167 protein-coding genes and 3 tRNA genes (1 of these 170 running past the window's edge) are annotated in these 191,135 nt (G+C 61.4%); 89 read left to right on the top strand and 81 right to left on the bottom strand.

The window, feature by feature from the left end:
- The first annotated feature begins 309 nt into the window (after nt 1–309).
- Genes coxB through M3B90_RS01415 form a run of 3 tightly spaced genes read left to right on the top strand, consistent with a single transcriptional unit; the run spans nt 310 to nt 3,346 of the window.
- Nucleotides 310–1,218: a cytochrome c oxidase subunit II gene (gene coxB / locus M3B90_RS01425; RefSeq protein WP_259888280.1), complete on the top strand. Its 909-nt coding sequence runs from the start codon at nt 310–312 to the stop codon at nt 1,216–1,218.
- Nucleotides 1,215–2,927 (top strand): cytochrome c oxidase subunit I, encoded by a 1,713-nt coding sequence (gene ctaD / locus M3B90_RS01420; protein WP_259888266.1) that lies wholly within the window; start codon nt 1,215–1,217, stop codon nt 2,925–2,927. Before coxB ends, ctaD begins: the two co-directional genes overlap by 4 nt.
- A 2-nt stretch (nt 2,928–2,929) precedes the next feature.
- A complete protein-coding gene (locus M3B90_RS01415) occupies nt 2,930–3,346 on the top strand; it encodes a cytochrome c oxidase subunit 4 (protein WP_259888265.1) in 417 nt (138 codons plus the stop codon).
- A 595-nt stretch (nt 3,347–3,941) separates the two neighbouring features.
- Here M3B90_RS01415 and M3B90_RS01410 read toward each other — a convergent pair.
- The 6 genes from M3B90_RS01410 to M3B90_RS01385 form a co-directional block, all read right to left on the bottom strand.
- The gene (locus M3B90_RS01410) at nt 3,942–5,075 is read right to left on the bottom strand and encodes an MFS transporter (protein WP_259888279.1); all 1,134 of its coding nucleotides are present in this window, start codon (nt 5,073–5,075) and stop codon (nt 3,942–3,944) included.
- Nucleotides 5,075–5,401, bottom strand: a complete 327-nt coding sequence (locus tag M3B90_RS01405) for a helix-turn-helix transcriptional regulator (RefSeq protein ID WP_259888264.1) — start codon at nt 5,399–5,401, stop codon at nt 5,075–5,077. Before M3B90_RS01405 ends, M3B90_RS01410 begins: the two co-directional genes overlap by 1 nt.
- A 718-nt stretch (nt 5,402–6,119) precedes the next feature.
- Complete coding sequence (locus M3B90_RS01400; RefSeq protein WP_259888263.1) at nt 6,120–7,751, bottom strand: cytochrome bc complex cytochrome b subunit; 1,632 nt, start codon at nt 7,749–7,751, stop codon at nt 6,120–6,122.
- A 6-nt stretch (nt 7,752–7,757) separates the two neighbouring features.
- Nucleotides 7,758–8,834, bottom strand: a complete 1,077-nt coding sequence (locus tag M3B90_RS01395; protein ID WP_259888278.1) for a Rieske 2Fe-2S domain-containing protein — start codon at nt 8,832–8,834, stop codon at nt 7,758–7,760.
- A 5-nt stretch (nt 8,835–8,839) separates the two neighbouring features.
- Nucleotides 8,840–9,640 carry a c-type cytochrome gene (locus tag M3B90_RS01390; protein WP_259888262.1) on the bottom strand — a complete coding sequence of 267 codons (801 nt, stop codon included), beginning with the start codon at nt 9,638–9,640 and terminating at the stop codon, nt 8,840–8,842.
- 50 nt (nt 9,641–9,690) lie between these two features.
- Nucleotides 9,691–10,377 carry a heme-copper oxidase subunit III gene (locus tag M3B90_RS01385; RefSeq protein ID WP_259888261.1) on the bottom strand — a complete coding sequence of 229 codons (687 nt, stop codon included), beginning with the start codon at nt 10,375–10,377 and terminating at the stop codon, nt 9,691–9,693.
- Between the two features lie 228 nt (nt 10,378–10,605).
- Here M3B90_RS01385 and trpD point away from each other — a divergent pair, with 228 nt between their 5' ends.
- A complete protein-coding gene (gene trpD / locus M3B90_RS01380) occupies nt 10,606–11,676 on the top strand; it encodes an anthranilate phosphoribosyltransferase (RefSeq protein WP_259888260.1) in 1,071 nt (356 codons plus the stop codon).
- Here trpD and M3B90_RS01375 read toward each other — a convergent pair.
- Together M3B90_RS01375 and M3B90_RS01370 are read right to left on the bottom strand one after the other, a co-directional pair.
- Nucleotides 11,654–13,360, bottom strand: a complete 1,707-nt coding sequence (locus M3B90_RS01375) for a DEDD exonuclease domain-containing protein (protein WP_259888277.1) — start codon at nt 13,358–13,360, stop codon at nt 11,654–11,656. The genes trpD and M3B90_RS01375 overlap by 23 nt on opposite strands.
- Before the next feature lie 12 nt (nt 13,361–13,372).
- Nucleotides 13,373–15,175 (bottom strand): long-chain fatty acid--CoA ligase, encoded by a 1,803-nt coding sequence (locus M3B90_RS01370; RefSeq protein ID WP_259888259.1) that lies wholly within the window; start codon nt 15,173–15,175, stop codon nt 13,373–13,375.
- 133 nt (nt 15,176–15,308) lie between these two features.
- On the opposite strand from M3B90_RS01370, the gene M3B90_RS01365 reads away from it, so the two are divergent.
- On the top strand, nt 15,309–16,049 hold the full coding sequence (locus M3B90_RS01365; RefSeq protein ID WP_259888258.1) for a 1-acyl-sn-glycerol-3-phosphate acyltransferase: 741 nt from the start codon (nt 15,309–15,311) through the stop codon (nt 16,047–16,049).
- 60 nt (nt 16,050–16,109) lie between these two features.
- Nucleotides 16,110–17,510: a class II 3-deoxy-7-phosphoheptulonate synthase gene (locus M3B90_RS01360; protein WP_259888257.1), complete on the top strand. Its 1,401-nt coding sequence runs from the start codon at nt 16,110–16,112 to the stop codon at nt 17,508–17,510.
- 6 nt (nt 17,511–17,516) lie between these two features.
- Here M3B90_RS01360 and pknB read toward each other — a convergent pair whose 3' ends face one another.
- Nucleotides 17,517–19,628 carry a Stk1 family PASTA domain-containing Ser/Thr kinase gene (gene pknB, locus M3B90_RS01355; protein ID WP_259888256.1) on the bottom strand — a complete coding sequence of 704 codons (2,112 nt, stop codon included), beginning with the start codon at nt 19,626–19,628 and terminating at the stop codon, nt 17,517–17,519.
- Nucleotides 19,629–19,692: 64 nt separating this feature from the next.
- Between pknB and M3B90_RS01350 the strand changes: the two genes are divergently transcribed.
- On the top strand, nt 19,693–20,067 hold the full coding sequence (locus tag M3B90_RS01350; RefSeq protein ID WP_259888255.1) for an Rv2175c family DNA-binding protein: 375 nt from the start codon (nt 19,693–19,695) through the stop codon (nt 20,065–20,067).
- Here M3B90_RS01350 and M3B90_RS01345 read toward each other — a convergent pair.
- Nucleotides 20,064–21,146, bottom strand: a complete 1,083-nt coding sequence (locus M3B90_RS01345) for a polyprenyl synthetase family protein (protein WP_259888254.1) — start codon at nt 21,144–21,146, stop codon at nt 20,064–20,066. The genes M3B90_RS01350 and M3B90_RS01345 overlap by 4 nt on opposite strands.
- Nucleotides 21,147–21,309: 163 nt before the next feature.
- Between M3B90_RS01345 and M3B90_RS01340 the strand changes: the two genes are divergently transcribed.
- The 3 genes from M3B90_RS01340 to M3B90_RS01330 all read left to right on the top strand — a co-directional run bounded on the left by M3B90_RS01340 (nt 21,310) and on the right by M3B90_RS01330 (nt 24,770).
- Nucleotides 21,310–22,542 (top strand): hypothetical protein, encoded by a 1,233-nt coding sequence (locus tag M3B90_RS01340; RefSeq protein ID WP_259888253.1) that lies wholly within the window; start codon nt 21,310–21,312, stop codon nt 22,540–22,542.
- A gap of 72 nt (nt 22,543–22,614) precedes the next feature.
- Complete coding sequence (locus tag M3B90_RS01335; RefSeq protein WP_259888252.1) at nt 22,615–23,106, top strand: universal stress protein; 492 nt, start codon at nt 22,615–22,617, stop codon at nt 23,104–23,106.
- A gap of 128 nt (nt 23,107–23,234) precedes the next feature.
- The gene (locus M3B90_RS01330; RefSeq protein ID WP_259888251.1) at nt 23,235–24,770 is read left to right on the top strand and encodes an RNA polymerase sigma factor; all 1,536 of its coding nucleotides are present in this window, start codon (nt 23,235–23,237) and stop codon (nt 24,768–24,770) included.
- 148 nt (nt 24,771–24,918) lie between these two features.
- Here the strand turns inward: M3B90_RS01330 and M3B90_RS01325 are convergent, their stop codons facing one another.
- Nucleotides 24,919–25,122, bottom strand: a complete 204-nt coding sequence (locus M3B90_RS01325; protein WP_259888250.1) for a hypothetical protein — start codon at nt 25,120–25,122, stop codon at nt 24,919–24,921.
- Between the two features lie 151 nt (nt 25,123–25,273).
- Here M3B90_RS01325 and M3B90_RS01320 point away from each other — a divergent pair, with 151 nt between their 5' ends.
- Complete coding sequence (locus tag M3B90_RS01320) at nt 25,274–27,391, top strand: type IIA DNA topoisomerase subunit B (RefSeq protein WP_259888249.1); 2,118 nt, start codon at nt 25,274–25,276, stop codon at nt 27,389–27,391.
- 32 nt (nt 27,392–27,423) lie between these two features.
- Here M3B90_RS01320 and M3B90_RS01315 read toward each other — a convergent pair whose 3' ends face one another.
- Together M3B90_RS01315 and M3B90_RS01310 are read right to left on the bottom strand one after the other, a co-directional pair.
- Nucleotides 27,424–28,296: a D-hexose-6-phosphate mutarotase gene (locus M3B90_RS01315; RefSeq protein WP_259888248.1), complete on the bottom strand. Its 873-nt coding sequence runs from the start codon at nt 28,294–28,296 to the stop codon at nt 27,424–27,426.
- Nucleotides 28,293–30,755 (bottom strand): DNA topoisomerase (ATP-hydrolyzing) subunit A, encoded by a 2,463-nt coding sequence (locus M3B90_RS01310; protein WP_259888247.1) that lies wholly within the window; start codon nt 30,753–30,755, stop codon nt 28,293–28,295. The genes M3B90_RS01315 and M3B90_RS01310 overlap by 4 nt, the downstream gene beginning before the upstream one ends.
- 62 nt (nt 30,756–30,817) lie before the next feature.
- Between M3B90_RS01310 and M3B90_RS01305 the strand changes: the two genes are divergently transcribed.
- From M3B90_RS01305 to M3B90_RS01295, 3 genes are read left to right on the top strand one after another with little or no spacing between them, the layout of a single operon-like run.
- Nucleotides 30,818–33,265, top strand: coding sequence for a GNAT family N-acetyltransferase (locus M3B90_RS01305; RefSeq protein WP_259888246.1), 2,448 nt, complete (start codon nt 30,818–30,820; stop codon nt 33,263–33,265).
- Complete coding sequence (locus M3B90_RS01300; RefSeq protein ID WP_259888245.1) at nt 33,262–33,819, top strand: DUF5998 family protein; 558 nt, start codon at nt 33,262–33,264, stop codon at nt 33,817–33,819. The genes M3B90_RS01305 and M3B90_RS01300 overlap by 4 nt, the downstream gene beginning before the upstream one ends.
- The gene (locus M3B90_RS01295; protein WP_259888244.1) at nt 33,816–34,910 is read left to right on the top strand and encodes an alkaline phosphatase family protein; all 1,095 of its coding nucleotides are present in this window, start codon (nt 33,816–33,818) and stop codon (nt 34,908–34,910) included. Before M3B90_RS01300 ends, M3B90_RS01295 begins: the two co-directional genes overlap by 4 nt.
- Before the next feature lie 20 nt (nt 34,911–34,930).
- On the opposite strand, the gene sepH is transcribed toward M3B90_RS01295, so the two are convergent.
- Nucleotides 34,931–36,214 carry a septation protein SepH gene (sepH, locus tag M3B90_RS01290; protein ID WP_259888243.1) on the bottom strand — a complete coding sequence of 428 codons (1,284 nt, stop codon included), beginning with the start codon at nt 36,212–36,214 and terminating at the stop codon, nt 34,931–34,933.
- A 256-nt stretch (nt 36,215–36,470) separates the two neighbouring features.
- Between sepH and M3B90_RS01285 the strand changes: the two genes are divergently transcribed.
- A complete protein-coding gene (locus tag M3B90_RS01285) occupies nt 36,471–36,773 on the top strand; it encodes a DUF4193 domain-containing protein (protein ID WP_259888242.1) in 303 nt (100 codons plus the stop codon).
- 11 nt (nt 36,774–36,784) lie between these two features.
- On the opposite strand, the gene M3B90_RS01280 is transcribed toward M3B90_RS01285, so the two are convergent.
- Nucleotides 36,785–37,273 (bottom strand): DUF3093 domain-containing protein, encoded by a 489-nt coding sequence (locus tag M3B90_RS01280; RefSeq protein WP_259888241.1) that lies wholly within the window; start codon nt 37,271–37,273, stop codon nt 36,785–36,787.
- A 111-nt stretch (nt 37,274–37,384) separates the two neighbouring features.
- On the opposite strand from M3B90_RS01280, the gene dut reads away from it, so the two are divergent.
- Genes dut through M3B90_RS01260 form a run of 4 tightly spaced genes read left to right on the top strand, consistent with a single transcriptional unit; the run spans nt 37,385 to nt 39,662 of the window.
- Nucleotides 37,385–37,900 (top strand): dUTP diphosphatase, encoded by a 516-nt coding sequence (gene dut / locus M3B90_RS01275; RefSeq protein WP_259888240.1) that lies wholly within the window; start codon nt 37,385–37,387, stop codon nt 37,898–37,900.
- A gap of 2 nt (nt 37,901–37,902) precedes the next feature.
- Nucleotides 37,903–38,586, top strand: a complete 684-nt coding sequence (locus tag M3B90_RS01270; RefSeq protein WP_259888239.1) for a DUF3710 domain-containing protein — start codon at nt 37,903–37,905, stop codon at nt 38,584–38,586.
- Nucleotides 38,587–38,589: 3 nt separating this feature from the next.
- The gene (locus tag M3B90_RS01265; protein ID WP_259888238.1) at nt 38,590–38,952 is read left to right on the top strand and encodes an OB-fold nucleic acid binding domain-containing protein; all 363 of its coding nucleotides are present in this window, start codon (nt 38,590–38,592) and stop codon (nt 38,950–38,952) included.
- Nucleotides 38,952–39,662 carry a DUF3159 domain-containing protein gene (locus tag M3B90_RS01260; protein WP_259888237.1) on the top strand — a complete coding sequence of 237 codons (711 nt, stop codon included), beginning with the start codon at nt 38,952–38,954 and terminating at the stop codon, nt 39,660–39,662. Before M3B90_RS01265 ends, M3B90_RS01260 begins: the two co-directional genes overlap by 1 nt.
- 19 nt (nt 39,663–39,681) lie before the next feature.
- Here the strand turns inward: M3B90_RS01260 and M3B90_RS01255 are convergent, their stop codons facing one another.
- Both M3B90_RS01255 and M3B90_RS01250 read right to left on the bottom strand, forming a co-directional pair.
- Nucleotides 39,682–40,392, bottom strand: coding sequence for a TrkA family potassium uptake protein (locus M3B90_RS01255; RefSeq protein WP_259888236.1), 711 nt, complete (start codon nt 40,390–40,392; stop codon nt 39,682–39,684).
- Nucleotides 40,389–41,057, bottom strand: a complete 669-nt coding sequence (locus M3B90_RS01250; RefSeq protein WP_259888235.1) for a TrkA family potassium uptake protein — start codon at nt 41,055–41,057, stop codon at nt 40,389–40,391. The genes M3B90_RS01255 and M3B90_RS01250 overlap by 4 nt, the downstream gene beginning before the upstream one ends.
- 149 nt (nt 41,058–41,206) lie before the next feature.
- On the opposite strand from M3B90_RS01250, the gene M3B90_RS01245 reads away from it, so the two are divergent.
- Genes M3B90_RS01245 through acnA form a run of 3 tightly spaced genes read left to right on the top strand, consistent with a single transcriptional unit; the run spans nt 41,207 to nt 47,239 of the window.
- Nucleotides 41,207–43,216: an APC family permease gene (locus tag M3B90_RS01245; protein WP_259888234.1), complete on the top strand. Its 2,010-nt coding sequence runs from the start codon at nt 41,207–41,209 to the stop codon at nt 43,214–43,216.
- The gene (locus M3B90_RS01240) at nt 43,213–44,538 is read left to right on the top strand and encodes a class I SAM-dependent RNA methyltransferase (protein ID WP_259888233.1); all 1,326 of its coding nucleotides are present in this window, start codon (nt 43,213–43,215) and stop codon (nt 44,536–44,538) included. The genes M3B90_RS01245 and M3B90_RS01240 overlap by 4 nt, the downstream gene beginning before the upstream one ends.
- Nucleotides 44,539–44,578: 40 nt before the next feature.
- The gene (acnA, locus tag M3B90_RS01235) at nt 44,579–47,239 is read left to right on the top strand and encodes an aconitate hydratase AcnA (RefSeq protein ID WP_259888232.1); all 2,661 of its coding nucleotides are present in this window, start codon (nt 44,579–44,581) and stop codon (nt 47,237–47,239) included.
- 452 nt (nt 47,240–47,691) lie between these two features.
- Here acnA and M3B90_RS01230 read toward each other — a convergent pair whose 3' ends face one another.
- The 5 genes from M3B90_RS01230 to M3B90_RS01210 all read right to left on the bottom strand — a co-directional run bounded on the left by M3B90_RS01230 (nt 47,692) and on the right by M3B90_RS01210 (nt 53,754).
- Nucleotides 47,692–49,941 carry a CAP domain-containing protein gene (locus M3B90_RS01230; protein WP_259888231.1) on the bottom strand — a complete coding sequence of 750 codons (2,250 nt, stop codon included), beginning with the start codon at nt 49,939–49,941 and terminating at the stop codon, nt 47,692–47,694.
- Between the two features lie 337 nt (nt 49,942–50,278).
- Nucleotides 50,279–51,067: a type I methionyl aminopeptidase gene (map, locus tag M3B90_RS01225; protein WP_259888230.1), complete on the bottom strand. Its 789-nt coding sequence runs from the start codon at nt 51,065–51,067 to the stop codon at nt 50,279–50,281.
- Nucleotides 51,064–52,026, bottom strand: a complete 963-nt coding sequence (locus M3B90_RS01220; RefSeq protein ID WP_259888229.1) for a heme A synthase — start codon at nt 52,024–52,026, stop codon at nt 51,064–51,066. Before M3B90_RS01220 ends, map begins: the two co-directional genes overlap by 4 nt.
- 37 nt (nt 52,027–52,063) lie before the next feature.
- Nucleotides 52,064–52,858: an ABC transporter permease gene (locus M3B90_RS01215; protein ID WP_259888228.1), complete on the bottom strand. Its 795-nt coding sequence runs from the start codon at nt 52,856–52,858 to the stop codon at nt 52,064–52,066.
- Nucleotides 52,855–53,754: an ABC transporter ATP-binding protein gene (locus M3B90_RS01210; protein WP_259888227.1), complete on the bottom strand. Its 900-nt coding sequence runs from the start codon at nt 53,752–53,754 to the stop codon at nt 52,855–52,857. The genes M3B90_RS01215 and M3B90_RS01210 overlap by 4 nt, the downstream gene beginning before the upstream one ends.
- Nucleotides 53,755–53,941: 187 nt before the next feature.
- On the opposite strand from M3B90_RS01210, the gene M3B90_RS01205 reads away from it, so the two are divergent.
- The 6 genes from M3B90_RS01205 to M3B90_RS01180 are packed head-to-tail and all read left to right on the top strand — an operon-like array spanning nt 53,942 to nt 58,831.
- Entirely contained in the window at nt 53,942–54,748 is an 807-nt protein-coding gene (locus M3B90_RS01205; RefSeq protein ID WP_259888226.1) for a metalloregulator ArsR/SmtB family transcription factor, read from the top strand.
- Nucleotides 54,745–56,172, top strand: a complete 1,428-nt coding sequence (sufB, locus tag M3B90_RS01200) for a Fe-S cluster assembly protein SufB (RefSeq protein WP_259888225.1) — start codon at nt 54,745–54,747, stop codon at nt 56,170–56,172. Before M3B90_RS01205 ends, sufB begins: the two co-directional genes overlap by 4 nt.
- Nucleotides 56,172–57,365 carry a Fe-S cluster assembly protein SufD gene (gene sufD / locus M3B90_RS01195; protein ID WP_259888224.1) on the top strand — a complete coding sequence of 398 codons (1,194 nt, stop codon included), beginning with the start codon at nt 56,172–56,174 and terminating at the stop codon, nt 57,363–57,365. Before sufB ends, sufD begins: the two co-directional genes overlap by 1 nt.
- The gene (locus tag M3B90_RS01190) at nt 57,366–57,701 is read left to right on the top strand and encodes a non-heme iron oxygenase ferredoxin subunit (protein WP_259888223.1); all 336 of its coding nucleotides are present in this window, start codon (nt 57,366–57,368) and stop codon (nt 57,699–57,701) included.
- Between the two features lie 15 nt (nt 57,702–57,716).
- Nucleotides 57,717–58,469, top strand: coding sequence for a Fe-S cluster assembly ATPase SufC (sufC, locus tag M3B90_RS01185; RefSeq protein ID WP_259888222.1), 753 nt, complete (start codon nt 57,717–57,719; stop codon nt 58,467–58,469).
- Between the two features lie 41 nt (nt 58,470–58,510).
- Complete coding sequence (locus tag M3B90_RS01180) at nt 58,511–58,831, top strand: metal-sulfur cluster assembly factor (RefSeq protein WP_259888221.1); 321 nt, start codon at nt 58,511–58,513, stop codon at nt 58,829–58,831.
- Nucleotides 58,832–58,921: 90 nt separating this feature from the next.
- Here M3B90_RS01180 and M3B90_RS01175 read toward each other — a convergent pair whose 3' ends face one another.
- Complete coding sequence (locus M3B90_RS01175; RefSeq protein WP_259888220.1) at nt 58,922–60,199, bottom strand: dicarboxylate/amino acid:cation symporter; 1,278 nt, start codon at nt 60,197–60,199, stop codon at nt 58,922–58,924.
- A gap of 106 nt (nt 60,200–60,305) precedes the next feature.
- The gene (gene ald / locus M3B90_RS01170) at nt 60,306–61,418 is read right to left on the bottom strand and encodes an alanine dehydrogenase (RefSeq protein WP_259888219.1); all 1,113 of its coding nucleotides are present in this window, start codon (nt 61,416–61,418) and stop codon (nt 60,306–60,308) included.
- A gap of 243 nt (nt 61,419–61,661) precedes the next feature.
- On the opposite strand from ald, the gene M3B90_RS01165 reads away from it, so the two are divergent.
- The 17 genes from M3B90_RS01165 to pyk all read left to right on the top strand — a co-directional run bounded on the left by M3B90_RS01165 (nt 61,662) and on the right by pyk (nt 77,327).
- Entirely contained in the window at nt 61,662–63,266 is a 1,605-nt protein-coding gene (locus tag M3B90_RS01165; protein ID WP_259888218.1) for an ABC-F family ATP-binding cassette domain-containing protein, read from the top strand.
- Nucleotides 63,267–63,386: 120 nt separating this feature from the next.
- Nucleotides 63,387–63,944, top strand: a complete 558-nt coding sequence (efp, locus tag M3B90_RS01160) for an elongation factor P (protein ID WP_259888217.1) — start codon at nt 63,387–63,389, stop codon at nt 63,942–63,944.
- Nucleotides 63,945–64,059: 115 nt separating this feature from the next.
- Nucleotides 64,060–64,449 carry a transcription antitermination factor NusB gene (gene nusB / locus M3B90_RS01155; RefSeq protein ID WP_259888216.1) on the top strand — a complete coding sequence of 130 codons (390 nt, stop codon included), beginning with the start codon at nt 64,060–64,062 and terminating at the stop codon, nt 64,447–64,449.
- A gap of 14 nt (nt 64,450–64,463) precedes the next feature.
- Complete coding sequence (gene pyrR, locus M3B90_RS01150) at nt 64,464–65,033, top strand: bifunctional pyr operon transcriptional regulator/uracil phosphoribosyltransferase PyrR (RefSeq protein ID WP_259888215.1); 570 nt, start codon at nt 64,464–64,466, stop codon at nt 65,031–65,033.
- A gap of 253 nt (nt 65,034–65,286) precedes the next feature.
- Nucleotides 65,287–65,613, top strand: coding sequence for an integration host factor, actinobacterial type (gene mihF, locus M3B90_RS01145; protein ID WP_259888214.1), 327 nt, complete (start codon nt 65,287–65,289; stop codon nt 65,611–65,613).
- Nucleotides 65,613–66,197 carry a guanylate kinase gene (gene gmk / locus M3B90_RS01140; RefSeq protein ID WP_259888213.1) on the top strand — a complete coding sequence of 195 codons (585 nt, stop codon included), beginning with the start codon at nt 65,613–65,615 and terminating at the stop codon, nt 66,195–66,197. Before mihF ends, gmk begins: the two co-directional genes overlap by 1 nt.
- Before the next feature lie 114 nt (nt 66,198–66,311).
- Entirely contained in the window at nt 66,312–66,653 is a 342-nt protein-coding gene (gene rpoZ, locus M3B90_RS01135; protein ID WP_259888212.1) for a DNA-directed RNA polymerase subunit omega, read from the top strand.
- A gap of 15 nt (nt 66,654–66,668) precedes the next feature.
- Nucleotides 66,669–67,931 carry a bifunctional phosphopantothenoylcysteine decarboxylase/phosphopantothenate--cysteine ligase CoaBC gene (gene coaBC, locus M3B90_RS01130; RefSeq protein ID WP_259888211.1) on the top strand — a complete coding sequence of 421 codons (1,263 nt, stop codon included), beginning with the start codon at nt 66,669–66,671 and terminating at the stop codon, nt 67,929–67,931.
- Between the two features lie 60 nt (nt 67,932–67,991).
- Entirely contained in the window at nt 67,992–69,197 is a 1,206-nt protein-coding gene (gene metK, locus M3B90_RS01125; protein WP_259888210.1) for a methionine adenosyltransferase, read from the top strand.
- 48 nt (nt 69,198–69,245) lie between these two features.
- Nucleotides 69,246–70,814, top strand: a complete 1,569-nt coding sequence (locus M3B90_RS01120; protein ID WP_259888209.1) for an anthranilate synthase component I — start codon at nt 69,246–69,248, stop codon at nt 70,812–70,814.
- Nucleotides 70,811–71,434, top strand: a complete 624-nt coding sequence (locus M3B90_RS01115) for a Trp biosynthesis-associated membrane protein (RefSeq protein ID WP_259888208.1) — start codon at nt 70,811–70,813, stop codon at nt 71,432–71,434. Before M3B90_RS01120 ends, M3B90_RS01115 begins: the two co-directional genes overlap by 4 nt.
- A 103-nt stretch (nt 71,435–71,537) precedes the next feature.
- On the top strand, nt 71,538–71,765 hold the full coding sequence (locus M3B90_RS01110) for an HGxxPAAW family protein (RefSeq protein ID WP_259888207.1): 228 nt from the start codon (nt 71,538–71,540) through the stop codon (nt 71,763–71,765).
- 92 nt (nt 71,766–71,857) lie between these two features.
- Complete coding sequence (gene trpC, locus M3B90_RS01105; RefSeq protein ID WP_259888206.1) at nt 71,858–72,661, top strand: indole-3-glycerol phosphate synthase TrpC; 804 nt, start codon at nt 71,858–71,860, stop codon at nt 72,659–72,661.
- Nucleotides 72,662–72,691: 30 nt separating this feature from the next.
- Nucleotides 72,692–73,963, top strand: a complete 1,272-nt coding sequence (gene trpB / locus M3B90_RS01100) for a tryptophan synthase subunit beta (protein WP_259888205.1) — start codon at nt 72,692–72,694, stop codon at nt 73,961–73,963.
- 1 nt (nt 73,964) lies between these two features.
- Nucleotides 73,965–74,771, top strand: a complete 807-nt coding sequence (gene trpA, locus M3B90_RS01095; RefSeq protein ID WP_259888204.1) for a tryptophan synthase subunit alpha — start codon at nt 73,965–73,967, stop codon at nt 74,769–74,771.
- Entirely contained in the window at nt 74,768–75,706 is a 939-nt protein-coding gene (gene lgt / locus M3B90_RS01090) for a prolipoprotein diacylglyceryl transferase (protein WP_259888203.1), read from the top strand. Before trpA ends, lgt begins: the two co-directional genes overlap by 4 nt.
- A gap of 142 nt (nt 75,707–75,848) precedes the next feature.
- Entirely contained in the window at nt 75,849–77,327 is a 1,479-nt protein-coding gene (gene pyk, locus M3B90_RS01085) for a pyruvate kinase (RefSeq protein WP_259888202.1), read from the top strand.
- Nucleotides 77,328–77,386: 59 nt separating this feature from the next.
- Here pyk and M3B90_RS01080 read toward each other — a convergent pair.
- A tRNA-Leu gene (locus M3B90_RS01080) sits at nt 77,387–77,468 on the bottom strand.
- 206 nt (nt 77,469–77,674) lie between these two features.
- On the opposite strand from M3B90_RS01080, the gene M3B90_RS01075 reads away from it, so the two are divergent.
- Nucleotides 77,675–78,313, top strand: coding sequence for an ANTAR domain-containing response regulator (locus M3B90_RS01075; RefSeq protein ID WP_259888201.1), 639 nt, complete (start codon nt 77,675–77,677; stop codon nt 78,311–78,313).
- On the opposite strand, the gene M3B90_RS01070 is transcribed toward M3B90_RS01075, so the two are convergent.
- Nucleotides 78,310–78,774, bottom strand: coding sequence for a PaaI family thioesterase (locus M3B90_RS01070; RefSeq protein WP_259888200.1), 465 nt, complete (start codon nt 78,772–78,774; stop codon nt 78,310–78,312). The two genes, M3B90_RS01075 and M3B90_RS01070, sit on opposite strands and share 4 nt — an antisense overlap.
- Nucleotides 78,775–78,799: 25 nt before the next feature.
- Here M3B90_RS01070 and polA point away from each other — a divergent pair, with 25 nt between their 5' ends.
- The 5 genes from polA (at nt 78,800) to aroB (ending at nt 86,996) form a co-directional block, all read left to right on the top strand.
- The gene (polA, locus tag M3B90_RS01065; RefSeq protein ID WP_259888199.1) at nt 78,800–81,484 is read left to right on the top strand and encodes a DNA polymerase I; all 2,685 of its coding nucleotides are present in this window, start codon (nt 78,800–78,802) and stop codon (nt 81,482–81,484) included.
- Between the two features lie 995 nt (nt 81,485–82,479).
- Entirely contained in the window at nt 82,480–83,943 is a 1,464-nt protein-coding gene (gene rpsA / locus M3B90_RS01060; RefSeq protein WP_259888198.1) for a 30S ribosomal protein S1, read from the top strand.
- A 128-nt stretch (nt 83,944–84,071) separates the two neighbouring features.
- Nucleotides 84,072–85,304, top strand: a complete 1,233-nt coding sequence (gene aroC / locus M3B90_RS01055; protein ID WP_259888197.1) for a chorismate synthase — start codon at nt 84,072–84,074, stop codon at nt 85,302–85,304.
- Nucleotides 85,304–85,870, top strand: a complete 567-nt coding sequence (locus M3B90_RS01050; protein ID WP_259888196.1) for a shikimate kinase — start codon at nt 85,304–85,306, stop codon at nt 85,868–85,870. The genes aroC and M3B90_RS01050 overlap by 1 nt, the downstream gene beginning before the upstream one ends.
- Before the next feature lie 28 nt (nt 85,871–85,898).
- Nucleotides 85,899–86,996, top strand: a complete 1,098-nt coding sequence (gene aroB, locus M3B90_RS01045; RefSeq protein WP_259888195.1) for a 3-dehydroquinate synthase — start codon at nt 85,899–85,901, stop codon at nt 86,994–86,996.
- Between the two features lie 33 nt (nt 86,997–87,029).
- Here aroB and M3B90_RS01040 read toward each other — a convergent pair whose 3' ends face one another.
- Entirely contained in the window at nt 87,030–87,836 is an 807-nt protein-coding gene (locus M3B90_RS01040; RefSeq protein WP_259888194.1) for a trimeric intracellular cation channel family protein, read from the bottom strand.
- A gap of 78 nt (nt 87,837–87,914) precedes the next feature.
- Here M3B90_RS01040 and coaE point away from each other — a divergent pair, with 78 nt between their 5' ends.
- From coaE to M3B90_RS01025, 3 genes are all read left to right on the top strand, one after another.
- Nucleotides 87,915–88,589: a dephospho-CoA kinase gene (gene coaE, locus M3B90_RS01035; RefSeq protein WP_259888193.1), complete on the top strand. Its 675-nt coding sequence runs from the start codon at nt 87,915–87,917 to the stop codon at nt 88,587–88,589.
- Nucleotides 88,590–88,612: 23 nt separating this feature from the next.
- Nucleotides 88,613–90,712, top strand: a complete 2,100-nt coding sequence (uvrB, locus tag M3B90_RS01030; protein ID WP_259888192.1) for an excinuclease ABC subunit UvrB — start codon at nt 88,613–88,615, stop codon at nt 90,710–90,712.
- 95 nt (nt 90,713–90,807) lie between these two features.
- A complete protein-coding gene (locus M3B90_RS01025) occupies nt 90,808–91,281 on the top strand; it encodes a YbhB/YbcL family Raf kinase inhibitor-like protein (RefSeq protein WP_259888191.1) in 474 nt (157 codons plus the stop codon).
- A gap of 9 nt (nt 91,282–91,290) precedes the next feature.
- On the opposite strand, the gene M3B90_RS01020 is transcribed toward M3B90_RS01025, so the two are convergent.
- Nucleotides 91,291–91,983 (bottom strand): MBL fold metallo-hydrolase, encoded by a 693-nt coding sequence (locus tag M3B90_RS01020; protein ID WP_259888190.1) that lies wholly within the window; start codon nt 91,981–91,983, stop codon nt 91,291–91,293.
- Nucleotides 91,984–92,033: 50 nt separating this feature from the next.
- Between M3B90_RS01020 and uvrA the strand changes: the two genes are divergently transcribed.
- The 9 genes from uvrA (at nt 92,034) to secG (ending at nt 103,357) form a co-directional block, all read left to right on the top strand.
- On the top strand, nt 92,034–94,868 hold the full coding sequence (gene uvrA / locus M3B90_RS01015) for an excinuclease ABC subunit UvrA (RefSeq protein ID WP_259888189.1): 2,835 nt from the start codon (nt 92,034–92,036) through the stop codon (nt 94,866–94,868).
- Nucleotides 94,868–96,784 (top strand): excinuclease ABC subunit UvrC, encoded by a 1,917-nt coding sequence (gene uvrC / locus M3B90_RS01010; protein ID WP_259888188.1) that lies wholly within the window; start codon nt 94,868–94,870, stop codon nt 96,782–96,784. The genes uvrA and uvrC overlap by 1 nt, the downstream gene beginning before the upstream one ends.
- 13 nt (nt 96,785–96,797) lie before the next feature.
- Nucleotides 96,798–97,700, top strand: coding sequence for an RNase adapter RapZ (rapZ, locus tag M3B90_RS01005; protein ID WP_259888276.1), 903 nt, complete (start codon nt 96,798–96,800; stop codon nt 97,698–97,700).
- Nucleotides 97,701–97,741: 41 nt separating this feature from the next.
- A complete protein-coding gene (gene yvcK, locus M3B90_RS01000; RefSeq protein ID WP_259888275.1) occupies nt 97,742–98,722 on the top strand; it encodes a uridine diphosphate-N-acetylglucosamine-binding protein YvcK in 981 nt (326 codons plus the stop codon).
- Between the two features lies 1 nt (nt 98,723).
- Nucleotides 98,724–99,707 carry a DNA-binding protein WhiA gene (gene whiA / locus M3B90_RS00995; RefSeq protein WP_259888187.1) on the top strand — a complete coding sequence of 328 codons (984 nt, stop codon included), beginning with the start codon at nt 98,724–98,726 and terminating at the stop codon, nt 99,705–99,707.
- A gap of 164 nt (nt 99,708–99,871) precedes the next feature.
- On the top strand, nt 99,872–100,876 hold the full coding sequence (gene gap, locus M3B90_RS00990; RefSeq protein ID WP_259888186.1) for a type I glyceraldehyde-3-phosphate dehydrogenase: 1,005 nt from the start codon (nt 99,872–99,874) through the stop codon (nt 100,874–100,876).
- 147 nt (nt 100,877–101,023) lie between these two features.
- A complete protein-coding gene (locus tag M3B90_RS00985; protein ID WP_259888185.1) occupies nt 101,024–102,220 on the top strand; it encodes a phosphoglycerate kinase in 1,197 nt (398 codons plus the stop codon).
- Entirely contained in the window at nt 102,220–103,002 is a 783-nt protein-coding gene (tpiA, locus tag M3B90_RS00980) for a triose-phosphate isomerase (RefSeq protein ID WP_259888184.1), read from the top strand. Before M3B90_RS00985 ends, tpiA begins: the two co-directional genes overlap by 1 nt.
- 112 nt (nt 103,003–103,114) lie before the next feature.
- On the top strand, nt 103,115–103,357 hold the full coding sequence (gene secG, locus M3B90_RS00975) for a preprotein translocase subunit SecG (protein WP_259888183.1): 243 nt from the start codon (nt 103,115–103,117) through the stop codon (nt 103,355–103,357).
- Between the two features lie 225 nt (nt 103,358–103,582).
- Here secG and aroD read toward each other — a convergent pair whose 3' ends face one another.
- The 5 genes from aroD to tkt form a co-directional block, all read right to left on the bottom strand.
- Nucleotides 103,583–104,359, bottom strand: a complete 777-nt coding sequence (gene aroD, locus M3B90_RS00970) for a type I 3-dehydroquinate dehydratase (protein WP_259888182.1) — start codon at nt 104,357–104,359, stop codon at nt 103,583–103,585.
- Between the two features lie 48 nt (nt 104,360–104,407).
- Complete coding sequence (gene pgl, locus M3B90_RS00965) at nt 104,408–106,114, bottom strand: 6-phosphogluconolactonase (RefSeq protein WP_259888181.1); 1,707 nt, start codon at nt 106,112–106,114, stop codon at nt 104,408–104,410.
- A complete protein-coding gene (gene zwf, locus M3B90_RS00960; RefSeq protein ID WP_259888180.1) occupies nt 106,111–107,649 on the bottom strand; it encodes a glucose-6-phosphate dehydrogenase in 1,539 nt (512 codons plus the stop codon). The genes pgl and zwf overlap by 4 nt, the downstream gene beginning before the upstream one ends.
- Before the next feature lie 93 nt (nt 107,650–107,742).
- Nucleotides 107,743–108,846: a transaldolase gene (gene tal / locus M3B90_RS00955; RefSeq protein WP_259888179.1), complete on the bottom strand. Its 1,104-nt coding sequence runs from the start codon at nt 108,844–108,846 to the stop codon at nt 107,743–107,745.
- Between the two features lie 51 nt (nt 108,847–108,897).
- Nucleotides 108,898–110,997, bottom strand: a complete 2,100-nt coding sequence (gene tkt, locus M3B90_RS00950) for a transketolase (RefSeq protein WP_259888178.1) — start codon at nt 110,995–110,997, stop codon at nt 108,898–108,900.
- 342 nt (nt 110,998–111,339) lie between these two features.
- Between tkt and M3B90_RS00945 the strand changes: the two genes are divergently transcribed.
- The 7 genes from M3B90_RS00945 to M3B90_RS00915 all read left to right on the top strand — a co-directional run bounded on the left by M3B90_RS00945 (nt 111,340) and on the right by M3B90_RS00915 (nt 118,985).
- Nucleotides 111,340–112,299 carry a heme o synthase gene (locus tag M3B90_RS00945; protein WP_396122426.1) on the top strand — a complete coding sequence of 320 codons (960 nt, stop codon included), beginning with the start codon at nt 111,340–111,342 and terminating at the stop codon, nt 112,297–112,299.
- Between the two features lie 9 nt (nt 112,300–112,308).
- Nucleotides 112,309–113,256 (top strand): site-specific tyrosine recombinase XerD, encoded by a 948-nt coding sequence (xerD, locus tag M3B90_RS00940; RefSeq protein WP_259888177.1) that lies wholly within the window; start codon nt 112,309–112,311, stop codon nt 113,254–113,256.
- A 114-nt stretch (nt 113,257–113,370) separates the two neighbouring features.
- A complete protein-coding gene (locus M3B90_RS00935; protein ID WP_259888176.1) occupies nt 113,371–114,240 on the top strand; it encodes a ParA family protein in 870 nt (289 codons plus the stop codon).
- The gene (locus M3B90_RS00930) at nt 114,237–115,115 is read left to right on the top strand and encodes a pseudouridine synthase (RefSeq protein WP_259888175.1); all 879 of its coding nucleotides are present in this window, start codon (nt 114,237–114,239) and stop codon (nt 115,113–115,115) included. The genes M3B90_RS00935 and M3B90_RS00930 overlap by 4 nt, the downstream gene beginning before the upstream one ends.
- Complete coding sequence (locus tag M3B90_RS00925) at nt 115,112–116,245, top strand: prephenate dehydrogenase (protein ID WP_259888174.1); 1,134 nt, start codon at nt 115,112–115,114, stop codon at nt 116,243–116,245. The genes M3B90_RS00930 and M3B90_RS00925 overlap by 4 nt, the downstream gene beginning before the upstream one ends.
- A 71-nt stretch (nt 116,246–116,316) precedes the next feature.
- Entirely contained in the window at nt 116,317–118,488 is a 2,172-nt protein-coding gene (gene der, locus M3B90_RS00920; protein ID WP_259888173.1) for a bifunctional cytidylate kinase/GTPase Der, read from the top strand.
- A gap of 11 nt (nt 118,489–118,499) precedes the next feature.
- On the top strand, nt 118,500–118,985 hold the full coding sequence (locus M3B90_RS00915; RefSeq protein ID WP_259888172.1) for an NUDIX domain-containing protein: 486 nt from the start codon (nt 118,500–118,502) through the stop codon (nt 118,983–118,985).
- A 9-nt stretch (nt 118,986–118,994) separates the two neighbouring features.
- On the opposite strand, the gene M3B90_RS00910 is transcribed toward M3B90_RS00915, so the two are convergent.
- Together M3B90_RS00910 and M3B90_RS00905 are read right to left on the bottom strand one after the other, a co-directional pair.
- Nucleotides 118,995–121,385 carry a hypothetical protein gene (locus M3B90_RS00910; protein WP_259888171.1) on the bottom strand — a complete coding sequence of 797 codons (2,391 nt, stop codon included), beginning with the start codon at nt 121,383–121,385 and terminating at the stop codon, nt 118,995–118,997.
- A gap of 113 nt (nt 121,386–121,498) precedes the next feature.
- Nucleotides 121,499–121,572: transfer RNA gene (locus tag M3B90_RS00905), tRNA-Pro, on the bottom strand.
- Nucleotides 121,573–121,794: 222 nt separating this feature from the next.
- Between M3B90_RS00905 and M3B90_RS00900 the strand changes: the two genes are divergently transcribed.
- Entirely contained in the window at nt 121,795–122,226 is a 432-nt protein-coding gene (locus M3B90_RS00900; protein ID WP_259888170.1) for an FHA domain-containing protein, read from the top strand.
- A gap of 124 nt (nt 122,227–122,350) precedes the next feature.
- Nucleotides 122,351–122,932, top strand: coding sequence for a MerR family transcriptional regulator (locus M3B90_RS00895; RefSeq protein WP_259888169.1), 582 nt, complete (start codon nt 122,351–122,353; stop codon nt 122,930–122,932).
- Nucleotides 122,933–123,053: 121 nt separating this feature from the next.
- Here M3B90_RS00895 and M3B90_RS00890 read toward each other — a convergent pair whose 3' ends face one another.
- Nucleotides 123,054–123,863 (bottom strand): ParA family protein, encoded by an 810-nt coding sequence (locus tag M3B90_RS00890; RefSeq protein ID WP_259888168.1) that lies wholly within the window; start codon nt 123,861–123,863, stop codon nt 123,054–123,056.
- 4 nt (nt 123,864–123,867) lie between these two features.
- Nucleotides 123,868–124,824, bottom strand: a complete 957-nt coding sequence (locus M3B90_RS00885) for a PAC2 family protein (RefSeq protein WP_259888167.1) — start codon at nt 124,822–124,824, stop codon at nt 123,868–123,870.
- An 84-nt stretch (nt 124,825–124,908) separates the two neighbouring features.
- On the opposite strand from M3B90_RS00885, the gene M3B90_RS00880 reads away from it, so the two are divergent.
- A complete protein-coding gene (locus M3B90_RS00880) occupies nt 124,909–125,790 on the top strand; it encodes a rhodanese-related sulfurtransferase (protein ID WP_259888166.1) in 882 nt (293 codons plus the stop codon).
- A gap of 240 nt (nt 125,791–126,030) precedes the next feature.
- On the opposite strand, the gene M3B90_RS00875 is transcribed toward M3B90_RS00880, so the two are convergent.
- Nucleotides 126,031–126,762, bottom strand: coding sequence for a queuosine precursor transporter (locus M3B90_RS00875; RefSeq protein WP_259888165.1), 732 nt, complete (start codon nt 126,760–126,762; stop codon nt 126,031–126,033).
- A 32-nt stretch (nt 126,763–126,794) separates the two neighbouring features.
- Nucleotides 126,795–127,460 carry a TetR/AcrR family transcriptional regulator gene (locus tag M3B90_RS00870; protein WP_259888164.1) on the bottom strand — a complete coding sequence of 222 codons (666 nt, stop codon included), beginning with the start codon at nt 127,458–127,460 and terminating at the stop codon, nt 126,795–126,797.
- Between the two features lie 100 nt (nt 127,461–127,560).
- Here M3B90_RS00870 and M3B90_RS00865 point away from each other — a divergent pair, with 100 nt between their 5' ends.
- Together M3B90_RS00865 and M3B90_RS00860 are read left to right on the top strand one after the other, a co-directional pair.
- A complete protein-coding gene (locus M3B90_RS00865) occupies nt 127,561–130,311 on the top strand; it encodes an MMPL family transporter (RefSeq protein ID WP_259888163.1) in 2,751 nt (916 codons plus the stop codon).
- Entirely contained in the window at nt 130,308–132,899 is a 2,592-nt protein-coding gene (locus M3B90_RS00860) for a YhgE/Pip domain-containing protein (RefSeq protein WP_259888162.1), read from the top strand. The genes M3B90_RS00865 and M3B90_RS00860 overlap by 4 nt, the downstream gene beginning before the upstream one ends.
- Here the strand turns inward: M3B90_RS00860 and M3B90_RS00855 are convergent.
- The 5 genes from M3B90_RS00855 to M3B90_RS00835 form a co-directional block, all read right to left on the bottom strand.
- A complete protein-coding gene (locus tag M3B90_RS00855; protein ID WP_259888161.1) occupies nt 132,896–136,435 on the bottom strand; it encodes an error-prone DNA polymerase in 3,540 nt (1,179 codons plus the stop codon). The genes M3B90_RS00860 and M3B90_RS00855 overlap by 4 nt on opposite strands.
- 41 nt (nt 136,436–136,476) lie before the next feature.
- Entirely contained in the window at nt 136,477–138,285 is a 1,809-nt protein-coding gene (locus tag M3B90_RS00850) for a DNA polymerase Y family protein (protein WP_259888160.1), read from the bottom strand.
- Nucleotides 138,282–139,061: a hypothetical protein gene (locus M3B90_RS00845; RefSeq protein WP_259888159.1), complete on the bottom strand. Its 780-nt coding sequence runs from the start codon at nt 139,059–139,061 to the stop codon at nt 138,282–138,284. Before M3B90_RS00845 ends, M3B90_RS00850 begins: the two co-directional genes overlap by 4 nt.
- Nucleotides 139,062–139,215: 154 nt before the next feature.
- On the bottom strand, nt 139,216–140,037 hold the full coding sequence (locus M3B90_RS00840; RefSeq protein ID WP_259888158.1) for an RNA methyltransferase: 822 nt from the start codon (nt 140,035–140,037) through the stop codon (nt 139,216–139,218).
- A complete protein-coding gene (locus M3B90_RS00835; protein WP_259888157.1) occupies nt 140,034–140,828 on the bottom strand; it encodes an ABC transporter ATP-binding protein in 795 nt (264 codons plus the stop codon). The genes M3B90_RS00840 and M3B90_RS00835 overlap by 4 nt, the downstream gene beginning before the upstream one ends.
- Before the next feature lie 87 nt (nt 140,829–140,915).
- Here M3B90_RS00835 and M3B90_RS00830 point away from each other — a divergent pair, with 87 nt between their 5' ends.
- Complete coding sequence (locus M3B90_RS00830; protein ID WP_259888156.1) at nt 140,916–142,427, top strand: RNB domain-containing ribonuclease; 1,512 nt, start codon at nt 140,916–140,918, stop codon at nt 142,425–142,427.
- On the top strand, nt 142,424–143,212 hold the full coding sequence (locus tag M3B90_RS00825) for a hypothetical protein (RefSeq protein WP_259888155.1): 789 nt from the start codon (nt 142,424–142,426) through the stop codon (nt 143,210–143,212). Before M3B90_RS00830 ends, M3B90_RS00825 begins: the two co-directional genes overlap by 4 nt.
- Here the strand turns inward: M3B90_RS00825 and glgA are convergent.
- On the bottom strand, nt 143,182–144,375 hold the full coding sequence (glgA, locus tag M3B90_RS00820; protein WP_259888154.1) for a glycogen synthase: 1,194 nt from the start codon (nt 144,373–144,375) through the stop codon (nt 143,182–143,184). The genes M3B90_RS00825 and glgA overlap by 31 nt on opposite strands.
- Before the next feature lie 211 nt (nt 144,376–144,586).
- Between glgA and glgC the strand changes: the two genes are divergently transcribed.
- Nucleotides 144,587–145,837 (top strand): glucose-1-phosphate adenylyltransferase, encoded by a 1,251-nt coding sequence (gene glgC, locus M3B90_RS00815; RefSeq protein WP_259888153.1) that lies wholly within the window; start codon nt 144,587–144,589, stop codon nt 145,835–145,837.
- A 61-nt stretch (nt 145,838–145,898) separates the two neighbouring features.
- Here glgC and M3B90_RS00810 read toward each other — a convergent pair whose 3' ends face one another.
- Nucleotides 145,899–146,387: a histidine phosphatase family protein gene (locus M3B90_RS00810; RefSeq protein ID WP_259888151.1), complete on the bottom strand. Its 489-nt coding sequence runs from the start codon at nt 146,385–146,387 to the stop codon at nt 145,899–145,901.
- Between the two features lie 103 nt (nt 146,388–146,490).
- The gene (fabG, locus tag M3B90_RS00805) at nt 146,491–147,201 is read right to left on the bottom strand and encodes a 3-oxoacyl-ACP reductase FabG (RefSeq protein WP_259888150.1); all 711 of its coding nucleotides are present in this window, start codon (nt 147,199–147,201) and stop codon (nt 146,491–146,493) included.
- A 130-nt stretch (nt 147,202–147,331) separates the two neighbouring features.
- On the opposite strand from fabG, the gene M3B90_RS00800 reads away from it, so the two are divergent.
- From M3B90_RS00800 to M3B90_RS00780, 5 genes are all read left to right on the top strand, one after another.
- Complete coding sequence (locus M3B90_RS00800) at nt 147,332–147,853, top strand: hypothetical protein (protein WP_259888149.1); 522 nt, start codon at nt 147,332–147,334, stop codon at nt 147,851–147,853.
- Nucleotides 147,843–148,241, top strand: a complete 399-nt coding sequence (locus M3B90_RS00795; RefSeq protein WP_259888148.1) for a DUF3099 domain-containing protein — start codon at nt 147,843–147,845, stop codon at nt 148,239–148,241. The genes M3B90_RS00800 and M3B90_RS00795 overlap by 11 nt, the downstream gene beginning before the upstream one ends.
- Entirely contained in the window at nt 148,238–149,170 is a 933-nt protein-coding gene (locus M3B90_RS00790; protein WP_259888147.1) for an SURF1 family protein, read from the top strand. The genes M3B90_RS00795 and M3B90_RS00790 overlap by 4 nt, the downstream gene beginning before the upstream one ends.
- Nucleotides 149,167–150,003: a glycerophosphodiester phosphodiesterase family protein gene (locus M3B90_RS00785; RefSeq protein ID WP_259888146.1), complete on the top strand. Its 837-nt coding sequence runs from the start codon at nt 149,167–149,169 to the stop codon at nt 150,001–150,003. The genes M3B90_RS00790 and M3B90_RS00785 overlap by 4 nt, the downstream gene beginning before the upstream one ends.
- 62 nt (nt 150,004–150,065) lie before the next feature.
- Entirely contained in the window at nt 150,066–150,419 is a 354-nt protein-coding gene (locus tag M3B90_RS00780; RefSeq protein ID WP_016664563.1) for an RNA polymerase-binding protein RbpA, read from the top strand.
- A 39-nt stretch (nt 150,420–150,458) separates the two neighbouring features.
- Here M3B90_RS00780 and M3B90_RS00775 read toward each other — a convergent pair whose 3' ends face one another.
- The 8 genes from M3B90_RS00775 to M3B90_RS00740 form a co-directional block, all read right to left on the bottom strand.
- Complete coding sequence (locus M3B90_RS00775) at nt 150,459–151,073, bottom strand: FxsA family protein (RefSeq protein ID WP_259888145.1); 615 nt, start codon at nt 151,071–151,073, stop codon at nt 150,459–150,461.
- Nucleotides 151,070–151,816 carry a polyprenol monophosphomannose synthase gene (locus M3B90_RS00770; protein ID WP_259888144.1) on the bottom strand — a complete coding sequence of 249 codons (747 nt, stop codon included), beginning with the start codon at nt 151,814–151,816 and terminating at the stop codon, nt 151,070–151,072. Before M3B90_RS00770 ends, M3B90_RS00775 begins: the two co-directional genes overlap by 4 nt.
- The gene (lnt, locus tag M3B90_RS00765; RefSeq protein WP_259888143.1) at nt 151,813–153,423 is read right to left on the bottom strand and encodes an apolipoprotein N-acyltransferase; all 1,611 of its coding nucleotides are present in this window, start codon (nt 153,421–153,423) and stop codon (nt 151,813–151,815) included. The genes M3B90_RS00770 and lnt overlap by 4 nt, the downstream gene beginning before the upstream one ends.
- A gap of 140 nt (nt 153,424–153,563) precedes the next feature.
- On the bottom strand, nt 153,564–156,398 hold the full coding sequence (locus tag M3B90_RS00760) for an RNA helicase (RefSeq protein ID WP_259888142.1): 2,835 nt from the start codon (nt 156,396–156,398) through the stop codon (nt 153,564–153,566).
- Complete coding sequence (locus M3B90_RS00755) at nt 156,395–157,330, bottom strand: diacylglycerol kinase family protein (protein ID WP_259888141.1); 936 nt, start codon at nt 157,328–157,330, stop codon at nt 156,395–156,397. The genes M3B90_RS00760 and M3B90_RS00755 overlap by 4 nt, the downstream gene beginning before the upstream one ends.
- Nucleotides 157,327–158,214: a twin-arginine translocase subunit TatC gene (gene tatC / locus M3B90_RS00750; RefSeq protein ID WP_259888140.1), complete on the bottom strand. Its 888-nt coding sequence runs from the start codon at nt 158,212–158,214 to the stop codon at nt 157,327–157,329. Before tatC ends, M3B90_RS00755 begins: the two co-directional genes overlap by 4 nt.
- 72 nt (nt 158,215–158,286) lie before the next feature.
- Nucleotides 158,287–158,685 (bottom strand): Sec-independent protein translocase subunit TatA, encoded by a 399-nt coding sequence (gene tatA / locus M3B90_RS00745; RefSeq protein WP_259888139.1) that lies wholly within the window; start codon nt 158,683–158,685, stop codon nt 158,287–158,289.
- A 109-nt stretch (nt 158,686–158,794) separates the two neighbouring features.
- Nucleotides 158,795–160,753, bottom strand: a complete 1,959-nt coding sequence (locus M3B90_RS00740) for a WYL domain-containing protein (protein WP_259888138.1) — start codon at nt 160,751–160,753, stop codon at nt 158,795–158,797.
- 38 nt (nt 160,754–160,791) lie between these two features.
- Here M3B90_RS00740 and M3B90_RS00735 point away from each other — a divergent pair, with 38 nt between their 5' ends.
- Complete coding sequence (locus M3B90_RS00735; protein ID WP_259888137.1) at nt 160,792–161,898, top strand: DUF3866 family protein; 1,107 nt, start codon at nt 160,792–160,794, stop codon at nt 161,896–161,898.
- Here the strand turns inward: M3B90_RS00735 and M3B90_RS00730 are convergent.
- Genes M3B90_RS00730 through M3B90_RS00660 form a run of 15 tightly spaced genes read right to left on the bottom strand, consistent with a single transcriptional unit; the run spans nt 161,888 to nt 177,487 of the window.
- Entirely contained in the window at nt 161,888–162,337 is a 450-nt protein-coding gene (locus M3B90_RS00730; protein WP_259888136.1) for a PH domain-containing protein, read from the bottom strand. The two genes, M3B90_RS00735 and M3B90_RS00730, sit on opposite strands and share 11 nt — an antisense overlap.
- 5 nt (nt 162,338–162,342) lie before the next feature.
- Nucleotides 162,343–163,002 carry a ribulose-phosphate 3-epimerase gene (gene rpe, locus M3B90_RS00725; RefSeq protein ID WP_259888135.1) on the bottom strand — a complete coding sequence of 220 codons (660 nt, stop codon included), beginning with the start codon at nt 163,000–163,002 and terminating at the stop codon, nt 162,343–162,345.
- 29 nt (nt 163,003–163,031) lie between these two features.
- Nucleotides 163,032–164,594 carry an RsmB/NOP family class I SAM-dependent RNA methyltransferase gene (locus M3B90_RS00720; RefSeq protein WP_259888134.1) on the bottom strand — a complete coding sequence of 521 codons (1,563 nt, stop codon included), beginning with the start codon at nt 164,592–164,594 and terminating at the stop codon, nt 163,032–163,034.
- The gene (gene fmt / locus M3B90_RS00715; RefSeq protein WP_259888133.1) at nt 164,591–165,538 is read right to left on the bottom strand and encodes a methionyl-tRNA formyltransferase; all 948 of its coding nucleotides are present in this window, start codon (nt 165,536–165,538) and stop codon (nt 164,591–164,593) included. Before fmt ends, M3B90_RS00720 begins: the two co-directional genes overlap by 4 nt.
- Nucleotides 165,539–165,563: 25 nt before the next feature.
- Nucleotides 165,564–167,678, bottom strand: coding sequence for a primosomal protein N' (locus tag M3B90_RS00710; RefSeq protein ID WP_259888132.1), 2,115 nt, complete (start codon nt 167,676–167,678; stop codon nt 165,564–165,566).
- Nucleotides 167,648–168,022: an FKBP-type peptidyl-prolyl cis-trans isomerase gene (locus M3B90_RS00705; RefSeq protein ID WP_259888131.1), complete on the bottom strand. Its 375-nt coding sequence runs from the start codon at nt 168,020–168,022 to the stop codon at nt 167,648–167,650. Before M3B90_RS00705 ends, M3B90_RS00710 begins: the two co-directional genes overlap by 31 nt.
- Before the next feature lie 25 nt (nt 168,023–168,047).
- The gene (locus M3B90_RS00700) at nt 168,048–169,034 is read right to left on the bottom strand and encodes an FKBP-type peptidyl-prolyl cis-trans isomerase (protein ID WP_259888130.1); all 987 of its coding nucleotides are present in this window, start codon (nt 169,032–169,034) and stop codon (nt 168,048–168,050) included.
- The gene (pafA, locus tag M3B90_RS00695; RefSeq protein ID WP_259888129.1) at nt 169,031–170,419 is read right to left on the bottom strand and encodes a Pup--protein ligase; all 1,389 of its coding nucleotides are present in this window, start codon (nt 170,417–170,419) and stop codon (nt 169,031–169,033) included. The genes M3B90_RS00700 and pafA overlap by 4 nt, the downstream gene beginning before the upstream one ends.
- On the bottom strand, nt 170,416–171,099 hold the full coding sequence (gene prcA / locus M3B90_RS00690) for a proteasome subunit alpha (RefSeq protein ID WP_259888128.1): 684 nt from the start codon (nt 171,097–171,099) through the stop codon (nt 170,416–170,418). The genes pafA and prcA overlap by 4 nt, the downstream gene beginning before the upstream one ends.
- On the bottom strand, nt 171,096–171,854 hold the full coding sequence (prcB, locus tag M3B90_RS00685; protein WP_259888127.1) for a proteasome subunit beta: 759 nt from the start codon (nt 171,852–171,854) through the stop codon (nt 171,096–171,098). Before prcB ends, prcA begins: the two co-directional genes overlap by 4 nt.
- Nucleotides 171,851–172,039 (bottom strand): ubiquitin-like protein Pup, encoded by a 189-nt coding sequence (locus tag M3B90_RS00680; protein ID WP_259888126.1) that lies wholly within the window; start codon nt 172,037–172,039, stop codon nt 171,851–171,853. Before M3B90_RS00680 ends, prcB begins: the two co-directional genes overlap by 4 nt.
- Before the next feature lie 60 nt (nt 172,040–172,099).
- On the bottom strand, nt 172,100–173,740 hold the full coding sequence (gene dop / locus M3B90_RS00675; RefSeq protein WP_259888125.1) for a depupylase/deamidase Dop: 1,641 nt from the start codon (nt 173,738–173,740) through the stop codon (nt 172,100–172,102).
- Nucleotides 173,741–173,775: 35 nt separating this feature from the next.
- A complete protein-coding gene (gene arc / locus M3B90_RS00670) occupies nt 173,776–175,332 on the bottom strand; it encodes a proteasome ATPase (protein WP_259888124.1) in 1,557 nt (518 codons plus the stop codon).
- Nucleotides 175,329–176,366 carry a tRNA (adenine-N1)-methyltransferase gene (locus M3B90_RS00665; protein ID WP_259888123.1) on the bottom strand — a complete coding sequence of 346 codons (1,038 nt, stop codon included), beginning with the start codon at nt 176,364–176,366 and terminating at the stop codon, nt 175,329–175,331. Before M3B90_RS00665 ends, arc begins: the two co-directional genes overlap by 4 nt.
- 29 nt (nt 176,367–176,395) lie before the next feature.
- On the bottom strand, nt 176,396–177,487 hold the full coding sequence (locus tag M3B90_RS00660; protein ID WP_259888122.1) for a site-2 protease family protein: 1,092 nt from the start codon (nt 177,485–177,487) through the stop codon (nt 176,396–176,398).
- Nucleotides 177,488–177,576: 89 nt separating this feature from the next.
- Between M3B90_RS00660 and M3B90_RS00655 the strand changes: the two genes are divergently transcribed.
- Nucleotides 177,577–178,419 carry a PAC2 family protein gene (locus tag M3B90_RS00655; protein WP_259888273.1) on the top strand — a complete coding sequence of 281 codons (843 nt, stop codon included), beginning with the start codon at nt 177,577–177,579 and terminating at the stop codon, nt 178,417–178,419.
- Between the two features lie 35 nt (nt 178,420–178,454).
- On the opposite strand, the gene M3B90_RS00650 is transcribed toward M3B90_RS00655, so the two are convergent.
- Both M3B90_RS00650 and M3B90_RS00645 read right to left on the bottom strand, forming a co-directional pair.
- Nucleotides 178,455–179,327: an undecaprenyl-diphosphate phosphatase gene (locus M3B90_RS00650; protein ID WP_259888121.1), complete on the bottom strand. Its 873-nt coding sequence runs from the start codon at nt 179,325–179,327 to the stop codon at nt 178,455–178,457.
- Nucleotides 179,328–179,474: 147 nt separating this feature from the next.
- Complete coding sequence (locus tag M3B90_RS00645) at nt 179,475–179,774, bottom strand: DNA primase (RefSeq protein ID WP_259888120.1); 300 nt, start codon at nt 179,772–179,774, stop codon at nt 179,475–179,477.
- A 112-nt stretch (nt 179,775–179,886) separates the two neighbouring features.
- Between M3B90_RS00645 and M3B90_RS00640 the strand changes: the two genes are divergently transcribed.
- Nucleotides 179,887–180,174: a DUF5703 family protein gene (locus M3B90_RS00640; RefSeq protein ID WP_259888119.1), complete on the top strand. Its 288-nt coding sequence runs from the start codon at nt 179,887–179,889 to the stop codon at nt 180,172–180,174.
- Nucleotides 180,175–180,236: 62 nt separating this feature from the next.
- Nucleotides 180,237–180,740 carry a prepilin peptidase gene (locus M3B90_RS00635; RefSeq protein WP_259888118.1) on the top strand — a complete coding sequence of 168 codons (504 nt, stop codon included), beginning with the start codon at nt 180,237–180,239 and terminating at the stop codon, nt 180,738–180,740.
- Nucleotides 180,741–181,175: 435 nt separating this feature from the next.
- On the opposite strand, the gene M3B90_RS00630 is transcribed toward M3B90_RS00635, so the two are convergent.
- A tRNA-Leu gene (locus M3B90_RS00630) sits at nt 181,176–181,261 on the bottom strand.
- A gap of 153 nt (nt 181,262–181,414) precedes the next feature.
- On the opposite strand from M3B90_RS00630, the gene M3B90_RS00625 reads away from it, so the two are divergent.
- Nucleotides 181,415–181,879, top strand: coding sequence for a tRNA (cytidine(34)-2'-O)-methyltransferase (locus M3B90_RS00625; RefSeq protein WP_259888117.1), 465 nt, complete (start codon nt 181,415–181,417; stop codon nt 181,877–181,879).
- Here the strand turns inward: M3B90_RS00625 and M3B90_RS00620 are convergent.
- The 8 genes from M3B90_RS00620 to M3B90_RS00585 form a co-directional block, all read right to left on the bottom strand.
- A complete protein-coding gene (locus M3B90_RS00620) occupies nt 181,876–182,766 on the bottom strand; it encodes a shikimate dehydrogenase (protein ID WP_259888116.1) in 891 nt (296 codons plus the stop codon). The two genes, M3B90_RS00625 and M3B90_RS00620, sit on opposite strands and share 4 nt — an antisense overlap.
- A complete protein-coding gene (mltG, locus tag M3B90_RS00615; protein WP_259888115.1) occupies nt 182,748–183,896 on the bottom strand; it encodes an endolytic transglycosylase MltG in 1,149 nt (382 codons plus the stop codon). The genes M3B90_RS00620 and mltG overlap by 19 nt, the downstream gene beginning before the upstream one ends.
- Before the next feature lie 9 nt (nt 183,897–183,905).
- Nucleotides 183,906–184,388 (bottom strand): Holliday junction resolvase RuvX, encoded by a 483-nt coding sequence (ruvX, locus tag M3B90_RS00610; RefSeq protein ID WP_259888114.1) that lies wholly within the window; start codon nt 184,386–184,388, stop codon nt 183,906–183,908.
- Nucleotides 184,385–187,066 (bottom strand): alanine--tRNA ligase, encoded by a 2,682-nt coding sequence (gene alaS / locus M3B90_RS00605; protein ID WP_259888113.1) that lies wholly within the window; start codon nt 187,064–187,066, stop codon nt 184,385–184,387. The genes ruvX and alaS overlap by 4 nt, the downstream gene beginning before the upstream one ends.
- 138 nt (nt 187,067–187,204) lie before the next feature.
- A complete protein-coding gene (gene rpsD / locus M3B90_RS00600) occupies nt 187,205–187,828 on the bottom strand; it encodes a 30S ribosomal protein S4 (RefSeq protein ID WP_259888112.1) in 624 nt (207 codons plus the stop codon).
- 141 nt (nt 187,829–187,969) lie between these two features.
- On the bottom strand, nt 187,970–189,358 hold the full coding sequence (locus M3B90_RS00595) for a replication-associated recombination protein A (protein ID WP_259888111.1): 1,389 nt from the start codon (nt 189,356–189,358) through the stop codon (nt 187,970–187,972).
- A gap of 4 nt (nt 189,359–189,362) precedes the next feature.
- Entirely contained in the window at nt 189,363–189,806 is a 444-nt protein-coding gene (locus M3B90_RS00590; RefSeq protein WP_259888110.1) for a hypothetical protein, read from the bottom strand.
- On the bottom strand, nt 189,803–190,150 hold the full coding sequence (locus tag M3B90_RS00585; protein ID WP_259888109.1) for a hypothetical protein: 348 nt from the start codon (nt 190,148–190,150) through the stop codon (nt 189,803–189,805). Before M3B90_RS00585 ends, M3B90_RS00590 begins: the two co-directional genes overlap by 4 nt.
- A 47-nt stretch (nt 190,151–190,197) precedes the next feature.
- Between M3B90_RS00585 and M3B90_RS00580 the strand changes: the two genes are divergently transcribed.
- Nucleotides 190,198–191,135: the 5' portion of a leucyl aminopeptidase gene (locus tag M3B90_RS00580; RefSeq protein WP_259888108.1), read on the top strand. 532 nt of this gene lie beyond the right edge of the window; the window shows 938 of its 1,470 coding nt (coding positions 1–938); it begins with the start codon at nt 190,198–190,200; its stop codon lies off the right edge, out of view.

The following is a 191,135-nucleotide window of genomic DNA, read 5'->3' as shown; positions in this document are numbered from 1 at the left end:
GTCACCGGCTCCCGAGCCAACACCCACTCATGCGTGAGGCGAGCAACCGTCGGACCTTACCGCCTACACAACTACCCGATAAACCGCCCCGACCGGCTTAAACGTGACTGAGTGAACCCAACCGAATCCGAGAAAAGAGGCTGGGAGGGCAACTTTTCGCGGCGAGTCGCGTATGATGACTAAGGACTCTTGTCCCGATCCAGGCGCGGGCTTCGTGCCAGCCCGGATGAAAGAGCCCGAGACAACCGCACAATCGAGCGCGAATCTCCCCGCCGCCGATTCGCCACGCGATACATGGAAGGTCAGCCTGTGATCCCCCAAACCCCGGAACGCAGTCGCCGGATACCGAAGGCCATTGCCGCTTTCGCCCTCACGGCGCTTGCTCTCGTGGGCTGCACGGAAGAGCAGCAGCGAGGATTCCTCCCCGGTGATGCCACTCACCAGATCACGAATCACACCGACCGCATCATCACGATGTGGAGCGGTTCGTGGATCACTCTCCTCGCCGTCGGTCTCCTCGTGTGGGGCCTTGTTTTCTGGTGCGCGATCGCCTACCGCCGCAAGAAGAGCGACAAGGGCTTCCCGATTCAGCTGCGTTATCACGTGCCTATCGAGCTGACCTTCACGCTCATCCCGGTCATCATGATCATGACCCTCTTCTACTTCACGCAGCGTGACATTTCTGAGATCGAACGTCTCGATCCGAACCCTGACGTCACGGTTAATGTTGTTGCAAAGCAGTGGAGCTGGGACTTCAACTACGTCGATGCAGACGTCCACGAAGATCCTGGTGTCCAGTCGTTCCGTACCGGTGAAGAGGGCGCTGCCAAGGACCTTCCCACCCTCTACCTTCCCGTCGGCGAGACCGTTGAGTTCCAGCTCGATTCCCGCGACGTCATCCACTCGTTCTGGGTTGTGGACTTCCTCTACAAAAAGGACATGATCCCTGGCCACACCACCGCTTTCCAGGTCACTCCGCAGATCGAAGGTACCTATGCGGGCAAGTGCGCCGAACTCTGCGGCGAGTACCACTCCGACATGCTCTTCAACGTCAAGGTCGTCTCGAAAGAAGAGTTCGACAAGCACATGGAGGAGCTGCGGGCGAAGGGCAACGAGGGTCAACTCTCGAACGACCTTAACCGTCTCCAAAAGTCCTGGAACATGAAGGACGATTCCGACCGCCGCATCGAAAACCGTCGTGAGGATGCCAAAAAGTGAGTACTACAACCGCAGATACCACGCGCCGCTTCGCCCCGGCTCAGCCTGAGACAAAGAAGGGCAATCAGTTCTTCAAGCTCCTCACCACGACCGATCACAAGACGATCGGCATTATGTACATGGCAACCGCCTTTTTCTTCTTCTGCTTCGGCGGTGTCCTTGCGCTCTTGATCCGCGCTGAGCTGTGGGAGCCCGGTCTCCAGGTCGTTGTTTCGAAGGGCCAGTACAACCAGCTCTTTACAATGCACGGCACGATCATGCTGCTCATGTTTGGTACACCGCTCTTCGCGGGGTTCGCGAACTACCTGCTGCCGCTCCAGATTGGTGCTGTCGACATGGCGTTCCCACGCCTCAACATGTTCTCGTATTGGTTGACCGGCTTCGGAGCTCTCATCGCCTGCGCAGGCTTCCTCACCCCGCAGGGTGCAGCCTCGTTCGGCTGGTTCGCCTACGCGCCTCTCTCCGATACCACCTTTACGCCGGGCCTCGGCGGTGACTTGTGGGCCTTCGGTCTGTGCATGCAGGGCTTCGGCACCATCCTCGGCGCCGTCAACTTCATTACGACCATCATCACGATGCGCATGCCCGGCATGACCATGTTCCGCATGCCGATCTTCACGTGGAACGTCCTCATCACGTCGATCCTCATTCTCATGGTCTTCCCGCCCCTCGCCGCCGCGCTTTTCGCACTTGGCGCAGACCGCGTACTCGACGCGAACATCTTCGATCCTGCGAACGGCGGCCCGATCCTCTGGCAACACCTCTTCTGGTTCTTCGGCCACCCCGAGGTGTATGTGCTCGCACTGCCGTTCTTCGGCATCGCTTCCGAGATCATCCCCGTCTTCAGCCGCAAGCCGATCTTCGGCTACAAGACCCTGGTTTACGCGACCATCTCTATTGCCGCTCTTTCCGTGACCGTCTGGGCCCACCACATGTTCACAACCGGCGCCGTGATGCTCGACTTCTTCGCGTTCATGACGATGATGATCGCCGTGCCCACGGGCGTGAAGTTCTTCAACTGGGTTGGCACCATGTGGCGTGGATCCATCACATTCGAATCGCCGATGCTCTTCACGCTTGGCTTCATGACCACCTTCCTTTTCGGTGGCCTCACCGGCGTGATCCTCTCGACCCCGGTACTCGACTTCCACCTGAGCGACACCTACTTCGTCGTCGCCCACTTCCACTACGTCATCTTCGGCACGGTTGCCTTCGAAATGTTCGCGGGCTTCTACTACTGGTGGCCCAAGATGTTCGGCTACAAGCTGCGTGAAGACCTCGCGAAGGTCCACTTCTGGCTCCTTCTCGTTGGCTTCCACATGACGTTCCTCATCCAGCACTTCATGGGCGTCGAAGGTGCTCCCCGCCGATACATGAACTACCTTTCCGAGGACGGCTTCCAGTGGATGAACCAGTTCTCTACGGTCGGCGCGTTTATCCTCGGTGCCTCGACCCTCCCGTTCCTCCTCAACGTGGTGCTTACCCATATGAAGGGCGAGAAGGTCACCGTCAACGACCCGTGGGGCTACGGCGCTTCCCTCGAGTGGGCGACCTCATGCCCGCCGCCGCGCCACAACTTCGTTGAATTGCCGCGTATCCGCTCGGAGCGCCCGGCCTTCGACCAGAAGTTCCCCGAAGTTGCCGCGGTCGACCAGGTTCATGTCAACCGCGACGAAGCAGCACTCGCTAGCGCCCACGGAGGTAAGTAAGAATGCGCGCCAACGTCATCATCTTCGCCCTCATCGGTTGCTTCGTGACCGTCGTCGGCGTCGTCTACACCCTCCTCACCCTGAACGTTGATCCCGGCGGGATCGAATGGGTCGGCGTTCCCGCACTCTTCGCCCTCGCAGCGATGTGCTGGATGATCGCGATCTACGTTTGGATGAGTGAACGCCGCTACGGTGGCGGCGCACAGGACGATGAAGATGCCGAAGTCCACGAAGAGGCCGGCCACAAGGGCGTTTTCGCACCCTATAGCTGGGCGCCGCTCGTGTGCGCGGTGGGAGCATCGCTTGCTTTCGGTGGCTTTCCCATCGCCTACTGGATCACCGCCCTCGGCATCGTCGTTGGCATGATCGGCGTCGTCATGTGGGTGATGGCCTACTCAGTGGGGCACAACAGCCACTGAGGAAGCAATAAGTAGTCGCCCTATGAACAGGGCGTCAATTCCAACTTCATAACGGATGCTCGGCGGGCTCGTATGAGACTGCCGAGCACTTTCTTTCTCTGTAACTCATGCAAGCATCGAGATTCACTGGCGGGGCTCTAGCCCTGCCGCCGAGCGGACCTCCGCAGAAGCGTGTATTTTCCGTTAGCTGCGGTGTTGACATCACGCTCCTTGTGCGCGTGTTCTACGCTTCTATCTCCGCGCCGAAGTCGCGCAATCAACGTTAGCGCTAGGTGTGTTTGGTCCTCGATCGAAGCTTTCACACATGAAACGGCGAGCGCTCAACCCGTCGATCGCCTGAATCAATACGGCAGGGACGGAGATAGTGGTGGGGATGTTTTCGCCATCGAGGACTCATAAGTTTGTGGATTTCTGGTGGGATGCGAGCTGTGGTCTCGCCAGGGTTGATCGCTGCAGGAGCAGCCGCCCTTTCGCTATCGATAAGGATCCCCGGCGCCTAGCGGCAGCATGGTTGATATGCCAGCCCTTGATGGACCAATAAACTTGTCGCACCGAAAGTCCTTGGTATGGCCTGAACTCGCGTTGGAACGTTCATTCACGCGTTGGAATTCATCTGCTGACGAATGATCTGGCAGAGCAGTGCGAGCGCTGCCACAGCTGCGGCGGAACCGCATAGCACGGCTGGGGTTACGTGCGCAGCTACCAACAGCGAGCCGATCGTGGCACCTAGGGCCGAACCGAGGTAGTTCGCCGAAGCGTTCGCGGCTACAGCCGTCGCGCCATCAGTTGGATTCGCCTGCAGTAGCGTTTTCTGCTGGGGTGCGAGAGACGCCCAACCGCATAGCCCCCAGGTAAAAAGACTCGCCACGACGATTCCTGGAACCTGGTCTTGCGTCATCCCAATCAGGGCGAAGGTGAGGCCGGCGAGAATGAAAGCGCTGAGGCGAAGGGGGTCGCATCTGTCCACGAGACGCCCGATTCCAAACGCTCCGACTGCTCCGCCGATGCCCCAGACCCAAATCCCCATGCTTTGATGCGACGCTAGGCTCCCGGCGGACAACACGACGGTCAGGTAGGTGTAGAGGCCTAAAGACGCGACCCCGGTCAGCAGCGTGACGGTGACAGTGAGGAGATTCTTCGGTCGCGTGATTGACCGCAGCCGTTCAACGGGGCCAGAAGCTGGAATCGCGGGGAGTTCCCCGCCATGCAGCGCAACCCCTGCCAGCGCGGCACCACCGATGCCAACGATCAGCAGGATCGCGGCGCGCCACCCCCATTGCTGCGCCAAGGCAAGGCCGACGGGTACTCCAAATACGGTGCCGACCGCTAAGCCAGCTAAGACCAATGCCAACGCACGTCCACGATAGTCGTGGGCCACGAGCTCGGCTGCTACCGCCGACGATAGCGGCGAGTACACGCCGGCAGCTGCGCCAGCGGCCACACGAGAGCCCAAGAAGACCCCCGCTGTCGGTGACAGCGCTGTGATCAAATTTGCCACCGCAAATACCAACAGGGCGGCGACCAAACTTCGCCGTGGTCGCTGTCCAGCCAGCCCGGCCAGGAGCGGGCCCGAGATTGCGTAGGAACCCGTAAATGCGGCAACTCCCAGCCCAACCGTGGCTTCACGAGTGCCTAATGAGGGCGCAATAGCAGGCAGGAGACCCGCGATGACATAGGCGTCCAGGCCGAGAGCGACGCTGCCTAAGACAAACGGCCAGAGTTGACGCATCATGCTCGCACGGCCTCAGCTTCAGCATTGGCGATCACTGCAGCAAGCAGGCCTGGGAAAAGTCGATCCAGATCTTCTCGTCTCAATCGGATAAGGCAGGCGCGACCCTCGCCCCGGGTCCACGTCGCGCCGGCCTCTCGCAACATGCGCGTGTGGTAGGTCAGCGTCGACCGAGGTAGATCGTCCGCCAGCTCAAGGCTGTCGTGTTCGTGTCCGTCCGCCAGGCGTCGGATCATCTCCAGTCGCGTTGGGTCGCTCAACGCAGCAAGCACGCTCGCCAAAGTGATTTCGTCGCAATGTGGATGGTGGTATTCGCGCGGCGTCATCGATTCTCCCTAGATCGTGCAGTAATTCCTGCACAAAGATCGTACAGGAATCACTGCACGATTGTGAAGGCTGTTTGTGTCTCAAGAGTCGCGGCGAGGGTGCCTCGCTAGACATTGCGGCAGCATCCAGACGCTTCGTGATGGACAGCATCGCGGTATACGCGCTTGCCGGGAGCTTTCGACCTTCGATGGCGAATTTTCGAACATTTGATACGGCGGATCTGAACAGACTATTGAGTCAGGCCCATGTGGGGAATCGTAGAGAGTACAGGGTAAGGCTCGAGAAGCTGCCTGCTGGTGCTGTAGGGAGAGGGGTCATCCACTCTGGTTTTCAATCAAGACCGAGCTTGTTCGACGTGGTGCAACCGATCCTGTGGTGCTCGTTATTTGTGTTGCCGACCTACTTGCCAAGAGGCAAGCGCGCGTGAATTGCCAAGCAGCCGTCGGAACGCCATTTCAACCCTGGCGGGATTACGTACGTTGAGCTACCTCAATCCGGTCCGGGAAGGAGGGGGAAAGGGGCGGAGAAAGGGGGAGGGGGGAAGGGGAGAGGGGGGAAGAGAAGGGGAGGGAAGGAAGGGGACGGAGGGAAGAAGGAGAGGTGGGCAAACGAAGCCAGTGGCACAGAAGTGGGGGCCTGCCTCGAGCCGAAACTCAGTGGCAAACCCCCACAACCTCTATGCAATTCGGAGTGGTCACATCGGTGTGGCCGTGCAGATCAGCTACCCACGAGAGCCTTAATCTTGTGCTCCTCGTGTCCCGAGTGCTCAAGTGCCGCGCGAAGCTCCGCCGGCGTTGCAGGCTCGACGCGATCCTTGAAGAAGAAGCTCGACGCCTTCGCACGCAGCGACGAAACACCCTCGCCCTTCTGAAGCGGGCGATGGTTGTCATAGCTGACGAGAACCCAACGGTCGTATTCGCTGAGCGGCTCGTGGATCTCGAGCGTCTCGCCGTTCTCCATGCGCACAACCTTGCCGGTCTCAACGCCGTGGAGGGCGAGCTGCTTCTTGTGCTTCTGAATCGAGAGGCAAAGTCGCTTCGTCACGATGAACGAGATGATCGGGATCACGAAGATGCCAATGCGGAAGAACCACGTGAGGTTATTGAGCGACATGTGGAACGCAACGGCCATGAGGTCGTTCGCGCCGGCAAGAATTGACACGAGGTAGGCGGCAATCCACGCGACACCAAAGCCCGTGCGCACGGGGGTGTTGTACGGGAGATCAAGTACGTGGTGCTCGCGATCATCGCCCGTGACCCACTGCTCGATGAAGGGGTAGAGGGCGAGGCTTCCGAACATTATGCCCGGGAAGACCATGCCGGGAATGATGATGTTGAGCGAGATTGGGTAGCCGAAAATCGTGGGCTCCCAACCTGGCATGAGGCGTAGCGAGCCCTCGAGGAACAGCATGTACCAGTCAGGCTGCGAACCGGCCGACACGGGGGAGGGGTCGTAAGGGCCGTAGTTCCACACGGGGTTCATGGCAACCGTGGCACCGACAAGGGTGAGCACGCCAAACACGATGAAGAAGAAGCCGCCAGCCTTAGCCGTGTACACGGGGAACAGCGGGTAACCCACAACATTGCGGTCGGTGCGGCCGGGGCCAGGGTACTGCGTGTGCTTGTGCATCACGAGGAAGAACATGTGCAGGGCGATGAGCGCGAGAATCGCTCCCGGGATGATGAGAATGTGCACCGTGAAGAGGCGCGGGATGATGTCGTGACCCGGGAATTCGCCACCAAACATGAGCATCGATCCATAGGTACCGAGGATCGGGATGGCCTTCATAACGCCATCGGCGATGCGCAGACCGTTGCCCGAAAGCACGTCGTCGGGGAGCGAATAGCCAGAGAAGCCCGCGAGCATCGCGAGAACCATGAGGCCGAAGCCAATGAGCCAGTTGAGCTCGCGCGGCTTGCGGAAGGCGCCCGTGAAGAACACGCGGAACATGTGCACGAAGATCGCGACCATGAACGTGAGCGCTGCCCAGTGGTGGATCTGGCGGAACAAAAGCCCGCCCCACACATCAAAGGAGAGATGCAGGGTCGAGTTAAACGCCGCCGACATATGGGCGCCCTGGAGCGCCGTGTACGAACCGTCGTAGATGACTTCGTTCATGGAGGGAACGAAGAACATCGTGAGGAAGATGCCCGAGATGATGAGCACGACGAAGCTGTAGAGCGCGACCTCACCGAACATGAACGACCAGTGATCGGGGAAGATCTTGCGCGCGAAACCCTTGACAATGCTCGCACCGCTCGTGCGTTCGTCGAGCCAGCTCGCGCCGACCGAGCCGAGCTTGAAGGCCTTCGAGTCGCGGTCGAGGCCGGTGGTCTGGGTGTCACTCATGAGGAATTACTTCTCCTTGTGAATGTCCCAGAAGCTGGGACCGATGGGCTCGGGGAAATCGCCGGTCGCAACGAGATAACCCTCGTCGTCAACCTCGATGGGCAGCTGCGGGAGCGGGCGGTGCGCCGGCCCAAACACGACCTTAGCGCCGTCGGTGACGTCGAACGTCGACTGATGGCACGGGCAGAGCATGTGGTGGGTCTGCTGCTCGTAGAGTGCGACGGGGCAACCGACGTGCGTGCAGATCTTCGAGAACGCGAGGATCCCTTCGTGCCCCGCCTCGAGCGAGGATTCGCTCTTGCCATCAGCGGGATCGATACGCACGAGAACGGCGGCGGCCTTTGCTCGTTCTTCGATCCAGTCCGGGGTTTCTTCCGTGAGGCCCTCGGGCATCACGTGGAAGATCGAGCCAACCGTGACGTCGGAGGCCTTGATTGGGGTCTGGTCGTGGTCGCGAGCGATGCGCACGCGCTTGCTGTTCTCGGTTGCGCGGCCCCAATAGGTGTGATGGAGCTTGTTGCCGGGAAGGGGGCCGAGAGTCGAGATCGGGAAGAGAACCGCGATGGGGAGCGCTGCCAGTGCACCCACGAGCGAGGCGACGACGAGCGGGCGGCGCGCAATCCCGGATTCGTTGATGCCATCGACAAGAATGTTCGAGGCAGCTTCGCGGGTTTCCTCGTCGCCGCGTTGCGCGTGGCGCTCCTCGGTCACCTCGTGATCGGGCATGAGGGTCTTGGCCCAGTGGATAGCGCCCGCGCCGATGAAGAACACGCCAACAGCAAGGCCAACGCCCATCGTGAGCGTGGACCAGTGCACGGCCGAGAGAGTGCCTTCTTCCGCGAGGAGGTTCGTACCCGTTGGACTAAACAGGAAGTACGAGGCAATGAAGAATGCTGTGCCGAGGATCGAGAGGAGGAAGAGCAGCGAGACAATGCGCTCGGCGCGCCTTTCAGCCTTCGGGTCCAGATCCGCTTGGCGATACTCGTGCGGTGGGATGCCGGGATTACGGAAACCGCCCTCTTCGGGACGCGCAACGGTGCTTACGCCCTTGCGCGGCGAGGTGCCGTCGATGTTATGCGTCAGTTCGTTCACTTTGCCTTTGCTCCCAACCAGATTGCGCAGCCGAGCAGAATCGCGAGAATCGCAGTCCACGCGAAGAGGCCCTCGGTGACCGGGCCGAGTGCGCCGAGCGAATAGCCGCCGGGCGAGCCGTTTTCTTCGAGCTGGTTGAGGTAAGCGATGACATCGCGTTTGTCGTCGGGGCTCAGGTTGTTGTCGTTGAACACCGGCATGTTTTGGGGGCCGGTTTCCATGGCTTCATAGATGTGCTTGTCTTCGACACCGCGCAGCGTGGGAGCCCACTTGCCCTCGGTGAGGGCGCCGCCGGCAGCGGAGGCGCTGTGGCACATGGCGCAGTTGATGCGGAAAATTTCGCCGCCTTTGGTGACGTCGGCGCCTTCGGTGCTGAGCTGCTCTTCACTCGGGACGGAAGGTCCGGGGCCGAGTGAAGCGACGTAGGCGGAAAGCTGCGAGATCTGCTCGTCTGTGAACTGCACGGGCTTGCGCTGTGCCTGGGGGCCGGATTCCTGCATGGGCATACGACCCGTACCCACCTGGAAATCAACGGCTGCGGCGCCGACGCCGATGAGCGACGAGCCGACGGTATTGCCGTCGTCATCCTTGCGGCCTTCGCCGTTCACTCCGTGGCACGTCGCGCAGTTCGAGACGAAGAGCTTTTTGCCCTCGGCGATGTCGGATGCGGAGAAGGCCTCAGCCGACGCATCCTTGGGGGAGAGGACGGCAAACAAACCGCCCGTGGCGATCAACGCCATCAAGATGATGGCAAGGAGCGCCATCGGGTGATGGCGGTGTGTGGCCAAAGCCTTCACTGTGAGGACCTCGTTTCGGTAAAGGGTGCGAATCCGAGCTATAGAAACTTTCAGAAGAAGACCCAATTGCCTTCGACGGTGTGCAGGATGAGCGGGTCGAGTAGGTAGACGACGAAGAAGAGCGCTACCCAAATGACATCAACGAAGTGCCAGTAGTACGACACGCAGATCGCACTGACTTCTTCATGGTGCGTGAAGTTTTTTGCGGAGTACGCGCGCGCAAGAACAAAGAGGAATGCGATGAGCCCGCCAAGAACGTGGAGGCCGTGGAAGCCCGTGGCGAGGTAGAAGATCGAGCCGTGAGGTGTGCTCGAGATCGTGAGCCCCTTGTGCACGAGCTCGGCATACTCGAAAACCTGGCCCGAGACGAAGATCGCGCCGAGAACGAATGTCAGGGTGTACCACTCGATGAGGCCCCAACCGGCAATGTTGAAGATCGAGCCGGTGCGGCGCTTGCGGCGTTTCTCCGCTGCGAAGACCCCCATCTGGCACGTGATCGAGCTCGTGACCAGGATGATCGTGTTGGTGATCGCGAAGTTGAGCGTGAAGTTTTTCTGGCCCTCGTAGAACACTTCGGGGACGACGCCGTACAGCGTGAAGTACATGGCAAAGAGGGCACCGAAGAACATGATCTCGCTCGCGAGCCACACGATTGTGCCGACCTGGGTCGTGTTCGGCCTGCTCACGGGGGAGGTGCGAGGGGCGGAGGAAAGAGGCGCTGTTGTCACGGTTCTCATTCGTCGTTGGTCGGGAAGCGAGGCCATGCACGGCACATGGTCTCGGCCGCGAGGACTGAGGCCCGGGCGGCCCTGCGGGGACAAAAGTCCGCACGCAGGTTTTTTCAGCATACCCGCTGGGGGCGAGTTTGTTGAATCGAACGGGGCTTTTGTCCCGGTTTTTTGCGTGATCTAAGCCCCGTTCCGCAAGGTGAGCATGCCCCACGTCACGAGTGGCGACGGCCTAGCATGGGCGTCATGACGGATCAAGAAATCTATACCTGGCCGGCACTCACCACCGCCCTCATGCAGGGCCGGGATCTGACGAGCGACGAGGCGTGGTGGGCTATGGGACAGGTGATGCGCGGGGAAGTTGATCCGATCCCACTAGCGGGCTTTCTCGTGGCGCTTCAAGCAAAGGGCGCTGTCGTGCACGAGGTTAACGCTCTTGCGTCCTCGATGCTCGAGCATTCGACGGCCATCACGGCACCGGAAGGCGCCGTAGATATCGTTGGGACCGGCGGAGACGGCGCCCACACGGTCAACGTTTCGACCATGGCTTCTCTCGTCATTCGCGGCGCAGGTGTTCCCGTCGCGAAGCACGGCAACCGCGCCGTAAGTTCGAAGTCGGGTTCCGCCGATGTCCTCGAAGCACTGGGGGTGCGACTCGACCTTCCCGTTCAAAGTGTGCAGCGGGTGCTCGACGAGGCAGGCATTTCCTTTTGCTTTGCGCAAGTGTTTCATCCCTCGATGAAGCATGCGGCAGCCGCGCGCGGCGCCCTCAAGATCCCCACCGCCTTCAACGTTCTTGGCCCCATCACCAACCCCGCTGGTGTGTGCGCACACTCCGTGGGCGTTGCTTTTGAGGAAATGGCCCCTGTGATCGCGGGCGTCTTTGCTGATCGTGGCGCTTCGGCGATTGTCGTGCGCGGCCGCGACGGACTCGATGAGCTGAGCATCGCCGCAGAGTCCGACGTCTGGGAGGTGCGAAACGGGAGTGTCACCACGCATGTCATTGCCCCCGAAGACTTCGGCCTCGCTCGGGCGAGCATCGATGCGCTTCGCGGAGGCGATCCTGCCTACAACGCGCAGGTTGCGCGAGATCTTCTCGCAGGCAGAAAAGGTCCGGTGCGCGACGCGGTTGTGCTCAATGCCGCTTCGGGCATTGTCGCTGCTGAGGCGCTCGAAGCAGGGTCCGACGCTTGCGCAGCCTTCACCGATCGCATGCGCACTGCGGTGAAGCGCGCGGAAGAATCGCTCGATACCGGTGCCGCACAGGCTGCGCTCGACCGCTGGGTCAGGGTGTCGCAGAGCGTGTGAACGTGCGCTGAAATTCCTCGAGAGTGAAACGCGCGGTTGCGGGCATCGACCACTCGCCCTCGATATGGACGATTCTGATCCCCGGCTCAGCGAGCCATTCGAGGAGAAGTTCCGCCTCTTGGTGATAGCCGAAGCATAGAGGTGCGTGCAGCTCGGCCTCCGCTTCGCTTTCACGCTCAAGCTGCGCGACCGCGGCAAGCGGATCCGTCCACGCGGGCATTGCGCGAGCAGCGCCAAGGCGCCCGTGTCGCACGGCGAGTACCTCCCACTGCCACGGTGAATGTGCCGCACCACCGGGGCACGCGACTTTGCGCGCGGCCACGAGGAAGGGAACCTCGGCGATTGAGCGGAGTCGGGCGGCGCGCCTTGCCGCATTCGCGAAAAGCTCCACCCGGGTGCGGAGCGCTTCCGCGTTCTCGTAAAGTCCGCGGTCCACAAGCCCGCGCATCTTCTTCGCCGCATACTCGAAAACATCACTCGGATCCTCTGTGAGGGCGTGGTGCATGCGCGCGTGGAAGCCTGGGTGTTCGTCAAAGAGTTCCGACGGTGCCTCGGCATCCGTCGGGCCGTCACTGCCGATTTGGCTTCCCGCCATACCGGTATTTTTCCCGCCTCCGACCGCTGAAGCGAGCGCCGCGTATACGAGCGAGCGGATGGGCTCGACATCGTGGCGCGAGCGGAGCGGGCCGATGTAGGCATGAACTTCGGTTTCCTCTTGGACTTTGCGGGCGAGACGTAGCCCGTCGTGGCTTACGCGCAGCCAGTTGCCGAGTGAAGGGCGAATTCCCTGGCGGTTCGCGATGGGACGCGTGCTCGCGATCGCTCGCAGTTCCCGGATCGCGGCTTCGGATTCGCTTGAGCATTGCACGACGTCGATACGTTCGGTCACGGGAATGATGTCGAGAACGGCGCGTCGTGTCTCTTGCGGTGAAAAGTATGTGCGTACGCGCGAGCGGAGGTTGCCCGACTTTCCGATATACAGCACGGAGCCATGCGCATCAATGAACGAGTAGACGCCTGGACCTACGGGAATGTTGGCGGCGAGGTGCCGTTTGCGGATTTGTGCGGGTTTCGCTTTCTTACCGCTCGAGGTCAGATCGGAAAGATGACTCGCTCCGCCCTCGGAGAGGCGCGCGATGATCTCATGAAGCACGTCGACAGTTGCTCGCGCATCTGAAAGCGCTCGGTGGTTGGGGACCGTCGTCGCGCCCACGGCGCCCGCGAGGGTCGAGAGTTTGTGGTTCCTCACCTCGTCGCGACCAAAAACCCTCCGAGCGAGCGCGAGCGTGTCGACGACCTCAAACGGGGGCCACCGATAGTCGAGCCGGAGCGCCGCGGCCTTGAGGAAGCCGATGTCGAAGCGGGCGTTGTGGGCGACGAGAACGGAAGTGCGTGCGAACTCGAGAAATGCGGGGATGACGGCTTCTACTGAAGGAGCATCGTGCACCATGTGATCGGAAATGCCCGTGAGCGCGGCGATGTAGGCAGGGATTGGGCGCTCGGGGTTGACGAAAGTTTGAAATTCCTCGACGACCTCGCCGCCAACGACGCGCACAGCGCCGATCTCCGTGATGGCGTCAATCTCGGCATTCGTGCCGGTTGTTTCGAGATCGACGACAACAAACTCGACGTCGATGAGTTCCGGGCCGAGATCGTCAAACGTTCGCTGCGCAGATTGAGCGATCGCGCTCCCGCCTTACTTCTTCTTTGTGTAAATCCGGTCGATGACGTCGGAGAAGTCCTTGACGACGGCGGCGCGCTTGAGCTTAAACGAAGGCGTAAGGTAGCCGTTCTCCTCGGTAAAGTCCGCATCGATGATCTCGAACTTGCGGATCGATTCGGCGCGGGAGACCGAGGTGTTGGCTTCATCAACCACCCTCTGGACTTCGGCGATGACGTCCTCGTTCGAGATCGCCTCGGCCATGGGGATCGAACCTTGTCCCTTGTTCTTGAGCCAGCTCGGGAGCATCTCGCGATCGAGCGTGACAATCGCAGAGACGAACGGCTTTTGGTCGCCAAGCACAATGCACTGGCTGACAATCGGGCTCTGCCGTACGACGTCCTCGAGCTGCGCGGGGGAGACGTTCTTGCCGCCCGCTGTCACGATGATCTCTTTCGAGCGGCCCGTGATCGTGATGTAGCCATCCTCGTCGATCATGGCGGTGTCTCCAGTGTTGAACCAGCCGTCCTGAAGTGCCTGGGCTGTCGCTTCAGGGTTGTTCCAGTACCCCTTGAACACCATGACGCCTTTGACGAGCAGCTCGCCCTTGTCGTTGAGCTTCACCTTGGAACCCGGGAACGCCGGGCCAACGGTGCCAACCTTGACGTTCCAGGGATTATTAACGCCCACCGGCGCGGTTGTTTCCGTGAGGCCGTAGCCCTCGAGAATGGTCACGCCGATGCCGCGGAAGAAATGGGGGAGGCGATCGCCGAGCGGCGCACCGCCCGAGATGGCATACGTGAGCTTCCCGCCCATAAGGTCACGAAGCTTGGAGTACACGAGCTTGTCAAAAAGCTTGTGTTGCGCTTTCACGTGAAGAGGGATCTTGCCGGAGTCGAGACCCTTGGAGTACTGAATCGCGACCTCGACAGCGCGGTGGAAAACCTTCCCCTTGCCGTCGCCAACAGCCTTCTGCTCGGCGCCGTTGTACACCTTCTCGAACACGCGCGGCACGGCGAGGAGAACGGTGGGCTTGAACGAGGCGAGGTCGTCGAGAAGGTGCTTCGCGTCGGGCGAGAACCCGGTTGTGCACGCCGTCACGATGGAAATGAAGGTGAGATCGCGAGCGAACACGTGCGCGAGGGGCAGGAACATGAGCATGCGCGAACCCGGTGGCATCACCGCGTCGCCAAGGAGCCCAGTCGCGTTGAGCGACTGGTCCATAAAGTTCGCGTGCGTGAGTTCCACGCCCTTGGGGCGACCAGTCGTGCCGGAGGTATAGACGATCGTCGCAGTGTCAGTCTTGCGGCGGCTTCTGCGTGCCTTCTCGATGGCCTCTTCATCGATTTCGGTCTCGTCAACGGAGAGCTCGTCGACGATGCCATCGTCGATGACCCAGACCTGTTCGAGGTTCGGGAGTGAAGGACGTACCTCGTCGACGTCTTGTGCGTGCCCGGCGTTTTCACAAAAGATCATGCGGGCGCCCGAGTCCGAAGCGATCCATTCGATCTGTCCTGGGGAGGAGGTTTCGTAGATCGGAACACTGATGGCGCCCGTGAACCACAGTGCCCAGTCGATGAGCGTCCACTCGAAGCGGGTGCGCGACATGATCGCCACGCGATCTCCTGGCTGTACGCCTTGGTTGATAAGGCCCTGCGCGAGGCGCTTTACGAGAGTGATGAACTCGGGAGCGTACATGGGTGACCACGTGCCGGGTGTGAGTTGGCGCTCCCAAAGTGGAATGTCCGCATGTTTGGTGCGACGCAGAAGGAGGAAGTCGGTGATGTTCTCTTCGGGCTTCGACTCTGCGATCTGAGGCGTTTCGAACTCGCGTGACACGGGGGAATGCTCCTTGACTTCTGGGCGGGGCTGAAATCGAGTGTACGCGCCTTTGGCGAAAAGGATCGTCCAGGTGGCCGTATGTGGCGCGTTCCTTCGCTCACGACAATGGCCTGCCTATAGGGTTGAGCCCGTGCATCTCTACTCCGTCTTGCAGCCCGTCGTGAAACTCCTCATCACGCTCATCTGGCGCCCCACGGTCTCGGGCCTCCAACATGTCCCCTCCTCGGGCCGCATGATCATGGCGTGTAATCACGTGTCCGCGTTCGAAACATATTTCGTGCCGTGCATGATCCCGCGCGAGATTCACTGGCTCGGCAAGGATGCACTGTTCAAAGGCAAGGGAGCTTTCGGGAAATGCTTCGCGTGGCTCATGCGCTCGGTCAATGTGATCCCCGTAGATCGTTCGGGCGACGGCGGTGCGACTGCCGCGCTGAGCGCAGGGATTGCCGTGCTCGAGGGCGAACACGCCCTTGGAGTATTTCCTGAGGGGACGAGAAGCCCTGACGGCCACATGTACCGTGGCAAAACGGGAGCGGTGCGCCTCGCACTCGCGACCGGAGCCCCCATCCTCCCCGTTGCAACGCTCGGTGCGTTTGAAGCGCAGCGCTCAAGGAAAGCCATCGTCCCAAAGCTCGGTGCGAAGCTGCACACGCAGATCGGCCCGACAATCGACATGGGCGCCGAGCTCGCAAAACTCAGGGGTGCAGATGGGAGCGATCATTCCGCTTCACGCGTTGAACTTCAAACTCTCACGCGAATTCTCATGGATGCGATCCGCGAGATGTCCGGCCAGAACTATGTCGACGAGTACGCATTTGAGGTTAAAAAGAGGCTCAAAGGTGCGCGTGGAGAGGCAAAGAATCGCGCCTAAAACGGCGCAGCGACTCGGACCGCACATGCCCCGAGCGCGAGTTTCGCCTACTATGACCGGGTGAGTTACCAGAACCGAAACGTTGCTGCGAGCTTTCACCCGTTCGAGCTCTCCGAATCATCTGCCCATCTTGAAGCGCTTTCGTCGTGGCGAGAGTATCCACGCGTCCAGCAGCCCACCTGGCCGATTGAGAGTGAGCGCGCCCGCGTGTTTGATGAGCTGCGCGCCGCACCGCCCCTCGTGTTCGCGGGCGAGGTTGACCTTCTACGCACCCATCTCGCCAAGGCTGCGCGTGGTGAGGCATTTTTGCTCCAAGGCGGCGACTGTGCTGAGACTTTCGCTGATTCGACCGCTGATCGCATCAAAAACAAGGTCCAGACGATCCTCCAGATGGCGGCGATTCTCACCTATGGAGCCTCGCTTCCGACCATCAAGATGGGGCGGATGGCAGGCCAGTTCGCCAAGCCTCGCTCGAGCGACACCGAGACGATCGACGGCGTGAGCTTGCCGAGCTACCGCGGCGATGCGATCAACGGCTACGAGTTCACACCCGAATCCCGCACTCCGGATCCCGCGCGCCTGTGGAAGATGTACACGACCGCTTCGCAGACCCTGAATCTCTTGCGGGCCTTCACGGGCGGCGGTTTTGCGGATCTCCGGCAGGTTCAGGCATGGAATAAGGGGTTCGTGGAATCCGACGCCTACTCGAAGTACGTGCGAGTAGCAGATGACATCGAGCGCGCCGTGCGTTTTATGGAAGCGATCGGCGTGGATTTCGACCCTATTCGCATGGTTGAGTTTTACTCCTCCCACGAGGCTCTCCTCCTCGACTACGAAGAGGCGCTCGCGCGCGTCGACTCGCGTACGGGCGAGATTTACGGTTGTTCGGGCCATTTTCTCTGGATTGGTGAGCGCACGCGCCAGCTAGATGGCGCACACGTGCACTTCATGTCGCAACTGCGCAACCCGATCGGTGTGAAACTTGGCCCGAACGCGAGCGTCGACGACATGCTCCGCCTCGCTGAGGTTCTCGATCCGGAGCGGGAGCCCGGTCGCCTCACTTTCGTGAGCCGTATGGGCGCCGCGAATGTGCGCGAGAAACTCCCCGCACTCTTGAAGTCTGCGAAGAACGAGGGGATCGAGGCCGTGTGGGTAACCGACCCGATGCATGGCAACACGATCACGAGTTCGAATGGGTACAAGACCCGCCGTTTCGACGACATTATGGACGAAGTGCGCGGCTTCTTCGAAGCGCATTGGGAGGTCGGAACCGTTCCCGCGGGCCTTCATATGGAGCTCACGGGCGATGACGTGACCGAGGTTCTCGGCGGCTCCGGAGAGCTCGACGAGGAAGGTCTGCAGCATCGATACGAGACCCTCGTTGATCCTCGCCTCAACCACTCGCAGTCGCTCGAACTCGCGTTCCTCGTTGCCGATATGCTCGGCAACCGCCCGAGCTGACCGGTTCTAATAGACCGTGATCGTGACGCTCGAGCCGCGCGGCACCTTTGTTCCGCCCGGCTGCGACTGCTGCGAAACGAGATCGAAAACGGGAGTTCCGCGCTCGTAGACGACTTCAACCTTGAGCCCGGCGCTCTCGAGCGCCGAGCGGGCGTCGGCCTCGCTCTTGCGGAAAACATCGGGAACGTCGACAAGGTCGGGGCCGAGGGAAATCGAGAGCCTGACTTCGCTTCCCGGGAGCGCGGAGGTTGCCCCGGCCGGGTCTTGCGAAATGACCTGGCCCGCCGGCACATTCGAGTTGTATCGCTCATTGACCTTAGCCGCAAGTCCCGCGCTTTCAATCGCCTTGATGGCGGCTTTGCGTTCACTACCCGCGACACTCGGCACTTCGACCGGCTTCGGGCCATCGCTCACGTTGAGGGTCACTCTCGCGCCTCGGGGTAGTGACGTGTCCGCTGGATCCTGGCTGATGACGGAATCTTTCGGGACATCAGAGGAGTAATCGCGGGTTTCGGTGACCTCAAACCCGGCCGACTCCAAGGCTGAGGTAGCGTCGGAAACCGCCTGCCCCTTGACCTGCGGGACGTCGAAGAGTTCCTGCCCGAGTGAGAGCGTGAGGCGAACCTGTGCGCCTTTTCGAACCTCGGCACCAGTCGCGGGGTCGGAGGAGATCACGCGCCCTGCTGGGACGTCTTCGCTGTAGGCCTGCGCGGTCGTAACTGTGAGGTTTTCAGTTTTGAGCGCGGCCTCGGCATCGCTCAGCGTGGCTCCCGCGACAAGCGGGACGGTACGTACGCCGCCAGGGCCGTCGGTTTCATACCACCGGAAAGCGCCGAATATAAGAGAGGCAAGGAGAGCAAGAACGCTCAAAATTGCGACGATGCGAAGGGCTGGTGAAGGGCGCGAGTCACGTGTGTGGGTGCCGCGCGAGCGGCGAGGCCCAGCGAGGGAGACCTCGCGAATGCTTTCATCTGGGTCGGGGGAGTCCGACGCTTGCTCACCTGGATCAAACCTTTTGCGCCTCGATGCGGCTGTGCCACTCGAAGTGGTGTTTCCGGTGGTGTCGGACGACTCGTCTACCCAAAACAGCGCTTCTGGCTCCGCAGCGTTGTGCGCATCGTTCGCGGGGGATGCCGGAGAAGCCGGAGAGGAGGGGGAAGCGGCGCGCGTGGCGCCGCGGGGAAACTGGCGCGTGAGCCGCGGAACGTCCGCAGTCTCCTCATTCGCGGGAAGGGAGGACGCGGGGTGAGCGCGATACGCGAGTTCGGTGGCGCTTAACGTTTCGAGAGCATCGTCGAGGGCGAGCAAGACCTCATGGGCGCGTGTAGGCCGTGAAGCGGGGAGGCGAGAAGCTGCCCACGTGATGATGGAATCGACCGAGGTGGGGATTCCAGGTGCGAACTGGGAGGGCGCGGAAATGTCTTCGTGTGCGTGCTGGTAGGCGATGTGCACCGCGGAGTCGCCCTGGAACGGCGTTCGCCCCACGAGCATTTCGAACATCATGATGCCCCACGAGTACAGGTCGCTGCGTGCGTCGCTCACTCCCCGCGTGACGACTTCGGGGCTGACATAGGCGACCGTACCAAGCATGGTGCCGGTTGCAGATGTTGTTGCGGATCCGACTGCGCGTGCGAGACCGAAGTCGGCGACAAGAATGTCACGTTCGGCGTTCACGAGGACGTTCTCGGGCTTGATGTCGCGGTGGATGATGCCGGAGCGGTGCGCGGCATCGAGCGCGGCAAGCACATCGCGACCCACGCGAAGCGCGCGTTTGAGCGTGAGGGTCCTATCGCGGCGCAATTCATCGCGCAGAGTCTCACCCTCGACGAGCTGCATCGCGAGATACACGCGGCCGCGATCCTCTCCCTGGTCATACACACTCACGACGTGTGGATGAGTGAGGCGTGCAGCGCTACGGGCCTCCCGCGAGAAACGCGAGATAAATTCGGGATTGTCCGCAAGATGCGGATGCATGACTTTGAGCGCGACGGGGCGATGCAGGCGCTCGTCGAAGCCCCGATACACCGTGGCCATGCCGCCACGCGCGATCAAATGCTCGATGCGGTAGCGATCGCTAAGTACGAGGCCGATGTCTGGGGAAGAAGACTCGGTACTCACGCCGCAAGTGTATGCGGGAAGGTGTCATACGCACGTGTACGACACCCTGCAATATGCTAAAGGAGTGAATATCTCAGCAGACGACATCGCTCGGCTCGACTCCCTCGTGGGTGATTGGCTCCCTCTTCCTGACGTTGCGGAGATCCTCGACATTTCAGTAACGAAGGTCCAGCGACTCATTGAGGATTACCACCTTGTCGAAATGCGCCGCGGCAACCCCAAGGTCCGCTCAGTTCCCGCCGAGTTTCTCCTAGACGACGCGGTGGTCCTGCTTTTGCGGGGCACGATCATGGTGCTTCACGATCAGCACTTTTCCGATGCCGAGATCCTCGAGTGGCTGTTCACCTCTGACGACTCTCTGCCCGGTCGCCCGATCGATCATTTGCGTCGAGGTCAGCGCGGCGAGGTGCGTAGGCGCGCGCAGTCGCTCGGGTTTTAGCGTCCAGTCCGTGCGAGCATTCGCACGAGCGCATCAAGGTTCGCGCAAGCCGTGCTCGAGGAGAGTGGGGAAAGTTTTTGAGAGAGGGCCCCGCGCGCATCGTCCTCGCGTGAGCGAATGAGCGCTTCGACTTTCGCACGCGCGCCAGTGGCTTCCATGATCTCGCGGACGCGAGCAACATTCTCGGCGGTGGCGTGAGGGTTTCCGACGGTGGCTTCAAGGACGGTGCGCTCAGCTTCGCTTGCACGTTCTTCGGCGAGAGCGAGGAGCATCGTGCGTTTGCCTTCGAGAATGTCAGAAGTGGTGGACTTTCCAAGCACAGTTTCGTTGCCGAAAACGCCGTCGAGGTCGTCGCGAAGCTGAAACGCCTCTCCCGCAGGCAGTGCGAAGGCGCCGAGTGCATCAAGAAGTTCCGCGGAGGCACCGCAGTGGGTCGCGCCGAGCAAGAGAGGCCTGTGGACCGTGTAGGAGACGGTCTTCCATCGGGTCACGAGGCGTGCGGAGTCCGCTGGTGATGCCGTTGAGGAAATGGCATCTGCTTGGCTCAGGATGTCGAGGTACTGCCCCGCCATGACTTCGGTGCACAGAGCGTGAAAGTGCGCGCGGTCGTCTGCTCCCAAAAAGGCACTGGAGGCGAGTTCATGGGCGAGAGCGAGAGTGAGGTCACCGAGGATCACGGCGTTCGCGACGCCGAAGTCCTCGGCACTGCCCATGAGGCTTCGCGCTTCGTGGTCGCGCTCGGCGGCGATATGGATCGCGGGGCGCCCCCTTCGCGTTGGTGAGTGGTCGAGAACATCGTCGTGAATGAGCGCAGCCGCTTGGACGAGTTCGACCGCAGCGCCGAGCTGGGCGATATCGTGCGCTGTGGTTGTGTCGAGTTCGCCAGCTGTGGCAAGTGCCCCGGCGTGCACGAACATGGGGCGCAGGCATTTACCGCCTTCGAGGAAATCTTTGAGGATCGAGGCAAGAGACTCGGCTTCCGGGGCAATGGTGGCGAGCCGTTCGCGTTCGTAATCGAGGAAGCTTATGAGGATCGCGCTCACGCCCTCACGGATGTTGTCAAAAGGGGGGTAATGCACGTGGTCTCTCCTCTGCACGGGGCGATGATGTCTCACCGTTTTGCTGTGGCTTTCCATCGTGCCACAGCGAGACACGTAGCGACTCGTGCCCCACAGCGGAGATCTGTTCACCGTTCCGAGTGAGTTTCCCGCACGAATGAAAATTGACCGTCAATGTGGAGGCATGAAACACAATTCACAGAACTGCAAACCAGAGCCCGCAGACCTTGCTCCTACTGTCAATCTTCTCGATGCGCGTGATGTTTATGCGGCGGTCGTCATGCACTTCGATCACCTCGACGTCAGTTCGTCCTTCATTGTTTTCGGCTGTGGGGCAAGTCCTCACGGCACGCCCGGCGTGATGCTGAGCCGCATGCGCATGGACGAATGCACGGAGCCTCGCGTGCTCGCTCACGAAGTCGCGAGGATCGCGAGTAATCTCCAAGAGCTTGGGGCCACGCACCTCGCGCTGCTCGCGATAGGCAATCCACAACCCGGGGTATGCCCTGACTGTTCGGGAGAGCGGGCCGAGTGTTTCGATCCTGATCGCCGCGATGTGGCCGTGATCGACGATCTCGTTCACCTGTGTGATCTCGCTTCCGAGGCGTGCCTCGCCCAAGGCGTCGTCATCCCGTGCGCGTTACACGCATACGTGGGGGCTTGGGCTTTTTCCTCCACGGCTGACTCTGACTATTGGCGTGTCTCCCACCTTGGTGTTCTCGAAGAGAGCGCTTTTGCCGCAAGCGCTGTCGCAAGCGGCATCCCTTTTTGTCCAAAAGTGGAAGGGGCTGCGGTGAAGGACTCACTGCTTACCGCCGCTCGAACTCTTTGTGATGACGATGATGTTTTCCACGCAATCGCGTGTCCCGAAACGGTGAGCCGCGCGGCGCTCATGGAACTCACCGCGCAGCATGAGGGTAGTGATCGAAGCTCATGTTCGACAGGGGAAAATGAGATTGACCGATGTCGCGAAGCCTTGCTTTCACTCGCTTCCCTCGCCGCGATTGGCCCGGGTCGTGATCACATCATCGCGAGCGTTATTGGCCTCGAAGAAGCGGAGCCGCTCAGCCCTTCCGTGGCTATCGAGTGCGTATTTGAGGACGCGGATTTCCTACCGGGCAGTCACCTCATGCCTGGCGGTGAGGGAGATCGCGCGATTGCAGTCCTTGCCGGGGTGTGGCGGCACGCGAACGCGTGGGAGTGCTCCACGCGCTACCGCGCAGCTTTCGCGAACCTCGGGGCGATTGCCGCGTTTCTTCTGTGGTTTAGCGGGCGCATGGGTGAGGCCCACCGATTGGCGAGCGACATTATTGCTGTCGAGGACTCCTGCGAGATGGCCGAACTCGTCGTGGGCCTTGGTGAAGGCGGGCTAAGCCCGCTCTGGCTCGAGAAGGCATACGCCCCTGTGTACTCGTGAGGCGGCCGGCGCAAAGGAGAATGGGCGTGTGCACGTGACGCGACTTGCGCAAAGTGACTAGACTTGAGGCGCATGCTCGTTGAGCGCTGCACGCGCCCTGGCGCGCTGCACGCGCTGCCCGCCGCCGAAAGGAACGCCATGGTCGTCGTTGCCGCCTACGCCCCGAGCTCTCAGGGAGATGCCGCGCTCAAGGCCGCAATCCGCGATGTCGCCATGACGGATCGCGACCTTCTCGTCGCCTCCTTCCCCTATACCGACCCGCTCGACGGAAGCCGCTCCGCCGATGCCGAGGAGGTCAATGAGGCGATCAATCGGATATCTTCCGACATGAGCCACGACGAACGCGCTTACCTCGAGACCCTCGAAGTCCGGGTGCGGGAAGCTGGCGCTGAAAGCTTAAGAGACATTGGTGATTTTCTTCTGCGAGTCGCGCACGAGGAGAAGGCAAGTCTCATTGTGATTGGTCTTCGCCACAGCGCGCCCGTAGGAAGGCTCATGCTTGGTCAGACCGTGAAGCGACTTCTCCTCGAGTCACCCTGCCCTGTGCTCGTGACAAAAGACTAGCCCTGCTTGGAATAGATAGGCCGCGGGGGTCGTTATAATTGTACGGTCCGTGCGCGATTCGCCCGCCTTTCACACGGCGCGAGAGCTGAGCCCGCACACCATCCTCGGATCCCGACTGAAGGAAGCCTGTGTCGACGAGCACGTCTAAGAAAGAAGAAGTCACCGAAAACCTGGAGGCGCTCACCAAGGCGCTCGACGGGGCGACTTCGGTGAGTTACGAGACCCTCAAGGCCACCGCCAAAGATCTTGGCATTTCCCCATACAAAGTAGCGTCGCTTTCCAAGAAGCTCGAAGAGTCGGGGGTCGAGGTTCTCGATCGCCCGAACGGCTCGCGGAAGAAAAAAGCGACTGCGAAGAAGGCCGCAGTCGGCTCCGAGAAGTCAGAAGAGGCGCGTAAAACCACCAACACCAGCCCCCCAAAGAACGCCAAGGGCACCTCCGCGAAAAAGAGTGGGGCGAAGGAAGGCGGCTCGAGCAAGCCAGAGACCGATGCTTCCGGCGAAACCGAAGACTCCTCGAACGAGTCCCAGAGCGCTGAAGCTGCGGAATCGAAGGCCTCGCGAAAGAAGGCTGCAAAGCGGAGCTCGGCAAAGAAAGCAGGCAAGCGCGGCACCAAGAAGGAAGATTCCGCGGCAGAAAACTCACACGAGGCTGGGGACGAGGACACCTCCGATGACGATGATCCAAGTAAGGGCTTTGCGATCACGAACGACGAGGACGACGCACCCGCCCAGCAGGTTGTCACCGCGGGTGCGACAGCTGACCCCGTCAAGGATTACCTCAAGCAGATCGGCAAAGTCGCGCTCTTGAATGCAGTTCAAGAAGTTGAGCTTGCCGAGAGAATTGAGGCTGGCCTCTACGCCGAACACAAGCTCAAGCAGGATCCTTCGCTCAAGAAGGGAATTGAGGGTCGAGACCTCGAGCTCATTGTTGCCGACGGCCGGGCCGCGAAGGATCACTTGCTCGAAGCGAACCTCCGCCTCGTCGTTTCGCTCGCCAAGCGCTATACCGGCCGTGGCATGCTCTTCCTCGACCTCATCCAGGAGGGTAACCTCGGTCTCATCCGCGCCGTGGAAAAATTTGACTACGCGAAGGGCTACAAGTTTTCAACCTACGCGACGTGGTGGATCCGCCAGGCCATTACGCGAGCGATGGCTGATCAGGCTCGCACGATCCGCATCCCGGTGCACATGGTTGAGGTTATCAATAAGCTCGCGCGCGTGCAGCGCCAGATGCTCCAGGATCTCGGTCGCGAGCCGCTTCCCGAAGAGCTCGCGAAGGAACTCGACATGACCCCTGAAAAGGTCGTCGAAGTGCAGAAGTACGGACGCGAGCCCATCTCGCTTCACACCCCGCTTGGTGAGGACGGCGACAGCGAATTCGGTGACCTCATCGAGGACTCCGAAGCAGTCGTGCCCGCGGATGCCGTGAGCTTCACGCTTTTGCAGGAGCAGCTTCACTCCGTTCTCGACACGCTCAGTGAGCGAGAATCTGGTGTCGTTGCGATGCGCTTTGGTCTCGAGGATGGCCAGCCGAAAACGCTTGACGAAATCGGCAAGGTCTACGGCGTGACTCGCGAACGTATCCGCCAGATTGAGTCGAAGACCATGAGCAAGCTGCGCCACCCTTCGCGGTCCCAGGTACTTCGCGACTACCTCGACTAAGAGGTCGTCGTGTGAAAGCTGCCCGCGTTCATGCACATGAATGCGGGCAGCTCACGTGTGAAGAACGCAAAAGTGGCCGCGTCCCTCTGGGGGCGCGGCCACTCAGTCACGATTGGGGCCGTCGGCTTTTTCCGCGGCCAATTCGCGATTACTGCTCAGCGGTGAGGCGCTCAGTCTCGTCGACCACGCGGGTCGCGATCCCCTCGAGAGCCTTAGCATTGGCTCGTGCGTGGTGGGCGCAGAAGAGGAGCTCGCCGCCCACTTCAAGTTCGAACTTCACGTAGGCTTGCGCGCCGCACCGATCACAGCGATCGTGCGCGGTCAAAGTGCGTTCTTCAAGCATCGTTTCCATGCGCTCCATTGTGGCCCTTACGCGCGCGCGATGCGAGCGGCGCCCGCCCCGGTTCGCTCGCAGCGCAATCAGCTGTGGCACGGCTAACTCGGGGGAACCGTCGGAATCTCAAATCCAAGGAAAGAGCCCCATCCGCGCCTAAGATCAGGGCGTGGCACAAAAGACAAACTCCCGAACAGCAGCCTACGACGCAGCGAACCTCCAGGTTCTCGAAGGTCTCGAGGCCGTGCGCAAACGCCCGGGAATGTACATTGGCTCAACCGACTCGCGCGGCCTTATGCACTGCCTGTGGGAGATTCTCGATAATGCTGTCGATGAGGCTCTCGGCGGCTTCGGCGATGAGATCACGATCATCCTCCACTCCGACGGGTCGATTGAAGTACGTGACAAGGCGCGTGGCGTGCCAATCGACAAGGAGCCGCGCACCGGTCTGACGGGCGTCGAGGTCGTCTACACGAAGCTCCACGCTGGAGGTAAGTTCGGCGGCGGCTCCTACTCCAACTCTGGCGGCCTTCACGGCGTTGGTGCTTCCGTCGTCAACGCGCTGAGCTCCCGCATGGATGTCGAGGTTGATCGCGGCGGAAAAACGTATGCGATGAGCTTTCAGCGCGGTATCGCCGGCACGTTCGACGATGCTGGTGAACCGAGCCCTGAAGCGCCTTTTACCCAGTTCAAAGGGGCCGGCGTTCTCCAAGAGATCGGCAAGGTCAAGCGAGGCGTCACGGGCACGCGAGTGCGCTACTGGGTTGATCCGCAGATTTTCATCAAGGGAGCCCACGTCGTCCTTGACGAGATTCAGCGCCGGGCGCGCCAAACCGCTTTTCTCGTTCCCGGTCTCAAAATCGTTCTTCTCGATCAACGCGAAGAAAGAACACCCGAGCAAAGCGAACGTACGGTCTTCCACTACGAGGGTGGCATCTCCGAGTTCGTCGAATACCTCGCAAAGGATCAGAAGATCACCGACGTGATCCGTCTGAGCGGCTCGGGCGAATACACCGAAACGGTGCCCGTCCTCGACAAGAGCGGGCGTATGGTCTCGAAGGATGTTGAGCGCACGTGCGAGGTCGATATTGCACTGCGCTGGGGTGCGGATTACGAGACCACCGTTCGCAGTTTCGTCAACATCGTCTCTACCCCCAAGGGAGGAACCCACGTCACGGGCTTCGAGCAAGCCCTTGCAAAAGTCATTCGCAAGGCTGTCGATGCGCAGTCACGCCGCGTGAAATTCAACTCGAAGAAGGAAAAGATCGAGAAGGACGACACGCTCGCGGGGCTCACCGCGGTCGTGACCGTGCGCATCGACGAGCCGCAGTTCGAGGGACAAACGAAAGAAGTGCTCGGCACTCCCGCCGCCCGCCAGATCGTCGCAAAGGTCGTCGAGCGCGAGCTCGGTGCCTTCCTTGGCTCGACCAAGAAGGGTGAAAAGGAGCAGGCTGCTCTTGTTGTCGACAAAGTCGTCAGCGAGATGCGTGCGCGCGTCGCCGCCCGCATGCACAAGGAAGTTTCGCGCAGGAAGAACGCGCTCGAATCCTCGACGATGCCCACGAAACTCGCTGATTGTCGCCACACCGGGATCGATCGCTCCGAGCTTTTCATCGTCGAGGGCGACTCTGCGCTCGGCACGGCGAAGAGCGCGCGTGACTCGGAGTTCCAGGCACTCCTGCCGATTCGCGGCAAGATTCTCAACGTGCAAAAAGCCTCGATCACGGACATGCTCAAGAACGCCGAATGCGCGAATATCATCCAGGTGATAGGCGCTGGCTCGGGCCGCACGTTCGATATCGAGCAGGCTCGCTACGGCAAGATCGTTATGATGACCGACGCCGATGTTGACGGCGCTCACATTCGCACGCTGCTCCTCACACTCTTCCACCGCTATATGCGGCCACTCATTGAAGAAGGGCGTATCTACGCGGCCGTGCCGCCGCTTCACCGCGTGGAGATCATCCACGGTGGCTCCAAGAAGAACGAATACGTGTACACCTATTCGGAGAAGGAGCTTCACCAGCTACTCAAGAAGCTCGAGCGCTCGAAGAAGCGCTATAAAGAGCCGATCCAGCGCTACAAGGGTCTCGGTGAGATGGACGCCGATCAGCTCGCGGATACCACCATGGACCCCTCGCAGCGTTTGCTTCGCCGGGTGACGATTCAGGATGCCGAGTCGGCAGATCGGGTCTTTGAGTTGCTTATGGGCTCCGAGGTTGCACCGCGTAAGCAGTTCATCGTCGAGGGGGCTGAGGAACTCGACGTTGACCGGATTGACGCGTAGAGGAGCCTGCGCCCGGAATTGATCCGCGCGCGTCAGCCGTGCCGAAGGGCGTAGCGCGCCGTTAGGGTGTGCTCTTCACCGGGATTGAGTGTCACCGCGCCCCCTTCGCTCACCGCCGTCTCGACGCACACGAAGCGCATCCACTCGCTAATGGGAATGTCCGAAGTCGCGGCAACTCCCTCCTTCCACGGAGTCCACACGACCGTGCGGCTCGCCCCACTCTGCTCGATGACGATGCGGCGCTTGGCGCCGGGATCAGCAAGGACGAGTGGTGGGGCCGCTTCGAATACGAGGTCGGTGGGGGCGGTGAAGGTTTGGGTTGTGGTTCCGACACCTGCCGCGCGCCCTCTTGCCGCATCCGTGAACGGGACGCCTGCGAGACCCTCGAGGTGCGCCTCGCGCACGTCGTCCACGAGGAAATACGTATGGAAAGCCACCTCGAGTTCGAAGGGGTTCTTGCCTGCGGAGACGGTGAGACTCAGTTCGAGGCTTGTGCCCGCTCTCACGTGGAGGCTGGCCGCGCCGACCTCGAACCCGGGGTGGTTGCTGCGCTCCGCGAGGGTGAATGACGCGTCAACGACGCCGCTCAGATCCACATGGACGCTCGCGAGGTCCCACTTTGCGCGCCGGAACCAACCGTGCTGCGGTTCCTCGTTGCCCGAGATACCACGGCCGAACCACGGGCCGATAATCGGCACGCCGCCGCGGATATGGGAGCCGGGAGTAAAAGTCGCGAGCGGGGAAAGCCACATCGACTCGCTGTGCCCCTCGGGAATCCAGCTCGTGACGTGCGCGCCCGAGAGTGAGACTTCAAGTGTGCACGCGGGGGTGTGAGCGCGCAGCACGCGTGCACCTTCCCGCTCGTACAGGGCGAGTCCATCGGGAAGCTGCATGCCCGGTGTCATGAGAGAGAACCAACCGCGGCTATCGGAAGCGTGAGGGGGGATCCGGACCCGTCGCGCCGCGCAATGGGGGAGGGGAGGTCGATCGGCGCTCCGGCATCCGAACACGCGAGCGCGGGCGAATTAACGATCCACGCCGAGAGGAGAATATCTTCACCGCGCAAGAACCGGTGGCATCGAACGCCGCCCGTCGCTCGCCCCTTCGCGGGATATTCCGAGGCAGCAGAAACTTTGAGCGAGCCCGACTGTACGCCGTCGAGGGCGCTAGACGAGCCTGCGACAGTGACGACCTCGCCGGACTTTGTGACATCGAAAGCGCCAAAGCCAATGACAGTATCGCCCACGCCGAGTTTGATGCCCGCGACGCCCGAGCCTCCGCGGCCCTGCGCCCGCACCCCTGAGGCGGGGAAGTGCAAGAGATGAGCGGCGGAGGTGATGAACGCGAGATCCATATCGGAGTCGTCGTCCATGTCGACGGCGCCGACAACGCGGTCGTCGCCCTTGAGGGTGATGATGTCAAAGCCGTCGGACTTCGGGAAGTCCCTGTTGACACGCTTGACAACACCGTGCGCGGTGCCGAGCGCGATGCCGCCCTTGTCGGCTTCACCCTCGGGTATCTCGAGCCGCACGAGCCCCACGACCTTTTCGCCCTTCTCGAGCGCGAGGAGGTCGGCGAGGCGGGTACCGCCCGCGATCGAGGACGAGCCCGCCGAGGGGGCGAGTGCGGGAAGATCAACGACGTCGACGTGCAGGAGGCGACCGAGGTCGGTGACGGCGCCAATCAGTGAGCGCGTCGTCGTCCTCACGCGCGCAAGGATGACGTCGTGCTGAGAGCGCGAGTGCCCTTCGGCACTCACAGCTGAGTGGCGCGGAACTCGGGCGACGAGTCCTGTTCCGGAGAGGAGTACATCGCACGGGGAATCCTCGATCTCGAGGCTCGCGGGGGAGGCCTTGGCCTTCGCAGCATCGGCCTCGAGAAGGATCGTGCGCCGCGCAGTACCGTGCTCCTCGGCAACGGCCTGCAATTCCGTGCTCACGACGCGGTGGAGCGCAGCCTCGTCGGAAAGGATCTCGAGGAGCTCGGCAATCTCGCGCTCAAGTTCATCGCGCTCCGCCTCGAGTTCGAGGCGTGAGAACTTCGTGAGGCGGCGAAGGCGCAGCTCGAGGATGTATTCGGCTTGGGCGCTTGAGAGATCGAAGACTGCCATGAGACGCTCGCGGGCGCTTTCGACCGTGTCAGAGGACCGGATGATCTGGATGACCTCGTCAATGTCGACGATTGCGATGATGAGGCCTTCGACGAGGTGGAGTCGATCACGGCGTTTGCCGAGGCGAAACTCGGTGCGGCGCCGCACGACGTCGATTCGGTGATCAAGGAACACCCGCAAAAGCGGCTTGAGGCCGAGCGTGCGGGGCTGCCCGTTGACGAGGGCGACGTTGTTAATGCCGAAGGAATCCTCCATGGGCGTGTGCTTGTACAGCTGCTCAAGCACAGCCTCGGGATTGAAGCCGCTCTTGAGTGTGAGGACGAGCCGCATTCCCTTTTTGCGGTCGGAAAGGTCTTGGTAGTCGCTTATACCCTGGACTTTCTTGGCTTGAACGGCGTCGCGGAGCTTTTCGGCGATCTTTTCTGGCCCAACTTGGTAGGGGAGCTCGGTCACGACGATCGCCTTCTTGCGGCTCGTGACATTTTCGACCTTCGTGGTTGCGCGGATTTTGAAGGTTCCGCGCCCGGTCTCATAGGCGTCGCGGATGCCATCAAGCCCCACGATGCGCCCGCCGCTCGGAAGGTCGGGGCCCGGAACGTAACGCATGAGGTCCGCGAGGCTCGCATCGGGATGCTCGAGAAGATGGCGCGCCGCAGCGATGACCTCAACGAGATTGTGGGGAGCCATGTTGGTGGCCATGCCCACGGCGATGCCCGAGGCCCCGTTCACGAGGAGGTTCGGGTACTGGGCGGGGAGCACCTCGGGCTGGAGGAGCTGATTGTCGTAGTTCGGGACCATGTCCACGACGTTCTCGTCAAGGGACGTGGTCATGAGAAGAGCAGCCTTCGCCATCCGTGCCTCGGTGTAGCGCGCAGCGGCGGGACCGTTATCGAGCGAACCAAAGTTGCCGTGACCGTCCACGAGCGGGAGGCGCATATTGAAGTCTTGTGCGAGGCGCACGAGGGCGTCGTAGATTGCGGAGTCGCCGTGCGGGTGGAGCTTGCCCATGACGTCGCCGACGACGCGCTGGCTCTTCACGTGCCCCTTGTCGGGACGCAGGCCCATGTTGTCCATCGTGTAGAGGATTCTGCGCTGGACTGGTTTGAGCCCGTCGCGTGCATCTGGAAGGGCGCGCGAGTAGATCACCGAATACGCGTACTCGAGGAAGGACGTCTCCATCTCGCTCGTGACGTCGATGTCGACGATGTTTTCCTTGATTGGCTCCGGGGCGGGCGTGGGTGTACGTGAGGCCATGCGCACTATTGTGCCAGCGTCAATCCCACATACGGTGGAGGTGGCGAACGTAGAATCGTCACATGGCTCGAGGAAAGCGAAACGCGAAAGGGCGCGTACACGAAGGTGCACACCCCAGAGGGTGGGCTTCGTATGAATGCGTCGCAAACGGCATGGGTATCCTTGTGCGGCCACTCGCAGCATCGGATTCTCGGGCGCTTGAAGCGTTTTACGGTGGGCTTTCTCAGAGCACGCGTTATCAGCGCTTCTTCACTTCGAAAAGCAGCCTTTCGCGCGAAGAACTGAAGCGGCTTTCGCGAGTCGATGCACGCGACCGCATCGCCCTTGCCGCATTCAGAGGCGGGGCGATTGTCGGTGTCTCACGAATGACCCGCACCGCGCCGAACGTCGCCGACCTCGCATGCGTCGTGGCTGATCACCTTCACGGGCAGGGAATCGGTTCCGTTCTCATTGAACGCCTCACCGCGATCGCCCGTTCAGTTGGCATAGAAACATTCACGGCGGACGTTCTCGCGGAAAACAAGGCGATGTTCCGAGTGCTCGAGCGTGCGGGCTTTGAACTCAAGCGGGGGGAAGCGGAGGAGGGCACCGTGTCCCTCTCCTGGAGCACAGATCCGACGCCTTCCACCGTCGCGGCGCACCACGAGCGCGTGCGCCGAGCCGAGGCAGCATCCATGTCGTTGTTGTTCGACGCCGAATCAATCATGGTTGTTGGTGCAAGCCGTCACCGGGATCAGGTTGGAGCGCAGATCGTTCGCGGGCTCATTGCGAGCGGCTTCGGCGGCGCGATTTTCCCCGTAAACCCCGAGGCCTATGAGATCAACGGGCTCAAGAGTTTCGGAAGCATCGCGGATGTCCCGGGCCCAGTGGATCTCGCGGTCCTCGCGCTCCGCCCCGACCGCTGTATTTCGGCGCTCGAGCCTCTCGCGGAGCGCGGCGTGAAAGCAGCGGTGGTTGTCAGCGGGGGCTTTGCCGATGCTGGTGAGGAAGGCCTTGCGGCGCAAGACGCGCTTGTGTCCACGGCACGTGAACACGGCATTCGTATCCTCGGCCCCTCCTCGCTGGGCTTCTTCCGCACGGGGGAGAATCCCCTCAACGTTTCACTCTCCCCACGCACGTCAGAGCGGGGATCGATCGCGATGGCAGGTCAGTCAACAGCGCTGAGCGCGATGATCCTCGCTGGAGCCGACTCGCGCGGGCTACGCGTGAAGGAATTCCTTTCCGCGGGCAATCGCGCAGATCTCTCCCTCACGAGCGCGCTCGAGCGCTGGCACGATGATGAGGACATCGAATTCGTGGCGCTCTCACTCGAATCCCTAGGTGACCCGGCCAGCCTCGCTTCCCACATCGAGGCTCTCTCTGCGCGAGTTCCCGTGCTCATCGTTCGCCCGCCTAACGAGCCGGAGCGCGGGCCCGCTGACCCCGCGCGAGACGCCTCGTCGCTTCCCGATCGCGCGATCGATCAGATATTGGATCGCGCGGGTGCGCTTCGCACCGAGAGCGTTGACCACTTGCTTGACACGCTCGCCGTCCTGTCCCGCGAGGGCCGCGCTCACGGGACTCGCGTGGGGCTCCTCTCGAATTCGAGCGCACTCGGTGCGACCTTGCGGGCTGCCGCACACGAAGCAGGGCTTGACGTACGCAGTGAAAACTTCCGCGTGCCGATCGTCGGTGATGATCGATTCGTGTCGCGCGCCTTCACCGCGATGGCAGCTCCGGGCGGCGTGGACTGCGTGATCGCGGCGATACTTGACACGCAACGCGTCGATCTCGTGCACCTCGCTCAGTCCCTCGCGACCCTTGCATCGGGTTCGGCAGTGCAGGTACTCATGGTGGTCGTAAGCGATGAACCCCGGGTGCGTGTGCTCCGCTCTGCCCTCCGCGAAGATCCGAGTCTTCCTCCGGTCTTTGCGACCGCCTCGCGTGCGAGCGAGGCTCTCGCGACGTCGTTGCGCGCCGCGTACTCGCGCGGGAAGAAGCCCCGTCGCGTACGGGTCGCCCGTGCCCTTACCGACACACAGCTCGAAGGCGCACGCGCGGCTCTGAGCGCAACCCCCGTGGAGACACCCCTCCTGAGCGCGCTTGGATTCTCCCTCAACGACGCTCGCCGCACTCACAAAAACGAATGCGAACTTCGTCTCTGCTTCGAACGTGATGGTGCCTTCGGCCCGGTGCTCACTCTCGCCCTCGCCGGTATCGCCTATGAGGTTTTCGCCGACGCCTCTTACGCTCGTCTTCCACTCCAACAGGGAACAGTCGAGGCCATGCTAGAGGAGCTTGCGGCGCTGCCGGTACTCGACACCCACGCACCCCGCGGCTCTGAGGGCAGAGCCAGCCTCATCGAGACGATCGAGACGCTCTCGGAAGCGTTCCTTCAGATCGGTTGCCTTTCTTCCTTGACCCTTGACCCCGTGGGGGTGCATGCCAAGGGTCTCGAGATCGGCGGGTGTGCGGCAGAGGTTGGATCACCCGAGGACCCATCGCTTGGGCTCACTACACTGGAACCATGAGTCTTCCACCGACACTTCTCTCGGAGCTCGAGCTCGCCGGGTATTTTCCCGATACTGCACGCGCAGCTCTCGAGCGTGCCGTGCGCGAAAGCCGGATCCGCAGCTACCTCGTGCGTCCCGAAACTACTTTTGACGGCCCGGAGGTGCGCCGTCACCTCACAATCCTTGCCCTCACGACTGAGCATCTGCTCATCGTCCACCTGGACGATGAAAGTGCGGATGCGCTCAATCCCACCCAAGTGATCGTCTCAACGGAGCGCGTCAAGCTCTCGCGGGTAGGGAATCTTGCACTTTCGCAGGCTTACGACACCGACGGTACCGCTATCGCGCCGCGGGAAGCCGAAGTGACGCTTGGGCTCAGCTGGGGTGCGAATCGCAGGCTCGACATTCAACCCGCGTGGTGCGAAGATCCTCAATGCAGCGCCGACCACGGATATACGGGTGACAGCCGCGAGGCTGATCTTGTGCTGCGTGTGAGTGCACTCGCCGACGGTGAACAGGCTATCGCCGACGCGCTCGCCTTTTTTGATTCCCTCTACGACGCAACGCAGTGACCGAGCCGGTTGATTGGCGCGAGGGAGAACCGAGCCTCGTGCGGCGATGGCGCGAAGCCCTCGAAGGTGAGGGCGCGCGCGACCTCCTGATTCTCGTGGATGGCCTTGGATTTGACGAGCTCGAGCGCTACCGATCCCACGCGCGGTTCTTCCGCTCTCACATGAATCACCTCGACCGTGAAACGACCCTCGCTCCCGCGACGACGACGAGCGTGCTCGCCTCGCTTTTTACTGGCGTCGCGCCTCTTACGCACGGAATCCTCGGTTACGAAGGCCTCACGGCACGCGGTGAGCGGGTGAACAACCTCCAAGGTGAAAAAGGCCTCGACCCACGCTCGTGGATACGCGCCGGTGGCTACACGGAACTTCACGAGCGGCGCGTGGCACACGTGGGCCCGGCACGCTACCGCACGAGCTTTCTTACGGGGATGTTGCAACCCGCGAATCGATGGGAATTCTTCGGGTATTCCTCGCCGGGCAGAAGGTCCGACGCGGTGCGCAAGGCACTCGACCACGTCGGCCAAGGCGGGGCTTGCTACCTTCACGTTCCCGATATCGACAAGGCTGGCCACCGCCATGGCCCGGGCTCAACGGCGTGGCTTGACGCTCTCGAGAATACCGACAGGTTTCTCGGCGCGCTCATGCACTCAATCCCTCGGGATACGCGGGTGAGCATTACGGCCGATCACGGGATGGTCGAAGCGGATCTGAACCAGATCGCAGACCTTGCCCATGCTCCAGGTGTGCTCTCGCGATGCAGCGCAGTCGCAGGTGAGGGGCGGGCCCTTATGGTGCGCTTTGAGGAGGCTGACGGTTGCCCGCCGCTCGAAGAACTGCGTTCATGGGTGGGGGAGCGAGGGGACGTCCTTGACCGCGAACGCATGCTTTCGAGTGGGCTTTTCGGTGATCCGGGTACAGCAGACCGGAGAGTTCTTGCCGAGCGTCTCGGTGACGCGTTCATTTTCGCCAACGGGCGTCATCAATTCACCCACACGGGTTTTATACGTGCAACGGCGCTTGAGCAAAGAGGGGTCCACGGATCTCTGAGCTCGGCCGAGATTGCTGTGCCGTTTCTCCAGTTCGCGGTGTAGCGGCGGGGCGAGTGCCTTCGTTAATCTTTGTGGCCGAAGACGATGTCGTCCCACGAAGGGATCGACGCGCGCTGGCGCTTGGGCTTCTTCGTGGGCTTTTTCGGCTCGTCGTCAAAGCCGGGAAGCGGAGTGAGTTTCTCGTCGTCCACGTCGTTGTTGGACGTGGTGCTGTCAGCCTCGTTGGAGGGGGATGCGTCTTCTGCGGTGTCGTCCGCGGGTGCTTCCTTCTCGCTTGAGATGTTTTCATGCGCGTTGTCCTCAGAGGCTGCAGGGTCGTGCGCGGGGTCGGGTGCCTCGGCCAGGTCTTCCGGCCCTTCGATGTAGGAGACTTCTTCGGTATCGTGCGAATCGGCACTGTCCTCACGGTCGTCGTGATGGCGAGCGTTGAGAGGAACGATCCTCACGGGAGCGGGACGCTCCTCGGCCTCTGAATCGTGTGCGGAATCAATGGTGTGTTCGCCACTGCTCTCAAACGCGGGTTCCGGCTCGTAATCTTCAAGGCTCTGCCATGGGGAGGAATACGTGGTGTCGTCTCTATCCGTGGACGATCGCCCCTGTGATGAATCGGAAACGGGTCCGGGTGCCGGTGTTCCGCGTCGCGCATTGAGCAGGTCGAGTTCACGCTCCGAAATGGGGGCGCCTACGCTCGGAGACTCGTTCGAGGAGCTCGCCTCTCCTTCCTCGATGTTGAAGACGTGTGCCCGCTGTGTCTTGAAGCGTGTTCGAGTGGAGGAATCCTCGCGTGTGGCTTCAGAATCCGAGAGCCATCGCGCTTCGTTGTCGTCGGCTGTCACGACGCGATCCGGAAGGTCAGCCTGCCAGGTTGCGACTCGAGAGCGCCCGCCAGCGACGAACGTGAGCTGGAGAGTCCACGTGCCATCGCTACGACGCCACGCATCCCATTCGAGGTCTTCTTCCACGCCGCGAGCGCGAAGGCGGGGTTCGACGATGTCGATGAGCTTTTCGGTTCCACCTTTGGACGTGCGAAATTCCTGCGCGCGACGCGCGGTATGATCACGCTCGGCACGTACCGGTCCTTCGTACCGCCGCACGTGCTCGACTTCCATGCCCGCGAGTTCAGCGATCGACTCTACCGTGGAACCGCCTCTCAACATGGCCTGGATATCCTTCGGCCGGAGTGCCGACGGCTGAGATTGCTGGATGAGACCGACGGAGGACGCGTCGCGGCGCACCGCCGCGCGTAGAGCCTCATCAATGCGCACCGTGTATCGCTCGCCCTCAGAGTCAAGCAAGATGAGGTGATCGGAGTTTTCGTGCAACCCGCCGAGTGTGAGCTCGCGCATTAACGGCCTTCTTTCTCTATCGAGGTCTCGCGTGGTGCCAATACTAAAACGCGAGGCTCGAAAAACACTGCTGACACGGCGGGTGAAGGGGCCACGAGCTCGTCGCGAGTGGTGAAGCAAGCGCGCGGAGTCGAACTCTGGTATTTTCTTCGCACAGCTTGAAAAGTCCAAGGCAAACTGCGAGAATTCCCGCCGTTGCTGAACTCCGCTTCGGGCGCCTGGCCCCCAGCGCCCCAGATCCCCGTGAAAGAGAACCATGGCTACCGACTACGACGCCCCATTCAAGAAGGACGAAGACTCGAGCGAAGACTCGATTGAGGAGCTCAAGGGGCGCCGGAACGACAACGCGTCACCTTCCGTTGATGAAGATGAGGCTGAAGCCGCGGAAGGCTTCGAACTTCCCGGCGCCGATCTCTCCAATGAAGAGCTTTCAGTTACCGTCTTGCCTCGTCAGGTTGACGAATTTACGTGCGGCTCGTGCTTCCTCGTGAAGCATCGCAGTCAAATCGACCATGTCGAAGGCAAGCTTATTATCTGTAAGGAGTGCTCAGGCGACTAAAGGTGCAGCACCTATCGGGTGCGCGAGGACTCACCCTCGCGCACCCCTTCTTTTTGCGCTGCCTTCAAAGCAAGAGCGAAGTCCTCCGGGTTTCTGAGCGAGAGGACGAGAGCGGGCGTAGGATCCTTGGGGTCGACGACCGGGACTTCGACGCCCGTTGAAATCCACCCGCGGACGAGGCGGAAGTCGAGTGGGCGAATCTCAGGACCGAGAATCGTGGTGAAATCGTCCTTCGACAGGATTCGCGGTTCCCCGAGCACGTCGATCTCGATCCGCGCTGGTCCTGCCACGACGACGTCTTCGCGTACTTCCACGACAGGCGACGCGGCGAAGAGGATAGCTGGGAAGAGTACCCCGAGCGCGACCGCGGTGACCACGCTGGCGATTTCGCTCAAAGGCATCAGGATCGCACCAAGCAGCACCCCGAAGATGACCGCGATAAGCGTGACAAAGGGACCCGGATGCAAGCGCTCGTGAAAGAGGGGAATCATAGCCGTCATGGTCTCACACAGTACGATGCCCCGGCGCCTCCCGCGCAAGATCCCCCACATCCAACACCCCATGCATGGCAGTAACCGCACGCAGCCCCCGTGCGGCGATAGGCTGGACGCATGAGTGATAACGTCGCTGCACATGATTCGGCTTCAGGCCCAAAGCACCTCGCCGAACTTCAAACTATGTGCGATGCTCCTGAGCTCGCGCTCACGCGCGCCCATGCCGACGACGCAGGCCTTGATCTTGCAAGTGCTATTGACTACGAGCTCGCCCCCGGCGAGCGCGCCCTCATCCCCACGGGTGTAAGGATCGCGCTTCCGCCAGCAACCGTCGGATTCGTGTGTCCTCGCTCCGGACTTGCCGCCAAACATGGCATCACGATCGTGAATGGACCTGGAGTCGTTGACGAGGGGTACCGCGGCGAACTCAAGGTCGCGCTCCTCAATACCGATAGAATCGAGACTCTGCGTATAGCCCGTGGCGACCGCATCGCCCAGATGGTGATCGTGCCGATTGTGCGCCCCACGATCGTTGAGGTGCAATCTCTCGATCCCGCTGAGCGAGGTGAAGCCGGTTTCGGCTCTAGCGGCGGTTTTTCATCTCCTTCCAACGGCCAGGAAAACGAGGCATAGCTATGGGACTTTTTGGACGCTCAAGGAACAAAGCCGCGACGATTGGAAGCGATGCACCGCAGGAGCCCACCTCGCTCGAGCAGGAAGAGCTTGTGGGACCCTACGACGTCAAAGACGCACCCGATACGGAACGCGTTGACTTTGGTTCGATTCAGATCCCCGCGCGCGAAGGTTTGAGCATTGCCGTCGAGGTCGAGAAGCGCTCGAGAGCTGCCACAGGCCTTACCCTTACGTACGGTGAATCACAGATACAGGTCAACGCCTTTGCGGCGCCGAAGAGCGAAGGACTATGGGAGGAAATCCGCAAGTCACTTCGCGAATCGATCGCGTCCCAAGGTGGCACGACCGAAACCCGTGAAGGCGTGTTCGGCACCGAGCTTTACGCGCGTATCCCGATCGCGGTCAAGGGTTCGAACAAGCGCGCGCATAGGCCTATGCGGTTTGTGGGAATTGACGGGCCTCGCTGGTTCCTTCGCGCAGTCATTTCCGGCGCCGCACTGCAGACCGGCGCGGTGCGTGAAGAAGTGGAAGAGGTCATCCGCTCTATCGTTGTCGTGCGTGGCTCGATGGCAAAGGCCCCACGCGAAGTCCTCGAGCTGAAGGTTCCCGGTGAAGACAGCGTGACGTCGCTCCCGGACGACGATGATCCGCTCGGCCAGGGCCCCACAATTGCCGAAGTGAGGTAGGTCTTGAGTGTCCTCTCGAAAGCGAGGGAGTTTTTCACGACCTTCTCATCCACCGATGCTGATGACGAGAGTGGCGTGCGAAATCTCGATGAGATCGGGTCCATCACCTCTCGCCGCCGCGCCCATTGCCTCGGCACGGTGAGCTCGATCGTTGTGCAGCCGGCAGGCAATGACCCAAAGCTCGACGTTGATCTCCATGACGGTACGGGCAGGCTCGCTCTCGTGTGGCTCGGGAGGCAGTCAGTTGCGGGCATCGAGCCAGGCGCGCGCCTTGAAGTCGAAGGCTTCGTGGGCCTGCTTGGTCGAAAGCGGATCATGTACAACCCGCGATATGCGATCCACGGTGCGAAGGATGAGGACCAGTGATGTCACCCTCCTCTGCTCCGGAACCTCCCGCGACTGGCCTCAAGGCAAGTTTCACCTCCGGCGATTACAGCGCCATGCAAGCGATCGGCGGCGTGCGCGGAATCATTGAATCGGTTCTCCCCACGCTTTTGTTCGTCATCCTCTTTCTCCTCACGCGAAATGTCGTGATCGCGAGCGTCGCTTCGCTCGGGATCGTCGCGCTCACGCTCTTGTGGCGTATCGCAACAAAGAGCAATATCACTCCCGCTATTAGTGGCGCGATCGGCACTGCCCTGGGCGCCCTTATCGCGATCAAGAGCGGGAACGGTAGCGGTTTCTACGTCCCCGGTCTCATCACAAACGCCGTCTATGCCGTGGTTCTGCTTTTATCCGTACTCGTGAAGCGCCCCGCAGTGGGATACGTGGCCGCGGTCGTCGATCCGCGTGCCGCTAGTTGGCGTGAGTCGCGAAAGGGCATGCGTACATACACGAATGCCACGCTTTGGTACGCCGGCCTGTTCGTGGTGAAAGTGGCCGTGCAAGCACCTCTGTACTTTGCTGGGGCCACCGACGCCCTCGGTGTGGCCAAGCTTCTCATGGGGATCCCGGCTTTCGTGCTCGTCACGTACGTGGTGTTCCTTCAACACCGCGCGTTTGCGCGGGGGAGGGTATCCGACGCTTCCCGCGCCGGCGAGGCAGCCCTGTCTCTCGATGAGAGTAAGCGGCCGTAGAACCGGGCGACCTTTTCCTTTAGTCCTCGTCCTCGCCCGTGTCACGCACGACCGGAAGCGCCGCGGTGGTCTCCTCGAGGCCGCGAGGCACGACTGTCCGTTGAAGCGCCGTCAAGCAAGAGCGGTGTGCGAGGAAAAGAAGTTCATCGCGTGCCTCCAGCGCCTCGGCCTCTGCAGGCGGACGCGGATGTCCCTCGCGCACGACACCGACGAGAGTTGCGCTTCGTGGCCATGCCACGTCACCGATGCTTTTCCCCACGATCGGAGATGTTTCGGGAACCGTAATTTCGACCATGTTCGTTTCGGACTTGGCGAAGGAGAACATCGTGACGACAGTGCCTACGCTTACGGCCTCCTCGACAAGAGAAGTCATGATGCGCGGAGTCGATACCGCAACGTCGACTCCCCAGGCATCGTCGAACATCCATTCATTTCGGGGGTGATTCACACGTCCCACCGTGCGTGGAACTCCGAACTCCGTCTTTGCGAGGAGAGACACGACGAGATTGGCCTTGTCATCTCCAGTGGCCGCCACGACCACATCGGCTTCGGAGAGCCGGGCTTGCTCGAGCACGTCGAGTTCGGCGGCGTCGCCCTGCACCCATGTGACGCCGTCGAGACCCGGGTGTGCCTCTTCTCGGTCGATGAGGGTCACTGTACGCCCCTTATCGAGGAGCTCACGCGCGATGCTTCGCCCAACGCTGCCTGCGCCAACGATGACGATTTTCATTCGGCTTTCTCCTCTAGCTGGTGGGTAAGCAGCGCGGATACTTCGGCCTCACGGTCCGCTTCGAGCGCGAGGTGAACGATGTCCTCTTCCTGAATACGGTAGTCGCGGGTGGGCAGTGACCCCTCGCCGTAGCGAGTCACAAACGCGACGCGCGAAGCAGTGCGCTCTTCGAGATCCGCGAGGGTTGTGCCGACCCAACTCGAGTGGAAGTCACACGCAAGCAGCGAGACGTTTCCGGAAATATCTTGGAACTCGCGTGCGGACTGCCCGGGAATCAGACGCGTGAGCATCTGGTTAGTCGTCCACCGCGCCGTTGGCACCGTTGCAATGCCGAGCCGCTCGTACACCTCGGCACGCTTGGGGTCATAGATTCGCGCCACGACGTTGCGGATGCCGTAAAGCTGCCGGGCGGCTCGCGCGGCGATGATGTTCGAGTTATCACCGCCTGCGACGGCAGCAAATGCGACCGCCTCTTCGCATCGCGCGCGCTCAAGTGAACGGCGGTCGAAGCCGATCCCATGGACCGTAAGCCCCTCGAAATCGTTAGGAAGTATGCGGAACGCCTTCTCATCGCGGTCGATAATCGCCACCGAATGGCCATTTGCTTGGAGCTTCGTGGCGAGCATTGCGCCTACGCGGCCGCAGCCCATAATGACGATATGCATTGCTGATCCTCGCCCTGATGACAATGTTGTGTTGGGTGCCGGGCCGGGCCCGGAAGATGAATCCAGCCTAGCGTGCGATGCGTGCTCCCAGGTACACGGGTAAGACGCAAGATTGTGCGTCTCGCTTGGACCCGGAGTAGATTAATGACGTGCCTGGCCCCCTCGCTTCCGTCAAACGCATCGTGATTGGGCGCCCTTTTAGCTCCGATCGCCTTGCGCGCCAGCGTCTCCCCAAGCGCTTCGCGATCCCTTCGTTCGCAGCCGATACGGTTAGCGCCCTTGCGTATGCGCCGGACGAAATTATCCTCACCCTTGGACTTTCCGGGGCCGGACTCGCGACCTTAAGCCCGTGGGTGGGGCTCTCCATCGTCGCGGTCATGGCGATTGTCGTGGGTGCGCATCTTAATGTCATCCAAGAGTACCCCGGGGGTGGAAGCGACTTTGTCGTTGCACGCAAGAACCTCGGCGCTCATGCTGGGCGGCTTGCTGGAGCTGCGCTTGTGGCCGACTATGTGCTTACGGTGGCAGTTGCGACCTCGCAAGCGGGTGCGTACCTCGGTGGTGCAATTCCGGGGCTCGCCCCGTTTCAAACTGGCATCGCGATCGCGATTATTGCGCTTCTTACCCTCGTGAACCTCAGGGGTGCACGAGAGCTGGCACGGCTCGTGAGCCTGCCCGTATACGCCTTCACTGCGCTTATCGCACTGACGCTCGTGTGCGGCGCCACTGAGGCTTTGCACGGAACCCTGGGATTGTCACCGAATGCGGGGAGCAACCCTGGCCCAGGGGAGGGTGCGCCTGCCTCGCTCACACTTGTTGGGGGTTCGCTTGTCATGGCGAGAGCATTTTCAAGCGGTCTCCCGGTTGTTTCGGGCGTGAAGGCCATCACGAATACCGTTCCCGTTTTTCAACCTCCAAAAGCCCGCAATGCATGCATCACTCTCCTTGTTTCAGGAACGATGACCGCGGCGTTATTCATCGGCGTCATGTTTCTCGCGAGCGCTACGGGGGTCAGCATTTCGCCTCGCGAGGCTGGAGGAGCGCGGGTGAGTGAAGCTACCCCGGTTCTCGGGCAAATTTCCGAGGCGATTTTCGGGCGAGGATCCTTTATGTCCATCGCCATGCTTGCCATGGCAACTCTCGTGCTGTGCATCGCTGCAAACACGGCATTCACTGGACTACCGGTGCTGACCGCGGCGCTCGCGCGCAGCGGGTACGTGCCGCGTGTATTTGCCTCCAGAGGCGACAGGCTCGTGTATTCCAATGGGATCTTGCTGCTGGCCGTACTTGCCGTCATCGTTGTACTTGCTACGGGCGCCAACATTTCACTGCTGATCCACATGTACGTTGTCGGAGTCTTTACGACATTCGCGATCGGCCAGATCGGGATGTTCCGCCACTACTCGAAGAAACACCGCGTAGCTGCGCGGCTCAAGGAGCGCCAGTATTTTGCCCGCAAGCGTGCCGTGAGCATCGTTGCCGCCGCGTGCCTCACCGCGATTCTCGTGACGGTCGCGACCGCAAACTTCCTCCTGGGAGCGTGGGTGACGCTCACCGCTGTTGCACTCATGTGGGGAGCGATGACGATCGTCAGCCGCTACTACGCGCGAATCTTTTCGCGACTCGCCCTTGACCCCGACGAGGATCTTGGCCGTTGGCCGATCGCGGCACCTTCGCCGCTCGATGGCAAAGATCCCATGCGCGGCATCGTCCTGGTGACTCAGCTCAACCGCCCAGCGATCCGTGCAATTAAGAAAGCTATGGCATCGCCGCATCTTGGTCTCCAGGCCGTTGCCGTCAAAACCAACGATTCCGCAATCGACATGCTCAGCTCGGAATGGTTGCGGCGGAAAATCCCCATCCCTTTGCGAGTGCTCAACTCGCCATATCGGGATTTCCTCGCACCGCTCGATGATTACGTGCGATCTTTTACACGCACCTACCCTCGAGATGCCGTGGTTGTCTACATTCCGGAATTTGTCGTGGGACACTGGTGGGAGTCGATCATGCACAATCACGTGCTGAGGCGTGTCACCGCGCGGCTTTCACGATATGAGCGCGTCACGATATGCCCCGTCCCCTGGGATCTTGATAATCCTGAGCACGATGCGTCGATCGCGCCCGCCCCGAGTCCTGTCGTCAAGGAGACCACCCCATGACCCGTCCTGCATCCGAGCGTCCCGAAGAAGTCAAGGAGCTCGCAGGGGAGGGGCGGCTCATCACCGTCACGGTTGATAAGCCCGCCCATGGTGGAACCTTCGTTGCCAGGCACGACGGGCGTGTCGTATTTGTGAGAGGGGCATGCCCGGGCGAAACCGTCGTTGCTGAACTTCTTCCCGACTCGAGCACCAATGCGCGTTTTTGGCGCGCCGAAACCATCGAAGTGATCGAGGCCGGGCCAGATCGTGTACCGAGCGCGTGGCCCGAATCCGGGTATGAAGGTATTGGCGGAGCCGACTACGCGCATATCCGTATCGAAGCGCAGCGTCGCATCAAGACTGAAGTGCTCCAGGAACTCATGACGCGTGCGCGGATCGCGACATACCCGATTGAGGACATCCAGATTGAACCTGCTCGCGATGACCACACGGGTCTCGGCTGGCGCTCGCGTGTCCGTTTTTCCGTTGATCACGGCAAAGTCGGGATGCGGGGCTGGCGTTCCCACGAGATCCACGCTGTCGGTTCGAATCCTCTTGCCCACCCCTCGATTCAAAGCCTCGGCATAGGCGTGTGGACGGCGCCGAACGGTGTCGTTGCTGTTGATGTGGCTGCGCCGAGCGGAAGCGCCCCGGTGATGATCGTGCGCGCGGAGAAGGAACTGAGTCTCGAGGATCTCAACCTTCCAGCGGGCAGCGAGAAGGCGAGCGTTGTGCTCACCACGCGTTCGAGCACGACTATTCTGCGCGGTGACGACACGGTGCGCGAGATTGTCGGAGATGACGTCTACACCCTCTATGCGGGCGGATTCTGGCAAGTGCACATCGATGCGCCGCGCCTCCTTACGGCCGCCGTCGGAGATGCCTTGGAGGCGCACGAAGGCGAGCGAGTATGGGACCTTTACGGCGGTGCGGGTCTTTTCTCCGTGCCCGCCGCGCGCGCCGTGGGAACGCAAGGAGAGCTCGTCAGCGTCGAAGGAGCCGAGCGGGCGAGTGCGGATGCTGCCGCCAACCTTGCGGCGTACCCCCAGGCTGAAGCAGTCGCAGCAGACGTCCGCGACTTCCTTGCCGAGGCCTCCGAGGGGCCTGACCGCGTCATCATGGACCCACCCCGAGCCGGTGTCGGGGAAAAAGCCATGGCGCGCCTCACTGAGCTTACGCGCAAACGTATGGTCTACGTTTCGTGTGAGCCCTCCACCCTCGCGCGCGATTTGCGCATCGCTGAGCAAGAAGGCTGGGCGATCTCCGATTTCCAGGTTTTCGACCTTTACCCCCACACCCATCACATGGAATGCGTCGTGAAGCTCGAGAGAGCCGCGCGATAATTTTTGACAACGATCAACCGCACTTGCGATTGGAGCCACGATGAGCACGGTGAATTCTTTCGGCGCGAAGACCTCCTTGAGCGTCAACTCGCGTGAATACGAGATCTACGCACTTGACGCTGTTGAGGGGTACCGTCGGCTTCCCTACAGCCTCAAGGTTCTGCTCGAAAACCTTTTGCGTACGGAGGATGGCGAGAACATCACCGCCGCCCACGTTCAGGCTCTTGCGAACTGGGATCCGAAGGCCGAACCGAGCGAAGAAATTCAGTTCACGCCCGCGCGCGTGATCATGCAGGACTTCACGGGTGTGCCCTGCATCGTGGACCTTGCGACGATGCGCGAGGCGATGAGTGAGCTCGGCGGCGACCCCTCGAAGATTAACCCGCTTGCACCTGCGGAAATGGTGATCGACCACTCCGTTATGATTGACGTCGCTGGTCGAGTTGATGCGCTCCAGCTCAACATGGACCTCGAGTTCGAACGTAATCGAGAGAGGTATCAATTCCTCCGTTGGGGCCAGGGCGCCTTCGATGACTTCAAGGTCGTTCCGCCGGGCACGGGCATCGTGCACCAGGTCAACATCGAATACCTCGCCCGCACTGTCATGACTCGTGAGGTCGATGGTGTTTTGCGCGCCTACCCCGACTCGTGCGTCGGAACCGATTCGCACACGACGATGGTGAATGGCCTTGGCGTACTGGGCTGGGGAGTAGGCGGCATTGAAGCCGAAGCGGCGATGCTCGGCCAGCCCGTCTCGATGCTCATCCCGCGAGTTGTTGGCTTCAAGCTCACTGGCGAAATCCCTCCCGCGGCAACCGCGACCGATGTCGTTCTCACGATCACTGAGATGCTCCGAGAGCACGGTGTGGTCGGCAAGTTCGTCGAGTTCTATGGGGAGGGCGTCGCTCAGGTTCCGCTCGCGAACCGTGCCACTATCGGCAATATGAGCCCCGAGTTCGGCTCGACGGCCGCGATCTTCCCTATCGACGATGTCACTCTCGACTACCTTCGCCTCACAGGCCGAGACGAAGAGCACGTCGCTCTCGTTGAGGCATACGCGAAGCGCCAGGGGCTCTGGCATGACCCGAAGCGAGAAGCAGAGTATTCCGAATATCTCGAGCTCGATCTGGCAACCGTCGTCCCCTCGATCGCTGGACCGAAGCGCCCCCAGGACCGCATTGTGCTCACCGAAGCCAAGGAAAGTTTCGCTAAAGCCCTGCCCACCTACGCTCAAACCACTTCGAACCCGACCCCCGTCAAGGGTAGGGACTACGAAATTGACCACGGCATCGTCTCGATCGCCTCGATCACGTCGTGTACGAACACCTCGAACCCCTCGGTCATGATGGCCGCGGGCTTGCTCGCGAAGAATGCGGCCGAGCGCGGTCTCGTCGCGAAGCCCTGGGTCAAGACCTCGATGGCCCCCGGCTCGAAGGTCGTGACCGACTACTACGAGAAGGCTGGCCTCTGGCCATTCCTCGAGAAACTTGGTTTCCACCTCGTTGGCTACGGCTGCACGACCTGTATCGGGAACTCCGGCCCGCTTGCGCCTGAGATTTCCGAAGCCATTGCCGAGGGTGACCTCGCGGTCACTGCCGTTCTCTCGGGCAACCGCAACTTCGAGGGGCGTATCAACCCTGACGTCAAGATGAACTACTTGGCATCCCCGCCGCTTGTCATCGCCTACGCGCTTGCGGGAACGATGAATTTCGACTTTGACGCCGACCCGCTCGGGCAAGATGCCGAGGGCAACGACGTGTTCCTCCGCGACATTTGGCCGAACCCCGCGGAGGTCGAGCGCACCATCGCTGAGAACATTACGCAGGAGATGTTCGAGACTGACTACGCCGATGTATTCGCGGGCGATGAACGCTGGCGCAGGCTTGAGACTCCCTCCGGTGACACCTTCGCCTGGAGCAAAGAGTCGACCTACGTACGAAAGCCCCCGTATTTCGAGGGGATGGGCATGGAACTTCCCGAGATTTCCGATATTGAAGGCGCACGTGTACTCGTCAAGGTCGGCGATTCGACTACGACGGACCACATCTCGCCTGCGGGGGCGATCAAGGCCGATACCCCGGCCGGGCGGTACCTTCGCGAGAACGGTGTGGACCGCAAGGACTTCAACTCTTACGGCTCACGTCGCGGCAACCACGAAGTCATGATCCGTGGCACCTTTGCCAATATCCGCCTGAAAAACCTTCTCCTCGACGGCGTCGAGGGCGGCTATACAAAGAACTTCCTGACCGGCGAGCAAACGTTCATTTACGACGCCGCCCAGGATTACGCCGCCGCGGGTGTGCCGCTCGTCGTTCTTGCTGGCAAGGAGTACGGCACCGGTTCCTCGCGCGACTGGGCTGCGAAGGGCACTAAGCTCCTGGGCGTCCAGGCCGTCATCGCTGAAAGCTACGAGCGTATCCACCGGTCGAACCTCATTGGCATGGGGGTGCTTCCGCTCCAGTTCCCAGCGGGGGAGAACGCGGAAAGTCTCGGGCTTACCGGCGAAGAGACCTTCTCGATTGCGGGCGTGAGTGCACTCAATGATGGCGTGACGCCGAAGACGGTTGCGGTGCGCGCTAAGCGGGAAGGTACGGAGCCTGTCGAATTCGACGCGATCGTTCGCATCGACACTCCGGGCGAAGCAAACTACTTCCGTTCGGGCGGCATTCTTCAGTACGTTCTGCGCTCCCTCGCCCGGTAGAGGAGACCCACTCCGATCCACAGCCCGCGTGACAGTCGTTTCGCGGGCTGTGGCGTTTGAGGGAACGAAAAGGTGATCAGAAAACACGATCCATGTGGTTTTTGACCGTGATTAGGAAACGCCGGTTGGTGGCCGTTGGGAGATGTGTGCGGGGAGGTCCGACGACTGCCGCGCAACAAAATGCGGGTTGGTAGAGCAGTGATGTTCGCGCCGGCGAAGACGGAGGGGCCTAGCCTGGTAGCCCTATTTTTGGGTCGTGCTTGTCTTTACTCCCCAGCCAGTCGAAACCGAGTGCGCCCCGTATGCCACGAGCGCGAGCAGAAAAGATTCCGTGCGTTTCGCTACGTCAATCCGGGGGAGGGGGCGGGAAATAGAGAGGCTGCCTCGAAATGAGACAGCCTCTCTTTACCGTTCTGGGATCGGTCGTGAGATCATTCCGCCGGGATCTCGTGCTAGGAGGTGAAGTCCTTCTTGGTAGGCTTGTCGGCCTCAACCGCGGCCTCTGCCTTCGCTGCTTTATCGGCCTTGGCCTGAGCGTCCTTGAGGTCGTTCTCGGCCTTCAACGCGGTCTGGTTGTCAGCGCCGGCTTTCGACTCTGCTTCACCCACAACCTCGATCTGCCTATCGACCTTGGCCTGCTGCGCGGCGTGCTCCTTTTCGAGCTCAGGTGCGGCAGCTTCGGCCTCGGCGAGGTCAGCCTGAGCCTTGGAGGAGGCATCCTCGCTCTCGGTCTTCCGAATGTCTGCGTCGCCCTTAGCCTTCTTGGCGTCTTCGAGTTCCTGATTGCTCTGGTCGGCTTCGGCCTGTGCCGCGTCGACATTGGCCTGCGCTTCGCTGATGTCAGAATCGAGGTCCTTCAGCTGGTCAACCAACGGCTCATCCTCAAGAGCGGAAATGCGCTCGTCTACACCGTGGCGCACGCCCTTCGTGTAGTCGAGGCCGTCCTTGCCGCCTTCCCACTTGTCGTACTCGGTGGTGTTGCGATCGTCAACCGCGTGCGCGAGCTTCGTGCCGCCAGTGACCGCGATTGCACCCTCGGGTACGTACTCGCCGTCTAGACTATCGGGCATGCCCTTCGACTTCGGGACGACGGTGGTGGAGTTAGCCTCGTGGACATCGTCCTTGATGAAGAACATGTTCGTGCCATAGACCTGGCCGTCGTCACCCTTCGCAAGGCCCATACCAGCATGCGAGAAGGTCTCGTCAAGCATCTTCTTGTTGTGGTCATCCGACTTCTGCCACTGCTCGAACAGGGCATCGGCGCACTCGCCGACGGTCCCCATCTCCATGCTGCAGGTCACGGCGGCGATGTTCTCGCTGCTGTAGCCTTCTTCGTCCCTATTCGAGTGCGTGAAGTCCTTGCTCGTGGCCATGGTCGTCGACCAGCCTGCGGCCTTGTCGTTGAACACCGGCGCGTACACGAGTTCGTTCAGGCCGTTCTTCACGCGGTAGTCGTTCACGCGCTCCGCGAGGGCGTCGGAAAGGGCACGAAGCTGGTCTTCCGAATCCAGCTGTGCGAACTCGAGGTCGCTACGGGTCGCAATGTTCTCACGCTTATCGGAAAGCACTTCAAGCTGCTTGGTGGCCTGCTCGAGCTTACGATCGGCATCCTGCTTCTTCTTCTCGGCGTCGGTGACCTTCTTCTCAGCGGTCTCAACGTCGGAGGCGGCTTTCTCCGCTTCGACCTTCAGCTTCGCCGCGAGGTCGCGCTTCTGGGCGAGATCGCCAGTACCGGGCATGCCTGCCACGAGTTCGTCGAGCTTCGCCTTTTCTTCTTCGTACTTGCGCTGCGAAGCATCTGCCTTGTCACGTGCCGCCTCGACAGTGCGGCGCGCATCATCGAGGGCTCGGTTCGAACGCTCGGCCTCGCGGCGAGCGTTATCTCTGTCGCGCTTCCAGCTTGCGAGTGCGGAGTTGTAGCCCTTTTCATCAAAGGCTGCAATCGTGACGGTGCCGGAGTTGTGCGAGTTGCCGGGCTGTCCCGGTTTCGGGCTATCGGGCTTCGGAGCGGGGTTGCCCGAGTTGCCCGGCTTTGTGCCCCGCTTTGTGCCGGGTTCACCGGTCGTGGGCTTTCCAGCGTTGCCGCCGGACTTGCCGGGAGCGGGCTTCGGCTGTGCAGGCTTCGGTTCAGCCGGCTTCGGCTCTGCGTGATGTGGTTCGGCTGCCTGCGCGAGCGTATTGCCCGGGAATGGAGCCGGACCATTCGCAGGATCCTGTGCAGGCCGGATCGGTGCGTCGGACTCCCCGCGGGCTAGCGCGGTATCGGGCGTGATTTCGAACGTGGACTTCGACTTGCTGGAGTTGCGTCCTTGGGAATCGGCAGGGGCCCGCCCCGCGGTGAACTCCGATTCCGAATCCGTTTGGTTGCCACTGGGGCTGTTCTGATCAAGGTCGGTGCGAGGGCTCGAGTTCTGGCTCTGAACCCGTTTGTTCTGTCGCGCCCACCGCTGAGCGAGCGACTCGTTCGAGTGATCCTCTTCCTGCATTCCGGGGGCGGCCGCAGGGTTCGAACCCGAATCCGTGCCCCCGTGATCTTCCGAAGAGCTCGATGCGCTTGAGGAGGAGTCTGCTGAGGCCGACATGTTCGAAGACGGCGACGACGCGGCGTCATTGGATGCGCTGCCACCGGAGCACGAAGCGAGGAGTGAGAGGGAGAGTCCGAGGCCGAGGATCGGACCAAGCTTCTTACGGGGGAGGGGCATGGAGAATCTCTTTTCTGTACTCGTGAGTCTCGCCTGCGGCCTCGTCGTCTTTCGTCGAGGAGAGACATGAGGCAGGGGGCAGCGCGCTTACACCAGTTTCTAGCTAAACCGAAACGAATGATACCCACTGGCGATGTTTCGCGCGAGAGTAGGGGGCGACGAGGGCGTTACGAAAACGTGACATTGTCATGAACTTTTGCCCAGTAGAGATTAAAAAAGGGTCACACCTGGAGGTTCGAAGTTCGAGCGAGTGTGGCCTCCGTCGGAAATGGTCAACCTACGTGGCCAAGGAGCTCCACGAGGTCAGGCACTCAAACCCCCACAACCTCTATGGAATTCAGGAGAATTCAGCTGTTCGGGCCGTGACGATAATGGGGTCGTCCTTGGTGACGATGAGAGTGTGCTCGGCGTGAGCGCCCGTAGAACCGTCGCCGGATTCGACAGTCCACCCATCGCGTTCGGTAATACGCATGACATCAGTCGTAGGCGTGAGGAACGGCTCGACCGTGAGCGTCATCCCCTCGCGCAACCCTTGGCCAGAGCTGGGCGGGCCGTAGTTCGGAACGAATGGGGCCTCGTGCATAGTGCGCCCCACGCCGTGGCCACCAAATTGGTGGTTGATCGTGTAGCCGAGCGCAGCAGCGCGGGTCTCAACCGCGTGGCCAATATCGCCCACTGTATTACCTGCACGGGCCGCACCGATTCCTGCCCACATCACGCTTTCGGTATCGCGAATGAGCTTCACGTAATCCTCTCGCTGTTCCCCTACGACAATCGAGAGTGATGAATCGGCAACCCATCCTTCGAGTTCGACCGCGAAATCCATCGAGAGCAGATCCCCGTTTTCAAGAGCGCGGTCGTAGGGACGGCCGTGAAGCACCGCCTCATTCACGCTCAAGCAGATCACTTTTCCGAACGGCGATCCACCGAAACTTGGGTGGTAGTCGATATAGCACGACGTAGCGCCGGCCTCGCGGATCATGCGGTGGACTTCAGCGTCGATGTCGAGGAGGTTATCGCCCACGCTCACGGTGCGCTCGAGCGACGACAGAACTCCGGCGACAAACTCCCCCGCGGGGCGGATTTCCTCGGGACTTGGGTATCTCTTCGTGCGGAACAGGCTCACTGCTGCGCTTCCTTCGAGTGATCCTCGGGCGCCGTTCCCTCGCCGAGCGGGTGCCATGTAAACAAGCTCGCGCCAAGCCAAGCGATGCATGCCGAGAGGAGAGCCGCGCCGAGCATGTGTAAGCCCACGAGCACCTCGGGCAGCCCCGTGAAGTACTGGATGTAGCCGATCGCGCCCTGCAGGATCGTCACGACCGTGAGAGCGAGGAGGGGTTTCTTCGCACGGGAGTGTGCCTTCGTGATGAGGAGGACGATCACAACACCGAGAAGCAAGCCGCAAAACAGCCACACGAAGTCGGCGTGAAGCCACGCGATCTGCGCGGGGTTGAAGGGGAAGCGCTGTGGTGTGTTGGCATCGCCGGAATGGGGACCCGAGCCGGTTGTGAAGGTTCCGAGAAGCAGAACAGCGAACCCGACGGCGGCAAGCGGCCAGTACACGAACTGGGCACCTCGATTGACAGCGAGCCTCATGGCGTCATTGCCTTCGTAGAGCCGGTACACGAGAACAGTAGACGATGCCACGAGAATCGGCGAGACGATAAAGTGCACCGACACGAAGAGCGGGTGCAAGTGGAGGTAGACGACCACCATTCCCCACACCGCTTGAAAAATTGTGAGGATGAGGGGGACCCAAGCGAGGCGCATGAATCCCTTTCCCTTTCCTCTCAAGTGCCTGTATGTGGCTACGAGCACGAGAATCGCGAAGATCAAGAGGACGAGCGTGAGAGCTCGGTTACCGAACTCGATGAAGGGGCGAAGTCCCGACTCCGGGTGATACCGAGGAGTGAATTCGCCAGGCTCGCAGTGCGGCCACGAGGAGCAGCCAAGTCCCGACTTCGTAAGGCGCACGATGCCGCCCGTCACGATGATCCCGATTTGGCACGCGAGGTTGACCCAGAAGATTGCGAGGATTCGCCTTTGGCGAGACGGGGAAAGAGCGGAGAGCGGGAGTCCAGTCATGGGCACATTTTAGGGATGGCTCTGCGGAACAAGGATTTCAGGCGCTCGTCCATCGGAAGAATCTCACCGTGAGGGCACCGAAGAGGACAGCCCATAGTGCAAGAAGTACGAGCGTCCAGGCGTGGGGAGTGTTCCCGGAAAGCGCGGCAGAGAGTGCATGGGCCGCAGCCGCCGACGGCAGCAGAGCCACGACCGAAGACAGAGGTGCGGGAAAGCTCTCTGCCGGGATTGCGACCCCACCAATAGCGACGAAAAGAATGAAGAAGATATTCGAGAGCGCAAGCACGGCTTCGGTCCGGAGCGTTCCCGCGATCAAGAGACCAAGCGCCCCAAAGGCACCCGTCGCAAGGATCCACGTGGGTATGGACCACAGGATTTCTCCCACTTCGGGCCGCCATCCGAGGGCGACGGACACAGCGCCGAGAACGAGAATCTGGAGAACATGCACGAGTAGGAGCGCACCGAGCTTACCGAGCATGTACCCGCCACGGCCCAAGGGCGTGGTCGCGATCCAGCGAAGCACCCCATTTCGGCGATCAAAGCCTGTGGAGATTGCTTGCGAGGTGAGTGATGTGGCGATGATCGCCGTGACGGCCGTGGCGGCAACCGCATCTGACATCGAGGGGGAGTGGCCGCCGAAGAGTGCCGGGGAGACGGGAATGAACCGGAGGGCAAGAAGCACCAACATGGGCAGCATGAGCGCGACCATAAGCTGCTCCCCGTTGGTCAAAAGTGCGCGTGTCTCAAGCTTTGCGTGCGCACGAATACGCTTGTGAGCGCTTGCTGCTCGAGCGCCCCCACCTCGAGTCGCGTGTGAATCCTGAGCACTCACGTTCTCTCCTTCCTCGATGTTGCCGAGAGGGAAACGAGGATGTCCTCAAGCGAGGCAGGCCCGGAATTAATCGTGAGCTCGACACCGTGCGCATCTGCAGCATCCTGAACGGCGCGCTCGAATGACGCGAGTTCCTCTTGCGTTGATGCCGTTGCCGAAAGCTCGAGGGTAAGCGGAGAGTGTTCGCCGAGAGCACGTTCGACCTCGGCGAGGGTGCCGTCGGCCCTCACGACCCCATCGGCGATCACGATAATGCGATCCGCGAGTGAGGCGATGTCGTCAAGCGCGTGAGACGTGAGGATCACGGCGGCGCCCCGTTCTGCTTCCGCGCGGATGAGTTCTCGCGTGCGGCGTTTAACTGCGGCATCCATGCCGGCCGTGGGCTCGTCGAGGAAAAGGACATCCGGCACGCCAAGGAGCGAAAGCGCGAGACTTAGACGTTGGCGCTGCCCTCCGGATAGACGGCGAACGAGAGTTGACTCGAAAGCGTCGATGCCTAACTCGGTCGCGAGCGCGTGCCAATCTCGCGGGTTCGCGTAGAGAGAGGAGGCATAGGTGAGCAGCTGCTTCGGGGTGGCTCCAGATGTAAGACCCCCGTCCTGGAGCATAACTCCGATCCGCGCGCGGGTCTCGGCGTCGTGGGTGTGGGGGTCGCTTCCGAGGAGTCGGACTTCGCCACCGTCGACGCTGAGCAGGCCCGTCGCGCACGCGATTGTAGTGGATTTTCCCGCGCCGTTAGGGCCGAGAAGTGCGGTGATCTCGCCGAAATTCGCCGTAAGGCTTACGCACTCGCATGCCGTCACGGCCCCGAAGCGCTTCATGAGATTCGCAATTTCGAGGGCCGACGGTTGCGTAGCCTTCGGTGAAGGATTCGTCGTGGAGGTGTTCTCGCCCATGACTCTTCATCGTAGTGCTCCGGGAATGCTCGGGCAGGCAGGCGGGCAGTCCGACGGTCGCCTTGCCTTCAGCGTGTGGTGTGACTTACGCCGCGCCCCGGCGGGACTTAGGTAACCCTCCCTATCTTTTCGAAACTCACGGTTTGTAGAATCGCATCGTCCATCGTTTCGGCGAAAGGAGGATGCGGTGAATTCTCGCACTGATGCGCATGCATCAGATTCAACGCGCGAACGCCTCATCGAGGCCATCAGTATCGATGGCCCCATTGCCGCAGGGGACCTTGCCGAACGTTTTCACCTCACGGGCGCGGCCATCCGTCGGCACCTTTCGCAATTGCATGCCGAAGGAATCATTGAGGAAAAGGAAAGCCCCAACCGGCCGCGTGGCCGAGGGCGTCCCCGCAAGGAGTTCGTGCTAGCGGCCAAGTCTCCCGAAGATGATGTCAACTCGCGCGAATGCGAAAGTCTTGCGCTCCTCGCGATGAAGGAGCTTGAGCGCGCGGGTGGGCACGAAGCTCTCGTGGCGCTTGCGAAGGCTCGTACTTCAGAATGGGAGGCCGAGTTTGAAAGACGCTACGCACGCGAGAGTGCTCAGGGGAAAGTCGCTCCCGCAACGCGAGTGCGTCTCGTGATCGACCTTCTCAAAGAACTCGGCTACGCCGCATCGCTTCGACCCGTGACGGTCACGGTCGGTCCTGTTGGACGCGAAAGTGCGGCGACTCGAACACTGACGACCGTGCAGATGTGCCAAGGGCGCTGCCCTGTCCAAGACATAGCTGCTCAGCACCCGGAGCTGTGCGAAGTAGAGACGGCAGCTCTGTCTCGGATGCTCGGCGTCCCCGTCCAGCGCCTCGCCACGAGAGCGGCAGGCGCGCACGTGTGTACCACTCATTTGACCCCCGCCATGAGCGCGGCGATTGCCGAGTCCATGGCGGAAGGGGAACTTGCCTCGGATGTCACAACAGATTTGCTCACAGAAGGAAGGAAGCCATGACGACTGCACCAGAGCAGCTCAGTCAGGACGAGATCATCGCGTCGATAGGCAGCTATGAATACGGCTGGCACGACACGGACACGGCCGGCGCCACCGCTCAGCGAGGGCTGAGCGAGGACGTCGTACGTAATATCTCGCGCTTGAAGAACGAGCCCGAATGGATGCTTAAGCGCCGACTACGCGCGCTCTCGCTTTTCGAGAAGAAGCCGCTTCCCACGTGGGGCCCAGATTTGAGCGGCATCGACTTCGACAACATTAAGTATTTCGTGCGTTCGACCGAGGGTCAGGCCAAGAGCTGGGAAGATCTTCCCGAGGACATCAAGGCGACCTACGACCGCCTCGGTATCCCCGAAGCGGAGAAGGAGCGCCTCGTCGCAGGGGTTGCTGCCCAGTACGAGTCGGAAGTGGTCTACCACCAGATCCGCGAAGATCTCGAAAAGCAAGGCGTCATCTTCGTGGATACCGACACGGGTCTTCGCGACTACCCGGAGATCTTCGAGGAATACTTTGGCACGGTCATTCCCGCGGGCGACAACAAGTTCGCAGCACTCAATACCGCAGTGTGGTCGGGTGGCTCGTTTGTGTACGTCCCGAAGGGTGTCCACGTGGAGATTCCGCTTCAGGCCTACTTCCGTATCAACACGGAAAACATGGGGCAGTTTGAACGCACGCTCATCATCGCCGACGAAGGCTCGTACGTACACTACGTCGAGGGCTGCACGGCGCCGATCTACAAGTCGGATTCTCTGCACTCGGCCGTCGTCGAAATCGTCGTGAAGAAGGACGCCCGCGTGCGGTACACGACCATCCAGAACTGGTCGAACAACGTGTACAACCTCGTCACGAAGCGCACGACCGTCGAAGAAGGCGGCACGATGGAATGGGTCGATGGCAACATCGGCTCAAAGGTCACCATGAAGTACCCCGCTGTGTGGCTTCAGGGCGAGCACGCGCGCGGTGAGACCCTTTCGATCGCGTTCGCGGGTGAAGGCCAGCACCAGGACACGGGTTCGAAGATGGTGCACATGGCACCGCACACCTCGAGCTCGATCGTGTCGAAATCCGTCTCGCGCGGCGGTGGCCGCTCGTCGTACCGCGGTCTCGTTCAAGTCAACGACGGCGCGCACCACGCGGCTTCCAACGTGCTTTGCGATGCCCTTCTTGTCGATCAAATTTCTCGTACCGACACGTATCCGTATGTCGACGTTCGCGTCGACGATGTGCAGATGGGCCACGAGGCCACCGTGTCGAAGGTGAGCGAGGAGCAGCTGTTTTACCTCATGAGCCGCGGTCTCGAGGAGACCGAAGCTATGGCTATGATCGTGCGCGGCTTCATCGAGCCGATCGCGCGAGAGCTCCCCATGGAGTATGCGCTCGAGCTCAACCGCCTCATTGAACTGCAGATGGAAGGAGCCGTGGGTTAATGACCACGACGGATCATTCGAAGGCACAGCTCGAGCAGGAAGGCGTCACCCTTCCCGGGGAGCGAAGCGGTCTCCTCTCCCGCGCGACCCGCCATGCCGCTTTCGGCATCGAGAACCACGAGATTCCCACCGGTCGCGAGGAAGAGTGGCGCTTCGCGAGCCTCCGTCAGCTCGCCCCGCTTTTCGAAGCTCGTGACACCCACGTCGAAGAAAACGTCGTGAGCTACGAGGTCGAGTCCCCGGAGGGCATCGTCGTCGACTCGCTTGGTGAGAAAGAAGCTCCGCGCCACAAGGCGATCCTTCCCGAGGACCGCATTGCTGCAGCCGCCGCAGAGCTCACCGCAAACGCGCTCTATCTCAAGGCTTCGGCAAACGCGGAAGTCAGCGAGCCTGCGCGAGTTGAGGTCGCGGGACACGATGCATCGGTTGCAAGTCACGGTGAGATCGTGCTGCACACCGAAGCAAACGCGCGTGCAACGTATGTTCTCAACCACACGGGTTCAGCGCTCTACGCGCAAAACGTCGAGATGGTGCTCGATGAGGGCTCCGAGATGACCGTGATCGCGATCCAGGACTGGGCCGACGACGCCGTGCACGTCTCCACTCACGTCGCGAAGATTGGCAAGGACGCGCGCCTCAAGCACATCGTGGTCACGCTCGGCGGGAAGGCCGTGCGCGTCAACTCGACCGCAACTTTCGCGGGACCTGGCGGTGGGGTCGAGCAAGACGGCCTGTACTTCTCCGATGAAGGCCAACACCTCGAACACCGCCTGTTCGTGGATCACGCCGCGCCGAAGTGCACCTCCAACGTGCTGTACAAGGGCGCCCTCCAGGGGCGCGGTGCACGCAGCGTATGGGTGGGCGATGTACTCATCCGTAAGGAAGCAGAGGGCACCGAGACGTACGAGATGAACCGCAACCTCGTGCTCACCGAGGGTGCTCGCGCCGATTCTGTGCCGAATCTCGAGATTGAAACCGGCGAGATCGAAGGTGCGGGCCACGCCGCGGCGACGGGTCGTTTCGACGACGAGCAGCTGTTTTACCTCATGGCACGCGGCATCTCCGAAATCGAGGCGCGCCGCCTTGTCGTGCGCGGCTTCTTCCAGGAGCTCATCCAGAGAATCGATGTTCCGGAGGTGCGTGAATACCTCACGGAGCAGATCGAAGTTGAGCTGCAGCGGAGCATGAACTAAATGTCCACGGTACACGCGGTCGCATACCTCGATGACCTCGAGCCCGGAACGGTCATGGGCATCGAGGTCGAGGGGGTAGAGATCGCCCTCGCGCGCGACACGGATGGAACCGTGCATGCGCTCGGCGACCTTTGCACCCACCGCAGTGTCAATCTCTCCGATGGCGACGTCGAGGACGGCGCCCTGGAGTGTTGGAAGCACGGCAGCCAGTTCGACCTTCGCACTGGCGTGCCGCGGCAGCTTCCCGCGCATGTCGCAACCCCCGTCTATCCCGTCACTATTGACCAGGCGAGCGGCGCGATTAGCGTCTCGCTCGACCCCATCGAACTTTCCTGAACCGAAAGGAACACCATGTCCGTTCTTGAAATCAAGGACCTCCACGCAACCGTGGAAACCCCCGAAGGCACCAAGGAGATTCTCAAGGGTGTGAACCTCACGCTCCGTTCTGGTGAGACCCATGCGATCATGGGCCCGAATGGCTCCGGCAAATCTACCCTTGCGTACTCGCTCGCGGGCCACCCGAAGTACGAGATCACTTCGGGCGAGGTTCTTCTCGATGGAGAAGATGTCCTCGAGATGAGCGTCGACGAGCGCGCAAAGGCAGGTCTCTTCCTCGCTATGCAGTACCCGGTCGAGGTGCCAGGCGTGACAGTTTCGAACTTCCTGCGCACGGCGAAGACCGCCGTTGACGGCGAAGCTCCGAAGCTTCGCGAATGGGTCAAGGACGTGAACTCCGCAATGGAAAAGCTCCGCATGGACCCGCAGTTCGCTCAGCGCAACGTTAACGAGGGCTTTTCTGGTGGCGAAAAGAAGCGCCATGAAATCCTCCAGATGGAGCTTCTCCGCCCGAAGATCGCGATCCTTGACGAGACCGACTCGGGCCTCGACGTCGATGCGCTCCGCGTTGTGTCGGAGGGCGTGAACCACGTCAAGGATGAGACCGGTCTCGGCGTCATGCTTATTACGCACTACACGCGCATCCTCAAGTACATCAAGCCCGACTTCGTTCACGTGTTTGTGAACGGGCGCGTCGCAGAGCAGGGCGGCCCCGAGCTCGCCGAGCGCCTTGAAGCTGAGGGCTACGACCGCTTTCTTTCCGCCTGAGCTCCGCGCGGCCGTCACTACCCGAAAGGACGAGCAACACCATGTCCGAATCGAAAGACGTCACCGCTGAGGACGTCACCGAGGCGCTCAAGGACGTCATTGATCCCGAGCTCGGGATCAACGTCGTCGACCTTGGGCTCGTGTACGGCGTGACCGTCGAGAATGGCAACGCCGTGGTCGACATGACCCTCACGAGCGCCGCTTGTCCGCTGCAGGACGTGCTCGAGGATCAAACGTTCGCCGCGCTCGATCCCATCACGGAAACGCACCGCATCAACTGGGTGTGGATGCCGCCGTGGGGCATGGAGCGCATTACTGAGGATGGCAAGGATCAGCTGCGCGCCATCGGCTTCAATATCTAGGGATACGGCTCCAGCGCTGAAACCCTAAAAGGGTGGCCAGTTCATGAGGGAACTGGCCACCCTTGTGCGTTAATCACACGTGGGAAAACCCTACACAGCGGGGCTTTCTGCCCGTGGAGCTGCGGCGAGCGCTTCGTCTTCTGCGCGTTCGCGGTCACCTTTATCCATCCAGTCTTTACCGTCGATCATGCGTGCGACGAGCATCGAGGAGGAGTTGTCGCCAACGGCATTGATCGTCGTTGCCGGTGCATCGATGATCGTGCCGATGATGGATATGACGGGCAGAGCCGTGGTGGGAAATCCGTACATCGTGATGATCATGAGCTCGCCCACGAATCCACCCGACGGAATTCCGCTCATGACCATGCCACTGAGCAGCGCAATGCCGACGGCGATGAGGATGTTCTCCACGGTGAAGAGGTTCCGTTCGAAGAGGGTGAAAAGGAACGAAATCTTGAGGATGGCCGAAAGAACCGAGCCTTCCATGTGGATCGTGGCGCCGATGGGAATGATCGTCTCGCGAATGTCGCGGGGGACACCCGAACGCTGCGCGGCCTTGAGGTTCGAGGGCAGGCATGCCACGGATGAGCCAGTGCCGAGGGCGATTGCAGTGGGTTCGAGGATATTGCTCCAAAAACGCTTGATTCCCTTCCTCCCGCCGGCGATGTAGGCGTACAGCGTGAAGGCCACGCAGAAGTACACGACCGTGACGGGGAAGTAAATCACGAATGCTCGCACGTAGCCGCCCACGAGCTGCGGGCCGAGCTCGCCGATAAGGGCGGCAAAGTAGGCGCCGAGGCCAATTGGCGCGTAGTACATCACGAGCGAAACGAGCTTCAAGAATACGGCGCTTGCGGATTTGAGGAACTCGCGAAAAGCATCGCCGGCTTTGCCGATGCCGCTCGTTGCGAAGCCCACGAGAACCGCGAAGATGATGAGCGCGAGCATGTTCGAGGGGGAGAGGAGCTCACCGAACTCTGTGACCGTGAGGGTTTGCACGATCTGATCGCCGATGGACTCGGGCTTGTCGACTGCACCCGGGTCCGTGAGCGTGATGTTGAGTGGCTCGCTAGAACGGAACAACCACAAAACGGTGAGCATGATGACCGCGGCAACGATACCCGTGGAGATAAATACGAGCATCATCGACCCCATAATCTTCCCGAGGCGCTTCGCGGAGTTCATCGCGGCAACTGACGAGGCAATCGAGAAGAATACGAGGGGCACCACGAGCGTGAACACCAGGTTCACGAACACCTCGCCGAAGGGCTTCACGACTGCGGCATCGGGGCCGAACACGAGCCCGGCAATCGCGCCGAGGACCACGCACGTGAGAATGATGAGTGGGAATCGATAGTTTCTCAGCATGCGTGCATTATCCCAACTTTGGTCTGCTCCAAGCGGGATTGAGGAGCGAATAGAGCTGGGATGTCCCGCACAGCGCCCAGCCTCGCCCCGTGGCGTGAGAGCGTCCCTAGCCCAACAAGGCGCTCGCGTCGCTGCTCTCGAGTCCGTGGGCCTCGGCGACTTCCGCGTGCAAAAGTTCCCCGCGATAGGTCGAAAAACCGGAGAGGAGACCCGGGTGCTTCGCGATGCCGTCGATACCGCCGTTGGCGAGAGTTCGCACGTACGGAAGGCTCGCGCCGGCAAGAGCAACACTCGCGGTGCGGGCAACGGCGCCCGGCATGTTCGCGACGCAATATACGGTGGCATTGCCTACGCGGAAGGTCGGCTCGTCGTGGGTCGTGGGGTGAGAAACCTCGGTGCACCCACCCTGGTCGATCGCCACGTCAATGACGATTGAACCTGGGCGCATCGCTTCAATCGTCTCGCGCTTAATGAGCTTCGGCGCCGCCCGACCGGGAAGAAGCACTGAGCCAACGACCACATCGGCTTCGCGAGCGAGAGTATCGATCGCCTGGGCATTGGAGAACCCGGTCGAGATTCGAGTGCCGTGGGTGCGATCAAGGTCGGCAAGGCGCGCGGAATTGATATCCAGGACCGTCACGCTTGCACCCATGCCGGCGGCAACGATCGCTGCTTGCTCGCCAACGACTCCTCCTCCGACGACCAGGACTTTCGCACGGGCCGTTCCGGGGGCTCCGCCCATGAGAACCCCTGTCCCACCAAACGGCGACATCAGCTGGTGGGCAGCGACTTGGGCAGCAAGCCGCCCCGCAATAATGCTCATGGGGGCGAGGAGGGGAAGGGAGCCGTCGGATCCTCTCACCATTTCATAGGCGAGCGCCGGAGTCTTCGCACCGAGAAGTGCATCCGTGAGTGGGCGTGAGGCCGCGAGGTGCAGGTAGGTGAACAGGAGCTGGTCCTCACGCAGGTAGCCGTATTCGCTTTCAAGTGGTTCTTTCACTTTGAGGAGCAATTCAGCGTCATCCCACACCTCTGCAGCCGAACTCGCGATTCGCGCTCCAGCCTTCTCGTAGTCCTCATTCGTAAAACCGGCGTTCACACCAGCGTCCGTTTCGACAGTCACCTCGTGCCCTGCACGGATAAGCTCTTCGACTCCGGCATGGTGCATGGCGACGCGGTATTCGTTGTTCTTGATTTCCCTCACGATGCCGATTTTCACGTTCTTCTCCTTCGTCGTCGCGGCGCGACTTCGCGCCGAATCGCTTCTCTTCCATGCTTACGCAGACTCGCGGCGCACTCAAGCACATGCATGCATAACCATGAGGTTCGACATAAGTGTGTGGAATCCGCTACCCGAGGGAGGGGAGTCCGACGGTTGCATGTCCTTGATCGCGTGCTTCTCATTAGACTTGTGCGCGGCCTCCGTCTTGAAGTTCGCTTTTCTGAATATGCAAAGGACACCATGATCACCGTTCACGACCTCGAGATTCGCGTGGGTGCACGCATGCTCATGAGCGGGGTGAATTTCCAGGTCGCGAAGGGCGACCGCGTGGGTCTCGTGGGGCGCAACGGTGCCGGCAAGACTACCCTCACGCGCACGCTCGCGGGAGAGCGTGAGCCAGCGGCAGGTTCGATCGACATCCGCGGTCAGATCGGTTTCCTCCCTCAGGACACGACCGAAGGAGACCCGAAGCAGAAAGTCCTCGCGCGTATCCTCGAAGCCCGAAATCTTGCACGGATCTTCGACAAGCTCGCGCAGAGCGAGCGCGACATGGCCGACATGAGCCTCAGCGAGACTAAACGCGAGAAGGCGATGGACCGCTACGTACGGTTTAGCAATGAGCTCGAGTCTCAGGGGGGCTACGCTGCCGAGGCGGAAGCAAAGCAGCTCGCCGCGAACCTCGGTGTTGACAACCGCCTTCTCGAAGCCGAGCTCGCCACGCTTTCGGGTGGCCAGCGCCGCCGGGTTGAGCTTGCGCGCATTCTCTTCTCGCAAGCGGAAACGCTTGTGCTTGACGAGCCGACGAACCACCTCGACGCCGATTCGATCATGTGGCTTCGTGAGTTCCTCATGCAGTATCCCGGGGGCATGATCATCATCTCGCACGACATTCAGCTCGTGGAGCACGTGGTCAACAAGGTGTTCTACCTCGATGCGAACCGCCAGGTCATCGATGTGTACAACATGGGTTGGAAAAATTATCTGCGTCAGCGTGAGGACGACGAGAAGCGCCGCAAGCGCGAACGTGCGAATGCCGAGAAGAAAGCGGCAACCCTCCAAGCGCAAGGCGAAAAGATGCGTGCAAAAGCCACGAAAGCTGTGGCCGCTCAACAGATGTTGCGCCGCGCGGAAAAGCTCCTCGATTCGCTCGAAGAAGAGCGGCAGGTGGAACGGGTTGCGAAGCTACGCTTTCCGAAGCCTGCCCCTAGCGGCAAGACCCCGCTCAGCGCCAAAGGGCTCTCGAAGAGCTACGGCAGTCTCGAGATTTTCACCGACGTGAACCTTGCGATCGACCGCGGATCACGCGTGGTGGTTCTTGGGCTCAATGGCGCGGGTAAAACCACACTCTTGCGGCTCCTCGCGGGCGTGGAAACCCCCGACACTGGCGAAGTCATCGCCGGTCACGGGCTCAAACTCGGGTACTTCGCGCAGGAGCACGACACCCTTGAACTCGAACGCACCGTTCTTGACAACATGCAGCGTGCGGCGGGGGATCTGCCGGAAGTCGAGGTGCGCAAGATCCTCGGCTCGTTCCTCTTCCAAGGCGACGACGTGCACAAGCCTGCCGGCGTCCTCTCGGGTGGAGAAAAGACCCGCCTCGCACTCGCGACCCTCGTTGTTTCGAGTGCGAACGTGCTGCTCCTCGATGAGCCTACGAACAACCTCGACCCCGCAAGCCGCGAAGAAATCCTCGGCGCGCTCAGTGCGTTCGAGGGGGCGATTATTCTCGTGAGCCACGATCCAGGCGCCGTTGCCGCCCTCAACCCCGAACGTGTTCTCATGATGCCCGACGCAGTCGAGGATCTGTGGAACGCCGAATACGAAGAGCTCATCGCACTCGCGTGAGAAGAATCAAGGAGAATCCGACAACCGTCGGAAATTCCCGCTCCCGAAGGGCGCTAAAATTAAGGCTTGTGTGCGCCCTCGAAGGGGCGCGTGCGCAACACCAACCTCGAACGGAGAATCATGGCAAGCACTAACGACCTCAAGAACGGCATGGTCCTGAAGATCGACAACAACCTTTGGAGCGTTGTCGAGTTCCAGCACGTCAAGCCCGGTAAGGGCCCGGCGTTTGTGCGCACCAAGCTCAAGAACGTTCTCTCAGGTAAGACCGTGGACAAGACCTTTAACGCCGGCGTGAAGGTGGAGACCGCGACCATCGATCGCCGCGATATGCAGTACTCGTACAAGGATGGCGACCTCTTCGTGTTCATGGACACGACAACGTGGGAGCAGACCAACGTCACTGCTGAGGTCGTTGGGGACGCAAAGGACTACATGCTCGAGGGTCAGGACGCTGTCCTGGCGTTCTACGAAGGCACCGTGCTGTTCGTTGAGCTTCCCGCTTCTGTCGTGCTCGAGATCACCCACACCGAGCCGGGACTCCAGGGAGACCGTAGCTCCGGCGGCACGAAGCCCGCGACCCTCGAGACCGGGCTCGAGATTCAGGTGCCTCTCTTCCTTGAGCAGAACACCAAGGTGAAGGTCGATACCCGCACGGGCGAATACCTCGGGCGCGCCTGACATGTCGTTCGACCCACTGGATCTGCCCCTCCCGGGGCGCGAAGGGGACGAGGTAGAGCTTCTCAAAACCCTTCCGTCCCGGGTGAAGAAATTCGGGGCTGTCACAAGAGCGCGCGTGCGCGCAATCGACGTGCTCTTCGAGGCTGACGCTCGCCAGGTGGGCATCGAAGACCTTGCCAAGCAACGCACCGTGACCTCAACGGCGCAGACGCCCCTCCCCGACGCAGCAAAGCAGTTTGCGCTTCTCTATGCGGCTCACGCAGCCGATATCGACGACACCATTGCCTCGCACTCGGAGGCCTGGACGCTCGAGCGAATGCCTGCCGTCGATCGCGCAATCCTGCGCATGGGAGCCGCGGAGATTCTGCACGGAAATGGTGTTGATTCGCCGGTACTGCTCAAGGAATACACGAGCATTGCTTCCGAGCTCTCAACCGAGGATTCGGCTTCGTTTGTGAATGCACTTTTGCAGCGCATCGCGGATGCGAAGGAGTTGCTCGGCTGAGAAGGGAGCCATCCATGGCTGAGGACCTGCGGACCGAAGTATTCAAGGCCGGCGATATACGCCGCGCTCTCACACGCATCGGCTACGAGATCGTTGAAGGAGAAAAGGGCTCCGACGATTTCGTGCTTATGGGGATCCATAGCCGTGGCGTGCCCCTTGCCCACCGGATCGCCAAGGCTATCGCTCACGCGGGAAACTCCGATCGCGACCCCGAAGACATCGTGGGGGAGCTCGACATCACGCGGTTTCGGGACGATCGCGCATCAAACCCACCGCGCACGGAACGCGAAACGCGCCTGCCCTCAGGCGGTATTGAAGGGCGCACGGTCGTTCTCGTTGACGACGTGCTGTACTCGGGGCGCACTGTACGCGCGGCGCTCGATGCGCTGAGTGCCCTCGGGCGCCCCGCCGCAGTGCGGCTTGCGATCCTTGTCGATCGCGGCCACAGGGAGCTGCCGATCCGCGCGGATTTCGTGGGGAAGAACCTTCCCACGTCGAGACGCGAACGCGTAAATGTGTTGCTCGAGGAAGTAGATGGCATTGATTCCATTGTTCTAGAACGAACAATGACGCCAGCATCGTAACGATCGTTCGTATTCGCAAGATTGGTGAAGTACCTGGTCAGCCAGGGGTTTGTGCCGCGACCTTTGCATCGTTTCAGCGTTCTTCAAGACTTTATCAACTTGGTGGGTAACTCTATACGTAGCTCCGAGCCGAGCGGTTTGCTCGTCGTAGGCGGCCCGCAAAGCGGAGGAGCGTTCAGGTTTTCTGGGTGTTTCGTTGTGAAACCCCACGAGAATGGGCGAACGCCCACCGATAGATTGAAGAGGTAGACACGTGGCTCTCCCCACTTTGACCCCCGAAGCGCGCAAGGCCGCACTCGAGAAGGCCGCACAGCTCCGCCAGGAGCGTGCTGAGGTGAAGAACCGCCTCAAGAACTCGACCGGCAACCGCGGTGAAGAAATCGCGAAGCTTCTCGAAGAAGCGAAGACAAGCGAAGCCGTTGCCCGACTCAAGGTTTCCGCAATGCTCGAGTCCCTCCCGGGTATCGGCAAGGTCAAGGCCTCGCAGATCATGGAAGAAATCGGCATTTCTCCCTCGCGCAAGATGCGTGGTCTTGGCCGCCACCAAGCGGAAAAGCTCATTCAGCACTTCGCAGAGTGATGCCGGCCGATTCGGCCGACGAGAAGCCCGGGCGCGTCGTTGTCGTCGCCGGCCCAACCGCGGTGGGAAAGGGGACGGTGACTCGCAGGCTTCTCGAGCGGTACCCCGATGTCTACCTCTCGGTGTCGGCAACCACGCGGAAGCCGCGACCTGGCGAGGTTGATGGGGTTCACTACTTTTTCTGGAGCCCCGAGCAATTCGATGCGGCGATTGATCGCGGCGACATGCTCGAATGGGCGATTGTGCACGGTCAGCATAGGTACGGCACGCCCAGGAGCGCGGTGGAAGCGGCACGCGCGGAAGGCCGCTCCGTAATCCTCGAGATCGACCTTGACGGCGCGCGACAAGTGCGACGTACGATGCCTGGCGCGCATTCCGTGTTCCTTGCTCCTCCAAGCTGGGAGGTTCTCGTGGAACGCCTCGTGGGGCGCGGCACGGAGCCCCCGGAGGAGCAGGAGCGCCGTCTCGCCACCGCGCGAGTGGAGATGGCTGCCGAGAGTGAGTTCGACGTGACGATCGTGAACGATGACCTCGACGAGGCGGTTGGCGCGCTCGCGCGCGAGGCTGGACTTGACCACGCGTGAATGACATCACCGCTCTCGCCCACCGTTCTGGACTCGTTTCAGGTAAACTGAGACCTTGCGCGTTCGTAATGTCGGAGCGCCAACATCTGACTTCACACTAGGAAGGGACGTTTCGTGCCTGGAACTGTAGCCCAGCCCGAAGGCATCACCAACCCGCCGATCGACCGTCTCCTCGAGGCAGTCGATTCAAAGTACGCACTCGTTCTGTACTCGGCGAAGCGTGCCCGTCAGATTAATGGTTACTACTCGCAGGTCGAAGACGGCCTCCTCGAGCACGTCGGCCCGCTGGTTGACACCGAGCCTCAGGAGAAGCCGCTCTCGATCGCTCTTCGCGAGATCGACGAAGGTCTGCTCGAGGCCAAGGAGATCGACGAGAACGCTCCGAAGCCTCCCGCACGTGAGCCGCTGACGCTCGGGGACGACGCCCCCGAGGTACCCATTGACTTCAATCTCTAGATCGAGGCGCTGACGATGCCCGCATCGCCCTCCTCGGTGCCGCGAGGTCCCCTTGACGGGATTCGCGTCATCGTAGGGGTGTGTGCGGGCATTGCCGCGTATAAGGCCGCGCATGTTGTGCGTGGGCTGACTGAGCGCGGCGCCGATGTGCGCGTCGTTCCCACGCAGAGCTCGCTTGAATTCGTTGGAACTGCCACGTGGGAAGCGCTCAGCCATAATCCCGTGCGGACATCGGTCTTTGAGGATGTCGACTCGGTTGCACACGTGCGTCTCGGCCAGGAAGCTGACGCCATCCTTGTGGTCCCTGCGACGGCAGACTTTATTGCGCGAGCACGTATGGGAAGCGCCGACGACCTCCTCACGGCTTCGCTACTCGTTACCCGGGCCCCCGTGATCCTCGCTCCCGCAATGCACACTGAAATGTGGGAACATCCCGCGACTCGCGAGAACATTGATGTTCTCCGCTCCCGTGGCGTTCACGTCATTGAGCCTGCAAGCGGCCGCCTCACCGGTAGGGATACGGGCGTGGGGCGACTGCCCGAGCCCGAAGCCATCGTTCAGTTCACCCAATCGGTTCTCGCATCGGGGGAACGCGCACGCGATCTCGAAGGCTCCCATGTGGTGATCACCGCCGGCGGAACCCGCGAGGAACTCGATCCGGTGCGCGTGCTCACGAATCATTCGAGCGGCAAGCAAGGAACGGCGCTCGCGCGCGGGGCGTACGTGCGCGGTGCTCGTGTGACGCTCGTGCTTGCCGGCGCGAGCGTTGAGCCGCCCGCGGGCGTAGAAGTCGTTCGAGTGGAATCTGCGGCGGATCTTTCCTCGGCAGTGCGCAGGCTTGAGGGGGAAGCAGACGCGCTCATCATGGCCGCCGCCGTTTCCGATTTCACGCCAGAAACATCGGAGAGCAAGATCAAAAAACGCGAAGACGAATCGGGTCTTACTCTGCACCTCACGGAGACGGAAGACATCCTGCGCGGTCTCGTGGAGCGTCGTGCGCCGGGTCAACGCCCGCGTGTGATCTGCGGGTTCGCGGCTGAGACAGGGGACGAGCACACGAACGCCCTCGCGCACGCGAAGCGCAAGGCGCAGGCGAAGGGCGCAGATCTCCTTGCCTTCAACGATGTAAGCGAGAACGCGTTCGGATCGGATCGCAATGAACTCACGTTCCTTGACGCGCACGGCGAGATCATCGGCGCAGCGTCGGGATCCAAGGACGAGGTCTCTCACGCGATGCTCGATCACGTTGCCGAGCTCCTGACACGCGACCACGGCTAGCGCCAGAGCGTTGCCCCACTCTCTTCACTTTTATCGTCGAAATCGTCGAAAAGGCAGCACATGACACTCAACGACTTGCGGTACTTCACCTCCGAATCAGTTACGGAGGGGCATCCAGATAAAATCTGCGATCAGATTTCCGACGCGATTCTCGATGACATGATCGCGCAGGACCTCAACTCCCGAGTCGCGGTCGAGACGCTCGTGACAACCGGCCTCGTGCACGTTGCCGGCGAGGTGCGCACCGAAGGCTATAGCGACGTGAACTCGATCGTGCGGGACGTGATCCGCACTATCGGCTACGACTCGTCAGAAAAGGGTTTCGACGCCGATTCGTGTGGCATCGAGGTGTCCATCGGTTCGCAGTCAGCCGACATCGCACTTGGTGTGGATAATTCTGAAGAATTCAAGGGCGGAAGCATCGAACAGGGCTTTCAACTCGGTGCAGGCGATCAGGGGTTGATGTTTGGTTATGCGTGCACGGATACGAAGGATCTCATGCCGCTGCCGATCTACGCGGCCCACAAGCTCGCCCAGAACCTTTCGAACGCGCGCCGCGACGGCGTGCTTCCATACCTTCGCCCCGATGGGAAGTCGCAGGTCACGATCGGCTATGACGACGACTTTGTCGCGCGTAGCGTCAACGCCGTTGTCGTTTCGAGTCAGCATGCGGAGGATGTCGATGTTGCCGGTCTGCTTACCGAGGCGATCTCTCGCGTTGTGATCCAACCGGTTCTCGAGGAACTCGCTGAGCTCGGCCTTGATATCAGCGCGGTCAAGAAGCACATCAATCCCACCGGGCGCTTCGTCGTGGGCGGCCCAAAGGGGGATGCTGGCCTCACGGGCCGAAAGATCATCGTTGACACGTACGGTGGCATGGCGCGGCACGGCGGCGGCGCCTTCTCGGGAAAGGACCCCTCGAAGGTCGACCGCAGCGCAGCCTATGCGCTGCGTTGGGTCGCGAAGAACGTTGTCGCTGCGGGTCTTGCTGAGCGGTGCGAAATTCAAGTGGCGTACGCGATTGGCCGCGCCGCACCCGTGGGCCTCTATGTCGAAACGTTCGGAACGGGAAAGGTGCCCGAGCATCAGCTCGCGCGAGCGATCGAGAAGGTGTTCGACCTCCGCCCCCAGGCGATCGTCGAGGAGCTAGATCTCTTGCGTCCGATTTACCGAAAGACCTCGGTGTTCGGACACTTTGGTCGCCCCCTTCCCGAATTCGAATGGGAAAAGACGAACAGAGCCGAGGAGCTCACGCGAGCGCTCTAGCGCAGATACCCGCGAGGTATTCGCGGCGTAACGTGGAAAGGAGAGCGCGTGGGAGAGCGCGTTATTTACCCCGAATCGGTGCGGGGCCTTGAGGGCGCAAAGCTCGGGGAGGTGTGGCCGGATCGTGAATCCTTCCTCGCCCTCGCTCGTACCCAGCGCATCGTTCCCGTCGTGATGCGGCTCCTCGCCGATCAGGACACGCCGATTTCCCTGTATCGAAAGCTCACGGCGCCCGCGGGCCCCGCGGGCAGCTTCCTACTTGAGTCTGCGGGTCAGGGCGAAGATTCGCGCTGGTCGATTATCGGGGTTAAGGCGCGCGCCTCGCTCACGGAGAAAGACGGCGAGGCACGTTGGTTCGGGGATGCCCCCGCGAATGTTCCCACGTCCGGAGACCCGCTCGAGGCACTCAGGGCAACTGCAGCCGCATTCAAGTCCTCGCGCATTGACCACCTTCCGCCGTTTACGGGCGGACTCGTGGGTTTTGTGAGCTACGATGCGGTGCGCCGACTTGAAAAGCTCCCGCACAAGCCTGTCGATGAAATCGGCACGCCCGAGCTATGCATGCTCCTCGCCGAGGACGTTGCCGTTTATGACCACACTGATGCAACCGTCCTTCTCGTGGCGAACGCACTCAACCTCAACGGTGAAGAAAACGGCGCGGAGCAGGCCTACGACGCAGCACTCGAGCGGATCGAAACGATGCGCAAATCGCTCCGCGCAAACATCGATACGAACCCCGTCGTCTACACGAACGTGAACAGCCCTGACAGCACAGCCCGTACGAGCCAAACAGCGTTTGAGAAGGCGGTCGACAAGGCTATTGAGAACATCATCGACGGCGAGATCTTTCAAGTTGTGCCATCACAGCGCCACACACAGGTGACGGGCGCGGATCCCCTCGACGTATACCGGGTGCTTCGACGGCTCAATCCTTCGCCGTACATGTTTCTTGTTCGCGCCCACGACGGCGATGGCACACCGATCGACGTCGTCGGGGCGAGCCCCGAGACCCTCGTGACCGTGCGAGGGCGCTTGGTGAGTACGCATCCTATTGCAGGCTCGCGGCCTCGTGGAGTCGACACAGGTGAAGATGAGCGCATCAAGGCCGAGCTCCTTGCCGATCCCAAGGACCGTTCCGAGCATCTCATGCTCGTGGACCTCGGTCGCAACGACCTACAAAAGGTGTGCAAACCCGGCAGCGTGATCGTGCGCGACTTTATGGATGTCGTGAAGTACTCCCACATCATGCACATGATTTCGTCGGTCACAGGCACGCTTGAGGATGGCATGAGTGCCTTTGACGCGCTCACCGCGACTTTCCCCGCGGGAACCCTGACGGGTGCTCCCAAGCCGCGAGCGATGCAGATTATCGACGAGCTCGAACCCGTTTCGCGAGGAATTTACGGCGGTACCGTGGGGTACGTGGATTTCGCGGGAGACCTCGATATGGCTATCGCGATCCGCACGACCGTGATGAAAGGCGGCCGAGCGCACGTGCAAGCCGGTGGCGGAGTGGTTGCAGATTCGGATCCCACGATGGAGCACCGCGAGTCGCTTTCCAAAGCCGCCGCCGCTGAACGCGCGGTCGCGAGCGCCGAAACGCTGAGGAAGCAGTGATTGCCGGGCAAGCGTCGGACCGTACCCGGTCTCGTACCCCGCTTGTGCTCGCTCTCGTGGCGGCCGGGGGAGGAGCTGCCCTCCTCACGCAGCCAACGTGGGTAGAGGGAGAGACGATAGGGCTCGCGGGGAATGTTGCGGAGCTCAGCATCGCGGGCGCAAAGGCTTCGCCGCTTTCGCTCGCGTGTGCGCTCGTGGCTCTCGCGTCTGCGGGTGCTCTCAGTCTTTCGCGGCGCGGTCTTGCCCTCGCATGCGCTCTCGTGTCGTCTCTCGCGGGTATCGGCATTATCGCGGGCGGCGCGCTCGTCGCACTCGATCCGGCTCGTGCTGCTTCGAGTGCCGCCCTCGAGGCCACAGGTAGTGTGAATGCGCCCGTCGATGCGTCGGCGGCGTGGCCCGTATGGGTGTCAATCGGCTGCGGGGTGCTCGTGGCGGCGATGGGGGGCCTTCTGCTCGCGCGCACTCGAGAGCAAAACGGCGCAGCGACCCGATCCCGGTACACCCGCCCTCTACCGAGCCGAGCTGAGGAGGCCACGCAAGCGACCGCGCATACGGACGCCGAAGCCTGGGACTTGCTGAGTCTCGGTGAAGATCCAAGCGACAAGCACCACGAGCCATGAGAAGCTCGAGATCTCTCGCCTGGAAACATGGCACAATGATTGTCGCGGAATGATGCGAAAGTTCGCTATGACGCCTCAGAGTCGATTTTTACCGGAGTGAAGAATGCCGAAGACCTACCTCGTTCCCCCCGCCCCGCCGCAAAATGAAGGCAAAACCGTTGCCGCGTGGACCTTTTCGGCGTTCGTGCTGCTCGGCGCTGTTCTTTTCGCGCTGGGCATGATCACGGGGCAGAGCGTTCTTCTTCTCGTTGGCGTGGGCTCGGTAGTGCTCGCCCTCGTGGCTGGCTTCATCCTCCGTGCCGCAGGCTTCGGCCAGAAGGCCAAGCGCTAACGTTGGCCTTCCTCGCCCTGGTCGAAGCCATCCTCGTCGCGCAGGGCGTTGTGATTTCACCTTTTGGCTCAAGCACATGAGGAGGGCTGCGCGTGAGCGTTCTTGACGAGATCATCACCGGGGTGCGTGAGGATCTTAAGCAGCGGAAGTCCGACGTTTGCGCGGCCGACATCGAGCGTCTTGCTCGAGAGGCGACGCCCGCTCTCGACGTGGTTGAGTGTCTTCGCTCCCGCGCTGAGCTCGGGCTTTTCGCGGAGGTCAAGCGCTCATCCCCGTCGAAGGGCGCGCTTGCAGACATCCCCGATCCCGCGAAGCTCGCGCACGCGTATGCGAGCGGTGGGGCCACTGCGATCAGCGTTCTCACGGAAAAGCGTCGGTTCGGGGGTTCCCTTTTCGATCTTGATGCCGTTCGGGAGCGGGTTGACATTCCCGTTTTGCGCAAGGACTTCATGATCGAGGACTACCAGATCTTCGAGGCGCGTGCGCACGGGGCCGACATCGTGCTGCTCATTGTTGCGGCTCTGAGCGACGCCCAGCTCCAGCATTTCTACTCCCTCGCGCGTTCCCTTGGCATGCGCGTGCTCGTCGAGGCGCACACGCCACAGGAACTCGAGCGGGCGCTCGCGAGCGAAGCCGACCTCATTGGTGTGAATGCTCGAAACCTCAAGACGCTTGAGGTCAACCTCGAATATGCGTGCTCGCTTCTCAGGGAGATCCCTGCCGATCGCCTCGCCGTGGGGGAGTCGGCCGTCGCGGCGCTGGCCGATGTCGAGGCTTATGCCCGCGCGGGCGCGGACGCCGTTCTCGTGGGCGAAGCGCTTGTGCGTCACGCGGATCCACGAGAGTCCGCGCGCGAATTTAGCAGCGTTGAGCGACGAGGACGCGCGCAGAGCTAACGCATGCTGCGGAATGTAGGAGGAGAGACAATGCCCGGTACATTTACCCCCGAGGACGGCCCTTTCTTTGGCGAGTTTGGCGGGAGGTTCCTCCCCGAGGCGCTCATTCCCGCACTTGACGAGCTCACCGAGGCGTGGCACGAGGCCAAAGCTGACCCGACTTTCATGCGGGACCTCGACCGTCTCAACCGCGAGTACACGGGCCGCCCGTCGCTGCTCACGGAAGTGCCCCGGTTTTCTGCCCTCGCAGGCGGTGCCCGAATCTTCCTTAAGCGCGAGGACCTGAACCACACGGGAAGCCACAAGATCAACAATGTGCTCGCGCAGGCGTTGCTCACCAAGCGAATGGGCAAGACCCGCGTCATTGCCGAAACCGGCGCAGGACAGCACGGCGTTGCGACCGCCACGGCAGCGGCGCTGCTCGGTCTCGAGTGCACTATTTACATGGGGCAAGTCGATACCGAACGCCAGGCACTCAACGTTGCTCGCATGCGATTGCTGGGGGCGGAGGTGATCCCTGTGGCTCACGGGTCTCGGACTCTCAAGGACGCCATCAACGAGGCTTTTCGCGATTGGGTCACCAACGTTGAAACGACGCACTACCTTCTCGGGACGGTGACTGGGCCCCACCCGTATCCGACCATGGTTCGCGAGTTCCACGCGATGATCGGTCGCGAGGCGCGCGCACAAGTGATCGCGCAAGCCGGCCGCCTTCCCGATGCGATCGTGGCGTGCGTGGGTGGCGGATCAAACGCCATGGGGCTTTTCCATGCCTTCCTTGAAGATCCCTCGGTGCGCATCGTTGGGTGCGAGGCCGGCGGTTCAGGCATTGAATCTGGCGCACACTCCGCAACGATCGGTGCTGGCAGCCCCGGCGTTTTGCACGGGGCTCGTTCTTATGTCATGCAAGATGAAGACGGCCAAACCATTGAATCGCATTCCGTGAGCGCGGGGCTTGACTACCCGAGTGTGGGCCCCGAACATTCCTATCTGGCCGACACCGGCCGCGCGGAATACCGCGCAATCAACGACTCCGAAGCGATGGAAGCCTTCGCACTCCTCTCGATGGCAGAAGGCATCATGCCCGCGCTCGAATCCGCACACGCCCTCGCTGGCGCCCTCTCCCTCGGGCGCGAGCTCGGCGAAGATGCGGTGATCATCGCAAATCTTTCGGGCCGTGGAGACAAAGACGTCACGACCGCCTCGAGGTGGTTTGGGCTTATCGGCGATGAGAAGCGTGCAGATCTCGAAGAGATTAAAGAACGGATCCGATCGGCACTTGCACGCGAAGAAGGGAACTAACATGCGGCATCTTTCTGCAGAGGTGATCGACCGCGCCACAAGGGAGGGGCGTGCCGCTCTCGTGGCGTACATTCCCGTGGGCTTTCCAAGCTTCGAGGGGAGCGTCGAGGCTGTTCGCGCCCTCGTGGGTTCGGGAGTTGACGCAATCGAGTTCGGGATTCCCTACACGGATCCGGTCATGGACGGTCCCGTGATCCAAGAGGCCGCAGACCTCGCACTTGCGCAAGGAACGCGCCCCGTCGATGTCATGCGTGCAATCGACTCTCTGAATGACCTCGACGCTGCCCTCCTCGTGATGAGCTACTACAACCCGATTCTCAAGTATGGACTTGAGGCGTTTGCGCGCGACCTTGCTGCTGCGGGTGGCGCGGGAGTCATCACCCCGGATCTCACTCCCGATTCCGGCGGCGAGTGGATCGCGGCCTCGCGAACGCGCGGTGTCGAGCGAATCTTCCTCGCCGCCCCCAGCTCCCCCGAAAAGCGGCTGCGGCTCGTGACGAAATCGAGCACGGGATTTGTGTACGCGGCATCCACTATGGGGGTCACGGGCCTGCGCTCGAGTGTTGGGGAGGCCGCAAGAACCCTCGTGGAGCGCACCCGCGACGCCGGTGCGGAACGCGTATGCGTAGGCCTCGGCGTGTCGAACGGCGCGCAGGCCGCGGAAGTGGGTGCCTATGCTGACGGAGTGATCGTTGGAAGCGCCTTCGTGAGGAGGCTCCTTGAAGCGCAGACGCCGTCGGAGGGGCTCCGTTCAATCGAAGCCCTCGCACGAGAATTTCGCACTGGAATTGAGGAGGCGCGCGCATGATTTCCGCGACTATTCCAAGCCCGCCGATAAGTTCGTTTAGCCTCGGGCCGATCACGGTTCACTTCTATGCGCTCTTCATTCTCACGGGTATTGCGATCGCCTACTGGTGGTCGCTCAAGCGCTGGACCGCACGCGACGGCGACCGCGACGATTACTTTGACATTGTTTTCGTCACGATCATCGCGGGTATTATTGGTGCCCGCATGTATCACGTGGTCGTGAACATCCCAGATTACTTTGGCCCTGGAAAGGACCCTCTGAGCGCACTTCGCATGTGGGAGGGAGGCCTCGGGATTTGGGGTGCGGTCGCGGGCGGCGGTATCGCGGCGTTCTTCATGGCTCGCCACAAGGGAGTCCAGTTCCTCGCACTTGCCGATTCGATTGCGCCGACCCTTTTTGTTGCACAAGCAATAGGGCGCCTCGGCAACTGGGCGAACCAGGAGCTCCACGGTGAACCTAGCACCCTGCCGTGGGCGCTCGAGGTGACGTGCGAAACCAACGGGAGAACCATCATTGGCTGCGTGCCTGGCACCTACCAACCCACCTTCCTTTACGAAGGTTTGTGGAATCTTGCGGCGTGCGTCGTTGTGCTTCTTCTCGCGAAGCGTTTCAAGGTTGCGGGCGGGCGCATTTTTCTCATGTACGTCATTGCCTACTCCGTGGGTCGTACGATCATGGAAACCATGCGAACCGAGCCCTCCACCATGGTTTTCGGTCTTCGTATTCACATGGTCATCTACATCATCACGGGGCTCATCGCTGTCGCCGTGTTCCTTTGGCTTACGAAGCGGGCGAGGAGCAAGGGGGAGGCGCGCGGAGCCTACGACTCCATCGACGGCAAACCCCTCCCGCGGCCCGAGGCGAGGCAGAAGGCTGATGTTTTGGGGGCAGCAGGCCCTGACCAGGGGGAAAATTCGAAAACGCCCGCGAAATAGGGCCGAAACTGTGAGTGGTCCCGATTACTTAATTGTAGGGTGAGAGATGGATCTCGGCGATGCGACCCGCGCCTTTCGTGCGCTCGCACCCGAGCACACGGTGCGCGTGGGTCCCGCCTCTCATAGCTACAGATGGGTAGACATGCGTAAAGCAAAAATTGTGTGCACATTGGGACCTGCAACGAACTCATACGAGCAGATCCGCACGCTTATCGAATCGGGTATGAACGTCGCCCGCATGAACCTCAGCCATGGAACCTACGCGGACCACGAAGCGGTGTACGCCAACATTCGCAAGGCTTCTGAGGACCTCGGTAAGAACGTCGCCGTCCTCGTTGACCTCCAGGGCCCAAAGATCCGCCTCGGCAAGTTCGAGGATGGCCCTCATGAGCTCGCTGTTGGCGATGTCTTCACGATCACGACCGAGGACATCGTGGGCACCAAGGAGCGCGTAAGCACGACCTTCAAAGGTCTGCCAGGCGACTGCCGCCCCGGTGACACCCTCCTTATCGATGACGGCAAGGTCGGCGTTCGCGTCGTGGAGGTTACCGATACCGATGTCAAGACGGTCGTCGAGGTTCCCGGTCCCGTTTCGAACAACAAGGGCATCAACCTCCCTGGCGTTGCGGTCTCGGTTCCCGCGATGAGCGAAAAGGACATCGCTGACCTCCGCTGGGGTCTTCACCTCGGCGCGGACCTCATTGCTCTGAGCTTCGTGCGCGATGCACACGACATTGAAGACGTGCACCGAGTGATGGACGAGGAAGGCATCCGTCTCCCCGTGATCGCCAAGATCGAGAAGCCTCAGGCGGTGCGCGCACTGCGTGGCATCGTTGGTGCGTTCGACGGCATCATGGTTGCCCGCGGCGACCTCGGCGTTGAGCTTCCCCTCGAGCAGGTTCCGCTCGTGCAGAAGCGCACGATTGAGCTCGCGCGTCGCAACGCAAAGCCCGTCATCGTCGCCACCCAGGTGCTCGAGTCGATGATTACGAACCCGCGCCCGACCCGCGCTGAGGCATCCGACTGTGCGAATGCCATTCTCGACGGTGCGGACGCGGTCATGCTTTCGGGCGAGACCTCCGTCGGCGCCTTCCCCTTCGAGGCTGTGCGCACCATGGCGCGCATTGTGACGAACACCGAGGAGAACGGTGCCGACCGCATTTCCGAACTCGGCACTATTCCGCACACTCGCGGCGGAGCGATTACGCGCGCCGCTGCCGAAATCGGCGATCAGCTCTCGGCGCAGTACCTCGTGACCTTCACGGAGTCTGGCGACACCGCTCGCCGCCTTTCGCGCCTACGCCCAACCATCCCTCTTTTGGCGCTCACGCCGTACGAGAAGGTGCAGCATCAGCTTTCGCTTAGCTGGGGCATCGAAGCGCATCACGTTGAAATGCAGACCAACACCGACGAAATGGTGAAGGTCGTGGATGAGCTTTTGCGTGAGAAGAAGGGCCTGCAGCCCGGCGACCTCGTGATTATCGCTGCCGGATCGCCCCCGGGCGTTCATGGCTCGACCAACACCCTGCGCGTTCACCGCATCGGCGACCTCGACGGCACCGAAGCGGCACGCGTGGAAGCGGACCGTATTGCCCAGGGCAAGGCTATTCCGGAGGCCTGAGCCGCGAAAAACGCTGCATAGCAAAGGGTGGGGAGCGCATGCTCCCCACCCTTCTTCAGTACCGGGTACGGGACTCGAACCCGTACGTCCGAAGACAACGCATTTTGAGTGCGCCGCGTCTACCAATTCCGCCAACCCGGCCGTGTGCCCTGATTTCGGCACGACCTATAGAATAACCAACGAGCTCGGGCTTGCCTAACCGGCTCTGGCTCGGCCCTCACACGTCACACGTGACTAATATCGTGGAGAGCACGTGCCAATGCTGCTGAGGGCGCTCGTGTGTTGCACTATGGAGTAAGGCACACAAGCCACACGACCATCAATAAACAGGCGAAAGATTGGATGCCATGAACGAGAACGAGGCTGTGGAAGAGAGCACCGAGCAGGAACAGGATTCCGGGCTCGTGGCACGCACGGCTGTTGTGGCTGAGGACGAGAGCCTCATTCGCATGGATATCGTTGAGACGCTCACCGAGGCGGGCTACGAGGTTGTCGCCGCCGTTGGCGATGGCGCGAGTGCAGTGGAGAAAGTGCGCGAACTTCGCCCCGATATCGTCGTGATGGATGTGAAGATGCCGCAGATGGACGGCGTGTCCGCTGCGGAGGCGATTGGCAAGGAGCACCTCGCCCCCGTCGTGATGCTCACGGCGTTCTCGCAGCAAGAGCTTGTGGAGCGTGCGCGGGATGCCGGCGCGATGGCGTTCGTGGTCAAGCCCTTCACACCGAACGATCTGCTTCCCGCCATCGAGATCGCGCTTTCTCGCTACCAGCAGATCACGTCGCTCAACGAGGAGATCCGCGACCTCGAGGAGCGCTTCGAGACCCGTAAGCGCGTGGATCGCGCGAAAGGTCTACTGCAGACCAACATGAACCTGAGCGAGCCGGATGCGTTCCGTTGGATCCAGAAGACGTCGATGGACCGCCGGCTCACCATGCGCGAAGTTGCCGATGCGGTCATCGACCAGCTCGGCCCTCAAAAGGACTAGCGCGCAGGGCTTTCCTCACGCGGCGGAAGAAGTCGCGTACTCCCGAGGACGGTGCTCACAAGAGTGCCGTCCTCGCGGTATACGTGGGCGAGGTAGCTCGCACTTGTGCGACCGAGATGTTCGGCGCGTGCGGTGATCTGGACTTCGCCCTCGCGCGCGGGTGCATGATGGGTCGCGCTGAACGACGTTCCGACGGCTGCGGAGCCCTGTCCGTAGAGCTCTTCGGCATGGATGTGCGCGGCGAGCGATATGGCAGTTTCGGCGAGCGCGATCGTCGCGCCACCGTGGAGGAGCCCGTGCGGCTGGCGATTCGGGGCCACGGGCATACTGAGCTTCGCTTCGGAAGCAGAGACAGCGAGAACCTGCATGCCCATTCGTTCGCACAGCGTGCCGATCAGCGACGCGCGTGCCTTTTCGAGTGTATTTTGTGTGCCGGTCGCCTCGCATGCGTTCGTGTCCATTCGCCTAGCGTGACACACTTAAGGCATGAGCGAGATCAAAAACGCGTCCGAGAAGCGCATCGTTGTGATTGATGGCCATGCGATGGCCTTCCGTGCCTTCTTTGCGCTGCCTCCCGAGTCCTTCGTGAATAGCGCCGGGCAGGCCACGAACTCCGTATACGGCTTGTGCCGCATGATTTTTAACATCATCAAGAACGAAAAGCCCACGCACATGGCGGTTGCGTTCGATCTTCCTGGTGGTACTTTCCGCGACCGGATTTATAGCGAATATAAGGGTGGGCGCGACGCCACGCCCGAAGCATTCAAGGGGCAGGTCGCCCTCATCCAGCAGGTCCTCGACGCGATGGGGGTCGCGCACTTCACCGTTGAGGATTATGAGGCGGACGACATTGTCGCCACTATCGCGACCTACGCGAAGGACGCGGGAGTGGAACCGCTCCTTGTGACGAGCGATCGAGATGCGATCCAGCTCGTCGATGAATCGATTACTCTCCTGCAGCCCGTGAAAGGCGTGACGGAACTTCGCCGCATGACCCCCGAGGCGGTCGAGGAGAAGTACCTCGTTCCACCGAAGCTCTACCCGGATCTTGCAGCGCTCGTGGGGGAGAGCGCCGATAACCTTCCGGGCGTACCCGGGGTAGGGCCGAAGACGGCGGCGAAGTGGATTGGGCTCTACGGTTCGCTTGAAGGCATCCTCGAGCACCGCGAGGAGATCAAAGGCAAAGCTGGTCAATCGCTTCGCGATCACGTCGAGGATGTCGTGCGCAATCGCCGCATGAACGAAGCAGTTCGGGACCTCGACCTCCCTCGCGACTTTGACGCGTACGTGCTCGGTCGCGGCGACCGAGTTGCGATCAACGAGTGTTTTGATGAGCTCGCGTTCGGCCCAGGTATCCGTCGCGATATTCCTGAAGGTCTCCTCCCTGACGACGCCGCTGAAGCCGACGAAGCTCAGCCGATCGTCGCGAATCCGACCCTCCCGGTGCTTCAGGTGGAAGAGGGGCAGCTCGGTGCGCTTCTTTCGGAGCACGCCGCGCTTGGCGGCGCTCTTGAGGCCGACGGTACCTGGGCGCACGGCGCCTCCGAGTTTCTCGGCCTCGTGATTGCGACGGCAAGTGCGACCCTCGATATCGCAGAGTCATCGATGAACGACGAGGACCGGCGCGCGCTTGCGAGGTGGCTCAGCAATTCGGTGATTCCGAAGTGGACTCTGGATTCCAAGGAACTCGCGCATGTGCTGCGAGGTGCGGGCTTTAAGCTCCGGGGACTCGAAGTCGATCTCTCGCTAGCGGAGTTCCTTTGCAGGCCGGGTCAGCGCCCCGCGGACGTCGCTGGGCTCGCCATGCGCCACCTCCACGAGGAGTTTCCGGAGCTCGAGAAGAAGCCCACACCAGGGGCTCTGCACGAGGATCTTTTGGGCCGCGCGCGAGCAGAGTACCGTCTGACTCCCATTCTCGCGAGGGATATGGATGCTCACGAGACTCGCGACATTCACGATGAGCTCGAACTTCCGCTTTCGCGTGTGCTGACCGAAATGGAAGCGGCGGGTATCGCCGTGGACGCGAGCGAGCTTGACCGGCTCGACGCCATGCACGAGGAGCGGCAGTCGGAGGTCGCGGCGCGCGCCTTTGCCGAGATCGGCGGCGAGGAGATCAACCTCGGTTCACCGAAGCAGCTGCAAACTGTGTTGTTCGACCGACTCGGAATGCCTCCTACGCGCAAGACCAAAACAGGGTACTCGACTGACGCGGAATCGCTCACCGATCTTTACGTCAAGACGGGCCACCCCTTCCTCCAGGCACTTCTCGAACATCGCGATGTCACAAAGCTGCGTCAGATCATCGAGACGCTGCGCAAGTCTGTGACGGATTCGGGGCGTATTCACACGACGCTCTCGCAGAACATTGCCGCGACTGGCCGCCTTGCCTCCTCCAACCCGAATCTTCAGAACATCCCCGCCCGCACTGAGGCCGGACGTCAAATCCGCGGAGCTTTCCATGCGAGCGAAGGCTTCGAAACGCTTCTTACAGCTGACTATTCTCAGATTGAGATGCGCATCATGGCGCACCTCTCCGGCGATGAAGGGCTCATTCAAGCCTTCCGCGACGGCGAAGACCTCCACAACTTCGTTGCTTCTCAAGTCTTTGGCACGCCCGTCGACCAGGTGACGAGTGAGGAGCGGTCCAAGACCAAGGCCGTGAGCTATGGACTTGCCTACGGTCTTTCCGCGTTCGGTCTTTCGCGCCAACTTCACATTTCCCAAGGTGAAGCGAAGGCGCTGCGCGAGCAGTACTTTGAGCGCTTCGGCGGGGTACAAACCTACCTCCACGAAAGCGTGGAGAAGGCGCGCTCTCTCGGCTACACCGAAACGCTTCTCGGGCGTCGGCGCTATCTGCCCGAACTCACGAGCGATAACCGCCAGCGGCGCGAAAACGCCGAGCGTGTGGCGCTCAACTCTCCCATCCAGGGCACCGCAGCCGACATCATCAAGCTTGCGATGCTCCGCGTCGACCACGGTCTAAGAAAGGCCGAAGCTGCCTCGCGTCTCGTGCTCCAGGTGCACGACGAACTCATCGTCGACGTCGCTCCCGGCGAGCTTGATCTCGTGAGCGAGATCGTGCGCGAGGGCATGGAAGGCGCCTACGAACTTGCCGTGCCGATGGATGTTTCGGTCGGCGTCGGCCAGACGTGGCTCGAAGCCGCCCACTAACTCACGTCGACTCGCCGCATTGCATAGAGGTTGTGGGGGTTTGAGTCTCGTGGGCGACGATTAATCTCCGGTCATTCCTCAGATCTAGCGCCCCGTGGGTGCTGCTCTCTCCAGTTTCCGCCTTCCGAACTGAAAGACCCCGATCGCTTTCGAGCATCATCCCCTCCACCCCACCTTGGATTGACGTAGCCAAATGTCGGTAATGCGGGCGACGTCGGTGAAGTTTCGGTGGGTTTTTGGGGATGGAACGGTGTTGACGACGTCGTTTCTTGGTTGGCCTATTCCGCGGTGGGATGCGTCGATGCGGTATGCGTTTCAGGGCTGGAATGAGGTGTCGCTTGTGACGGTGTTTAGTGAGGAGTTTTCGGTGGGTTGTCGTGCGTGGCAGCCGATTGAGGGGATGGCGGAGGTGGAGTCGGCGAGGAAGTCGATTTACTCGGATGGGCGGCAGTTGCGTCTTGTGGGTGAGGGGTGCCTGAGGAGTTTGTGGGTAATCCTGTGCGGGGTGAGGGCCGCTTGGTCCGGTGAATCCCGAGGCGAGGAAGGAAATGTTGACGGTGCCCTTGAAGAATCGCTGAATCATTTGTGGGCGGTGCGGCACGCGCCCACTGTGGGGTGAGGGTGGAGGAAACAGGCTGGGCGTCCCGGTTTTGGCGTGTGGTGTCGGTTTTGTCCACCCTTGTTTCTGATTGCGGCGGGGGGCCGCACGGGTGAGGTACGTTTAGTTACGTCAATCCGGTAAGAGAAGGGGAGGGGCGACGGGGGAGGGAGAGGCGAGACCAGAGCGGGGGAGAGCGGAGTGAAACCCCCACAACCCCTAGGCAATTCGGGGAGTGGTTGTTGGATTGGTCACCTCGGGTCGGTGAGAGGGGTTTGCGGAGTCGATTTCATTGACCCTACTGCGCGTGGGCCGCTAGGCTAGTGAAGGTGTGCGCAGTGTGCCCACACATGTTTCTGTACCAACTACTACCTGTCCCGACGGAGCCATTTACTACATGACCACCAACAACGCACCTCAGATCGCCATCAACGATATCGGTAGCGAGGAAGAACTTCTCGCCGCTATCGATTCGACCATCAAGTACTTCAACGATGGCGACATCGTCGAGGGCACCGTCGTCAAGGTTGACCGGGACGAGGTTCTTCTTGACATCGGCTACAAGACCGAGGGTGTCATTCCCTCCCGCGAACTCTCGATCAAGCACGACGTCGACCCCGATGACGTCGTCGAGGTCGGCGACGAGGTCGAGGCGCTCGTTCTCCAGAAGGAGGACAAGGAAGGCCGCCTGATCCTCTCGAAGAAGCGCGCGCAGTACGAGCGTGCGTGGGGTTCGATCGAGGACATCAAGGAAAACGAGGGCGTCGTCACCGGTACCGTCATCGAGGTTGTCAAGGGCGGCCTCATCGTCGACATCGGCCTGCGTGGCTTCCTTCCCGCTTCGCTCGTCGAGATGCGCCGCGTGCGCGACCTTCAGCCTTACATTGGCCAGGAGCTCGAAGCGAAGATCATTGAGCTCGACAAGAACCGCAACAACGTCGTGCTCTCCCGCCGCGCCTACCTCGAAGAGACCCAGGCTTCGGTTCGCACTGACTTCCTCCAGACGCTCCAGAAGGGGCAGGTCCGCGAGGGCCACGTGTCCTCGATCGTCAACTTCGGTGCGTTCGTGGACCTCGGCGGCGTTGACGGCCTCGTTCACGTCTCCGAACTCTCCTGGAAGCACATCGACCACCCGAGCGAGGTTGTCGAGGTTGGCCAGCCCGTCAAGGTCGAGGTTCTCTCGGTTGAGATGGATCGCGAGCGCGTGTCGCTCTCGCTCAAGGCCACTCAGGAAGATCCGTGGCAGCTCTTCGCTCGCACTCACGCCATCGGCCAGGTTGTGCCGGGCAAGGTGACGAAGCTCGTTCCGTTCGGCGCGTTCGTCCGCGTCGAGGACGGCATCGAGGGCCTCGTGCACATCTCCGAGCTTGCACAGCGCCACGTCGATCTGCCCGAGCAAGTCGTGAGCGTTGACCAGGAGGTCTTCGTTAAGGTCATCGACATCGACCTTGAGCGCCGCCGCATCTCACTCTCGCTCAAGCAGGCGAACGAAGGCGTCGACCCCGAGGGCGACGACTCGACGTTCGACCCCGCGCTCTACGGCATGGCCGCTGAGTACGACGAGAACGGCGAGTACAAGTACCCCGAGGGCTTCGATCCCGAGACCAACGAGTGGCTCGAGGGCTACGAGGAACAGCGCGAGGCCTGGGAGGCCGACTACGCACGTGCTTACGAGCGCTGGACTCAGCACAAGGCTCAGGTTGCCGAAGCTGCGAAGGCCGACGCCGAGGCTCAGGCTGCCGCTCCGGCTGCCGCTGAAGCTGCGCCGACCTCGTTCCAGTCCTCCTCGAGCGACGAAGGCACTCTCGCTTCCGACGAGGCTCTTGCGGCACTTCGCGAGAAGCTCACGGGCAACAACTGAAAGTCATGATCGCTTAGCGATCTCACGAAAGCGCTCCTCGTTTTGCGAGGGGCGCTTTCGCCTTTAACCTGAATGACATCGGCAACGGGCACGCGCCCGGGCCACGTCTCATACGCGAAAGGGCACCTGTGCTGAATTGGATGACCGCGGGGGAGTCGCATGGCCCCTCGCTCGTGGCACTGATCGACGGTTTCCCCGCTGGAGTCGAGATCACGCACGACACGCTGCGGGCTGCTCTTGCGCGGCGCCGACTCGGCTACGGCCGCGGCGCCCGTCAGAAATTCGAACAGGACGAGATTCGCATCCTTTCGGGTGTGCGCCACGGGGTTACGCTCGGCTCGCCGATTGCGGTAGAGATCAAGAACACCGAGTGGCCGAAATGGGAGAAGGTCATGAGTGCCGATCCCGTTGCGCGCGAGGATCTTCTCATCGATGCTGGAACAGGCGACGAACGGGAGATCGCAAGGAACAAGCCTCTGACGAGACCGAGGCCCGGCCACGCGGACCTTGCTGGCATGGCAAAGTATGGGCACGCCGATGCGCGAAACGTCCTTGAGCGCGCGAGCGCCCGCGAAACGGCCGCAAGGGTCGTAGTAGGTGCGCTGTGCGAGGCGTTTCTCGAGCAAGCCGCAGGCATCGGGCTCGTGTCGCACACTCTCCAAGTGGGCTCTGCCCGAGTCCCGGAGGGGGCTGAATTGCCGACGCCTGCCGACGGCTCCGCCCTTGACGATGATCCTTTGCGCTGCTTCCACGCCGAAACCTCGGAGGCGATGGTTGCCGAGGTCGATGCCGCGAAGAAGGACGGCGATACGCTCGGCGGCATCATTGAAGTACTCGCGTACAACGTTCCCGTGGGCCTCGGCTCTCACACGCAGTGGAATCGCAAGCTCGACGGTCGCCTCGCTCAGGCTGTCATGAGTATTCAGGCGATGAAGGGCGTCGAAATCGGTGAGGGATTCAGCAACGCGGCACGGCGAGGGAGTCTCGCCCACGACGAAATTCTGCTCGGCGGGCGCGGACCGGCGGGCACCCACCGCGCGTCGAACCGCGCAGGCGGCACCGAGGGCGGAATCTCGAACGGCGAGCTCATCGCCGTGCGCGGCGCACTCAAGCCCATATCGACGGTGCCACGGGCTCTGCGAACGATCGATATGTCTACCGGCGACGAGGCAACGGCAAATCACCAACGTTCCGACGTGTGCGCCGTCGCTCCCGCTGCGGTGATTGCCGAAGCCATGGTCGCCATCACACTCGCGGAGGCACTTCTCGAGAAGGTCGGCGGCGATAGCGTTGGCGAGATTGCCCCGCGCGTGGAAGAAATTCGCGAGCACGCCGCGGCATACGGCGCGGGTGCCTCCTGATGTCTCCGGACCAGGGTACGCGGCTGACGCGGCTGCGCGCGGTCGAGTTCCACGAGCAAGGTCCAAGGCTCGTGCTCGTTGGCCCCATGGGGGCGGGCAAGAGCACGGTCGGCCGCCTCGTTGCGACCGCGCTCGACGTCCCTTTCCTTGATTCCGATGCCGAGATTGAACGCGAAGCCGGGCAAGCCATCCCCGAGATATTTGCCGAGAGGGGAGAGGAACATTTCCGTGTCTTGGAAGAGCGCGTTATCGCGCGCCTTCTTGCTGAGCACGATGGCGTGCTTGCCCTCGGCGGAGGTGCGGTGACTACGCCCGCGACGCGCGCGCGGCTTAATCGTGCACCGGTGGTGCGACTCGTGCTTGACCCGGCGCTCGCGAAGAAGCGAATCGGCAACGGCAAGGGCCGCCCCGTCCTCGCGGGGGAGGATCCGCTAGCAAGATGGATCAAGGTCAGCCGTGAACGTGAACCGTTTTTTGCCGAGGTCTCGACGTGGGCCCTCGATACCAATGACATTTCGCCCGAGGAACTCGCAAGCACCCTCGTTCGCGAGCTCTGCAGGCGCTAATCGGCCCACAAAAGCGAAGGGAAGAATCGTGACTACCCACAAATTCGTATCCACGACGCGGATCACCGTAGGCGCCGGAGTCAAGGCTTACGAGGTCACGGTGGGGAGGAGTCTCGCGGGTGCTATTGTTTCCGCGGTTCCGGCGCATGTGCTGCGTGTTCTGGTTGTTTATCAGGAACCGGTGGAGCAACTGGCACGTGAACTCACCATGGCGCTTGAGTCCGACGGCCGCAAGGCCTTCAGGGTCGCCATCCCTGACGCGGAACAGGCCAAGGGAATCGACACTCTCGCGGAGCTCTGGCGCGTTTTGGGAACGAATGACTTCACTCGAAGCGACCTCATTATCGGGGTCGGTGGAGGAGCAGCGACTGATCTCGCGGGATTCGCAGCCGCGACGTGGCTGCGAGGAATCGACGTGATTCACGTGCCGACGACCGTTGCGGGCATGGTCGATGCCGCTGTAGGGGGTAAGACCGGCATCAACACCGCCGAGGGGAAGAACCTCGTTGGCGCTTTCCATGAGCCTCTCGCGGTGTTTGCCGACCTCGATGCACTCGACGCTCTTCCGGCGCACGATGTCTCCGCGGGGCTTGCGGAAGTTGTGAAAGCGGGGTTCATCGCTGACGAGCGTATTCTCGAGATCATCGAGCACGAGCCCCGCCGCGTTCGGAATACGCGTACACCAGAGTTCGAAGAGATCATGACTCGCGCGATCCGAATCAAAGCCGATGTGGTGAGCGATGACCTCACTGAAAAGGGTCGCCGCGAAATTCTCAATTACGGCCACACCCTCGGCCACGCGATCGAACGCCACGAGCAGTACACGTGGCGCCATGGTGACGCGGTCGCCGTCGGAATGGTGTTTGCGGCCGAGCTCTCCCACCGTACCGGTCACCTGAGCCTTGGCCTTCTCGAGCGCCATCGCTCTATCCTTGAGTCTCTTTCGCTCCCCACGTGCTATCGCGAGGGTCAGTTTGGTGCCCTTCGAGAAGCCATGGCCCGCGATAAGAAGGCGCGTGGGGAGATGCTACGTTTCGTCATTCTCGAGGCTGTGGGCACACCCATTCGCCTCGAAGGGCCCGAAGAGCAGCTACTCGAGGAGAGCTACCGCGCGATAGCCGCATAGGAGCGAAAGAAGGCGCTTGTCGGGCGCAGGCATCTACGGCTCCACCTCGGGCGGATGTTCGAGAATGTCTCGAGCGAGGTCGTCGTTATCGATGTTCACAACGGGAATCGCCCCCGTCTCGATGGCGACACGGCGGCGCTCGGCCTTGCGGATACGCCGAGCAAAAGCACGAAGCTGGCTCGGACTCATCGTGACGGTGAGATCGGGGGCCTTGGTGGGAAGACTCCACTGCTTCCACTGCGCGAAAATGGCGAGCAAGGTTCCGCACGACGCGGCGATCAGAACGGTCCAGGCGGGAAGATCAAAGAGATAGACGAGCCACGTAAGGATCGATGTGACGAGGGCAGCCGTCGCATAGAGCGGGCCGCCACCAAACACGATGGGGATACGCCCAACGGAAATATCTCGGATCACGCCACCACCGATCGCGGACGTGACGCCGAGCATGACCGCGGGCAGCGGTGAAAGCCCCACGAGCATAGATTTTGCGGTGCCGATCGCCGCCCAGAGGCCGAGTGCGATGCAGTCGAGAACCGTCGTGGTGTGGCGCCACATGGGCCCCTCTGACGAGGCGATATAGGCGATGGCCGATCCCGCCAGGCCCACGGTGAGGTACAGAGGATTCGCGAAGGCAGCGGGGATGCCGTAGTTGAGGATGAGATCGCGGATGATGCCACCGCCCAACCCCGAGATCACGCCAAGAACTGCGTAGCCGACGGCGTCGAAGTGGAGCCGGCGAGCGAGAGCGCCCCCGACGATCCCCATGACAAACACGCCGATGAGGTCGATGGCGATGAGCAGTTGATTTGTGAGGAGGAAGTGATCGGGCGTGGTGTTCACTCCACTAATCTAGGGGAGCGGGCCGAGCGCCAGAAGCCCGTTGTTGCTGAACTCTCTCAGTAGTAGGAGTGAATTCACATGACGCACGTTCGCGTTCCCGATGCCCCTCGCGGGCTGCGCCGGATCGGGCTTACTGGAGGAATCGGTTCTGGCAAGTCCACCGTCGGAAAGATGTGGGCGCGAAAAGGGCACCACGTTCTTGACTTGGATGCCCTTTCGAGGGCCGTTCTTGATCAGCCTGGGGAAGGGCTCGACGAGGCGATGGCGCGTTTCGGTGAGCAGTACCGTGATTCGACGACGGGGACCGCTGACCGCGGTGCGCTCGCAACGCTCGTGTTCAACGACCCTGCAGCACGCGCCACACTCGAGAGCATCGTGCACCGGCACATGTGGGCTGAGGTTGCGCGGCTCGAAGCTCACCTGGCGCGGAGCGCACCTGAGGGCATTCCCCTCCTCGTGGTCCACGACTCGCCACTTCTTCTCGAACTTGGGCATGACGACCACTACGACGCGATCGTTGTTGTGTTGACACCCGAGGAGGAACGGATAGGGCGTGTGGTCCGAGAGCGCGGCAAGTCCCGCGACTACGTCGAAGGCGTGATCAGGGCGCAGGTGAGCGATGAAGAGCGCCGCGAACGGGGCGATATATTCATCGACAATGCGGGAGCTACCGATCAGCTTGAGGAACGTGCCGACGCCGCCCTTGCCGAGGCATGTGGCCTTATCGAGAGTCGTCTCGACGCCATTGAATAAGTCCCGAGCGATAGGCTAAACGTATGCGTCCCGTCACTGAACTCACCCGCGCGGTCAAGCCATTCGAAGTCGTCTCGGAATACAAGCCCGCGGGCGACCAGCCAAAGGCCATTGAGGAACTTGCCGCCCGCATCAACGCAGGCGAACAGGATGTGGTTCTTCTCGGTGCGACGGGCACGGGCAAGAGCGCGACCGCGGCGTGGCTGATCGAGAAACTTCAGCGCCCCACGCTCGTGATGGCACACAACAAGACCCTAGCGGCGCAGCTCGCGAGCGAGTTTCGTGAACTTCTCCCGCACAACGCGGTCGAATACTTCGTGAGCTATTACGACTATTACCAACCTGAGGCTTACGTCCCGCAATCAGATACGTACATCGAGAAAGATTCCTCGATCAACGCCGAAGTGGAGCGCCTTCGTCACAGCGCGACGAATTCACTTTTGACTCGCCGCGACGTTGTCGTCGTGAGCTCGGTGAGCTGTATCTATGGTCTCGGTACGCCGCAAGAGTACGTGGATCGCATGGTCCGCCTCCACGTGGGCCAGCAAATCGAGCGCGATGATCTACTTCGCCAGTTCATCGACATGCAGTACGACCGCAACGATATTGCGTTTGTACGGGGCACATTCCGCGTTCGCGGCGACACCGTCGAGATCATCCCGATGTACGAAGAGCTCGCGATCCGCATAGAGTTCTTCGGCGACGAGATCGACACGCTTTACACGCTGCACCCGGTCACGGGAGAGGTCATTCGCGAAGAAGAGCAGATACACATCTTCCCCGCGTCGCACTACGTCGCGGGCCCAGAGCGACTTCACCGCGCAATCAAAGACATCGAAACGGAACTCGCCGAACGCCTCGAAGAACTCGAAGGGGAAAACAAGCTTCTTGAGGCACAGCGGCTTCGCATGCGCACAACCCACGACATCGAGATGCTCCGACAAACCGGAACGACGAACGGGGTCGAGAACTATTCGCGGCATTTCGACGGCCGCGGTCCCGGAACACCCCCAAATACACTTCTCGATTACTTTCCCGAAGACTTCGTCCTGATTATCGACGAGTCGCACGTGACAGTGCCGCAGATCGGTGCGATGTTCGAAGGCGACCGCTCCCGCAAGCGCACGCTCGTGGACTTTGGTTTCCGCTTGCCCTCGGCCCTCGATAACCGGCCGCTGCGTTTCGATGAGTTCATTGAGCGTACGGGGCAGACCGTGTATCTGTCCGCCACACCAGCCGAGTACGAACTTGAGCGCGCAAATGGCTACGTTGAGCAGATTATTCGCCCCACTGGTCTCGTGGATCCCGAGGTGATCGTCAAGCCAGTGCGCGGGCAAATCGACGACCTCCGCGCCGAGATTGAGAAGCGCGTGGAGAAAAACGAACGCGTCCTTGTCACAACGCTCACGAAGCGAATGGCGGAGGACCTTACCGACTTCCTCCTCGAAAATGGTGTGCGCGTGCAGTACCTGCACTCTGACGTGGATACGCTTCGGCGCGTCGAGCTTCTACGCGAGCTGCGCCAGGGTGAATTCGACGTGCTCGTGGGAATCAACCTTTTGCGTGAGGGTCTCGACCTTCCCGAGGTATCTCTCGTGGCGATCCTCGATGCCGATAAAGAGGGCTTCCTTCGCTCACGCACGTCGCTCATCCAGACGATCGGCCGAGCCGCACGAAACGTTTCGGGCCAAGTGCACATGTACGCCGATACCATCACTGATTCGATGCGCGATGCGATCGATGAAACGAACCGCCGCCGTGAGATCCAGCTCGCGTACAACAAGGAAAACGGCATCGATCCACAGCCATTGCGTAAGAAGATTGCGGATGTCACAGACATGCTCGCGCGCGAAGACATCGATACCGAATCTCTCCTCGCCACCGATTACCGCAAGGGCAAAGACCGCATGAAGGGTTCTAGCTCGCCCAAGCGAGGTGGAACCACTGGCAATCGCGCGCTTGACCTGGGAGATAACCCCGAGAAGGCCTTGCGTGAGATGATCGAGGAACTGACCGCAAACATGCACGCGGCTGCCGAAAACCTTCAGTTTGAGGTTGCGGCCCGCATTCGAGACGAAGTGACGGAGCTCAAGAAGGAACTGCGGCAGTTCACCGGTGCCTAGGTCGAAATAGCAGCACAACCGGGTAGCATTGCCGGATCACTCCGTGCAGCGCCGCTCGGCCGACCGTTTTCGATCGCATGCAAGGAGACACCGCCATGCTTATTCGCACCGATGCCTTCGCCGAGGGCGAGGCCATTCCCGTTCGCTTCGCCGAGAATGCCGCACACGGCGAGAACATTCATCCCGGTCTCGCGTGGTCGCAAGTACCGGAAGGGACCCGTTCGCTCGCGCTTACCGTATTTGATCCGGATGCGCCAACAGGTTCGGGCTTTTGGCACTGGATCGCATTCGACATCCCCGCGAACGCCACGAGCATCGCGGAAGGAGACGCGCTTCCGATTGGAGCGTGCGAATGGACCAACGACTACGGATACGAAGGCTACGGAGGACCGTGCCCTCCCGAGGGACGCGTCCACCGCTACATCCACACCGTGCACGCACTTTCGTGCGAGAGGCTCGAGGTACCCGAGGGTGCGACGCAAGCCCAAGTTCGTTTCGCGATTTTTGCGAATCAGCTGGACTCCGCAAGTATCACCGGACGTTTCCAGCTCACGACGGCTCAGGGCTGAGAGCCGGTTTCACCAGCCGCGCTCGCGCCACTCGTCAAGGTGCGGGCGTTCGGCCCCGATCGTCGTGTCCTCGCCGTGACCCGGGTACACCCAAGTTTCGTCAGGCAGCACATCGAAGAGTCGATGTTCGACGTCGTCGATAAGCGACGTGAAGCGATCCGAATCGCCCTGCGTGGCGCCGACTCCTCCGGGGAAAAGTGAGTCCCCGGTGAACACGTGGGTACCGTCTGCCTGCCCCCAATAAATCACGGCGATCGATCCCGGGGTGTGGCCGCGTAACCCCACGATCTCGAGATAGTTCACGCCGACTCTGATGGTGTCACCGTGGGAAAGCGCCGTATCTGTCGGAGTCGGGATCTCCGGGGCGTCCTCTGCTCCTGCGAAAGTCTTTGCCTGTGTGGCCGCGCGCACTTGGCCGAGTGCACCCACGTGATCGTGATGCGAATGCGTGGTAAGTATCGAATCGAGTCGCGAGGTGGGGGAGCCCTCGCGGATAAGGCGCATGAGGCGCGGCGCATCGGCAGCAGCGTCGATGAGCAGCTGGGCGCCCGAGACCCTGCACGTGAGCAGGTAGGCATTGTTGTCGAGCGGGCCGACGGAAGCCTTGCGAATCACGAGGGAGCCGAGTGTTCGCACGTCGCTCGCTCCGCCGGTCGAGACATTTCCCGTGTACTGCCTTTTTAGGGTGCTCATGCTCACCATGCTAAGGCGGCGACCTTCGCTTTTCAGAACAGGCTCCTAGAATCGTCAGGGTGAGTGAAGCATTGATTGTGCGCGGTGCGCGCGAACATAACCTCAAGAATGTCGACATCGAAATCCCCCGCAATGCCCTCGTGGTGTTTTCCGGCCTTTCGGGTTCGGGGAAGTCTTCGCTAGCCTTCGACACCATCTTCGCGGAGGGCCAGCGCCGATACGTGGAGTCGCTTTCGAGTTATGCGCGGCAATTCCTCGGGCAAATGGACAAGCCGAAGGTCGAATTCATCGAGGGCCTTTCGCCGGCTGTCTCGATCGATCAGAAGTCGACCAACCGCAATCCTCGCTCAACCGTGGGCACCATTACGGAGATCCACGACTATCTTCGTCTCCTCTATGCGCGTACGGGAATCCAACACTGCCCGACCTGCGGGGCTGAAATCTCTTCGCAGAGTGCCGAGCAAATGGTGGATGCTCTACTCACCTATCCCGAGGGCACGCGCTTCCAGCTCCTTGCCCCCGTGGTGAAGGGGCGCAAGGGGGAACACTCCGATCTCTTGAGCTCGCTTCAAGCGCAGGGCTTCTCGCGTGCGCGCATTGATGGCGAGGTGATGCGCCTTTCGGGCGAAATTTCCCTTGCGAAAACGAAGAAGCATACGATCGAGGTCATAGTTGACCGCCTCGCGGTCAAAGACGGCTCGCGCACGCGTTTGACCGATTCGGTTGAGACCGCGACGCGACTTTCCGGTGGCGTTGTCGTCGCCGATTTTGTTGATGAGGCAGAAGGTACGCCGGGGCGCACGCGACGCTTCTCGGAAAAGCGTGCGTGCCCAAACGAGCATCCGCTCGAACTCGAAGAGATCGAGCCCCGGTCGTTCTCGTTCAACGCCCCCTACGGGGCGTGTCCCGAATGCGCGGGAATCGGCACAAGACTCGAGATTGACCCCGACCTTGTGGTGCCCGATGAGTCGGCGACGCTCGCCGAAGGGGCGATCGCCCCGTGGACTCTCGGGAGCGCCGATCACCACCAGCAAGTGATGAGCGCACTCGCGAGCGAGCTAGGTTTCTCGATGGACACGCCATGGAAGGACTTGCCCGAAAAAGCAAAAGACGCTCTGCTGAACGGCCATAACTTCAAGGTCCACGTACGCTATCGCAATCGTTTCGGCCGGGAGCGTCGCTATTCGACCGGCTTCGAGGGCGTCATGTACTACCTTAAGCGCAGGCACGAGGACACCGAATCTGATTGGGCCCGCGAGCGCTACGAGCAGTTCATGCGCAACGCGCCCTGCCCCGTGTGCGATGGCCGCAGGCTGAGGCCTGAGGTTCTCGCGATCACCGTTGGCGGAAAGTCAATTGCAGAGTTCTCCGACCTCCCGATCGGCGAAGCAAAGGCGTTTCTCGAAGGTGTGGAGTTTTCCGATCGCGATCTCACGATTGCCGACGAGATCCTTCGCGAGATCCACGCTCGTCTCGGCTTCCTCGTGGACGTGGGCCTCAACTACCTGAACCTTTCGCGCGCCGCGGGTACCCTCTCGGGCGGTGAGGCACAGCGCATCCGTCTCGCCACCCAAATTGGTTCGGGCCTCGTGGGCGTGTTGTACGTGCTCGATGAGCCTTCGATCGGTCTCCACCAGCGTGACAATCAACGCCTCATCCACACCCTCGTGCGACTCCGCGATCTCGGCAATACGCTCATCGTTGTCGAGCACGATGAGGACACGCTTCGCACGGCTGACTGGATCGTCGACATCGGGCCGAAAGCAGGCGAGTATGGCGGCGAGGTCGTGTATTCGGGTCCCTACGAAGGGCTTCTCGAGGAGCCGCGCTCAATCACCGGTCAGTATTTGAGCGGTGAGAGAGCGATCGAGGTTCCGAAGGAGCGACGCAAGATCGATCGCGATCGCGTTCTGAAGATCGTCAACGCGCGCGAAAACAACCTTCAGAGCGTGAACGTCACCGTCCCACTCGGGCTTCTCACCGCCGTGACTGGCGTCTCTGGATCGGGCAAGTCGACACTCGTCAACGACATTTTGTACCGCGTTCTCGCGAAGAATCTCAACCGCGCTCGCGTAGTCCCCGGTCGGCACACGCGCGTCGAGGGCCTCGAAAACCTCGACAAGGTCGTGCACGTTGATCAATCACCGATTGGTCGAACCCCTCGCTCCAACCCGGCGACCTATACGGGAGTGTGGGATCGCATCCGCACGCTTTTTGCGCAAACCGCCGAGGCGAAGGTCCGCGGCTATAAAGCAGGCCGCTTCTCCTTTAACGTGAAGGGCGGCCGCTGCGAAAACTGTGCGGGCGATGGCACTATCAAGATCGAAATGAACTTCCTCCCGGACGTCTATGTCAAGTGCGAGGTGTGCCACGGGGCGCGCTACAACTCGGAGACTCTCCAGGTGCACTTCAAGGGCAAGAACGTCGCCGAGGTGCTCGACATGCCCATTGCTGAGGCCGTGGAATTCTTTGAGTCGGTGCCTGCCATCCACCGCCAGCTCGCGACCCTTGTCGAAGTGGGGCTCGGCTATGTGCGCCTCGGGCAGTCTGCAACGACGCTTTCGGGTGGCGAGGCGCAGCGCGTCAAGCTTGCCGCCGAGCTTCACAAGCGTTCGAAGGGCCGCACGATCTACGTTCTCGATGAGCCAACGACCGGCCTGCATTTTGACGACATCAAGAAACTTCTCGCCGTGCTCCAGGGGCTCGTTGACAAGGGCAATTCGGTCGTCGTCATCGAGCACAACCTCGACGTCATCAAGAGTGCCGACTACCTGATCGACCTCGGACCCGAGGGAGGCAGCGGCGGCGGCCGCGTCATTGCTACGGGCACCCCCGAGCAAGTCGCGAAGGTCGAAGAATCGTTCACCGGGCAGTTCCTGCGGGAGCTTTTGTAATGGCTGACCCGGCAATGTACCGTCCGTCGCCGGGGTCTATTCCGACGGATCCCGGCGTCTATCGATTCCTCGATCCTGACTCGAGGGTCATTTACGTGGGAAAGGCGAAAAACCTTCGCCAACGCCTCAGCAACTATTTCCAGGACATCGCTCACCTGCACCCCCGCACTCAAAAAATGGTGACGACAGCGAGCCAGGTGCAGTGGACTGTCGTGACGAGCGATGTCGAGGCGCTCACGCTCGAATACACGTGGATCAAAGAGTTTGACCCACGCTTCAACGTCAAATTTCGCGACGACAAGTCCTATCCTTTCCTTGTCGTCACGATGGGCAACGAGGTTCCCCGCGCGATGATCACGCGCAAGGAGCGCCATAAAACTGATCGCTCGTTTGGGCCGTACGCTCACGTGTGGGCGATTCGTGAGACCCTCGATCTTCTTTTGCGGGTTTTCCCCGTAAGGACGTGCACGCAAGGCGTCTATAACCGTGCGGAGCGCTCGGGACGCCCGTGTCTTCTCGGCTTCATCGGGAAATGCGCTGCGCCGTGCGTGGGTAATGTCAGCATTGAGGAGCACCGCGAACTCGCCGAAAACTTCGTTGCCTTCATGGACGGCAACACGGGCGCATTCGTCAGGGATCGACAAGCCAAAATGAAGGCCGCGGCGGCAGAGATGGATTACGAGGCCGCAGCTCGGTACCGCGACGATCTCGCAGCGCTCGAGAAAGTTATGGAGAAAAACTCCGTTGTGCTTTCTGACGCGACAGATGCCGACCTCGTCGCCCTCGAACTCGATGAGCTCGAGGCGAGCGTCCAGGTTTTCCACGTGCGCGGGGGGCGAATTCGCGGCCAACGTGGTTGGGTTGCTGAACTGCTCGATGATTCGGGTCCAGGTGAGCTCATGGAACGCGCGCTCACTCAGCTGTATGAGGGCACCGACACGAAACCGCCCCACGAAATTCTCGTCACGCACATGCCTTCGCGCCCCGAGGAAATCCTTGCGCTCCTCGGCCGTCAAAGTATTGACATCCGCGTACCCGCGCGCGGTGAGAAGAAAGCACTTCTCGAGACCGTGAGCGCGAATGCGAAGGAGGCTATGCGGCTTGGGAAGCTCCGTCGCACGGGGGATCTCACGTCTCGTTCGAAGGCGCTCGAAGACCTCGGCGAAGCACTCGGCATGGACAATGCTCCGCTTCGCATCGAATGCTTCGACATCTCCCACTCGCAAGGCACCAACGTCGTTGGTTCAATGGTCGTGTTCGAAGATGGTCTTCCGCGCAAGAGCGAATACCGGCGATTCTCGATTTCGGGGGAGGCCGCGAGAGACGATACCGCGAGCATGGAGGATGTCATGCGTCGACGCCTTCGCCACCATCTCGAGCAAAAGGAAGCACGCGAGAGCGGTGAGGTCGTCGACCCTTCTTCCACGCGCTTTGCCTATCCGCCAAACCTCATCATCGTCGATGGCGGTCTTCCCCAGGTCAATGCTGCCAAACGAGTCATGGACGAACTGGGCATTACCGATATCGCGCTCATCGGTATCGCGAAGCGCCTCGAAGAGGTATGGCTCCCCGATGATGATTACCCGTTGATTCTTCCGCGCACGTCGGAGGCGCTCTTTTTGATTCAGCGTTTGCGCGATGAAGCCCACCGCTTCGCGATCACGTTTCACCGTTCCAAGCGGGGGCGTTCGATGCAGGAGAGCGTGCTTGACGAGATTCCCGGACTCGGGCCGGGCCGCCGACGTGCGCTCCTCGACCGGTTCACGACCGTGGACGCCATCCGTGCGGCTCGACTCGAAGATCTTCAGAGTGTTCCCGGTATTGGTCCCTCACTCGCGGCAACCATCCACGCCGCACTACAATCCGAAGAGCGGGCCCCCGCGGTGAACATGACGACGGGAGAGATTCTTGAGTGACATTGATAAGGACTTGAGCAGCGCCGAAGCTGAGCAGGCGTCGGACCCAAGCGGCGTGTCCCCGGAGATCGTCATCATCACGGGACTCGCGGGCGCTGGTCGCGAAACCGCCGCGCATGCCCTCGAGGACATGGGCTGGTATGTCGTGTACAACATCGCGCCCCAGCTCATTCGCACGCTGTTTGACCTCCAGTCGCAGGCGGTGGGCCGCGCTAATCGGTTCGCAGTTGTGACCGACCCGCGCTCGGGTCCCTTCTTCAATGATCTCCCCGAGGTTATTCGGGACCTTCGCGAGCAAGAGGTGCGCACGCGACTCGTGTTCCTCAGCGCTGATCAAGAGACTCTTGTACGCCGTTTCGATTCGGTTCGCCGCCCCCACCCGCTGCAGGGTGAAGAGGGCGTTCTCGAAGGTATTCGCCGCGAACGAGAGCAGCTCGCTCCGCTTCGCCGCATGGCCGACATCGTCATCGACACCTCCCCGCTTAATGTTCACCAACTTTCGATGCGCATGCGAAGGGAGTTTGGTAAGGGCGACGACCACACTGTCACCGTCAACGTCATGAGCTTTGGCTTCAAGTATGGAATCCCCATCGAATCCGATTACGTCGCCGACGTCCGTTTTCTTCCGAATCCGTATTGGGTGCCGGAGCTTCGCGAGAAGCGCGGCGTCGATAAAGAAGTCGCCGACTACGTGCTTGAGCAGGCAAATGCGCAGGAGTTCATCGCTCGCTACGTCGACATGCTTATCCCCGTCCTTCGCGGCTACCGCGAAGAAAACAAACAATTCGCCGCTGTGGCGATTGGCTGTACGGGCGGGAAGCATCGTTCAGTCGCGATCGCCGAAATCGTTGGTGATGAGCTTCGCAAGCTCGGCTATCCCGTGCGTGTTCGGCACCGTGACCTCGGCCGGGAGTAGACGCCGTGACAGCCAACGTCCCTAGGCGCACGTCCTCTCTCATGCCCACGCCCCTTCGAAGCAGAACGCGTGGGCCCAGAGTCGTTGCTTTTGGCGGTGGTCACGGTCTTTCGGCGAGTCTCAACGCCTTACGCCACCTTACGCGGGATCTGACCGCGGTCGTCACGGTTGCCGATAACGGTGGGTCATCGGGCAGGTTAAGGGCCGAGATGCCGATTCTCCCACCCGGCGATCTTCGCATGGCGCTCTCGGCCCTGTGCGAAGATTCGGAGTGGGGGGTGACGTGGCGTGATGTCGTCCAACATCGCTTCACCTCGGAAGGCGAGATTCACGGACATTCGCTCGGCAATCTCCTCATCGTCGCACTGTGGCAGCTCCTTGATGATCCCATCGCCGCACTCGACTACGTCGGCGAACTCCTTGGAACATCGGGCCGAGTTTTACCGATGGCACTCGAACCACTCGATATCGAAGCTTTAGTGTCGTTCCCGGGGGAGAGGACGCGCACGATCCGAGGTCAGGCGGATGTTGCCGCAACGACAGGTCACGTTGAGGCCGTGCGAATCATTCCGCCCGAACCCGAGATCGCGACTGAAGTCCTTGAATCGATCGATGAGGCCGAATGGCTCGTGATCGGTCCGGGAAGCTGGTACACCTCGGTTCTTCCGCACGTCAAGATTCCCGAACTACGCGAAGCTATCACTCACACCAAGGCCCGCAAGGTACTTACGATGAACCTCGCAGCCGGTCGCTCAGAAACCGTCGGACTCACCGGTGTTGATCTCTTGAACATCGTGTGTGAGGCAGCACCGGATCTTTCTTTCGACGCACTCGTCGCTGACCCTTTCGCCGAGCGCGACGGGGGAGAGGCTCTCATCGAGGCCGCACGTGAACGCGGTATCGACGTGCTCATGCGCATGGTCTCAACGGGTGATGGAACCCCCACACACGACCCTCTTCGGCTCGCCACCGCGTACCGCGACGTGTTTAATGGCGTTTTCACCCACCCATGGAAGGACTGACATGGCCCTGACTTCCGATGTCAAGGAGGAGCTCTCCCACCTCGAAGTGTCGCGCGTGAGTGCGCGCAAGGCCGAGGTGGCGACCCTTTTGCGGTTCGCGGGAGGTCTTCACCTCGTGGGTGGACGCGTCTCCATTGAGGCCGAACTCGACCAGTCGGCGAGTGCGCGCAGGCTCAAGACCTACGTTGCAGATCTGTATGGGCACGCGAGCGAAGTCACGGTGCTCGCAGCGTCGGGGATCCGACGCTCGACTCGCTACATCGTGCGCGTTCTTTCAGACGGGGCGATGTTCGCCAAACAGACGGGACTGCTCGACGCACGCTCGCGGCCCGTTCGAGGCCTCCCACCCCTCGTCGTAGGCGGAAGCGCCGAGGATCAGGCTGCCGCGTGGCGCGGGGCGTTTCTTGCTCACGGAAGCCTCACCGAACCGGGTCGAAGTGCAGCGCTCGAACTCACGTGCCCCGGATCAGAAGTTGCGCTTGCCATGGTCGGCTCAGCGCGGCGGCTCGGGATCCAGGCAAAATCGAAAGAAGTGCGTGGAACCGACCGCGTTGTTATTCGCGACGGTGAAGCGATTGGCCAGATGCTGAAGCTCATGGGAGCTGAGAAAACGGCGGCGCTGTGGAATGACAAGCGCTCGAAGCGTGAAGTGCGTGCGACCGCCAATCGTCTCGCAAATTTTGACGACGCGAATCTGCGCCGCTCTGCACGCGCCGCCGTGGCCGCGGGAGCTCGTGTGGAACGTGCTCTCGAGATCCTCGGTGATGACATTCCCGACCACCTGCGTGCTGCGGGTCAGCTGCGCATCGAGCACCGTCAGGCGAGCCTCGAGGAGCTCGGCCAGCTGGCCGATCCTCCCATGACGAAGGACGCAGTGGCGGGAAGGATTAGGCGGCTTCTTGCCCTTGCGGATAAAACAGCGGAGGAACGCGGTATTCCGGGAACGGAGGCCAACCTTGGTCCCGAAATGTTAGATGAGGAATAGAAAAGCTGCGATAGAGGCGCCTTCTTGCCCAGGATTCTATGAGCCTCGCGTCACAGCGTTGATAGGGTTAAGGCAACCCGCAGATGCGGGATCCATGCGTACAACGAGGTGCGCGAAGCCCAGTCCCACACGGTGGAAATGCCGCCGTGCACCAAGGAGGAACTGTGACCGTAAAGGTTGGTATTAACGGATTCGGTCGTATTGGCCGTAACTTCGCGCGCGCTGCCTTCGAGCAGGGCGCCGACATCGAGATCGTTGCCGTCAACGACCTCACCGACACCAAGACCCTCTCGCACCTCGTGAAGTACGACTCGATTCTCGGCCGCTTCGAGGGCGAGGTCGAGTCCACCGAGGATTCGATCACCATCGACGGTAAGTCGATCAAGGTGTTCTCCGAAAAGGATCCGGCTGCAATCGACTGGGCCTCGGTTGGCGCTGAGGTTGTCGTTGAATCGACCGGCCTCTTCACCGATGCTGAAAAGGCGAAGGCTCACCTTGGCGACACCGTCAAGAAGGTCATCATCTCGGCTCCTGGCAAGAATGTTGACGCGACCTTCGTCGTCGGCGTTAACGAGGGCGACTACGACGCAGAGAACCATCACGTGGTTTCGAACGCTTCGTGCACCACCAACTGCCTCGCGCCGCTTGCCAAGGTTCTCAACGATGAATTCGGCATCGTCAAGGGTCTTATGACCACCGTGCACGCCTACACGGGCGACCAGCGCATCCTCGACGCGCCGCACAAGGATCTCCGCCGTGCACGCGCCGCTGCTCTCAACATCATCCCGACCAAGACCGGTGCTGCTGCTGCCGTTGCTCTCGTTCTCCCCGAGCTTAAGGGCAAGTTCGACGGCTACGCGCTTCGCGTTCCCACGCCGACCGGTTCGGTTGTCGACCTCACCTTCGAGGCCGAGCGCGAGGTTTCCGTTGAGGAGATCAACGCCGCCGTCAAGAAGGCCGCTGAGGGCCCGCTCAAGGGCGTTCTTGCCTACACCGAGGATCCGATCGTTTCGAAGGACATCGAGACCGATCCGCACAGCTCGATCTTCGACGCTGGCTGCACCAAGGTCATCGGCAACCAGGTCAAGGTCGTGTCGTGGTACGACAACGAGTGGGGCTACTCCAACCGCCTCGTTGACCTGACCGTCCTTATGGGCGAGAAGCTCTGATTCTCACCACCACTCACTCTTGAGTACCTCAACGAAGGGTCCGCGTCACGGCACCGCTGTGGGCGCGGGCCCTTCGTTCACCCGGGCTCTTTAGCCCCAACGGAGCGCGCAATCGCCGCCCCGCCCCCTTTCATGAGGATGTGACCCATGCTTAAGACCATCGATTCGCTAGGCGACCTCGCCGGCAAGCGCGTGCTCGTGCGAGCCGATCTCAACGTTCCGCTTGACGGCACGACCATCACGGATGATGGCCGTATCCGTGCCTCGCTGCCCACCATCAATGCCCTGCGCGAGAAGGGCGCGCGTGTCATCGTCACCGCGCACCTCGGCCGCCCGAAGGGCGCCCCGGATCCCAAGTTCTCCCTCAAGCCCGCTGTGGATCGACTCAGCGAGCTCCTCGGTGCACCTGTTGCCTTTGCGTCCGACACCGTCGGTGAAAGCGCCAAGCAGACCGTCGAGAACCTCAAAGACGGTGAAGTAGCCGTGCTTGAGAACGTCCGATTCAACGCGGGCGAGACAAGCAAGGATCAGGCTGAGCGCGAAGCTTTTGCGAAGGAACTCGCGGCGCTCGCCGATGCCTTCGTCTCCGATGGCTTTGGTGTTGTTCACCGCAAGCAAGCCTCCGTCTACGACGTGGCGCAGCTTCTGCCTGCCGCTGCCGGTTTCCTCGTGGAGAAGGAAGTCGAATCGCTGCGCAAGGTCACCGACGAGCCAGCGCGGCCGTTCGTCGTGATTCTCGGTGGCTCGAAGGTTTCCGACAAACTCGGCGTGATTGAGAATCTTCTCGGTAAAGCCGATCGCCTTCTCATTGGAGGCGGCATGAGCTACACCTTCCAGAAGGCGCTTGGCCACGAAGTCGGCAAGTCGCTGCTCGAAGAGGACCAGGTCGAAACCGTCAAGGGGTATCTCAAGCGCGCCGAGGAATCGGGCGTCGAGATCGTCCTGCCCGTCGACAACGTCGTGTCCGAGAACTTCGGCCCCGACGGCCCCGCGGACGTCGTTCCCTCGAGCGAGATCCCCGCGGAGAAGGAGGGGCTCGATATCGGCCCCAAGACCCGTGAGCTCTTCGCCTCGAAGCTCGGCGATGCAGGCACCGTGTTCTGGAACGGCCCCATGGGCGTGTTCGAATTCGAGCTCTACGCCGAGGGCACGAAGGCTATTGCCGAGGCGCTCGCGCAGTGCTCGGGTTACACGGTTGTTGGCGGCGGCGACTCCGCTTCCGCAATCCGCAACCTTGGCTTCGACGAAGCACGCTATTCGCATATTTCTACCGGCGGCGGAGCTAGCCTCGAGCTCATCGAAGGCAAGGAACTGCCGGGTATCGCCATTCTTGAGGAGAAGTGATGATGACACGCACACCGCTTATTGCAGGCAACTGGAAGATGAACCTCACCTACATTGAGGCGCAAGCCCTCCTTGAGGATCTCGTGGAGAACCTCAAAGAGGCTGGCCACAAGGCTGACGCCGTTGAGGTAGCCATTCTTCCTCCTTTCGTGGACATCCGTACCGTGCAGACCGTTCTCGATGGCTCGGATTCCGGCATCACCTTCGGTGGCCAGGACATCTCCGAGCACGAATCGGGCGCCTACACGGGCGAGGTTTCGGGAGCGATGCTCAAAGCTCTCGGAGCGACCTACGCGGCCGTTGGCCACTCGGAGCGCCGCCAGTACCATGGCGAATCCGAGCAGATTACGAACGCCAAGGTCAAGGCTGCCCTTGCCAATGAGCTTTCGCCGATCCTCTGCGTCGGTGAGCCTCTCGAGGAACGTAAGGCCGGTAAGCACGTTGAGTACACCCTCGCGCAGGTCGAGGGCGGCCTCGAAGGTCTTTCGGCCGATGAGGTCAAGAAGGTCGTCATTGCGTACGAGCCCGTGTGGGCGATCGGTACCGGTGAGGTTGCTACGAGCGAGGATGCCCAGGAAGTGTGCCATGAAATCCGCGACCTGCTCGCCACGAAGTTCGGCGAGGAAGTCGCAGATACCGTGCGTGTGCTCTACGGCGGCTCGGTCAAGTCGTCGTCCATCGTTGAGCTCATGCGGCAGGGCGATGTCGACGGCGCCCTTGTTGGCGGTGCGTCGCTCAAGGCCGACGAGTTCGCGAAGATCGCGACGTACAACATCGACTGATTGATATCGCTCACTTCGCGATAGTGAAGCTACGCGGCTCGGCTCTAGGCTGGGCCGCGTAGCGTATTGTTAACGTCGTTGCCCGTTTTTCAACCGAAGGACTCTCCCGGTCATGGAAATTCTGAAGATTGCACTCTTCGTTCTTCTTGCGATCACGAGCCTCCTGCTCATGATGTTCATCCTGATGCACAAGGGGCGTGGCGGCGGTCTTTCCGATATGTTCGGTGGCGGCATTTCAACCGGCGCGGGATCCTCGGGTGTTGCGGAACGCAACCTCAACATCATCACGACCATCGTCGGCGTGGTCTGGCTCGGTTGCGCGATCGGCATCGCCGTGGTCGAACGCTTCATTTAAGCACCTGCGGGTGCTTCGCGCTCGTAAGATCTAGGGCACTCAATCGCTTTGGCTCAGCCCCTTCGCTTTCGTGACACGGATTGACGTAGCTAGACGCGGGTTATTTCCTGAACGGAAACCGCCATTGAGCTACGTCAATCCGTTTCTGAGAGGAAGATGCCCCGTCTTGTGTGAGGTCGCAGCGGAAGAGCCGCCCGAATGTGCTTGGCGGCGGGGGCCGAAGCGCTAGCGTTCGAGGAGGGACGCGAGTGTTCGGGCGCTCAACTGTCCCGGTGCGGATTGGGGTCCGACGGTGGCAAAGCTGGCGTCGGAACCGAAAACCTTTCCGGCGAGCCTACTCACCATGCCAAGCCGCCCCATCGCGATCGTGATGAGTGGATGCTCGAGCTTTTTCTTCGCCTCGACGCCGGCTCCGAGAAGGGCGAGCACGTCCTCGGGTGTGCGAGGCATAACCGCGAGTTTTGCAATGGCGAGATTGGCTGGTGCGAGAGTCGCCATGTACTCGAGCATCGCGACCATGGACTCCCGCGGGGGTGTTGAGGCGAAGTAGTGACGCGAGAGGACTATCGGAACGTTCTGATTCTCAGATGCGTTGAGAACGGAACTTATCGCTGCGGGATGCCGTGCTATTTCGACGTCGACGGCATGCGCAAGGCCTGAATCGACGATCGTGCAGAGGAGCTCGGCATAAACGTCGTCGGAAACATCCCACTCACCGCCCTCGCGCGCGGTGCGAATCGTCGCCACACGGGGGAGAGAGGGCGCTGCTTGACGTACGGCCTTGAGCGCCGCGCGCACGACAGCATCGGCGCGAGCCGGGTTGGCGTGGGAAGCAGCAAGCACGTGGTCGAGGCGCACCTCGAGAATGTCCACGGGGGCGTCGAGCGCGACACGCGCACCTACCGCGAGATCGTCGAGAGTAGACCCGAGAACGGGCGCAATGATGGCAGTCTCGTGCTGCGCGCCGAGTGGGACCTCGCCGATCATCACGCCCGTGTGCATGGACTTACCACCTGGGAATCTAGAGCCTTGAGGAAAAACTTGAGGGGCTCAAATGGCTTGGAGAAAGTGCGCGGCTTCCTTGTCGAGATACCACGTTGTCGATTCGGTTCCGCGCACCGCGGAAGCCGGGCATTTCGCAGCATCGATCTTCGAATGCGCGGTCTTCACAGCCTGCGCCTTATCGAAGCCCGCAACAAGGAACGACACGTGACGGGCGCTATTGAGCACGGGCCACGAGAGCGAAATGCGTTCCGACGGCGGCTTCGGTGAATTGCGCACGGGAACAGCGTAAGCCGAGGTCGCGCGCGCATCGCGATGCTCCGGGAAGAGAGAAGCCACGTGGCCATCCGGCCCGACACCGAGCAAGAGCACATCGAAATATGCCTCGCCCTGGGTCGTGAACGCCGAATCGCCGCCTTGAATGGTGAGCTGCTGGCCGTACCACGCGGCTGCTTCGTCAAGGTTCATACCGGCATCTGCTCCGGGAATGGTGTGCACGTTATACACGGGAATCCCCGCGCCAGTCGTGAGTGCTGAAATCACGGGGCGGTCGTTTCGATCCGAGGATTTTGCCGCGACAAAACGCTCATCACCCCACCACACGTGGAGCTTTGAGGTATCGACTTCGGCGAATTCGAGGGAGATCGCGATGCGTTCCGCAGTCGCTGTGCCCGCGCGCCCACCGGTGAGCACGAGGTGGGCGACGCCGCGTTCCTCGATAGCTTTCGAAATGCGAGCAACGGCGTCTTTCGCGACGGCCTTCACAACGGCATCCATGTCAGCCGTGAGCACGTCGGTTGGTTCGGACTTGCCGACGGCGAAGCTACTTGGGTCGCCCGAGAGCGGGAATGCCTTGGCAAGGACGTCTCCGTATACGTCGTCGGGGTCGAGGCGGCGAAGTTCCTCGCTCAGGAGGTCGTACATCGTGCGCTTCGGCATCGTCACGAACTGGTCGTCGTTGTTCCCGGGAAGGCTCATCGTGATGCCTTCCTCGCTCGAGCGCATAAGGCGAATGTCGCCGTCGTCGCGATGCAGCGTAACGGCGCTCAGGCCGTGATCGGCTTCAACTGCTTTGAACTCCACCGGGACCTCGTCGCCGAAGGATTTCTGAAGCCAGGCCTGCATGAGAAGTGAGGACGGGTTATCCTCGATCCCCTCAATCGTGATGGCCGTGGGCACCCCTGCAGGCGGGTAGTCGTAGGCGGTCGCGACGAGCCCGCGCCAGTTTGTAATGCGCGACCACGAGAGATCAGAATCTCCGGACTTGTAGCCGCGGGCAAGGCGCAAAAGAGACGACTTCGGGCTCTCGCACTGGTAAACGTCGGTAATACGACGCTGCGCGATGGCGCCGAGCGGATCCTGGGAAGGTGAAGCCGGCGGCGTGTATGGCCACCACGTCACGATCGGTGCATCGGGGAGCAGAAGCGGGGTGATGAGTGTGTCAAGGCCGGCATTCACGCGTCCGTGCGCCCGCAAAATGATGACTTCGCCAGCGCCCGCGTCGGTTCCCACCCGAATCTCCGCATCGAGCGCATCGCGCTTCGAGCCGTGTTCGGTCACGATCACAATGATTCGAGCAGGGTGTTCTTGGCTCGCGCGAACGGCTGCCTGAATCGGGTCATCAAGCGAACCGGTGTGCGTGACGATCACGAGAGTCGCGACGCGATTGAGCGAAATCAGTCCCTCTTCTTCGCGCAGATCGCGAAGCTTCGCGCTGATTTGCGAAGCAGTCGTATTCTCAAATGTCGAAATCATGGACGCCTCCAGGTGCGGCCGTCGCGGGCCATCATGTCGTGTGCTGTCTGCGGACCCCATGTGCCGGAGCGGTAAGGAGCAGGCGGCAAATGCTCATCCCAGAACGCGAGAATCGGGTCGAGGATCTGCCAAGAAAGCTCAACCTCCTTTTGCCGTGGGAACAGCGGGGGAGCACCGCGCAAAACATCGAGAATGAGGCGCTCGTAAGCTTCCGGCGATTCTTCCGTGAATGTTGAACCGTACGCGAAGTCCATGTTGACGTCTCGTACCTCCATTTGTGTGCCCGGTACCTTCGAGCCGAAGCGCATCGTGACGCCTTCATCGGGCTGAACCCGGATGACGACCGCGTTCTGCCCAAGATCGACCGTATCGGTATCGCGGAACGGCAAGAAAGGAACCTGCTTGTAGACGATCGCGATTTCCGTGACGCGGCGTCCGAGGCGCTTACCCGCGCGAAGATAGAACGGCACCCCGGCCCACCGGCGAGTGTTGACCTTGAGCTTGATCGCGGCGAAAGTCTCGGTCGTCGAGTCGGGGGAGATCCCTTCCTCCTCGAGGTACCCGTTGACCTGCTCTCCGCCTTGCCAGCCCCCAACGTACTGGCCGCGCGCCGTTCCTTCAGCGAGGTCGTCAGGGAGCTCGACGGCGGCGAGAACCTTCTCTTTCTCGTTGCGAAGCTCGGCGGCGTCGAACGTGATGGGTTCTTCCATTGCCGTGAGGGCGAGGAGCTGCAGAAGGTGATTCTGGATCACATCGCGTGCTGTCCCGATCCCGTCGTAGTATCCGGCACGAGTGCCAATACCGATGTCTTCGGCCATCGTGATTTGCACGTGGTCGACGTATCGGGAATTCCATACCGGCTCGAACATCTGGTTCGCGAACCTGAAGGCCAGGAGGTTTTGGACGGTCTCTTTGCCAAGGTAGTGATCGATGCGGAAGATCTCTTCCGGCTTGAAAACCTTCTCGACGATGTCATTGAGCTCGCGTGCGCTTTCAAGATCGTGACCGAAGGGCTTTTCGATCACGACTCGGCGCCACGAGTGTTCCGAGGGTGTGTTGAGCCCCGACTGCGCGAGCTGCTCGGCAACCTGGGGGAAGGCGCTCGGCGGGATGGAGAGATAGAAGGCGTGGTTGCCGCCCGTTCCCCGCGACTCATCGAGTTCGGCTACGACGCGAGTAAGCTCCTCGAACGCTTCCGTATCGTCAAAGGCACCCGTGACGAATCGAAGGCCGCCCCGGAGCTGTTCGAAGGCGTGCTCGTTGAATGATGTGCGCGCGTACCTTTCCACGCTTTCGCGCACGTACTCGGCGAAGTCCTCATGGCTCCAGTCGCGCCTACCAAACCCCACGAGGCCAAAGGCTGGTGGCAAGAGCCCGCGATTATGAAGGTCGTAAATCGCGGGAAGGAGCTTCTTACGGGCAAGGTCGCCCGTCACGCCGAACATCACGACCGAGCACGGTCCAGCGATGAGGGGGAGGCGACGGTCGCGCGAATCGCGCAAGGGATTGCTGGGTGCAGCTTCGTTCTGCCTCACTGTGGTCCTTTTGTGTAGGGATATATATGTGTGTCGCACCCGTGCCCCCGCACCCAAGAGGGAGGGGCGCGCGGGCACGACGCGGAGAGAAGGTTATTTCGTGGATGCTGCGGCGTCCCGGACTGCCGAAAGGAGTTCCTCCCACGCCGTTTCAAACTTTTCGACGCCTTCACGCTCGAGGACCGCAAAGACATCATCGAGGTCAACGCCGACAGCGGTGATCTTCTCGAGTGTGTCACGCGCGGTGGCAACATCACTCTCGGTGAGGGGGCCGTCCACGCGTGCGTGATCGGCCACTGCCTCGAGGGTTTTCCCCGGCACCGTGTTCACGACAGGATCGGCCACGAGCCGGTCGACGTACATCGTGTCGGGGTACGCCTCGTTCTTGACGCCCGTGGATGCCCAGAGCGCACGCTGCGGATTCGCCCCCTTGTCCTTGAGCGCGGAGAAGCGTTCGGAGCCCACGAACTCGAGGTACTCGGCAAAGGCAGCTTGCGCGTTGGCGAGCCCGGCCTTCCCACGAAGCTCGAGTGCCTCGCCGCCCGCGGCCTCGAGGCGCTTGTCAACTTCGCTATCCACGCGGGAAACGAAGAACGAGGCGACCGAGTGGATGCGGGAAAGATCCACGCCTTTCTCAACGGCCTTTTCGAGACCGGCAAGGTAGGCGTCGATCACCTGTCGGTAGCGCTCGAGCGAGAAGATGAGCGTGACGTTCACGCTGATACCCTCGGCGATCGTGCGAGTGATGGCCGCAAGGCCCTCATCCGTCGCGGGGATCTTGATCATGACGTTCTCGCGGTCCACAAGCGAGTAAAGTGTTTTCGCTTGCTCGACGGTCATGTCTTCTTCGTGGGCAAGGCGAGGGTCAACTTCGATCGACACGCGGCCGTCGAAGCCGCTCGACTTCTCGTAGGTCGGCTTGAAGACATCGCATGCACTTCGCACGTCCGCAGTTGTCAGCTCGGTGATGATGTCATCAACGTCGAGACCGCGAGCGGCGGCGTCAGCAATTGCGGCGTCGTAATCCGACTTGCCGGCGATAGCTGCTTTAAAGATCGCAGGATTGGTCGTCACGCCCACGATGTTGCGATCGCTCATGAGCTTTTCGAGGTCGCCGTTCTCGATGAGGGAGCGGGAGAGGTCGTCGAGCCACAGTGAGACACCGAGGTCGCTCAATTTCTGTGTCAGTTCGGTCATGGCAATACCTTTCGCTATGAGGTTGCTTGCGCGATATTCCGATGGACTGTCTTACTTGCGGGCCGCGGCGAGCGACTCCTTCGCCTTCGCCACAACATTCTCGGCGGTGAAGCCGTACTTCTCGAACAGGAGGCCGCCCGAGGCGGACTCGCCGTAGTGTTCGAGAGAGACCGCGCGACCAGCGTCGCCGAGGAAGCGATACCAGGGCATCGCGATCCCGGCCTCAACGCTCACGCGTGCCTTGACCGAGCTCGGGAGAACCGATTCGCGGTAATCTTCGCTTTGCTCGTCGAACCACTCGATGCACGGCATCGACACGAGTCGCGTGGGGATGCCTTCTGCCTCGAGGAGCTTCTGCGCTCCCGCAGCGTGCTGCACCTCGGAGCCGGTTGCGATGAGAATGGCCTCGGGTTCGCCGTTCGAGGCCTCCTTCATGATGTAGGCGCCCTTGTCGAGGTTCTCCGCGCCCGCGTACTCGTCGCGATCGAATGTGGGAACGCCCTGGCGCGTCAGGATAAGACCCGCGGGCCCTTCGTCGCGTTTGAGGATCGCCTTCCAGGCTTGTGCAGTTTCGTTGGCATCAGCAGGGCGTACAACCGAAAGGTTGGGGATCGCGCGGTAGGCGGCGAGGTGCTCGACGGGCTGGTGGGTCGGGCCATCTTCGCCGAGGCCGATCGAGTCGTGGGTCCACACGTAGATGGCCGGGGTCTTGCACAGCGAAGCGAGGCGCACAGAGCCGCGCATGTAGTCGGCGAACTGGAAGAATGTTCCGCCGTACGGCCGCGTGAGGCCGTAGAGCGAGATGCCGCTCAGGATCGCGCCCATCGCGTGCTCGCGAATGCCGAAGTGGAGCGTGCGGCCGTAGGGATTGCCCTGGAAGTCCTTGGTCTGGTTGGCCTCCGGGATGAACGACGCCTCGCCTTTCATGGTCGTGTTGTTTGAGCCTGCGAGATCGGCGGAGCCGCCCCACAGCTCGGGCATGACCGGGGCGAGGGCCCCGAGGACCTGGCCGGAAGCGGCGCGAGTTGCGAGGCCCTTGTCGTCGGCTTCGAACACCGGAAGTGCGGCGTCGAGGTCTTCGGGGAGTTCGCGAGCGATCAAGCGGTCGTAAAGCGCGGCCGCATCGGGGTTCGCGGCGCGCCATTCGTCGAGCTTCGCGACCCACTCGCGATGCTTCTCTGCTCCGCGATCGATGAGCTTGCGCGCGTGCGCGAGGGCCTCGTCGTCAACCTCGAAGGTCTTCTCGGTGTCGAAACCGAGGATGTCCTTGAGCCCAGAGATCGGTTGGTCGCCGAGCGCCGAACCGTGTGCGGCGTGATCGCCCGACTTACCCGGTGTGGGCCACGCGATCACGGTGCGCAGCTGAATAAAGGTCGGCTTGTCTGTGACCTGTTGGCCGGCGACAATCGCGTCCTTGAGCTCCTTGAGATTTTCAACGTAGTCCGTGCCGCCGTTCGTCCAGTCGACGGTGCGCACGTCCCAGCCGAGGGCTTGGTAGCGCGCGGCGGTGTCCTCGGTAAAGGCGATGTTGGTGTCGCCCTCGATCGAAATTTCGTTGTCGTCCCAAATGACGATGAGGTTGCCGAGCTGCTGGGTGCCGGCGATCGAGCTGGCTTCGTTGCTCACGCCCTCCTGCAGGTCGCCGTCAGAGGCGAGAACGTAGGTGTACGTGTCAAACGGGCTCTCTCCGGCCGGCGCCGTCGGGTCAAGGAGGCCTCGCACGCGTCGCTGCGCCATTGCGAAACCAACGGACGAAGCAATGCCCTGCCCAAGCGGGCCCGTCGTCATTTCGACACCCGCGGTGTGGAAATTCTCGGGGTGGCCCGGGGTCTTGGAACCTTCGGTGCGTAGCGCCTGCAAGTCCTCAACCTCGAGGCCAAAGCCCCCGAGAAAGAGCTGAAGGTACTGTGTGAGGCTCGTATGCCCGCACGAGAGGATGAAACGATCGCGACCGAACCACTGGGGATCCTTCGGATCGTGGTTCATGATGTCTTGGTAGAGGAGGTACGCCGCAGGAGAGAGGCTCACGGCCGTGCCCGGGTGCCCGTTGCCGACCTTCTGCACGGCATCCGCGGCGAGAATACGCGCGTTGTCGATGGCGCGCTTGTCGAGATCGCTCCAGCCCTCGGGGGCAACGAAATTGGTACTCACGAACGTTCTTTCCCTTCCATCGGTTGATCCATCTCAAACGCCGATGGCAAATGACCTTGTCGGCGCGAGGGGCCAAAATCGTGTCGATAGTATCGCGCGATTTTGTGGGAAAGGTGACTGCTGTCTCAGGAAATGCAGAGAAGTGGGGTGCTTGGAAGGGAAGGAACGGGCTCTTCGGTTGCCATGAGTCCGACGGTTGCCGAGCCAACGTCGGGTCTCCACACTAGTGGCGCGGCTTACCCGCGAATTTCTCGCCCTTCGTGCGCTGCGCCCGCTATTGTGGAGGGACGTTAGGCCCTTCTCCTGCCTGCCCAGCCCTTACCCCGCAATCGAGGAACGCGAGTGAACCAGAGCCACGGTACGACAACCCTTGCCCACGAGGCGCATCCGCTGCGTGGGGAGCAAGAGGAGCGTTCGCTTCGCCGCACCGCGCTCGCTTACGTGGCGCTGACGAAGCCACGCATTATCGAGCTTCTCCTCATCACGACCGTCCCCACGATGTTCCTTGCGGCAGGCGGCTTCCCCTCGTGGCTCCTGATCCTCAACACCATGGTGGGTGGGTACCTCGCGGCCGGCGGGGCGAACGTGCTCAACATGTATCTCGATCGCGACATCGATGCGAAGATGAAGCGTACGAAGAACCGCCCGCTCGTGACTGGTGAAGTGTCTCCTCAGGCCGCACTCATCTTCGGCTTCGTTCTGTGTGCACTTTCTGTGGCATACCTGTGGGTTTTCGTCAATGCGCCCTCGGCGCTACTCGCGCTCGGCGCGATCCTTCTCTACGTCGTGTTCTACACGATGATCCTCAAGCGCCGCACGAGTCAGAACATCGTGTGGGGCGGTATCGCCGGGTGCATGCCAGTCCTCATTGGTTGGTCCGCCGTCACTGGTGGAGTGTCGTGGACCGCGTTCTTCCTCTTCCTCGTGATCTTCTTCTGGACCCCGCCGCACTACTGGCCTCTCGCTGAGCGCTTTACTCAGGACTACGCGCGCGCCGAAGTACCGATGCTTCCCGTCGTAAGTTCACGAAAGAACGTCGCGAATCAGATGGTTTTCCACACCCTCATGATGCTCGCGAGCTCCCTCGCGATCATTCCTCTCGCACCCACGGGCATCGTGTACACGGTGAGCTCAATCGTTTTCGGTGGCTGGTTCCTCTATCTCGTGGTGCGGTATGCGGTGCGCGTGCGACGCGGGATGTCCGGCAAGCAGCTGAACCCCATGGGCGTATTCCACGCGTCGATCACCTATCTCACGCTCGTGTTCGTCGCGCTTGCCATCGATCCCTTCGTGGCGCTTTAGCGAGTGCCGATGCCTGAGCGCGCCGGAAGCGCTTCACGCCTCGCAGAAACTTTTCTCACTCACATTCGGATTGAACGAGGCCTGAGCTCCAACACTGTTTCTGCTTATCGGCGCGACCTTCATCGCTACCTGGCCTATCTCGACAGCCACAGCGTCGATATACGGGATGTCGATACGCCCACGATTGCGGGGTATATCGCCGCATTGCGCGAGGGCAGCCTAGGGGCAGCACCCCTCGCCGAATCTTCGGCCGCGAGAGCCCTCGCCTCGATCCGTGCCTTTCACCGTTTTCTCGACGAAGAGGGGGAGGCGCACACGGGCGACCCTTCAGCTCTCGTGCGGGAAGCATCCCGACCTTTGCGCTTGCCGGATGCCCTCAGCATCGCCGAGGTTTCCGCGCTTATCGAGGCGGCGTCGGGTCCCTTCACCGGCGCCCTCGCGACCGAGCGTGCCCTGCGTAATCGCGCCCTCGTAGAACTGCTCTACGGAACCGGCTGTCGCGTGAGCGAAGCTCTTTCGCTCGACATCGATGACACTGCCCTCCGTGAGGCCATCGTGCGCGTGCGGGGAAAGGGAAACAAGGAGCGTCTGGTGCCGCTTGGCCGCTATGCGCTCGATGCTCTTGAGGCATACCTGACACGGGCACGACCGACCTTCCTCGAACGGGGAAGCGGCAGTGCTGCGATTTTTCTGGGCAATCGCGGAACGCGGCTCACGCGACAAGCGGCCTTCGCGATCGTGAAAGCGGCGGCCGCCAACGCAGGAATCACCGCGCACGTGAGCCCCCATACGCTTCGCCACAGCTATGCAACGCACCTCATCGAGGGCGGAGCCGATGTGCGCACTGTTCAGGAGCTCCTTGGTCATGCCTCGATCACGACCACCCAGCGGTACACGCACCTCGGTGCGCAAGCTCTGCGCGAGATCCACGCGAGTTCCCATCCGAGGGCGCTGTAGGCAAGAGGGATTGCCATTCGTATCCAGGGCCTGCGGTTAGGATGTTCCCCAAGGGTCGCGCGCACTGAACGCGTGCAAAACCCGCGAACATCATCGACGTAGGGACAGGTACACGTGACAAAGAGCGAGCTTGATCTGAATCTGAACTACGGCCCCACGGGGCGACCGCTTCCAGACTTTCCCGAGCCGAAGACGCTCGACTCGCACGGCCCCGCGCGCATCATCTCGATGGTGAATCAGAAGGGCGGGGTTGGAAAGACGACCTCGGTCATCAACCTCGGTGCCTCACTTGCCGAACTCGGCCGCAAGGTTCTCCTCGTGGACCTCGACCCGCAGGGTGCGCTGAGCGCGGGCACGGGCATCAACAGCTACGAACTCGATCTCACGGTGTACAACCTCTTGCTCGAGCGCGATCACGATATCCGCGAGGCAATTCAGCCGACCACGACGGACAACATGGAGATCCTCCCGGCGAACATTGATCTCTCGGCCGCAGAGGTGCAGCTTGTCAATGAGGTTGCCCGCGAGATGGCGCTAGCTCGCGTGCTGCGCCCAGTTGTGGGGGAGTACGACGTCATTCTCATCGATTGCCAGCCATCGCTCGGTCTTCTCACCGTCAACGCCCTTGCTGCGAGTGATGGCGTCATCATTCCACTCGGGGCTGAGTACTTTGCGCTTCGCGGCGTCGCACTGCTCGTGGAAACCATCGAAAAGGTGCAAGATCGCATTAACCCCCGCCTGGAAATGGACGGGATCCTCATCACGATGTTCGATCCCCGCACGCTCCACGCGCGTGAAGTTGTGAGTCGTGTTGTTGAGGCGTTCCCCGACAAGGTCTTCCATACCGCGATTAACCGCACCGTGAAGTTCCCGGATGCCTCGGTCGCGGCAGAACCGATTACGGCGTTTGCCTCGAATAACAAGGGTGCCGATGCCTATCGCCAGCTTGCGCGTGAATTGATCGCGCGCGGGGCGGCAGCTTGACGGGCGCAAATCGGCGCGGTCACGGGCAGAAAAAGCGAAGGAGCGACTTCTCCGCGCCGAAAAAGGTTCGGCTTCGTGATTCCGAAGGTGCGCCGCGTACAGGTAGCGGCAGTGCGTCGCAGGAACCGTCGGACCGCGTCGCCCAAGAGGGGGAACGCCTCCAAAAGGTGCTCGCAAAGGCGGGCTTTGGTTCACGTCGCGCGTGCGAGGCGCTCATTGCGCAAGGCCGCGTTGCGGTCGGGGGAGAAGTCGTCCGGGAACAGGGCGTGCGCGTGGATCCCCACCTGGCGGTCATTCACGTCGACGGGCGCCGCGTGCAGCTCGACGAGGAAAAGCTCACGATCGCGCTCAATAAACCCCGCAAGGTCATGAGCGCGATGGAAGATCCGCAGGGGCGCCGCACCCTTGAAGAATTTGCGGCCCGCTACCCCGTGCGGCTCTACCACGTGGGGCGACTCGACTACGAAACCGAGGGGCTTCTCCTTCTCAGCAACGACGGCGAACTTACGCACCGCCTCACGCACCCGAGCTTTGAGGTGTCCAAAACCTACGTGTGTCGCTTTGACTGCCCAGGTTCGTTCCCGCGCTCTATTCTGGCGAAGTTGCGTTCGGGACTCGAGCTTGAGGACGGCCCCGCGAAGGCTGACCGCGCAAGCCTCGTCGCGCATGACGGGAGAGAAGCGATTGTCGAAGTGACACTCCACGAGGGACGCAACCGCATTGTGCGCCGCATGTTCTCCGCGCTCGGGTATGAACTGACGAGCCTCGTACGCACCCGTATTGGGCCGGTCGTGCTGGCTGATCTCGCCCCCGGGGCCACGCGTGAGCTTACAGCAAAGGAACTTGGCACCCTCATGGCGGAGGTCGGCCTGTGAGCACCGGTGTGCAGCGAGAAGCTGTCGCGCTCGAAGGGCCCGTGCTCGTGATCGGCGCGGGCCTCATCGGCGGATCGATCGGCATGGCTCTCGGCAACGCAGGGCTTGACGTTCTCGTGCGCGATTCGTCTCCCGGAACAACGCGCCTTGCGTGCGAGCTGGGTGTCGGGCGCAAGGAACAGGCGGGAGATAACCCCCAGGTCGTCGTGGTGGCGACGCCTCCCGATGTCTCCGCACGCGTCGTGCTCGACGCGCTAGAGGAGTTCCCCGGGGCGTGCGTACTCGATGTGGCGAGCGTGAAGCAGCACATCGCAGCGGAAGTCCTCGCCTCCGCCGAGGCGCGAGGACTCGATGCGTCTCGTTATGTGGGCACTCACCCCATGGCCGGCCGTGAGGTCGCCGGAGTTGTTGCGGCTCGAGGGGACCTATTTCGGGGAAGGGCTTTCGTCGTGGTTCCGACGCCTGCCACCTCCCCGCGAACCTACGCTCTCGCAAAGCTGATCGGAATCGAACTCGGCTCTTCCGTGGTCGAGATTGAGCCCGATGTCCACGACGAGGCCGTGGCGTACGTCTCGCACGTCCCGCAGATTGTCGCGAGTCTCCTCGCGAGCCGGCTCACACATGCGAGCGAGGCAGCTTTGGGCCTTTCTGGGCAGGGACTTCGCGATACGACTCGTATTGCCGCGAGTGACCCGCGGCTATGGGTTGAGATTCTGTCCGCAAATGCCGAGTGCATCGCACCAATCCTCCGCGCGCTTGGCGAGGATCTTTCCGCCCTCACCCACGCGTTTGACGTGCTCATGGAGGCCGACCCGCAGCCGGGTTCACGCGCCCGAATTGCCCGTGCGATTGCCTCGGGCAACGATGGTGTCGCTCGCATTCCAGGCAAGCACGGCGGGGACGCGGAGAGCTTTTGCCGGCTCACCGTGCTCGTTCCCGACGAGCCCGGCGAACTTGCGAGGCTCCTGACCGATATGGGGGAGGAGTGCATCAACCTCGAGGACCTCAGGCTTGAGCATTCGCTCGGCCAACGCATGGGCCTTGCACATGTGAGTGTCATGCGTGCCGACGAACATCGGCTCACGGAAATGCTTGAAAAGAGAGGTTGGGCACGCGCGGGAACGGAGTAGTGGCGAGCGAGGCACGTGAGAGCATCGCACTATTAGGCTTAGAAGCTGACCAGAGACAGGGGAGGAAAGGCATGAACGGCGTCACCATCGCAATCGATGGCCCCGCAGGCTCGGGGAAGTCAACGGTCTCGAAAGAGGTGGCACGGGCCCTTGAGGGCGGCTACCTCGATACGGGTGCGATGTACCGTGCAGCGGCGTGGTCCTGCCTCAACGAGGGGGTTGACCTCGACGACCGCGAGGCCGTCACGGAGCACGTGGCCGAGTTCGACCTCGTCATGTCGACCGACCCCGATGAACCGTACGTTTTCGTTGAAGGTACGGAGGTTTCGAAGCAGATCCGTTCCGAAGAGATCTCAACATGCGTCAGTCGCGTCGCAACAAACACCGATGTGCGCGCGATCCTTCAGGAACGTCAGCGTGCGATCCTCTTCCAGACAGCGAATGAGAAGGGATTCTGCGTCGCCGAGGGGCGCGACATCACAACAGTCGTCGCCCCGGATGCCGACGTGCGCGTGCTGCTCACCGCGAGCGCCGAAGCACGACTTAGGCGCCGCGCCGGTCAACTCGGTCTCGAGGATTCTGAAGATGTGCGTGCACGCATGCGCGACCAGGTACTTCGCCGCGACGCGGACGACTCGACCGTTTCCGAATTCACCGAAGCAGCCGAGGGCGTGGACCTGATCGATACGACCAACCTTGATATTGACGAGGTTGTCAACGCCGTTCTCGAGCGTGTTCCAGGCATCGAAATCGTCGACGACGATCCCAACACCGAGGTCATCGCCGACGACGGAAATCTCGAATCTCTTGATGACGAGGCACGCACAGCCTCGCTGCGCGCCGGCCTCGACGAATACGGCCTCGATGAGGACGATCAGAGCCTCCTCATGGACGAGTATGCGCCTATTGCGAGCGCCGAGGACGAGCGCATGCTGCCGGTCCTCGCCGTGATTGGCAGGCCAAACGTTGGAAAGTCCACGCTCGTGAACCGAATTCTGGGCCACCGCGAAGCGGTTGTTGAAGACACGCCCGGCGTGACGCGTGACCGCGTGTTTTACGAGGCCAACTGGGCGGGCCGCGACTTTATGCTGGTCGATACAGGTGGCTGGGAAGACAAGGTCGAGGGGATTGCCTATCGCGTCGCCGAGCAGGCTGAACTCGCGATTGGTCTTGCCGATGCCGTGATGTTTGTCGTTGATGCCAACGTCGGCATCACGCACACGGATGAGCAGCTTGTGAAGGTACTCCGCCGTTCAAAGAAGCCCGTGCTTCTTGTTGCCAACAAGGTCGACGATCAGCGAGGTGAGCTCGAGGCCGCCGCACTGTGGAACCTTGGCCTTGGTGAGCCGCACCCCGTCTCAGCGCTCCATGGGCGTGGCTCGGGTGACGTGCTTGACCGCGTTCTCGAGATCCTTCCCGAGGAAGGCCAGACGCGTGCAAAGCCGAGCGGTCCACGGCGCGTGGCCCTCATCGGTCGACCGAACGTGGGTAAGAGTTCGCTTCTCAACAAGCTTGCTCGCGAAAACCGCGTCGTTGTTGACTCGACCGCGGGCACGACACGAGATCCCGTCGACGAAGTTATCGAACTCGACGGGCGTGAATGGACGTTCGTGGACACCGCCGGCATTCGCCGCCGAATTCGCCAGAGTGAAGGCGCCGATTTCTTCGCCTCGATCCGCACCCAAGCCGCGCTCGACAGAGCCGAGGTCGCGGTCGTTCTCCTTGAGGCGACCGAGCCGATCTCGACGCAAGACCTCAAGATCATCGACATGGTGCTCGAATCGGGCCGAGCCCTCGTGCTCGCGTTCAATAAGTGGGATCTTCTCGACGAGGAGCGCCGCGCCCAGCTCGAATGGGAGATCGAGAAAGATCTCGCACACGTGCGATGGGCGCCGCGTGTCAACATTTCCGCTCTCACGGGCCGCCATACCGACAAGCTCGTACCGGCACTCGACCTCGCTCTTGAGTCGTGGGATACGCGCATTCCTACGGCGCGCCTCAATGCCTTCCTTGGCACGCTCGTGGCTGCCCACCCGCACCCGCTACGAGGGGGCAAACAGCCCCGTATTCTTTTCGCAACACAGGCACGTACTCGACCACCGCGTTTCGTCATTTTCGCCTCGGGATTTCTTGAGCACGGCTATCGCCGCTTTATTGAGCGTCGTTTGCGCGAGGATTTCTCCTTCGACGGCTCGCCTGTCGAGATCAGTGTGCGCGTTCGCGAAAAGAGGAAAAACCGGTAAGGAGGGGCAGCATGCCCGCGCCCGACTTTGTCATCGCCCTGCGCGAGAAGATCGGCCACGACCACCTGTGGCTCTCAGGCGTCACGGTGTTCGTGCTGAACGCGGAGCGTACGCACTGCCTTTTTGTTCAGCGTGCCGACAATCATCAGTGGACACCCGTCACGGGGATTATCGACCCGGGGGAGGCGCCAGCGCGCGCGGGTGCGCGCGAAGTTCTCGAGGAAACCGGGTGCTCGTGCGAAATTGAGTTTCTCTCGAATGTGGGATGCGTCGGGCCCGTGACACATCCCAACGGTGACCTCGCGAGCTACCTCGACCTCGCTTTTGTGGCGAGGCACGTGAGCGGTGACCCCTACCCGGCCGACGGTGAAAACCTTCAAGCGGCGTGGTTTCCGATCGAGGAACCCCCCGAGCTCAATAGTCGCTTCACACAAGGCTTTCGTCACGCGCTCGCGCAGGTGAAAAGCGGCGAGCACGTGACGCGTTTCGAGCGTTAAATCGCCCTCTCAGCCTTCATTCAAAGGCCGCTCGAACACGACTGCCATGGGTGTTTGCTGCGAACCTTGTCCGAGCGGGTTATCGGCAAACTGCGCTTCGTAATGCGCGCGATCTCGCGAGGCTGAAAGGCCAAGGACGTTGCGCCCAATGTCGTTCGCATCCATGACGACGACGCCGTCGAACGTGTTAACGAAGCGCGCCGGGACGCTCTCGCGGATAACCTCCACAAGGTGCTCCGCGACAACATCCGGGTCCTTTGGGGGGAGCTTTGCCGAAACGTTCGATGGATACACCGAATACTCCGTGGGGCCATCGATTGCCCGAACGTCGGCGCCCGCGAGTTCATAGAACACTCCACGCTTTCCTCGCAGCTTGCCAAGTGCGCCGAGCGCCGCGGCGTAGGTGATTCGTGCAAGCCCGGCCTCGTTGATCGCGAGCTGCATCGTGACTGGATCACCGAGACCGATGCCCGCGGGCGTGCGCGTGACAAACTTCGATAGCTGCTTCGCTGCGAAGGAGGGCTTGATTTCCCACACGAACCACGAGCGGCCCTGCATGATCGCGATGATCTTCTCCGAAACCGTGAAGTTCCACAGGCGCCCCTCCGTCGCGTGGCGATCCTCGTCGGTGCCACGTGCGTCGAGCTGTTCGAAGAAGCCCTTGACGTAACCGGCAATTTCCTCATCCATTCGGGAGTCTTTTGAGAACTTCTCGGTCTGGATGGGGTACCGGCGAGCGATAAGGTCGCCGTCAATCTCAAGATCAAGTTGCTTGCCCGCATTCGCCGTCAGTGGGGTGTGGGGATCCGGGGGGAGGGATCGTCCGTTGTCGTCAGCAAAAAGTGCGGAGTCTTCCTGCTCATCCTGTTGGTCGAGTACTTCCGAATCAAAGAACACACGTGCCCACAGCTCGGCACAGGCGAAGCGCCAAAGCTGGCCGGCGTCTAGTGCGCCACGACCATTGATGTGCGCGTCGTAGGCCTTGAGAACTTCCGCCTGATTGAACCAGCCGCGCGTGCCAAAGGGCTGCGAAGAAAACAGTGAAAAGTACGTGCCCTTGATTCGCTTAAACCATGCCCTCTCGCGTTCGCTCGAAGTGGGAATCGGATCTTCAGAACTTGTAGAGCCGGCTACTGCTTCGATCAGGGAGCGAGTCTTTCCTTCGCCAAAAGCCGTGTCATCGAGGGAGGCGTAGAAACGAAGAAGCGCGCGATCGGTGAACGGCGAGCGAAGTGCGATGCCATTGCCGAACATCTGCGCTGCCTTAGCACGTTGCTCTGCGGCAACGCTGCCTGCCTGAGCGAGCGGCGCGAGAGATCCCTCGTATTCGGGCAGTGGCTCAGGCGCAATCCTTTGCATCTCGTTCGGTTCGCACAGCGCGGAGCCGAGAAGTGAGTTGAGGGTCGTATTTCCTCGACTACGGGTGGCATCGAGGGCGCGCGAGACGAGCGAGCGGCGCTCGCGTTCTGGCGCCCGCAGAGCGCGAGCGCCATAGGTATCGAGCGCTAGTGCGTGGCCTTCTTGTGCACATGCGCGCAGTTCAAGCCACGTGAAGTATGAGCTGAGCGACGTCGGTGGTTCCTCGAACGTGCGAAGCATACGGGGCAGATCATTCTTCAATCCCTGCGGGGTCGCCTTCACATCGCTCTCTTGCTCGGCACCGAGCTCAGGTCCGCCCGTGGCAGCGATGAGCGTCCAGGGATCCAGGCGTGCAGGAGAGGTAGCAGACGCGTTTTGTAGGACCTTCGAGCCTACGGAGTCGACGTTGTCCAGGAGAAGAGTTCCGCTCTCAGTTGCGCGGCGCGCTACCGCATCGTGGAGGCGCGAGCGGAACTCATCGATGCACGTATGGTCGGCGCGGCGGGGATTCGCGGGAGGAGCGAACACATCGTTCGGCGCGCTCGAGAGCGACACTCGCTCCACAGTGCCTTGCGAAATGCGCACTGCCTCGCCCGGAAGCACGCGAGAAACGCCCGAGAAGAACGTCGCAGAACCGCGGCGATCCTCACCAAGAAGATACTGGCGCAGCACCTCGAGATTTGGTTCGCGCGGAAGTTCGGCTTTGTCGATGATGGCGGCGATTGACGAGCCGAAGGCAACGCCCTTCGACGTCTGTGCGTAATACAGCGGTCGAAGTCCAAGGACATCCCTCGCGAGCACAAGCGAGGAATCTGATTCCTGAATGGCCACAGCAAATTCCCCGTCGAGCGTGGCGAGCCCGGAAATTCCTTCGGTCTCGATGAGACGCGAGCAGGCGTCGGACCCCGCGGCTCCGGTAAGCGCAGATGTGGAGCCCACCGGGAGCACGTAACCGTCAAGGGCGCATTGACCCTCGTCAGCCACCTCAGGCCACGCCAAAATGTTCCCATCAAAGGACACATGACCGAAAAAAGTGGACATCGCATCTACCTCCGTAGGCCTCATTCTTCATCCAGACTATAGGGCAGTGACATAGGGTGAACATAAAGAAAAAGGGCGAGACACCTCTGCGGTGCCTCGCCCTTTTATCCGCGTCGGGCTGACAGGATTTGAACCTGCGACCCCACGACCCCCAGTCGTGTGCGCTACCAAACTGCGCCACAGCCCGCGGTTTTCGACTTGTCCACTATAGCGGAGCTCAATGCCGAAGAGCCAATTCGTAGAGGTGAGCCCCGCCACGCCAAAATTGGTCAAGAAGATCTAAAGGCTTCGCAGTGATCAACCTAAAGATACCGATATGCCCCATATGCGGTGGCAAAATGGACGCGGAAGCATTGAACTCTCATACCGGTCCGCGGAATGGGGTGCGCGTGGAAGAAAGGTCTGTGTCATGAACGAACATATGTTTGACTCGAGCCCCGAGCAGACCACAAAGCTTTCGCCGCTCGAGGGCAAGGTCGAGTTCGCGGACGAGGCCGAACACGGCCTCTCTCCTCAGGATCGCCAAGCTGTCGAAGCGCTACCGGAAGGCACTGCCCTTCTGATCGTGCGCAAGGGGCCGAACATGGGGGCGCGTTTTCTTCTTGACTCCGAAAGCACGGTCGCGGGCCGCAATCCTGCGTCGGAGATTTTCCTCGATGACGTCACGGTGTCTCGCAAACACGCCACTTTCGTTCGGGGTCAAGGCGGCTTCCTCGTTCTCGATATGGGCTCCCTCAATGGCACCTACGTCAACCGTGAGCTTGCCGACGAGGCTCGCCTCAACAACGGGGATGAGATCCAGATCGGCAAGTATCGCTTCACGTTCTTCACGCGTTCGTGAGGCGCGACACGAAAAAATTCTCGCCACATTTCGGCGCGTTTAATCCCGGATATGCGCCCTGATGGGTATTCTGTCGTCGAGGCTTTCCCCCTTCCCCGACACGAAAGTCCATCTGGAGGCACACGTGAGCAAGCGCGACAGCAGCACCTATGGTGCGCAGAGCACCGTTCCGGCGACCGAGGCGCAGGGAGTTCTTTTCGACGACCTCGTCGACACCCCCGGCGAGCTCGGCTATCGTGGCCCGGCCGCGTGCAAGGCTGCAGGCATTACCTATCGTCAGCTCGACTACTGGGCTCGCACGGGCCTAGTTGAACCTAGTGTGCGCTCCGCTACCGGATCTGGCTCGCAGCGCCTTTACGGGTTCCGCGACATCCTCGTGCTCAAGGTCGTCAAGCGCCTCCTCGACACTGGTGTTTCGCTCCAGCAAATCCGTGTCGCAGTTGAAGCAATGCGTGCACGCGGGGTAGAGGATCTCGCCCAAATCACCCTCATGAGCGATGGCGCCTCGGTTTACGAATGCACGAGCGCCGAGGATGTCTTCGATCTCGTTTCGGGGGGCCAGGGGGTTTTCGGGATTGCCGTGGGCCGCGTAGCTCGTGAAGTTGAAACCGAGCTCGCAATTCTGCCGAGCGTTGATCCGCAGCATGATGCTGCCGAAGCTCTCCGCGACGAGCTCGCCGCGCGTCGCGCACGCAAGGCCAGCTGACAAGCCATTTTCGGTCTTCAGTCAACTCTTCTTCGTCAATATCGCGCCCCTTGCCGCAGGCCGTGTCGGAATTTTGGCACGCGGAAGGGGCGACGGCTTTTAAGGCCCTGATGCCTGAGGCCTAAGAGTTCTGTCGAGAGTCCATGATCGTGGCGAGCAAGCGATCGAAGTCCTGCGTAAGCTGCTTCGCGCTCGAGCCTTCATACTCGTGCAGCGGGATCGCACCGCCCTGCGCTTGCTGAAGACCCACGCGCTCTTCGAGAACGGGCTCGAGAACACGGTCACCGAAAAGTTCTCGCAATTCGTTGAGTCGGAACTGGTGCTCGACGCTGCGCGGACGGTATCGGTTCACGAGGATCCCTAGCGGCTGCAGTCGTGGGGCAATGCCGCTTTCGTGGAGCTCCTCGGCAAGCTTGAGTGCCCTGTCGGCGGCCGAGACCGCGAAAAACCCGGGTTCGGAGACGACGATTGAGCGATCCGATGCCGAAAGGGCCATCTGGGTAAGGCCATTGAGCGACGGCGGGCAGTCAATGAATACGACGTCGTAGTGGAAGGAGCGACGGTTGAGTGCTTCCCTTAGGCGACGAACACCGCGCCTGGCGAGGGCTGGGGAATCGAGTCGAGAAGAGCGGTGGCTGCCTGGGATGATATCGAGATGACTGGAAACGCGGGAGCCGCTCTGCTCACGTTTCGTCCAGGGGGTCTGCACGATTGCCCGATCAACCGTTTCGGTGCGCGCCGACGCGATCACTTCAGCGATATCCGGTTCGCTACCGGGGTGCCCGAGGAGCCCGAGAGTCGTGTCCCCCTGCGGATCGAGATCGAGAACGAGGGCGTTCACGCCTTGGTTGAGGGCTGCTGATGCGAGGCCGAGGGTGACGGAGGTCTTCCCGACGCCGCCTTTGAGAGAGTAAACGCTGACGACAAACACGAAGTTAGCCTACCGAATCCTGGCCGTGGTCATCGGACTCGTCGTCCGTGTCTTTTGGCTCATCCACCATTTCCTTGAGGAAATCTTCGACTTCATCGGTAAGGTTTTCGGCGCCTGGCAGGGGAGTGTCCGTTCCGGGGGAGAGGTGCTGCACCATCCCGTCCATACGTGAATAGTTTTCCTCGAATCCCTTGATGAGAGAGGAGAGCTGCTCATTTTCTGCTGCGCTTTGGTCTAGCGCCTCACGCACTTCCGCGATCTTTTCTTCGAGAGCTTTCGTCGGCGTCAAAGCCGGCCCTCCCTCGATATCGAGGGCAGTGAAAAGAGCGGGGAGGGCCGGATAGTACTCAACTTCATGCGCGTAGGAGGGCACGTGTGCGGCAAGGCCGATAATGGGGTGGCCGGCCTCAGCCATGCGCACCATGAGCAGCGCGGGGAAGGAAGCACGCATTTCAATGGTGCCCGGGAACGGACTTGCGAGAACCAAATCCTTAGGGTCGCCCGCATAGCGGCTCACGGCCACGGGCCGCGTATGAGGCGTTGCGCCGGGGAAGCTCGTGGCGACGAGAGTCCGCGTCACGCCAAGTTGCTCGACGATAATGCGAACGGCGTGTGCGACGCGCTCCCATTGAAAGTTCGGCTCTGGCCCGCTGAGGAGTAAAAATGGCTTTTCGCTTTCAGGGGTGACTTCGCGAAGGGTGAGTGCGGGGGAGGAGTATCCAGTGAGGTGATCTTGCTCGAGGGAAATCGGCGGCCGTACTGCGGTGTAGTCAATGACCTGATCGGAATCGAAGGTTCCCACGAGCCGATTTGGGTAGTTCCCGGTGATGAACTCATCGAGCTTTTCCTGGACACGCCCGGAATCAACAAAGGAGCCGAGGGTGATGACGAGCGTGCTCGCGCGAAGTGAACGCGAGTCGACGTCGCGCTCATAGCTGAAGAGCGTAGTGGGATCGAGCACGAAAACCTCCTAGTGTGCACGGCCGATGATTCCTTGAACGCCGGGCCCTTCTCGAGTTATTCCTCGGGTGATTAGACTTGTGACGTGGCCGTTCACAAAATTGTTCTCTTCTATGTTTTCACTCCGCTCGCCGATCCGGAGGCAGTGAAACTCTGGCAATTCGCCCTCGCCGACTCGCTTGGCCTCAAAGGTCGAGTGATCGTGTCGAAAGATGGCATTAACGCGACGGTCGGGGGCGAGATCAACGCCGTCAAGCAGTACGTCAAGCGCACGAGGGGCTATGCCCCGTTCCACGGTGCCGACATCAAGTGGTCCGACGGCACGGGGGAGGATTTCCCGAAACTCTCCGTCAAGGTTCGCGATGAACTCGTGACCTTCACTGTTCCCGAGGAGATCAAGGTCGGTTCCGAAGGCGTGATTGGCGGGGGAGTGCACCTTTCCCCCGAAGAACTCCATGCCCTCGTCGAATCGCGCGGCGACGACGTCGTGTTTTTCGACGGGCGCAACCGCATGGAGGCGGAGATCGGTCGTTTCCGGGGCGCGGTTGTGCCCGAGACAGAAACGACGAGGGATTTTATCGGTGAGCTTGATTCGGGCATGTATGACGATCTCAAGGATCGGCCCGTGGTGACGTACTGTACGGGTGGCATTCGCTGCGAGGTGCTCAGCGTCCTCATGAAGAACCGTGGCTTCACAGAGGTGTACCAACTCGATGGTGGCATCGTTCGCTACGGGGAAAAGTACGGCAATGACGGCCTGTGGGACGGGTCGCTATATGTCTTCGACGGTCGCATGCACATGGAGTTTGGTGACGGAGCCGAGTCGCTCGGTACATGTGTCGCGTGCGGTCGAAGAACGCCGATCTACGTCAATTGCATCAATCCCGCATGCCGCAAGCAATTCTTGCGGTGCGATGAATGTACGAAAGACGAGCTCGCGCTCGCGTGCGGAGAATGCGGAGAGTGAGTACCGCACCACGAGTATTGGTCGGCATTCGCGGGCAGGGAAGGGGTCCGTCGGTGACTCATCAACCGTCGGACCTCCGCGGAGCGCCGCCCTTCGCTTTGACTTTACATAACGTACATTATCGGCGTTACGGCTGTGGGCTGTGCGGATAGGACTTCCTCATAAATGATGGCGGTTTCGGCTCCTCACGCACGGTGATGGCAGGTTGGCAAACCCCCACAATTTCTATGTAAACCGGGACTAGGCAATCCGGGATCGAGAAAGCGCTTCCTGGTAGCTCGGTTCCGCTTTCTTGAGCTTTGTGATGACGAGAGCGGTTACAGGAATCGCGAGGTACTGAACGATGACCTTGTAGAGGAAACCGAAACCCGTGTAGTTGAGCCACTGGCCAAAGGTTGTGATGCCGAGAACCGGCGCTGCGATTGTGCAGAAGATGATCGTGTCCACGAGTTCTCCCGAGCCGCTCGAGGTGAAGAGCCTCGCGATAACGCCGGGCTCACCGGTGCGGCGCTTCATCCGACTCACGATGAAGGAATTGAGCGTTTGGCCCGCAAGGAAGCCGCACAGGGATGCGAGAACAATTTGCCACACGGGGCCGATCGCAAGCTCGAGCGCGCCTTGTTTTGCGATTCCGTAGTCGTCATTGAAGCCCGGAAGCCAAATGATGATGGCATAGCAGAGTACCGCGAAAGTATTGAGAGCGAAGGACGTGAGGATTGCCCGACGTGCCGCCCCCGGTCCGTAAAGTTCCGTAATGATGTCGCCGAGGATGTAGGCGAGCGGGAATAGAAAGAACGCCGCGTCGGTGATGACGAACCCGATTGTGACGCCTTTTGCAGCGCCGATGCCGGAAATTACGACCACGACGGCCATGAGCGCGCTCAACACGTCGTAGTGGGAGTTGCCTCGCGTTGCGTAGACTGCCTTGCCACGTGCAGGGCTCGCCTGTGGATCACTTGTGCTCTTGGTCATGGAACCACTTTAGAAAAGCTCCACCCATCGCACTATTTCCAGGGTCTATCAGTGCTCTGATCGTCACAGCCTTCGATGAAAGCGTCGAGGATTGCTTCAAGGATGCGGGAGGTGTCCTCTTCGAGCCTCTCCCCCGTGGCGAGCTCGGCGACCATGCGATTGAGGTACACCCCGAGAAGTGTTTCCGCGATGGTTTCCGCCGGAACGGTGAGGGTGAACGGATACCGCGCCGCGAGTTCCTCGAAAATCTGAGCGATTCCAGCAATGAGCCGGTCGCGTTCGCGCCCGAGGTTCGTGCGCGCGTCGCTGTTTTGAAGCGAAATTGACACAGCTTCGGTGTGCATGAGGTACCACGCGAGCCCCAGTGGCCTCAGTTGCTCGAGCGATTCGAGAAGATCAGCTTCGTCCACCGAAGTATGAGCCTCGCTCTCCTCAGCGTCAGCATTCGGGAATGGTTGCGTCGCTTCGAGTGCCCTCGTGGTGACCTCGGTGAACGCCTCCCAAAAGACCTCGTCTTTCGAAGAAAAGTTTGAATAGAAGGCGCCGCGCGTAAAGCCTGCAGCCCGGGTGAGGTCATCGACCGTGGCGCCTTCGACTCCTTTTTGTGTGAAGACCTCGATTGAGGCTTCGATGAGCCTTCGGCGGGTGTTCTCCTTGGAACGCGCCTGCTGCGCACTCTCGGTTGCTGTGATGTTCACAATGCAGCTCCTGGTCGCTTTACGGGATTGCTCGATATATCTTAGTATCGAACTCGATACGAAAGTGTATTCAGTGTCTCGAGAGTAGCGAGGAGCATTCGTGTCATCGACCCTGTACCGTCTCGGCCTCAATGCCGCGCGCTCACCCTGGAAAGTCATCGGCACGTGGCTCGCGATCATCATCCTCGCCGCAGCCGGCGCGCTCACTCTCGGCAAAGGCCTAGACGACGCCTTCAGCATCCCCGGAACCGAGTCTCAGGAGGGCATCGACTCCCTCGCGACGCGTTTCCCTCAGCTAGGTGGCACCGGCGGCCAGATGATCTTCGTGAGCGAAGACGGCTCCCCCATTGCCGCTCATGAATCAGAAATCGTGAAGGCCATGGATCGCGCTCGCGACGTCAAGGGAGTCGAAAGCGCGACAAACCCCTTCGATGAAAACATGGCGGGGGAAAAGAGTGAAGATGGAAGCGCGATCATCGCGAACATCCAGCTCGACCCAGAACTCGGCGCTGTTCCTCAAGAAACCCTCAAAGGGCTTACCGACATCGTTGATTCGACCACCGACGCACACAACGGTCTCCACGCCTACATCGGAGGCCAGGTGACCATGACCCCAGAGATGGGCATGAGCATCATGGAGGTGCTCGGGGTGATCGCCGCGTTGATCGTGCTCAGCATCGTCTTTCGCGCCTTCCGTTCGGCATTCATCCCGATCGTCACCGCCATCACGGGAATTATCGTCTCGATGATCGTGATGTTCATGGGCACGAGCATCTTCACCATCTCCTCGGCAACCCCAACCCTCGCCCTTATGCTCGGTCTCGCAGTAGGTATCGATTACTCGCTTTTCATCGTCTCGCGGCACCTTGATCAACTACGAAGCGGCCTCGACCCTTACGAATCCATCGCACGGGCCACGGCCACGAGTGGAAGCGCCGTGATTTTCGCGGGTCTCACTGTCGTCATCGCCCTCGTGGGGCTCTTCATCACGGGGATCCCCTTCATCACCGTTATGGGCGTCGTGTCGGCGATCGCTGTGGCGTGCAACGTTCTCGCGGCCCTCACTCTCCTGCCCGCAATCCTTGGGCTGTTCGGCGAGAAAATCCGCCCAAAACGCCAGCGTCAGCGATCGGCCAAGCAGGCGTCGGCCCCTTCCTCTCACGCTCCCCGGACGCCGCTTCTTGAGCGCTGGGTTCGCGCAGCTATCCGATTCCCCATCGTGACCGTCCTTATCGTCACGGTGGGACTTGGGGCTCTCGCGATCCCCTTCAAAGATCTTGAGCTTGCCCTGCCCGATCAGGGAACGGAAGACCAAGGCTCTTACGGCCGAGAGGCCTATGACGTCGTGACCGAGAAATTCGGCGCTGGCCATAACGCGACAATCATGTTGACCGCCGACATCATTAACACGAAAGACCCGCTCGGTGTCATGGACGAGCTCAAGAGGGACGTCCTCGCGATCGACGGCGTTGACAGCGTACAGATCGCCACGCCCAATATGGGAGCTGACATGGGCGTCGTGGTCCTTCGGCCCACGGAGGGGCCCACCTCGGACCTCACGAAGAACGTCGTCGACACACTTCGTGACGACGCGCCCAAGTGGGAGAAGGACCTTGGTATATCGGACATCAAGGTCACGGGTGCCACCGCCGTCGCGATCGACATCGCCGACCGTCTCGACAAGGCACTTCTCCCCTTCACAATCTTCGTCGTGGGGCTTTCTCTCGTGCTTCTCACAATGGTGTTCCGAAGCATCTGGGTGCCCCTTAAAGCCGCGGTCGGATTCCTTCTTTCCGCAGGTGCCGCTTTCGGTGTGACCTCCATGGTGTTCACCTACGGTTGGGGCGCTGACCTCGTTCAGGCTAAAGCTACGGGCCCAGTCATCGCGTTCTTGCCCATCATGACGCTCGGCGTGCTCTTCGGGCTCGCGATGGACTACGAGGTCTTCCTTGTCACACGCATGCGCGAGGAATACATGCATACGCGAGATGCTCGCCAGTCCATCATCAAGGGCTTTACTGCGTCGGCTCCCGTTGTCATTGCAGCAGCGGCAATCATGATCTTCATCTTTGCAGGCTTCGTGCCCGGCTCGATGTACATGATTCAGCCGGTCGCGCTCTCGCTCGCGGTCGGCGTCTTCGTCGATGCCTTCGTTGTGCGCATGACTCTCGTGCCAGCCGTTCTCGCGCTCCTTGGCGATCACGCGTGGCGCTTCCCCGCTTCGCTTGACAGGCTCCTCCCCCACCTCGACGTTGAAGGTGAGGGCCTTGGAATCGCGCTTGAACACCGCGAGTGGACGGAACTGCACGGCCAGAGCGCGCTACGGCTTCGCGACGTGGAGATTCCGCGCGTGAATGGTCGCGGCACGCTTGGTCCCTTCACGGGTGCGATCGACCCCGGATCTATCACGCTCCTTGCAAGCGAAGACGCGGATGCACGCGCAAGCGTCCTCTCGCTCCTCGCGGCGCGCCTCGAGCCCTCGTCAGGCACGTTATTCACCTACGACCGCCAGGTGCCGGGCGAAACGGGAGCGGCACAATCCCACGTGGAGTTCTACAGCGAAGGCCGCGGTGGAGAACTCGCCCATGCTCTCGTGCGTGAACACGACACGAGAATTTTCGTGGTCGAGTCCCTTACCGACCTCCTCGAAGCCAACGATGCGGCTCTGCAACGGCTCGAACTGCTCTCTTCGCACGGCGCGACGTTCGTGATCGGCCAAGACGCTCTCGCACAAAGCTTGACCGAACGCTTGCGCGATCCCGCGCGTGTGTGGGTGCTCCCCCTCACGCGACTCGTCACTGTCCAGACCGACCCACTGCCACTGAACACGGATGCGGAGGCATACGCATGAAAACCCTCGGTCGCTTCCCGAAAGCACTCCTCGTCGTTGCGCTCTTGCCGCTCCTCGTCGCCGGCGTGGGGATTTGGGCGCTCAAAGACCGCGCATCGGGCTTCGAAAACGTTCCCGCCGCCGTCGTCAACCTTGACGAGGGAACGGAAATGGAAGTAGACGGGAAAACGCAAACCGTGCCCTTCGGCAGACTTTTTGCCGGAGCTCTTACGCAACCGGGCACGGTGGAGCGCGAAGGGTCCGACGGCAGCTCCGTTGACCTCGATTCCGCGGGTTTTGATTGGCAGCTCACGACTCAAAAGGATGCCGAATCAGGCCTCAAAGATGGTTCGTATGCCGCGGTCGTCGTAATCCCCAAGGATTTCAGCCAGAACCTCGGAACGATGGGCACAACCGATGCTCGACAGGCCACCGTAATCGTCAACACGAACGATTCCTCGGGCATGCTCGACTCCATGGTCGGGCAGGCCATCACCCAGGTCGTCGCGAGCGAGTTCAACGGGACGATGGCAAAGCAGTACCTCGACGGAATGTACGTGGGGTTCAATAGCCTCAAGGATGGCTTTACTAAATCAGCTGACGGCGCGGGAGAGCTTTCCGACGGCGCACATGAACTCGCGGACGGCGCGAAAGGCCTTGACGACGGAGCTGGGAAGCTCGCCACAGGAATCGATGAGCTGAGCGGCGGCGTGGTCTCGCTTGATAACGGAGCGGGCGAACTCGCCAACGGCGTGCGCGGGCTAGATCAAGGCACGACGAAACTTTCGGATGGCGCGTCCACGCTCGCGGGCGGCACGGGAGCGCTTGCGACGGGAAGCGGTGAACTTGCCGGGGGTGCTCGCGACCTCTCTGACGGGCTCGGTGCGCTCTCCGATGGCGCGCATCAGGTCTCGGGTGGGGTCACCCAGCTTTCCGACGGAATCAACGGAACCGATGCGCAGCCAGGACTGCGGCAAGGTGCCGCCAAACTTGCCTCAGGTGTCAACGGCGACGGAAGCGCGCAAAACCCAGGTCTCGCTCAGGGGGCGAAGCAACTGTCCGACGGTCTGGACCAGTACGCCTCGGGACTGCCCAAAGCCCAGGAAGGTCTCACGCAGGGGCTCCAGAACGGCATCGATCAAGCATTCAACGCTGGGCGCGACGGCCAACCGGGCTTTGCGGAATCAATGACCATGCTCGCCTCGGGGTGCACGCAACTCGAGCAAGCCTTCAGGGCTGATCCGCTGCTGAGCAAAGACCCTCGCGTTGAAGGCCTTGCAGAAATCTGCGGAGGAATCACGCAACTGAGCGAAGAAGGCGTGAACGGCGTGCGCTCAGCGCTCTCCGATCAGGTTGTTCCTCAAGCTGTGGGGGTCGTGTTCGAGGGAGACGGGTCGCGTGAGAACCCCGGCCTCACGCCAAGCGCGCGTAAGCTTGCCGACGGTGCCTCGGCCTCCGCCGAAGCTGCCCCTCAGCTCGTGGACGGCATCAATCAGCTGAGCGATGGCATCGCGAAGCTTGGAGACGGCGCGGCGCAACTCGCCCCCGGCGCATCGCAAGTTGCAGAAGGCATCGACGCCTCTCACAACGGTGCAACGCAGCTCGCCGACGGCGCAGGAGAGCTTTCGAACGGTGCCGCCCAAGTCGATGAAGGTGCGAAGGGGCTTTCGAGCGGCACTAGTGAGCTCGCCTCGGGCACGGGGCAACTCGCCGATGGCGCTGATGCACTCGCAAACGGGACCTCTCAGCTCGCCGACGGCACCGCTCCCCTCGCCGAGGGCGCCCATGGCCTTGCCGAGGGAACACGTCAGCTCTCCGACGGCACTCGGGGTCTTGCTGACGGCAGTGGAGAACTCGCGAAGGGCCTGCGGGACGGCGCCGATAAGGTACCGAGCTATTCCGAAAGCGAACGCAAGCACCTCTCGGAGGTGAGTACGAAGGCCGTAACGCTTTCGACCTCACGTGAGAATGAAGCAGATGGTGGCGCTGTGGCGACGTTCCCCTTCGTCGCTGCTCTCGGGCTTTGGCTTGGGGCGTTTGGAATCTTCCTCGTGTGGCCCGCGCTGCGCGAGCGGCTCCTCGACTCTGCCCTCCCCATGTGGAGCGTGGCCCTGCGTTCGCTTCTATGGCCCCTCGTCATCGCCGCGCTCCAGGCGCTTTTGGTGATCGGCTTGCTCATCGCGTTCGGGGTTCCCGTGGCGTCGCTCGCCTCGGTAGCTGCCATCACGGTAGCTGCAGCCCTGTGCTTCGCGATCGTTCATCAAATGCTCCTGACCGTGTTCGGAGTTCGGGTGGGCCGAGCGGTATCAATCATCGTCCTCGTGCTCCAGGTCGTTGCCCTCGTGGGGATCCTCCCGCTTGAAAGCGCGCCCTCTCTCTTGCAGTCCCTCACCGCCTTCATGCCGCTCACCGTCGCCTCCCAGGGACTCGTGAGCGCCGCCCTCGGTGGTGCGATCGTGTCGACTGGAGCGACTCTTGCGGAGCTCGCCCTCTTTGCTGCCGCGAGTTTCGTACTGACTCTCGTGTTCTCGCGCGGAGCGCGCAGGGTTAAGCCATCGCCGGCACCTCGCCAGGCGTCGAGCGTAGGGGTTGCACGGGCCGCCGGTTAGCAAAAGTTCCTCGAAGTCGTGGTCGCTTCAAGCGGCTGCGGCTCGACAGCATCGGCGAGGAAGCTCACGACCCCGTCCTCATTGCGTTCGACGAGGCCCCGCAAGCGAACCGCGGGTGCCGTGCGAAGGAGCGCCTTGTTGGCCCTCCAAAAGCCGTGCGAACACACGACGTTGAGGATGCCCGTTTCGTCCTCAAGGCCAAGGAACGTGATGCCCGTAGCAGTCGCGGGGCGCTGGCGGTGGGTGATGATGCCCGCCGTCCACACGCGCGTGCCGTGCTCCACCTTCTTGGTGTCTTCGATGCGAAGAACACCGTCTGCGAGCAGCCCCTCGCGGGCAAGCACAAACGGGTGGCGCGTGGGAGAAATACCCGTGGCCCACGTGTCGGCTGCCATGAGCTCGGCATCGCTCATTCCGGGAAGCGTAGGAGCATTCTGCGCGAGCATGAGACCGGGAAGTGAACCGGGCTTTACCGCGCCTGCCGCGCCCGCGCTCCAGAGGGCTGCGCGGCGCGAGGGTGCGAGCGCATCGAGCGCCCCCGCCGTTGCGAGTGCCTCGAGTTGGCGTGTGCTGAGGCCCGTGCGATGCGCGAGATCCGCGATTGAACGGAAAGGTGCCCGCGCGCGCTCCTCGCAAATCTCCTTTGCGAATGCGCGGGAGACCCCCCGAACCGATTCGAGGCCAAGCCGAATCGCGGGTCCACGCGCGGCCTCATTCCCCCGCACTTGCGGTGGCTGCCCGCCGCTGTGGCCTCCCGCGCGCTCAGCAAAGGTTTCGGCTGCATGCTCAGCATCGAGCTCGAGGTCCGCCAATGCGCCACTACGGGTGATGTCCACTCCCCTCACCTCGACGCTGTGTCGGCGCGCATCGGCGACGAGTGATTGCGGAGAATAAAACCCCATCGGTTGGCTCCTGAGCAGGGCGGCCGTGAATGCCGCGGGAAAGTGGCATTTGAGAAACGCGCTCGCGTATACGAGGTAGGCGAAGGAGTACGCGTGTGATTCGGGAAAGCCGTAGCTCGCGAACGCGAGGATCTTGCGGTACACGAGTTCGCATTGCTCGGGCGTGAGACCGTTTGCGGCCATCCCCTCGAACATCGCCTCGCGCATTGCAGCCATTTTCCGTGTCGAGCGTTTTGACCCCATTGCTCGGCGCAACTGATCGGCCTGCGAAGGCGTGAAGCTCGCGAGGTCGACCATCATCTGCATGAGCTGCTCCTGAAAAAGCGGCACTCCGAGAGTGCGGCCAAGCGACTTCTCGAGAAGCGGGTGGAGGTAGGTGACCTCTTCCGCACCGGAGCGCCTACGCAGATACGGGTGGACGCTCCCACCCTGGATGGGCCCCGGTCGAATGAGCGCAACCTCGACAACGAGGTCGTAAAACTCGCGCGGCTTGAGGCGTGGGAGGGTCGCGATCTGTGCGCGTGACTCGACCTGGAATACGCCCACCGCATCACCGCTGCACAGCATGTCGTAGACGGCAGGATCCTCTTGCGGGATGCTCGCGAGAGTGAACGCCTCCCCGTGGACGCGCGCAATGATCTCGAAGGCATGGTCGAGAGCCGTGAGCATGCCGAGGCCGAGGAGGTCAAACTTCACGAGCCCCGCATCGGCGCAGTCGTCCTTGTCCCACTGCACGACGGTCCGCCCCTGCATGCGTGCGTGTTCGATCGGCACAACATCGATCACGGGACGATCGCACAGAACCATGCCGCCCGAGTGGATACCGAGGTGGCGCGGGGCATCGCGAAGCTGATTCGCGAGGGCTTTCACGTCGCGTGGAATGCTCGCATCGCTCAGCGACGAAAAAGAACGTTCGAGCGTTTTCGCGTACGCATCCTGTTGTCCCACGCTATAGCCGAGCGCGCGTGCAGCATCGCGTACCGCGAGCCTCGCCTTGTAGGAAATGACGTTCGCGACCTGCGCCGCGTTCTCGCGCCCATACCGCTCGAAAACGTATTGAATGACCTCCTCGCGCCTATCGGCGGCAATATCGACGTCGATATCCGGCGGGCCGTCTCGCTCAGGCGCGAGAAAACGCTCGAAGAGGAGACCGTGAAAGACGGGATCAACCGAGGTGATGCCGAGGCAATAGCACACGGCAGAATTCGCGGCCGACCCCCTTCCCTGGCACAAGATTCCGCGGGACCGGCAAAATTCGACGATGTCGTAGACGATGAGGAAATAGCCGGGAAAGCCCAGATCAGTGATAACGCGAAGCTCATGGTCGATCTGCTCCCACGCCCCCGCAACGCGGGGGTTTTCTCGCGGGCCGTAACGCTCTTCACCGAGGTTCTCGGTGAGAGATCGAAGCCAGCTTTCCTCACCGTGTCCTTCGGGCGTGGGCGCGGGTGGAAGGTTCGGAGCCGCGAGCGAGAGATCGAAGGCGAGCGTTGAAGCGAGGATCGCGGCGGTGGTGATCGCGCGTGGATAGCGCGGGACGAGCCCGGTGAGCTCTGCTCCGCTTCTGAGATGGGCGAGCCGCGAGGGGAGGTAGGGATCGGCATCGGCGAGGCTGCGCCGTGCGCGAAGCGCCGCGTGGGTGTCCGCAAGACGTTTGTTTTCTGGTCGCGCGTAGTGCGCATTGGTGGTGAGTACTACGGGCAGTTCGGCTTCGCTTAGGCCGTGTTCTTCGCGCACGATGCGCGCGCCTTGGACGAGGGCGTCGTGAAGTTCCGATTCGAGAGCATCGCCGGTCAGGGGAAGCTCAACGATCACACGTGGCTCGCGAGACGTGCGACAAGGCGCGCCACCCGTCGCGTAGAGCATTCCGGTTGCTCGTAGTGCGGTCTCGATTCCTCGCGCGGCAGCGTAGGCCGCCTCTTCTAGAGCCCCTTGCGGAAGTATTGCTAGAAGTTCTTGCACAAAAGGGGATTTTCGACAGCCCGTCAGTGCGACGAGATCCCCGCTCGCGAGGGCCTCTCGCACAGACTCAGCGCGGTAAAGAGGCTCGCCTTTGCCGGGACCCGCGAGATGCGCGCGCGCCATAAGGGAAGAAAGCCTCCTGTACCCCGCGACTTTGCGCGCAAGAAGCACGAGGTGCTCACCCTCGGGGTCGGCGCTTCCTGTGCGAGGAGTGCTCGACGCGGTGGGACGAGCCGGTGCGACGTGTGCGAAATCTTCCGTGAGCGCAGCCGTAAACCCCGCGGGAAGTGTGAGTTCTGCGCCGTAGACGGTGGGAAGCGCGACGTCGGACGCCGCTTTCATGAAGCGGATCGCCCCGTAAAATCCATCGTGATCGATGAGAGCGAGGCCTCGAAGCCCGAGCCGGGCCGCCTCCTCGACCATGTCCTCGGGGCTCGAGGCTCCATCGAGAAAACTGAAATGCGAATGGGCATGGAGCTCGGCGAAGGGGGTCTCGTGCTCGCCTTCTGGCCGGAGGGAGTGCGCTTTTTCTTCACCCTTGCGCTTCAGCTCAGGCTCATCATCAGCCCCCGTGCGGACAACGTGAACCGTGGGGCGCACAGGTGTGGGCCGATCACTGAGAACGGCCTCGAGATCGCGCCACGAGGGCGGCCCTAGAAACCATTTACTCATGCCCGCCTCTTTTCTCGCGATCCCGCTCCCCTGCGCTGTACCTAGTCATAGAGCGCCTCCACTTCCCACGTGCGTTCCCGCGAAAGCAGTGCGAGCGCTTCGCCGCTTTCGAGCACGACCTGTAGCCGCGCCCCCCGGCGACTTCCTTCTCCTTCGGTCCACCAACGCTGATCGATGAGCATAGGGGCGCCGTAGTGCGCGATGGGCAGAAACGTCCCGTAGCCGAAGTGGCGCAGCGCCGCGGGGAGAGGCGTGCACTCCCCTCCTTCGCGGAGGTCAGGCTTGTGCGCCGTGGCTGCTCGCGGACTCCCCACAACCGCTGTATCGCGCCCGAAAGCGTCACAATCTTCCGCACCCTCGACATGTCCGCCTATCACCTCGCGTATAAGAACGAGGTGAACGGGCCTGCCCGTGAGAAGACCTCGCGCACTCACGTACACCGCTCGCCCTTCGCACATGAGCCGCGCCGCGATTCGCTGGGTGAAAACCGTGGCGGGCAGTGGCCGCGGCAGAGCTCCCACCCAGGGCCCCTCGCGGTGCTCACGCACGGGCGCCGCGCGAAAAGGGCGCACCGCGACTGCCTCGCGCAAGAAACGCCCCTCTTTCCCGGCGGGCACAAGCACGGACCTCTCCCCTGCGATCGACTGCACGCGCGTGAGAGCGCGCGCAGCGCGCTTCTCAGCCGTGCTGGCGTGCCCCCACAGCCCCGGGGCGTATTCCCCCACGCCTTCCGTGTGAACGGGGATGAGCTGGAGGTGCACGATGGATCCCGCGGAAGGAGCGCCTTCGCGAGGCCCGCCGGGACGGGAGGCTTCGCGCTCAGCCGCGAGTATCCAGCCATCACACTGCCAGCGCACGCGATCCACGACGTCACGAACGCTCAAGGCTCCCTCGTGACGCCAGGTTCGCTCGACTTCGCTTCCGTTTTCGCCGCGCGCGACGATGCGTAGGCGCGTGCACGTAAGGCCGTGTTGACGCAGCGCTTCTTCGAGTTCCTCGGCGAGCGGGCGCGCGATAAACGCCGCCTGATCGACGCGCTCGAGTGGCGGATCGAGGTGTCGCTCAACGAGGATCGGTTGGGCTGGCCGCACACGCTCTCCCTCGCTGATTTCTGCCCCGCGCGCGAGGGTATGCAGAAGAACGCCAAGGGCTCCGAACCTTTCGCTCACCGAGGTGCGAGGAAGAGCGGCGAGCGAACCGAGAGAGGCGATGCCGAGGCGGTGGAGCACACCTATGAGCTCATCCACGTGCCTGGGACCCGCGGGTACCCCCGGCAGGAGAAAACGCTTCCCGGCCCCCACGGGAGCGTGCGCGAGCGAGTCGATGGGGAAAGGCGCGAGAAAACGTGCCGATTCTCCCGGGAGCACAATGCGACCCGAGCGGGACGCGAGAATCGCGGCGAGTGGGCCATCGGCGATCCCCACGGAGCATTCCCAGCCCGTGAGGTCAGCAACGGCGTCGATGAGGGCACGCGCGAGCGCCTCCTCTCCCCCCGCATGCCGTGCGGGTCCCCGCGCGTGAAGCAAGAGTGTTCCCGGCGAGAGGGGCTCGATTCCAGAGGCGACTGTGTCAACGGCCGAGCACACGCTTTCGAACACACACCACTCGGCATCGAGGTCACGCTCGACAATCGCGATGCGCGGGCACAGGGCTTCTGCGGCTCGCTTCTTCATGCCGAGAGTCACCCCGCTTTGCGCGGCCGCGGGGCTTACAGCTACGACCCTGTGCTGTTCCATGACGGCAATGTCACTCGGCGCTTCTTGACCCGCGCGCTCGTACCTCTCAACCGCGGCGAGCACGGGCCAATTTTCGATGAACACGCACGCTGTTCGCGTGGCCTGAGCGTTCATTGCTCCCCCGATTTCACGAGTGTGAACATTGCACGCGCTTCGCCCGTGTGCGGGGTGGAAGCGGCTGTGCGCGGTGCGCTCGCGAGTGCCCCGGCAGGCGTCGGAACCCGAACTCCCACAGCCGAGCCAGCCCCCGCAATGCCCCGCCCGCACGCCGACACGTGGGCGCTTCGGAACCTGAGTCTTCCCGAGCCCCGCGCGAGCCCCATCCAGCGTGAGGCGGAAGAACGCACGGTGAGATCGCAGCGCGCCTTCCCCACGCGTATGAGAAGCGTTCCCTGTGTGCGTGCACGATTTTCTGCCGCCCGCCACTGCGCCGGCGTGAGGTCAAGATCCGCGCCGAGAACGATCACATCGATCCCGTCGATAAGTGCGGAGAGCACGGGCGAGAGCTGCGCTCCGGGGGCAGGCACAAGGGCCGTGCGCCGCGGATCCACACCGATATCCGCGCACGCGGCGAGCCCCACGTGCGGCATGCCCACGAGAGCACACCAGGACTCCTCCCCCATGGCCGCTGCCGCAAACGCAAGGGCAAGCGATGTTTCGCACGGCCCCGAGACTTCAATGCTGCTACCCGCACGAACTCCTCCCGATATAAGCGACTCGAGCGCCCGAGGAACCGCGAACTGCCGCCCGCTGCGCCCTGGCCACTCCGCGTGCCGAGGGCCGCGCTCACGCTGGGTTTTCGCCTCCGCTTCCCCGAGGATGGAATGTGCGAGCGCGAGGCGCTGCGGATCCGCCGCAATGCGCGGTGCCGATGAAGTCTGTGCGGACATCGACCTTCCTTCCCACTCCACAAACTAGAACACATGTTCGAATCGTAGGGTGAAGAAAGGGCCAAATCAAGAGTGCTTCATGGTTCACTCACCCCGTAATCGAACACTCGTTCCCATTATGGGAGGGGGTGAGACATTTAAACTCGCGTGCGCTTCACGCGCGCATGCACGCCTCGCGCTGCCAAAACACGACCGCGCTCGCCGCGGCCACGTTAAGCGAGTCGACTCCTCCACTCATGGGGATAATCACGCTCTCATCAACGGCGCGAAGCGTTCGTTCAGTAAGTCCGTGCCCCTCAGTTCCAAGCACGAAAGCAACCTTGCGCAAGGCAGAAAGATCGACCTCGTGGAGCGGGCGGGAATCTTCCGTAAGCGCAAGGGCGAGCGTGTCGAAACCATGCGCACGGAGAGTCTCCACTCCCCCGCGCGGCCACGAATCGAGTCGCGCCCACGGCACCTGGAAAACAGTACCCATCGATACGCGAATCGCGCGTCTATACAGGGGATCCGCAGCCGAGGGCGTCACGAGAACCGCGTCCACGCCGAGTGCGGCCGCGCTGCGGAACATGGCACCCACGTTCGTATGGTCCACGATGTTCTCGAGAACTGCCACGGTCCGCGCGCCTTCAAGGACCGACCCAACGGAGCGTTCCACCGGCCGCTGCATCGAGGCGAGCGCCCCGCGGTGCACGTGAAAGCCCGTCGTCGACTCAAGCTCGCTCTCGGTGCCGACGAAAACGGGCACATCCGGGAAGCCGGAGAAAAGAGGCGAGAACTTCTCGAGCCACTTCTCGCTCATCATGAATGAGCGCGGCTGTGCACCGGCCCCGAGGGCGCGTTCGATCACGTTGTAACTCTCTGCCATGAATAAACCGCGCTCGACTTCAAGGCTCGAGCGCAACTTGACGTCGGTCATTGAGACGTAATCGGCGAGCAGCGGGTGATCCGCGTGCGCGCTCATGGAAATAAGGGTCATTGCGAAAGCGGAACAGCCGTCGCGAAGAACCGCCCGCCACGCTCGTCGAGGGCAAGCGGGAGGCCAAACGTGCGGGTGAGGTTCTGCGAGGTGAGGGTTTCGGAGATCGGGCCCGAGGCCACGACTCGTCCCTCACGCAAAAGAAGGGCATGTGTGAATCCCGTAGGGATCTCCTCGAGGTGATGAGTCACCATGACCGTCACGGGGGTCGCTGGATCCTTCGCGAGAGTGCCGAGCGAGCGCACGAGCTCCTCGCGACCACCCACGTCGAGGCCCGAGGCAGGCTCGTCGAGAAGGAGCAGCTCCGGGTCAGTCATGAGGGCGCGCGCCGAAAGCACGCGCTTCTTCTCCCCCGTGGAAAGCGAACCGAAAGTACGCTCAGCTATCTGAGCGACACCGAATGCGCTGAGCAACATCCGTGCGCGCTGCTCATCTTCCGCCTCGTAACCTTCGCGCCACCGGCCCACGAGCGCATAGCCCGCCGTCATGACGACATCAAGGCACCTTTCCTGCGGAGGAACGGTCTCCGCGAGCTCCTGGCTTGAAAGACCGATGAGCGGGCGCAACTCGAAAACGTCCACGCGCCCAAGCTTTTGCTCGAGAATATGCACGCTCCCGCTCGTGGGGTGAAGGCGCGACGCAAGAAGGCGAATGAGTGTGGACTTTCCCGCGCCGTTCGGCCCGAGAATCACCCACCGCTCCCCCTCGCGCGCGCAGAAGTCAACATGATCAAGAAGAGTCTTCGCGCCACGGCGCACAACAACATCGCTCAACGAGCACACAGCAACCATGCCTCCAGCCTACGGCAGTAAGCGCTCACTACACTAAACCGGACCGCTATTCACTAGGAGTGAGCTGTGCCCGTACAACGCCTCTCAATGCCCCGCGATCGCCAAAAAGCGCCCCTCGACACACTCGCGGCACGGATCGATGAGGCACTAGAAAAGTCCGGTGTCGACGCTGACTACCCCGAAGCGGCACTCAAGGAAGCCGAGCACGCCGCACGCACGTGGCGTGAGCACACATCGGAGCACGAGGACCTGACTGCGATTGAGTTTGTCACCCTCGATCCGGAAAGCTCGACCGATCTCGACCAGGCGCTCCACATCCAGCGCGAGGGCGAGGGATACCGTGTGCGCTACGCAATCGCAGACGTCCCCCTCTTTGTCGAGCCTGAAAATGCACTCGACGCTGAAACGCGCAAGCGAGGTCTCACACTCTACCTCCCCGATCGACGAATCCCTCTCCACCCCGTGGTGCTCTCCGAGAACGAGGCCTCGCTGCTCCCGAATAAGGACACTCCCGCCTTCGTGTGGGACTTCACGCTTGATGAGCGAGCGAGCGTCACGCACGTCAATCTCACGCGCGCGCTCGTGCGCAACCGCGAAAAACTTGCCTACACCGAGGTCCAGCGCGCACTCGAGCAAGGAGAGGCAGGTGAGGTTATGCAACTCCTCGTCGAGGTGGGGGAAAAGCGAGCGGCACTCGAGATTGAACGTGGCGGCGCTTCGCTCAACTCCCCCGAGCAGGAGGTCGTGACCGATGAGGGCACCGTGCACCTCCAGTGGCGCCTACCCGAACCAATCGAGGAGCACAACGCGCAAATATCCCTCATGACGGGCATGGCGGCGGCAAAGATCATGATTGAGGGTAAGCTCGGAATTCTCCGCACGATGCCGCCCGCGGCACCCGCGGCGATCGATCGTTTCCGCGCCCAAGCCGCGGCCCTCAAAGAACCGTGGCCGAAGGATCTCCCCTACGGCGAGTTTCTGCGCACGCTCGATTGGCGAAAAGGTCGCCACCTGGCCCTTCTCGACCAAGCTACGTCGCTTTTCCGGGGAGCGGGCTACGAAGCTTTCGACGGCACCCTCCCCGATGTCCTCGAACAGTCAGCGATCGCGGCCCCGTATGCGCATACAACCGCACCCCTGCGCAGGCTAGTCGACCGTTTTGTTCTCCACGTATGTCACAGCCTCATCGGTGGTGTGCCACTCGACGACCGTATTCGCGCAGCCCTCCCCGAACTCCCCGCGCTTATGCAGGCTGCACAGCAACGCAACGCGATGGTGGAGAAGAAAGCGCGTGAGATCGCCGAGATCGGGGTGCTCTCCGGCCTCGTAGGAAACGAATTCGACGGCACCGTGCTCGACTTCCGCCCAGAAACTGACGGTGGCTCGAACCCTTCGAACGCGCGCCCGGACCGCATCGAGGTGCAGTTCAGCGACCCGCCCGTTGCACGATGGATCGACGGTGCACGTTTGCCAATCGGCACTCGCGTGACCGCCCGGCTCGAGCGTGTGGATGAGGTGAAGAACTGGGCGGAATTTTCCGTCGTGAGTGTGGAGCGCGAGGGCGGCGCGGGCGGTGCCGAGGGGCCGACGCCTGGATGAGGATCATCGCCGCCACATCTCACGCCCCCTCCTCTCTCAGAGACCTCATACCGGCTCCCTACCTCGGTGCACTTGCACTTTTTGCCGGAGCGGCGCTGCGCCGCGACATTTCGCTCGAGGAGGCCGCCGACCACCTTGATGCGGAAGGAGGCGCCTTCGGGGGCGCACACTTCGATACGCTCGCGTGGTTACTTGAGTTGCGCGCGATTCACTCTCCCGCACTCACACTCGTCCTTCCTGAACCGGGGAGGATCGCTGGCCTCGTGGGCGGTCCCCATGCCGTCATGGCCGCGCTCGCGGGAGGCCAGGCACTCACGGTAAGCGACGGTGTCCATGCCCGTCATCTGCTCACGGTGGATCCGCCGCGTCACGAGGGGGATACGGTACTCGACATTTCGAAAACGAACGTCCACGGCACCCCGATCCACGTTCTGGCTTCCGAGGCAGCGCACGCGCGCGAGCGTCTTTATCGCGCGCTCTCGGGAACCCACGAAAGGCTCCTCGACTACGATCTCGTTCCCGAAGAGCCCGTTCGCCCGGATTCTCTTCCACGCGGGTGGGTGCTTGTCGAGCCACCGCGTGGCATGCCCCAAACTCACATCCACGCGGCAAGGATCGCGGGCCGCGTGGTCTCCCTTGCGGAAGCGGGCATAGAGCAGGCCGCAGAATCGAGTGAGATGGGTGCGCGCTACGCTCTCGCAGAGCTGCGATTCCTGGCGCGCGAAGGGCGAGACGTGCTCGCGCAAACGCTCAGCTACGCATCGCCGCGAAGCACGGCTTCGTAAACCTCAAGCGTGCGGTCGGCGATCGATTCCCACGAGAAGCGCTCTTGCGCACGCTGTTGCGCGGCCTTGCCCCACGCTCGCGCGCGCTCAGGGTTAGCGATCATCTCGTTGAGTGCATCGGAGAGGTCGCCTACGAACTTGTCGGGGTTGACGGGGCGTCCGGTGCCGTCTTGAACCTGGTCGATCGGCACGAGGATTCCCGTTTCTCCATCGACAATCACTTCGGGAATACCTCCGGTCGCGGTACCGACCACCGGGATGCCGCATGCCATTGCTTCGAGGTTGACGATGCCAAGTGGCTCGTAAACCGAGGGGCATACGAACGTCGTCGCGTGTGAGAGCAGCTGCGTGAGTTCGTGCCGAGGGAGCATCTCGGAGATGAGGAATACTCCTTCACGTTCAGCCTTGAGATCGGCAACGAGCTGTGCCACCTCGGAAGCAATTTCGGGGGTGTCGGGAGCTCCTGCACACAGAACTACTTGGACTCCCTTTTCGAGAGTACGCAGGGCTCGCAGAAGAAAGGGCAGGCCTTTTTGGCGGGTGATACGCCCAACGAAGATCACGGTCGGGGCTTGCGGGTCAATACCGTAGCGGTCATGAACATCGGTCGCCGCGTTCGGCCGCCACTCGTTGACATCGATGCCGTTGTGAACGACGTACACGCGTGAAGGGTCAACGCTCGGGTAGGAACGCAAGATGTCCTCGCGCATGCCTCCCGACACGGCTATGATAGCGTCTGCTGTCTCATAGGCGGTCTTTTCTGCAAACGAGCTGAGTTTGTACCCGCCTTTGAGCTGCTCCGCTTTCCACGGGCGAAGCGGTTCGAGTGAGTGCGCGGAGAGCACGTGCGGAATCGAGTGGAGCTGCTGCGCCGCGAACCCCGCAAAGTTGGCGTACCACGTGTGAGAGTGAACGAGATCGGCGCCTGCGCAGTCGTCGGCGATGGCAAGGTCGACTCCAAAAGTCTGAAGAGCGGAATTCGCTTCGGTCAGGGTCGCGGGAACGCCGTAGGCCTGAACGCCAGGCTCGTCGCGTTCCTCGCCGAAGCAACGTACGCGCACATCGATGCGGCCGCGGAGCACCTTGCTGAGTTCGTCGACGTGTACGCCAGCGCCTCCATAGATCGCCGGAGGATATTCCTTCGTTAAGATGTCTACGCGCATGCCGGGCTACCTCTCTGTGTAGAAAAGACGCTCTCGTGAGCGGGGAGACGAACGAATGCTCTCGAGCGCACCAACCGCACTGTCATGATAGTCACATCGATTCGCCTTCTCGTGACCTCTGCCTTCCGGCGAACTGAAAGCTGAGCGGCTGAGAGGTGAGCACGGAGTAAACGCTAACGTGATGCAGCTAACTGTGCATTAGGATAAAAGCATGGTCGCAAAGAAGGTCCTTGCAATTGTTCTTGCCGGCGGTGAAGGTAAGCGCCTCATGCCGCTCACACTCGATCGAGCAAAACCCGCCGTTCCTTTTGGCGGCTCGTACAGGCTCATTGATTTTGCGCTTTCGAACATCGTGAACTCGGGCTACCTTCAGGTGGTTGTTCTCACGCAGTACAAGTCGCATTCACTCGATACCCACATTGCGAAGACATGGCGCATGAGCTCACTTCTCGGAAACTACGTGGCCCCAGTACCGGCGCAGCAACGCATGGGCAAGCACTGGTACCTCGGAAGCGCCGACGCGATCTATCAGAACCTCAACATCATCGGTGACTCAAAGCCTGACTACATCGTCGTCGTCGGCGCTGATCACGTGTATCGCATGGATTTTTCTCAGATGGTCGAGGCGCACATCGAATCGGGTCGCTCGTGCACGGTCGCCGCCATCCGCCAGCCCATCGAACAATCGGATCAATTCGGCGTGATCGAGGTCGATCCGGAAGATCCCACTCGCATTGCGCAGTTTGTCGAGAAGCCGAAGGAAACGCAGGGCCTGCCGGACGATCCACACTCGGTACTCGCCTCGATGGGCAACTATGTTTTCACCGCCGACGCCCTCGTCGAGGCCGTGACAAAAGACGCTGAAGATGCAGAGTCGAACCACGACATGGGCGGCGACATCGTTCCCCATTTCGTGAAACTCAATGACGCGGGAGTGTACGACTTCATTCGCAACGATGTTCCCGGGTCGACCGATCGCGATCGAGACTACTGGCGAGACGTTGGTACGCTCGACGCTTTCTACGAAGCACACATGGATCTCATCTCGATCCATCCGATCTTCAACCTCTACAACACTGCCTGGCCAGTCTTCACGGAATCGCGTTCCGCTCTCGCGCCCGCAAAGTTTGTGCATGCGGGTCCGGGTCGCGTCGGCACCGCGGTCGATTCGATCGTCTCGGCAGGCGTGGTGGTCTCAGGTGCACAGATCTCAAACTCGGTGATCGGGCCGGGCGCGCAGTTGCACTCGTGGTCGTCGATCTCCGACTCCGTCATCATGGACAACGTGACTGTGGGCCGTCACTCCCAGATTCACCGCGCGATCATCGACAAGGACATCGACATCCCACCGCGCACACAGATCGGGCTTAACCGCGACGAAGACCTCGCCCGCGGGTGGACGGTGACAGATTCCGGAATCACCGTGATCGGAAAGGGCACGATCATCGAGCCACAGCACTAACTGAGGAGAAGGAAAAGAGGCGCCTCATGAGGCGCCTCTTTTCCTGTGGCTAGCTCGCGTGCTAACCCCGCACGAGGGTTAACAGATCGAGTTCCTCCTCCGCGATGGCATTCCACGTGTCTGCACTCGAGGTGAGGACGCTCATCGAGCCGGTTGGGACACCGATTCGCACCTGTGCGAGAGAAGCGGCATCCGAACGATCATCATTGCTCAGATACGCGGCGAGTTGACTCATGGTCGGTTCGTGCCCGACGACGAGCAGAACCTTGCACGCCTCGTCCACCTCGCGGATGAGATCGAGGACTTCTCGCACTCCCCCGTGGTAAAGCTCGTCGAGAATGCTCGCCTCGCATTCAATCTCGCCGAGAGAGCCGTGAACGTCCGCCCACGTTTCCTGTGTGCGAGCCGCGGAAGACACGAGAGCGCAGCTCGGTCGCACCCCCTGAGCGCGAAGATAATCACCGATGATCCGTGCCTGTAAATGCCCTCTTTCAGTGAGCACGCGTTCCATATCGCTTGCGGCATCTGATTCTGCTTTTCCGTGCCGCATCAAAAGAAGAATGCGACTAGGAGGTTCGTCACTCACGCGGTTTCACCCATTCTGCGCCTGAGGCGCGCTCGATGTCAGTTTCTGTTCTCGTGGCGTGCTGATTTCAGTGTCCCATGCCAAGGCCACCGTCAACAGGAATGACGGCGCCGGAGATATAGGAGGCATCGTCGCTCGCAAGAAATGCCGCTACCTTGGCGACCTCACTCGGAGCGGCGAAGCGTCCGGCTGGAATCTGAGAGAGATACTGCTTCTTGCGGTCCTCATCGAGCTGGCTCGTCATTTCGGTTTCGATATACCCGGGAGCGATGACGTTTGTTGTAATGCCACGTGAGCCGAGTTCCCGCGTGAGCGAGCGCGCCATTCCAATGAGCCCGGCCTTTGATGAGGCGTAGTTCACCTGGCCCGGTGAGCCGAGCAGGCTCACAACGGAAGAGAGGAGAATGATGCGGCCCTTCTTGCTGCGCATCATGGCTTTGATCGCGCGCTTCACCGTTCGGAACGTGCCGTTGAGATTCGTATTGACAACGTTGTCGAACGAGTCGTCGCTCATGCGGAGCATGAGCTGATCATCCGTAATGCCAGCGTTGGCGATAAGCACCTCGACGCTTCCGTGCGCCTTTTCGACCTCGGCGAAGGCTTCGTCGAGCGATGCGGGATCGGTGACGTCTGCTTTGACCGTCAGAGCGCCCTCGGGGCCCCCTGCGCCCGACCTGGACGTCACGGCGACCTTGTCGCCGAGAGACAGAAAGTGCTCGGCGAGCGCATAGCCGATGCCACGGTTGCCGCCTGTAATCAACACGCTTCGAGAGGTCACAGTAGCCCTTTCACGCTATGGAAGAATGAATCTGTCGCCCAGCCTATCGCTAAAGATCGCGAACCGACGCATAGCCTACGATGGACTGGCACGTCCATGGATTTGATTCTCGCTCGGGAGGAGAGCACCGATGGCTTCGCGATTTAATCCGCCTCCGTCGTGGCCGGAACCCCCCGAGGGCACAGGCGATCTCCCGGCATCATGGCAACCCGATCCTCGCTGGCCGGAAGTCCCCGCAGGATGGCGCCTCGATTTCGACCCGGCAACCGTCGGCCCCTCTCCCGCTGTCAAGGCGCCGGTATCGCGCAGCGAAGGGTTGCGGGCAAGTGCCGTCGTCTCGGAACGGCCGGGCGAGTACCCTGCGAGCGTCGAACTTCCGGGTCATGTTGAACCGGTGGATATCAGCTCGTCGCATAGCAATGGTTTCGCTCAAGAGAAACCACGCGCCTTGAGCGCATACGATCCTCGCGCGCGCCGCAGGAAGCTGGTCGTGAATCTGTGCTTGTGCCTCGTGGGCGTACTACTTGTCGCGGCCGCGGTGTACGGCTTTTCCGAGCTGTATTCATACGCGATGAATGAGCTGCCGAAGGGCGAAAGGGCTGCCGCGGCGGCGCTTTTCTCTACCGCCTCGCCGATTGTTCATGCCCACTAACCATCTCGAACACTCCGCACCCACTCCCGCGAGCGATCACACACCGTTTTCAGTCTCACCCGCGGCTATCCCCGTTGCTCGTTCGGTCGACGTGTCGCGCCGTTCACGCACGTACATCGTGGCAATGGCGATCCGCATGATCTGCCTCGCCCTCATCATTGTGGTGCCAGGTGCGTGGAAACTCGCCGCTCTTGCGGGGGCGCTCATTCTTCCTCTTTTCGCTGTCCTCGTCGCTAACGATCAGGCAGTTCCCACGAGTGCACAGCCCAATGCACCTGCCCCAGGCAACCATGCTCCGCTCATTCTCGCTGCGGAGCCTTCCCAGCCATTTATCACGGTTGAAGAGGACGGCACAGTGCGCGAATCATGGGGCGGTGAGCGCCCGTGAGCGGTAAGAATCTCCGCGTGCTCCTGACGTGGCGATGGGCACTCGCGCTTATTTTTGTTGTGCTGGCAACATTCACGTGCGTGCGCCTCGGTATTTGGCAATTGCACAGGTTCGAAGAAAAGAGCGCTCGAGCCGCCGTGATCGAGCTGCATTACGATGCCAAACCGATTGAGTTGAGTAATGCTCCAGCCTCCGCAGCGTCCAGGCTTTCGGCGAGCGATGACTACACGGTCGTGAAAGCACGCGGACGCTACTGCATGGAGCCCACATGCGTGCTCTACGTAAGGAACCGCGTGTCGGGCTCAAGCGTTGGCTTTTGGCAGCTCGTGCCATTTCATACTTCCGAAGGACAGACCCTCCTCGTGGTTCGCGGGTGGATCGAGACTGGCCAAACCGATTCGGTTCCCGCAACGCACCCCAGGGTCCCAGATGGCGAGGTTGATCTCGTCGCTCGGCTGCGGCCGCGCGAACCCCGACTCGCCGAGAGACCCGAGGTCAAGGGGCAGCTCCACTCCGTCAATGCCACCGATGTTGAAGCCCAAGTACCTGAGCTCACGAATGTACTCAAAGGCGCCTACGGCGAAGCCGTAAGCGAAAACGGTGCAGCACCGGAGGGTCTTGCGCCCCTAGCGAAGCCCGAGACCTCCACCGGTCCTCATCTCTCCTATGCGTTTCAATGGTGGATTTTTTCGGCGTTCTTCGTGCTCGGGTTGGTGGTGTCGGCGAGACGCACGGTGCTCGATCACTCAGAGGGAGAAAAGGGCAGGTCCGACGCTACCCACGCGTCCGTTGAGCCTGCACGTCACGAACCGATTTCCACATTCGGCCGGTCACACCGCTACGGTTCTGCGCGCAAAGGTCGTCGTAGATCGAGCGGAAGCGATGAGGACGAGGAAGATCTTCTTCTTGAGGAAAGGCGTGAAGGATGAGCGTAAAGAGGCGACGTTACTTCTCCGGTCCCCTTCCCCGAGCGATTGCGCATCGTGGGTTCGCGCCGGATGGAGGCGAGAATACGCTCGAGGCATTTCAAGCCGCCCTCCTGGAAGGTGCCGATGTTCTCGAAACGGATGTCCAGGCCACGAGCGACGCAGTAGCGCTCACCTTTCACGATCCGACTCTTGCACGTGTCGTCGCGGGCGATGATCGCGTTGTTGCTGACACATCGTGGAAGGCGCTTAGGTCTGTTCGAATCCAGGATGCGGGAGAGATCACTCGCCTCGATGAAGCGCTCGCGTCATTTCCATCTGCGCTGTTCAACATCGACGTGAAGTCCGCTCGCGCAATCGCTCCAACCGTGTCGGCCATTGAACGAACCGGAGCGGGCAGGCGCGTGTGTCTCACGAGCTTCGACCCGAAAATCGCGAAAGAGGTCGTTACCCGGGCAAGCAAGGCGTGCGGTTATCCGGTCATGGCGAGTGCGTCTCGCACAACCGTTGCCGCTTTCCTCGCCTCCTCCCACCTCGGAACCGAGTTCCTGAGCGCGAGAATACTTGCGCCGTTCGCAGCGCTTCAGGTGCCAGTCCGCTTCAGGGGAATCCACGTCATCACGCCGCGCTTTGTTGCAGCTGCACACCGAACGGGGTGCGAGGTACACGCGTGGACGATCGACGAAGAGCGACTCATGCACCGTCTGCTCGACATGGGGGTGGATGGTATCGTGAGTAACCGTACTGATCGGCTCGTGAACGTTCGCGAGGCCCGTGCCACACGCCGTACGGGACCGGGGAATATCCACACCGGCCGAAGCGTTGACGGATCGTGATTGCCCGGCGAATAGCCGCGGAATAGGTCCATAACCCACAAGGTAGGGAAGTAGGTCGCTCGATGAACTCTCGCTCACTGCGAGGCACCCGGCTCGGTTCGCTCTCGATGGAAACGGACGACGGCGTTCTTGCCGCTCCGCGCCAGGAAGCGAAGTACGACTGCCCAAACAAGCACATCATCATTCTCCCGTTTTCGGTTGAAGCCGATGTGCCCCTCGTGTGGGAGTGCCGTTGCGGTGAAACGGCCGTTCTTCGCGATCACGAAAAACCCGAAGGCAAGCCCGGTAAGCCTCAGCGCACGCACTGGGACATGCTGCTCGAGCGCCGCTCGGAGGAAGAACTTCAGGAGCTTCTCGACAAGCGCCTCGAATTGCTGCGCGCAGGCAAGCTCCACTCGAACCGTCACTTCCTGTAACGGCGCAAGCCCGGTCTTCCACACCGGGTGCTGAGAGTCTTAGAGAACGTCGCCCTCGAAAGGGGGCGGCGTTTTTCCATCTCCGCTCTCTCGCTGTGGCCGATCGTTCCCCTTGATCCGCGGAAGTTCGTCGCTCTCGTGAGCGGGGCCGGATGAGGCGGAGCTACCGCGAGGGTCCGACGCTTGCTTGGTGGTATCGATGACGATTTCGCTCTCGATGGACGCCCCACGATCGGAGGTAAAGAGGATGCGCCTTGAAGAGGAGGCCGAACCGAGGCCGATTGACGTGAGTGTTTTTTCCTGTACGGGAGTAAAAAGAAGGATGAGGCCCGCGATGTCAGTGAGGATGCCGGGGAAAAAGAACAGCACGGCGGAGATCAGGGTAAACGCTGGGCGCGAGAGGTGCTTCTTGCGCTCCCCTCGCCCGGTTGCGGCCCGCCACAGTGAAATGATCCGCGTAATCGACTGCTGCCCAGCGGAGAGCAGGAGCGCAAACCCCACGACCCAACCGAGAGCGATGAGCAGCAGCGGGACCCACCAGCGCGTCGCGGAACCAATCCAGATAAGGATGGCGATTTCGAGGATGCCGAGAAAGATGGCGCCAATCGGTAGCGCCCATGCGGGAATCGAACGCGTCTTCTGAGGCTTGCTCATCGAACACCTGCTTTCGCGAGGTTGCGCGCCTGCGCGAGCCGGTGCTCGAGGCCCCACTGCGTCACTCGCACCATCGCCTCGCGAATGATCGCCGAGCTCATTTTGGATTCGCCGTGCTCGCGCTCGTCAAAATCGATGGGGACCTCGCGGATTACGAAGCCTTCGGCGCGAACTCTGCGCGTCATATCGACCTGAAAACAATAGCCTTGGCTCGCGACAGCTTCGCCGGCGAGAACGTGCGTGAGGACGTCGGAGCGGAAGGCTCGAAAGCCTGCGGTTGCATCCTTTACCCCGAGACCAAGAGCGATATTGACGTAACTGTTGGCGCCGCGAGAAAGAAGTTCGCGATTCAGCGGCCAATGATGAACCGCCCCGCCCTTCACCCAACGCGAGCCGATAGCGAGATCCGCACCGCGCTCGATCGCGGTGAGGAGCCTTCCGAGCTGCTCCGGCCTATGCGAGGAGTCGGCGTCCATTTCGCATAGCACGTCGTAACCTTCTTCAAGCCCCCACGCGAATCCTGCGAGATACGCGGGCCCGAGACCGCCCTTCTCGGTGCGGTGAAGCACGTGCACGTGCGCATCATTCTTGGCGACCTTGTCGGCCCACTCCCCCGTGCCGTCCGGTGAGCCATCATCAACGACGAGCACATGGGCCCCGGGCTCAGCATTTCTCAGCCTTTCGAGAGTGGGCGGAAGCGCATCGATCTCGTTATAGGTGGGGATGATGACGAGAGTGGTCACGAGCGTGAGCGCCTTTCTTTGATCGTTCGTGGCGGTGCGATGACACTGGCAAGAAGTACAACGCCCGCGAGGGCCGCGATGATTCCTTTAATGACGTTGCCGTGCTGCATCGCAGGCGTGAGGCCCGTACGGACAGGAACGTCGGCAACCATCGATCCTTCCGTCCAATGATCGAGACCTGTGAGTCGGCGGCCTTCTGGAGTGAAGATGGCGGAGTCACCGACGGTGGAAACGTGGACGACGCTACGCCCCGAAATCACAGCGAACACCTTGGCTTGGGCGAGTTGCTGGATTGACTCGTGGGAGTCGAGAAACAGCGCGTTGTTGGACTGCACGATGAGGAGCTCGGCGCCTGCGTTCACGGTATCTGCGACGCTCTGCTCATAAGCGATCTCAAAGCAAATCAGAACCCCGACCTTGGCACCGGAAACGTCAAGCACGCCAACCTTGTTGCCGGGAGTCATGTCTCGATCGACGAGTGAAACCTTGTTGGTGATCTTCGAAAAGAAGTCGCGATGCGGGATGTACTCACCAAAAGGAACGGGGTGCCGTTTCGTGTACTCCTGGCCCGTGGGGCCCTTCTCGTCAACGAGGACCGAGGTATTGAAGCGCGCTTGAGTACCATTGGGGTGCTGCGTGCCGACGAGAATCGGCGCACCCGCCTCATCAGCGAGCTCCTTGAGCGCTTCCATACGCTCAGGCTTTCTTTGCACGTCCCAGCCGGTCGAATCCTCGGGCCATACGACGAGTTGAGCATGGCCGCCGCTCGCGAGGAAATCGCGCATCTGCTTCACGTGGTTCGCAAACATCGTGTCGGGAATGTAGTACGAACCAGCTTTGGGGCGTTCGATGTTGCCTTGAATGCCGGCTACTCGAATCGAGTGATGCCCTGAATCGACGGAATTGGCGGGTCTGGGCGTCACGAGCGCGAACAGTACGAGAATGATCGCAACGGAGGCGGGCCATACGGCGTGCATGCCATTGGATCCGCGGGCTCTGCGGAACGTCAGTGAACACGCGGTACTCAAGACATAAGCGCCGAGCAATCCCGAGACAGCGCCGAGCCCGGTCACCCCCAGCCACGGGCCAAAGTTCAATAGAGGGGATTCAGCGTAAGCGAATGCACTCATCCCCCAGGACAGACCACCCCACGGCACGCTGGAGCGGGCAAACTCCACCATCGCCCACAGGCACGCGATTCCCACGCTGCTCGAAAAACGGATGCCTCTTCGTACGAGGATGAACCGGGCAAGCACGCTAAAGGCAGCGATGAAGAGAGCTTCGAAAACCGCAAGCGCGAGATGCGGGCCCAGACCCGCGTAAATGCTGGCCCACGAAAACAGTGGGATAAACGCACTCGTCCCAAACAGAAGTCCACTCACAAACGCGACGACCCACCGGCGCGTGAACGACGCAAAATAGAGGGCTCCGAGTGCGAGCGGAAGGAGACCCCAAAGGCCATAGGGATCAAATGCCAGGTGGAAGAGCAACCCACCAACGACGGCGCTCACAAGGGCAACAAACGGGGGCGTAAATTTTTCACCCTCGAAATGGGGAACAAGGATTTCGCGAGTGTCGCTCGCGGCTTTGTGCTTCTCATCCTTCACGTGCGACACCCCGCACAGAAGAAGCGGCGAAGGAACGGTGGAGGTGTGGCAGCGCCACCCACACACACGCGCATCTTCTTACCCGACATTCCTCGCCTTCACCGGTGTTTCGACCTCGACTGTTTCTCAAGACAGCGCTTTTACATATCTTGGGCCACGATCCCGCGCAAAAGCTGAAGGCGGGACTTGCGCGCGGTCGCCGCGGCCCCTGCGTAGGCCTCTCCTGGAACATGAGCGAGGTGGTCAAGGAGATCGATTACTTGCCGGACGTGTCGAACGAAGTCCCCCGGGGCGACGGGAGCATTTCCTACTGATTGCGCGAAGCCCTCCCCCTGTGCCCAGCGATAAACAGCCGAGCAAAGACCCGGATGAGGCGCGGGGGTCTGCTCCAAACCCGCGCGACGTTCGTGCACGTTGATGTCATCGGCCAGGACCGATACTGCATAAAGAGCGCGAGAAACAGTGCGATCGTCGTGATCTTCGCCGCCGCCCTCTTCGCGCCGAGGTTCGTAGCTGAGTGCGCTTGCGACAGCGGCGAGGGCTGCGGGCGAGAGATCCTCCAATACTCCCTGGTCAAGAGCCTCGCACACGATGAGGTCACGTTCGGAGTAGATGCGCTGCAACAGCTCCCCTTTTGCCGTCACGCTCACGTGCCGGCTGGCGTCGGCCTCCGCGACGTACCCGAGTGCCTCGAGAACCGCCCGAACCCGGTCGAACTGCCGCACGAGCTGCGACGTGCGGTGCGCAACACTCCGCTCAAAACGGGCTGCTTCGCGCGCGGCCTTTCGGTAGCGCGAAATCCATCGCATGTGCTGCTCTCGCTCCTCGCAGTGATGACAAGGATGCGTGCGCAACGCTTCACGAAGCTCCACGAGCATCGAATCGTGGTGGGGATTTGATTGCTTTTCGCTCGAGCGAGCTCTTACGGCTTGACGGGGTGATTCCTCCCCGCGGAGCTTTTCTCGAAGTGCCGAAGCAGTGTCCTTGCGCACCCGTGCACTGCGCACACGATCAAGCGAAGGCACGCGCATCTTTTCGAGAACCATGGGGCTCGCGGTGAAATCTTCAGTGTAGAGGTCCCGCAGTTGACCCTCTCGCGTGATCACCCATACTCGCGGGCCTCGTACGGTTTTGTCGTGGTCGATGACCACCGCGAACCCTGAGCGGCGGCCGCCAGGAATGGCGATGATCTCACCGCGCCGAAGCTTGCCCACGATCGAGCGGGTGCGCTCGCGCTGCTTGTCGGCGCGGTTGCGGCTCAATTCCTTCTCGCGCGCCGAGATCTTCTCGAGGATATCCGCGTATTCAGCAATGTCACCCTTCGAGCAGTGCATCGCCTCCCGGTATTGCTCGGCAATGTCCTGCTTTTCACGCGCCTTGCGAGCTTCGGTCACGACACTGCGGTCGGTGTGGAATTGGGCGAAACTGCTTTCAAGAGTTTCGTAGGCCTCATCGAGGCTATAGCGACCGAGAAGGTTGACGGCCATGTTGTACGTAGGCCTGAACGCAGAGCGCAGTTTGTATGTTCTGGTCGATGCCAGCCCCGCAACATCCTGGGCCGCGACGGAAGAACCAACGACCACGACGGCGTGGCCCTCGACGTCGATACCGCGCCTCCCCGCGCGGCCCGTGAGCTGCGTGTACTCCCCCGGGGTGATCTTCGCGTGCTCGGTTCCGTTGAACTTGGTGAGCTTGTCGAGAACGACCGTCCGTGCGGGCATGTTTATCCCGAGCGCGAGCGTCTCCGTTGCGCACACGACTTTCACCAGGCCGCGTGCAAAGAGGTCCTCGATCACGGCTTTCACCGCTGGCAGCTGTCCGGCGTGGTGAGCGGCGAGGCCGTTCATGGCCGCGCGTTCGATCCGTTCGATTCCCAGTGCGTCGTAATCGTCTGCGCGCAGATCCCCGAGTGCGGCCCGGAAAGCCTCTTTGATCTGAGATCGTTCGGCGTCGTCCGTGAGGCGCACGTGAGCGCGCATGAGCTGCGCGACGGCTTGGTCGCAGCCGCTTCTGGAAAAAATGAAGAAGATTGCGGGCAGCATCCCACGCTTCTCAAGAAGAAAAACAACATCGGCCCGACTCATCGCGCGGGGACGCATCCTTTGGTCGTGGCGATTCGAGCGGTGGGGGCCGCGCTGATCGTTTCGACGGTCGCGATACCCACGGCGCCCCGACCTTCCTCCCTTACGGCCGCGCCTATGGCGTTTGCCGCCGTAGTGGTGTCCCGTGGGGACGTCGTTCCACGTATCCTTGCCAATCTCGGCGAGCACAGGATTCACCTCTCGGTAACGCCTGTGGGCGAAAGGACCGTGTGAAGGCGTCGCGTTGCCGTCCTCGTCAAGGAAAACATCGATGAGCTCGTGGTCGCTCAGAACGTGCTGCCACAGAGGGATCGGTCGACGCTCAGAGACAATCACTTCGGTACTTCCGCGCACTTCCTCGATCCACGCGCCGAATTCCTCGACGTTCGACACGGTCGCGCTTAACGCCACGAGCTGAACGCTGCGCGGTAAGTGAATGATGATCTCTTCCCACACGGGACCGCGCATTCGGTCAGCAAGGTAGTGGACCTCGTCCATGACGACGTACCCGAGCGAATACAGTGTGGGCGAATCGGCGTACATCATATTGCGGAGGATCTCGGTCGTCATGACCACGACCTGCGCCTCCGAATTAATGTTGACGTCGCCTGTCACGAGACCTACCGCCTCATGCCCGAGCCATTCCACGAGTTCTTGGTATTTCTGGTTGCTCAGAGCCTTGATGGGCGTTGTGTAGAAGACTTTCACCCCGTGGGCGATTGCCCGGTGAACCGCGTATTCGCCCGCGATCGTTTTCCCGGCCCCGGTAGGAGCCGCCACGAGCACGGAGCTGCCTCGATCGAGAGCATCCATCGCGCTCACCTGGAATGGGTCGAGACGAAACGAGAAACGGTCGGTGAAGCTTGCGCGAAGGTCCCTGTCGTTGTCGTTCATGCCGCTTTCTCCTCGGTGTCGCAGTCGTGCAGGGACGGCGAAAGTATGCTCACCGCCCTGGGCAGGACTCGCGCGTGGAGGGGAAGGAAAGCGCGCGGCTCCCCATCGCTGCATACTTCTAGCTGTTCAGTCGAACCGATCGTGAGGCTCGTGCACGGCGTAACCGAGTACTGCTCTAGATTCACGTGGTTTCCCGAAAACACTCGCGGGAAAAAGCGCACGAGACCACCCCGCGTTATACCCGAAACGCTCACAAACTCGAGCACACCGTCGTCCAAACGTGAGCTTGGGCAATATTTCATTCCGCCGCCGAAATACCCCGAATTGGAAAGGGTGACGAGTGAAGCTTCAAGCTCAATCCGTTCACCGCCATCGATCTCGACCCAGTAGTCGCGTGGCCGGTAGGCGAGAAGTTCCCGAACGACCGCGGCTGTATAGCCATAGCTCGAGCGGTTCGCGCGCACATTCACGATCGCGTCAAAACCCATGTTGAGATTGCCTAGGGCGATGACGCTTTCGGACTCCGGTTCGCCTTCAAAGTGCGCTTCGATCGCGTCGATGCGTTGCTCGGCACGCGCGAGTGCGGACACGATCGTGCGCACGGCGGCGTCGGAATCCCCGAGCGGGAGCCCGAGCGCCCGCGCGAGATCATTCCCCGACCCAGCCGGGATGATTCCCAGGCGAGTGCGCGTTCCGCACACGAGCGACGCTCCGAGGGCAACCGTGCCATCGCCGCCCACGACCACGAGCGCATCAAGCGTGTCGAGGACCGCTCGTGCGCGGCGTCTGGCCGTTACTGCATCGGGAGCGGAGAGATCGATAACTGAAAGCCCAGCGGCAGTCAAAAGCGCACGAACATCATGGCCGATGTTACGGGCCCGGCGTTTGGCCGCATACGGGTTCGCAATGACCCCGATTCGAAGGCGGTTCATGATTCTTTTGAACCGCCGGGTTCCTTGCGGGAGTCGGCGTAGGCGTCATCGAGTGATTTGGGAAGGGCGATTTCCGAAGGGATGTATTTTCCGGACTCCGTGAATGCCGATTGCTTCTTGAGCCTCTTTTCTCTGCGTGTCTCGAGGATGTAGGCCACGAGAACGGCGCCGAAGAACAGAATGAGGAACGGCGAGGTCACGAGCAGCAGAGTGATCGGTTCAGGAGTGGGCACCATAGCCGCGGTGAAGATGAAGCTGATGAGAATTGCCCAGCGCCACGCTTTAAGGATCGAGCGCCACGGAAGAATTCCCACGATGTTCAGTGCCACGAGAAAGACCGGGTAGATAAAGGCGATGCCGAACACCATGCAGGTCTTGACGACGAGCTCGATGTAGTCGCGAAACTCGACGAGCTGAAGCACTTCCTTGTTTGGCCCGAACGTCATGAGGATGGGAATCGCCCGTGTAATAGCGAAGTACCCGAATATGGCACCCGCGAAAAAGAGCGGGCCCGAGGAAAAGAGGAAGGAGAGAGCCCAGCGCTTCTCGTTCTTTTTGAGGCCAAGTGAGATGAATGCCCACGCCTGATACACGATCACGGGGATGCTCAGCGCCACTCCGATGTAGGCGGCAAGTCTCAAGTGAGTCTCGAACGTACCGGCGACACCGCCGATGTTGATCGCGACGTTGTACCCGAGCCCTTTGAGTTCGCGGAACGGAACGGCGAGGGCCTCATAAAGCGGGTAGTAGAGAAACCAACCGGCGATGGAGAAGAGAACGACAAAGACCGCGACGATGAAGATTCGGTCACGAAGCTCGGCGAGGTGCTCGCCAAGACTCATGCGCCCTTCTGGGTCGCGAGGGCGTTTCTTCTTCTTTGCCACGTGTGTTGCCTATCCTCATTTTCCGCCCGGCCCTCGTCCGTTGAGAGCCGGGCATGCTAATTGCGGATCGCGTCAGTCGCGACGGTAGAGGTCGTCGGAGCGACCATCGCCGAGGAAATCCTCGCGATCGCGGGCCTCGCGCACGGGTTCCTCGCGGCGGTAGTCGTCACGGTCGTCGCGGCGGTAGTCGCGCTCGCGATCTTCACGACGGTAGTCGCGCTCACGCTCCTCGCGTGCGTCGTAGGACCGCTCGCCTCGGCGCGAATCCTCGCGCTTGACGTCAATTGACGCCTCGGTGTGGTCGTCGTCTTCGTCGTCCTTGCGCATCTCAGAGACCTCGCTCTTGAAGATGCGCATGGATTCACCCATGTTCCGCGCGAGGCCCGGGAGCTTGTTCGCGCCGAAAAGCAGCACGATCAGTACGAGAAGGATCAGAATCGGCCAGGGGCTCCGAATGAAACCTGTACCCATGTTTAATCACCGTCCAAAGCATGTGATGTGTGTGCCGAGGAGATCGACACGTTCAAAGATTTTCGCACAGACACCACCGGTCAATCCGGAACGTCTCGGCCGCTCCAGCCTACTCCCCTAGACGCGCGACCTTGGTCTCAGCCACGCGTCTCACAGCTTCGCGAATGTGATCCGGGTCAAGAATTTCAGCTGCTCCCCCGGTTTCGAAGACCGCCGCAAGCAAGGCGTGCGGGGATGAGGGCTTGATTCTCGCGATGACTCGTGTGGAGCCGGGCTCTGCCCGCAGCGATTTCGGCTCGAAGGCTTCGAGAAGCCAGCGAGCCTTGGAACCGATCGCGAGCGTAACTTCGGGCCATTCGTCGAGAGGAATATCAAGCCTCGTTGTGCGGTCGCCAGCCGCGGGGGCGAGTTCATCGCCGATATCCCAGGATTCGACTATGCGATCTGAGCGAAATTCTCTCGTCGCTTCGGCAAGGTGGCAATAGGCGCGAATATAGAGAGCCCCGTAGCGTGAGGTCACCTCGAGTGGTGTCATGTCGCGTACGCTCACACCGGCGCGTGTGGGTGGTGAATACATGATCCGCACGGGCGAGCTGCTCGCGTGGGCGCGCAGGATCCGCTCGAGGATCGCGGCTTCTCGCGGGTCTTCTCGTTCCGATGCAGGTTCGGCAGTCGGTGCGCCTTCGGGCAGCATGGCGCTGAGCTTTAATTTCAACTTCGAAACGCTTTCGTCCGGGAAGGTCGTTCTGGATTCTGCGAGAACCTCGAGCCCCATGAGAAGCGCGCTCGTTTCGCTCGGGGTGAGCTGCATGGGGTGAGCGAGCGTATCGGCTCCGGAAACGGACACGTATCCGTCGTGCCGGATCACGTCGACAAGATCGTCGTATCCGCGTGAATAGTCTCCAGCGTTGTAAATGATGTCGAGATCTGCGTCGAGTTCTTCTTCCGTGAGGCCGAACTCTCTCGCCATTGTGCCGGTCTTGACTTCGCCGTGGGCATAGAGGTAGGCGATTTCAGCGCTGAGGCGCGTGAGCTCACCGTCGCCGGTTCCCACCTCGCGTGCGCGTTTCGATTTGACCTTCTCGAAGTTCTTCGCGCGCTCCCACGTGAGAGTCGGCCCTTCCGCGTGGAGTTCGGCGATGTGGGCGCGTGCCCGCGCCCATCTCGTCGCAAGTGGATTCTCGCCTTCGAGGCTTACCCACAGGGGCTCGGCCCACGCCGATTCGAGTAGGCCCCGGGCATGCTCTGCTGGCACGTCAATCGAGGTCTCGCTGGGGTTCAGACCAAGGCGTCGGCGAAGTGCGAGCGCTTTATACGGGGCGATGCATAGGCGGACGGGATCGCCGTGGAGCGGATCCTCCTCCAATGTTTCCGAGCCGGTAAGGAGCTCTCGGATCGGTGGGTGGGGGGCATGTTCATTTTTCGCGGCCGGCCCCTCGATCGGGATGGATTCGATACGGCTTACGCGAAAAAGGCGCGGGGCCTCGCGTTCAAGGTCGAATCCGTAGAGGTACTCGCGCCCGTCGACGACGTTGAGCTCCCACGGCTCTACACGACGTTTAAGTGCCCGTTCCCCGGCCGAGGACCGATAGGAAAAGGAAACTGAACGATGAGCCTCGATCGCCTCGAGCAAGGGTGTGGTTGCGGCTGATGACCCCAGCGCTCCCCGAGCGAGCCCCACCCCGGGAGAAATCCCGAGAGACACAAGCTTGGCGCGGATGCGCGCACCGAGGCTCCCCGTGGATTCGGCGCTCCACATCGAGGCGGCCGAGGCGAGCATGAGCCTTTCCGTCTCGTCGAATGCCGCAGTGATTGATTCGCCTTCGCGCACCGAGGCGATGTATCGAAGGGTCGAGGGATTCACAAGATCGGGGTGCGACTGCAGGTTGATGCCAAGCCGGCCAAGGCGGGCAAGATCCCGTGCGAACTGCCGCCGAACGCTCGAGGGGTTCATGCGGTCGTAGCCGGGCACAAGCTCGGTGAGCTCTTCGCGTGTGAGGCCCCTCGTGCTCGACGTGAGGGTCAACGCTAAGCTCAGAAGTCGCTCGACATTTTGCGTGGGTGGCACAGCTCAAGACTAACGCGGTAGCTCGGTAAGCTGGGCCCATGATCGCGCAAGAGACGGGAACGGTACGAGAGAAGCGAGATACATGGCCGGGAGTGAGCCGGGTGTGGGTCTCGCTCGATTCCGACGGTAGTCGCGTGAGCGCCCTTGCCTACCTCGACATGGTTGGTGCCCCAGAGCCGGGTGATCGTCTCCTTCTCAACACGAACGCGCTCCACAAGGGGCTTGGCACCGGTGGCGACGCCTTTGTCGTGGCGAATCTTGACGCCGAGGGCAATACAGCATTACCCGAGGGGCACATGATGAAGGCTCGCTACACCCCTCAGCAAATGATGGTCGATGCGCTCGACGACCCTTCCTCGCCAGCTCACGACGCCATTGATGCCCTTGAAGATCTCGATGGGATGAGCGTGGTCGTCGCCGGTTTACATTCAGCCGTCGGACCCATCGCCGCGGGTTTTCGCACACTTTCCCCACAAGCCCGCCTCGTGTACGTTTACACGGACTGGGCCGCGCTTCCGGTCGCGTACTCGCGAGCGAACGCACGTCTTCGCGAAGAGGGGCTCATCGCCGCGACGATCAGTACCGGGCAATCGTTTGGCGGAGATGCCGAAGCCATATCCGTCCCCTCTGCCCTCGCCGCCGCACGCACCCACTATGAGGCCGACGCCGTGATCATCGCGCAGGGGCCGGGCAACCTTGGCACGGGTACCCGCTGGGGTTTCGGTTCTATCGCGGTTGCCGATGCCCTCCACGCTGCCTCGGCTATGGGCGCACGGGCGATTCTCGCGCCGAGAGTCTCCGAAGCGGATCCGCGCGCACGTCACGTGGGGCTTTCTCACCATTCGCACATCGTGCTCGAGCGCATGCTCTTCACGAGCGTCGAGGTCCCTGAGATCTGCCATACCGAACGACGGGCGATCGATAAGGACATCTCCGGCGCCTACGAGATCATCAATGAGGTACGCCATAAGCGCGGCCTTGCGCCGCACCATGTCGTCGGCTCGTCCGGTGAAGGCCTCGATGATGCCATCTGCGACCTCCCGATCCGAGTCTCCACCATGGGGCGCGGCTTCGATGAGGATCACGCGAGCTTCCTCTACAGCGCTCTCGCGGGGCGGATCGCTGCCACAAGACTCACGCAGTAAGAGAGTGTTCCTCGATGAGCGCGTTGAACTCGCGTGCCATCGAAATGCCATGGGCGGCATCAGCGCGTTGAAAAGCCATGACCGAATACGTGTCGCCGTCGGCTAAATCCACGTGCGCCCACGGATCACCCTCCGGGAAGCTCACCCCGATGAGTTCGGGCCACTCAAAGCACCGAGAAGAGAAGGCGTTCTTTACTCGCACGTGGTGAGCTTCGGCCCGCACTTCCACACTCGCGTGGCGATGGCAAAACCACCCCACAAAAAGTGCGAGCGCGACGAATCCGAACGAGTCGAGTACGCGATGGATAACAAACGGAAGGGTCAACGCCATGACGAGGCAGGCGAGAGCAAAGACGCCCGCAACGATATAGCCCCATGTGCGCACCGCCCGCGGGCGAAAGGTCACGGGGAAGGCGAGGGAGCGGTCTGATGCAGGCACGAGTTCTAGGCGTGCTGGTGTGCCCGCGCAAGCTCGCGCAGGGCATCGATCTCGGCCGCAGCATCCGGAGCTTTGTACACGGCGCTGCCCGCAACGAAGACATTGGCGCCCGCTTCGGCGGCACCCTCGATGGTTGTGCGAGAAACACCGCCGTCGACCTGAATCGAGACTTCGAGGTTTTGCTCGCTGATTGCTTTTCTCGCACGGCGCACCTTGGGAAGCATCGATTCAATAAACGACTGGCCACCAAAGCCCGGCTCAACGGTCATCACGAGAAGCATGTCGAACTCCCCGAGAACATCCATGAGCGGTTCCACGGGCGTTGCGGGGCGCACAGCTACGCCGGCTTTGACACCTTTCGCACGAAGCTCCCTCGCGAGCCGCACAGGAGCGCTCGAGGCTTCGAGGTGAAAAGTCACCGACTGAGCGCCCGCCTCTGCGTAAGCTACCGCGTCGCGATCGGGCGAATCAATCATGAGGTGCGCATCGAGCGGGATTGGCGAGCGCTTCGCGATCTGCTCAACCATGCTCACGCCGAACGTCATATTCGGTACGAAGTGGTTGTCCATGATGTCGATGTGAGCGGCCTCAGCGTTCGCAATCTTGTCCAGCTCTTCACCGATCCGCATGAAGTCGCTATTGAGGATCGACGGATGAATGGTCATGGAAGACGTGGAGTACACGAAAGACTCTCCTAACGAGCTTGTGAGGTGGTGTCGGGATCGACTTTTCTGAAGAGGGCAAGGAACATGGCATCGGTGCCGTGAATGTGTGGCCACAACTGCACGAATGGCCCCTGGCCGAGGTCAATGTCGCCGGCATCGCCTCGAAGACCCGCGCGAATGGCCTCCCGAGCGTCGAGCACCTCGAGGTCTTTATGTCGGCGCTGGGCCTCTTTCGTGACGAGGAGGGTCTCGTTCGCGTGGGGTGAGCACGTCACGTACGCGATGATGCCGCCAATCTGAGTGGCACGCACGGCGCTATCGAAGAGCTCGCGCTGCAATCGCGCGAGTCCCCCGAGGTCTCCCGGCTTCTTCCTCCAGCGAGATTCGGGTCGGCGACGGAGCGCCCCAAGGCCCGAGCACGGAACGTCTGCGAGCACGCGCGAGAACTGCTCGGGAAAGCGTTCGCCGATCTCGCGACCGTCGGCCGTAAGCGTCTCCACCTCGGCGCCGGCCTCGACGAGGGTCGCGACGGAGCGTTCAACGAGACGCGTGCGGTGCTCTTGAAGTTCGACCGCCATGATCTCGGCATCGTGCGTGATGCTTGCTCCAGCGAGGAGTGCTGTCTTTCCACCCGGGCCAGAGCATAGGTCAAGCCAGTGGTGATCGGGTTCTGAGACGAGGGCATCCGCGCCGAGAGCAAGGGCTAGGGCAACGAGTTGCGAGCCCTCATCTTGGACGGCGGCACGGCCCTCGTCGACCGCGGGGATAGTGCCCGGATCGCCTCCCGGCCATGCCATGGAGAACATCGACCACCGGCCGGGCGTTGCACCCGCCTCAGAAAGTTCTGTCTCATCGGCGAGCCCGGGACGCATCACAAGGCTCACGGAAGGCGCGTCATTGTGCGCAGCAAGCAGTGCGTCGATCTCTCTCGGGTCTCGGCCGTGAGCTTTGAGCGCTTCGCGAAGCGCCCTCACAATCCACTCAGGGTGCGAATGCGTGATCGCGAGGAAACGATCTTCGTTCTCCTCGCGAGGCGGAACGACGATTTCGAGCCATTCCTCGCGGCTACGTTCCCCCACGCGCCGAAGGACAGCGTTGACGAGGCTCGCCGAGCCGGCACCCGTCACTTCGCGTGCGAGCCCCACGGTTTCAGAGGCAGCAGCGTGCGGCGCGACGCCCATGTCGAGCATCTGGTAAGCCCCGAGGCGCAGGACGTCAAGCACGGAAGAGTCAATTTTCGTCAGCGGACGATCGACGCACTCCGCGAGAACCGCATCGAGTCGGCCCTGGGCACGCAAGGAACCATAGAAGAGTTCCGTTGCGAAAGCGGCGTCACGGCCCTCGACGCGATGGCGCCGCAAAATGGTAGGAAACACGATATTTGCGTAGGCATCCTCGTTGCTCACGCGCCTCGTTGCCTCGTAAGCCGCGAGGCGCGAAGGTGTGGTGTGGCGGCGTCGTTCGCTCGGGCGATTGCGCGAGTAGCCTTTTCGTGGGCCTCCCCTGCCGCGTGAACCGCTGCGCTCGTGGCCTTGCTCGTTTCTATGACGCTGCGTGTGGCCCCCTCGGAAATCTTTCGGCTTTTCGCTCATGCCACGCTCTCCTCGTCTATACGCGCACCCGTTTCAATGCGACTGCCGCGTGCCCAATCAGCTGCGTTCATGTGTTTCTTCCCCGCAGGACCCACGAGTGTGAGCTCAATTGGGCTGGTCGACGTCCCAAGAAAGACATGCTTTTTGCTTACTCCGATCTCGCCCGGTGCAAGGGTCATGTCGTCTGGAGCCTCGGCAGCCCCTACGCCAAGAACCTTGAGACGTGCGCCCCGCACGCTCACGTAAGCACCGGGATTCGGGGCAAAAGCCCTGATGTGAGCGGCGACGTTAGCCGCTCCTCGCGCGGGGTCAATCCTCGCTTCCTCGGGCCGGAGTTTGCGCGCGTAACTCGCACCTTCAGCAGGCTGCGCCGTGAGTGCAAGAGAGCCCGTTTCGATCTCATCCATGACGTCAACGAGGACTCGCGCACCTCGTGCAGCCATACTTTCGAGCACCTCGCCACTTGTCGAGAGCGGCGGGATTTCGAACGATTCCTGGCGCGCAAGGGGCCCCGTATCGAGCCCTTCATCAAGTTTGAAAACGCTCACGCCCGTCTCCCTCAGTCCACTTTCGATCGCGCGCTGCACGGGGGCCGCTCCACGGAAAGCTGGCAGGAGAGAAAAATGAAGGTTGTAAAAGCCATGTGTGAGCGAGGAAAGTACACGCGCATCAAGAATCTGCCCGTAGGCAACGACGGCGGCGACGTCCGCCCCGGTCTCGCGAATCCACTCGAGCGTTTCCTCGCTTCGCGCGTCCACGGGTTTGAGCGTGGGGATACCACGCTCCTCGGCGAGCAGGGCGACGGGTGAGGGCACAAGCTTCTTCCCGCGTTTACCGCGCGCATCGGGCTGAGTGAGCACCCCGACGATCTCGTGAGAGGAGTCGCAGAGAGCGGCGAGAGATGTGGCGGCGACATCGGGCGTTCCGGCAAAGAGAATTCGCATGATGCCTCGAGTCTACCGATCTCGCCTAGAACACGTGCGGGGGGTCGACTTGGAGGCGTAGTGTTCCGGGCAGCTTTTTCGCGCTCCGCACGAGCATCGTTGCTCGTGCCGCCTCGATAAGATCCTGGGCGCGGGCCACAGGACACCGAAGCACGAGCCTGGATTCGGAGTCGATGCCGGGCGCATCAACCTCCGTTGGTCCGAAAACTTCGGCGCTTTTCGGCGCATCGAAACGTTCGAGAAAATCGCTGCAGGCCGCTCTCTCCCCACGAATCTCGATGACTTTTGTGGAGGGAGGAAGTCCCAGCTCGGCGCGCTCGCCCAGCACACGATCGATGAAAGCATTCGAACGGACGAGTACGAGGGAGCGCAAGGCAGGGTGCTGATCCGGCCCCACCACGAGAACCTGACCGCCGTTCTCAAACGTACGCGTGGCACCGAGAACATGAGAGTAACGTCGAACGGTTTCGGTATCCGCGTTGTACTCCGCCCTGCCAAGGGACGCAGCGGCGTCGACAATGACCGAAGCGGCATATTTCCCTTCGACCTGGGGCTCCGCACCTGGAGTCGCGATCACGAGGTCGCCGTCATGGACGTCGGCATCGTCAACGATTCCCGAGGCCCCACCCGAAACGTGAAGTGTCGCCTCCGGGAACGATCGTTGGAGGTCAGCCGCTGTGCGTTCTTGGCCGAGCACGATGGGCCGCAGATCCGCTCCCCCGCATTCTCGACAGCGGTAATGGCCGTATCTTCGAGCGCATACGCTGCAGATGAGCTCGCTTCGTGCAGGAGCGGCAAGGGTCGCGTGGCACGCGACGCATAAAGCTTTCGTTCCGCAAAAGCAGCACGCGAGCGCGGGCGCATACCCCGCGCGTGGAACGTGAACGAGTACGGGGCCGTTGGCAAGCCCGCGGCGAATGACTGCATGAGCGTGTGAAGGCAAACGTGAAAAACCGCTTGGCCCCTCTCGCTCGCGCAAGTACGTGTCCATGAGTTCGATTCGGGGGTGCGTACTCGCGTGGGGCGCGGGGACTGGCTCGAGGGCCGCGAGCGTCCCAGCCAGAGTCAGGTAGCGCACGAAGTCCGACGGTGCCCGCGAAACGTAGAGGAGTGAGCACCGCTCATGGAAACTTCGAGTAAGGGCGACGGTGCGGGCGTGCGGGTAGGGTGCTCGTGGCTCTTCGTAGAGGTCGTCGTCCGGATCCCACACGAAAATCATGCGGAGATTTTTGACGGGGGCGAAGACGGCGCTCCGCGTTCCAATGACCACCCGTGCGCGGCCTTCGAGCGCCGAAAGAAACGCCGTGTACCGCGCGTGAGGCCCCTGAGCGCTACCAAACTGGACGTGAGCGATGCAGTGCTCGCTCAGAGCGCGAGCAAGTCGGTCCACGTCGCGCTGGTCACTCGCAAGAATAATCGCGCCATCATCATCGTCGAGGCTCAAGAGCGACTCGATCGCGAGACCGATCCACGAATCGACGGGGTCGAGGACGAGCGCAGCTCTTGGGGTAAGATCGCCGCCACGCGAGTGTTGGAGGAAGGCACCGAGTCCCGCAAACTTCTCCCGGTACACGAGCCTGGCCTGGGCAATTCCGGAATCGCGCGTGTGCGCGGCCTCATCGGCATGTGCATTGACGCCTTGTCCGCGCTCGACACGGGCTCGGTGGGCCTTTTCCGCGGCAGCACTCCGGCCGGGAACGGCGAGGCGTAGAACATCGCTCAGGGAGCCCGCATACCGTTTCGCGATGTCTTCACACACGCGGAACATCCCCTCAGAAATAAGGAGATCTTCGCTCACGATCTTGACGAGTGGCGCAAGCGGCTTCGTTGTTTTCGGCCTCGCGTATCGCGCGCGCACGAGCGCTTCGTGCTCGCGACCAGAAAACCGCACTCTCACTCGCATCCCAGGACCGACTGCGTCAAGTGCCTCGGGAACGGCATACTCGAAAGCTCGATCGAGGTGGGCGAGAGTTCCGAGCACGTGCACGGACACGACGGGGTACTCGGCGGCAAGCGTGAACCCAGAAGTGGTCTCGAACGGCTTTTCTTCGCCGCGTTGAGCCTCGCTCTCGCGCGGCGCGGATTCAAAGAGCGCAGGTGGCTCTGGTGTCAGCGTTCCGTCACCCCAATGAGGTCGCACACGAAAATGAGAGTCTCGCCGCCCTTGATCACACCAGGGATCCCGCGAGGCCCGTAAGCGAGCGACGAGGGGATCTCCAGGCGTCGGCGACCACCCACGCGCATTCCTTGAACTCCGCGGTCCCAACCGGGGATAACCTGCCCCACTCCGAGCGTGAAGCTCAGCGGCTCGCCGCGATCCCACGAAGCATCGAACTGCTTGCCGTCGCTGAGTCCCACGCCAACGTAGTGGACGTCAACGACATCGCCAGACTTGGCTTCGGGGCCATCGCCGACCGTTTCATCGATGATGACGAGTTCCTCGGGCGCCTCGCACCCCTCAACACTGACAACGGGCTTGTCCATGGTGTCTTCTCCTGTGTGTAAATTCTTAGGCCTCGGGTGAGGCAACGTAGAGAACGTCGGCGACAAAGAGCAGTGTTTTACCGGCAAGTGGGTTTTGGTTCCCTTGGCCAGCATCCCCGTAGGCCGAAGCAGGCGGAAGAATCAAAGCGACCTGGCTCCCCTGCTTCGCGCCCTCGAGGCCCTCATCCCAGCCCTTAATGACCTGGCCATCGCCGAGTTTGAACGAGAATGGGGCGCCTCGGCTCCAAGAAGAATCAAACTCCTCGCCGCTCTCCCAGTCCCATCCGCGGTAGTGCATGACGAGAGTGTCGCCCTTCTTCGCAGCAGGACCTGCGCCTTCAATCGCGGTGGCAACAACCATTTTCTCGGGGGCTGCCCCCTCAGGCTTACCGCCCAGGTTCGGTGCCCCATCCTCTGCAAGCGTGTAAGCGGGCACCTCGGGAGGAAGATCTTTGCTTGCGCCTTCGGCACGTTTAAGTGCGATGCCTACGACGTCACCGACCTGAAGCACCTTTTGCTTTTGAGTGCCCGCAACACCGGCCATGAGAAATCGCGAATGTGCTTTGACTCCGGTGAAAAACTCGGTTGCGGTCTCCCCCACCGACTCTTGATCAACCTTAAACGGCGAATACGTTCCTTCTTCCCACTGCGATGCGAGAACCTCCCCGCTTGCGGGGTCGAAATAGGCGGAGCGCGTCACGATGAAATCGCCTTCCGCAATTGCGGGACCATCGCCTTCGCCTACGACGGTGGAATGAAACTCGGAAAACTCAAGGGGAGCGTCGAACTCGAGTGAAGGATCCTCGCCGAAACCGCTCGCAACCTTGACGCGATCGAGAACATTCGCATCCTCGCTTTTGTCACCGCCGGCGTCGGAGGCCTCACTCGCGCCGGAATCCGAGGCCTGGGCGACGCCCTGGACGTCCTTCGATGACGAACGAGCACATGCCCCGAGAGTGACGAGGGCGGAGATGGATGCGGCTGCGGCAAGCAGCGAGCGGCGGTTGATCACTGGAGTCCTTTCAACTCGGCGGGTGCCGATGAATGTCCTTCAAGCGTAGCGAGCAATTTCTCGATTTCTGGGTTTTCAGTCTCAAAAGGATCGAGCAGTGTGATCGGCAGCGCTCCGGATGTATTGAGACGCACCGTGGTCCAATCCACGGCAATATCCACACCTTTTTCGCGCGCAGCCCGCAGAACCTTCGAACGCATATGCGCGCGGGTCGAGGAGGGGCCCGCGTGGCGCGCGTCCTCGACGCGCTCTTCACTGACGACGCTCGGCGCAAGGCCGCGGCGCTTGAGTGCGTAGAACACCCCGCGCTCGGGATCGATATCGTGATAGGCCAGTTCGAGGCGCTGAATCTCTGGAGAATCAAGACTAACGCCACGCCGTTTCGCTACCGTCGTGAAGAGTTCGTGCTTGATCGCCCAATCGAGCTCACGATTGATAAGCGAAAAATCCCCTGTCTCGAGGGCACGCAGACCACGATCCCACGTGTCCATCATGCGCTCGTCAAGATCGTCATAGGTACGTGAGAGCGCCGAGAAGTAGGCGCGTTGAATCGCGAGTGCCGTGCTCACTCCGCCGTTCTTCAATTGCAGCGGCTCGCTCGCCGTAAGATCGCGCGCGACGCGGCGGATATCGCTGATCGGATCCGCGAGCTCGAAATTGGGAAATGTATGCCCGTCCTCGATAAAACGCAGGACAGCGAAGGTCATCGCGAATCTCAGCCAGGTCGACACTTCACTCATGGTGGAATCGCCTGAAATGACATGAAGGCGCCGATAGCGTGAGGGGTCACCGTGCGGCTCATCACGTGTGTTAATGATCGGCCTTGCGCGTGTCGTCGCCGAGGAGACCGTCTCCCACATGTGGTCCGCTCTGAGGGAGAACCCGAAAACGGGCCCGCCTTCACTTTCGAGAACGCCTCCGGCGCCGGTCACGATCTGACGGGTGATGAGGAACGGCAGGAGCAACGAGGGAAGGCGTGTGAATTCGCCACGCCTTTCCACGAGATAATTCTCGTGACTCCCGAACGAATTTCCTTGCGAATCCGCATTGTTTTTGAAGAGATGGATGCGGGCGTCAGAACCGTCGGAGGCGAGCCGACCATTCGCTTCTTGAACGAGTGCGTAAAGCTCTCGCTCTCCCGCCCGCTCTTGCGCGACGATGTCCCACGGATCGTCGCATTCGGCAGTCGCATACTCGGGATGCGATCCCACGTCGAGATAGAGCCTGCCTGCATTCGTAAGAAAAACGTTCGAGGAGCGCCCCCAGGCCACAACCGGACGAAAAAGCTCGCGAGCGGCCATTTCAGGTTCGAGCGCTTGCTGCCCGTCCTTCGATACAGCGAGGAGACCAAACTCCGTTTCTAAGCCACCTATGCGACGCTTCATGGATTTGTCCTTTCCATCCCGCCCATGTCCAGCGACGTATGCCTTTCGAAGGAACGCAGTTCAACGCCTCTCCGAAGCAGCGCAACCTCGGCATGGGTACCCGCGTGGGCGTGCGTGCTCGAAAGTTCTCGCACACAAAAATCGATGACGTCTTGGGCTCCGCGCTCCTCGAGTTTTGCGGCGAGCGCGCGAGAAACAAGACCTTCCGGGGCTCCGCCGATCGCGGCAAAAGTGCCGTGATCGCTGAGCGAACCATCAAAGCTGAGGGAAAAGATCCGATCGTCGCCGACTTGGTTCCCCACTTCCGGGAGCAGAAGCGCGATTTCGAGTGGCTTCGGGGCGGACACGAAAACGTCCCCGATCGCGTGCGCAAGGGCATTCGCGAGGGAAGATGCCGAGACGTCGCGGCGCGAGTATTGGTAGGCGCGCGCATCGGCCCAGCGCACTGCCGCGAGCCTGAGCGCCTCGTACTCGTGAAACTTCCCCGCTCCCGCAAAAGCGACTCGGTCGTGAATCTCGCCGATCTTCATGAGCGAGGTCGAGGAATTCAGCGCGATGATGACGATGCCTTCGGCGCTACTCGCCGCAATCACGGGCAAGCCGCGCGATACCCCGCGACGAGAAAAGTCTGCACGATCCTTCGTGAGCTGTTCCGGATCGATATAAAAGGGCATACTCATGCGATACCCGCCACAAGCTCGCTCACCCGTTCGCTGCTCACGAATCGCGCACCGGAAGCGTCGACCTCAACGAGGACCGGAAGTGCTTCGCCGCGTACACCCGAGGTGGCCGAATCGCGACGGGCGGCAGCAGCGAGCGCTTCGAGCACGAGGGCGTGGGCTCTCTCTTGCGAGCACGCCGAAAGATCGCGGCGTGATTCCAGCACAGCACGCGCAATATCGCTTCCCGAACCGATTGCGGCGCAGTCTCGCTCTTCGTAAACGCCACCCGTCGCATCGAACGTGTGGAGGCGCGTGGTACCGGCACGTTCATCAAATCCCGCGAGCAGCGGAACGGCAACGAGTCCCTGCATGGCGAGTTGGAGGTGCGCACGTACGAGAAGGCCCAGCCTGCGGATCTTGCCTTCGTGGCTGAGCGCGCGCCCCTCGATCTTTTCCACATGCTCAAGTTCAAGAGCAAACAACCGCGCGAATTCGATACCGAGGCCCGCGGCGCCAGCGATACCGATAGCGGAATAGCGATCGGCGAGAAAGAGCTTCGTCATGTCGTCTTTGACGATCCGGTTGCCCGCGCTCGCCCTCCGATCGGCGGCAAGCGTCACGCTTTGACCGCCCGAGTGTGCGAGGCCAACAATCGTCGTCGCCTCAGGCACGCTCATGCGCTGACCACTGACGCCCGTAAGTTCGGGCGCGAGCAGTCCCTCGTGCTTCAAATGAGCAGAAAGCGACGAGAGCGGATCACCGAGGTCGATCACTGACCGCCCTTTTGCACGAAGGACTTCACGAAGCTTTCCGCGTTCGACTCAAGAACGAGATCGATTTCGTCAAGGAGGTCGTCGCTCGAGGCGATCGATGCCTGAATCTGGCCAGAGCCCTGGTGAGCGATCGGTTCTTCGTTCTCCTCGCCCCCTCCGGAGCCGTGAATGTGCGACTGTGTCATGCCGAATTGTCCTTTCTCAACGTCGTTTTCCACGCTACACGTACCGCAGCGCACAAGTGGTCAACGCTGGGGATGCCCCGCGGCTTCCCGGAACCTCTCAAGGATGGTATCGACGTCATCTTCCGGATCGATGCCATGCTGTTCGCACCATGATTTCGAGGCGATGGCCGGATCGGCAAGCCTCACACGCACGGCTGCCCCTTCGGTCCGGAGAGTCACAGCGTCCCACCCGGCGGAGTCGAGATCTTCGCGGTGATGCTTGACAATCCCGCCTCGGAAGTAGGCCCTGGTCGATTCAGGCGGATGCGTCACAGCATGGAGAATCTCCTCATCGCTGACAAGGCGCCGGGCCCGCCCAGATCGCGAAAGCTTTTCGTAGATCGACTTTCCTACGCGCAAGTCAGTGAACTGCAGGTCCAGCGCGACGAGGCGCGGATCTGACCACTCGAGCGAATGACGCTCCCTAAAGGCACTCACGAGAGCATACTTGCCGACCCATTCAATCCGATCGGCGGCCTCGAGGGGATCGCGCTCAAGCACGTCCAAAAGCTCGGACCAAAGCGCTACAGCCTCGGCCGTCTCCACATCCGGCATCTCCCCGTCGAGAGCGTGCAGCACGGCATTCAGGTAGGAGCGTTGGATTTCCAGTGCCGACGCTTTCCCGCCACCCACGGTTGCATAGGTTTTCGAAAGACTCAGATCATGAGAGATGTCGTGCACAGCCTCGACGGGATCCACGAGCCTGACTTCTGGAAGCAGCGGCTCGCCTGTCGCGTGTTCGCGTTCGGCAAGGCTGAGCACCAGCGAGGTCATCGCAAGCTTGAGAAACGTCGAAGTCTCGAACACGTTCGCGTCGCCGATAATGACGTGGAGTCTGCGAAATCGCGAAGCGTCGGCATGTGACTCATCACGCGAGTTCACGATCGGGCGGTTGAGCGTCGTTTCAAGACCAACGTCGTTCTCGAAGAAGTCCGCCCGAGAGCTGATTTGAAAACCGTCGCTCTCCCCGCGTGTACCAATTCCCACGCGTCCAGCGCCTACAAGGATCTGACGCGTGGCAAAGAAAGGAATGAGGATTTCACACAGGCGGTCAAAGGGAACCGAGCGGTCCACGAGGTAGTTTTCGTGCGTTCCGTAACTTTGGCCCTTGCCGTCAGTATTGTTTTTGAACAGCGCGAGTGGCGGGATACCGTCGGCCCCCTCGACGCGAGCCATGGCCCTGCGCGCAATTTCTTCGCCTGCCTTATCCCACACGAGCCCTTCGCGAGCGGTCATGACTTCGGGCGAGGAATACTCGGGATGGGCGTGATCGACATAGAGACGCGCGCCGTTTTGGAGTACCGCGTTGCCGATCGCGCGACGTTCGGCGAAGTGGATGGTTGCAGCATCGTCAAGGTCCGGGGGAACGTCGTCTCCCACCGCGATCTCAAACTCCGCTTCGACGCTCGGCACGTGCGCGTCGTGAGTCTCGTCCGTGAGCTGAGTGGGATGAGCAGCCGCTCGATGGAGCTCGAAACCTCGCGCATCGCGCAGCGGGGTCTCGTCTCCGTAATCCCAGCGCACTCGGCGCTTGTTCGAATCGTCGAGAAGGGCATATGCGGCAACGGCGTAGTGCGAGAGCCGGGTGGAGGCACTGGCGCCGGAGCGTTCGCGCTCACTCGTCGAGGTATGGACGATCCCGAACTCGGTCTCGATCCCCATCGGGCGACGCGTGGTAAGTGGCTGGCGCTTCCATGTCACAGCGTCTCACCGCTCCCCACGGTGCCGGCTCGGCGCGGCGTCATCCGCGTGATCTTTTGGCCGCGGCGGCCAGCGATACGTGCCCAATCATCGGGGTTCGCGGTCGAGGGAAGATCCTCGTTCTCCTTGAATTCCGTATGGATGGCCTCAAGAAGATGAGAGCGGTTGATGCCGCGATCCCCCTCGGAGAGTTCCGTTTTAATTGCGAGTTTCTTCGCACGATCGACGATATTACGCAGCATGGCGCCAGACATAAACTCCGCAAAGTACAGCACTTCAGCTGTGCCGTCCGCATACTCCACATCGACGTAGGCCATGTCCTCGTCGCGCGCGTAGATGCGGTCAATCGCAAAGTCCACGAGAGCATCGAGCTCCTCGGCAAGCGGAACATCATTCGTGAGGTAAAGCCTAAGAATCTCTGCACCGGCCCTTGGCCCTGGGCGTTCAATGCGAATCTTGACGTCGAGGCGCCCGGGCCGCACGATCGCAGGATCAATCATGTCCTCACGGTTCGACGCTCCGATCACGATGACGTTCTCGAGGCTCTCCACACCGTCAATTTCCGCGAGCAACTGGGGAACGACGGTTGATTCGACATCCGAACTCACGCCCGATCCTCTGGTACGGAAGAGCGAATCCATTTCGTCAAAGAACACGACGACGGGGTTTCCTGAGCTTGCCTTTTCCCGGGCTCGTTCGAACACGAGACGGATCGAACGCTCGGTCTCACCCACGTACTTATTGAGAATCTCGGGGCCCTTCACGTTGAGGAACCACGAGCGGCTCACGACTTCGCTCGGGTCCTGGCCGCGTTGACGCGCTGCCTTGAGTGCAAGCTCGTGGGCAACGGCTTTCGCGATCATGGTCTTGCCGCAGCCGGGAGGGCCGTAGAGAAGAACACCTTTGGGCGGCCGGAGACCGTACTCGCGAAAGAGGTTCTGGTGGAGAAACGGCATCTCAATCGCATCGCGAATCGCCTCGATTTGATCACCGAGGCCCCCGATAGCGCTGTAAGAAACGTCGGGAATATGCTCGAGAATGAGGTCGGCGACCTCTTTTCGCTCGAGAACTTCAAGAACGAGGGCAGATTTGGGATCCACCATAAGGTGATCGCCGCGATTGATGCGGCTCTCAAGAAGCGCGGGTACGACGTTCATGACGCGCTGCTCATCTGCGTGGACTTGCACGAGCACGCGCGAATCCTCGAGCTGCTCAACTGCCGTCGCGACAAAACCCGTCGTCTCATGGGCAAGCGCCTCAACAGCGATGAGGTTCTCGTTGAGCCTCACCTCCTGGCCCTTCGTGAGGCCCTCGAGGTCGACCTCTGGCGCAGTAAGCACCCTGAGCTTCCGCCCATTATGGAGAATGTCGATCTGGTTCTCGCCCACGCGCTCCACGAAGGCACCGAACGACGATGGTGGATCCGCAAGCGATTCGAGATCGCTGCGCAGTTGCACGATCTGCTCGCGCGCTTTCGAAAGTGACTTCACGAGCTGATCGTTGCTACGGGCGAGCTTCGAGAGCTCCTCGTTCAGTTCCTGGTAGGTCTTCACCTGGTCCTCCCTTGCCTGATGTCGCGTAGTGCGCGCTTCGTTTTGCGCAGCGCGACGTTGCGCTCGTGAAAGTCCTCGCTCGTCCATTCATTGCTCGTGCCGCCAAACCCCTCATTCGCCGGGTCGTTGAGTTCAGCTTCGTCTCGCGAGCCCGGCGCGGGGCGCTGCTTACGAAGGAGAGCCTTCGACCCTCGAGCGGTACGGCGCGACGTCAGCAAGAAGCCGGTGTGCGCATTCATGCGGTGCTCGGGGCGCACGGCAAGTCCATCGAGGTGCCACGGTCGCATCATCGTCTCCCAGGCGTATGGTTCCGTGAATTCACCGTGGTCTCGGAGGGCCTCGACCGTGCGTGAAAGCTGCGTGACCGTCGCAACGTAGGCAAGGAAAACGCCCCCGTCTTCGAGCACTTCTCCTGCACTCTCAACGCATTCCCACGGCGCAAGCATGTCGAGTACCACGCGATCGACTTGCTCGCCAGCCTCGGCGAGCTCGTGCGCGCCATCCTGAAAATCGCCGACACTCAGCTCCCACCACGGGGGCAGTTCACCGAAAAAGCTCTCGACATTGGCTTTCGCGACCTCGGCGAAATCTTCGCGGCGTTCGATGGAGCGCAAGGAACCGTCGGAACCAAGCGCGCGTAAGAGCGCGATCGTGAGTCCGCCCGAGCCCACACCGGCCTCGAGCACGCGTGCCCCCGGAAAGATGTCGCCGTACATGAGAATCTGCGCCGAATCTTTCGGGTAGATGATCGCGGCTCCGCGAGGCATGGCCATCATGTAGTCGTTGTAAAGGGGGCGAAGTGCCTGGAAGGCAACCCCCGCGCTGTTTTCGACAACCGTGCCGTCGGCTTTGCCGATGAGGTCGTCGTGGCGGATGAACCCGCGATGAGAATGATGTATGCCGCCCTCTTTGAGAGTGATCGTGTTGAGGCGATTTTTCTGATCAGCGAGCTGGACCTTGTCACCCACGACAAACGGTCCCGTGCGATCCAGACGCGCAGTCACAGCATTTTCGGTGGAGTCGGGCGAAGTCATGTCTCGAAGTCTACGTGTTTTGTTCCACGTCACCCGTGATCGTTCAGCGCCCGCGCCACATCCTCCGCAAATATCACGTTCGAGAATTCGCCACTGTCGTTGCGCACAAGATACGCGGGCGATTCTTCCGCCTGCATCGCGGCGAGAAGCTCTCGGCCTTCGGGCCGCCCCTCGAGGGTGACTGCACGGACCACGGGAGTGAGGATTGCCTGCACAGGATAGTCGGCGGGAGCGGCGCCAACGTCAGCACCCGGAGCGAGAATAGCCCCGGAAAAATCTGCGTAAAGCCCGCCCCGTTCGAGATAGGCCATCTCTTGTCCGACGCTTCCCGCGCTCTCAAGTGGCCTAATCTTGCGCGAGACATGAGAGAGGTGGAGCATCTCGGCGCCTTCGAGAACGCGGGCACTCGCGATCGCCGCTGACGCTCCCTGAAAGAGCGAGAAGGCAATGAGGAGGCTCCACACCACCCACACCGGTGACGGCATATCCTCGCGAGCGAGACCCATCACGAGCGGAACCGCGACAACTCCCACGGCGATCACGCGGCCAGCCCATCCGGTCGCGATCGTTGCCCGCGATGCGTTCACGCCACATGCGCGAAGGAACGATTCAAGGGCTCGCCCTCCATCCATGGGCAGGCCCGGCAAAATATTGAAGATCGCGAGCGCCCAGTTGAGGGTTGCCGAAAGCTGACACGCAAGAATGATCATGAGGACCGCAGCCGAGCCTCCTTCCCAAAGTGCCGCGGTCATGAGTTTCGTGAGGCCGGTGAGTGCAAGTGCGAGAACCGCATTAGTCGCAGGGCCCGAAAGAGAAATCACCATCGAACGTCGCGGTTCAAGTCGTGGACCCTCGTACGTGGTGTGCCCGCCAAAGAGTGTCAGGGCGATCTCGCGTACGCGAGCGCCGTATGAATGGGCCACCAGTGCATGAGCCACCTCGTGAAGGGCGACCGAAAAGACGAAGAGCAACGCGACGAGTGCGGCCGCCCCAATCGCATACCCTTGCGGCAAATACTGGGCGAATTGCGGTTCGACCATGACAGCGAGCAAAAGGGCAAACAGAAGACTCCCTATTCCTAGCGAGATCTTCGGCATCGATCGTTCTGGCTGGGCTTGCAAGGGCACCTCTTTTCGAGCCTGCAGTAACGAGATCTATACTTGCACGACGCACCATCACCGTGCTCGATGAAGGAGGAAAGGTGGCTGAGATGCCCGCGAACGACGAGGTGACCCGCACTATCGCAATCGCCGCGTTCGGCGGATGGAACGATGCGGGGACCGCAAGCAGCGAGGCCCTCACCCACCTCATGAACACCATCGGGGTGGACGAAGACGCCCCCACCCAAACGATCGATGCCAACGGCTACGTGGATTTCCAAATCAACCGCCCCCTCATCGCTCGAGATAGTGAAGGTCAGCGCCGCGTGACGTGGCCGCACACGCAAATCATCCCGTTGCTCCCCCACCAGGGCACTCGCATCATTGTCGTCACGGGACCGGAGCCCTCTTTCAACTGGACGGGCTACTGCGAAGAAATACTTGATCGCATCGACACTGAGGGCTGCACGTTGCTCGTGACCCTCGGGGCGCTCCTCGCCGACACTCCCCATACAAGGCCGCTCCCAACGACGGTCACGTGGGGCTCACTCAAGCCGCAGGTCGCGGATGCGAACGACTACGAAGGACCAATCGGAATCCCCACAATTCTCAACGACATCGCGGTTGAAGCAGGCGTCGGAACCCTCGCAATTTGGGTGCAGGTCCCGAACTATGTTGGTCAGAACCCCGTCCCCAAAGCCACCTGGTACCTTCTCTCAACGCTGGGACGCGAACTCGACCTGCAATTACCTCTCGGAGAACTCGACGAGGACGTTCGAGCATGGGAGCGCGGCATGGATGCCATGGCAGACGAGGAAGAGGACATCAAGCACTACGTTGAACAGCTCGAAAGCCTGCGTGACGCCACGGAGCTTCCCGAAGCCTCCGGTGACAGGATCGCCTCGGAATTTGAGCAGTTCCTTCGTAGGCGCGAAGAGGGCGAAGAGCGCTAGGCCCTCGACCATGACGGGCGAGACAAGCCTGGCTTTCACGTACCAGCGATCGGGGAAACCACCCCAAACAGGAGAAGCAGCAGCAGCACAGTTGCCGCGATCAAGCGATACCACACGAAAACCGAGTACGAGTGGTTTTCGATGAGGCGCATAAACCACACGATCACGGCGTAGCCGAGCACAAATGCCACGAGGGTCGCGACGATGATCGCTGCAAGGCTCGGCTCTCCCGCAGCCGCGGCAGCCGCACGCCCCTCGGGGCTCAGAAGCACGGGAACTTCCTTGTACGCCTTATAGAGCCCCGAAGCGAACACCGCTGGGATAGCGAGAAGGAACGCGTAGCGGGCTGCCGCTTTGCGGCTATACCCAAGGATGAGCCCCATCGTGATCGTGCCGCCCGAGCGGCTCACACCCGGGATAAGGGCGAGGGCCTGCGCGAGGCCGTAAAGAATCGCATCCTTGAGGGAGAGGTCCTCGAGATTCTTCTCTTGCGCGCCTCGCGCATCGGCGTACGCGAGAATAACCGCGAAGAGAATAAGCATCGCAGCGGTGATGTAGAGGTTTCGGAGCGCGTGGTCGATCTGCTTTTCGAAAAGGAGCCCGAGGATGCCGATCGGGATCGAACCAAGAATCACGAACCAGCCCATGCGCGCGTCGGGGTCTGAGTGTGGAACTTTGCCGACAAGGGACTGCGCCCACTGCGCGATGATGTGGACGATGTCTTTGAAGAAGTAGATGAGCACGGCCAGCTCGGTCCCGAGCTGCATAATTGCGGTGAAGGCCGCGCCTGGGTCCTTCCCCGGGTTCAACAGTTCGCCCACGACGCGCACGTGAGCGCTCGACGAGACGGGAAGAAACTCAGTGAGCGCCTGAACTATGCCCAGGATGACCGCATCGAGGAAACTCAACTCAACGACTCCTTGTCAACATGCGTCCCGGGCTTCGAAGCGCGCCCGGTCCATGGCAGATTCGCCATGAAGCGACACTACGCGGCGCCTCCACATCCGGAAGGCACCGCGTAGTGTGTGATCGATTACGAAAAGCCCTTAATTGGCTCAGTCCTCGTCGTCCTCGTCGTAGTCATCGTCCTCATCGAGGTCGAGATCATCGAAATCATCGAAGTCGTCGTCTTCGTCGTAGTCGTCATCGTCGTCATCGAAAATAATGAACGGGGTCGCGACGTTGTATGCATCGAACAGTGCGTCGTCGTAGTTCTCGAAGGCGATCGAGAGACGCTCAGTCGCGACATCGAGCTGGTCTTCATCCTCGCCATTCGTGGCGGCGATGACATCGTAGTGGCGCTCAAGAGCGGCGATCAGGGCGGTCAGTGCGGCGCGAGGATCTTTCGTGTTCATGGAACGAAAATACCCCGAATCAGGAGCGAACGGTAGCGGATTGCCCGGATTTCGGCGCCAATTTTTTGCGGGCCCGGCGAGGTGGCAGACTCAGCGGAAGAAAGGAGCTCCCATGACGAATATTCCGGATCGCTCACGCACGTCTGTGCTACCTCCGAAATGGAAGGTCTCGAGGCCCTCGAACCTCACGAAAGCTCCGGTGAGCAAGGGCCGCTCCGTTCGCGACTACGAGTTTCAGGTTCTGACGATCCCGAAGGGCACTTCGATCGGCCAGGCACGACAAGCTCTCACGGATGAGGCCGAATACGGGCGTTGGGAGCTCGCACGCACTCAAAAGTTCATCGGCGGCGGCAAGAAGGTGTGGCTTCGCCGGAGAATTATGCGCGTAAGCGCTCCGTAGCAGTTATCCACAGCGCAAGGCTTCAGGCCCCTTTGTGCTCATGAATGTGATGGACTAAAGGCGTGATCAGCACTTTCGATTCGACCGCTGCGACCGTGCTTTTTGCTTTTGTCGCGTGTGCGCACCTGACCTTCGCGGTTCCGCTTTCCTATATCGATGTTCGCGAACATCGCCTTCCTAACAAGCTCACACTCGCGCTCAACGGAGCAGTAGCCTGCACAGCGGCGACCGCCGCGCTCATTGCCCCTTCTCTCACCGCTCGTGTTCTCGGAGCATGCGCCCTCAGCCTCGTGGTCGGAGTTATTGCTTGCGGATTCGCCCTCCTCTCCCCCGGGAGCATCGGCATGGGCGACGCGAAAGTCACGCCTGCAACCGTTCTCCTGGCCGCTCTCGGAGGCATGCCTATTCTTCTCGGCGCCCTGGCGTGGCTTTGCGGTGCGGGCGCGTTCGCCGCACTCTGGGTACTTCTCCGCACACGCAGTACGAAAACCCGCTTCGCTTTCGGGCCAATAATCTTGAGTGCCCCTTACGGTGGCCTTGCTCTCTCGCTCCTCGGTCTCTTTTGAGTGTTCCCTTGACGGACTGGGCGATCCCTGAGCACAGGACCTCCCCGCGGGGGTGGCGGGTAAAACTGTGGTGCGGGCGGGGCGGGCGAAGCGTTCATCACCTCTCAAGGCACAGCTTCGCCCGCGGTTCCAACCGATCTTCATTCATGCCGTGGCGAAGGCTGTGAAGTGAGGCCCCCGCCTCATCTCCGCTACCTGCACCGCGTTAGCGCATGCCCGCTCCGCGAGGTTGGAACTCGTCTCTCCGCCCCTACGAGACGCCCATCACAATAGAAACAGAGGCAACGAACCGGGGCGCGACCTTTAAATGAACGATCGATAACTTTAAATGAACGTTGATCAGGCGTTCAGTCGTGGGCTAAGCCCGAGAGTAAGAGGAAGCACGAAACAAAAGAACAACCCCGTGCAGGATCTCCTGCACGGGGTTTGTCTCGGTGTCCGAGGGGGGACTTGAACCCCCACGCCCTTAAGCGGGCACTAGCACCTCAAGCTAGCGCGTCTACCTATTCCGCCACCCGGACCGGGTTTTGCCGCTTCTTCGTTTGCGACTCATTGAGATTACCACCGCAGGCACCTCCGGGGAAATCAAGCGCCGCAATTTCACCGTTTCGTGAAGGGAATCACGCGAGGGTGCAGTGCTACTCCCGCCCATACACCGTGAGAAACTCAAAGGCATGCCCCACATCATGTTTTTTGAGCCCCTCATCCCAGGCAACACCGGCAACGCCATCAGGCTTTCTGCCGTCACCGGTGCGCCACTTCACCTCATTAAGCCACTCGGCTTCAATTTTGGCGACGCCCATTTGCGGCGCGCTGGGCTCGACTACCACGATCTCGCCGTTATGACGGTTCACGACAGCCTTGAACAAGCATTCGATGCTCTGCCTGCATCTCGCGTGTTCGCCTTCACGGGCCACACAAGGCGCCGCTTTCACGAAATTCGCTACGAAGAATCGGACGTCCTTCTCTTTGGCCGTGAGGACACGGGCCTTCCCGACTGGGTTCTCAAGCACCCCCGCATTACGGATTCGGTACGCATCCCCATGCTTGAGGGGCGTAGGTCGCTCAATCTCGCAAATTCGGCATCGATTGCCGTCTATGAAGCGTGGCGCCAACTTGGCTACCAGGGTGGGTGCTAACGCGCCGACCCGAAGACCTCCTCATACATCGCTTCTGCAGGTGCTTGGTCGACTCCGCACATGAGTTCCACCTGGCGGGCCGCTTGGTGCGCGAGCATATGCGCCCCTGTCGCGAACGCAGGCTCACAAGTCCCGTCCAGCGTGGAGACGAGGGCCGCGTGAATACGCTCGAGCGGGGTTGGATGAGGAAAATAGAGAGCGTCAAAAAAGGCCGACGGTACCCGCGCTACATCGTGCATATGCCGCAAGACTCGCTCGGCGACGACTTCTGCACCCTCGAGCGCGAGCGCACTCGCGACGATATCCGAGTGGAAACTTAACTCGGGCCGATCCCAGTCGCCTACGTTCACGCGTGCACCCCGGCGAATCAATAAAGACTCGAGCGGGGCAAGTTTCTCTCGCGAGCGGGCAAGAAGAGTGAAGTTGGTGCAGCCGGCTTCGCAAAGAGCGGTCGCGAGTGAAAGCGCGGTTGCGCCCGATCCAAGTAGGGTTGCGCTCTCGATTCCCGAGATTCTTGCCGAGGCAAGAGCACCGGTTATACCCGCAACATCAGTGTTAAAAGCGGCGTATTGGCGATGACGACCCTCGCCGAGAGGAATGAGGGTGTTTGCGATACCGAGCTCTGCGTGGGGGCCGTGGGCGAGGGCAAGCTCATGCGCGTGGATCTTGTGCGGCATGGTGACGCTTACGCCGTCGAGCGAAGGCAGAACGTCTCGAGCGAACTGCTCGAACTCTCCGCGCGGCACATGGATCCGTTCGTAACTCACACCGTCAATGCCGAGGGCGCGATACGCAGCCGCGTGAAGCTCGGGGGAAAGTGAATGCGCAATCGGATCCCCGATCACCGCCAACCGAAGCGGCCTCACAGCTACTTTTTCTTCGCCCACTCGCGCCACTCCTGCACGTTCTTGTCATGCTCGGCCTTGGTGCTCGCAAACTTCGTCTCCCCCGTCTCGGTATTGACCGTCACCCAGTACAGCCATGGCCCCTCGGGCGGGTTCTTCACGGCATCAATCGTCGCATCGCCGGGGTTCGAGATTGGCCCGATGGGGAGCCCGGGATGCTTGTAGGTGTTGTAGGGAGAGTCAGTCGCGCGTTGCTCGGGCGTCGTTGAAATTGTTTCGCTCTTTGTAAAGTAGGCAACCGTCGAATCGAGCTGGAGGTTCATGGGCTTACCGCCCGCTTCACCGACGCCTGCGAGGCGATTCTCGAGAGTGCGCACAACCTTGCCGTAGTCCTCCGGATCCCGGGCTTCCTTTTCCACGATCGAGGCGATCGTGAGGGTCTCGTGCCACTTCTCTTGAGGTATGCCCTTCTTCTCAAGCTGTGCGGTCATGCGTGAAACCATCTGGTCGAGAATGTCCTCGGCCGAGTCTTCCTCACGGAAATCATACGTACCCGGCCACAGGTACCCCTCGATGGATTGTGCCGGATTTTCGGGAACGCCACGCGCCTCGTAATCGGCGCCGGCCTTCTCGAAATCTTCAACGGGTAAACCAGTTGCTTCACTGAGGCGCTCGTACATTTTTTGCGCGGTCTGCCCCTCGGGGAACGTCACGCGAATCCCCACTCGGCTCGCGGGATCGAGAAGCAAACGCAAAGCAGAGGCTCCACTCATCTGCTTACGGAGTTTGTACGTGCCGGGAGTGATGTTTGCAGCATCCTGGCTCGCCGAAAAAGCATTGACGAACGGGCCCTTCGTTTTAATAACGCCGGCTTTCACGAGGGTTTCTGCGATATCCGAGCCGGTGTCGCCGTTGTTCACGACGATCTCGACCTCACCCTTGCCCTCGCCGTCAAAGTCCTTCGAGGTGTGTGAAACATTCACGTTGTTCGAAATCCAGGAGTAGCCAAAGAATCCGCCACCGCCAAGCGCCGCAAGCACGAGAACCACAAGGATGGCTGGCACAAAGCGTTTGACTTTGTTCTGCTTTGTATTCCGACGCTTGTCGCGCCTCGAGCTCGGCTGAGTTTCGCCTGACGAGCCCAGCAGGTCCTCAAGGGAAGAGTCTGGCACGAATACTCCTTAGTGGGAATCGCCGGGGCTCCACGGCTCTCCGGCCGCGGCGCCGCGGGCGCGTTCAAAATCGAGGGCGGTCTGGAGGATCATGACCGCTGCGACCTGGTCGATAACCGGCCGATGGGTCCGGTGCCGGCGACCGGAGTCGCGTAGAGCACGGTGAGCACTCACTGTGCTCAAGCGTTCGTCTACAAGGTACACGTCGTAGTCGGGTTCTCCCACAATAGGCTCAAGATCGGCGAGTTCCGAGACGAAGGAATGGGCTTTCTCGACAGCAGTGCCCTCCTCCCCGCTCAAAAGGCGTGGCTTGCCCACATAGAGACGCTCGGCCTCAAGCTCGGTGATAAGCGCCTGAAGCCTGGAGGCAGCGTCAGCGCGCGGGAAAGTTTCGACAGGCGTCGCAAGGAGACCGTCGGCATCGCTTCGAGCAACGCCGACCCGAGCGTCGCCCACATCGACGCCAATCCGCACAAAGCGGCGCGACATCATGCGCGTCCGCGAAGCGCCGTTGTAATCGTGTCCAGGGCGGCCGACACGAGCCCTGGCTCACCGCCACCACCCTGAGCGAGATCGTCCTTGCCTCCGCCACGGCCGTTCATGGCAGCCGCAGCATCGCGCAAGAGCACCCCGGCTTTGATGCCTGCTTCTCGCGCGGCAGCGTTTGTGGCAACAACGAGGGCGGCGCGACCGTCGGACTCTCCTGCCAACGCGACCACGCTCGCCTCCGACTCCCCGAGCCTCGCCCGCAGATCAGTGGCGAGAGTGCGCAAATCGCCAGCGGCGACGCCCTCCCCCGCATCATGCACGAGGACTCGAACGCCTGAGACAAGAACCGCAGCCTCGACGAGCGAGCCTGCTTGCGCTTGAAGCTGCTGGCCACGCATCTGTTGGAGATTCTTCTCCATTTCCTTCACACGCTTCGTCAGAGCCTGAACGCGCTCGGGGATGTCCTCAGCTCCAACCTTGAGGATCTCCGCGAGCTGCGACACGAGCGCGTGTTCCTTCGAATGGAACTTGTATGCGCTCTCGCCCACGAGCGCATCCACACGACGCACGCCGGAGCCGATCGACGATTCCGATACGAGCTGGACGGAGCCGAGGCTGCCGGTGATGGGGACGTGAGTGCCGCCGCACAGTTCGCGCGACCAATCACCACCGATGGACACAACGCGCACGATATCGCCGTACTTTTCGCCGAAGAGGGCTTGAGCGCCGAGTGCCTTTGCCTCATCAATCGGCATCTGGGCGTCGGTGACTTCGAGGTTTTGCTGCAGCATCTGATTGACCTTGCCCTCAACCTGCGCGAGCGAGCTCTGGGGCACGGCCTGGCCGTAGCGGAAGTCGAAGCGCATGCGGCCAGGAGAGTTTTCCGATCCAGCCTGAGTTGCACCGTCGCCGAGTTCTTCGCGAAGCGCCTGGTGCACCATGTGCGTGGCCGTGTGAGCACGCGCGATGGCGCCGCGGCGCTCGGTGTCGATGCGCGCGATTGCCGCCTCTCCAGCCCGAGCACTTCCTTCAATAAGACGACCGCGATGAACCGAAAGGCCTTTGACGGGTGCTTGAACATCATCGACTTCGACGATGCCGCCTCCCGAAAGATTGATCGTGCCCTGGTCGGCGAGCTGGCCACCCATCTCGGCGTAGAACGGAGTCTCGGCGAGAACGATTTCGATATCGGCGGGCGCGCTCACATGCTCAGTGAGGGCACCATTCACGAGGATCGATCCGACAGTCGTCGAGACCGTGTCGTCCGTGTACCCCACGAAACGCGTGAGACCGTGCTCGTTCACGATGTCATGGAAAAGAGCAGTGTCCGTGTGGCCAGCCTTCTTTGCCTGAGCATCGGCTCGTGCGCGCTCACGTTGCTCCTGCATCGCGGCACGGAAACCCGCCTCGTCAACACGAAGGCCCGCTTCTTCGGCCATCTCGAGCGTGAGGTCAATCGGGAAACCGTAGGTGTCGTGAAGTGTAAAGGCATCCTCGCCAGCGAGGACATCCGAGCCGCTCTTCTTGAGGTTCGTGCTCAGCCCTTCGAAAATCTGCGTGCCGTGCGAGAGCGTGCGGCGGAAAGCGTCTTCCTCCGCGTAGAGCACGTCCTCGATTGCACCAAACTTCTCCTCGAGAACCCGGTACGAGGCCACCATGGCCTGCTTCGACACCGGGAGGAGCTCGGGTAGTGCCCGCTTATCAAAACCAAGAAGGCGCATCGAGCGAACGGCACGGCGAATAAGGCGACGCATGACGTAGCCGCGCCCCTCATTCCCGGGGCGAACACCATCGGAGGCGAGCATCATTGCGCTGCGCACGTGGTCGGCGACGACACGCATGCGGACATCGGATTCCTCATCGCCTGTGCCGTAGCGGCGGTCCGTAAGCTCCTCAGCATGGGCGATCACGGGGAAAACCTGATCCGTCTCGTACATGTTGTTCTTGCCCTGAAGAAGATAGGCAAGGCGTTCAACGCCGAGTCCGGTATCGATGGCCTTACGATCAAGCTCGCCGAGGAGCGGGTAATCCTTGCCACTGCCCTCGCCGCGCATGAACTGGTCAAACACGAGGTTCCAGATCTCGAGGTAGCGATCACCACCCGGATCAACGTTTCCGCCTTCAGCTTCGGGCCCAAACTCAGGACCACGATCGTAATGCCACTCGGCACACGGACCCGCAGGCCCCGGCTGCCCGGTCGACCAGAAGTTTTCCTCTTTCGGGAGTCGCACGATGTGCTGGGGGTCGATGCCGATCACTCGCGTCAGGTGGTCGAACGCTTCCTTGTCGTTCTCCCACAGGGTGATCCACATACGATCGCCTTCGAGGCCATAGCCACCGTCCTCGACACTGCTCGTCAGAAGCTCCCATGCGAAGTCGATCGCGCCTTCCTTGAAGTAGTCGCCAAAGCTAAAATTGCCAGCCATCTGAAAGAACGTGCCGTGACGCGTGGTCTTTCCGACGTTGTCGATATCGTTCGTGCGAATGCACTTTTGCACGCTCGCCGCACGAGGCCAGGGCGCCTCATCGGTGCCAACGATGTAGGGAATGAACGGCACCATTCCGGCAACCGTGAAAAGGATTGATGGATCGGATGAAACGAGCGAGTCGCTCGGGACGATCTCGTGGTCCTTTTTCTTGAAGAAGTCGAGCCAGCGGCGGGACACCTCGGCTGTCTGCATGGATTCTTCCTTCCCTCAGCCCTCACGGGCACGGACTGGGCTGGGCATTCAATAACAAACGGCCCCGACCAAGTGTACGTTCTCGTACTGGTCGGGGCCGCCTGACACGAAGGCCGTGAGGCCTCCTTCATAAAGAAATCAGCGCGCGTAGTACTCAACGACGAGCGCGACGTCACAGGTCACGGGGACCTCGGAACGCTTCGGACGTGAGACGAGTTGAGCCTTGAGCTCCTCGAGCTGAACCGAGAGGTACGAAGGAACCGATGCCTGAACATCGGAGTTCGAACCCTCGGCGGCATCCGCGAAAGCCTCAAGAGTCTGCGACTTCGGCTTGACCTGGATGGTCTGGCCGGGCTTCACGCGGTACGAGGGGATGTTGACAATCTCGCCGTCCACGAGGATGTGACGGTGTGAGACGAACTGGCGAGCCTGAAGGATCGTGCGAGCGAAGCCCGCGCGAAGGACGAGAGCGTCGAGACGAGTCTCGAGAAGCTCGACCATCGACTCACCGGTCAGACCCGGAAGCTTCTTGGCCTCAACGTAGGCGCGGTGAAGCTGCTTCTCGCGAAGCTGGTACTGAGCGCGCAGGCGCTGCTTCTCGGTCAGACGAACCGCGTAGTCCGAGTTCGAACGGCGGCCGCGACCGTGCTGGCCCGGCGGGTAAGGGCGCTTCTCGAAGTACTTGACGGCCTTCGGGGTAAGCGCAAGACCGAGCGCACGCGAAAGGCGCGCGGTACGACGTGCTTTGGTGACGTTGGTCACGTAGGTTACCTCAATTTCGATGCGATGAATCCAGTTTGGCAGCCGCGGATTCAGCGCAAAACTTTACCGTGCCCAATCGCCTGCCTCAAGCGTTTCGAGGGCTTGAGTGGGCCGTACCGCTGTGGGATCGCTCACCGCACCTCAACCGTCGGCCCCCTGGGGTCCATCTGCTCCCCTCGTGAGCGAGCGCAGAATCGCGAGCGAACTCTTCACGCGCCCTTCGAATCCGCGATCTGTGGGCTCGTAGTAGTCAACTCCAACGAGGTCGTCTGGGGCGTACTGCTGGCGCGCCACGCCGCGAGGCTCATCGTGTGCATACACATACCCCACGCCGTGCCCGAGCTTCTCCGCTCCCTTGTAGTGGCCGTCGCGTAAATGTGCGGGCACTGAACGCCCCTTGCCGTGCCGCACATCCTCGATCGCGCGGTTAATCCCCATGTAGCTCGCGTTTGACTTCGGGGCTGTCGCGATATGTACAACCGCTTGGGCGAGAGGAATTCGCCCCTCGGGCATCCCGATCATCTGTACGGCTTGCATCGCGGCAACAGCAACCTGGAGCGCGGTGGGGTCAGCCATGCCCACCTCTTCGCTCGCGGCAATGACCACGCGGCGCGCGATGAAGCGCGGATCTTCGCCCGATTCGATCATGCGCGCGAGGTAATGCAGGGCCGCATCGGGATCACTCCCCCGCATCGATTTTATAAACGCACTCACAACGTCATAGTGCTGATCGCCCTCGCGGTCGTAAGTAAGCATCGAGCGGTTAATCGCATGAGCGAGGATGTCGCCGGTAATGCGCCGTTTCGGAGATTTGAGCGCCGACGCCGCTGCCGCTTCAAGAGCCGTGAGCGCCTTGCGGGCGTCGCCGCCGCTCAGGCGCACGAGAGCCTCGCGCGCGTCATCATCGAGGTCAACCGATCCGCCAAGGCCTCGTTCCTCGGTCAGCGCGCGTGTGATCAGCGCATCGATCTCGTCAGCCCCGAGTGAATCGAGTGTCAGCACAATCGAGCGGGAAATGAGAGGCGTGATGATCGAAAAGTATGGATTCTCGGTAGTCGCGGCAACCAGTGTCACCCAGCGATTTTCGACCGACGGCAAAAGCGCGTCCTGCTGTGACTTATTGAACCGATGCACCTCGTCAACGAAAAGGATCGTCTCACGGCCGGTCGTGCGTAGGCGCGAACGCGCGGCATCGACCACGGCGCGAATGTCCTTGACCCCCGCGAGAACGGCGGAAACTTCCACGAATTCACGATCGCCTTCGCGAGCGACGGCGTAGGCAATAGTCGTTTTCCCTGTCCCGGGCGGGCCCCACAAGATGATCGAACTCGGCGCCGTGTGCGAATCATCCTCTCCCACGAGTCGAAACAGCGGCGAGCCGTCAGCCAGGGCGTTTTTCTGACCAACGATCTCTTCGAGAGAGCGAGGCCGCATTCGCGCCGCGAGAGGAGCGCGATGATCGACGTTGCGGTCCGCAAGAGTTTTGGGCGCCTCGGCGTCGGGTTTGAGGGAAAAGAGATCGTCGTCCACGTCTCTAGGGTAACGAGGCGCGGCGCGATTCCCTGTGGCGAGCGACGAGAACAGAGATGCCCGCCACGAGCGGCAGCACGAGCGGAACGTACCCGTATCCCTCACCAAAATGCGACCACACGGTGGCCTTCGGAAACCACTCGGGCTTGACATAGCTCAATAGGCCAACGCCAAGCACACCCACGAGTTCGACACCGACGAGGCTCACAATCGCGGTCCAGTGGGGGACCTTCTTCATGAGCAGCACAGCGATTGCAACGTAGGTAAGGGCCGCAAAAATGCTCAGGGAAAAGGCGAGCGGAGCTTCCGAAAAATTGCGGATCGATTGCACAAGCGCCCGGGCCGTGGCAGATACAGCGAACACGCCGTAGACCACGAAGAGGGCGGTGCGAAAGCCACGGGAGACGTTTTGTGCGTCGGGCTCGATTCTCGATTGTGGACGCGTCACTTTGCAAACCCCTCTGGCCAAATCTGAGGAAGACGGTAAGCGAGAAACACGCATGTGAGCGCAATCGCGGCGATCGCCAAGGAGCCCCACTTGGTTCTCTCAAGGAAGGAGATGTACACGCCCGCAATCGGCAGTGCGACGGCGGTCGCGACATAGCCCCAAAAAATCACGGCATCGGCGGGCCCAACAGGGGCGAGGAGCCACGCGAGAGCTCCAATGAGCCACACGAGTGCGAGAAAAAGAGAGGCTCCCATGAGTACGAGATCCGCGGGGAGGTCTTTGATCATGTAAAGCGCGCCAAGCGCGGCGACGAAAGCCGCAACGACGTACAAAACGACCAGCATGTGCCCGCTCCCACCTCAAATTCGAATGACTCCCCTACGATAAGCGCATGGCACATATAACTCTGAGCATCAGCAACGTTGATTCGATCACGACCGATGTGCTCGTGGTCCCCCTCCTTAAGGGCAAAGACTCCGCCCCGGCGACGCCCGCGGGTTTGCCCTCGCTCGAAGAATGCTTCGCCGCGGTCAAGGCAGACGGCGCTAAGGGCGCGCTCACCACCATTCCCGCTCCTTCCGGCTACAAGGCCCGCGCAATCGTGGGTGTCGGCCTTGGGGCAGAGGCACTCGAAGACGTCACCTGCGAAGACGTGCGCTACGCCTTCGGCTCCGCCTCCCGTAGCCTCACCGGACACAAGAGCATTGCGCTCGCCTTCCCGGCCGCTTCAGAAACCCATATCGCCGCGGCCCTCGAAGGTGCGGCTTTGGGCGCCTACGCCTATGTTTCTTACAAGAGCGATGTTAAGGACGAGCACAAGCCCGTCGAAGAAATCGTCCTTGCAGTCACGGATAAAAAGGAACTCAAGGCACTCGAACCAGTCGCCAATCGAGCCGAGACGATCGCGCAGGGCGTTCACATCGTTCGCGACCTGGTCAATACTCCACCCAACCTCCTCTACCCCGAGTCCTTTGCGGACCGCGCAAAGGAACTCACGAAGAAGCTCCCCGTGAGCGTCGAGGTCCTCGATGAAAAAGCCCTCGCCGACGGCGGCTACGGCGGCATCGTGGGCGTTGGCCAGGGCTCGACCCGCCCGCCGCGTCTCGTCAAGCTCACGTACGCGCCGAAACGAGCGAAGCGCCACGTGGCCTTCGTGGGTAAGGGCATCACGTTCGATTCGGGCGGCATCTCACTCAAGCCCGGCGCCGGCATGGACGAGATGACAATGGATATGGGCGGCGCGGCCACCGTTCTCGCGGCAACCATCACTGCCGCTGCACTCGAGCTCGACGTGAAGGTCACGACTTTCCTGGCGCTCGCGGAAAACCT

Origin of the sequence: Dermabacter sp. p3-SID358 (genome assembly GCF_025147465.1) — a bacterium.
GTDB lineage: Bacteria > Actinomycetota > Actinomycetes > Actinomycetales > Dermabacteraceae > Dermabacter.
Note: the sequence above shows the minus strand (reverse complement) of the source record. Positions and strands in the feature narration are given on the sequence as shown.

Bases quoted from the DNA above. Each gene is read 5' to 3' on its own strand.
- M3B90_RS01415 (WP_259888265.1), top strand. From the start codon at position 2,930: ATGCGCGCCAACGTCATCATCTTCGCCCTCATCGGTTGCTTCGTGACC.
- M3B90_RS01410 (WP_259888279.1), bottom strand. From the start codon at position 5,075: ATGCGTCAACTCTGGCCGTTTGTCTTAGGCAGCGTCGCTCTCGGCCTG.
- M3B90_RS01405 (WP_259888264.1), bottom strand. From the start codon at position 5,401: ATGACGCCGCGCGAATACCACCATCCACATTGCGACGAAATCACTTTG.
- M3B90_RS01400 (WP_259888263.1), bottom strand. From the start codon at position 7,751: ATGAGTGACACCCAGACCACCGGCCTCGACCGCGACTCGAAGGCCTTC.
- M3B90_RS01385 (WP_259888261.1), bottom strand. From the start codon at position 10,377: ATGAGAACCGTGACAACAGCGCCTCTTTCCTCCGCCCCTCGCACCTCC.
- trpD (WP_259888260.1), top strand. From the start codon at position 10,606: ATGGGCGTCATGACGGATCAAGAAATCTATACCTGGCCGGCACTCACC.
- M3B90_RS01340 (WP_259888253.1), top strand. From the start codon at position 21,310: ATGAAACACAATTCACAGAACTGCAAACCAGAGCCCGCAGACCTTGCT.
- M3B90_RS01335 (WP_259888252.1), top strand. From the start codon at position 22,615: ATGCTCGTTGAGCGCTGCACGCGCCCTGGCGCGCTGCACGCGCTGCCC.
- M3B90_RS01325 (WP_259888250.1), bottom strand. From the start codon at position 25,122: ATGGAAACGATGCTTGAAGAACGCACTTTGACCGCGCACGATCGCTGT.
- M3B90_RS01315 (WP_259888248.1), bottom strand. From the start codon at position 28,296: ATGACACCGGGCATGCAGCTTCCCGATGGACTCGCCCTGTACGAGCGG.
- M3B90_RS01310 (WP_259888247.1), bottom strand. From the start codon at position 30,755: ATGGCCTCACGTACACCCACGCCCGCCCCGGAGCCAATCAAGGAAAAC.
- M3B90_RS01305 (WP_259888246.1), top strand. From the start codon at position 30,818: ATGGCTCGAGGAAAGCGAAACGCGAAAGGGCGCGTACACGAAGGTGCA.
- M3B90_RS01300 (WP_259888245.1), top strand. From the start codon at position 33,262: ATGAGTCTTCCACCGACACTTCTCTCGGAGCTCGAGCTCGCCGGGTAT.
- sepH (WP_259888243.1), bottom strand. From the start codon at position 36,214: ATGCGCGAGCTCACACTCGGCGGGTTGCACGAAAACTCCGATCACCTC.
- M3B90_RS01285 (WP_259888242.1), top strand. From the start codon at position 36,471: ATGGCTACCGACTACGACGCCCCATTCAAGAAGGACGAAGACTCGAGC.
- M3B90_RS01280 (WP_259888241.1), bottom strand. From the start codon at position 37,273: ATGACGGCTATGATTCCCCTCTTTCACGAGCGCTTGCATCCGGGTCCC.
- dut (WP_259888240.1), top strand. From the start codon at position 37,385: ATGAGTGATAACGTCGCTGCACATGATTCGGCTTCAGGCCCAAAGCAC.
- M3B90_RS01270 (WP_259888239.1), top strand. From the start codon at position 37,903: ATGGGACTTTTTGGACGCTCAAGGAACAAAGCCGCGACGATTGGAAGC.
- M3B90_RS01260 (WP_259888237.1), top strand. From the start codon at position 38,952: ATGTCACCCTCCTCTGCTCCGGAACCTCCCGCGACTGGCCTCAAGGCA.
- M3B90_RS01255 (WP_259888236.1), bottom strand. From the start codon at position 40,392: ATGAAAATCGTCATCGTTGGCGCAGGCAGCGTTGGGCGAAGCATCGCG.
- M3B90_RS01250 (WP_259888235.1), bottom strand. From the start codon at position 41,057: ATGCATATCGTCATTATGGGCTGCGGCCGCGTAGGCGCAATGCTCGCC.
- M3B90_RS01240 (WP_259888233.1), top strand. From the start codon at position 43,213: ATGACCCGTCCTGCATCCGAGCGTCCCGAAGAAGTCAAGGAGCTCGCA.
- acnA (WP_259888232.1), top strand. From the start codon at position 44,579: ATGAGCACGGTGAATTCTTTCGGCGCGAAGACCTCCTTGAGCGTCAAC.
- M3B90_RS01230 (WP_259888231.1), bottom strand. From the start codon at position 49,941: ATGCCCCTCCCCCGTAAGAAGCTTGGTCCGATCCTCGGCCTCGGACTC.
- M3B90_RS01220 (WP_259888229.1), bottom strand. From the start codon at position 52,026: ATGACTGGACTCCCGCTCTCCGCTCTTTCCCCGTCTCGCCAAAGGCGA.
- M3B90_RS01210 (WP_259888227.1), bottom strand. From the start codon at position 53,754: ATGGGCGAGAACACCTCCACGACGAATCCTTCACCGAAGGCTACGCAA.
- sufB (WP_259888225.1), top strand. From the start codon at position 54,745: ATGACGACTGCACCAGAGCAGCTCAGTCAGGACGAGATCATCGCGTCG.
- sufD (WP_259888224.1), top strand. From the start codon at position 56,172: ATGACCACGACGGATCATTCGAAGGCACAGCTCGAGCAGGAAGGCGTC.
- M3B90_RS01190 (WP_259888223.1), top strand. From the start codon at position 57,366: ATGTCCACGGTACACGCGGTCGCATACCTCGATGACCTCGAGCCCGGA.
- sufC (WP_259888222.1), top strand. From the start codon at position 57,717: ATGTCCGTTCTTGAAATCAAGGACCTCCACGCAACCGTGGAAACCCCC.
- M3B90_RS01180 (WP_259888221.1), top strand. From the start codon at position 58,511: ATGTCCGAATCGAAAGACGTCACCGCTGAGGACGTCACCGAGGCGCTC.
- M3B90_RS01175 (WP_259888220.1), bottom strand. From the start codon at position 60,199: ATGCTGAGAAACTATCGATTCCCACTCATCATTCTCACGTGCGTGGTC.
- M3B90_RS01165 (WP_259888218.1), top strand. From the start codon at position 61,662: ATGATCACCGTTCACGACCTCGAGATTCGCGTGGGTGCACGCATGCTC.
- efp (WP_259888217.1), top strand. From the start codon at position 63,387: ATGGCAAGCACTAACGACCTCAAGAACGGCATGGTCCTGAAGATCGAC.
- pyrR (WP_259888215.1), top strand. From the start codon at position 64,464: ATGGCTGAGGACCTGCGGACCGAAGTATTCAAGGCCGGCGATATACGC.
- gmk (WP_259888213.1), top strand. From the start codon at position 65,613: ATGCCGGCCGATTCGGCCGACGAGAAGCCCGGGCGCGTCGTTGTCGTC.
- coaBC (WP_259888211.1), top strand. From the start codon at position 66,669: ATGCCCGCATCGCCCTCCTCGGTGCCGCGAGGTCCCCTTGACGGGATT.
- metK (WP_259888210.1), top strand. From the start codon at position 67,992: ATGACACTCAACGACTTGCGGTACTTCACCTCCGAATCAGTTACGGAG.
- M3B90_RS01110 (WP_259888207.1), top strand. From the start codon at position 71,538: ATGCCGAAGACCTACCTCGTTCCCCCCGCCCCGCCGCAAAATGAAGGC.
- trpB (WP_259888205.1), top strand. From the start codon at position 72,692: ATGCCCGGTACATTTACCCCCGAGGACGGCCCTTTCTTTGGCGAGTTT.
- trpA (WP_259888204.1), top strand. From the start codon at position 73,965: ATGCGGCATCTTTCTGCAGAGGTGATCGACCGCGCCACAAGGGAGGGG.
- lgt (WP_259888203.1), top strand. From the start codon at position 74,768: ATGATTTCCGCGACTATTCCAAGCCCGCCGATAAGTTCGTTTAGCCTC.
- pyk (WP_259888202.1), top strand. From the start codon at position 75,849: ATGCGTAAAGCAAAAATTGTGTGCACATTGGGACCTGCAACGAACTCA.
- M3B90_RS01075 (WP_259888201.1), top strand. From the start codon at position 77,675: ATGAACGAGAACGAGGCTGTGGAAGAGAGCACCGAGCAGGAACAGGAT.
- M3B90_RS01070 (WP_259888200.1), bottom strand. From the start codon at position 78,774: ATGGACACGAACGCATGCGAGGCGACCGGCACACAAAATACACTCGAA.
- polA (WP_259888199.1), top strand. From the start codon at position 78,800: ATGAGCGAGATCAAAAACGCGTCCGAGAAGCGCATCGTTGTGATTGAT.
- rpsA (WP_259888198.1), top strand. From the start codon at position 82,480: ATGACCACCAACAACGCACCTCAGATCGCCATCAACGATATCGGTAGC.
- M3B90_RS01050 (WP_259888196.1), top strand. From the start codon at position 85,304: ATGTCTCCGGACCAGGGTACGCGGCTGACGCGGCTGCGCGCGGTCGAG.
- coaE (WP_259888193.1), top strand. From the start codon at position 87,915: ATGACGCACGTTCGCGTTCCCGATGCCCCTCGCGGGCTGCGCCGGATC.
- uvrB (WP_259888192.1), top strand. From the start codon at position 88,613: ATGCGTCCCGTCACTGAACTCACCCGCGCGGTCAAGCCATTCGAAGTC.
- M3B90_RS01025 (WP_259888191.1), top strand. From the start codon at position 90,808: ATGCTTATTCGCACCGATGCCTTCGCCGAGGGCGAGGCCATTCCCGTT.
- M3B90_RS01020 (WP_259888190.1), bottom strand. From the start codon at position 91,983: ATGGTGAGCATGAGCACCCTAAAAAGGCAGTACACGGGAAATGTCTCG.
- uvrC (WP_259888188.1), top strand. From the start codon at position 94,868: ATGGCTGACCCGGCAATGTACCGTCCGTCGCCGGGGTCTATTCCGACG.
- yvcK (WP_259888275.1), top strand. From the start codon at position 97,742: ATGCCCACGCCCCTTCGAAGCAGAACGCGTGGGCCCAGAGTCGTTGCT.
- whiA (WP_259888187.1), top strand. From the start codon at position 98,724: ATGGCCCTGACTTCCGATGTCAAGGAGGAGCTCTCCCACCTCGAAGTG.
- M3B90_RS00985 (WP_259888185.1), top strand. From the start codon at position 101,024: ATGCTTAAGACCATCGATTCGCTAGGCGACCTCGCCGGCAAGCGCGTG.
- tpiA (WP_259888184.1), top strand. From the start codon at position 102,220: ATGATGACACGCACACCGCTTATTGCAGGCAACTGGAAGATGAACCTC.
- secG (WP_259888183.1), top strand. From the start codon at position 103,115: ATGGAAATTCTGAAGATTGCACTCTTCGTTCTTCTTGCGATCACGAGC.
- aroD (WP_259888182.1), bottom strand. From the start codon at position 104,359: ATGCACACGGGCGTGATGATCGGCGAGGTCCCACTCGGCGCGCAGCAC.
- pgl (WP_259888181.1), bottom strand. From the start codon at position 106,114: ATGATTTCGACATTTGAGAATACGACTGCTTCGCAAATCAGCGCGAAG.
- tal (WP_259888179.1), bottom strand. From the start codon at position 108,846: ATGACCGAACTGACACAGAAATTGAGCGACCTCGGTGTCTCACTGTGG.
- xerD (WP_259888177.1), top strand. From the start codon at position 112,309: ATGCCTGAGCGCGCCGGAAGCGCTTCACGCCTCGCAGAAACTTTTCTC.
- der (WP_259888173.1), top strand. From the start codon at position 116,317: ATGAACGGCGTCACCATCGCAATCGATGGCCCCGCAGGCTCGGGGAAG.
- M3B90_RS00915 (WP_259888172.1), top strand. From the start codon at position 118,500: ATGCCCGCGCCCGACTTTGTCATCGCCCTGCGCGAGAAGATCGGCCAC.
- M3B90_RS00910 (WP_259888171.1), bottom strand. From the start codon at position 121,385: ATGTCCACTTTTTTCGGTCATGTGTCCTTTGATGGGAACATTTTGGCG.
- M3B90_RS00900 (WP_259888170.1), top strand. From the start codon at position 121,795: ATGAACGAACATATGTTTGACTCGAGCCCCGAGCAGACCACAAAGCTT.
- M3B90_RS00875 (WP_259888165.1), bottom strand. From the start codon at position 126,762: ATGACCAAGAGCACAAGTGATCCACAGGCGAGCCCTGCACGTGGCAAG.
- M3B90_RS00860 (WP_259888162.1), top strand. From the start codon at position 130,308: ATGAAAACCCTCGGTCGCTTCCCGAAAGCACTCCTCGTCGTTGCGCTC.
- M3B90_RS00855 (WP_259888161.1), bottom strand. From the start codon at position 136,435: ATGAGTAAATGGTTTCTAGGGCCGCCCTCGTGGCGCGATCTCGAGGCC.
- M3B90_RS00850 (WP_259888160.1), bottom strand. From the start codon at position 138,285: ATGAACGCTCAGGCCACGCGAACAGCGTGCGTGTTCATCGAAAATTGG.
- M3B90_RS00845 (WP_259888159.1), bottom strand. From the start codon at position 139,061: ATGTCCGCACAGACTTCATCGGCACCGCGCATTGCGGCGGATCCGCAG.
- M3B90_RS00840 (WP_259888158.1), bottom strand. From the start codon at position 140,037: ATGACCCTTATTTCCATGAGCGCGCACGCGGATCACCCGCTGCTCGCC.
- M3B90_RS00835 (WP_259888157.1), bottom strand. From the start codon at position 140,828: ATGGTTGCTGTGTGCTCGTTGAGCGATGTTGTTGTGCGCCGTGGCGCG.
- M3B90_RS00830 (WP_259888156.1), top strand. From the start codon at position 140,916: ATGCCCCGCGATCGCCAAAAAGCGCCCCTCGACACACTCGCGGCACGG.
- M3B90_RS00825 (WP_259888155.1), top strand. From the start codon at position 142,424: ATGAGGATCATCGCCGCCACATCTCACGCCCCCTCCTCTCTCAGAGAC.
- glgA (WP_259888154.1), bottom strand. From the start codon at position 144,375: ATGCGCGTAGACATCTTAACGAAGGAATATCCTCCGGCGATCTATGGA.
- glgC (WP_259888153.1), top strand. From the start codon at position 144,587: ATGGTCGCAAAGAAGGTCCTTGCAATTGTTCTTGCCGGCGGTGAAGGT.
- M3B90_RS00810 (WP_259888151.1), bottom strand. From the start codon at position 146,387: ATGCGGCACGGAAAAGCAGAATCAGATGCCGCAAGCGATATGGAACGC.
- M3B90_RS00800 (WP_259888149.1), top strand. From the start codon at position 147,332: ATGGCTTCGCGATTTAATCCGCCTCCGTCGTGGCCGGAACCCCCCGAG.
- M3B90_RS00795 (WP_259888148.1), top strand. From the start codon at position 147,843: ATGCCCACTAACCATCTCGAACACTCCGCACCCACTCCCGCGAGCGAT.
- M3B90_RS00785 (WP_259888146.1), top strand. From the start codon at position 149,167: ATGAGCGTAAAGAGGCGACGTTACTTCTCCGGTCCCCTTCCCCGAGCG.
- M3B90_RS00780 (WP_016664563.1), top strand. From the start codon at position 150,066: ATGAACTCTCGCTCACTGCGAGGCACCCGGCTCGGTTCGCTCTCGATG.
- M3B90_RS00775 (WP_259888145.1), bottom strand. From the start codon at position 151,073: ATGAGCAAGCCTCAGAAGACGCGTTCGATTCCCGCATGGGCGCTACCG.
- M3B90_RS00760 (WP_259888142.1), bottom strand. From the start codon at position 156,398: ATGAACGACAACGACAGGGACCTTCGCGCAAGCTTCACCGACCGTTTC.
- M3B90_RS00755 (WP_259888141.1), bottom strand. From the start codon at position 157,330: ATGAACCGCCTTCGAATCGGGGTCATTGCGAACCCGTATGCGGCCAAA.
- tatA (WP_259888139.1), bottom strand. From the start codon at position 158,685: ATGGGTACAGGTTTCATTCGGAGCCCCTGGCCGATTCTGATCCTTCTC.
- M3B90_RS00735 (WP_259888137.1), top strand. From the start codon at position 160,792: ATGATCGCGCAAGAGACGGGAACGGTACGAGAGAAGCGAGATACATGG.
- rpe (WP_259888135.1), bottom strand. From the start codon at position 163,002: ATGACCATTCATCCGTCGATCCTCAATAGCGACTTCATGCGGATCGGT.
- M3B90_RS00720 (WP_259888134.1), bottom strand. From the start codon at position 164,594: ATGAGCGAAAAGCCGAAAGATTTCCGAGGGGGCCACACGCAGCGTCAT.
- fmt (WP_259888133.1), bottom strand. From the start codon at position 165,538: ATGCGAATTCTCTTTGCCGGAACGCCCGATGTCGCCGCCACATCTCTC.
- M3B90_RS00705 (WP_259888131.1), bottom strand. From the start codon at position 168,022: ATGGACAAGCCCGTTGTCAGTGTTGAGGGGTGCGAGGCGCCCGAGGAA.
- pafA (WP_259888129.1), bottom strand. From the start codon at position 170,419: ATGAAGCGTCGCATAGGTGGCTTAGAAACGGAGTTTGGTCTCCTCGCT.
- prcA (WP_259888128.1), bottom strand. From the start codon at position 171,099: ATGAGTATGCCCTTTTATATCGATCCGGAACAGCTCACGAAGGATCGT.
- M3B90_RS00680 (WP_259888126.1), bottom strand. From the start codon at position 172,039: ATGACACAGTCGCACATTCACGGCTCCGGAGGGGGCGAGGAGAACGAA.
- dop (WP_259888125.1), bottom strand. From the start codon at position 173,740: ATGGGGATCGAGACCGAGTTCGGGATCGTCCATACCTCGACGAGTGAG.
- M3B90_RS00665 (WP_259888123.1), bottom strand. From the start codon at position 176,366: ATGACTTCGCCCGACTCCACCGAAAATGCTGTGACTGCGCGTCTGGAT.
- M3B90_RS00655 (WP_259888273.1), top strand. From the start codon at position 177,577: ATGCCCGCGAACGACGAGGTGACCCGCACTATCGCAATCGCCGCGTTC.
- M3B90_RS00645 (WP_259888120.1), bottom strand. From the start codon at position 179,774: ATGAACACGAAAGATCCTCGCGCCGCACTGACCGCCCTGATCGCCGCT.
- M3B90_RS00640 (WP_259888119.1), top strand. From the start codon at position 179,887: ATGACGAATATTCCGGATCGCTCACGCACGTCTGTGCTACCTCCGAAA.
- M3B90_RS00625 (WP_259888117.1), top strand. From the start codon at position 181,415: ATGCCCCACATCATGTTTTTTGAGCCCCTCATCCCAGGCAACACCGGC.
- ruvX (WP_259888114.1), bottom strand. From the start codon at position 184,388: ATGATGTCGCGCCGCTTTGTGCGGATTGGCGTCGATGTGGGCGACGCT.
- alaS (WP_259888113.1), bottom strand. From the start codon at position 187,066: ATGCAGACAGCCGAGGTGTCCCGCCGCTGGCTCGACTTCTTCAAGAAA.
- M3B90_RS00585 (WP_259888109.1), bottom strand. From the start codon at position 190,150: ATGCTGGTCGTTTTGTACGTCGTTGCGGCTTTCGTCGCCGCGCTTGGC.